The sequence below is a fragment of the Microbacterium terrae genome (assembly GCF_017831975.1).
GTDB lineage: Bacteria > Actinomycetota > Actinomycetes > Actinomycetales > Microbacteriaceae > Microbacterium > Microbacterium terrae.
Window position 1 is genome coordinate 115343 of the sequence record NZ_JAFDSS010000001.1, and the last position, 224227, is coordinate 339569.

209 protein-coding genes, 4 tRNA genes and 2 pseudogenes (2 of these 215 cut by a window edge) are annotated in these 224227 nt (G+C 70.6%); 130 read left to right on the forward strand and 85 right to left on the reverse strand.

The window, feature by feature from the left end; genetic code table 11:
* From JOD63_RS00455 to JOD63_RS17620, 7 genes are all read right to left on the reverse strand, one after another.
* Window positions 1-477 carry the beginning of a LacI family DNA-binding transcriptional regulator gene (locus tag JOD63_RS00455; RefSeq protein WP_045276397.1) on the reverse strand. 540 nt of this gene lie to the left of the window's left edge, so only the first 477 of its 1017 coding nucleotides appear in the window; it begins with the start codon at window positions 475-477; its stop codon lies off the left edge, out of view.
* A complete protein-coding gene (locus tag JOD63_RS00460; RefSeq protein WP_045276398.1) occupies window positions 474-2006 on the reverse strand; it encodes a sugar ABC transporter ATP-binding protein in 1533 nt (510 codons plus the stop codon). Before JOD63_RS00460 ends, JOD63_RS00455 begins: the two co-directional genes overlap by 4 nt.
* Window positions 2007-2055: 49 nt before the next feature.
* Window positions 2056-3075 (reverse strand): ABC transporter permease subunit, encoded by a 1020-nt coding sequence (locus JOD63_RS00465; protein WP_045276399.1) that lies wholly within the window; start codon window positions 3073-3075, stop codon window positions 2056-2058.
* Window positions 3072-4163 carry an ABC transporter permease gene (locus JOD63_RS00470; protein ID WP_045276400.1) on the reverse strand — a complete coding sequence of 364 codons (1092 nt, stop codon included), beginning with the start codon at window positions 4161-4163 and terminating at the stop codon, window positions 3072-3074. The genes JOD63_RS00465 and JOD63_RS00470 overlap by 4 nt, the downstream gene beginning before the upstream one ends.
* Window positions 4160-5698, reverse strand: coding sequence for a sugar ABC transporter ATP-binding protein (locus tag JOD63_RS00475; protein ID WP_045276401.1), 1539 nt, complete (start codon window positions 5696-5698; stop codon window positions 4160-4162). Before JOD63_RS00475 ends, JOD63_RS00470 begins: the two co-directional genes overlap by 4 nt.
* Before the next feature lie 85 nt (window positions 5699-5783).
* Window positions 5784-6719, reverse strand: a complete 936-nt coding sequence (locus JOD63_RS00480) for an ABC transporter substrate-binding protein (protein WP_045276512.1) — start codon at window positions 6717-6719, stop codon at window positions 5784-5786.
* A 278-nt stretch (window positions 6720-6997) separates the two neighbouring features.
* Window positions 6998-7993 (reverse strand): ArsR/SmtB family transcription factor, encoded by a 996-nt coding sequence (locus JOD63_RS17620; protein WP_045276402.1) that lies wholly within the window; start codon window positions 7991-7993, stop codon window positions 6998-7000.
* A 76-nt stretch (window positions 7994-8069) separates the two neighbouring features.
* Between JOD63_RS17620 and JOD63_RS00490 the strand changes: the two genes are divergently transcribed.
* From JOD63_RS00490 to JOD63_RS00500, 3 genes are all read left to right on the forward strand, one after another.
* Entirely contained in the window at window positions 8070-8468 is a 399-nt protein-coding gene (locus tag JOD63_RS00490) for a cupin domain-containing protein (RefSeq protein WP_045276403.1), read from the forward strand.
* A 50-nt stretch (window positions 8469-8518) separates the two neighbouring features.
* Window positions 8519-8809 carry a DUF4287 domain-containing protein gene (locus tag JOD63_RS00495; protein ID WP_045276404.1) on the forward strand — a complete coding sequence of 97 codons (291 nt, stop codon included), beginning with the start codon at window positions 8519-8521 and terminating at the stop codon, window positions 8807-8809.
* Between the two features lie 184 nt (window positions 8810-8993).
* Window positions 8994-9599, forward strand: coding sequence for a hypothetical protein (locus JOD63_RS00500; protein WP_045276405.1), 606 nt, complete (start codon window positions 8994-8996; stop codon window positions 9597-9599).
* 79 nt (window positions 9600-9678) lie between these two features.
* On the opposite strand, the gene JOD63_RS00505 is transcribed toward JOD63_RS00500, so the two are convergent.
* Both JOD63_RS00505 and JOD63_RS00510 read right to left on the reverse strand, forming a co-directional pair.
* A complete protein-coding gene (locus JOD63_RS00505; protein ID WP_045276513.1) occupies window positions 9679-10266 on the reverse strand; it encodes a DnaJ family domain-containing protein in 588 nt (195 codons plus the stop codon).
* Window positions 10263-11114 carry an NAD-dependent epimerase/dehydratase family protein gene (locus JOD63_RS00510; protein ID WP_045276406.1) on the reverse strand — a complete coding sequence of 284 codons (852 nt, stop codon included), beginning with the start codon at window positions 11112-11114 and terminating at the stop codon, window positions 10263-10265. The genes JOD63_RS00505 and JOD63_RS00510 overlap by 4 nt, the downstream gene beginning before the upstream one ends.
* A gap of 69 nt (window positions 11115-11183) precedes the next feature.
* On the opposite strand from JOD63_RS00510, the gene JOD63_RS00515 reads away from it, so the two are divergent.
* From JOD63_RS00515 to JOD63_RS00535, 5 genes are all read left to right on the forward strand, one after another.
* The gene (locus tag JOD63_RS00515) at window positions 11184-12176 is read left to right on the forward strand and encodes a LacI family DNA-binding transcriptional regulator (protein ID WP_045276407.1); all 993 of its coding nucleotides are present in this window, start codon (window positions 11184-11186) and stop codon (window positions 12174-12176) included.
* Window positions 12177-12319: 143 nt separating this feature from the next.
* Complete coding sequence (locus tag JOD63_RS00520; protein ID WP_045276408.1) at window positions 12320-13045, forward strand: L-ribulose-5-phosphate 4-epimerase; 726 nt, start codon at window positions 12320-12322, stop codon at window positions 13043-13045.
* On the forward strand, window positions 13042-14640 hold the full coding sequence (locus JOD63_RS00525) for a xylulokinase (RefSeq protein ID WP_045276409.1): 1599 nt from the start codon (window positions 13042-13044) through the stop codon (window positions 14638-14640). The genes JOD63_RS00520 and JOD63_RS00525 overlap by 4 nt, the downstream gene beginning before the upstream one ends.
* A gap of 59 nt (window positions 14641-14699) precedes the next feature.
* Entirely contained in the window at window positions 14700-16202 is a 1503-nt protein-coding gene (gene araA, locus JOD63_RS00530) for an L-arabinose isomerase (RefSeq protein ID WP_045276410.1), read from the forward strand.
* A 112-nt stretch (window positions 16203-16314) separates the two neighbouring features.
* Window positions 16315-17259, forward strand: a complete 945-nt coding sequence (locus JOD63_RS00535) for an aldose 1-epimerase family protein (RefSeq protein ID WP_045276411.1) — start codon at window positions 16315-16317, stop codon at window positions 17257-17259.
* Between the two features lie 105 nt (window positions 17260-17364).
* On the opposite strand, the gene JOD63_RS00540 is transcribed toward JOD63_RS00535, so the two are convergent.
* The 3 genes from JOD63_RS00540 to JOD63_RS00550 all read right to left on the reverse strand — a co-directional run bounded on the left by JOD63_RS00540 (window position 17365) and on the right by JOD63_RS00550 (window position 18689).
* The gene (locus tag JOD63_RS00540) at window positions 17365-17913 is read right to left on the reverse strand and encodes a hypothetical protein (RefSeq protein WP_045276412.1); all 549 of its coding nucleotides are present in this window, start codon (window positions 17911-17913) and stop codon (window positions 17365-17367) included.
* A 7-nt stretch (window positions 17914-17920) separates the two neighbouring features.
* A complete protein-coding gene (locus tag JOD63_RS00545; RefSeq protein WP_045276413.1) occupies window positions 17921-18340 on the reverse strand; it encodes a DUF4383 domain-containing protein in 420 nt (139 codons plus the stop codon).
* Between the two features lie 151 nt (window positions 18341-18491).
* Window positions 18492-18689 (reverse strand): hypothetical protein, encoded by a 198-nt coding sequence (locus JOD63_RS00550; protein WP_045276414.1) that lies wholly within the window; start codon window positions 18687-18689, stop codon window positions 18492-18494.
* A gap of 146 nt (window positions 18690-18835) precedes the next feature.
* On the opposite strand from JOD63_RS00550, the gene JOD63_RS00555 reads away from it, so the two are divergent.
* The gene (locus JOD63_RS00555; RefSeq protein WP_052682564.1) at window positions 18836-19216 is read left to right on the forward strand and encodes a DUF5684 domain-containing protein; all 381 of its coding nucleotides are present in this window, start codon (window positions 18836-18838) and stop codon (window positions 19214-19216) included.
* A gap of 69 nt (window positions 19217-19285) precedes the next feature.
* Here the strand turns inward: JOD63_RS00555 and JOD63_RS00560 are convergent, their stop codons facing one another.
* Window positions 19286-20131 (reverse strand): SDR family NAD(P)-dependent oxidoreductase, encoded by an 846-nt coding sequence (locus tag JOD63_RS00560; RefSeq protein WP_245618025.1) that lies wholly within the window; start codon window positions 20129-20131, stop codon window positions 19286-19288.
* Window positions 20132-20240: 109 nt separating this feature from the next.
* On the opposite strand from JOD63_RS00560, the gene JOD63_RS00565 reads away from it, so the two are divergent.
* Entirely contained in the window at window positions 20241-20867 is a 627-nt protein-coding gene (locus JOD63_RS00565) for a hypothetical protein (RefSeq protein ID WP_045276415.1), read from the forward strand.
* Between the two features lie 119 nt (window positions 20868-20986).
* A tRNA-Arg gene (locus JOD63_RS00570) sits at window positions 20987-21059 on the forward strand.
* 167 nt (window positions 21060-21226) lie between these two features.
* On the opposite strand, the gene JOD63_RS00575 is transcribed toward JOD63_RS00570, so the two are convergent.
* From JOD63_RS00575 to JOD63_RS00585, 3 genes are read right to left on the reverse strand one after another with little or no spacing between them, the layout of a single operon-like run.
* A complete protein-coding gene (locus tag JOD63_RS00575) occupies window positions 21227-21868 on the reverse strand; it encodes a response regulator transcription factor (protein ID WP_045276416.1) in 642 nt (213 codons plus the stop codon).
* Window positions 21865-23643 (reverse strand): sensor histidine kinase, encoded by a 1779-nt coding sequence (locus JOD63_RS00580; RefSeq protein ID WP_052682565.1) that lies wholly within the window; start codon window positions 23641-23643, stop codon window positions 21865-21867. Before JOD63_RS00580 ends, JOD63_RS00575 begins: the two co-directional genes overlap by 4 nt.
* Window positions 23636-24334: a hypothetical protein gene (locus JOD63_RS00585; protein ID WP_045276417.1), complete on the reverse strand. Its 699-nt coding sequence runs from the start codon at window positions 24332-24334 to the stop codon at window positions 23636-23638. Before JOD63_RS00585 ends, JOD63_RS00580 begins: the two co-directional genes overlap by 8 nt.
* A gap of 358 nt (window positions 24335-24692) precedes the next feature.
* Here JOD63_RS00585 and JOD63_RS00590 point away from each other — a divergent pair, with 358 nt between their 5' ends.
* The 3 genes from JOD63_RS00590 to JOD63_RS00600 are packed head-to-tail and all read left to right on the forward strand — an operon-like array spanning window position 24693 to window position 27828.
* On the forward strand, window positions 24693-25382 hold the full coding sequence (locus JOD63_RS00590) for a hypothetical protein (RefSeq protein ID WP_045276418.1): 690 nt from the start codon (window positions 24693-24695) through the stop codon (window positions 25380-25382).
* 7 nt (window positions 25383-25389) lie between these two features.
* Window positions 25390-27198, forward strand: a complete 1809-nt coding sequence (locus tag JOD63_RS00595) for a sensor histidine kinase (protein ID WP_045276419.1) — start codon at window positions 25390-25392, stop codon at window positions 27196-27198.
* A 6-nt stretch (window positions 27199-27204) separates the two neighbouring features.
* Entirely contained in the window at window positions 27205-27828 is a 624-nt protein-coding gene (locus JOD63_RS00600) for a response regulator transcription factor (protein ID WP_045276420.1), read from the forward strand.
* A gap of 100 nt (window positions 27829-27928) precedes the next feature.
* Here the strand turns inward: JOD63_RS00600 and JOD63_RS00605 are convergent, their stop codons facing one another.
* Window positions 27929-28228: a hypothetical protein gene (locus tag JOD63_RS00605; protein ID WP_045276421.1), complete on the reverse strand. Its 300-nt coding sequence runs from the start codon at window positions 28226-28228 to the stop codon at window positions 27929-27931.
* A gap of 378 nt (window positions 28229-28606) precedes the next feature.
* Between JOD63_RS00605 and JOD63_RS00610 the strand changes: the two genes are divergently transcribed.
* The 8 genes from JOD63_RS00610 to JOD63_RS00645 all read left to right on the forward strand — a co-directional run bounded on the left by JOD63_RS00610 (window position 28607) and on the right by JOD63_RS00645 (window position 37308).
* Window positions 28607-29203 carry a hypothetical protein gene (locus tag JOD63_RS00610; RefSeq protein WP_045276422.1) on the forward strand — a complete coding sequence of 199 codons (597 nt, stop codon included), beginning with the start codon at window positions 28607-28609 and terminating at the stop codon, window positions 29201-29203.
* 9 nt (window positions 29204-29212) lie between these two features.
* The gene (locus tag JOD63_RS00615; RefSeq protein WP_052682566.1) at window positions 29213-31288 is read left to right on the forward strand and encodes a sensor histidine kinase; all 2076 of its coding nucleotides are present in this window, start codon (window positions 29213-29215) and stop codon (window positions 31286-31288) included.
* Window positions 31285-31917 carry a response regulator gene (locus tag JOD63_RS00620; RefSeq protein WP_211088014.1) on the forward strand — a complete coding sequence of 211 codons (633 nt, stop codon included), beginning with the start codon at window positions 31285-31287 and terminating at the stop codon, window positions 31915-31917. Before JOD63_RS00615 ends, JOD63_RS00620 begins: the two co-directional genes overlap by 4 nt.
* A gap of 356 nt (window positions 31918-32273) precedes the next feature.
* Complete coding sequence (locus tag JOD63_RS00625) at window positions 32274-32987, forward strand: hypothetical protein (RefSeq protein ID WP_045276423.1); 714 nt, start codon at window positions 32274-32276, stop codon at window positions 32985-32987.
* Between the two features lie 34 nt (window positions 32988-33021).
* A complete protein-coding gene (locus tag JOD63_RS00630) occupies window positions 33022-34842 on the forward strand; it encodes a sensor histidine kinase (protein ID WP_052682567.1) in 1821 nt (606 codons plus the stop codon).
* Window positions 34839-35465, forward strand: coding sequence for a response regulator transcription factor (locus JOD63_RS18135; protein WP_045276424.1), 627 nt, complete (start codon window positions 34839-34841; stop codon window positions 35463-35465). Before JOD63_RS00630 ends, JOD63_RS18135 begins: the two co-directional genes overlap by 4 nt.
* A 170-nt stretch (window positions 35466-35635) precedes the next feature.
* Window positions 35636-36361 (forward strand): Type 1 glutamine amidotransferase-like domain-containing protein, encoded by a 726-nt coding sequence (locus JOD63_RS00640; protein ID WP_045276425.1) that lies wholly within the window; start codon window positions 35636-35638, stop codon window positions 36359-36361.
* A 119-nt stretch (window positions 36362-36480) separates the two neighbouring features.
* A complete protein-coding gene (locus tag JOD63_RS00645; RefSeq protein WP_211088015.1) occupies window positions 36481-37308 on the forward strand; it encodes a nitroreductase family protein in 828 nt (275 codons plus the stop codon).
* A 57-nt stretch (window positions 37309-37365) separates the two neighbouring features.
* On the opposite strand, the gene JOD63_RS00650 is transcribed toward JOD63_RS00645, so the two are convergent.
* On the reverse strand, window positions 37366-39435 hold the full coding sequence (locus JOD63_RS00650) for an acyltransferase family protein (protein WP_169748415.1): 2070 nt from the start codon (window positions 39433-39435) through the stop codon (window positions 37366-37368).
* A 68-nt stretch (window positions 39436-39503) separates the two neighbouring features.
* A complete protein-coding gene (locus JOD63_RS00655) occupies window positions 39504-40529 on the reverse strand; it encodes a LacI family DNA-binding transcriptional regulator (RefSeq protein ID WP_245243860.1) in 1026 nt (341 codons plus the stop codon).
* 142 nt (window positions 40530-40671) lie between these two features.
* On the opposite strand from JOD63_RS00655, the gene JOD63_RS00660 reads away from it, so the two are divergent.
* Genes JOD63_RS00660 through rhaS form a run of 4 tightly spaced genes read left to right on the forward strand, consistent with a single transcriptional unit; the run spans window position 40672 to window position 45395 of the window.
* Window positions 40672-42198 carry a sugar ABC transporter ATP-binding protein gene (locus JOD63_RS00660; protein ID WP_045276427.1) on the forward strand — a complete coding sequence of 509 codons (1527 nt, stop codon included), beginning with the start codon at window positions 40672-40674 and terminating at the stop codon, window positions 42196-42198.
* A complete protein-coding gene (locus JOD63_RS00665; protein ID WP_045276428.1) occupies window positions 42195-43232 on the forward strand; it encodes an ABC transporter permease in 1038 nt (345 codons plus the stop codon). The genes JOD63_RS00660 and JOD63_RS00665 overlap by 4 nt, the downstream gene beginning before the upstream one ends.
* Window positions 43229-44308: an ABC transporter permease gene (locus JOD63_RS00670; protein ID WP_045276429.1), complete on the forward strand. Its 1080-nt coding sequence runs from the start codon at window positions 43229-43231 to the stop codon at window positions 44306-44308. Before JOD63_RS00665 ends, JOD63_RS00670 begins: the two co-directional genes overlap by 4 nt.
* Before the next feature lie 43 nt (window positions 44309-44351).
* Window positions 44352-45395, forward strand: coding sequence for a rhamnose ABC transporter substrate-binding protein (gene rhaS / locus JOD63_RS00675; RefSeq protein ID WP_084613633.1), 1044 nt, complete (start codon window positions 44352-44354; stop codon window positions 45393-45395).
* A 53-nt stretch (window positions 45396-45448) separates the two neighbouring features.
* Here rhaS and JOD63_RS00680 read toward each other — a convergent pair whose 3' ends face one another.
* The 5 genes from JOD63_RS00680 to JOD63_RS00700 are packed head-to-tail and all read right to left on the reverse strand — an operon-like array spanning window position 45449 to window position 49935.
* Window positions 45449-45958 (reverse strand): hypothetical protein, encoded by a 510-nt coding sequence (locus JOD63_RS00680; protein ID WP_045276431.1) that lies wholly within the window; start codon window positions 45956-45958, stop codon window positions 45449-45451.
* Entirely contained in the window at window positions 45955-46803 is an 849-nt protein-coding gene (locus tag JOD63_RS00685) for a hypothetical protein (RefSeq protein ID WP_157004027.1), read from the reverse strand. The genes JOD63_RS00680 and JOD63_RS00685 overlap by 4 nt, the downstream gene beginning before the upstream one ends.
* Window positions 46800-48095 (reverse strand): TolB-like translocation protein, encoded by a 1296-nt coding sequence (locus JOD63_RS00690; protein ID WP_045276433.1) that lies wholly within the window; start codon window positions 48093-48095, stop codon window positions 46800-46802. The genes JOD63_RS00685 and JOD63_RS00690 overlap by 4 nt, the downstream gene beginning before the upstream one ends.
* Window positions 48092-49414 (reverse strand): TolB-like translocation protein, encoded by a 1323-nt coding sequence (locus JOD63_RS00695; protein WP_045276434.1) that lies wholly within the window; start codon window positions 49412-49414, stop codon window positions 48092-48094. Before JOD63_RS00695 ends, JOD63_RS00690 begins: the two co-directional genes overlap by 4 nt.
* Complete coding sequence (locus JOD63_RS00700; protein WP_045276435.1) at window positions 49411-49935, reverse strand: RNA polymerase sigma factor; 525 nt, start codon at window positions 49933-49935, stop codon at window positions 49411-49413. The genes JOD63_RS00695 and JOD63_RS00700 overlap by 4 nt, the downstream gene beginning before the upstream one ends.
* A 59-nt stretch (window positions 49936-49994) precedes the next feature.
* Here JOD63_RS00700 and JOD63_RS00705 point away from each other — a divergent pair, with 59 nt between their 5' ends.
* The 4 genes from JOD63_RS00705 to JOD63_RS00720 all read left to right on the forward strand — a co-directional run bounded on the left by JOD63_RS00705 (window position 49995) and on the right by JOD63_RS00720 (window position 53555).
* The gene (locus tag JOD63_RS00705) at window positions 49995-50423 is read left to right on the forward strand and encodes a DUF1801 domain-containing protein (RefSeq protein ID WP_045276436.1); all 429 of its coding nucleotides are present in this window, start codon (window positions 49995-49997) and stop codon (window positions 50421-50423) included.
* Window positions 50420-50785: a VOC family protein gene (locus JOD63_RS00710; protein ID WP_045276437.1), complete on the forward strand. Its 366-nt coding sequence runs from the start codon at window positions 50420-50422 to the stop codon at window positions 50783-50785. Before JOD63_RS00705 ends, JOD63_RS00710 begins: the two co-directional genes overlap by 4 nt.
* Window positions 50786-50910: 125 nt before the next feature.
* Window positions 50911-52497 carry an L-serine ammonia-lyase, iron-sulfur-dependent, subunit alpha gene (locus JOD63_RS00715; RefSeq protein ID WP_045276438.1) on the forward strand — a complete coding sequence of 529 codons (1587 nt, stop codon included), beginning with the start codon at window positions 50911-50913 and terminating at the stop codon, window positions 52495-52497.
* Between the two features lie 53 nt (window positions 52498-52550).
* Window positions 52551-53555, forward strand: a complete 1005-nt coding sequence (locus tag JOD63_RS00720) for a DUF2804 domain-containing protein (protein WP_045276439.1) — start codon at window positions 52551-52553, stop codon at window positions 53553-53555.
* Window positions 53556-53583: 28 nt separating this feature from the next.
* On the opposite strand, the gene JOD63_RS00725 is transcribed toward JOD63_RS00720, so the two are convergent.
* Entirely contained in the window at window positions 53584-53976 is a 393-nt protein-coding gene (locus JOD63_RS00725; protein WP_045276440.1) for a PPOX class F420-dependent oxidoreductase, read from the reverse strand.
* Entirely contained in the window at window positions 53976-54425 is a 450-nt protein-coding gene (locus JOD63_RS00730; protein WP_045276441.1) for a MarR family winged helix-turn-helix transcriptional regulator, read from the reverse strand. Before JOD63_RS00730 ends, JOD63_RS00725 begins: the two co-directional genes overlap by 1 nt.
* Window positions 54426-54467: 42 nt before the next feature.
* Here JOD63_RS00730 and JOD63_RS00735 point away from each other — a divergent pair, with 42 nt between their 5' ends.
* The gene (locus JOD63_RS00735; protein ID WP_045276442.1) at window positions 54468-56270 is read left to right on the forward strand and encodes a DUF2207 domain-containing protein; all 1803 of its coding nucleotides are present in this window, start codon (window positions 54468-54470) and stop codon (window positions 56268-56270) included.
* Window positions 56271-56468: 198 nt separating this feature from the next.
* Here the strand turns inward: JOD63_RS00735 and JOD63_RS00740 are convergent, their stop codons facing one another.
* Entirely contained in the window at window positions 56469-58022 is a 1554-nt protein-coding gene (locus JOD63_RS00740; RefSeq protein WP_052682569.1) for an HNH endonuclease signature motif containing protein, read from the reverse strand.
* A gap of 283 nt (window positions 58023-58305) precedes the next feature.
* On the opposite strand from JOD63_RS00740, the gene JOD63_RS00745 reads away from it, so the two are divergent.
* From JOD63_RS00745 to JOD63_RS00755, 3 genes are all read left to right on the forward strand, one after another.
* Complete coding sequence (locus tag JOD63_RS00745; protein WP_045276443.1) at window positions 58306-58800, forward strand: DUF2975 domain-containing protein; 495 nt, start codon at window positions 58306-58308, stop codon at window positions 58798-58800.
* Window positions 58800-59039, forward strand: a complete 240-nt coding sequence (locus JOD63_RS00750) for a helix-turn-helix domain-containing protein (RefSeq protein ID WP_045276444.1) — start codon at window positions 58800-58802, stop codon at window positions 59037-59039. Before JOD63_RS00745 ends, JOD63_RS00750 begins: the two co-directional genes overlap by 1 nt.
* Window positions 59040-59119: 80 nt before the next feature.
* Complete coding sequence (locus tag JOD63_RS00755) at window positions 59120-60178, forward strand: GNAT family N-acetyltransferase (RefSeq protein WP_052682570.1); 1059 nt, start codon at window positions 59120-59122, stop codon at window positions 60176-60178.
* 226 nt (window positions 60179-60404) lie between these two features.
* Here the strand turns inward: JOD63_RS00755 and JOD63_RS00760 are convergent, their stop codons facing one another.
* Window positions 60405-61316: an arginase family protein gene (locus tag JOD63_RS00760; protein ID WP_084613635.1), complete on the reverse strand. Its 912-nt coding sequence runs from the start codon at window positions 61314-61316 to the stop codon at window positions 60405-60407.
* 107 nt (window positions 61317-61423) lie between these two features.
* On the opposite strand from JOD63_RS00760, the gene JOD63_RS00765 reads away from it, so the two are divergent.
* From JOD63_RS00765 to dinB, 6 genes are all read left to right on the forward strand, one after another.
* Complete coding sequence (locus JOD63_RS00765; RefSeq protein WP_045276445.1) at window positions 61424-62119, forward strand: DedA family protein; 696 nt, start codon at window positions 61424-61426, stop codon at window positions 62117-62119.
* Window positions 62110-63315, forward strand: a complete 1206-nt coding sequence (locus JOD63_RS00770) for a sensor histidine kinase (RefSeq protein ID WP_045276446.1) — start codon at window positions 62110-62112, stop codon at window positions 63313-63315. The genes JOD63_RS00765 and JOD63_RS00770 overlap by 10 nt, the downstream gene beginning before the upstream one ends.
* Window positions 63312-63983: a response regulator gene (locus JOD63_RS00775; RefSeq protein ID WP_045276447.1), complete on the forward strand. Its 672-nt coding sequence runs from the start codon at window positions 63312-63314 to the stop codon at window positions 63981-63983. Before JOD63_RS00770 ends, JOD63_RS00775 begins: the two co-directional genes overlap by 4 nt.
* Window positions 63984-64127: 144 nt before the next feature.
* On the forward strand, window positions 64128-65513 hold the full coding sequence (locus tag JOD63_RS00780; RefSeq protein ID WP_084613637.1) for an acyltransferase family protein: 1386 nt from the start codon (window positions 64128-64130) through the stop codon (window positions 65511-65513).
* Between the two features lie 135 nt (window positions 65514-65648).
* The gene (locus JOD63_RS00785; RefSeq protein ID WP_045276448.1) at window positions 65649-66635 is read left to right on the forward strand and encodes a zinc-ribbon domain-containing protein; all 987 of its coding nucleotides are present in this window, start codon (window positions 65649-65651) and stop codon (window positions 66633-66635) included.
* 134 nt (window positions 66636-66769) lie between these two features.
* Window positions 66770-67966: a DNA polymerase IV gene (gene dinB / locus JOD63_RS00790; RefSeq protein ID WP_045276449.1), complete on the forward strand. Its 1197-nt coding sequence runs from the start codon at window positions 66770-66772 to the stop codon at window positions 67964-67966.
* 11 nt (window positions 67967-67977) lie between these two features.
* Here the strand turns inward: dinB and JOD63_RS00795 are convergent, their stop codons facing one another.
* Window positions 67978-69540, reverse strand: a complete 1563-nt coding sequence (locus tag JOD63_RS00795; protein ID WP_045276450.1) for a methyltransferase domain-containing protein — start codon at window positions 69538-69540, stop codon at window positions 67978-67980.
* A 66-nt stretch (window positions 69541-69606) separates the two neighbouring features.
* On the opposite strand from JOD63_RS00795, the gene JOD63_RS00800 reads away from it, so the two are divergent.
* From JOD63_RS00800 to JOD63_RS00825, 6 genes are all read left to right on the forward strand, one after another.
* Complete coding sequence (locus JOD63_RS00800; RefSeq protein WP_045276451.1) at window positions 69607-70164, forward strand: helix-turn-helix domain-containing protein; 558 nt, start codon at window positions 69607-69609, stop codon at window positions 70162-70164.
* 267 nt (window positions 70165-70431) lie between these two features.
* Window positions 70432-71166: a tyrosine-protein phosphatase gene (locus JOD63_RS00805; RefSeq protein WP_045276452.1), complete on the forward strand. Its 735-nt coding sequence runs from the start codon at window positions 70432-70434 to the stop codon at window positions 71164-71166.
* A gap of 90 nt (window positions 71167-71256) precedes the next feature.
* On the forward strand, window positions 71257-71526 hold the full coding sequence (locus tag JOD63_RS00810; protein ID WP_045276453.1) for a hypothetical protein: 270 nt from the start codon (window positions 71257-71259) through the stop codon (window positions 71524-71526).
* A gap of 17 nt (window positions 71527-71543) precedes the next feature.
* Window positions 71544-73280, forward strand: a complete 1737-nt coding sequence (locus JOD63_RS00815; protein WP_045276454.1) for a hypothetical protein — start codon at window positions 71544-71546, stop codon at window positions 73278-73280.
* Complete coding sequence (locus JOD63_RS00820; protein ID WP_045276455.1) at window positions 73277-73774, forward strand: hypothetical protein; 498 nt, start codon at window positions 73277-73279, stop codon at window positions 73772-73774. Before JOD63_RS00815 ends, JOD63_RS00820 begins: the two co-directional genes overlap by 4 nt.
* 146 nt (window positions 73775-73920) lie before the next feature.
* A complete protein-coding gene (locus tag JOD63_RS00825; protein WP_045276456.1) occupies window positions 73921-75198 on the forward strand; it encodes an endonuclease/exonuclease/phosphatase family protein in 1278 nt (425 codons plus the stop codon).
* 1 nt (window position 75199) lies between these two features.
* Here the strand turns inward: JOD63_RS00825 and JOD63_RS00830 are convergent, their stop codons facing one another.
* Together JOD63_RS00830 and JOD63_RS00835 are read right to left on the reverse strand one after the other, a co-directional pair.
* Window positions 75200-76960 carry a glycosyltransferase family 2 protein gene (locus tag JOD63_RS00830; RefSeq protein WP_052682571.1) on the reverse strand — a complete coding sequence of 587 codons (1761 nt, stop codon included), beginning with the start codon at window positions 76958-76960 and terminating at the stop codon, window positions 75200-75202.
* Window positions 76961-77102: 142 nt separating this feature from the next.
* On the reverse strand, window positions 77103-78005 hold the full coding sequence (locus JOD63_RS00835) for an aggregation-promoting factor C-terminal-like domain-containing protein (protein ID WP_045276457.1): 903 nt from the start codon (window positions 78003-78005) through the stop codon (window positions 77103-77105).
* 242 nt (window positions 78006-78247) lie between these two features.
* Between JOD63_RS00835 and JOD63_RS00840 the strand changes: the two genes are divergently transcribed.
* A complete protein-coding gene (locus tag JOD63_RS00840; RefSeq protein ID WP_045276527.1) occupies window positions 78248-78973 on the forward strand; it encodes a DUF899 domain-containing protein in 726 nt (241 codons plus the stop codon).
* A gap of 25 nt (window positions 78974-78998) precedes the next feature.
* On the opposite strand, the gene JOD63_RS00845 is transcribed toward JOD63_RS00840, so the two are convergent.
* Both JOD63_RS00845 and JOD63_RS00850 read right to left on the reverse strand, forming a co-directional pair.
* The gene (locus JOD63_RS00845; RefSeq protein ID WP_045276458.1) at window positions 78999-79778 is read right to left on the reverse strand and encodes an esterase/lipase family protein; all 780 of its coding nucleotides are present in this window, start codon (window positions 79776-79778) and stop codon (window positions 78999-79001) included.
* A gap of 10 nt (window positions 79779-79788) precedes the next feature.
* Window positions 79789-80442: a TetR/AcrR family transcriptional regulator gene (locus JOD63_RS00850; protein WP_045276459.1), complete on the reverse strand. Its 654-nt coding sequence runs from the start codon at window positions 80440-80442 to the stop codon at window positions 79789-79791.
* A gap of 114 nt (window positions 80443-80556) precedes the next feature.
* Here JOD63_RS00850 and JOD63_RS00855 point away from each other — a divergent pair, with 114 nt between their 5' ends.
* The 3 genes from JOD63_RS00855 to JOD63_RS00865 all read left to right on the forward strand — a co-directional run bounded on the left by JOD63_RS00855 (window position 80557) and on the right by JOD63_RS00865 (window position 85895).
* A complete protein-coding gene (locus JOD63_RS00855) occupies window positions 80557-82029 on the forward strand; it encodes an MFS transporter (RefSeq protein ID WP_052682572.1) in 1473 nt (490 codons plus the stop codon).
* A gap of 118 nt (window positions 82030-82147) precedes the next feature.
* Window positions 82148-84103, forward strand: a complete 1956-nt coding sequence (locus JOD63_RS00860) for an FAD-dependent oxidoreductase (protein ID WP_045276460.1) — start codon at window positions 82148-82150, stop codon at window positions 84101-84103.
* Between the two features lie 70 nt (window positions 84104-84173).
* Window positions 84174-85895 (forward strand): long-chain-fatty-acid--CoA ligase, encoded by a 1722-nt coding sequence (locus JOD63_RS00865; RefSeq protein WP_045276461.1) that lies wholly within the window; start codon window positions 84174-84176, stop codon window positions 85893-85895.
* 51 nt (window positions 85896-85946) lie between these two features.
* Here JOD63_RS00865 and pgi read toward each other — a convergent pair whose 3' ends face one another.
* Window positions 85947-87629, reverse strand: coding sequence for a glucose-6-phosphate isomerase (pgi, locus tag JOD63_RS00870; protein ID WP_045276462.1), 1683 nt, complete (start codon window positions 87627-87629; stop codon window positions 85947-85949).
* A 95-nt stretch (window positions 87630-87724) separates the two neighbouring features.
* Here pgi and JOD63_RS00875 point away from each other — a divergent pair, with 95 nt between their 5' ends.
* From JOD63_RS00875 to JOD63_RS00885, 3 genes are read left to right on the forward strand one after another with little or no spacing between them, the layout of a single operon-like run.
* Window positions 87725-88561 carry a Cof-type HAD-IIB family hydrolase gene (locus JOD63_RS00875; RefSeq protein ID WP_045276463.1) on the forward strand — a complete coding sequence of 279 codons (837 nt, stop codon included), beginning with the start codon at window positions 87725-87727 and terminating at the stop codon, window positions 88559-88561.
* Window positions 88562-88570: 9 nt separating this feature from the next.
* On the forward strand, window positions 88571-88714 hold the full coding sequence (locus tag JOD63_RS00880) for a hypothetical protein (RefSeq protein WP_157004028.1): 144 nt from the start codon (window positions 88571-88573) through the stop codon (window positions 88712-88714).
* Between the two features lie 35 nt (window positions 88715-88749).
* Window positions 88750-89118, forward strand: a complete 369-nt coding sequence (locus JOD63_RS00885; RefSeq protein ID WP_045276464.1) for an HNH endonuclease — start codon at window positions 88750-88752, stop codon at window positions 89116-89118.
* 79 nt (window positions 89119-89197) lie between these two features.
* Here the strand turns inward: JOD63_RS00885 and JOD63_RS00890 are convergent, their stop codons facing one another.
* Complete coding sequence (locus JOD63_RS00890) at window positions 89198-89953, reverse strand: SDR family NAD(P)-dependent oxidoreductase (RefSeq protein WP_045276465.1); 756 nt, start codon at window positions 89951-89953, stop codon at window positions 89198-89200.
* A 106-nt stretch (window positions 89954-90059) separates the two neighbouring features.
* Here JOD63_RS00890 and JOD63_RS00895 point away from each other — a divergent pair, with 106 nt between their 5' ends.
* The gene (locus JOD63_RS00895; RefSeq protein WP_045276466.1) at window positions 90060-90644 is read left to right on the forward strand and encodes a TetR/AcrR family transcriptional regulator; all 585 of its coding nucleotides are present in this window, start codon (window positions 90060-90062) and stop codon (window positions 90642-90644) included.
* 254 nt (window positions 90645-90898) lie between these two features.
* Here the strand turns inward: JOD63_RS00895 and JOD63_RS00900 are convergent, their stop codons facing one another.
* Complete coding sequence (locus JOD63_RS00900) at window positions 90899-91921, reverse strand: GlxA family transcriptional regulator (RefSeq protein ID WP_045276467.1); 1023 nt, start codon at window positions 91919-91921, stop codon at window positions 90899-90901.
* 124 nt (window positions 91922-92045) lie between these two features.
* On the opposite strand from JOD63_RS00900, the gene JOD63_RS00905 reads away from it, so the two are divergent.
* Window positions 92046-93113: a class I SAM-dependent methyltransferase gene (locus JOD63_RS00905; protein ID WP_045276468.1), complete on the forward strand. Its 1068-nt coding sequence runs from the start codon at window positions 92046-92048 to the stop codon at window positions 93111-93113.
* Between the two features lie 172 nt (window positions 93114-93285).
* Here JOD63_RS00905 and JOD63_RS00910 read toward each other — a convergent pair whose 3' ends face one another.
* Genes JOD63_RS00910 through JOD63_RS00920 form a run of 3 tightly spaced genes read right to left on the reverse strand, consistent with a single transcriptional unit; the run spans window position 93286 to window position 97540 of the window.
* Window positions 93286-95010 carry an amidase gene (locus JOD63_RS00910; protein ID WP_045276469.1) on the reverse strand — a complete coding sequence of 575 codons (1725 nt, stop codon included), beginning with the start codon at window positions 95008-95010 and terminating at the stop codon, window positions 93286-93288.
* Entirely contained in the window at window positions 95007-96044 is a 1038-nt protein-coding gene (locus JOD63_RS00915) for an agmatine deiminase family protein (protein WP_045276470.1), read from the reverse strand. Before JOD63_RS00915 ends, JOD63_RS00910 begins: the two co-directional genes overlap by 4 nt.
* On the reverse strand, window positions 96041-97540 hold the full coding sequence (locus JOD63_RS00920; RefSeq protein ID WP_052682573.1) for a purine-cytosine permease family protein: 1500 nt from the start codon (window positions 97538-97540) through the stop codon (window positions 96041-96043). The genes JOD63_RS00915 and JOD63_RS00920 overlap by 4 nt, the downstream gene beginning before the upstream one ends.
* Window positions 97541-97598: 58 nt before the next feature.
* On the opposite strand from JOD63_RS00920, the gene JOD63_RS00925 reads away from it, so the two are divergent.
* Together JOD63_RS00925 and JOD63_RS00930 are read left to right on the forward strand one after the other, a co-directional pair.
* Window positions 97599-98228 carry a TetR/AcrR family transcriptional regulator gene (locus tag JOD63_RS00925; RefSeq protein WP_045276471.1) on the forward strand — a complete coding sequence of 210 codons (630 nt, stop codon included), beginning with the start codon at window positions 97599-97601 and terminating at the stop codon, window positions 98226-98228.
* Between the two features lie 45 nt (window positions 98229-98273).
* Window positions 98274-99107: an aldo/keto reductase gene (locus JOD63_RS00930; protein WP_045276472.1), complete on the forward strand. Its 834-nt coding sequence runs from the start codon at window positions 98274-98276 to the stop codon at window positions 99105-99107.
* A gap of 18 nt (window positions 99108-99125) precedes the next feature.
* Here the strand turns inward: JOD63_RS00930 and JOD63_RS00935 are convergent, their stop codons facing one another.
* Both JOD63_RS00935 and JOD63_RS00940 read right to left on the reverse strand, forming a co-directional pair.
* Window positions 99126-99869 (reverse strand): SDR family oxidoreductase, encoded by a 744-nt coding sequence (locus JOD63_RS00935; protein WP_045276473.1) that lies wholly within the window; start codon window positions 99867-99869, stop codon window positions 99126-99128.
* 70 nt (window positions 99870-99939) lie between these two features.
* Complete coding sequence (locus JOD63_RS00940) at window positions 99940-100755, reverse strand: SDR family oxidoreductase (RefSeq protein ID WP_245243861.1); 816 nt, start codon at window positions 100753-100755, stop codon at window positions 99940-99942.
* A gap of 89 nt (window positions 100756-100844) precedes the next feature.
* On the opposite strand from JOD63_RS00940, the gene sigJ reads away from it, so the two are divergent.
* Together sigJ and JOD63_RS00950 are read left to right on the forward strand one after the other, a co-directional pair.
* Window positions 100845-101750 carry an RNA polymerase sigma factor SigJ gene (gene sigJ / locus JOD63_RS00945; RefSeq protein WP_045276474.1) on the forward strand — a complete coding sequence of 302 codons (906 nt, stop codon included), beginning with the start codon at window positions 100845-100847 and terminating at the stop codon, window positions 101748-101750.
* Window positions 101751-101759: 9 nt separating this feature from the next.
* The gene (locus JOD63_RS00950) at window positions 101760-103880 is read left to right on the forward strand and encodes a S9 family peptidase (RefSeq protein WP_045276475.1); all 2121 of its coding nucleotides are present in this window, start codon (window positions 101760-101762) and stop codon (window positions 103878-103880) included.
* 21 nt (window positions 103881-103901) lie between these two features.
* Here JOD63_RS00950 and JOD63_RS00955 read toward each other — a convergent pair whose 3' ends face one another.
* From JOD63_RS00955 to JOD63_RS00975, 5 genes are all read right to left on the reverse strand, one after another.
* Window positions 103902-104087, reverse strand: coding sequence for a DUF1918 domain-containing protein (locus tag JOD63_RS00955; RefSeq protein ID WP_045276531.1), 186 nt, complete (start codon window positions 104085-104087; stop codon window positions 103902-103904).
* Window positions 104088-104243: 156 nt separating this feature from the next.
* Complete coding sequence (locus JOD63_RS00960; RefSeq protein WP_045276476.1) at window positions 104244-104468, reverse strand: hypothetical protein; 225 nt, start codon at window positions 104466-104468, stop codon at window positions 104244-104246.
* Window positions 104469-104515: 47 nt separating this feature from the next.
* Window positions 104516-104941 carry a VOC family protein gene (locus JOD63_RS00965; protein WP_045276477.1) on the reverse strand — a complete coding sequence of 142 codons (426 nt, stop codon included), beginning with the start codon at window positions 104939-104941 and terminating at the stop codon, window positions 104516-104518.
* A gap of 97 nt (window positions 104942-105038) precedes the next feature.
* A complete protein-coding gene (locus JOD63_RS00970; protein WP_245243862.1) occupies window positions 105039-106055 on the reverse strand; it encodes a DNA-3-methyladenine glycosylase family protein in 1017 nt (338 codons plus the stop codon).
* A 50-nt stretch (window positions 106056-106105) separates the two neighbouring features.
* Window positions 106106-106873: a winged helix-turn-helix domain-containing protein gene (locus JOD63_RS00975; RefSeq protein ID WP_211088016.1), complete on the reverse strand. Its 768-nt coding sequence runs from the start codon at window positions 106871-106873 to the stop codon at window positions 106106-106108.
* A gap of 585 nt (window positions 106874-107458) precedes the next feature.
* Between JOD63_RS00975 and JOD63_RS17625 the strand changes: the two genes are divergently transcribed.
* Window positions 107459-107752 carry a GNAT family N-acetyltransferase gene (locus JOD63_RS17625; RefSeq protein ID WP_045274080.1) on the forward strand — a complete coding sequence of 98 codons (294 nt, stop codon included), beginning with the start codon at window positions 107459-107461 and terminating at the stop codon, window positions 107750-107752.
* 101 nt (window positions 107753-107853) lie between these two features.
* On the opposite strand, the gene JOD63_RS00985 is transcribed toward JOD63_RS17625, so the two are convergent.
* Both JOD63_RS00985 and JOD63_RS00990 read right to left on the reverse strand, forming a co-directional pair.
* Window positions 107854-108114, reverse strand: a complete 261-nt coding sequence (locus JOD63_RS00985; RefSeq protein WP_045274070.1) for a hypothetical protein — start codon at window positions 108112-108114, stop codon at window positions 107854-107856.
* Between the two features lie 143 nt (window positions 108115-108257).
* A complete protein-coding gene (locus JOD63_RS00990) occupies window positions 108258-108815 on the reverse strand; it encodes a hypothetical protein (RefSeq protein ID WP_045274071.1) in 558 nt (185 codons plus the stop codon).
* 130 nt (window positions 108816-108945) lie between these two features.
* Between JOD63_RS00990 and JOD63_RS00995 the strand changes: the two genes are divergently transcribed.
* The 3 genes from JOD63_RS00995 to JOD63_RS01005 all read left to right on the forward strand — a co-directional run bounded on the left by JOD63_RS00995 (window position 108946) and on the right by JOD63_RS01005 (window position 114270).
* On the forward strand, window positions 108946-110100 hold the full coding sequence (locus JOD63_RS00995) for an exonuclease SbcCD subunit D (protein WP_045274072.1): 1155 nt from the start codon (window positions 108946-108948) through the stop codon (window positions 110098-110100).
* On the forward strand, window positions 110097-113165 hold the full coding sequence (locus JOD63_RS01000; protein ID WP_211088017.1) for an AAA family ATPase: 3069 nt from the start codon (window positions 110097-110099) through the stop codon (window positions 113163-113165). Before JOD63_RS00995 ends, JOD63_RS01000 begins: the two co-directional genes overlap by 4 nt.
* A 253-nt stretch (window positions 113166-113418) precedes the next feature.
* Entirely contained in the window at window positions 113419-114270 is an 852-nt protein-coding gene (locus JOD63_RS01005; protein ID WP_045274074.1) for an SGNH/GDSL hydrolase family protein, read from the forward strand.
* A gap of 79 nt (window positions 114271-114349) precedes the next feature.
* Here the strand turns inward: JOD63_RS01005 and JOD63_RS01010 are convergent, their stop codons facing one another.
* The 5 genes from JOD63_RS01010 to JOD63_RS17980 are packed head-to-tail and all read right to left on the reverse strand — an operon-like array spanning window position 114350 to window position 120099.
* Window positions 114350-114907, reverse strand: coding sequence for a phosphorylase family protein (locus JOD63_RS01010; RefSeq protein ID WP_045274081.1), 558 nt, complete (start codon window positions 114905-114907; stop codon window positions 114350-114352).
* A 56-nt stretch (window positions 114908-114963) separates the two neighbouring features.
* The gene (locus JOD63_RS01015; protein WP_045274075.1) at window positions 114964-116445 is read right to left on the reverse strand and encodes a lipase maturation factor family protein; all 1482 of its coding nucleotides are present in this window, start codon (window positions 116443-116445) and stop codon (window positions 114964-114966) included.
* A gap of 21 nt (window positions 116446-116466) precedes the next feature.
* A complete protein-coding gene (locus JOD63_RS01020; protein ID WP_045274076.1) occupies window positions 116467-117930 on the reverse strand; it encodes a phytoene desaturase family protein in 1464 nt (487 codons plus the stop codon).
* 38 nt (window positions 117931-117968) lie between these two features.
* A complete protein-coding gene (locus JOD63_RS01025) occupies window positions 117969-118625 on the reverse strand; it encodes a response regulator transcription factor (protein WP_045274077.1) in 657 nt (218 codons plus the stop codon).
* Window positions 118600-120099, reverse strand: coding sequence for a sensor histidine kinase (locus tag JOD63_RS17980; RefSeq protein WP_052682245.1), 1500 nt, complete (start codon window positions 120097-120099; stop codon window positions 118600-118602). Before JOD63_RS17980 ends, JOD63_RS01025 begins: the two co-directional genes overlap by 26 nt.
* 127 nt (window positions 120100-120226) lie before the next feature.
* Between JOD63_RS17980 and JOD63_RS01035 the strand changes: the two genes are divergently transcribed.
* From JOD63_RS01035 to JOD63_RS01045, 3 genes are all read left to right on the forward strand, one after another.
* Window positions 120227-121480 carry an aminoglycoside phosphotransferase family protein gene (locus JOD63_RS01035; protein ID WP_045274078.1) on the forward strand — a complete coding sequence of 418 codons (1254 nt, stop codon included), beginning with the start codon at window positions 120227-120229 and terminating at the stop codon, window positions 121478-121480.
* Window positions 121481-121553: 73 nt separating this feature from the next.
* Complete coding sequence (locus JOD63_RS01040) at window positions 121554-122081, forward strand: hypothetical protein (RefSeq protein ID WP_211088018.1); 528 nt, start codon at window positions 121554-121556, stop codon at window positions 122079-122081.
* Between the two features lie 127 nt (window positions 122082-122208).
* Window positions 122209-122790, forward strand: coding sequence for a hypothetical protein (locus tag JOD63_RS01045; protein WP_045277078.1), 582 nt, complete (start codon window positions 122209-122211; stop codon window positions 122788-122790).
* 48 nt (window positions 122791-122838) lie between these two features.
* Here the strand turns inward: JOD63_RS01045 and JOD63_RS01050 are convergent, their stop codons facing one another.
* Window positions 122839-124938, reverse strand: a complete 2100-nt coding sequence (locus JOD63_RS01050) for an NAD(+) synthase (RefSeq protein WP_045277079.1) — start codon at window positions 124936-124938, stop codon at window positions 122839-122841.
* Window positions 124939-125009: 71 nt separating this feature from the next.
* Between JOD63_RS01050 and JOD63_RS01055 the strand changes: the two genes are divergently transcribed.
* The 4 genes from JOD63_RS01055 (at window position 125010) to JOD63_RS01065 (ending at window position 131221) form a co-directional block, all read left to right on the forward strand.
* Window positions 125010-128609 carry a TM0106 family RecB-like putative nuclease gene (locus JOD63_RS01055; RefSeq protein WP_045277080.1) on the forward strand — a complete coding sequence of 1200 codons (3600 nt, stop codon included), beginning with the start codon at window positions 125010-125012 and terminating at the stop codon, window positions 128607-128609.
* Window positions 128610-128698: 89 nt separating this feature from the next.
* Window positions 128699-129019, forward strand: coding sequence for a DUF3467 domain-containing protein (locus tag JOD63_RS01060; protein WP_045277081.1), 321 nt, complete (start codon window positions 128699-128701; stop codon window positions 129017-129019).
* 109 nt (window positions 129020-129128) lie between these two features.
* The gene (locus tag JOD63_RS17635) at window positions 129129-129674 is read left to right on the forward strand and encodes a hypothetical protein (protein WP_045277082.1); all 546 of its coding nucleotides are present in this window, start codon (window positions 129129-129131) and stop codon (window positions 129672-129674) included.
* Window positions 129671-131221 carry a type III PLP-dependent enzyme gene (locus JOD63_RS01065; protein ID WP_245618062.1) on the forward strand — a complete coding sequence of 517 codons (1551 nt, stop codon included), beginning with the start codon at window positions 129671-129673 and terminating at the stop codon, window positions 131219-131221. The genes JOD63_RS17635 and JOD63_RS01065 overlap by 4 nt, the downstream gene beginning before the upstream one ends.
* A 39-nt stretch (window positions 131222-131260) precedes the next feature.
* On the opposite strand, the gene upp is transcribed toward JOD63_RS01065, so the two are convergent.
* Complete coding sequence (upp, locus tag JOD63_RS01070) at window positions 131261-131893, reverse strand: uracil phosphoribosyltransferase (protein ID WP_045277083.1); 633 nt, start codon at window positions 131891-131893, stop codon at window positions 131261-131263.
* Between the two features lie 75 nt (window positions 131894-131968).
* Here upp and tadA point away from each other — a divergent pair, with 75 nt between their 5' ends.
* Both tadA and JOD63_RS01080 read left to right on the forward strand, forming a co-directional pair.
* On the forward strand, window positions 131969-132424 hold the full coding sequence (gene tadA / locus JOD63_RS01075; protein WP_045277084.1) for a tRNA adenosine(34) deaminase TadA: 456 nt from the start codon (window positions 131969-131971) through the stop codon (window positions 132422-132424).
* A gap of 101 nt (window positions 132425-132525) precedes the next feature.
* Window positions 132526-133260: a DUF2306 domain-containing protein gene (locus JOD63_RS01080; RefSeq protein WP_045277085.1), complete on the forward strand. Its 735-nt coding sequence runs from the start codon at window positions 132526-132528 to the stop codon at window positions 133258-133260.
* 16 nt (window positions 133261-133276) lie between these two features.
* Here JOD63_RS01080 and JOD63_RS01085 read toward each other — a convergent pair whose 3' ends face one another.
* The 5 genes from JOD63_RS01085 to JOD63_RS01105 form a co-directional block, all read right to left on the reverse strand.
* On the reverse strand, window positions 133277-134203 hold the full coding sequence (locus JOD63_RS01085; protein ID WP_045277086.1) for an LLM class F420-dependent oxidoreductase: 927 nt from the start codon (window positions 134201-134203) through the stop codon (window positions 133277-133279).
* Between the two features lie 2 nt (window positions 134204-134205).
* A complete protein-coding gene (locus JOD63_RS01090; protein ID WP_045277087.1) occupies window positions 134206-135171 on the reverse strand; it encodes a cation diffusion facilitator family transporter in 966 nt (321 codons plus the stop codon).
* Between the two features lie 67 nt (window positions 135172-135238).
* Window positions 135239-136351: an alpha/beta fold hydrolase gene (locus JOD63_RS01095; RefSeq protein WP_045277088.1), complete on the reverse strand. Its 1113-nt coding sequence runs from the start codon at window positions 136349-136351 to the stop codon at window positions 135239-135241.
* 89 nt (window positions 136352-136440) lie between these two features.
* Window positions 136441-137091, reverse strand: a complete 651-nt coding sequence (locus JOD63_RS01100) for an SRPBCC domain-containing protein (protein ID WP_045277089.1) — start codon at window positions 137089-137091, stop codon at window positions 136441-136443.
* Between the two features lies 1 nt (window position 137092).
* Window positions 137093-137500: an ArsR/SmtB family transcription factor gene (locus tag JOD63_RS01105; protein WP_045277090.1), complete on the reverse strand. Its 408-nt coding sequence runs from the start codon at window positions 137498-137500 to the stop codon at window positions 137093-137095.
* A gap of 69 nt (window positions 137501-137569) precedes the next feature.
* On the opposite strand from JOD63_RS01105, the gene proC reads away from it, so the two are divergent.
* Complete coding sequence (gene proC / locus JOD63_RS01110; RefSeq protein WP_045277091.1) at window positions 137570-138406, forward strand: pyrroline-5-carboxylate reductase; 837 nt, start codon at window positions 137570-137572, stop codon at window positions 138404-138406.
* A 24-nt stretch (window positions 138407-138430) separates the two neighbouring features.
* On the opposite strand, the gene JOD63_RS01115 is transcribed toward proC, so the two are convergent.
* Entirely contained in the window at window positions 138431-139102 is a 672-nt protein-coding gene (locus JOD63_RS01115; RefSeq protein WP_045277092.1) for a potassium channel family protein, read from the reverse strand.
* Window positions 139095-140498 (reverse strand): TrkH family potassium uptake protein, encoded by a 1404-nt coding sequence (locus JOD63_RS01120; protein WP_245244036.1) that lies wholly within the window; start codon window positions 140496-140498, stop codon window positions 139095-139097. The genes JOD63_RS01115 and JOD63_RS01120 overlap by 8 nt, the downstream gene beginning before the upstream one ends.
* 107 nt (window positions 140499-140605) lie before the next feature.
* Here JOD63_RS01120 and JOD63_RS01125 point away from each other — a divergent pair, with 107 nt between their 5' ends.
* Window positions 140606-141010, forward strand: coding sequence for an ArsR/SmtB family transcription factor (locus JOD63_RS01125; RefSeq protein ID WP_045277094.1), 405 nt, complete (start codon window positions 140606-140608; stop codon window positions 141008-141010).
* Here the strand turns inward: JOD63_RS01125 and JOD63_RS01130 are convergent, their stop codons facing one another.
* Both JOD63_RS01130 and JOD63_RS01135 read right to left on the reverse strand, forming a co-directional pair.
* Window positions 141011-141802 carry an ABC transporter permease gene (locus tag JOD63_RS01130; RefSeq protein WP_045277095.1) on the reverse strand — a complete coding sequence of 264 codons (792 nt, stop codon included), beginning with the start codon at window positions 141800-141802 and terminating at the stop codon, window positions 141011-141013. It lies immediately after the preceding gene.
* Window positions 141799-142752, reverse strand: a complete 954-nt coding sequence (locus tag JOD63_RS01135; RefSeq protein WP_045277096.1) for a daunorubicin resistance protein DrrA family ABC transporter ATP-binding protein — start codon at window positions 142750-142752, stop codon at window positions 141799-141801. Before JOD63_RS01135 ends, JOD63_RS01130 begins: the two co-directional genes overlap by 4 nt.
* A gap of 105 nt (window positions 142753-142857) precedes the next feature.
* On the opposite strand from JOD63_RS01135, the gene JOD63_RS01140 reads away from it, so the two are divergent.
* The 5 genes from JOD63_RS01140 to JOD63_RS01160 all read left to right on the forward strand — a co-directional run bounded on the left by JOD63_RS01140 (window position 142858) and on the right by JOD63_RS01160 (window position 144895).
* Window positions 142858-143793 (forward strand): TetR/AcrR family transcriptional regulator, encoded by a 936-nt coding sequence (locus JOD63_RS01140; protein ID WP_045277097.1) that lies wholly within the window; start codon window positions 142858-142860, stop codon window positions 143791-143793.
* Window positions 143794-143893: 100 nt separating this feature from the next.
* A complete protein-coding gene (locus JOD63_RS01145; protein WP_045277098.1) occupies window positions 143894-144085 on the forward strand; it encodes a helix-turn-helix domain-containing protein in 192 nt (63 codons plus the stop codon).
* A gap of 83 nt (window positions 144086-144168) precedes the next feature.
* Window positions 144169-144267, forward strand: a complete 99-nt coding sequence (locus tag JOD63_RS01150; protein WP_003792170.1) for a 30S ribosomal protein bS22 — start codon at window positions 144169-144171, stop codon at window positions 144265-144267.
* An 86-nt stretch (window positions 144268-144353) separates the two neighbouring features.
* Window positions 144354-144647: a rhodanese-like domain-containing protein gene (locus JOD63_RS01155; protein WP_045277099.1), complete on the forward strand. Its 294-nt coding sequence runs from the start codon at window positions 144354-144356 to the stop codon at window positions 144645-144647.
* Complete coding sequence (locus tag JOD63_RS01160) at window positions 144644-144895, forward strand: glutaredoxin family protein (protein WP_045277100.1); 252 nt, start codon at window positions 144644-144646, stop codon at window positions 144893-144895. Before JOD63_RS01155 ends, JOD63_RS01160 begins: the two co-directional genes overlap by 4 nt.
* A gap of 50 nt (window positions 144896-144945) precedes the next feature.
* On the opposite strand, the gene JOD63_RS01165 is transcribed toward JOD63_RS01160, so the two are convergent.
* From JOD63_RS01165 to aspS, 7 genes are all read right to left on the reverse strand, one after another.
* Window positions 144946-145125, reverse strand: a complete 180-nt coding sequence (locus JOD63_RS01165; protein ID WP_045277101.1) for a YegP family protein — start codon at window positions 145123-145125, stop codon at window positions 144946-144948.
* Window positions 145126-145228: 103 nt separating this feature from the next.
* Window positions 145229-146338 carry an ABC transporter ATP-binding protein gene (locus tag JOD63_RS01170; RefSeq protein ID WP_045277102.1) on the reverse strand — a complete coding sequence of 370 codons (1110 nt, stop codon included), beginning with the start codon at window positions 146336-146338 and terminating at the stop codon, window positions 145229-145231.
* On the reverse strand, window positions 146335-147135 hold the full coding sequence (locus tag JOD63_RS01175) for an ABC transporter permease (protein WP_045277103.1): 801 nt from the start codon (window positions 147133-147135) through the stop codon (window positions 146335-146337). Before JOD63_RS01175 ends, JOD63_RS01170 begins: the two co-directional genes overlap by 4 nt.
* A complete protein-coding gene (locus tag JOD63_RS01180; protein WP_045277104.1) occupies window positions 147132-148043 on the reverse strand; it encodes an ABC transporter permease in 912 nt (303 codons plus the stop codon). Before JOD63_RS01180 ends, JOD63_RS01175 begins: the two co-directional genes overlap by 4 nt.
* Window positions 148040-149176, reverse strand: coding sequence for an ABC transporter substrate-binding protein (locus JOD63_RS01185; protein ID WP_045277105.1), 1137 nt, complete (start codon window positions 149174-149176; stop codon window positions 148040-148042). The genes JOD63_RS01180 and JOD63_RS01185 overlap by 4 nt, the downstream gene beginning before the upstream one ends.
* Window positions 149177-149387: 211 nt before the next feature.
* On the reverse strand, window positions 149388-150179 hold the full coding sequence (locus JOD63_RS01190) for a tyrosine-protein phosphatase (RefSeq protein WP_052682620.1): 792 nt from the start codon (window positions 150177-150179) through the stop codon (window positions 149388-149390).
* Between the two features lie 17 nt (window positions 150180-150196).
* Window positions 150197-151537, reverse strand: a complete 1341-nt coding sequence (gene aspS, locus JOD63_RS01195) for an aspartate--tRNA(Asn) ligase (protein ID WP_045277106.1) — start codon at window positions 151535-151537, stop codon at window positions 150197-150199.
* Between the two features lie 174 nt (window positions 151538-151711).
* On the opposite strand from aspS, the gene JOD63_RS01200 reads away from it, so the two are divergent.
* The 6 genes from JOD63_RS01200 (at window position 151712) to ccsB (ending at window position 157414) form a co-directional block, all read left to right on the forward strand.
* Window positions 151712-152389, forward strand: a complete 678-nt coding sequence (locus JOD63_RS01200; RefSeq protein ID WP_045277107.1) for a DedA family protein — start codon at window positions 151712-151714, stop codon at window positions 152387-152389.
* Window positions 152390-152427: 38 nt separating this feature from the next.
* On the forward strand, window positions 152428-153057 hold the full coding sequence (locus JOD63_RS01205) for a histidine phosphatase family protein (protein ID WP_045277108.1): 630 nt from the start codon (window positions 152428-152430) through the stop codon (window positions 153055-153057).
* Window positions 153058-153126: 69 nt separating this feature from the next.
* Window positions 153127-153756, forward strand: coding sequence for a TlpA family protein disulfide reductase (locus JOD63_RS01210; protein ID WP_084613753.1), 630 nt, complete (start codon window positions 153127-153129; stop codon window positions 153754-153756).
* The gene (locus JOD63_RS01215; RefSeq protein ID WP_045277109.1) at window positions 153753-154589 is read left to right on the forward strand and encodes a cytochrome c biogenesis CcdA family protein; all 837 of its coding nucleotides are present in this window, start codon (window positions 153753-153755) and stop codon (window positions 154587-154589) included. The genes JOD63_RS01210 and JOD63_RS01215 overlap by 4 nt, the downstream gene beginning before the upstream one ends.
* A 22-nt stretch (window positions 154590-154611) precedes the next feature.
* A complete protein-coding gene (resB, locus tag JOD63_RS01220) occupies window positions 154612-156312 on the forward strand; it encodes a cytochrome c biogenesis protein ResB (RefSeq protein ID WP_084613807.1) in 1701 nt (566 codons plus the stop codon).
* 49 nt (window positions 156313-156361) lie between these two features.
* Window positions 156362-157414, forward strand: coding sequence for a c-type cytochrome biogenesis protein CcsB (gene ccsB, locus JOD63_RS01225; RefSeq protein ID WP_045277110.1), 1053 nt, complete (start codon window positions 156362-156364; stop codon window positions 157412-157414).
* A 33-nt stretch (window positions 157415-157447) separates the two neighbouring features.
* On the opposite strand, the gene JOD63_RS01230 is transcribed toward ccsB, so the two are convergent.
* The 3 genes from JOD63_RS01230 to JOD63_RS01240 form a co-directional block, all read right to left on the reverse strand.
* Window positions 157448-157936, reverse strand: a complete 489-nt coding sequence (locus tag JOD63_RS01230; RefSeq protein WP_045277111.1) for a nitroreductase/quinone reductase family protein — start codon at window positions 157934-157936, stop codon at window positions 157448-157450.
* 85 nt (window positions 157937-158021) lie between these two features.
* Complete coding sequence (locus JOD63_RS01235) at window positions 158022-160094, reverse strand: YhgE/Pip family protein (protein ID WP_211088019.1); 2073 nt, start codon at window positions 160092-160094, stop codon at window positions 158022-158024.
* Window positions 160091-163030: an MMPL family transporter gene (locus tag JOD63_RS01240; protein WP_045277112.1), complete on the reverse strand. Its 2940-nt coding sequence runs from the start codon at window positions 163028-163030 to the stop codon at window positions 160091-160093. Before JOD63_RS01240 ends, JOD63_RS01235 begins: the two co-directional genes overlap by 4 nt.
* 137 nt (window positions 163031-163167) lie before the next feature.
* On the opposite strand from JOD63_RS01240, the gene JOD63_RS01245 reads away from it, so the two are divergent.
* The gene (locus JOD63_RS01245; RefSeq protein ID WP_045277113.1) at window positions 163168-163806 is read left to right on the forward strand and encodes a TetR/AcrR family transcriptional regulator; all 639 of its coding nucleotides are present in this window, start codon (window positions 163168-163170) and stop codon (window positions 163804-163806) included.
* A 61-nt stretch (window positions 163807-163867) separates the two neighbouring features.
* Here JOD63_RS01245 and JOD63_RS01250 read toward each other — a convergent pair whose 3' ends face one another.
* Window positions 163868-164863 (reverse strand): o-succinylbenzoate synthase, encoded by a 996-nt coding sequence (locus JOD63_RS01250; RefSeq protein ID WP_045277114.1) that lies wholly within the window; start codon window positions 164861-164863, stop codon window positions 163868-163870.
* A 152-nt stretch (window positions 164864-165015) separates the two neighbouring features.
* Here JOD63_RS01250 and JOD63_RS01255 point away from each other — a divergent pair, with 152 nt between their 5' ends.
* The 4 genes from JOD63_RS01255 (at window position 165016) to metH (ending at window position 170977) form a co-directional block, all read left to right on the forward strand.
* Window positions 165016-165351 (forward strand): PadR family transcriptional regulator, encoded by a 336-nt coding sequence (locus JOD63_RS01255; RefSeq protein ID WP_045277115.1) that lies wholly within the window; start codon window positions 165016-165018, stop codon window positions 165349-165351.
* 1 nt (window position 165352) lies between these two features.
* Complete coding sequence (locus tag JOD63_RS01260) at window positions 165353-166309, forward strand: permease prefix domain 1-containing protein (protein ID WP_052682621.1); 957 nt, start codon at window positions 165353-165355, stop codon at window positions 166307-166309.
* Between the two features lie 65 nt (window positions 166310-166374).
* Window positions 166375-167175, forward strand: a complete 801-nt coding sequence (locus tag JOD63_RS01265; RefSeq protein ID WP_045277116.1) for an LLM class F420-dependent oxidoreductase — start codon at window positions 166375-166377, stop codon at window positions 167173-167175.
* A gap of 136 nt (window positions 167176-167311) precedes the next feature.
* Complete coding sequence (metH, locus tag JOD63_RS01270; protein ID WP_211088020.1) at window positions 167312-170977, forward strand: methionine synthase; 3666 nt, start codon at window positions 167312-167314, stop codon at window positions 170975-170977.
* Between the two features lie 18 nt (window positions 170978-170995).
* Here metH and JOD63_RS01275 read toward each other — a convergent pair whose 3' ends face one another.
* Entirely contained in the window at window positions 170996-174073 is a 3078-nt protein-coding gene (locus JOD63_RS01275; RefSeq protein ID WP_045277118.1) for an ATP-binding cassette domain-containing protein, read from the reverse strand.
* Between the two features lie 4 nt (window positions 174074-174077).
* Complete coding sequence (locus JOD63_RS01280) at window positions 174078-174638, reverse strand: hypothetical protein (protein WP_045277119.1); 561 nt, start codon at window positions 174636-174638, stop codon at window positions 174078-174080.
* A 75-nt stretch (window positions 174639-174713) separates the two neighbouring features.
* Here JOD63_RS01280 and JOD63_RS01285 point away from each other — a divergent pair, with 75 nt between their 5' ends.
* The 4 genes from JOD63_RS01285 (at window position 174714) to JOD63_RS01300 (ending at window position 178485) form a co-directional block, all read left to right on the forward strand.
* The gene (locus JOD63_RS01285) at window positions 174714-175622 is read left to right on the forward strand and encodes a 1,4-dihydroxy-2-naphthoyl-CoA synthase (protein WP_084613755.1); all 909 of its coding nucleotides are present in this window, start codon (window positions 174714-174716) and stop codon (window positions 175620-175622) included.
* A 106-nt stretch (window positions 175623-175728) separates the two neighbouring features.
* Complete coding sequence (locus tag JOD63_RS01290; RefSeq protein WP_045277120.1) at window positions 175729-176883, forward strand: AMP-binding protein; 1155 nt, start codon at window positions 175729-175731, stop codon at window positions 176881-176883.
* Window positions 176884-176957: 74 nt separating this feature from the next.
* Window positions 176958-177938, forward strand: a complete 981-nt coding sequence (locus JOD63_RS01295; RefSeq protein WP_211088021.1) for a 1,4-dihydroxy-2-naphthoate polyprenyltransferase — start codon at window positions 176958-176960, stop codon at window positions 177936-177938.
* A gap of 19 nt (window positions 177939-177957) precedes the next feature.
* On the forward strand, window positions 177958-178485 hold the full coding sequence (locus JOD63_RS01300; RefSeq protein WP_084613757.1) for a DUF4260 family protein: 528 nt from the start codon (window positions 177958-177960) through the stop codon (window positions 178483-178485).
* A gap of 13 nt (window positions 178486-178498) precedes the next feature.
* Here the strand turns inward: JOD63_RS01300 and JOD63_RS01305 are convergent, their stop codons facing one another.
* A complete protein-coding gene (locus JOD63_RS01305; protein ID WP_045277122.1) occupies window positions 178499-178855 on the reverse strand; it encodes a DUF4229 domain-containing protein in 357 nt (118 codons plus the stop codon).
* 116 nt (window positions 178856-178971) lie between these two features.
* On the opposite strand from JOD63_RS01305, the gene JOD63_RS01310 reads away from it, so the two are divergent.
* The 3 genes from JOD63_RS01310 to JOD63_RS01320 are packed head-to-tail and all read left to right on the forward strand — an operon-like array spanning window position 178972 to window position 182188.
* Window positions 178972-179457: a PLD nuclease N-terminal domain-containing protein gene (locus JOD63_RS01310; RefSeq protein WP_211088022.1), complete on the forward strand. Its 486-nt coding sequence runs from the start codon at window positions 178972-178974 to the stop codon at window positions 179455-179457.
* Between the two features lies 1 nt (window position 179458).
* Window positions 179459-181273 carry a 2-succinyl-5-enolpyruvyl-6-hydroxy-3-cyclohexene-1-carboxylic-acid synthase gene (gene menD / locus JOD63_RS01315; RefSeq protein WP_045277124.1) on the forward strand — a complete coding sequence of 605 codons (1815 nt, stop codon included), beginning with the start codon at window positions 179459-179461 and terminating at the stop codon, window positions 181271-181273.
* Window positions 181274-181324: 51 nt separating this feature from the next.
* Entirely contained in the window at window positions 181325-182188 is an 864-nt protein-coding gene (locus tag JOD63_RS01320; protein ID WP_045277125.1) for a polyphosphate kinase 2 family protein, read from the forward strand.
* Between the two features lie 56 nt (window positions 182189-182244).
* Here the strand turns inward: JOD63_RS01320 and JOD63_RS01325 are convergent, their stop codons facing one another.
* The gene (locus JOD63_RS01325; RefSeq protein ID WP_045277126.1) at window positions 182245-183003 is read right to left on the reverse strand and encodes a class I SAM-dependent methyltransferase; all 759 of its coding nucleotides are present in this window, start codon (window positions 183001-183003) and stop codon (window positions 182245-182247) included.
* Between the two features lie 56 nt (window positions 183004-183059).
* A complete protein-coding gene (locus JOD63_RS01330) occupies window positions 183060-184358 on the reverse strand; it encodes an isochorismate synthase (RefSeq protein ID WP_045277127.1) in 1299 nt (432 codons plus the stop codon).
* A 133-nt stretch (window positions 184359-184491) separates the two neighbouring features.
* Here JOD63_RS01330 and JOD63_RS01335 point away from each other — a divergent pair, with 133 nt between their 5' ends.
* The 4 genes from JOD63_RS01335 (at window position 184492) to JOD63_RS01350 (ending at window position 188390) form a co-directional block, all read left to right on the forward strand.
* A complete protein-coding gene (locus JOD63_RS01335; protein ID WP_045277128.1) occupies window positions 184492-185079 on the forward strand; it encodes a DUF402 domain-containing protein in 588 nt (195 codons plus the stop codon).
* A 96-nt stretch (window positions 185080-185175) separates the two neighbouring features.
* Window positions 185176-185835, forward strand: coding sequence for a bifunctional demethylmenaquinone methyltransferase/2-methoxy-6-polyprenyl-1,4-benzoquinol methylase UbiE (ubiE, locus tag JOD63_RS01340; protein ID WP_245244056.1), 660 nt, complete (start codon window positions 185176-185178; stop codon window positions 185833-185835).
* Between the two features lie 31 nt (window positions 185836-185866).
* Complete coding sequence (locus JOD63_RS01345; protein WP_045277130.1) at window positions 185867-186922, forward strand: polyprenyl synthetase family protein; 1056 nt, start codon at window positions 185867-185869, stop codon at window positions 186920-186922.
* Between the two features lie 94 nt (window positions 186923-187016).
* The gene (locus JOD63_RS01350) at window positions 187017-188390 is read left to right on the forward strand and encodes an FAD-dependent oxidoreductase (protein ID WP_045277131.1); all 1374 of its coding nucleotides are present in this window, start codon (window positions 187017-187019) and stop codon (window positions 188388-188390) included.
* A gap of 4 nt (window positions 188391-188394) precedes the next feature.
* Here the strand turns inward: JOD63_RS01350 and JOD63_RS01355 are convergent, their stop codons facing one another.
* Entirely contained in the window at window positions 188395-189126 is a 732-nt protein-coding gene (locus JOD63_RS01355; protein WP_045277132.1) for a hypothetical protein, read from the reverse strand.
* Between the two features lie 81 nt (window positions 189127-189207).
* Between JOD63_RS01355 and JOD63_RS01360 the strand changes: the two genes are divergently transcribed.
* Together JOD63_RS01360 and JOD63_RS01365 are read left to right on the forward strand one after the other, a co-directional pair.
* Window positions 189208-190194 carry an alpha/beta hydrolase gene (locus JOD63_RS01360; RefSeq protein WP_045277133.1) on the forward strand — a complete coding sequence of 329 codons (987 nt, stop codon included), beginning with the start codon at window positions 189208-189210 and terminating at the stop codon, window positions 190192-190194.
* A gap of 67 nt (window positions 190195-190261) precedes the next feature.
* Window positions 190262-191170, forward strand: a complete 909-nt coding sequence (locus tag JOD63_RS01365; protein WP_045277134.1) for an oxygenase MpaB family protein — start codon at window positions 190262-190264, stop codon at window positions 191168-191170.
* An 18-nt stretch (window positions 191171-191188) separates the two neighbouring features.
* On the opposite strand, the gene JOD63_RS01370 is transcribed toward JOD63_RS01365, so the two are convergent.
* Both JOD63_RS01370 and JOD63_RS01375 read right to left on the reverse strand, forming a co-directional pair.
* Window positions 191189-191689, reverse strand: a complete 501-nt coding sequence (locus JOD63_RS01370; RefSeq protein ID WP_045277135.1) for a hypothetical protein — start codon at window positions 191687-191689, stop codon at window positions 191189-191191.
* Window positions 191690-191694: 5 nt separating this feature from the next.
* Window positions 191695-192183 (reverse strand): YajQ family cyclic di-GMP-binding protein, encoded by a 489-nt coding sequence (locus JOD63_RS01375; RefSeq protein ID WP_045277136.1) that lies wholly within the window; start codon window positions 192181-192183, stop codon window positions 191695-191697.
* Window positions 192184-192424: 241 nt separating this feature from the next.
* Between JOD63_RS01375 and JOD63_RS01380 the strand changes: the two genes are divergently transcribed.
* From JOD63_RS01380 to JOD63_RS01420, 9 genes are all read left to right on the forward strand, one after another.
* Entirely contained in the window at window positions 192425-193651 is a 1227-nt protein-coding gene (locus tag JOD63_RS01380; protein WP_045277137.1) for a sugar ABC transporter substrate-binding protein, read from the forward strand.
* Window positions 193652-193731: 80 nt separating this feature from the next.
* Complete coding sequence (locus JOD63_RS01385) at window positions 193732-195357, forward strand: ABC transporter permease subunit (RefSeq protein WP_045277138.1); 1626 nt, start codon at window positions 193732-193734, stop codon at window positions 195355-195357.
* A 1-nt stretch (window position 195358) separates the two neighbouring features.
* Window positions 195359-196249: a sugar ABC transporter permease gene (locus JOD63_RS01390; protein ID WP_045277139.1), complete on the forward strand. Its 891-nt coding sequence runs from the start codon at window positions 195359-195361 to the stop codon at window positions 196247-196249.
* A 23-nt stretch (window positions 196250-196272) separates the two neighbouring features.
* Window positions 196273-198162 (forward strand): alpha-amylase family glycosyl hydrolase, encoded by a 1890-nt coding sequence (locus JOD63_RS01395; RefSeq protein WP_045277140.1) that lies wholly within the window; start codon window positions 196273-196275, stop codon window positions 198160-198162.
* Between the two features lie 77 nt (window positions 198163-198239).
* Window positions 198240-199145, forward strand: coding sequence for a bile acid:sodium symporter family protein (locus tag JOD63_RS01400; protein ID WP_045277141.1), 906 nt, complete (start codon window positions 198240-198242; stop codon window positions 199143-199145).
* Between the two features lie 56 nt (window positions 199146-199201).
* Window positions 199202-199711, forward strand: a complete 510-nt coding sequence (locus tag JOD63_RS01405; RefSeq protein ID WP_045277390.1) for an FBP domain-containing protein — start codon at window positions 199202-199204, stop codon at window positions 199709-199711.
* Window positions 199711-200619, forward strand: a complete 909-nt coding sequence (locus tag JOD63_RS01410) for a PfkB family carbohydrate kinase (protein WP_045277142.1) — start codon at window positions 199711-199713, stop codon at window positions 200617-200619. Before JOD63_RS01405 ends, JOD63_RS01410 begins: the two co-directional genes overlap by 1 nt.
* A gap of 99 nt (window positions 200620-200718) precedes the next feature.
* Window positions 200719-200800 (forward strand) — tRNA-Tyr (locus tag JOD63_RS01415).
* 299 nt (window positions 200801-201099) lie between these two features.
* Window positions 201100-202248 (forward strand): hypothetical protein, encoded by a 1149-nt coding sequence (locus JOD63_RS01420; RefSeq protein ID WP_052682622.1) that lies wholly within the window; start codon window positions 201100-201102, stop codon window positions 202246-202248.
* Window positions 202249-202267: 19 nt separating this feature from the next.
* Here JOD63_RS01420 and JOD63_RS01425 read toward each other — a convergent pair whose 3' ends face one another.
* Complete coding sequence (locus JOD63_RS01425) at window positions 202268-203866, reverse strand: phytoene desaturase family protein (protein ID WP_045277143.1); 1599 nt, start codon at window positions 203864-203866, stop codon at window positions 202268-202270.
* 66 nt (window positions 203867-203932) lie between these two features.
* Between JOD63_RS01425 and JOD63_RS01430 the strand changes: the two genes are divergently transcribed.
* From JOD63_RS01430 to JOD63_RS18365, 10 genes and pseudogenes are all read left to right on the forward strand, one after another.
* Window positions 203933-204736 carry an inositol monophosphatase family protein gene (locus JOD63_RS01430; protein ID WP_045277392.1) on the forward strand — a complete coding sequence of 268 codons (804 nt, stop codon included), beginning with the start codon at window positions 203933-203935 and terminating at the stop codon, window positions 204734-204736.
* 377 nt (window positions 204737-205113) lie between these two features.
* Window positions 205114-206610 carry a M23 family metallopeptidase gene (locus JOD63_RS18140; RefSeq protein ID WP_245618065.1) on the forward strand — a complete coding sequence of 499 codons (1497 nt, stop codon included), beginning with the start codon at window positions 205114-205116 and terminating at the stop codon, window positions 206608-206610.
* 54 nt (window positions 206611-206664) lie between these two features.
* Window positions 206665-206736, forward strand: a tRNA-Thr gene (locus JOD63_RS01440).
* 33 nt (window positions 206737-206769) lie between these two features.
* Window positions 206770-206843, forward strand: a tRNA-Met gene (locus JOD63_RS01445).
* A gap of 212 nt (window positions 206844-207055) precedes the next feature.
* Entirely contained in the window at window positions 207056-207250 is a 195-nt protein-coding gene (locus JOD63_RS01450) for a helix-turn-helix transcriptional regulator (RefSeq protein WP_211088163.1), read from the forward strand.
* Between the two features lie 185 nt (window positions 207251-207435).
* Window positions 207436-208458: a tyrosine-type recombinase/integrase gene (locus JOD63_RS01455; RefSeq protein ID WP_169748421.1), complete on the forward strand. Its 1023-nt coding sequence runs from the start codon at window positions 207436-207438 to the stop codon at window positions 208456-208458.
* Between the two features lie 300 nt (window positions 208459-208758).
* Window positions 208759-209433: a family 78 glycoside hydrolase catalytic domain gene (locus JOD63_RS01460; protein WP_271180708.1), complete on the forward strand. Its 675-nt coding sequence runs from the start codon at window positions 208759-208761 to the stop codon at window positions 209431-209433.
* A pseudogene (locus JOD63_RS18320) lies at window positions 209345-210019 on the forward strand (family 78 glycoside hydrolase catalytic domain); the annotation flags it as partial. The gene JOD63_RS01460 and the pseudogene JOD63_RS18320, both read left to right, overlap by 89 nt.
* A gap of 83 nt (window positions 210020-210102) precedes the next feature.
* Window positions 210103-210606, forward strand: a pseudogene (locus JOD63_RS18360) (alpha-L-rhamnosidase-related protein); the annotation flags it as partial.
* 6 nt (window positions 210607-210612) lie between these two features.
* Entirely contained in the window at window positions 210613-210870 is a 258-nt protein-coding gene (locus JOD63_RS18365; protein ID WP_456152480.1) for an alpha-L-rhamnosidase C-terminal domain-containing protein, read from the forward strand.
* 179 nt (window positions 210871-211049) lie between these two features.
* On the opposite strand, the gene JOD63_RS01475 is transcribed toward JOD63_RS18365, so the two are convergent.
* Window positions 211050-212573, reverse strand: coding sequence for an MFS transporter (locus JOD63_RS01475; RefSeq protein ID WP_169748423.1), 1524 nt, complete (start codon window positions 212571-212573; stop codon window positions 211050-211052).
* A gap of 220 nt (window positions 212574-212793) precedes the next feature.
* On the opposite strand from JOD63_RS01475, the gene JOD63_RS01480 reads away from it, so the two are divergent.
* The 8 genes from JOD63_RS01480 to JOD63_RS01515 all read left to right on the forward strand — a co-directional run.
* Window positions 212794-214749: a hypothetical protein gene (locus JOD63_RS01480; protein ID WP_052682629.1), complete on the forward strand. Its 1956-nt coding sequence runs from the start codon at window positions 212794-212796 to the stop codon at window positions 214747-214749.
* 226 nt (window positions 214750-214975) lie between these two features.
* A complete protein-coding gene (locus JOD63_RS01485; protein WP_169748424.1) occupies window positions 214976-216721 on the forward strand; it encodes a carbohydrate-binding protein in 1746 nt (581 codons plus the stop codon).
* 171 nt (window positions 216722-216892) lie between these two features.
* Complete coding sequence (locus JOD63_RS01490) at window positions 216893-218425, forward strand: ABC transporter substrate-binding protein (protein ID WP_045277147.1); 1533 nt, start codon at window positions 216893-216895, stop codon at window positions 218423-218425.
* 63 nt (window positions 218426-218488) lie between these two features.
* Window positions 218489-219430 carry an ABC transporter permease gene (locus JOD63_RS01495; RefSeq protein WP_045277148.1) on the forward strand — a complete coding sequence of 314 codons (942 nt, stop codon included), beginning with the start codon at window positions 218489-218491 and terminating at the stop codon, window positions 219428-219430.
* Window positions 219427-221295, forward strand: coding sequence for a dipeptide/oligopeptide/nickel ABC transporter permease/ATP-binding protein (locus JOD63_RS01500; protein ID WP_045277149.1), 1869 nt, complete (start codon window positions 219427-219429; stop codon window positions 221293-221295). The genes JOD63_RS01495 and JOD63_RS01500 overlap by 4 nt, the downstream gene beginning before the upstream one ends.
* Complete coding sequence (locus JOD63_RS01505) at window positions 221292-222128, forward strand: ATP-binding cassette domain-containing protein (RefSeq protein WP_045277150.1); 837 nt, start codon at window positions 221292-221294, stop codon at window positions 222126-222128. Before JOD63_RS01500 ends, JOD63_RS01505 begins: the two co-directional genes overlap by 4 nt.
* The gene (locus JOD63_RS01510) at window positions 222125-223264 is read left to right on the forward strand and encodes an EstA family serine hydrolase (RefSeq protein WP_045277151.1); all 1140 of its coding nucleotides are present in this window, start codon (window positions 222125-222127) and stop codon (window positions 223262-223264) included. The genes JOD63_RS01505 and JOD63_RS01510 overlap by 4 nt, the downstream gene beginning before the upstream one ends.
* A 3-nt stretch (window positions 223265-223267) precedes the next feature.
* A protein-coding gene (locus JOD63_RS01515; protein ID WP_045277152.1) for a 4-hydroxyphenylacetate 3-hydroxylase N-terminal domain-containing protein crosses the window boundary here: on the forward strand, window positions 223268-224227 show its 5' portion. It continues 444 nt past the right edge of the window; 960 of the gene's 1404 nt are visible here — the first part of the coding sequence; it begins with the start codon at window positions 223268-223270; its stop codon lies beyond the right edge, outside the window.

Genomic DNA, 224227 nt, shown 5'->3' on the forward strand with positions numbered 1-224227 from the left:
CCGCCGCGCCGAGGATGCCGACGCCACGACCGGGATGCTCAGGTCGAGACCGCGCACGTGCTCGAGCACTCCCACATCGACGACGACCAGCACGATGGCGTCGACGCGCTGGCGCAGCAGGGCCTCGATGGCGTCTCGCACCGAGGCGGGATCGGAGTCGGGCGCGCTGACGGTCTCGACGCTGTAGCGCTCCGCACGCGCCGCGACGGTGAACGACATCGCGATCGACGTCGGGCCGTAGTCGGTCACGTTCGGGGTGATCAGCCCGATCGTGCGCGTGCGACGCGTGACCAGCGCGCGGGCCGCCGGCGACGGGCTGTAGCGCAGCTGCGAGATGGCCTGCTCGACCCGGGCCCGGGTGGCGGGTCTGACGTTCGGGAGGTCGTTCAGCACCCGGGAGACCGTCTGGTGCGACACGCCCGCCAGGCGCGCCACATCGAAGATGTTCGCCGACTTCGTCGGCTTCTCCTCGGTCACGGGCGATCCTCGTCGTCGGCATCCTCGGCCTGCGCGACGAGGGCGAGGAGGGAATCGACGGTGAGTGCATCGGCCGCGACCGTCTCGACGATTCTGCCCGCACGGAGAATGGCGACTCGTGACGCCACGCGGAGCACCTCTTCGAGTTCCGCCGAGATGAACATCACCGACAGCCCGTTGTCGGCGAGCTCGGCGACGAGGTTCTGGATCTCGACCTTGGCGCCGACGTCGATGCCGCGCGTCGGCTCGTCGAGCACGAGCACCCGCGGCGACAGTGCGAGGAGGCGTGCCAGCAGCACCTTCTGCTGGTTGCCGCCCGAGAGCGTGCCGGCGGGCCGGTCGGGGTCGGCCGGGCGGATGTCGAGGGCGTCGATCCAGCTCTGGGCGAGCTCCCGCTGCCGCTGCGCGGGCATGCGATGGAACACGCCGCGCTCCGCCTGGAGGGCCAGGGTGATGTTCTGCTGCACGCTGAGGTCGGCGATGATCCCCTCGGTGCGGCGGTTCTCCGACGAGTACACCACCCCGAGCGAGATCGCGGCGCGCGGCGATCCGGGCGGCCCGTCGCCGCCCGCGATCGTGATCACGCCGGCGTCGAGACGGTCGATCCCGGTGAGCGCGCGGGCGAGCTCGGTGCGCCCCGAGCCGAGCAGGCCCGCGACCCCGAGCACATCGCCTTCGCGCAGCTCGACGTCGGCGTCGGAGATGCCCGGCGTCGCCGTGACGCCGCGCGCGCGCAGGAAGACCGCGGCATCCGATTCGTCGGGCGGCTCCGTGCGCGTGCGGGCGCCGATGCCCGTCGCGCTTCGGCCGAGCATCTTCTCGACGAGGTCGATCCGCAGCAGCTCCGCCGGCACGTACTCGCCGACGAGTCTGCCGCCGCGGAGCACGGTGATTCGGTCGGCGATCTCGTACACCTGGTCGAGGAAGTGCGAGATGAAGACGACGGCGACTCCGCGTTCGGTGAGCTCGCGCACGACGCGGAAGAGCTCGGCCACCTCGTCGACGTCGAGACTCGAGGTCGGCTCGTCGAGGACGAGCACGCGCACGTCGATCGAGATCGCCCGGGCGATCGCGACGAGCTGCTGCACGGCGAGCGAATGGTGCGAGAGCACCGACGCGGGATCGATCGTCAGTCCGAGCTCGGCGAGCACGTCGGCCGCGCGCCGGCGCATCGCCTTCCAGTCGATCGTGCCGAGGCGGCGGGGTTCGCGCCCGAGGCAGATGTTCTCCGCGACGGTGAGGTTCGGGAGCAGGTCGATCTCCTGGTAGACCGTGCTCACGCCCGCATCGAGCGCATCCGCCGGGGTGCGGAACCGCACCGGCGCCCCGTCGAGCGTCATCGTGCCCTCGTCGAGCTGGAGCGCTCCGGTCATCGCCTTGATCAGCGTCGACTTGCCCGCACCGTTCTCGCCCATGAGCGAGTGCACCTCACCGGGGAACACGCGGAAGGCGACGGCGTCGAGCGCTGCTTCCGCGCCGAATCGCACCGTCGCGCCGCGGAGCTCCATGAGCGGCCGTCGCTCGTCCATCACGCCATTATGACGTGATGGACGAGCACGCCCGGTCATGGCGGGCCGCCTAGCGCCGCCGTTCCGAGCGGGCGACGATGACACGCTGGACGACGACGAACAGCAGCAGCAGCGCACCGATGATGATGCGGGTCCACGACGGGTCGGCGCCTTCGAAGGCGATGATCGTCTTGATGACTCCGTACACGAGCACGCCGACGAGCGACCCGAGCACGTAGCCGCTGCCGCCGGTGAGCAGCGTGCCGCCGATGACGACGGCCGCAATCGCGTCGAGCTCGGTGCCCACGCCGTTGAGCGGATACCCCGCGCCCGAGTACGCGGTCAGGACCAGCCCCGCGAGACCGCTGCACAGCCCGCAGAGCACGTACGCCAGCACCTTGGTGCGGGCGACCGGCAGACCCATCAGGCGCGCGGACTGCTCGTTGCCGCCGATCGCGTAGATGGTGCGCCCGAAGCGGGTCCACTGCGTGACGTACACGCCGACAGCGACGACCAGGAGGGCCAGGATGCCGGTGGGCGTGAGATACCAGTCGCCGACGGTGAAGCGGGTTCGCTGCAGCCACAGCACGGCCGGATCCTCCACTTTGATCGACGACAGGCTGACCACGAACGCGAGACCGCGGGCCAGGAAGAGTCCCGCGAGGGAGGCGATGAACGGCTGCACGTCGAAGTACTGCACGAGCACGCCGATGAGCAGACCGATCGCCGCGCCGCCGAGCAGCATGATCGGCACCGCGACGATCGCGGGCAGCCCGTCGGCGAGCAGCTTCGCGCACAGGATGCCGGTGAACGCCATCACCGAGCCGACGGACAGGTCGATGCCGCCGGTGAGGATCACGAACGTGAGGCCCACCGCGAGGATGATCAGGTACGCGTTGTTGAGCAGGAGCGCCGAGAGGTTGCGCGGTGCGATGAAGTTGCCGAACGCGAACTGCGCGCCGATGAGCAGCAGGATCAGGATGGCGATCGCCGCGAACGTCGGCATGAGTGCCGCGTGGCGGCTCATGTAGGTGTCGTAGCGCTCGCGCAGGGTCGGACGGGCGGGAGCGATCAGCTGGTCCGCGGTCATGATGCCACCTCCGCGGGTGCCGGGGTCTGGGGTGCGTCGGTGGGCTTCGGGGCGGTCGGCGGCGGTGGCGCGGCGTCCGATGACGACCGGCGCCGGGCGAACAGCCCGCGCACGAACGCGTGGAGCCGCGGCGACTGCACGAGCACCACGACGATGACGACGACGGCGAAGAACACCGGCGCCTGGGCGGAGGGCACGCCGAGGAACAGGATCGTGGATTCGAGGGTCTGGATCGTGAAGACCCCCACCACGGTGCCGGCGATGGTGAACTTCCCGCCCATGAGCGACGTGCCGCCGAGCACGACGGCGAGGATCGCGTACAGCTCGATGTACTGCCCGGTCGCGTTGGCGTCGGCCGCCATGATGTTGGAGCTGTAGAGGATGCCGGCCATGCCGGCCAGCAGGCCGCTGGCCGCGTAGGCGCCGAAGATGATCCCTCGCGCGCGCACGCCGGCGAGGCGGCTCGCCGCCGGGTTGATGCCGACGGCTTCGGTCAGCATGCCGAGCGCGGTGCGGCGCTCGATCACCGCGATGACCGCGACCGCGGCCGCCGAGATGAACAGCGCGAACGGGAGGCCGATGAGGTAGCCGGTGGCGATGAACTTGTACGGTGCGCTCGTCACCGTGGTGATGAACCCGTCGGTGATGAGGAGGGCGATGCCGCGCCCCGCGAGCATGAGCACGAGGGTGGCGATGATCGGCTGGATCCCGAGCACCGACACGAGCAGGCCGTTCCACGACCCGAGGACCAGCGAGACGAGGAGCGCGACCAGCAGCGCCACGAAGACGGTGCCGAGCGATCCCGGGCTGCCCGACGCGTCGATGACCGTCAGGGCGACCGCGCCGGAGACCGCCATGATCGCACCGACCGACAGGTCGATGCCGCGCGTGGCGATCACGATCGTCATGCCGAGGGCGACGAGCATGAGCGGGGCGCTGTTGCGCAGGATGTCGATGAGCGGCCCGTAGAGCTGCCCGTCGCGGACGGTCACCGAGATGAACTGCGGCCGCGCGATGGTGTTGATCACGATCAGTGTGATGAGCGCTGCGATCGGCCACACCAGCCGGTGGGTCAGAAGCTTCTTCATGCGTCGGTCCCTTCGCCCTCATTGGCGATGTAGTCGATGAGCCGGTCGAGGTCGACCTCGGACTGGTCGAGTTCGCCGATCTTGCGCCGGTCGCGCATGACCGCCACCCGCTGTGCCAATCGAAGCACTTCTTCGAGCTCCGACGAGATGAACACGACAGCGAGTCCCTGCGCGGCGAGTTCGGCGACCTTGCGCTGGATGTCGGCCTTCGCGCCCACGTCGATGCCGCGGGTGGGCTCGTCGAGGATGATGAGCTCGGGAGCCGTGGCGAGCCAACGCGCCAGCAGCACCTTCTGCTGGTTGCCGCCCGAGAGGTTGCGCACGAGCGCATCGGGGGCGGCGGGGCGCACGCCCAGCGCCGCGATGTACTCGGACACGAGGGCATCCTTCTCGCCGGCGCGCATCGGGCGCATCGCGCCGCGCTTGGCCTGCACGCCGAGCACGATGTTCTCCGCGACCGTGAGGTCGCCGATGATTCCCTCGCCGCGGCGATCCTCCGACGAGTAGACGATCCGGCGGTCGATCGCCTGGCGGGGCGAGGTGAGGCGCGCCGGCTTGCCGTGCACCTCCACGGTGCCCTCGTCGGCGCAGTCAGCGCCGGCGAGCAGGCGGACGAGCTCGGTGCGGCCCGAGCCGAGGAGGCCGGCGAGGCCGACGACCTCGCCGGGGAAGACGTCGAGGTCGGCCGGGGAGAGCACACCGCGGCGTCCGACGCCGACGGCGCGCAGCACCGGCACGCCTCCGCGGTCGATGGTGCGCTCGGCGGTCTGCGAGAGCTGGGACAGCTCCGAGAGCTCGCGCCCGATCATGCGGCTGACGAGCTGGTCGCGGGGGAGTTCGTCGACGGCGTACTCGCCGACGAGACGGCCGTTGCGCAGCACCGTGATGCGGTCTGACACCTCGTACACCTGGTCGAGGAAGTGGCTGACGAAGAGGATGGCGACGCCGGTGTCGCGGAGGGCGCGCATCACCGCGAAGAGCTGTTCGACCTCGCCGCGGTCGAGGCTCGATGTGGGCTCGTCGAGGATGAGCACCTTCGCATCGAGCACCATGGCGCGCGCGATGGCGACGAGCTGCTGGATCGCGAGGGAGTGGCTCGACAGCGCCGAGCGGGTGTCGATGAGCACGCCGAGAGCGGCGAGGTGCTCGGCGGCACGGCGGTGGACGCCGTTCCAGTCGATCGTTCCGAAGCGGCGCGGCTCGTGGCCGAGCATGACGTTCTCGCCGACCGACAGGTTGGTGCAGAGGTTCACCTCCTGGTACACCGTCGAGATGCCGGCGTCCTGCGCGTCGGCGGTTCCCGAGAACACCCGATCGTCGCCGGCGACCGTGATGGTTCCGCCGTCGATGGCGTAGACGCCCGTGAGCGCCTTGATGAGGGTGGACTTGCCTGCGCCGTTCTCGCCCATGAGCGAGTGGATTTCGCCGGGCCGCAGGAAGAAGTCGACGCCGTCGAGGGCGAGCACACCGGGGAAGCGGATGGTGATGTCGCGCAGCGCGACGACGGGGGTGGCGGTGTCGAGGTCGACGGTCATTGCTTCACTTCCGTGTCGGATCGAGTCGTGGCGTCGTCCGCCGGGGGCGCGAAGGCCCCCGGCGGACGACGGATCGCGGTGAGGATCAGTACGGACGCGAGTCGATGACCGCGGCCGCAGCCTCCTGGTCGAACGACTGGTCTTCGACGTACACCTGCTTCTCGACCTCGTCGCCGGCGAGCACGTCGGTGACGAGACCCGCGGCGAGTTCGCCGAGCATCGGGTTGCACTCGACGATGAAGTTGATCTTCCCGTCGACGAGGGCCTGCATGCCGTCCTTGACCGCGTCGATCGACACGATCTGGATGTCTTCGCCCGGAACGCCGCCGGCCGCCTCGATCGCCTCGATCGCACCGAGCGCCATGTCGTCGTTGTGCGCGTAGAGCAGGTCGATGCCGTCGACACCGTACTTCTGCAGGAAGCCCTCCATGACGGTCTTGCCGCCGTCGCGCGTGAAGTCGCCCGTCTGCGAGTCGATCGTCTCGATCCCGGTGCCGGCGATCGCCTCGTCGAAGCCTTCGGCGCGGTCGTTGGCAGGAGCCGATCCGGTCGTGCCCTCGAGCACCACCATCTTGGTCGGGGTGTCGCCGAAGGTCTCGGCCGCCCACTCGCCGGCCATGACGCCTTCCTTCTTGAAGTCGAGGCCGACCCAGCTGGCGAAGAGGTCGTCGGATGCCGTCACCGTGCGGTCCTCGAGGACCACCGGGATGCCGGCGTCGGATGCCTCCTGCAGCACGTCGTCCCAGCCGTCTTCGACGATCGGGGCGATCACGATCGCGTCGACGCCGCGGCTGATGAAGTCGCGGACCGCGGCGATCTGCGCCGCCGCGTCGTTGTCGGCCGCGTTGAAGATGAGGTCGAATCCGTTCTCCTCCGAGAACGCAGCCTTCATCGACTCGGTGTTGGCGCTGCGCCAGCCCGACTCCGATCCGGTCTGCGCGAAGCCGACTGTGACCACCTCGTCGCCGCCGCCGCCGTCGCCGCCGGATGAGCCTGCGCATCCGGTCGCTGCCAGTGCCATCGCGCCCAGGAGCGCTGCGCTGGCGAGAATCTTGTTCTTCACTCCCAGAACCTCCTCGTTCTTGCCCGGCGTCTGCGCCGGGGTCGTCTTCGGGTGGCATCTGTGCCGCCCGACGTTGGAATGTTAGCCCTCACATTCGGGGTGCGCGCAACATGTGAGCGATAACAGTTCTGTAACGCGCGACGTGATCAAAGGTTCTGATGTCGTGGGCGAGGCATCCGTCCTGGGTGTTGTGCTGTGATCGCTAACATCCCATTCGCGTTCCGTCGTTGTGCGGGTCAGCCGCCCGAGTGGCCGCCGAGCAGCGCCTCACCCAGAGGACTGCGCACGTGGAGCACGCGGTTCGCGGCCCGGGTGCTCGTGATGAGTCCGGCCTCGCGCAGCACGGTGAGGTGGTGGGATGCCGTCGACGCGGCCAGCCCGCTGTCGCGCGCGACGGCGCTCGTCGTGCGCGCCTCGTCGGCGGTCAGCAGGATCTGCGCCCGCGCCGGGCCGAGCAGGGCCGACAGGGCGCGTTCGGCGGATGCCGCGTCCCGTGCCCACGACTCGGTGACGCCCTGGGCGGGGTAGAACAGCGTCGGCTGGGCGGGTGGCTCGGTGAGCACCATGCACCCGGTGCGCGCCATGACCGACGGAACGAGCACGAGGCCGGTGCCGCGGCAGTCGAGCACCTCGCTGTGCAGCGACAGTTCGACGCGCACCGCGCCGTCGTGCCACTGCACACGCGGATGCAGGTCTCCCACGGTCGCGCCGATCCCGACGATCGCGATCCGCCGCGAGCGGACCGCGATGTCGGCGCGGAGGAGCCGCTCGAGCTGCGGCCAGACCGGAGCGACTGCCGCGTCCCACACCGCCGCCCAGGCGCGGGCGATCATCGCCCTCGCCTGGTCGGGGTGGTCGATCATGCGCTGCACGGCGGCCGCGCGGGATCCCGTGGATCGTGCGAGCACCTTGTGCATGTCGAGGTCGAACCGGGCGGGCGGAATCGTCGCCAGTCGCTCAGCCTCGTCCGCCGGCGAGGTGTCCCAGGCCGGGGTCGTGGTCAGGAAGTCGGGGAAGTAGCCCTCGTCGCGGATGATGAGCGAGAGCACGTCGAAGTGCTCGTTCGGGATCCGTCCGCGCACCGCGCGGAGCCATCCCCACAGCAGCGGATGCCGGTCGGGGTGCTGCAGGGCGCGCACCGCGTGGCACAGTTCGTGACCGGGGGAGATGCCGAAGCGGATCGCGGTGAGGTCGTCGGGAGCGAGCCGGAAGTCAACGTACTTTCGATCCACGTCGAAACACTAACGCGGCACGCGGCGGCGGCGCGAGGGTGGTCGTGCACGGGAGATCAGCACGAGAGGACGCATCATGACCGCCATCACCACCGACCCGCGTTCGCGCCACGTCGTCGCAGCCGAGACGCTGCGCGTCGGCGCCGGACGCCTCCGTCGATTCGTCGGCCGCGAGCACGGTGCCGGCATCTCGTACTTCTTCGTCGACAACGAGCCGGGCGAAGGTCCGGGGCTGCACCGACACCCCTATCCCGAGACCTGGGTCGTCCTCGACGGGCAGGTGCGGATCACCGTCGACGGCGAGACCATCGACGCCGGGCCCGGCGACACCGCGACCGCGCCGGCCGGGGCGTGGCACGGTTTCATGAACACCGGCACCGGGCGCCTCCGGATCCTGTGCATCCACGCCTCGGATCGCATCATCCAGGAGTGGAAGGACGCTCCGGGTATCCTCGACATCCCCTCTGCGGATTGACTCGTCCGCACTGACCACCCGCCCGCATACGCCGCCGAAGGAGCAGCGACATGTCATTCCAGGCCTACCTCGACGCCGTCGAGACCAAGACGGGTCTCACCCCGCGGCAACTCGTCGACATCGCCCGCGAGAAGGGCTTCGACGAGACCACCAAGTCCGCCCCGATCGTGGAATGGCTCGCCGCCGACTACGGGCTGGGTCGCGGCCACGCGATGGCCATGGTGCACGTGATCACCAAGGGACCGCGGATCAGCGACAAGCACGTCGGTTCTGGCGGCACCCACTCCGACCCGACCGACGAGCTGTGGCTCGACGGCAAGGCGACCAACCCCCACCCCTGACACCGCTCGACGGGTGTCGATCCCGACACTCAGCAATCTTTCAGGAAACGCCGACGGCCCCGGAATTCCGGGGCCGTCGGCGCTGTGCATCGCCGGCTCGGCGTGCGGCTTCCAATCCGCCTCGGGCAGTCCTCCGGATGACCCCACGTGCGGCTGATGTCGCACCGAACGGAAGGAAGAACTGATGCGCAAGAACATGAAGCGAGCAGGACTGATCGGGAGCGCCGGACTCGGAGCGGTCGCCCTCGCCGTGGCAGGATTCGCGATCCCCGCGAACGCCGACGACACCGAGACCACGACCTCCGCCGATGAGACGACGATCGGCACCGAGACATCCCTCGACGCGCTCCACGCGTGGATCGAGGACTTCATGATCGCGAACGGCACCGACACGAACGTGGGCTTCGACAGCCTCGTGAGCGGCCCGCTCGTGAGCGACGTCGGCAACGGCGCGATCCTCTCCGGCAACGACGCCCCGGTGCTGTCGGGCAACGATGTCAGCGCCCCGGTCGGGTCGGGCAACGACGTCGGCGTCGAGGCGCCGGTCGGCTCGGGCAACGAGGTGGGTTCGGGCAACGAGGTCGGCAACGGCACCGAGGTGGCGAACGGCAGCGGCAACGACGCCTCCGTGGGCGACATCGGCGAGGTCGGGGCTGACGTGGGCGATGTCGCCGGTGACATCGGCACCGAGGTGGGTGACGTCACGAGCGACATCGGCACCGAGGTCGACGACCTGGTCGGCGACATCTCGAGCGACGTCGACGACCTCGTCGGCGGTCTGCTCGACTGATCCGGCAGGCTTGCATCGGATGCGACGCCCGGCTTCCGGGCGTCGCATCCGCGCGCTCGGCAATGGGTCGGACCGCGCGTCAGCGATGCGGGCGGTCGCGCATCCGCCACCACCGGCGGCGCGGCGCGGCGGCATCCGTCTGCTCGGGTTCGTCCGCCGTCGCGACCACCTCGCGGCGGGCGTGCCAGGCGGCGACCTCGGCGTCGACGTCTCGCGTCGGCGTGACCACCGGCGGCCCGCCGAGCAGCTGCATCCGGGCGTGCCGCACGCGGGCGTTGAAGTCCTCGAGCGCCTCGCGCACCTCCGACTCGTGGCGCATCCCGTCGAGACGGGCGTCGAGGGCGGCATCCTCCACGCGCAGGCTGAGGGCCGGCGGGCCGAGGCCGGTGAGCTGCTCGGACTCGATCTTGCGGCGGATCCACCAGTCCGGGTCGTGGTGATCGCAGAGCCCCGGGATGGGCTTGCCGGCGCCGGGCAGGTCGTCGAACTCGCCGCGGCGGATCGCCTGCTGGATCGCCGTCTCGACGACCGCAGCACGATCGGCGGCTGAGTAGGCCCGCGCCGCTGCGGCCTGCGGGGCGGCCTCGCCGTCTGCGCCGCCGACCTCGCCGTCGCCGCCGTGCGCGGCGCGATAGCGTGCAGCGCTGACGCGCGGATCCTCGGTCATGAGCCTGAGACGTGCGACCGCCACGTGTGCTGCGGGTCGAACCCGAGCATCCGTCTCGCCTTGTCGATCGACAGCAGCGTCTCGTTCGGTGCGAACGCGCGCGCCTGCGCGACGCCCGGGAACACCTCGTCGAGCAGCTCCTGGTTGGGTCTGGTCATCACCGTGTCAGCCGCGGCGATCATGTAGGCCTCGAAGCCCGGCAGGGCGGCGTCGAGCGCCCGCTCGATCGCCTGCGCGCCGTCGCGGGCGTCGATGTAGCCCCACAGGTTCCACTTGCGCGCGGTCGCGTCGTCGTCGAAGGCGGGGAAGGCCGCGTAGTCCTCGGGCGCCATCACGTTCGAGAATCGGAGCGCGCTGATCGACAGATCGGGATGCCAGCGCACCAGCTCGCGGGAGAGCTGCTCCTCGAGCGTCTTCACGATCGAGTACACCGACTCCGGCCGAGGGGCGTACTCCTCGTCGACGGGCACGTACGGCGGCGGCGTGTCGAACGGCAGGCCGAGCACCGTCTCGCTCGACGCGTAGACGAGAGTGCGGATGCCGAGGCGAACCGCCGCCCAGAAGACGTTGAAGGTCGCCGTCATGTTGTTGTGGAACGTCGCGACGTCGGTGCGCAGGCCCGGTGCCGGCACTGCTGCGAGGTGCACGACCGCATCGAACGGAGCGGACCGGTCGACCCCCGAGAACGCGTCGACGACCTGGCCGTAGTCGGTGAGGTCGAGCTGCACGAAGCCGGCGCCGCGAGCGCCGACCACGTCGAATCCGGTGACATCGTGACCGTGGCTGCGCAGTTCCCGCAGCACGACCGCGCCCAGCTTCCCCGTCGACCCCGTCAGAGCGATCCGCATGCCTCCACCCTGCCACGCCGCGGAGGCGGTGGCGCGGCGGAGACGCCGCCGCCGTTAGCCTGATGTGCCATGAGCGAAGTCGTGCGTCCGGTGGGGGTGCGCGATGTCGCGCGCGCGGCGGGCGTGTCGACGCAGACGGTCTCGCGGGTGATCAACGATCACCCCAACATCCGGCCCGAGACGCGGATGCGCGTGCTCGAAGCCATGGCCGACCTCGGGTACCGCGTGAACAATGCGGCGCGGGCGCTCGGCACGCGCACGACGCGCACGCTCGGAGTCGTCGCCTCCGATGCGACGCTCTACGGGCCGTCGGTCGGCATCGCCGCCCTCGAGGCCGCCGCCCGCGACGCGGGCCGCTGGATCGCCACCGCGTACGCCGACGCGGCGGTCGCGGCATCCGTCGCCGACGCCGCCGATCGCCTCCTGGCGCAGGGCGTCGACGGCCTCATCGTGCTCGCCCCGCACGCCGCGACGCTCGAAGCGCTGACGGCGCGATCGGGCTCGACCCCCGTCGCAGCCCTGCACGCCGGGCTCGGCGCCGAGCGACAGGCCGCGGGCGGAGCGCTCGCGATCGACCACCTCGTCTCGCTCGGGCACCGGCGCATCGCGCGCGTGACGGGGCCGCTCGACTGGCTCGAGGCCACGGCCCGCGACGGGGGAGCGGCCGCGGCGCTCCAGTCGGCGGCGCTCGTTCCCGGGCCGATCTGGGCGGGAGACTGGAGTGCTTCGGCCGGCTTCGGGCTGGCGGCCGAGGTCGCCGCGGCGGTGCGCACGCCCGACGGACCCACCGCGGTCTTCGTCGCGAACGACCAGATGGCGCTCGGGCTCATCGCGGGGCTCCGCGAGGCGGGGATCGCCGTTCCGGGCGACGTCAGCATCGGGGGCTTCGACGACAACCCCGACGCAGCCTTCTTCGCGCCGGCGCTGACGACCGTCGGGCTCGACCTCGCCGGCGAGGCCCGACGCGTGGTGGCGGAGGTGCTCGGCGAGGAGGCCGCCCCGGTCGCCGCGCCGGTGCTGCGGGTGCGGGCCTCGACAGCCGCGCCCCCGGCGCGCGGCTGACGCACGGTCGCACCCACACGAGGCTGACGCGCCGAAGGTCGGCTCGAAGCTGGCGCGCGGCCGGTTGTCAGCCATGCTTGTTACCGGTAACATATCCGGCGGTGCGCGAGCGCCGAACGACCACGCAGCCCGACGGAGGACCCGTGACGACTTTCAGCCCCGAGATCGAGGCATCCATCGCCGCCGTGCGCGCCGATGTCGCGAGACTGCACGCCGAACTCGTTCGGTACGAGCTCATCGTGTGGACGGGCGGCAACGTCTCGGGCCGCGTGCCCGGCGCCGACCTCTTCGTGATCAAGCCCAGTGGCGTGAGCTACGACGACCTGGCGCCGGAGAACATGATCCTGTGCGATCTCGACGGCACCGTCATCGCGGGAACCGCCGGCAGCGACCGCAGCCCGTCGAGCGACACCGCGGCGCACGCGTACGTGTACCGCAACATGCCCGAAGTCGGGGGAGTGGTGCACACCCACTCGACGTTCGCGGTGGCGTGGGCGGCGCGCGGTGAGGAGATCCCGTGCGTGATCACGGCGATGGCCGATGAGTTCGGCGGCCCGATCCCGGTCGGTCCGTTCGCGATCATCGGCGACGATTCGATCGGCCGCGGCATCGTCGAGACGCTCACCGGACACCGCAGCCGGGCTGTGCTGATGCAGAATCACGGCCCGTTCACCATCGGCGTGAACGCGAAAGACGCGGTCAAGGCCGCCGTCATGGTCGAGGACGTCGCGCGCACCGTCCACTACGCCCGCGAGGCGGGGCCGCTGATCCCCATTCCGCAGGAGGCGATCGACGCCCTGTACGACCGGTACCAGAACGTGTACGGGCAGTCGACCGACGAGCGCCGCGATGCGGAGGACGCCCGATGAGCACGACGGATGCCGTCGCCGCCGCGATCCGCGAGGGTCGCACCGCGCTCGGGATCGAGCTGGGATCCACCCGCATCAAGGCGTGCCTGGTGCTCGCCGACGACCCGACCCGGGTGCTCGCCGTCGGCGGTCACGCGTGGGAGAACCGGCTCGACGGCCGCAACTGGACCTACGCGATCGACGAGGTCTGGACGGGCCTGCAGTCCGCGTTCGCCGAACTCGTCGACGACGTGGAGAAGACCCACGGCGTGCGTCCCGACGTCTTCGGAGCGATCGGCATCTCGGCGATGATGCACGGCTACCTCGCCTTCGACGCGCAGGACGAGCTCCTCGTGCCGTTCCGCACGTGGCGCAACACGACCACCGGTGCCGCTGCAGCGGAGCTGTCGGAACTGTTCGGCACCAACATTCCGCTCCGCTGGTCGGTCGCGCACGTGCGCCAGGCGGTGCTCGACGCCGAGCCCCATGTGCCCGACGTGCGCTTCGTCACGACGCTCGCCGGCTACGTGCACTGGCGCCTCACGGGTCGCCGTGTGCTCGGCATCGGCGACGCGTCGGGCATGTTCCCCATCGACTCCGCGACGAACGACTACGACGAGCGGATGCTCGCGCAGTTCGACGCGCTGTCGGCGGGCGGTCCCCTCGCCGGCGCCCTGCGCGACCTGCTGCCCGCGGTGCTGGTCGCCGGGGAGGATGCCGGATCCCTCACCGCGGCGGGCGCCGCTCTGCTCGACCCGAGCGGCGCGCTGCGCGCCGGCATCGCGCTGTGTCCTCCGGAGGGTGACGCGGGCACCGGCATGGTGGCGACCGGGGCTGTCGCTCCCCGCACCGGCAACGTGAGCGCCGGCACGAGCATCTTCGCGATGGTCGTGCTCGAGCGCGCGCTGTCGCAGCCGCACGAGGAGCTCGACCTCGTGACCACCCCGGCGGGCGACCCGGTCGCGATGGTGCACTGCAACAACGGCGCGAGCGAGCTGGCTGCCTGGGTCGGGCTGTTCCACCGCTTCGCCGCGGCGTCGGGCACCGCGCTCGATGCCGACGCGGTGTACGGCGTCCTCTTCGAGGAGGCGCTCGCCGGTGCCGCCGACGCCGGTGGACTCCTCGCATACAACCACCTCGCGGGCGAGCCGATCGTCGGCACCGATGCGGGCCGCCCGCTGTTCGTGCGCACGCCCGACAGCGACTTCAGCCTGGCCAATGTCATGCGCGCGCAGCTGTACGGCGTGTTCGGCACCCTGGCGCTCGGGATGCGCGTGCTCGACGGCGAGCAGGCCGGGCTCGACCGCATGTTCGCCCACGGCGGCATGTTCCGCACCGCCGGCGTCGCGCAGCGCTTCCTCGCGGCGGCGCTCGATGCCCCGGTCGCCGTCGGCGACACCGCGGCAGAGGGCGGCGCGTGGGGGGCCGCGGTCCTCGCCGCGTACCTCACCCACGCCGACACCGACCTCAGCGCCTACCTCGCCGACGACGTCTTCGCGGCGGCCGCCGTCGACGTGGCAGACCCCGATCCCGCCGACGTCGCCGGCTTCGCCTCGTTCCTCGATCGCTACAGCGCGGGGCTCGCGGTGGAGCGCGCCGCCGTCGAACACCTCTGACACCGTTCCGTCTCGTCGCCGGCGCTCTCCGCGCCGCGACCGATCCCGAAGGACAACGCATGACCCTTGACAACACGCTCGACCAGTACGAGATCTGGTTCGTCACCGGCAGCCAGAACCTGTACGGCGAGGAGACCCTGCGCCAGGTCGCCGAGCAGTCGCAGGCGGTCGCCGCCGGTCTCGGCGGTCTGCCGGTGAAGGTCGTCTGGAAGCCCGTGCTGAAGGACTCCGACTCGATCCGTCGCCTCGCGCTCGACGTGAACGCCGCCGACCACGTCATCGGCGTGATCGCGTGGATGCACACGTTCAGCCCGGCGAAGATGTGGATCGCCGGTCTCGACGCGCTGCAGAAGCCGCTGCTCCACCTGCACACGCAGGCGAACGTCGAGCTGCCCTGGAACGACATCGACTTCGACTTCATGAACCTCAACCAGGCCGCGCACGGCGACCGCGAGTTCGGGTACATCCAGACGCGCCTCGGTGTCGCCCGCAAGACCGTCGTCGGCCACGTGTCGAACCCCGCCGTGCTGCAGCAGGTCGAGGACTGGCAGCGCGCAGCGGCCGGGTGGGCGGCATCCCGTTCGCTCAAGCTCGCCCGTTTCGGCGACAACATGCGGTACGTCGCCGTGACCGAGGGCGACAAGACCGAGGCCGAGCTGCGCTTCGGCGTCCAGGTGAACACCTGGGGCGTGAACGAGCTGGTCGAGGCCGTCGAGGCGGCATCCGACGAGCAGATCGACGCCCTCGTCGCCGAGTACCTCGACCTGTACGAGGTCGCCGACGAGCTGAAGCCCGGCGCCGAGCGCCACCAGTCGCTGCGCGACGGGGCGGCGATCGAGGTCGGCCTGCGGTCGTTCCTCGAGGCGGGGGGCTTCGGCGCCTTCACCACGAGCTTCGAAGACCTCGGAGCGCTCAAGCAGCTGCCGGGCCTCGCCGTGCAGCGCCTGATGGCCGAAGGCTACGGCTTCGGAGCCGAGGGCGACTGGAAGACGGCCATCCTGGTCCGCGTCGCGAACGTCATGGGCGCGGGTCTCCCCGGCGGCGCAAGCCTCATGGAGGACTACACCTACGACCTCGTCCCCGGCTCCGAGCGCATCCTCGGCGCCCACATGCTCGAGGTCGCGCCGTCGCTCACCACCGCGAAGCCGCGCCTCGAGATCCACCCGCTCGGCATCGGCGGCAAGGACGACCCGGTGCGTCTGGTCTTCACCGCCGACGCCGGGCCCGCGCTCGTCGTCGCGATGAGCGACATGCGCGACCGGTTCCGTCTGGTCGCGAACGTGGTGGAGAACGTGGATGCTCCGGAGCTCCCGAAGCTGCCCGTCGGTCGCGCGGTGTGGAAGCCCGCTCCCGACTTCGCGACCAGCGCCGCCTGCTGGCTCGCCGCGGGTGCCGCCCACCACACCGTGATGACGACCGCGGTCGGCATCGAGGTGTTCCGCGACTTCGCCGAGATCGCCGCGACCGAGCTCGTCGTCATCGACGAAGACACCAGTGTCCGCGGGTTCCAGCGCGAGCTGCGCTGGAACCAGGCCTACTACCGCCTCGCCCAGGGGCTCTGACAGAGGGCGCCGGGATCGCCTGCCGATTGGAGCGGGCGGTCCCGGCCCCAGTACTGTGATGGGCGCGCCTCATCTCTGGGAGCGCACACACGTCCACCGAGGAAAGACTCACATGGCCGCCACGCCCGCCTCCGGAACCCAGCACGCCCTTCGCTCGGGCGACTACGAAGCCGTGATCGCGAGCGTCGGCGCGACGCTGCGTTCGCTCACCTACCAGGGCCGCGATCTGATCGTGCCGTTCGACGCCGACGAGGTGCGGCCGTCGTTCCGCGGCGCCACCCTTGCGCCGTGGCCGAACCGCGTCGTCGACGGCACCTACTCGTTCGACGGCGTCGAGTACCAGCTGCCGCTCACCGAGCCGGCGCGCTCGCACGCCCTGCACGGCCTCGCCTCGTGGCTCGACTTCGATGCCGTCGACAAGGGCTCCGACCACGTCACCCTCGCCGCTGTCATCCAGCCGCAGACCGCGTACCCGTGGCGCATCGTCGTCTCGACGACCTTCGCGCTCGGCGCGGACGGGCTGACCCAGACCGTCACCGCGCGCAACGAGAGCGCGTCGCCCGCACCGTGGGGAACCGCCACGCACCCGTACCTCGTCGCCGGCCCCGGCCACGTCGACGACTGGACGCTCGAGCTGCCCGCCACCCAGGTGCTCGAGGTGACCGCCGACCGTCTCAGCCCGGTCGCGCTGACCTCGGTCGAGACGCCGGCGACCGCGCACTTCGACTTCCGGCAGGCGAAGCAGCTGGGGTCGGTCTTCATCGACCACGCCTACACCGGCCTGGTCCGCGACGCAGACGGTGCCGTCACTGTCAGCCTCACCGATGGCGCCGGTGTCGGCGTCGCGATGACGTGGGGCGAGGACTGCCCGTGGGTGCAGATCCACACGGCCGACAAGCCCGTCGCCGAGCTCAGCCGTCTGGGCCTCGCGGTCGAGCCGATGACCTGCGCCCCCGACGCCTTCAACGCGTCTGCGTACGACTACGACGCCGGCCTCCTCGTGATCGAGCCGGGCGCCCAGGCATCGGCATCCTGGCGCTACGTCGCCATCGGCTGACCGCGCCGCGATTCTCCGCGAACGACGAGACGGCACCATCCCGGTCGGGTGGTGCCGTCTCGTCGTCATACCGGCGGAGGCCGGAAGTCTGCGGATACCGCTGGTTCAGTGGTGCGCGGGGTCGGTGATCCCGTGCGAGCTGTGGTCGGGTGCGAGCTGCCCGGCCTCGGTGGCGCTGAGCACGGGGGTGACGATCGCGGCGACGACGACTGCCGCGGCCAGCAGCACGCCGAGCTTCGGCGGGGCTGCATCAGTCCGTTGTCCTGCGCCGCGGCGCACGCGGGCCGCGCACGCGAACGCCGCTGCGAGCAGCAGCGCCGCAGCAGACCCGACGGTCGCGACGCTCGTGCGCGCCGGGTCGAGTGCGAGGACGGCGACGGATGCCGCGATCCCGGCGAGGGCGCCCGCGATACCCGCCCGCGGAACGACGATGCGTCCGCGGGCGAGCACCGCAGCCCCCCACGCGAGCCCGCCCACCCCGAGCGTGACGAGGACGAAGCCGGCCCCCCGGGCGGCGGCATCCGTCGTCACTGCGCCCGCCCCGAGGGCGAGCTCGATCAGTCCCGCGCCCCACGCGGCGACCGCGGCCCACGAGACGGTCGCGCCGCCTGTGCGCTGCGCGACCGCCTCGTTCGCATGGGTTGCGGTGGTCATGGCGTGCTCAGGCCGTCCGGCGCGCCTGCTCGGCGGTGACGACACGGTCGGCCGCGAGCCCGACTCCGAGCAGCACGATGGCGCTCGCGAGGTGCAGGAAGTGGTCGAAGGTGTTGAGCGCCAGGATGTTCAGCGCGGTGCCCGCGAGGAAGAAGCCGACGATGCCGAGCAGCAGGTACGCCGCGCCGACGACGACGTTCACCGTCTTGGCTGCGACCGTCGACGACAGCCCGGCGATGAGCAGAGCGGCACCGATCAGCAGGTGGGCGATGTTGTGCAGCGGGTTGACCTCGAAGATGCCGAGGAGCAGTCCGCCCTCGGTCGCGATGAACCCGACGCCGCCGGTGACGGCGAAGCCGAGGGCGCCGACGACGAGGTAGACAGCCCCGAAGATCGTGGCGACGAGGCGGTTCGGTGACGAGCGCATGAGCGTCCTCCATTTCCGGCGGCAGGGTGCCGCGTCAGAGGGTTGTTCGGGGCGCCCCTGTGATCGGATTGGCCGGTGTCGGGATTCGTCCCCCCCGGGCACGACAGAGGGCCCCCGAGTACTCTCGAAGGCCCTCCGGATCGTGCGCGGATCAGTTGTCGCGCAGGTCTTCCTTGATGTCGTTGCGCGCCTTGACGGAGTCGCGCTCGGCTTCGGCCTTCTTCACATCGGCGTCTGCCTTGGCCTCATCGACCTTGTCGCCGATGCGGTCGGTGGTGTCCTCCCACGCGCGCGAGATCTTCTCGCCCACAGCCTCGGCGGTCTCCTTGGCGTCGTCCATGATTCCCATCGCTGACTCCTCTCGTGTGGTCTGTGCACCCCACGCTACGTCGCGACGGGGGCTGTGCCAGGGGGCTTGTCAGGCGCCGATCCGCTTGGTAAAGAGCTGCCGTGCCGGCCCCGTCGTGAGCAGTCTGCGCCCCCTATGCTGAGCGCATGACCTTCGCCTCCACAGTGACCTCGACCGCCGACATGACGAGCCTGTTCTCGCAGACCAGCTGGGTCGGGATCGTCTTCTACGTGCTCGTCGCCGTCGCGCTGTGGAAGGTGTTCGAGAAGGCCGGGTACGCCGGTATCCTCGCGATCATCCCGATCGTGAACCTCGTGATCCTCGTGAAGATCGCGGGCTACTCCGCGTGGCTGACGCTGCTGTACCTGATCCCGATCGTGAACCTGATCTTCGCGCTGTTCGTCGCGTTCCGGATCGGTCGCGCCTTCGGCAAGGGCGGGCTGTTCTCGTTCTTCTGGCTGTGGCTCTTCGCGTTCGTCGGCTACTTCATCATCGGGTTCGGCAAGGCGACGTACACGAAGCCCTGAGCCGGTTGCGGCAGCTGCTGCGCGCTGCCGGCGGCCGGTTGCCGGTTGCCGGTTGCCGACCGCGGCGGGTCAGGCGATCGGCGTCGTGGTGTCGATGGCGTCGCGCAGCGGCCTGCGCATCGCCGCCCAGTAGCGCGTGGGCGTGACGCGCGTGAGCACGTCGACGAGGCCGGCCTCTCGCCCGATCATGGCGCGGGGGCGGCGGCGGACAGTCGCCTCGACGATGGTGTTCGCGGCGTCCGTGGGCTCGGTGTGGTACATCGACGCCTGCGCGGCGGCGGCGCGCTGTGCGACCGCCGGGTCGATCGCGGCGGCGTACCGACCGTGCAGGATGATGCCGGTCTTGACCCCCGCGGGGTAGATGGCGCCGACGGTGACCGTCGTGCCCTCGAGCTCGTGCCGCAGGGCCTCGGTGAAGCCGCGCACCGCGAACTTGCTCATCGCGTACGGGATGCGCCCGGCGGGTGCCGCGAGGCCGTAGATCGACACCAGATGGGTGATGTGCGCGGCAGGTTCCCGCCGCAGGGCGGGGAGCAGGGCCTTCGTGACGTTGACCGTGCCCCACAGGTTCACGTCCATGAGCCAGCGCATCTCGTCCATCGTGAGCTGGTCGAGGTTGCCGAGCATCGACGAGCCGGCGCAGGTGATGAGCGCCTGGACGTGCGGGTGGGATGCCTCGATCTCGGCCGCCAGCGCGAACACTGCGGCGTCGTCGGTGAGGTCGACCACGTGGGTCGTGTGGCCGGTGCCCGAGAGGTCCGCGCGGAGCGACTCCAGACCGTCGGCGTTGCGGTCGAGCAGGGCGAGTCGTGCGCCGCGCCGGTCGAGTTCGCGGGCGACGTCGGCTCCCATGCCGCTCGCCGCTCCGGTGATCACGGTGGTCCGGCCGCGAACCTCGAGTCGTGTCTTCGCCACGTGCAGTGCTCCTCGTCTTCGAGCGCCCCGCTGCGGGGCATCCATCGATTGTCGCTGACGCTGAGGGGTGCGGCGAACGCGTAGCCTCTACACAGGGAGGTGCGCGCCGGTGGGACGGAATTCGGATGCGATCGCCGAGGGTGTGGCGATCGCCACGGCCGCGGCGCGTTTGACGATCCGCAACCACATCCTCGTCGAGACGATCGCGCACGACGAGCAGTTCGACGCCGCCTCGTTCGCCTCGTTCGCGCACGACACGCTCATCGCCCTGGCCGTCGAGCAGGAGGCCGCCGCAGACCTCGCCAAGCGTCAGCGCAAGAAGGCGTGGGGAAAGTTCAGCGATCCCGACGGCACCCACGACTACCGCGACCGCGACACCCGCAACCTCCGCCGGCGGCACAAGCAGTACGTCGGCGTCGCCAAGGAGCTGCGTCAGCGCGCCGAAGACCCGCACGCCGTGCGCACCCTCGTCGAGCAGTCGCGGGACGCTGCGTGGGGTGACGTCGAGGCGAACCTGCAGCGGCGCCTCATCGTGGAGGGCATGCGCCCCGACCTCGATCCCGACTACGAGCGCATGCGCACGGCTCGCATGCAGTCGCTGCGGCTCGTCGACCTTCCGAAGCTCGCTGCGCACCGTCGTCATCTCGCCGACGGCGACAGGGGAGCGGCGGTCGAGCCGGTGCCCGAGCGGTCGCCGCGCATCGGCGGGATCGACGCGAGCGAGTTCGATTCCTGACCCGCGAGACCCCTGCTGTGACCGGACACGCCCGGGATGCGGGCCGTTCCGGCCTCGATTAGGGGAAGCGGCAGGACTCGGGTAATCTGGACGACGGCTTGAGCGACAGCAAGAGCCGGGCGCCCGTAGCTCAATGGATAGAGCATCTGACTACGGATCAGAAGGTTAGGGGTTCGAGTCCCTTCGGGCGCACACTGTGTTGAGACAGTAACGATCGAAAACCCGCGGATCTCCGCGGGTTTTCGTGGTTTCTGGGACTCGTGTGCCGGGGCTGTTCGGGTTCGAAAGGTTCACAATTTCGAGGCCGTGCAGGCTGTCCAGGGAATGCTGAGGCGATGCGGCGGCCGTTCTGATATCGATCAGATGGTCGGCGGACCTGCGCACGGTAATTCCTCCCGAAGTTTCCGGGCGGCGTCGTACCGGCTTGTCGCGTCGAGCTTGACGCGGATATTGGCGACGTAGTTCGCGATCGTCTTCTCGGAGATGCCGAGCCGTTCACCGATGGCCTGGTTGCCGAGCCCGTGACGGAGCAGGTCGGCGACATCACTTTCGCGCGCGGTAAGGCGGTACCGCTTGGCCGTCTCGTCACGGTGGGAGGTCGTCGGCGCCTGGATGCGGACGCCGCTTCCGAGGATGCGTGCGCCCGCCATCGCTGCGTCGATCGCGGCGAGGATCTGCTCGGGTGCGGCATCCTTCAGTACGTATCCATCGACACCGGCGTCGAGGGCGCGCTCGATGGAGGCGTTGTCGTCGTACATCGTGACGACGATGATCTTTACCTGGGGTGACTCTGCGCGCAGTCGGCCCGCGACCGCCGAGCCGTGGAGCTCGGGAAGTCCGAGGTCGAGGATGACGAGGTCGGGCCGGTGAGCGCGGACAGCCTCCAGCACCTCGGCACCGCTCGCGGCCTCTCCGACCACCTCGTGTCCGGAGGTCGACAGCAGGAAGGCGAGACCGCGACGGAAGACCGGGTGGTCGTCGATGATCAGGACGCGGGTCATGTCGCGCCTACCGGGAGCGCGGCGGCGACGCGCAGGCCGCCGAGCGGAGAGGTCTCCAAGTCGAAGCGTCCACCCAGGTCGTTGACCCGGTCGCGCATCGATGCCAGTCCGAGGCCCGGCCGCGCGGTGTGTGTGATGCCGTGCCCGTCGTCGTCGACGTGCACGAGGAGTGTGTGGTCGTCGATTGTGACAAGCACCTCACAATTGCGGGCGCCGGAGTGCTTCCGCGCGTTCGTGACGGCCTCCTGCACGATTCGAAGTGCCGCAACCTCGACCGCCGCGGGAAGGTCGAGCTGCGCGGTCGGAGCCGCCACACTGACGCGCAGACCGTCGGTCGACCGCGCGCGGGCGCGGATGGCCGCGACCAGGCCGTCGGCGTCGAGTACGGGCGGGCGCAGGCCGTGCGCGAGGGCGCGGGTCTGGTCGATCGCGGCTTCGACGTCGGCCACCATGGTGCGGGCGGTGCCTGCAAGGGCGCCGTTCGATGCTTCGAGGAGCCGGACCACGCCGGATGCCGTCAGTCGAAGCCCGACGAGGGTGGGGGCGAGCTCGTCATGGAGGTCTCGCCGCAGGCGCTTGCGTTCCTCTTCGTGCGCGCACACGAGCGCGGCACGGGCATCGACAAGGTCGTTCACGGTGCGCGCGGCGTGGAGGGAAGCTGCGGCCCGCTGCGCGAGCTGATCCAGCACCCTGCGATCCGTTCTCGTCAGCCCCGTTTCGCCGGTCCGCGCAGACACGGTGATCCGAGCGATCTCGACCCCCGCGTATGGCACGGCCACGACCTCGTCGGGTGCTCGCGCATCCGACGACACGGCCTCGCCGCTGGTCCCGGAGCGGAGCCCCGGGCCCGAGACGATGGTGCGCGCGGATCCGAGAGCCCGCGCCACGACCTCGGCGATGACCTGAGGTGCGTCGGTCGGGTCGTCGGCCGCGCCGAGCACACTGTCGAGTGCCCGCACCGCCACGGCGGGCGACATTCGCCCGTGGTAGACGAACCACGCCGCTATGCGTCCGCCGACGAACCAGAGCGGGACCGCGACGACGCCCGCGGCGATGGCGGCAGGCCATGGATGCTGCGGGAGCCACCCGACGACCAGGCCGACGAGGATGACCGTCGGGACTGCGACCACGATGACACGGACGACCTCGAACAGCACGACGTCCACAGGAGCCAGACGAGGAGCAGCGATGCCGACGGCGAGCGCGACCGGCGATGCGATGACGAGGGTCGTGACAAGCGCGTCAACCCAGGGTCCGGAGTTCGCGATCGTCGTGCTCGACAGCGCGGTCGCCGCTACGACGACAGACATGCCGCCGAATGTGACGATCGCTCCGAGCACGGCCCACCGGACGCCCTCGCGCTCCGATGTGGAGAGCCGACGGAGATAGCGGACGACCGTGCCGATGATGAGGACCGTCATCGCGAACGGCACGAGGATCAGATACCACGACTCGTCCAGCGCCGCCGTGCCGACCACAGCGAGACCGGCCGCGCCGGCTACGACCGATACGACCGGGATCCACAGCCAGCGGGGGACGACGCGACCGCCTGGGTATGAGGCGAACACGAGCGCATAACCCGTCGCATTGAGCACGCCATCCCATGCGACGTCGGAGGGCTGGACGGACGCGACCGGAATCGCGACCAGCACGAGCAGCACCCCGGCGTCGGCGAGCGTGAAGCGTCGACGTCGGATCACGGCCGCGACGAGCACGGCGACAGCGACCGCGGAGATCACCGCGGCGGCCGTCGAGACGATCGCCGGTTCATTCATCCGCTGAAGTCTGACGCATCGGTCGGCGGCGACGCCAGAGCGCGATGCCCAGCAGAACGAAAGCAGGAATGAAGGCGAACTGGACCGGGAGGAAGGAGAACGTGAAGCCCCCGATGATCAGCATCGCCAGCACGATCAACAGGATCCCTGTCAGCCGCCCAATGATCCCGCGTCGCGGGCCGGTCACACCAAGCCAGACGAGCCACGCCGCCGTGCAGCATGCTGCGACGGTGAGCGCCGCGCCGGTCGCAATGTTCACAGCCCACAGTGCGGCGACCTGCGCGCCCTCGTCGGCTCCGGTATGTACGAGGTTGGCAGCGACGAAGCTGTACATGCCGAGGGAACCGGCACCGGACAGGAAGTAACCCCCCGTGCCGATCATGCCGAGGGCGGTGCCCGCGCGCCCCCACGGCGAAGTGGTGTCGACGGTCGCCACCACGGTCAGGAGCACGCCAACGCCGATGAGCGCGAAGATCACCGCCCCCGAGACCCCCCACCACTCATGCTGAGAGATGTCGGCAGGACGAGGGTACGGTGCCGTGTCCTCCTCTCCCAAGATGGCCATCACGACGCTCCGGAAGGTCGGAAGGAGCACGTACCCCGCCGAGACGACGAGCGCCCCGAGCGCTCCGGTCCTGAGGTCCTGGGCGCTCGGTCTGGCAACGAGGGCTTCATGGGTCTGAAAGGCCATGTCGGCCTCCTCTCGGTTGGTTGGCCCATCCCACACGGAAACCTTCCCGGGAGGACAGTGCACTTTCCGCCCGGCCCCCGACGTCGTGGCGGCTCCCCGACGTCGGGGGCTGAGGGACCGCGGTCCGCATCCTGGCAACGCGAAATGTGTCGCTCGATTCAGGCGCGGCCGATCAACGGCTTCGCGTGATGCGCCACGTGGTGTCGTCGTCTCGGATCCCTATTCGGGCGGTGCCCGCTGGTGGGGCCTTCGCGTGCGGATGGGCCTGTCGGGAAGACGTGACCCTGTCAGTCCGGGAATGCTTCAGGGTTCCCTGGTCCCAGGTGCCGCGAACGCGGCTGGGCGAAAGGACAGGACCATGACGACTTCTCTTCGGGTTGCGGGCTGGGGCACTCTCGGCTTCGCACTCGCGTTCTTCGTGACGTTCACCCTCAATGCGTTGGTGAACACCCTCGTGCCGCTGGCCGAGCATCCTCTGGCGTCAGACATGGCCGATCAGCATTGGGGAGGCGTGCTGTTCCTCTCCACGTGGTCGAGCGCGGGCATTGCTCTCGGTGTCGCAACGATCGGACTTGCGGCCATCGTCTGGCCCGATGGAGGGCAGGTGGCACGTCTCTCGCATCTGTTCGGCGCGATTGCGACTGCTGGTTGGCTGCTTAGTGGGGCGGCGAGCTTCGCGCAGCGCACCACCCTGCTCAATGACAACATTGCCGCGGCCTCCGCCGATCCCGCGGCCGAGAACGCCGTCATCGAAGGCCTCTTCGTCGGAGTCCATACTGGTGGCGTGCTCTTCGCGGTTGCCGCATTGCCGTGGCTCGGCATCGTCGCCGTGGGAGCCGCGGGCCATCTGCCACGGACCGTCGTGGTGCTGTTGTGGGTGGCGGCGGTTGCATCGTTCGCGGGATTCGTCGCGCTCGGCCTGCAACTGGGGTTCCTCGTGGTGATGCTCGCCTTCGGAACCATAGGGGGCATCCTCCTGATCCGTGCGCGCCGGGCGGCAGAAGCGCCCGTGGAGAAGGCTCCCATGGCAACACCGGCTGCGGCATGATGACGCCATGGAAATCGCGGTCGCCGTCCTGATCCAGGCGGTGTACTGGCCGCTCGCCGCGGTGCTGGTGTGGCGAGCGGTCCGTCGCCGCGCCCCGATGCTCGTTGCCATCCTGGTCGCGGTGCTCCTTGCGGCTGGCGCGATCGCAGCGCTCGATCCGATGTCAGAAGCCACGTTCAGCCGCGTCCCGATCGGCATCGGGAACGCCACGATCGCCGTGTTGCTCGCCGTCTTCCCCGACGGGCGGGCGGTACCGCGATGGATCCTCATTCCGGCCGCTTTGGAAGTCGGGATTCAGGTTGGGAATCTGGCGAGCGGCCTCGCATGGGAGAACCGGCAGCCCTGGTGGCCGATCCATTTCGCGGTGCTGTGGACGGTGATGCTCCTCGCCGGACAGCTCTATCGTTACCTGCGCAGGTCGAGCATTGAGGAACGAACTCAGGCGCGCTGGCCGCTCCTGGGCATGATCACCGTGATGCTCGGATTCCTGGTGTGGATGGTGGCGGGAGCCGGCGGCATCCCTGTATCGAGCGTCTGGGTGGCGAACCTGCTGAACGCCGTTCTGGCTCCGACCTTCGCGATCGGACTGCTAGCGCCGCGAACAGCGCCGGTCGACCTACTCCTGGCGTGGGTGATCACGGGCGGTCTCTGGCTCATCGCCGTCGGTTCCATCGCGGCCGCGTCCGTCAAGGTATTCGACGCGTGGATCCCGGATGCTGCGCCCTGGCTGGCGGCGATGGTCAGTGCGACGGGCGGCCTCTTGCTCGCGATAGTCGCGCGGTGGATCGGAAGGCGTACCGCCTTCGGTCGCCTCACCAGCCCGGTGCGCGCCGTGGCTGAGCTGGGTGATCGGCTCGGGGCATCCATCGACCCGCGAGATGTTCCACGCCACATCGTCGACACCGTCACGGACGCACTTCACCTTCGAGGGGTTCGGGTGGCCAGCCCGTCCGGACTTCACGCTCACGTGGGCGAGGAGCCGCTTGGCGCCGAAGCCGTGGACATCCCCATCCGGTACGCGGGGCTCACCGTGGGAACCCTCACCGCTCTGCCCCGCCTAGGCGATGCGGCTCTGACGCCGCGTGACCGGGCGACGCTCGAGCGGATGTGCCGCCAGGCCGGTCCCGCCCTGCACAACACTCAGGTGCTCGCCGACCTCCTGGACGCCAGGTCACAACTCGTGTTCGCGCGTGAAGAGGAGCGCAAGCGGCTGCGCCGTGATCTTCATGATGACCTGGCCCCCACCTTCTCCGGTCTCGGACTCTCCGCCGCCGCCGTCGAAGCGTTCGCCCGGGCAGGCGATGAGCGCGCGGCGGCCGCTGCAGCACGACTCGTGGAAGGGTTCTCATCAGCATCCCGTCAGTTGCGTGATGTCGCCTACGACCTGCGCCCGCCCGTGCTCGACGATCGCGGTCTGGTGGAGGCCATCCGTGAGCGCGTCGGTTCAACGGAGCACCCGGTCGTCACCGTTGAAGCCGACACCACGCTCCCCGCTCTCCCCGCGGCAATCGAGGCTGCGGCTTTCCGCATCGCTCAAGAAGCGGTGGCGAACGTCAAGCGTCACGCATCCGCATCCCACTGCGTCGTATCGGTTGCCTCGGGGCCGGATGCACTCCGGATCGTAGTGACCGATGATGGTCGCGGCATCGCCCCGGAGTCGACAATCGGTGTCGGCATCCAATCGATGCGGGAGCGCACCGACGAAGTCGGGGGGACACTCACGATCGACCGTCCCCCCGCGGGCGGAACGAGGGTCGTCGCAGATTTGCCGCTCCTGAGCCCCACTCCGGTCGCCACCATGAGCGGGAGACCATAAGTAGTCATGTCAGCAACGTTCCTCGTCGTCGATGACCATCCGGTGTTCCGGGCTGGAATCGCTGCGCTCTTTGAGTCGGCAGGCTATCGGGGCCTCCCGCACGCCGCGTCGGCGGCGGAGGCGGTCGCCCTCGCGAGAGCGCATCAGCCCGACCTGATCATCATGGACCTCGGCCTGCCGGACGAGTCCGGGATCAACGCGACCGCGCAGATCATCGGCGAGCGGCCCGAGACAAGGGTCCTCGTCGTGACGATGTACGACGACGACGGGACTGTGCAGCAGGCACTTCGGGCGGGTGCGGCGGGCTACATCGTCAAAGACGCAGCGCATAGCGAGATCCTTGCCGCAGCCGCCGCGACACTCCAGGGATCGCTCGTGCTCGGCGCCTCACTCGCACGCTACGACCAGCCCCTCGTCGGCGTACCGGAGCGTGACAATCCCTTCGGGCTCACACCCCGCGAGACGGAGGTCCTCGATCTCGTCGCACGGGGGCTGACGAACAACCAGATCGCCGCGCGGCTCGGACTATCAGGCAAGACCATCGCAAACCTCGTATCAATTCTCCTGGTGAAGTGCGCAGCAAGCGATCGAGTCGACCTGGCCGTCATTACTCGCCGCTCAGCCACCTGACAGAGCCAGCCGAAACGCAAGATGTCGGCGCGCACCATCCCTCTGCGGGCACTGTGCGCGGTGGGCGCCGATCCGCGCAGTGGGATCCCGGCGGGCAGGCCTACTGCCCGAGGTTCTCGCGCATCTCCCGGTACGACCCCGTGTCCAGCACCTCGCCCGTCGCTTCGTCGACGAATTCGACGATCACATCGATGTCGTCCGGAGCGACGCCGTTGATCTGCTGGTAGAGCGCGCCCTGGACGTAGAACCCGAGTGCAAGCGAACTCTCCAGCGCGCCGTACTTCGCAGCATCGACAGACACATTGACCGGCGTCATCGCGTCGTTGAACTCCACCCCAGTCACGGAGTTCGTGTCGTCCGCGATCAGCTCATCTGCGGCGTCCTGCGCTGACGAGAGCATGCGATCCTCTTGCGGGCATTGCACGCAGCGGGGTCGGCGGTGCGCACCGGAGCGGCATTTCTGATTGGGTCTAGGCTCCCGCCGGTTGTCCGAGGTAGCGGCACCGATCCTGGGCATATGGGCGCAAGCACCCGCAGGATGGGGGCAACCCGCCGGAAGCTGTCTGGGGCCGAGATGGCTGGCCCATTCGGTGCGGCCACGTCGAAGTGAGGACGCGGTGTCCCTGGAGGCTGGGACACGTCCGGCGCGAGAGTGAACGCGGGGCGGCAGGGCGCCGCCGGAAGAGAGCTCATCATGACTGCGATCAGATCCGCACACGTGGATGCCGGCGAGTCATCCCGGTTTCCTGCAACCACGACCGCCCGGTGGGGTTCGTGGATGCTGGCGGTATCGCCGCTGTACTTCGTCCTGCTGGTCGTTACGAACGTGGGCGTGCTGGCGTCGAACGGGATCGGCATGTTCGAGGACATCACACGTGCCCAGATGGATGCACTCGGCTTCGGCTGGGTCCTCGTGAGCACGTTCTACCCGCTCGCGTTCATCCTGGGCGGGGTCGGCGTCATCCTCTGCGCCGTGTCACTCACGGGCCTCCCGGGCGCACGCGGATGGTCGTGGTCGGCCGCGACCGCCGCCGCGCTCGCTGTTGTCCTGCACCTCCCGATCGCGCCGCTGCGTATCGCGGCGATGGGCTTCACCGAAGACCGGCTCGGCGACAACGCCGCCTACGTCCTCTGGGATCCGGTGGGATACATCGCCAACTACATCATCATCGCGTCGACGATCCTGTTGTGCGTCGCTGTCTTCGTGGGCACGGCGCACAAGCGCGCGGGGATGGTGATCGGCGGTCTCACCGCGGTCTACCTGGTCGCCGGGCTCGCGCAGCTGCCGCTGCCGCCGTTCGTCATCTCGTTCCTGTGGGCGGCGCTGGGCATCGTGTGGCTGCGAGGCATCCGCGTGGATCGGCCGCAGCCCTAAGGTGAACGCATGATCACGGCGATGCCCGCATCGACGACCCGCGCACGCGCATCGACCGCGACCGCGCGGGTCGTCGGCATCGTGCTGGTCGCGTTCTTCGCATTGTGGGGCCTCGGCGGGATCGTGCTGTTCGCAGTGAGCTCCGGCGGCGAGGCATCCACTATGCTGGCGCTCCCTGCATCCGAGACGGATGCCGCGCTGTCGGCACTGGGCTGGTCGTCGCCGGCGGTGCTGACTGTCGTCGTGGTGGCCCAGACGGCGGCGCTGGTCACGACGACCATCGCAGCGGGCTTCATCCTGGCGTCGCCACACCCCACCGTGTACACCACCTCGCTCGCGGTGGTGATGGTGCTCTTCGTGGCGACGGGGACCACCGCCGCCTCAGGCTGGACGACCGCGCTTCCGCAGTCGGCGGGCGTCTCGGATGCCGCGACCGCGGTCGCGTCGATCGCGTTCCTCGCCCTTGCTCCGCTGTTCCCGACCGGCACTCCGGTACCGCGATGGGGTACCGCGATCGCGGCGACGTGGCTGGTGTTCGGTTCGGTCTCGCTCCTGGTGCCGTGGTGGACTCTCGGAGACGTCTGGATTCTCGCCGGCAGCGCCACCGCGCTCTCCCTGGTGACGCTGACGATCGTCGCGCAGGTGCTCCGGTTCCGCCACCACTCCGATCGCACACAGCGGCAGCAGACGAAGTGGGTGCTTCTGTCGCTTTCGCTGTTCCTGCTGAGCCTCGTCCCCGTGTTCATCACACCCCCTGGCACGATCGATGCGATGAGCGGACCGGGCGGTGTCGCCTTCCAGATCATCCGCGGATTGATCTTCATGGTGCTGTTCACGCTCATCGCGGTGTCGATCGCCCTGGCGATCACGAGGTATCGACTCTTCGATGTGGACCTCGTGATCAGGCGCACCGTCGTCGCCGGCACGCTCGTGCTCCTTGTGGGTCTGGTCTATGCCACTGCCGTGGGGCTCGCCGCGCTGGTCTGGCAGGGGTCAGGGGTGGTGGCCGCGGTTGCCACGACGATCGTGGTCGCCTTCGCGGCACATCCCGTGCGTGTGCGACTCGAGCGCGCCGTGATCCGCGGGGTATATGGCGAACGGGGCGACCCGTACGGCGTCGTCGCACGCCTGAGCGACGACATGCGGCGACTCACCAGCACCGCAGAGATCGCCGAACACGTCGCCGATGTCATCGTGGGCGACCTGCGCTACTCCGGCGCGACCGTCGACGTCGACGTCGCCGACGTCGTCCGATCGTTCGACCGAGGCGACTCGACCGCACGTGTTGTCACCCGTATCCCGCTCGTGCATGACGGCGAGCGCATCGGCGAACTCATCGTCCGCGCGGACGCCGGCGACACGCTGAGCGCGGCCACCAGTCGACTCGTCGAATCCGTGGCCACGCAGGCCGCGCTCGGCATCGGAGCCGCGCGAGCCGCAGAAGAGGTGAGGAAGTCGAGGGAGAGGATCCTGCTCGCGCGTGAGGAGGAGCGACGACGCCTGCACCGCGACCTGCACGACGGACTGGGACCCGGGCTGGCAGGCGCCAGACAACGCGTCGAGGCCGCGGTCAGCCTTCAGAGTTCGCACCCTGACGCGAGCAGGAGGCTGCTGCAGGAGGCCAGCGACGCGATGGCGGACCTGCTCGCCGACGTCCGCGACCTCGTCCATGGGTTGCGCCCGCCCGCCCTGGACGAACTCGGTCTCTCGCAGGCCGTGCTCCTCGCTTCGCGCCCCCTCGCCACCGGCGGCATGCCGCAGATCACCGTGGCCCCAGCCCCCGCCGACCTGCCCCCGGCAGTCGAGGTCGCGGCGTTCCGCATCGCCCTGGAAGCGATGACGAACGCCGCCCGACACGCGAACGCAAGGTCGATCGGGACCACCTTCGAGCGCACGGCTGCGGCTTTGATCGTCGCTGTCGCCGACGACGGCGACGGAATAGGCGACGCGGCTCCCGGCACCGGCCGCCACTCGATGCGGGAGCGTGCCGAGGAGCTCGGAGGGAGCCTGCGGGTCACAACGCGCCGCACGGGAGGCACTCTTGTTCGTGCTGAACTGCCCTTGCAGGCGGAGGGACCGGAATGAGCGGCATCCGTGTGGTGGTGATCGACGATCATCCGTTCTATCGCGAGGGCGTGAAGTCGATGGTCCCCCTGATCGACGCCGGGATCGAGGTCGTCGGCGAAGCGGGCGACGGAGCGGAGGGGATGGCGGTCGTGGCCCGACTCGAGCCGGACGTCGTCCTCATGGACTTGTCGATGCCCGGTATGGGCGGTCTCGACGCGACACGCGCGCTCAGGGCGAGCCACCCCGACATCGCAATCCTCGTACTCACGATGATGAAGGACGACTCGGTCATCGCAGCGCTCGAAGCGGGCGCCGGCGGATACCTCCTGAAGGACGCCACCGTCGAGGACGTCTGCCGGGCGATCCGCTCGGTGCACCGGGGCGAGCTCGTCGTCGACGGCCCGCTCGCGGCGCGCCTGCTCGGCCGCATACGAGCGTCGAATGCGTTCGAGGCATCCTTCCCCCAGCTCACGGCGCGCGAACGAGACATCCTCACGCTGCTGGCCGAGGGAGTCGGCAACGCCGACATCGCCCGACGGCTCTTCCTCACCCCGAAGACCGTCCGCAACTACGTCTCGACACTCGTCGCCAAGCTCGGGGTCGACGATCGCGAGCACGCGGCAGCGCTGGGACGCGCTGCACGATGACGGATGACCACGCTGCGCCGATAGGCAACGATCCTTCAGCGGGCACTGCACGTTCGCGGTCCCTCGCAGGCGGCGCGAGCCCACGAACGGCATCCCTAGACGGACCTGGGCGCGACGACAGGCGGCGAATGGGCACGCGGGCTGTCGAAAGGTCTGAGCTGATCGCTGCGCGGCCGCATCCGTTTGCGCGGAGGCGTCCGTATGGCGGGGCGCAGGAGGCATTCCCGTGCGGTGAGTTGAAGCATTTCGGGCTGACCGACAGGGTTTCGTGATCCGGTCTCACTGTTGTCCCGGGAATCTTGGCCGCCAGTATCGGTCCAGCCGCAGATGGGCGGTGTCGATCGAAAGGACCGTTCATGACCGAAACATCTCTCGCGACCGTGGATGCTCAGGCCTCCGCTGTCCGTTCACGCGGCCTGCAGATCGCGGGCCGTGCCGCCGTCGTCGCATCCGTCGCATGGCTGACCGAGCCGATCGCGTTCATCGCGACGTTGTTCAACCCCGACAACATGGATCCCGATCAGACGCTTGCCGAGTTCTGGAGCGCTGGGTTGCCGTTCACCTACTTGGTGGGAGTGGGTGAACTCGTCTTCGGCGTGACCCTCGGGCTGCTGGTGTTCGCCGCCGACGGCTCACGGCCGCTTGCGCCGACTCGCCGCTATGCCGTCGCGGTTGCGCGGGGGCTTGGGCTGCTCGCCGGCGGCGCGATGGTCGTGGCCGGCGCGACCTCCCTGACCGGAAGCGGCCTGGCGGGCATGTCGCTCACGATGATCCCGGTGGACGATGAAGGGGTTCGCTGGCTCGCAAGGCAGAGCTTCACGATCGTGCACGAAGCGCTCCGGCTGACAGCCTGTCTCGGGTTCGGGGCATGGCTGACCATCCTCGCGCGGACGGGACGCGCCGACGGTCTCATCGGACGAGGGGTTGCGGTGACGATCGTCATCGCGGCGGTGCTGATCGCGGTGCCGGGGGCAGCCACGGGGCTCCTCACCGGCATGAATCTCGTGCTGCTCGCGCTGATCCCGCTGGCGGTGGCGTTCCTGCGCCGGTCGCGGTCTGCCGCGTTGTAGTCGCGGCAGTCGTTCTGCTGTCACAATCGCTCGCATGGACGACGTCCTGCTGCTGGTGAGCCGCCTCGCCCTCGTCGCGACGGGGGCGGGCGGCGCACTGGTTGTGCTGATCGCGGCCGGGCGGCGGAGGATCGCCTGGCTTCCGGCGGTTCCCGCCGCGGTCATTCTGGTCGGGTACGCCGGCTCGTCTCTGCTCACCCTCGATTCTCCGGCCTGGGTCCTCGGGATCGTCGGGATCGCCTGGTTCGTCGGTTTCCCGCTTCTGGCGGCGACGTTCCCGGATGGCCGATTCGTGCCGCGCTGGTCCGTGTGGGTGGTCGCCGCGTCCGCGCTGCTTGTGACTGTGGACGCCGCGACGGGCTTCGCCCTGCGCGACGCACCGTGGTGGGGTGCTGTCGCGTCCCTCGAAATGGTTGCCGTAGTCGTCGCGGTCGCGTTGCGATACCGGCGCAGCGCGACGACCGTGGAGCGTGAGCGGGTCCGGTGGATTCTGCTGGGAGTCGTCGTCACTGTGACGGCGTTCATGGTCATCCAGGTCGTTGACGGGGTCATCGGCGGTCCGTCGCCGGCTTCGACCGGGCGAGCGAACCTCGCCGGCATTCCGCTCGCGGTGGGCTTGGTGATCGCGGCGGCATGGCCACGGGTGTGGAATGTGGATGCCGTCTTCCGAGGCGTGCTCGTGGTCATCGGCGCGGGATGGGTGATGGGCGGCGCGTTCGCGGCCGGGGCGGCGCTGGCCCGGTGGGCGGGTCAAGACCCGGTCGCCGCGGCGGGCTGGAGTGCAGTCGGTGTCGCGCTCGTCGCCTACCCGGCGATCCGGCTCGCTACCCGGGCCGCGACGTGGCTCGTGTTCCGAGACCGGCTGACACCCGATGCCGCCGTCGCGCTGCTGGGCGCCGCGCTGGAAAATGACACCCCCGCGTCCGTCCCCGAGCGCATCGTCGCGATCGCGCAACGGGCCTTGGGTTCGCCGTTCGTGCGGCTGATCGCAGCGACCCGTACGGACGCGGGCGATCTCGACGCCCGATCCGGCGACGGGGTCTCCTCCCCGCAGACGCTGAGTGCCGTGCCGGTGAGCTTTCGCGGTGAGGTGTTGGCTTCACTCGAGGCAGCCCCTCGAAGTGGTGAATCAGAACTGTCGACGCGTGATCGGTCCACCCTCGCTGCCATCGCTCATCACGCCGGCCCTGCACTGGATGGTGTGCGGGCGCTGCGCACCGCGACGCGGGCGCAGGCGGAACTCGTGATCGCCCGTGAGGAGGAGCGCCGCAGACTACGCCGCGAGTTGCACGACGATCTCGGCCCCACCCTCACCGGGCTCGCGCTGAGCGCCGCCGCGATCGCCCACCAAGCTGAACCGCTCAGCCCGCCGCTGGCGGGTGCGGCACGCGAGTTGCAGGAAGGCATCGGCGACGCTGTGGCACGCTCGCGAGAGATCGCGCACGGCCTACGGCCCGCGATCCTCGACGACCACGGGCTGGCCGCCGCCATCAGGGATCGGGTGGGCGGTGCACCCGATGTCCACCTCGAGCTTGGTGAAATCGACGACGTGCCCGCGGCTGTGTCGCTCGCCACCCTCCGCATCGTGCAGGAAGCGGTGGCCAACGCGCGGCGGCACGCTGTGGCAACCAGTTGTGCGGTGACTGTCGTGCCAGAACGTGGAGGTCTTCGCATCGAGATCGTTGACGACGGAATTGGGATGCCGCGGACCCCTGTGGCCGGGGTCGGATTGCGCTCGATTCGCGAACGCGCCGCCGAGTTGGGGGGTCACGCCCGCTTCTCGCGCCCCTCAGTGGGAGGAACGCGGATCAGCGTGTGGCTCCCCGCCGTGCTGTCCGGCCAGGTCGTGTCGTGATCCGGGTGATCGTGGTCGACGACCACCCAATCTTCCGGCGCGGACTCATCGCTCTGTTGCGCGCCCACGACATCGAGGTCGTCGGTGAAGCGGGCAACGGGCTGGAAGCGCTCGAGATCGTCACTGCGGAGTCCCCCGACGTCGTCCTCATGGACATCTCGATGCCTGATCTTGGCGGGATCGAAGCGACCGAGCGACTGCTTGCCCTCGACCCTGCCGCGCGGGTCGTTGTCATCACCCTGCACGACGACGAGGCGACGGTCGCGCGCGCACTCGCCGCGGGAGCCAGCGCGTACGTGACGAAGCAGTCCAGCCCTGAGCAGATCCTCGCTGCCGTCCAGGCCGCCGCAGACGGCGCCCTGTGGCTCGGGCCGGGCGTGCCACGGCCACTGCCGAGCAGGCCTCAGCCCGTGCAGGAGACGACCACCGCGCTTCCCGGCCTCACGCCCCGCGAATCGGTGATCGCCGACCTCGTCAGCCGGGGCCTGCCCAATCCGGTCATCGCTGAGCGTCTGCACTTATCGGTGAAGACCGTCGCGAACTACGTCTCGATCATCGCGCTCAAGCTCGGCGCCGACGACCGGGCCAGTCTCGCGCAACAGGTTCGAGCCGCGCGGAGCTGAGCCACCCTTGGAATTCCGCGGGTTTTCGTGGTTTCTGGGCTTCTGATCCGAGCGCGCGACCGTCTGATCCGGAATCAGAGGAGCTGCCGGCTCCGATCGCGTCATCGGGCGCACGCGCACCTCACACCCGGCTAGCCTCGAGGGATGACCTTCGAAGCGAACGACGCCGCATGAGCGTGCACCTCATCGGCGGCGGCGCGACGACCGTTGCGGACGCTCCGCTCCACGCACCGTTCGTGGCGGAGGCCGCACTGCGAGCCGCCCACGTCGGCCGCGCGCGGCCGAGGATCGCGGTGATCTCGCTGCATCCCGAGGCCGAGGAGAAGGCGGCGGCGCTCGGTGAGCTTCTGACCGCAGCCGGAGCAGGAGCCGCCATCGAGCTGCAGCTGATCACGGGGCGGCCGGGCGAGCCGATCGGGCCCGAGGTGATTGGCGATGTCGACGCAATCGCCGTGGGCGGCGGCTACGTGGAGGACGTGCGCGCCGGTCTCGAGCCGGCGTTCGGCGAGCTGCGCAGGCTGGTCGCCGCCGGCGTGCCCTACCTCGGCGTCTCGGCCGGTGCGATGATCGCGGCCGAAGGCTCGCTCGGAAGCGGCTCGCGCATCGGCGGCGTGGTCGTCTCGCCCGAGGACCCCGACGAGCCGGGCGAGGAGCTCGAGATCGAGGCCGGTATCGGCCTCATCGACGTGACCGTCGAGGTCCACGTGGCTCAGCGCGGCATGCTGTCTCGCCTGGTCGCCGCCGTCGAGTCCGGAATGGTCGCCGGTGGCCTGGGCATCGACGAGCGCACCGCACTGATCGTGGGTAACGGCGGGCTCCGGGTGGAGGGAACGGGCAACGTCTGGCGGGTGCTGCCGAGCGAGGGCGGCGTGCTCGTCTCGACGATCGCCAGTTGATCGCGCTCGAGAGACCCCTTCGATCTGAAGATCGCCACCTCCGGCGCATCCGTCCGGCGCTGTATCTCCGCGTGACGTTCGCCGCCTCATCCAGACAGTGTCGTGCTTAGCCTGAATGAGTGAGCATCGTCAACGTCAACGCCCTCCTCGGTCAGCGCTACGGCGCGAGCGCTCCCGTGCTCGTGGACCCTGCACTCTCGTCGTCGGAGACCCTCGGACTGCTTCTTCGGCATCGCTCCGTGCGTGCGTTCACGCGCGATGAGGTCTCGGACGAGCATGTGACGGCGATCATCGCGGCGGCGCAGTCCGCGGCGAGCTCGTCGAACAACCAGTCCTGGAGCGTGGTCGAGGTCCGCGACCGCGACAGACTCCGCCGCCTCGTGACCGAGGCCGGCGGCAGCGACCTCATCGCCGAGGCGCCTGTCGTGCTCCTGTTCATCGCCGACTGGTCGCGGGCATCCGACATCGCCCGCTGGCACGACGAGCCGGCCGGCGCGGCAGCGTACCTGGAGAGCACACTCGTCGGATTCGTCGATGCGGGCATCGCGGCGCAGAGCGCGGTGGTCGCCGCCGAGGCGCTCGGACTCGGCACCGTCTATCTCGGGTCGCTCCGCAACCACCCTGAGGTCACTGCGGCAGAGATCGGGCTGCCTCAGGGTGCGGCGGTCGCGTTCGGCGTGGCGATCGGATGGCCCGACCCGACCGATACGGCGGGCATCAAGCCGCGTCTGGCCCAGAGCGCGGTCCGGTCCCGGGAGACGTACCGGCCCATCGCGCGCGAGGACGTCGAAGCCTACGAGGGCGAGCTCGCCGCGTACAACGCCTCGCAGGGCCGCGGCGGCAGCTGGACCCGACAGGTCGTCGCTCGTGTCCGCGACGTGCGGGGCCTCAACGGCCGCGAGAACGCCCGCGCCGCGCTCGAGCAGCGCGGGCTGCCGTCCCAGTAGGAGCATCGCGAGCGGCGGCGTTCCGGGGTGAAGCCACGAGACACGTCGGCTTCACCCCTACTCCGCCGGTTCGAGCACCCGCGCGAGTTCGCCCCGCAGCCACGGCCCGAGCAGCGCGGAACCGGTCGCGGTGAGGTGGTGCTCGTCGGCGTACATGAGCGTGTCGCCGATGATCGCGGGGCACAGTTCGGCGTCGCACAACAGCTCGGTCGGGTCGGCGAACGCGGCGCCCGCGTCTCGAGCACCCGCCTCTTCTCCGGCGATGATCCCGGCCGCGACTGCGACGTCGCGGTCGGTGGCGCACGCGAGCGCATCGTCGGTGTGCGCCGAGAGACAGATCGGGGGTGATGATGCCTGCCCCGGCGTCTCGGCCAGCACGAGCACCCGGGACGACTCCGGGAGGCGCTGGATGCTCGCACGCGTGGCCCCGCGCCAGTGCTGCTCGTCCCTCTCGTCGTCGGTGGCGGGGCCGAGGTGGTCCGCGAGAACGATCACCTCGGGTGAGTGTTCGTGGAGCCACTCCACGGCGTCGGCGCGCCAACTCGCGCACGAGGGGTTCTCCGGGCTGTCCCAGAGCTCGGCGGCCTCGATCGAGCGGCATCCGGACTTCGTGACCGACACGATCCGGACGTCCGACCCTTCGGTCGCCGCGCGCAGGGCCGGGAACCACCGGCCGGCGTGGGAATCGCCGAACAGGGCGACGGTGGTCGCGGCCTCGGGCGGACCGAACTCGCAGGTGATCAGGTCGGCGGATGTCTTGTTCTGCTGGCATCCGTTCGAATACAGCTCGCCCGCGTCGTCGCGCGCGGCCGCGAGCGCCGGCGTCACATTCGACGGCACATACGTCGTGCCCGACGGGGCCGAGCCGAGCTGGACGTGGGGTGCAGGCCGGTCGGATGTCGAGAGCAACTGGGCGACCGCCGGCCCCGCGACGACGAGCGGCACCGACAGCGCCACGACCGTCGCGAGCGCCGTCGCGATCGTCCGCCGCGAGCCCCACTGCCGCGTGCGGAGGTGGGTCAATGCCGGTCGCTCGACGAGCCGGTGGAGGGCATACGCCACCGGGATCGACGCGGCAGCGAGGGCGAGCGTGAGCAGGGGTGGAAGGTTCTCGCCGGGCAGGAACACGCCGGCGGTCTGCAGAGCTTCGGCGGTGATCGCGAGGATCGGCCAGTGCACGAGGTACAGCGCGTACGACCACGCGCCCAGCGCGAGCAACGGCCGCAGGCCCAGCAGTCGGCTGACGGGACCGCCGGCGGAGTGGCCGCCGCTCAGCACGAGGAGCACAGCGCCCGCGACGGGGATCAGCGTCGCGGCGCCCGGGTGGGGGAGCGCTCCGCCCACGACGGCGAATGAGCCCAGGACGAGCGCCAGCCCGGCGCATCCCGCGATCCGGGCGACGGCGGCAGGGACCCGCTCGACGTGGCGCACTGCGACTGCCGCGAGGACGCCGGCGCCCAGCTCCCAGGCCCGGGTCCAGGGGGCGAAGAAAGTCCAGACCGACGCCGGGTCCCACAGGAACGCGACGAGGGATGCGGCGGAGAGCGCGCCGATCACCGCGGGCAGCGCCCGGACGCAGCGGACGCTCGTCGCCACGACGATGAGGAGCAGGGGGATGACGAGGTAGAACTGCTCTTCGACGCCGAGCGACCAGAACTGCTGGAACGGCGACGGGGCCGTGCCCTGCAGGTAGTCGGTCTCGAGCACGGCGAACCGGAGGTTCGGCACCGACGCCGCAGACGCGGTCGCGTCTCCGACGATCTCGGGGAGGCGCAGCGGTGGCAGGAACAGGAACGCGGCGACGACGGTGCCGACGATCGTGACGATCGCCGCCGGCAGGATGCGTCGCGCGCGTCGGGCGTAGAACTCGCCCAGCCGGATGCCGCCGGTCGAGCGGAGCTCAGCCAGCAGATGGCCGCCGATCAGGAACCCCGAGATGACGAAGAACACATCGACGCCGACGAGCCCGCCCGGCAGCAGCGGGACCCCGGCGTGATAGAGCAGCACCGACATCACCGCGAGCGCGCGCATCCCCTGGATGTCGCCGCGGAAGAACCGCTCCGAGCGCGGTGCGCCCGGCATCGCCGGTGAGCCGGCCTGCTCGGTCTGCTCGGTCTGCTCGGTCACGACCATATGGTGCGCGATGGTACCCGCGCCGGGTGAACCGCCCGTGAACCGGGCGGCTCGGCCGGTGCTCAGCGGCCGGTCGAGGCCCGCACCACGAGCTCGGGCGGGAAGACCGTCTGGCGCGGGATGCTGTCGGGGTCGGCGGCCTCCTCGAGCAGGATGCGCAGCGCCGTGCGCCCGATCATGCGGCTGGGCTGCCGGATCGATGACAGCGGCACGGCGGCTGCCGCGGCGAACGGGATGTCGTCGAACCCGATGATCGCGATGTCGCCGGGCACGTCGGCGCGTCCGTCGACCACCATCGCCTGGAGGAGCCCGAGCGCGAGAAGATCGTTGGCGGCGAACAGCGCGTCGGGCCAGTCCCCGGGCGGGCGCCGCAGGATGCGGTGACCCGCGGCAGCGCCCTCGTCGACGGTCATCGCGTCGGTGGCGATCACCTCGAGGTCGACGTGCGACCCGGCGTTGTCGGCAGCAGCGCGTGCGCCGGCGAGGCGGTCGTTGACCTGGCGGATGTCGAACGGTCCGCCCACGAAGGCGACGCGCCGGCGCCCGGTCTGGATCAGGTGCTCGACGGCGAGGCGGCCCCCGGCCACACTGTCGACCGACACCGACGAGAAGCGTCCGTCGCCGCTGAAGCGGTCGACCAGCACGGCGGGGATGCCGCCCGCCCGAAGGCTCTGCAGTCGCGGAGTGACGTCGCCGTACGGGGCGATCAGGAGCCCACGCACCTGCTGCTCCTGGAACAGGTCGATGTACATGCGCTCGCGCTTGGGGTCCTCGTCGGTGTTGCCGTAGAGGATCGCGATCGAGTGCTTGGTCGCCTCGTCTTCGGCGCCGCGCACGACGTCGGTGTAGAAGGGATTCTGGCCGTCGAGCACGACGAAGCCGACGGTCGTCGACACGCCGGCGCGCAGTTTGCGCGCCGCGTCGTTGCGCACGTAGCCGAGTTCGTCGATGGCGCGGGTCACGCGATCGACCGAATCCTGCGAGACCTCGTCGGGGCGGTTGAGGACGTTCGACACGGTTCCGACGGAGACGCCGGCCAATTGCGCGACATCACGGATGCTGACCGCCACGGCACCTCCATCCTTCATCGGATCACGATCTGGTCACTCTCGTTCAGCGACTTGACCGACGATAGCGACGTGCTTAGAGTAGCCTGAAATCCACCTGAATCGATTCAGGCAATTCAACCGCTCGGAAACCTCGAGCCGACCTCAACGAGGAGGAGACATCGTGTCCCTCGATGCCGACCAGTCGCCGGGTGCGACGGTGCTGGAGCTGAAACGAGTGGTGAAGTCGTTCGGCGCCGTCGTCGCGCTGCGCTCCGGCAGCCTCACCCTCGAGCGCGGCTCCATCCACGCGCTGATCGGAGAGAACGGCGCCGGCAAGTCGACCCTCGTCAAGATCATCGCCGGGCTCTACCACCGCGATTCGGGGGAGTTCCTCCTCGGTGGCGAATCGGTCGACTTCGCCAGCACGGCTCAGTCGAAGGCGGCGGGCATCGCCGTCATCTACCAGGAGCCGACGCTGTTCCCCGACCTCTCGGTCACCGAGAACATCTTCATGGGCCGCCAGCCCACCAACCGATTCGGACGCATCGACCGCAAGGCGATGCGCACCGAAGCGGCCGAGATCTTCCAGCGGCTCGGCGTCGGGCTCGACCCCGACCGCATCACCGAAGGCCTGTCGATCGCCGACCAGCAGATCATCGAGATCGCGAAGGCGATCTCGCTCGACGCGCGGGTGCTGATCATGGACGAGCCGACCGCCGCACTCTCGGGCGTCGAGGTCGAGCGCCTCTTCGCCGTCGCCCGCAGCCTCCGTGACGAAGGCCGGGCGCTGCTGTTCATCTCCCATCGGTTCGACGAGGTCTTCGACCTCTGCGACACCGTCACCGTCATGCGCGACGGGTCGTACATCGACACCACGCCGATCGCCGAGACGACGGTCGACGACCTCGTGCGTCAGATGGTCGGCCGCGATGTGACCGAGCTCTTCCCGAAGCTTCCCGCCGAGATCGGCGACGTCGTGCTCGAGGTCGAGGGGCTCACCCGCCGGGGCGTCTTCCGCGACGTGTCGTTCCAGCTCCGCGCCGGTGAGATCGTCGGACTCGCGGGTCTGGTCGGTGCCGGGCGCAGCGAGGTGGCGCGCGCGATCTTCGGCGTCGACTCCTACGAGTCGGGCAGGGTCACGCTGCACGGAACCGCCCTTCCCAAGGGCAACCCGAGCAAGGCCACCGCACGCGGCATCGCGCTGGTGCCGGAGGACCGCCGCAAGCAGGGCCTCGTGCTCGACGACGGCGTCTCGCGCAACATCACGCTCGCGATCCGCAAGAAGCTCGCCAAGTGGGGGCTGATCTGGACAGGACTCGAGAACGAGGCCGGCAAGGTGTGGGCGAGCCGCCTCGAGGTGAAGACGGCGGCGCTCGACGCCGAGACCGGCACGCTGTCGGGCGGCAACCAGCAGAAGGTGGTCATCGGCAAGTGGCTCGCGACCGAGCCGACCGTGCTGATCGTCGACGAGCCCACCCGAGGCATCGATGTCGGCACCAAGTCCGAGGTGCATCGCCTGCTCAGCGAGCTCGCCCAGCAGGGCCTTGCGATCCTCATGATCTCGTCCGAACTGCCGGAGGTGCTCGGCATGGCCGATCGTGTGCTGGTCATGCGCGAAGGCCGCCTCACCGGGGAGTTCCCCCGCGCAGAGGCGACTCCCGAGGCGATCATGTTCGCCGCGACCGCGGATGCGGAGGCCGCAGCATGAGCGCAACCATCGCCCCCGTGAAGCCCGGCACCAGCCGCGCATCCAAGCTCGTGCGGTCGATCGCCACCGCGCGCGAGACCGGCATCGCGATCGCCCTCGTGGTGATCGTCGTCGCCGCCACAGCCGCGAACCCGAACTTCCTGTTCTCGGCCGACGGCTTCCGCGACCTGCTGCTCACCCCGTCGCTGCTCCTGCTGGTGGCGGTCGGCCAGGCGGTCGTGATCATCACCCGCAACGTCGACCTGTCGGTCGGCTCGATCGTGGGCCTCACGGCCTATCTCACCGGGCGGCTCTTCATCGATGTCGAGGGCATCCCGATCATCATCGTGTTCGTGGCGGGCGTCCTCCTGGGCTGCCTGCTCGGCGCGATCAACGGACTGCTCGTCGCGTGGGCGAAGGTGCCGGCACTGGTGATCACCCTCGGCACGATGTACATCTACCGCGGCATCAACGTCGCGTGGACGGGCTCGGAGCGCATCAACGCGTCCGACCTTCCCCGCGAGTTCCGCGGCCTCGGCACCGACCAGCTGCTCGGCATCCCGATCCTCACCATCATCGCCGTCATCGTGCTGATCGTCGCGGCCTGGTACCTGCGCAACATGCGCGGCGGTCGCGAGTTCTACGCGATCGGCTCCGACCCCGCGGCCGCGCACCTCTACGGCCTCAAGGTCAACCGCCGGATCATCACCGCCTTCGTCGTCTCGGGTGCGTTGTCGGGCCTCGCCGGCGTGCTGTACGCAGCGCGCTACGGCACGGTCAGCTCGGCTGCCGGGTTCGGCTGGGAGCTGCAGGCGATCGGTGCTGCCGTCATCGGCGGCGTGGCGATCTCGGGCGGTGTGGGAACGGTGTGGGGTGCCGCGATCGGCGCCTTCCTGCTGCTGACGATCAACCGCGCCCTGCCGATCCTCGGCATCGACGACTTCTGGCAGCGTGCCGTGGTCGGCGTGCTGATCCTCGGCTCCATCGTGCTCGACCGCGTGCTCGCGGTGCGCCAGCATCGACGACTCATCGCACAACGGGAGGACGACCGATGACCGCCTTCGCCACCGAGACCGTCCCGGTCCGGCTGTACCAGGCGCACAGCCGTCCGGCGTGGCGCCGCATCCTGCTCACCCGGGAAGCCGCGATCATCGGCATCCTGGCGCTCGTCATCGTCGTCGCGCTCGCCAGCGTGCCCAGCTTCGACAGTCCGCTGACGGTGACGTACCTGCTGCGCGACCTCGCACCCATCCTGCTGATAGCGCTGCCGATGACGCTCATCATCATCACCGAGGAGATCGACCTGTCGGTCGCCTCGATCGTGGGCCTGTCGAGCGTGATGACGGGCATCCTCACCCAGGCGGGTCTGCCCTTCCCGGTCGCCGCGGTGCTCGCGATCGTGGTCGGCACCGTCGCCGGAGCCTTCAACGGGTTCCTCGTCACGGTGGTCGGCCTCCCGTCGCTCGCCGTCACCATCGGCACCCTGGCGCTGTTCCGCGGAATCGCAGTGGGGCTCCTCGGAACCACGGCGATCACCGACTTCCCCGAGGAGTGGACCGACCTCGCGAAGGCGAACATCCCGGGCACTCCGATCCCGATGATCATGATCCCGTTCGTCGTGCTCGCGATCGTGTTCGCGGTCGTCCTGCACTTCACCCCGTTCGGCCGCTCGCTCTACGCGATCGGTCTCAACAAAGAGGCCGCGCACTTCTCGGGCATCGACGTCGGGCGCACGAAGTTCACGCTGTTCGTGCTCTCGGGTGCGATGTCGGGCTTCGCCGGCGTGTACTTCACGCTGCTGTACTCCAACGCCCGCGGAGACAACGCCACCGGGATGGAGCTGCAGATCATCGCCGCGGTGCTCCTCGGCGGGGTGTCGATCTTCGGCGGCCGCGGCGCCCTGCACGGCGTCATCGCCGGTGTGCTCCTCATCGGCACGCTCGGCAGCGCCCTGCGTCTCGCGGGCGTCACCAGCGACATCATCAACGTCATCACCGGAGTGCTCCTCATCCTCTCGGTGGTGTCGGCCAGCCTCCTCGCCTGGCTGCAGAAGCGACGCGTCGCAGCCATCGGGAAGAGACGGGGAAAGCGGGCCGCGGAACGCGCGGCCACAGCCAACCCGACGCAGTAACACCTACACCAGCGAGTACCTCGCACCACGGAAGGAAACAATGATGTTCAGCATGAAGCGCACACGGCGAGCGGGGATCGTCGCCGCGATCGCGGTCGGTGTCACGATCGTGGCGGCCGGCTGTGCCGGTGGTGGCACGGGTGACGGCGGCGACGGCGGCGACGGCGGCGGCGACGCCAACCTGTCGATCACGATGCTGCCGAAGAACCTCGGCAACCCGTACTTCGACACGTCGACTGGTGGCGCCGAAGAGGCGACCGCAGAGTTCGGCGGCACCTTCGAGGAGGTCGGCCCGACCGAGGCCAGCCCCACCTCGCAGGTGCAGTACATCCAGACCGCCGCGCAGCAGGGCGCCGGTGGACTCATCGTCTCGGCGAACGACCCCGAAGCGATCTGCGACGCCCTCGACGAGGCCCGCTCGGCAGGCGTCAAGGTCGTCACGTTCGACTCCGACACCAACCCCGACTGCCGCGACCTGTTCATCAACCAGGCGACCGCCGAGGGCATCGCCCAGATCCAGGTCGACCTGATCGCCGAGCAGATCGGCGACGCCGGTCAGATCGCGATCTTGTCGGCGTCGGCGAACGCCACGAACCAGAACGCGTGGATCGAGATGATGGAGGCGGAGCTCGAAGCCAGCCACCCCGACATCGAGCTCGTCGAGGTCGCATACGGCGACGACGACGACCAGACCTCGTTCGACAAGACCGCGGCGCTGCTGCAGACGTACCCGGAGCTCAAGGGCATCGTCTCGCCGACCACCGTCGGCATCGCCGCCGCGGCCCGCTACCTGTCGACCTCGGAGTACAAGGGCAAGGTCGCGCTGACCGGTCTCGGCACCCCGAACCAGATGCGCGAGTACGTCGAGGACGGCACCGTCACCGCGTTCGCGCTGTGGAACCCGGCAGACCTCGGCTACCTGGCCGCTTTCGCGACGCAGGCGCTGATCACCGGTGAGATCACCGGTGCCGACGGCGACAGCTTCGAAGCCGGCAAGCTCGGCACGTTCGAGGTGGAGGATGCCACCGTGCTCCTCGGCGACCCGTACGTGTTCGACGCCGAGAACATCGGCGACTTCGACTTCTGAGTCGACCCCACAGGTGGCCCGGGTGCGCAGTCTGCGCCCGGGCCACCGGTCGTTCAGGGCGCGCGGATGACCGAGACGTCGACGGTCTCGTCGCCGAGGAGGAACCGGATCACGGTCCCGTCGGGGAGCCCGTCGGCGAACGCGCGGTCGAGCGTCGGCCAGGCCGCTGCCTCGACGAAAGCCCCGGCGCCGGCCGGGGCGCACGCGACGTCGAGGATGAGATCTGTCGATCGGTCGATGATCAGCAGGCACGGACTGCCGTCGCGGTCGATCGTCGACCACGGCTCGACTCCGCGGAACGCGGCATAGGAGCGGAGCCCGGCGATGTCGAGATCCGCGTCGTCGCCCACCTGCGAGCGAAGGGGATCATCGATCTCCCGATCGGTCGGCTGGAGCACGGCGTCGTAGTGGGGGCCGGCGACCCACGCCACGGCACCGGTGATCGCGACGCCGGCGATCGCCGCGATCCACAGCGGGAGGGATGGCGCGGCTGTCAGGCGGTGCCATCGCCCAGCCGCTTCGGCGGCGGCGCCCGGGAGACGCGCCGGTGCTGCACGGTTCATCCTGACGCTTCCTCTCGCGAGAAGACGTGCACGTCCACGGTGTCGTCGCGCAGTGAGAATCGCATCAGGCCGCCACCCAGAGACAGCGAGGCGCCGACGTCGATCACGGGGAGTCCCTGCTCGGGAACGCACGAGCGCGCCACGACGTCCATCCGTCCGCGGTTGACGGCGATCAGGCAGGTCGACTCGAACACGTTCCTGGCAGACCACACCTCGATGGCGCGATACCTGCCGAACGAGCGGAGCGTGGACGGATCGATCTCCATCTCCGAGTCGCCGTCGAATGCGGCGCGGTCGAACTCGTGCTCGGAGCCCTCGGTGGCCATCAGGGCGAGCAGCGTCGCGTCGGCGGCCGTGCCGGTGGGCCGAAGAGTGGCCTCCGGTGGTGCGGCGGCGCCGGGCGTCGTCACGGCGATCGATCCGATCACCGCGACGAGGACGCCGAGTCCGACGGCGATGGGCGTCCGGTGTTTCGCCCATGCCCGCTGTGGTGGGGCCGTCCCGTCGCCGCCGCGCACCTGCGCCTGGGCGGTCTTCGGGGCACGAGGCTCGTGCGCGCCCGCAGGTGCGGCTGCGGCTGCGGCTCCGTCCCCGGCTGCGGGCGGAGGCTCGTCCGAAGAACGCAGAGGAGTCGGCGAGGGACACGCCTGCTCTGCACCCGTCGCACCGGCCGCATCCCCTGCGCCGGTCGCGCCCGCCGCAACGCGCGCATCCTGCAGCTCGATCAGTCGTGCGAAGGCTCCCGGGTCGTCGTTGATGTCGGCGTGCGCGCCGTACGCCCGCTCCTGCAGCAGACGCAGCTCCTCCAGGTCGAGCTTCGTCGCCGGCCCCGCCGCGCGCATCATCCGCTCCAGCTCTGGAAATAGTTCATCGGCGAACCGGGGTAGGCGTCCAGTCCGTCGGGCGCCTCGTGGAGGACGGTGGGCGGGCCCGACCCGTCCATCGGCACCAGTGCCAGCCCGTCGGTGTAGTCGGCGCCGGATGGATCCGTCGACCAACCGACGTAAAGCAGGGTCGAAGAGTCGGGCGACCAGGTGACGCTGTAGGGGTACCAGGGCTTCGAAGACCTGCCTTCGCCTGTCATCGCGAGAGGCAGCACTCGCTGGGTCCCGAACGGTGCTTCCGGGTCGCCCTCAGCGACGCTCACCACGACGACGTCATGCTCCTCGGAGCACGGATGCTCCTCGCCCGATGGCAGCGCGACCGTCTCGCAGCTGCGCTGGAAGACCACGTGCCGTCCGTCCGGCGACCACACCGGTCCGATCCCGTGCATCTGGGGGTAGTCACCGACGATGAGCTGCTGGTCGGTGCCGTTCGTCGCCACGAGCCAGAGGTCGTATCGGTCGGCCGCGTTGATCTTCCGACGCTCGACGGCGATCGTCTGACCGTCGGGCGAGACGGTGATCGCCTGCCCGAGCGGGGTGTCGTCCACCGTCCGGATCTGTCCGTCGCCGATGGTGTACGACAGGAGTGCGGTCTCGTCGGCGAGGTAGAGCTGTGTGCTGTCGGGGGCGAATTCGAAGTCGGTGACGGCGAGTTCGGGGATGAGGCGCGTCTCGCCGCCTGCGGTGTCGACGATCCACACCTGCTCCATCGTCCCCCGCCGCTGCGGACCGCCGGGCTGCGCCCCGATCGCGATCCATCTCCCATCCGGAGACCACACGGGGCACGGCGGGGCGCCGAACTCGGGGAGCGGGATCGTCGATGTGACGGATGCCTCGCCGTCAGGTGACACCGTGGCGATCGCGAGCATCGTGTCGTCCTCGAGTACGCCGCCGGTGCCTGCGGCGGCCCCGAACGCGAGGCGCGCACCGCCCGGCTCGAAGGCGGGGCAGATCCGCGTCACGCCGTCGCCGTCGCCGATGACGCGATGCGCGTCCTCTCCCGCCCGCACCAGCATCACGCCGCCCTCCCCGGGCCTGCCGGAGAACGCGATCCAGCCCTGCGGCGACTCCGCCGGGAGCGACGACGCCTGCTTCGCCGGCACGTCGGTCGCGTCGGTCTCGATGTCAGCGGTGGCGACGTTCGCGCATCCGGCGGCCGTCGTCATCACCATCGCGGCGCACGCCGCGGCGAGGCCGAGTCGTCGACGCAGGCCCTGCCGCCACTGCTCGACCTCGATCTGAAATTCACTCATCGCATGCTCCAACTCTGGAAGTCGTTCTGCGGGAAGACGTCCGAGCCGATGCCCTCCGGCGTCTCCCACAGGACGGTGGCTGCGGCGGCATCCGTCACGGGAACCGTCAGCAGCGCGGAACCCGCGCCCATCTCTCCCGATGCCAGAAGCTCCCATCCGGTGAAGCGCAGGGCCTCACCGCTCGGCGCCCAGCTGACGGCGACCGGTCTCCACTGGCGTGCCGTGCCGGTGGCGACGGGGGCGACGACGGTCTGCGTCCCTACCGGGCCGAGGGCGTCGTCGGCGGTGACGCTGACCACGACCGCCTCATCGTGCTCGCCCGCGTTGGCGATCTCATCCGGTGCCGGCGGAGGCGAACCGTCGCTGCGCTGGAAGACGATCCGGCGACCGTCGGGCGACCACACCGGCCCGATGCCGCGATCGCGGGTGTAGCCCTCGACGAGCGTCCGCCGCCCAGATCCGTCGGGAGCCATCAGGCCGAGGTCGTACCTCCCGCTCGGGCGCGACCACTCCACGGCGAGGTCGCCGCTGCGGGGGTCGGTGCCGATTGCGACCGCTCCCGCGGTGTCGGGGATGGCGCGCGTCTCGTCGTCGGCCGCCGAGTAGGCGAGGATGCCGCTCTCGTCGGCGATGTAGAGCACGGAGGCGGTCGCGGCCCACTCGATGTCGGTCGCGGCGAGGTCCGTCAGGTGGCGGATCTCGCGGGTGTCGACCTCGACGAGCCAGACGCCGTCGACCATGCCCCACGGTGCACCGCTCACCGGCGTGCCGCCGAACGCGATCCAGCGGCCATCGGGCGACCAGATCGGGCATGGCGGTGGGCTCAGCGCGCCGAGGGGGATGGACTCGGACGCGGTCGCTTCGCCCGCGGCATCCAGATCGGTGATCACCAGAGCCGGGTCCCGCACGCCGGTGCGCGCGTCGCCGATGCCCTCGCCCGAGGCGAGCCGCCGGCCGTCGGGCGAGAAGGCGGGGCAGATCTGGTCGATGCCGTCGCCCTCCGATCCCAGGATCATGTGCGGTGCAGCGCCCTCGCGCACGAGATGGATGTTCCCGCCGGAGGAGAAGGCCACCCAGTTCTCCTCGGGCCCCGGCGCCGGCGTGGGATCGGACGTGGTCACCGGTGCGGGCTGCGTCTCGCCGGTGAGCGATGTCGCGATCGCGCCGCCGGCGACAGCGCCGACGAGCACCAGCGAGACGGCGATCGCCGTGAACTGAGCGCGGCGGGAGTCCGCCGGGCGGATGCTCTGCGTGCCGGCGAGCACGAGATCGCGCATCTCGTCGTGTTCGCGTTCGGACAGCGCGTCGTGGGTGGTCACGATGCCTCCAACGTCGTCATCGCGTCGCGCAGCTTCGTGCGCGCCCGGGCGAGGCGGGACTTGACCGTGCCCACCGGGATCCCGAGGGTCTGCGCCGCCTCGCGGTCGGGATACCCCTCGAGGATGGTCAGCACGACGACGCTCTGCTCGCGCGCCGGCAGTCGGCGAAGCGCCGCCATCACGCCCGTCTCGTCGGCCGTGACGATCTGTGTGCTCCGGGGCTCCGGGGCACGGGCGATGAGGGCGCGGTAGCGGCGACTGGAGCGTTCGAGATTGCGCGCCGAGTTCGACACCGTGTTGAGCAGCCACGGCAGCGGCGAACCGTCGACGAGCCGCACCGAGGCACGCTTGCGCCACAGTTCGTAGAAGGCGATGACGACGGCATCCTTCGCGTCTTCGCGGGCCGTGAGCAGGCGGCACGCGTGGCGGAACAACCGCGCTTCGTGGCGGTCGAAGAGGGCGGCCAGTGCGACGGAGTCGCCTGCGCGAACCCGTGCCCAGTCGGACGCGTCATCGTCCATACCCTGTAGTGTCCGCTCACCGACGAAAGGTTCATACCGGTCGGGCGCATAATTGCCGCATGAGCGAGATCAAGACACAGCCGACGGATGCCGACGTGTCGGCGTTCCTCGAAGCGGCGACGCCGCAGCGCAGGCGAGACGACGGGTTGGCGCTCGCCGAGATCTTCGGCGACGTGACCGGGGCGGAGCCGGTGCTGTGGGGGCCGTCGATGGTCGGCTACGGCAGCTACCGGTACGTATCGCCATCGGATCCGAAGCGGCAGGGCGACTGGCCGAAGACCGGCTTCTCCCCGCGCAAGGCACAGTTGTCGCTGTACGGACTCAAGGACCTGCCCGAGGGCGCGGCGCTGCTCCCGCAGCTGGGCTCGTACACCGAGGGGGCGGGCTGCGTGTACGTCAAGAAGCTCGACGACGTCGACCTCGACGCGCTGCGGCGGCTGATCGCCATCGCATGGGGCCGCGGCGACGACCCGGTGCCGGGGTCATGAGACTCGCCCAGGTCGCCCAGCACGCCGACGACCTCGGCCGTGCCGCGCGGTTCTACTCGGCGCTCCTGCAGGCCGAGCCGACGGCCCTCTTCGATCCGCCCGGGCTGCTGCTCTTCGACCTCGACGGAGTGCGCCTGCTGCTCGACCGCGGCGCCCCGTCGTCGCTCGTCTACCTGGCGGTCGACGACGTCGAGGCCGCGCTCGAGCGGCTCGGTCCCGATGTGGAGGTGGTCTCCGCCCCGCATGTGATATTCCGCCACGAGGACGACACCCTCGGGCCCGCCGGCCACGACGAGCAGCAGGCGTTCATCCGCGACAGCGAGGGCAACACCGTCGGACTGATCGGCTTCCGCGCGGTGTGACCGCCCCTGTCGCGCGGGCCTGCTGGGCGCATACTGCTGTTCGGTGAGCAGGATGCTGCGGCATCCTGCTGGCCGTTCGTGATTCGTCATGCGCAATCTGCGTCGCCCCGGCGTAGGCTGGAGAGGTGAGCGCCTACGTCTCGGCGTTCGAGCTGTTCTCCATAGGAGTAGGACCCTCGAGCTCCCACACGGTCGGCCCCATGCGGGCCGCATCCGACTTCGTCATGCGCCTGCGCGAACTCGGCCTCCTCGATCGCGTGGAGCGGGTGACGTGCGCGCTGTACGGCTCGCTCGGCGCCACCGGCATCGGCCACGGCACGCCTGACGCCGTCGTCGCCGGTCTCCAGGGCCTCGAACCCGAGACCGTCGAGCCCGACGCGGTGCGCGGCGCCTGGACCCACTGGCCTGCGGGTCGGCCGCTCGCGCTCGCCGGCACGCACTCCATCGGATTCCACCGCGAAGACGTGCGGTTCCTGCCGCGCACCCGGCTCGACGCCCACCCCAATGCGATGACGCTCGAGGCCTGGATGCGGACGGATGCCGGACCGGCCCGTCATGCCGACTCGGGGGTGCACCTCACCGGCGCGGCTTTCGCGCTGTCGGTACCCCGGGCCGAGGAATCCGTCGACGGACTCGTGCTGAGCGAGACGTACTACTCGGTCGGCGGCGGCTTCATCCGCCGCGAGGGCGAGCCGCCGCGGGTGCAGGCTCACGCGTACCCGCTCGACTTCGCGAGCGCGGAGGAGCTGCTCGAACTGTGCGACGACCGCGGCATCACCATCGCCGAGGCAGCGCGCCTGAACGAGGAGGCGCTGCGCGGCGATGAGGAGATCGCCGCCGGGCTCGATGCGATCTGGGATGCGATGGCGGCCTGCGTCGAGGCCGGGCTCGAGGCGGGGGGCGTGCTGCCCGGCGCGCTCGGGGTGAAGCGGCGTGCGGCGGCCATCCGGGAGCAGCTCGATGCGGCCGAGGCCGACGGGCGGCGCGAGCTTCCGGGGGAGTGGCTCGGCGCGTTCGCGCTCGCCGTCAACGAGGAGAACGCCGCCGGCGGACGCGTGGTCACGGCGCCGACCAACGGGGCTGCGGGCATCCTGCCGGCCGTGGCGATGTACTGGTGGCGCTTCCTCGCCGACTCGGGCCTCGGGTCGGGCAACGCGGTGACGCCGTACGGCGAGCTCGTCGGGAGCGCGCTCCTCGGCTACGACGGCCACATCTCGCAGCCGGCCGAGGTCGCCGAGTGGGACGACGACCACGTCGCCGATGCGAACCGGCGGCGCGGCATCCGACGGTTCCTCCTCACGGCTGCCGCGCTCGGCTCGCTGTTCAAGGCGAACGCGTCGATCTCGGGGGCCGAAGGCGGCTGTCAGGCAGAGGTCGGCTCGGCGTGCGCGATGGCGGCAGGTGGGCTGACGGCCGTCATGGGAGGCACGAACCGGCAGATCGAGAACGCCGCCGAGATCGCGATGGAGCACCACCTCGGGCTCACCTGCGACCCGGTGGGCGGTCTCGTGCAGATCCCCTGCATCGAGCGCAACGCGATCGCCGCGTCGACGGCGGTGACGGCGGCACGGCTCGCGCTGCGGGGCGACGGCTCGCACTACGTGTCGCTCGACGCGGTCGTGGAGACGATGCGGCAGACGGGCATCGACATGTCGACGAAGTACAAGGAGACGAGCGAGGGCGGCCTCGCGGTCAACGTCGTCGAGTGCTGAGATCGCGCCCTAGGATCGACCTGCCCCGAACCCGGATCACCGCGAGGACGCCGATGACCCTGCCCGAGCTCACCGCTCCCGTCTCCCTCACCCTGCCGAACGGCCGACTCAACCGGGACGCGGTCGGATGGGCGCGCGAGCCGCTCGTCGACACCGCCGGAATCGGGCATCGCGTCGGGCGCGGCTTCGGCCGCAACAAGCGGTGGGAGTACTGGAACGTCGTCACGCCGACCCACATCATGGCGCTCACCGTGTCGTCGATCGACTACGCCGCCGTCAGCGAGGTGTGGGTCTTCGATCGTGCGACCGAGCGCGAGATCGGCACGGCGACGTCGGTCGTGCTCGGGCGCGCGACGCTCCCCGCCACGCTCGAGATGGGGCCGTCGCGGGCTCGCGCGAAGGATCTCGCCATCGACATCGACGAGGTTCCCGGCGGCACGCGCCTGCGGGCCGCGACCCACCGTGCGTCGTTCGATGTCGTCGCCGAGCTGCCCGCCGGGCATGAGCGCCTCGCGGTGGTCGTGCCGTGGAGCGACACCCGCTTCCAGTACACGGTGAAAGACGTCGCCCGTCCGGCGACGGGCCGCGTCGCGTTCGACGGCGAGATCTTCGAGGTTCCGGCCGGCCAGTCGTGGGCGGTGCTCGATCACGGCCGCGGTCGATGGCCGTACGACATCGCATGGAACTGGGGTGCGGGGTCAGGCGAGTCGGGAGGCCGGGTCATCGGCATCCAGGTCGGCGGCCGGTGGACCGAGGGCACTGGCTCCACCGAGAACGCGATGCTCATCGACGGCCGCCTGCACAAGATCCACGACGAGCTGCGGTGGGACTACGACATCGCCCGGTGGCGGGAGCCCTGGCGCGTGACCGGCGGCGGGCTCGACGCATCCTTCCTCCCGTTCTTCGACAAGGTGTCGCGAACCGATCTGGGGATCGTCTCGTCGCGCACCGACCAGTGCTTCGGGCACTGGAGCGGAACGTTCGCCGTGCCCGGGGGCGAGGTCGTCGCCTTCGACGGCATCGTCGGCTGGGCCGAAGAGGTGCACAACCGCTGGTGACGGATGCCGCGGCCCGCGGTCGTCGCTCTCAGGCGAGCAGGCCGGCCGAGCCCATCACCGACTCGGGGGTGATCTTGATGACGACCCGCTGCGGGTTGACGCGCGGCTGCCGGTAGCGGCCGGCGTAGAGCCGCACCGCCAGGGCGACGGCGTCGGGGTCGCGTTCGATCACCGCTGAGCCCGCGATGCTCAACCACTGCGCGCCGGACACCTGGGCGACGGTCGCCCGGGCGTCGCGCTCGACGTTGCGCACCTTCTGGGTCGCATCGGACGTGATGATGCGAACGTCCCCTTCGTGCACGGTGAAGCCGACGGCGACGACGTGGATGCGGCCGCTCGGCCCGATCGTCGAGAGGGTGGCGAGGTGGCGGTCGGCGAGGAACTCGACGCCCGCGGGCATCAGGGAAGCGAGCGAGACCATCAGCGATGCGGGTAGCCGGCGTCGGACGACCCGCGCAGCTTGGCGGTGAGGTCGCGCAGATGGGCGAGCTCTTCGTCGCTGAGCACCGCCATGCGTGCGGCGATCGCGCGGCCGTGCGCGGTGGCGACCTGGCGGAATCGCGCGGCGCCTTCGTCGGTGGCGCGCACCAGTGACCCGCGGCCGTCGTCGGGGTCGGCGCACTTGGCGATGAGGCCGCGCGCGACCATGCGGTCTACCAGGCGCGAGACGCTGGGCTGGCTGATGAGCATGTTCGCGGTGACGTCGCGCAGTCGGGCGGTCTGATCGATGCCCCGGGTGACCGTCAGCAGCACGTCGTACTCGGCCTGCGAGAGGGTGTCGTCGAAGTCGCCGTTGATCTGCTCGAACACCTCGTGCTGGGCGCGGAACAGGCTCTCCCAGGCGTCGATGGCCAGGCGGCGGTCGGTCATGCCCTCAAGAGTATTGCGAACCTGCCCCATAGGCTGTGCTTCATGGGGACTGGGTCTGTCGAGCCCGCACGACGGGTGTGCTCGTTCGCAGCCGCGATCGCACTCGCGGTGCTGCTCTCGATCGCCTTCGTGCTCACGGGCGGCGGGCGCGACGCCGCGGTCGCCGACGTCGAGGACTTCACGTTCGAGAGCATGGACGTCGTCTACGAGCTCGGCCGGGCAGACGACGGGACGAGCACGCTGCGCGTCACCGAGACCTTCGTCGCCGTGTTCCCCGAGTTCGACCAGAACCGCGGCATGCGACGCAGCATCCCCGATTCGTATCTAGGGGCTCCGCTGAACCCCGCGCTGGTGTCGATCACCGATGCCGACGGGCGGGCGCGCGCGTCGGAGACGGCATCCGAAGACGGATACTTCAGCATGACGTCGCGGGCCGACGACTTCGTCCACGGCCGGCAGACGTACGTGTTCACGTACACCCTCGAGAACGTCGCGCGATACTTCGCCGACACCGGGCGCGACGAGTTCTACTGGGACGTGAACGGCACCGAGTGGCGGCAGCCGTTCGGCGCGGTGTCGGTCGAGCTCGTCGTCGATGACTCGGTCGCGGGAGCCCTCACCGGGGACCAAGCCTGCTACGTCGGATACCAGAGCGCAGAGGCCACGTGCCCGATCACGGCCGACGGGTCGACGTTCACGGCCTCCACGACCACGGTGGGTCCGTACGAGACGCTGACGATCGCCGTCGGATTCGAGCGCGGAACCTTCGCCGAGTTCGATCCGTCGTTCTTCGCGTCTTCGTGGGGATGGCTGCAGGCTGTCGCTGCCGCGCTGCTGGCCGGCACGATCGTGTTCGCCGGGGTCACGCGCGCGCGCAAGCTCCGCGACGAGCCGGGTCGGCCGACGATCATCGCCGAGTACACCCCGCCCCCGATCATCGACGCGCTCGAGAGCGCCGTGCTGCTCGGGAGGACGACCAAGGGGATCCCCGCCGAGGTGCTCGAGCAGGCGGTGGTCGGCAGCATCCGAATCGAAGAGGGTGCGCGCCGCTGGTTCAGCGGCGCGAAGCTCAAGGCCGTTCTCATCGATTCGTCGAAGGCCGACGGTGACGGCCGGATGCTCCTGCGCGGGCTGTTCCCGTACGGCGCCCCGGGCGAGGAGTTCGAGTTCGGCCGCACCGACCGCAGCTTTTCGGCGGCGGCGCAGCACATCTTGAAGGCCGCAGAGCGGGAGCTGAAGAATCGGGGACTCCGCCGCGAGGTGTCGGTGTCGACGCGGGTGCTCCCGGCTGCGCTCGCCGTGATCGCGGCGGCGTTCGTGATGCTCTTCGGCTTCGTCGCGCTCGATGCGTTCGTCGCTCCGCTCGTGCCGATCCTGCTCATCCTCGCGGCTGCGGTGGGTGTGTTCGTGGTGATCGGCCTCGTATCGCGCAAGCCGCTCACCGCGCTGGGCGCGGAGACGCGCGACCACCTGGCCGGGCTGAAGATCTTCATCGAGTGGGCGGAGGCGGACCGCATCCGCATGCTGCAGTCGCCTACGGGGGCGGAGCGCGTGCCGGTCGATGTGAACGACCCGACGCAGAAGCTGAAGCTCTACGAGACGCTGCTGCCGTACGCGGTGGTGTTCGGGCAGGAGAAGGCCTGGGCGAAGGAGCTTGCCGTGCTCTACGCCGGCGGCACGCCGGGCTGGTACTACGGCACGCACGGCTTCGATGCGGGCTCGTTCTCATCGGGCATCTCGTCGCTGTCGGCGAGCGCGGCATCGTCGTCGTCGACGTCGGGCGGTTCGGGTGGCGGCGGTTCGGCCGGTGGTGGCGGCGGAGGCGGTGGCGGCGGGGGCGTCTGAGGCGGCGCGACTCAGCCTTCGCGTTCCTGCCCTCAACTGTCGTCGTACCCCGAGCGATCTCGCCGGTCGCGCCTGTCGCGCCGGTCGCGCCGGTCGCGCCGTGGTTCGTCGCGCGCCCGCCGTCATGTCGCGCTGTCGCGGTCATGTCGCGAACTCGGCGTCATGTCGCGCACTCGGCGTCATGGCGCGCACCCGCGGTCATCCTGCCCGCCTTCGGCGGCGGAGCTTCTCGATCTCGAGGTGGGTGGATCCTCGAGCTGGTCGCCATCGCCGGTACGGATCGATCCAGTTCGGGGCGCGGGTCTCGGGCAGGCCGTCGACGATGCGCACCTTCCATCCGCTGGTCTCGAGGGTGCGGTGATGGTGCCAGCAGAGCATCACGCCGTTGTCGGTGTGGGTCGGACCCCCGCGGGAGTGCTCCTCGACGTGATGGATCTCGCACCAGGCGGCCGGGATGCGGCACCCGGGGATGATGCAGCCGCCATCGCGCGCGGTGATCGCGCGGCGCTGATGTGCGGTGAACACGCGCTGCGGGCTGCCGAGTTCGACGATGCGTCCGTCATCGCTGAACACGAGACGCTGGATTCCGCCGCAGCAGGCGATCTGCCGGGCGACGTACGCCGGAACGACGGTGTCGGTGCCGTCGATGATCGCGACACCGCCCTCGTCGCGGGCGAGGTCGCGCGCCGAGATCGTGACGAGCAGAGTCGGCGCCGCGCCGCCGATCGACGGCATCTCGGCTGAGCGTGCCGCGACCCCGAGGATCGCCGCCAGCGCGTCGTGCTGCTTCTGCTGGCGAGTTCGAATGTCGAGCGGCACCACGCTCGCCGGATCATCGGCCGGGTCGCTGAACCGCACGCCGGCATCGCTCTGGCTCCCGTTCGAGCCGGAGCCCGAGCGCACCCCAGTTTCGCACCGGCTCTCGTTCGAACCCGAGTCCGAGCCCGAACTCGAACCCGCCGCGGCCCCCGATGTGCGTGGCGAGAGCTGCGCGTGCAGCAGCCGGTCGAGCTGCGCGGCGACGTCGGGCAGCAGTGCGCCCGTCACCGGCACGAGTCCCTCGCGCTCGCGACCGACGCGGAGGAAGCGGCGTCGTGCCGCGCGCTCATAGTCGGGAAGCACCCCGTCGGGGTCGAGCGCGAGAGCCCAGACTCGCGCCTGCAACCGGGTCTCGTCGGCGGTGCATGCGGGGGCATCGTCGGCGGCACCGCCGGAGGCGCCACCTCCGATCGCTGCGCCGACGAGTTCGCTCTCGGCCGCGGCGATATCGGTCGGATGGCACCGATCCGCGATCGGATCGAGGGTCGTCGCGACGGCGGCCACAGTGTCGGACCCGATCGAGCCCGAGATCAGGGCGTCGCGCAGCAGCGGCCAGCGAGCGGGAACGGTCTCGCCGGAGAGCGCCGTGGTCGTGGCGATCGTGCGCGCCGCGCGCAGTCGGGAGGTGGCGCTCGTCGCGGCGATCCCGGTCGCGCGCACGAGAGCCTCGGTCGCGTTCGCGCACCCGAGGCGGGTGCACAGCCGCGCGGCTCCACGGTCGGCTCGCGAGCGATCGTCGATCTCGCCCGCGACCAGAAGCCGCGCGGCATCGATCCGTCGGCCGAGCTGTTCGATGACTCGAGCGAGTGCGATCGAATCGGCATCCGTCACCGAGCGCGCTACGTCGTTCGCAAGGGGAGTGCTCAGCACCTCGGCCGCCGCGCGATCGAGCGCGGAGAGCTGTTCGATGAGGGTGCCCGCGCCGTTGTCCACGCTTCTATTCTGGCGAGGGCCTCCGACATTCTGCGCTCATAAACCCCAGATCAAACCGTGTTCCTGTGGATAGCGCCGTGGCGATGACGGTTGGGGAGGAACGGATGCTCCGCACCGACGCGTGCACTGGTTGAGGCCGGTATCGCCCACCCGCCGCCGGCCCGTCGCGTCGGCTAGGGCGTGCCGGACAAAGGTGGAGGGCCGCGACTGACCTCAAGAACCTGCAGCGCCATGGTCAAGTGCACCTATTGACTTTCGATAGGTATCTATCGAGAATCGATACATGAATCTCGACTTGCCTCGGCCGCCACTCCCTCTCGTCGTCGCCACCGAGGTACTCCTTGGCGTCCTGTTCCTCGTCGGCCTCGGCGCGATCGCGCTCCTTCCCAGCTTCTCCGCGAACGTCGCGACCAGCGTTCCCGAGTACGCAGACCTTCGCGATCCGCTCCTCGCGATCGCGATCACCCTCACGATCCTCGGTCTCATCGCCCTCGCCATGGTCGCGTTGCTGGTGCACCGCATCTACAGCTTGACCGTGCTCACACGTCCGTCCCTGCTCTGGGTCGACGTGCTCGTGGTCACTGCCGTGTGCGCCATCGTGCTGATCGTCACGGCATTCGTTGTGATCAGCAAAGGCCAGGCGGGGAGCCCCTTCGTCGCACTCGTCCAGGCCATGGCCTGTCTCACCCTGATGGCGATCGTGTGCATCACCCTCGTGCTGCGCTCCCTCCTGCGAAGCGCCATCGTGATGCGCGCCGAACTCGACGAGGTCGTGTGATGACGATCCGCATCACGATCGACCGCATGCTCGCCGAACGCGGCATGAGCGTCGGCGACTTCGCAGGCGCCATCGGAATCACGCCGGCAAACGTCGCAGTCCTCAAGAATGGACGCGCGAAGGCCGTGCGTTTCGCGACACTCGACGCGATCTGTCGAGTCCTCGACTGTCAACCCGGCGACCTGCTCCGCTACGAAGAACACGATCCGCAGCCCGCCGAATTGTCGAACACGCCCTAGGTGAGGTCCGGAAGATCGCCCCGCTTCCGTCGTGCTCCCGCGAAACCGGCCCGACGAAGCAGCGCTCTAGACTGCCTCGCATGCCCGCCCATCGGTACGTCGTCGTCGCGCTCTTCGACCCGATCTCGGTCGGCACCGTGCTCAGTCGACGGCGCTGGCCAGCTCATGTGACCCTCGTTTCGAATTTCACGACCGAGGCATCCGTCGACCTGCTCCACGACACCGTGCGCGCTGCGATCGCCGGCGCCGCTCTGGCGGCGGACACCGGGGCAACAGTGGACAGCGCCGCGACCCCAGACGCCGCCACAACCGCAGGCACCACCGCCACCGCAGACGAGGCGTCGCTCCTCGATGCCACCGTGCTCGACATCGAGCTGGGCGACCTCGCCCTCTTCGGCCCCGACCGCGACATCCCGGTGCGGCTCGTGGTGACGCCGCGCATCGCCGATCTGCATATCGGGCTGATCGATCGCCTCGAGGCGGCGGCGGGGATCATCCCCGATGTGGCCGGCTACTGGCGGTCCGGTTACCGCCCGCACCTGACGCTCACGCCGACGATCAGCGCGGCGGCCGGTGACCGCCTGCGCGCGAGGTCGATCGCGATCGCGCGGCTCGACGGTGACACAGCCATCATCGTCTCCGCATCGGATACGGCGCGTGCCGAATCGAACCCCGAGATCGAGGTCCGGCGTGCCACACCCGCCGATCTGCCCGGCCTCGCGCGACTCAAGATCGAATGGGCGCGGCTCGACGATGCGCCGCCGGCGGACGAGGTCGTCGCGTTCGCCGATGATCTCGGCGCGTGGAACGCGCGTCAGGGCGACGGTCTCGTCGTCGAGGTCGCCGTCGCAGACGGAGCAGTCGTGGGCATGGCGTGGATGGTGATCTTCGAGCGTGTGCCCGACTTCTCCGACCGGCACAGGCTGACCGCCGACATCCAGAGCGTCTTCGTGGCTCCGGCTCACCGCGATCGCGGAGTCGGTTGCCGGCTCGTCGACGAGCTCTGTCGCGAGGCGGACCGACGCGGCATCCCGCGGACTCTCGTCAGCGCGAACGAGCGTGCGCTCGGCCTGTACCGGCGCTCGGGCTTCGCGCCGTCACCCGTGCTCCTGCAGCGCGTGCGGGGCGGCGAGTCCTAGCCGACCACCGAACCGCGGGCCCGCAGCACGCCGAGCCGCACACAGAAGTGGGCCGGTCGGAGAGGCTTCCGACCGGCCCGTGTCCCTCTGCACCAAGAGTGTCCTGCAATCACATGTCGGCAGCTGCCACAGCAAAACAACTACCGTGCATGCACTCTATAACGGCAAGGTAACGGTGGCAACGATTTGCCGTTATCTTTTCGTGATTCATCGAGAACGCCCAGACTCAGTCAACTGAGACCATCTCATCCCCGAGCCGGGCGAGCCCATCGACGAGCACATCGACGAGCAATTCCGCACAGCGACCATCGGGGTCGAGATCGGGATCGAACACGGTGACCGCGGCGCCGGCCGCGTACGGAGTGAGAGCTCGCAGCAGCTCCACGAGCGCATCGGGGGTCAGGCCGCCCGGGGTGGTGCTGTCGACCGCGGGCATGAACATCGGATCGAGTACATCGACGTCGAGCTGCAGCCAGAAGCCGGTGGTGCCCGCGACATCCAGGATATCGGCCGCGACAGCGTGCGCCCCGCGTTCGAGCACCTCGCGTGATGTCGCGGCCAGACCGATCGCGGCGCGGACCCGCGGCAGGTTCGGGTCGTCGTCGCGGCATCCGACGTGGACAGTTCTCGCTGCGGCGAAGTACGGTCCTCGTCCGTCGATGTCGCTGATCGCCGGCCAGTGCAGCCCGATCGCCGCGGCGAGATCCTCGCCGGCGACGCTTGCGCAGGCATCCGTGAGCGCCGGATGCCGGAAGTCGGTGTGTCCGTCGACGTGCACGAGGCCCCACGGCCGCTGCGCGCCGCTGGCGAGGCCAGCACCGATCACGAGGCTGCAGTCGCCACCGAGCACCAGCGGCGCGCGGCCCGCGTCGAGCACGGCATCGACCCGCGCAGCGAGTCGACGTGCGTGCTCGACGAGCGCCGCTTCGTTCCGCACATGACCCGGCGCACGGGTCTCGTCGTCGTCGACGTATCTGCCCGGGAGGATGACCCCCGCGTCGACCGCACCGAGGCGGGCGAGCCGTTCGTGGAGCCCCGCTTCGCGCAGAGCCTCGGGCGCCTTGGCCGTGCCGGGCACGGCGCCGCGCACCGGCGGCCGCAGGCCGAGATTGGTGGGCGCCGAGATCAGACCGATCACCCGGCCAGTATGCCCGCATCCTCGGACGACGAGATCGTCCTGAGGTATGACCCACGCGATACTTCCGGGTGATGTGCCGGGCCGCGGTCGATTCCTAGCGTCGAAGGGTGGACATCCTCAACGACTTCGTGCTGCAGGCGGCGGCGTCCCCGTGGCTGCTGCTGGTGATGTTCGCGGTGGCGATCATCGACGGGTTCTTCCCGCCGATCCCGAGCGAGACGGTGCTCGTGGGCGCCGCGGCGGCAGCGGCATCCACCGGCGATCTGGCGATCGTCGCTCCACTGGCTCTGGTCGCGGCACTCGGCGCGTGGATCGGCGACAACCTCACGTACGCGATCGGGCGCGCTGTCGGAACGAACCGGTTCGCCTGGATGCGTCGCCCTCGCGTCGCCGCGGCGTTCGATCGAGCACGATCGGGTCTGTCGCGCCGCGGCGCACCGCTCATCCTCGGCGCACGGTACATCCCGGTGGGTCGGGTCGCGGTGAACATGTCGGCGGGGGCGCTGGGGTATCCGTGGCGCTGGTTCGTCGCGTTGAGTGCGCTCGCCGCCGTCACCTGGGCGGTGTACTCGGCGGGGGTCGGGATGCTCGCGGGCAACGTGTTCGCGGGGCAGCCGATGCTCGGCGCCGTCATCGGCATCGTGCTGGCGCTCGTGCTCGGACTCGTCATCGACCGCATCGCCGCCGTGCGCCGCTCGCGGGCGGCGTCGCGAGAAGCGGCGCCGACGACGGCGCAGGGCGACGCCGACGAACGCGCCTCGCTCCCCGTGGGCGCATCGGCCAGACTGGCGGGATGGCGATGACGCGGGATCGGCGAGTGCCGCAGCCCTGGGTGTGGGTGGTCGTCGCGGTGACCGCGGTCGTGCCGGTGTACGCGGTGCTCGTGCCGCTGCAGGCTCTCGTGTACGGCACCTCGCTGCCGGTCGCCTTCCTCCTCGGCGCCGGGCTGTGCGCAGCGGTGCCCCTGGCGATCCGGTACCCGCGCGCCTCGACCGCCCTGTTCGGCGTGTCGGCGCTCGCGCTGCCGCTGGTCGTCACGCCGACAGGAGCGGACGCCGGACCGTGGCCGTGGTCGGTGTCTGCCATCATCGCCTTCGCGCTCTTCATGCTCGCCATCACGAGCGCGCACGGCTGGCGCGTCGGCCTGATCGCGTGGGTCGTCGGCGCAGCCGGTCCGCTCGTCGCGCCGATCGTCCGCCCGGACGCAGCCGCGACGGGAGCCGTGATCGCCGATCTGATCGTCGCGACCTCGGTCGCCGCGGCCGCGGGCGTCGTCGGCGCCCTCGTCGCGGCGCGCATCCGGGTCGGAGAGGAGCTCGCCCAGTCCCGCGAACTCACTGCCGTCGAGCAGTCCCGGCGCGAACTGGTCGAAGAGCGCGCCCGCATCGCCCGGGAACTCCACGACGTCGTCGCCCACAGCATGTCGGTGATCCAGGTGCAGGCATCCACGGCGCGATACCGGCTCTACGACGTCGCCGACGACGCGGCCGCCGAATTCGACGGCATCGCCGCGCTCGCCCGGCAGTCGCTGACCGAGATGCGCCGGCTGCTGGGAGTGCTGCGCACCGACGACGACGCACCGCCGCTCGCCCCGCGCCAGGGGATCGCCGACATCGCGGAGCTCGTCGACGCCACCCGCCGGGCTGGGGTCGCGGTCGAGCTGTCGGTCACGGGGGAGTCCGCTGACCCGCCGCCGAGCGTGCAGCTCACCGCGTACCGCATCGTGCAGGAGGCGCTGAGCAACGCCGTGCGCCACGCGCCCGGCGCCGACATCGACGTGATCGTCGCCGTCCGCGCGGCGCAGGTCGAGGTGCGCGTGCACAACGGACAGGCGACGGATGCCGCGCCCCCGACGCTCGGCAGCGGCCACGGCCTGCGCGGCATGCGGGAGCGCGTGGCCCTCGTCGCGGGTAGTCTGACGGCCGAAGCCGGCCCCGACGGGGGCTGGACCGTCACCGCGGTGCTTCCGCTCGCGGTCGGGGCAGAGGAGCGCGGGTGAGCATCAGCGTGCTGATCGCCGACGATCAGGCGATGGTGCGCGCCGGTTTCGCGGCCCTGCTCGACGCCCACGAGGGCATCCGGGTCGTGGGCCAGGCCGCCGACGGAACGGAGGCCGTCGCGCTCGCGGCGCGCCTCGACCCCGACGTGATCCTGATGGACGTGCGGATGCCACAGCTCGACGGGATCGCCGCCACCCGACGCATCCTCGGCGACCGGTATCCCGCCGCCCACGTGCCGCGGATCCTCATGCTGACCACGTTCGACATCGACGACTACGTCTACGACGCGCTGCAGGCCGGCGCCAGCGGGTTCCTGCTCAAAGACGCCCTTCCGGAAGAGCTCGTACACGCGGTACGCGTGATCGCGGCCGGCGAGGCCCTGCTCTCGCCGAGCATCACCCGCAAGATGATCGCGCAGTTCGCGGCGCAGAAGCCCCGGCCGGCCCGCTCCGCCGCGGTGCTCGCCGAGCTCACCGACCGCGAGCGCGAGGTGCTCGTGCTCCTCGGCAAAGGGCTCTCGAACAGCGAGATCGGGTCGACGCTGTTCATCGCCGAGCAGACGGTGAAGACGCACGTCGGCAAGGTGCTCGCCAAGATCGGCGCGCGCGACCGCGTGCAGGCCGTGATCTTCGCTTACGACTCGGGTCTGGCCGAACCCGCGTCCTGAGGTCGGCGCGGATCCCGCCAGCCGGCGTCGTCGCACGGGCGCAGATCTCACCCCTGGGTAGGGGTGCAGACGGCACCGTGGTGTGATGCGGCGGCATCCACCGCGTCCTTAGCCTCCTCGGAGCACACCCCGAGGAGGACTCCCATGGCCATCATCCCGGCGCCTCGCCGAAGCGCGCGACCCGCTCTGCCGCTCACCGCCGTGCCCACCATCGCGGTGCCCGTCGCCCCAGCCCCGACGACGCGCGACGGCGCCATCGATCTCGTGCGGGCATCGTGCGTCGCCGCGGTGGTCGCGCTCCACGCGCTCATGGTCGGCGTCACCGTCGACGCGTCGGGCCCGGTGTTCGCGAACGCCGCGGAGGGCGCGTCGTGGTTCGCTCCGCTCACGTGGGTGCTGCAGGTGATGCCGCTCTTCTTCGTGGTCGGCGGTTTCGCCGGTGCGACCGCGTTCCGGCGGCGCCGTGCACGGGGAGGAACGCGCGCGGAGTTCGTCGCGGGCCGGGTGCAGCGATTGCTGGTGCCCGCGGTGGTGGTCGTCGGCGTCGTCGGGGCCGCACTCGCGGCGCTCGCGATGGCGGGTGTTCCTGCCGACCTGGTGGACGTCGCCGGGTGGCGCTTCGCGCAGCCGCTGTGGTTCCTCGGGGTCTTCCTGCTGTGTCAGGCGCTGCTTCCGGTGCTGCTCGTCGCGCATGAGCGCCGGCCGCTCACGACGATCGGGGCGCTCGCAGCGGCGGCTGTCGTGGTCGACCTCGCGCGCGCCGCGACGGGCGTCGAAGCGATCGGCATCCTCAACCTCGCATTCGTCTGGCTCGCGCTGCAGCAGATCGGCTTCTTCCTCGCCGACGGTCGCATCGATGCGCTCCGCCGGCGCACGCGGGTGCTGGTGCTCGGTGGTGCGGTGGCAGCGCTCGCCGCGTCTTTCGCCGGCGGGATCTACTCGCACGACCTGATCGCCAACCTCAACCCGCCGACCACCGCGCTCCTCATCGTGGGCGTCGCCCAGTCCGCCGCCTTCTCGCTGCTGCGCGATCGCCTGGACTCGCTCAGCCGCAGCAGGAGGATCGCCGGCTTCACCCGGTTCGTCACCGAGCGCACGATGACGATCTACCTCTGGCACATGCCGGTGCTGCTGGCGATGGCGGGCGCGTCGGCGCTGTTCGCGCTGTCGACGGGCATCGCCCTGCCCGAGCCCTCGAGCGCGGCATGGTGGGTCACGCGTCCGGTCTGGCTCGCGGCGGCCCTCATTCTGACGGCGGTGGTCGCGTGCGCGCTCGCCGGCGTGGAGAGGCGACGGATGCCCCGGCCCGCGGCATCCGTCGCACTCGTCCCGCGGGCGGTGGCGCTCGGAATCGGCGCCGTGGTGCTGCTGCTGGTGGTGGGGACGACCGCGGTCACCGCGGCGATCGCCGTGACGATGATGCTGGTGGCGCTGCGCTGGTCGTCAGAGCGGCGTGCTGCCGACCATCATCAGCACGGAGGCGAGCACGACGCCGGCGAACAGGCCGACCAGCCGATCGATCGAGCGTGACATGGGGTTCCCTCTCTCGGTGCGCGATGTGCGCCACCGAGAAGGAGCGCGACGCGGATCACCTGATACCCGGATGCCGCTGGCGGAACCGCGAGAGGCGGCGTGACGTCGGAAGGGGCGCGTAGGTTCTGCCACGTGGCGGAGCGGGTTCAGGCGTGGTGGGCGCGGCGGCAGTTCTCGCGCGGGCTCGACGTGCCGTACGCCGTCGGCAGCTACCGCGAGGCGTGGGCCGCGTACCCGATGCTCGTGCGCCAGTACCATCCCGAGCTCAATGCGGGGATCGTCCTCTCGCAGATCCCGCCCGCCGCCGACGTGCTGCTGCTGTGGCAGTGCGAGGCCGGCCATCTGTTCGTCGCGACGCCGACCGAGCAGCGCAGTCGTCCGGGGCAGGTGCGGCGGCGATCGGCCTGGTGCCCGGAGTGCGCGCAGTCGGCGCGTCCGCCGCGCATCGTCGCTCCGCCGCTGATCGAAACGCCGGTCGCCGCTCGCGAGGCGGAGGCCGCCCGCGAGGAGGAGGCCGCTCGCGAGAATGTGCCCCCTCGCGAGAATGTGCCCCCTCGCGACGGTATTCCGTACCCACGCGCGTCTCCCGGGGCATCCGCGCGCGCGGCGGCCCCGCGAGGCACGTCGCGCGGGCGGCGTTCGCGCGCCGCTCGGCCGGTGTGCGAGAAGACCCCGGCCGTCGCGGTCGGCGAGGCCTTCGTGAGCGCGTGCGCGCCGCGGCCGGCATCGGCAGCAGAGGCGCGGGTGCGCGCCGACCTGTTCGCCCGGCTGGCGGTGACCCCCGGCATGAACGCGGTGCGCGTGGGCCGGCCGTTCTTCGGTCACGTGGAGGTCTGGCCCGACTTCGTGCTGCCCGAGCTGCGCATCGCGATCGAGTACGACACGACGGGTCGCCACGGCCTCGAGCACGTCGGTCCACGAGAGGACGTCGACCGGAGGAAGGACCGGCTGCTGCGCGAGGCGGGATGGGAGGTCGTGCGGCTGCGCACCGGTGGTCTCGCGCCCCTCGGCCCGTACGACCTGCAGCTCAAGACCGTCGGCCGCAGTGGCATCCTCCGCCTCCTCGACGTGCTGCGCGAGATCCGCGGCGAGCTGTTCGTCGACGCGTACCTCGTCTGAGCCGATGTCGCCGGTCGGTGCGACGATGCCCGCGTGGGGCGGTGACCCCACGCGGACGGTGCAGCACAGCGGGGGCCGGCCTGCGGGGCACGCGGCGCGAGAAGTCGCCGCGAACAGGTCGTGGGGAGGGCAGGATGCGGGGCGAGGCGACGGTGCTGCACGCCGACCTCGACGCGTTCTACGCGTCGGTCGAGCAGCGAGACGCGCCGGCGCTGCGCGGTCGCCCGGTGATCGTCGGCGGCGGGGTCGTGCTCGCCGCCAGTTACGAGGCGAAGGCGCGGGGGGTGCGCACCGCTATGGGCGGTTGGCAGGCGCGGGAGCTGTGCCCCGACGCCGTGGTCGTGCCGCCGCGCATGGAGGCGTACACGGCTGCGAGTCGCGACGTGTTCGCGATCTTCCGCGATACGACGCCCCTCGTCGAGGGCTTGTCGATCGACGAGGCGTTCCTCGAGGTCGGCGGCTTGCGGCGCATCGCCGGCACGCCCGAGCAGATCGCGGTGCGGCTGCGGGAGCGCGTCAAGACGGAGGTCGGCCTCGCGATCTCGGTCGGTGTGGCGCGCACCAAGTTCCTCGCCAAGGTCGCGAGCGCGGTGAGCAAGCCCGACGGGCTGCTGATCGTCGAGCCCGAGCGTGAGGAGGCGTTCCTCCTGCCGCTGCCGGTCGAGCGGCTCTGGGGAGTCGGTGCGGTGACCGCGGCGAAGCTGCACGGCCTCGGCATCCACACCGTCGGCGAACTGGCCGAGCTCGAAGCGGCGACCGCCGAGAGGCTGCTGGGCAGAGCCGCAGGGGCGCACCTGCACGCCCTCGCGCGCCTCCGCGATCCGCGCCCCGTCGACACGACCAAGCGGCGCGGATCGATCGGCTCGCAGCGAGCGCTCGGCAATCGGCCGCGCACCGCGGAGGAGCTCGAGGTCATCCTCACGCAGATCGTGGATCGGCTCGCGCGACGCCTCCGCGACCGCGACCGGGTGTGCCGCACCGTCGTGCTTCGCCTGCGCTTCGGCGACTACGCCAAGGCGACGCGGTCACGGTCGCTACGGACCGCCACCGATCGCACCGCGATCCTGCTCCTGGTCGCACAGGGGCTTCTCTCCGCGGCGCTCCCCGAGATCTCCGAGCGCGGCATCACCCTCATCGGCATCTCGCTGTCGCACCTCGGCCACGTCGACAGCGTGCCGCCTGAGCTGCCGCTCGACTGGGACGACGGATCGCAGCTCGACACCGTGCTCGATGCGGTGCGCGACCGCTTCGGCGCCGCGTCGGTCTCGCGGGCGGCTCAGCTCGGCCGGGATCCGGGACTGTCGGCGCCGCTCCTTCCCGAGCACGAGTGACCGGCGGCGAGTCACCCCCGTCGACGGAGCAGGAGCACGCCGTCGTCGAGGTGTGCGGGCGACCCGTCGGGCGCGGTCGCCGCGCGAGCGCGCACCTCGACGAGCTCGGGCGTCCATTCGGCGGTGTCGAGCGCAAGGAGGGCGAGCTCGTCGGCCGGCGAGAGCATCACCGGCGCGTGCGCGTGGGTCTCGGCAGACGACCACGGCGGCGGTGCCGCGTGCGAGATGACGAGCAGCCGCCCGCCCGGCGCGACGCGGTCGGCAGCGGAGCGCAGGATGCCGATGCGCGGGAAGTCGTCCTCCCACGAGTGGAGGAAGCTCGCGGTGACGAGGTCGAAGGCTCCGTCGGGCAGGGCCGACGCGGCGTCGCCCGACACGAAGCGCACGCGGTCCGCTTCGAGCCCACGGGCGGCGGCCGCATCCGTTGCGCGGGCGATCGCGGTGGCGGAGACGTCGACGCCCGTGGCATCCCAGCCGTGCTCGGCCAGCCACACGGCATCCGCACCCTCGCCGCACCCGACGTCGAGCACACGACCGACAGGGAGGGGCTCGACCACGGCGGCCAGCGTCGCGTTCACGCGGTGCGACCACACGCGCTCCTCGGCGGAGTACCGCTCCTCCCAGGCCGCGTTGCGGCGCACGCGGCGCGCGTCTGCGACCGCGAGCGACGCATCCTCGACGACGAGAGCCGCGTTGGCCCCGGCGCCGGCCATCGAACCGGTGCCCATCGAGAGGGGCACGTTGCCGTAGGGGGCGATCGTGTTGCCGGCGGCGAAGATGCGCGGATGGCTCGTAGCCCCGCGCTCGTCGGCGACCAGGGCCCCGTCGGCGCCGTCGACACGGATGAGGCCGAGACCGTCGAGGAATCCGTCGAGCCGTCGCGCAGCGGGTGCCGCGAAGACCGCGTCGAGCGCGTGGTCGGCGCCGTCGGCGGTGCGGATGCCGCTCAGCGCACCGTCCGTCGACACCACCTCCACGACCGGCGAGGTGACGATGCGGATGCCGCGGGCGGTGAGTCGCTCCTCGACCGACGGATCGAGCGGGCCGGCCAGCGCGGTGAACGCGGTGACCTGCTCGCTCCACTGACGCACGAGCTCGATCTGATGGATGCTCGCGGGCGTCGTCGCGAGCACGCCCAGCCCGCGGCCGCGCACCTCCCACCCGTGGCAGTAGGGGCAGTGCAGCACGGACTCTCCCCAGAGCGGGACGAGACCCGGGATGTCGGGCAGCTCGTCGCGCACGCCCGTCGTGACGACGAGCGATCGGGCGCGCTCCTCGCCGCCGTCGGCCCGGCGGACCCGGAGGGCATCGCCCTCGTCGACGACGTCGACCACGGTGGCCGCCTCGACGACGACGCCGTAGGCGGCGACCTCGGCGCGACCGCGACGGAGGAGCTCGGCCGGGTCGACGCCGTCGTGGCCGAGCACTCCGTGCATGTGCGCCGCGAAGCGGTTGCGCGGTGCTCCGGCGTCGAGCACGAGCGTCGAGCGGCCGGCCCGGCCGAGCATCTGAGCCGCACTGAGTCCGGCGACCCCGCCGCCCACGACGACGGCATCCCACTGTCGAATCTGCATGCCTCCACTTTGCGAACACGACCGCCAAGGTTGCAAACCGTCTTGCGCTATTGGCAAGATCGCCTCATGGCATCCGAACTCGACCAGGTGGGTCCTCGACTGCGCGCCGCCCGACGCGAGCACGGCTGGACGCTCGATGATCTGGCCGCGCGTGCGGGGATGTCGGCGAGCACGCTGTCTCGACTCGAGTCGGGCAAGCGTCAGGCATCGCTCGAGCTGCTGCTTCCGCTCACGCGACGGCTCGGCATCCGCATCGACGATCTCCTGGCGAACGAGGCAGGTGACCCTCGCGTCCGACGGGCCCCGACGAAGCGCAACGGGATGGTGGTCGCTCCGCTCACCCTCGACGACTCCCCGGTGCAGACGTTCAAGATCACGTTCCCGCCCACGGCCACGACGCCGGACCCCCGGGTGCACGACGGGTTCGAGTGGTTCTACGTCCTGAGCGGCAGCATCCGGCTCATGCTCGACGGCGTCGAGCACGTGATCGAGCGCGGCGAGGCGGCGGAGTTCTCGACCCATGTGCCGCACAGCATCAGCGCCTCGGCCGACGGGCCCGCCGAGGTACTCAGCATCTTCAGCGCGTCGGGGGAGCGGCTCCACACCCGACTTTCCGACGACTGATCCGGCACGCCCCGGGCGCTTCGCGAGTGGACCCCAGGCAGAGGAATGGGCCGGTCGGAGAGGCTTCCGACCGGCCCGTGTCCCTCTGCACCAAGAGTGTCCTGCAATCACATGTCGGCAGCTGCCACAGCAAAACAACTACCGTGCATGCACTCTATAACGGCGAGGTAACGGTGGCAACGATTTGCCGTTATCTTTTCGTGATTCATCGAGAACGCCCAGACTCGGCGGTTCGACCGCAGCCGTGAGGCCTGCCAGACTCGCCGGGTGACACCTCGACCCGCCCTCCCGATCGGCGGTCTCGCCAACGCGCGCGACCTCGGCGGACTCGAGCGCCGCGACGGGACGACGACCCCGGCCGGCGTGTTCTATCGCTCCGAGTCCCTCGAGCACGTGACCGCGGACGGCTGGGACACGATCCGCGAGCTGGGCGTCGCGACCATCGTCGACCTGCGCCGGCCCGTCGAGCGCACCGCGTGCGTGCCCGAAGACATCGACCTGGTCGCCGTCGACCTCGACGGCGACCACCCGGAGTTCTGGGCGCCCCTCGAGGAGGACGGCACGTGGGGCACGCCGCTGTACTACCCGGCCCACCTCGCCGAGCTGCCGCACCGCATGAGAGGGGTGCTCGATGCGATCGCGCGGGCACGGACGGGCGCGGTGCTGTTCCACTGCGCGGCGGGGTGGGATCGCACGGGCTTCGTGTCGGCGGTGCTGCTGAGCGCACTCGATGTGACGGTCGAGGCGGCGGCGGCCGACTATCTGACCTCGTTCCGCAACGCCGACGCGATGGCGACCCTCCACGGTCACACCTCGCAGGTGGATGTGCGCATCGCGGTGCTCGCCCGCCGCGGACACACGCCGGACTCGGGCTTCCGGGCCGTGTACGAGGGCATCGACCTCGCGGAGTGGTTCGCGCTCGCCGAGGTGGAGCCGGCCACGCGCGACGCCATCACGACCTGGCGGGGCGCGGTAGCGGCATCCGGCCCACGACCGGTGTGACGGCAACCGTCGGTGCCGCGTGGAGACCGGCATCCGTCGTCGCAGATGCAACGATTCAGCGCCCGCGAATCGCGCGAATAGGATGCCTGCATGGCTGGGATCGTTCGTCTGGAGGAATCCGGACTGGCGGACGCCCGTGCCCATCTGACCTCGCCTGTCGCGGAGGGCGGGCTGCGCTACTGCTCGTCGACCGCCGTGTCGGGCTCGCGGCTCGTCGACGAGGCGCTCTCGCTCGTCGATGTCGTCTCGCTCACCGTCGAATCGGCGCTGTCGGAGCAGTCGAGCGCAGCAGCCGAGCGCCTGCGCACGGTGGTCGAGGAGTTCACGCGGCTGGATGCGCGCCTCGGCGGGGCGCGTTGACCGCTGGCCTGCCCGAAATGGGCCCGGACCCGGCGAAAGGGAGCCCGGCTGCCGTCCGCGACATCGCCGCGATGTTCCGCGCGCGTGCGCAGGTCGCGCGCGACGACGCCGCGCACATGCGCGGCGCATCCAACGCGCTGACCGGCACCGTCGCCGTGAGCGTCGACGACGTGAGGCCGCGGATCGTCGCGCTGCAAGGGAAGTTCGCCGAGCTCGGCGCCGCCGACGACGAGGTCGCCCTGATCCTCGACGACTACGCGGACGGCGTCGAGGACATCGTCCGCCGCGCCAGGACCCTCCGCGCCGAGTGCGACGAAGCCTGGGCGTCGCTGTGGGCCCGCCGCTCGGAGTCGCTGGGGCAGGTGCAGGAGTTTCTCCTCGGCTGGACGATCGCGTGGGACGAGACCGTGTCGGTGGGCCTGCCGTTCGGCGGGGGTGAGGCGCCGTACCTGGACACCGGGCGGTGGAGAGGCGCGATCGACGACTTCACCGCCGCGCGCGACGCCTATCGGCTCCTCGCCGACGAGCGTGACGGCCTGGACTCCGAGGTCGCCGCCCGGCTCACCGGGGTGGAGCTGTTCGCCGCGCTGACCGACGGCGGCGGCGTCGGGATCGGCGGCGTCGGCGCGGTCGTGGACGCCTGGTCGGGCGACGCGTCCGCCGTGACGGCGCGGTCGCTGGCGGCCGTCGGCGACCCCCGGCTCGTCCGCACGGTCTGGGACGCGCTCACCGAGGCGCAGCGGCGCGGCCTGATCCTCTCCGACCCGGCGCTGCTCGGCAACCTCCCGGGGCTGCCGCCGTCGGCGCGCGTCCTGGCGAACCAGCTGAACGCCCAGGAGCGGCTGCGCGTGATCGACCGGATCCTGGCGTCGGAGCCGCACCCCTACCACCCGCGCAGCGACGACGAGATCGCGAAGCTCGAGGCCGAGAAGACGTACCTGACCGACGCGGTCGCCGGCAAGTTCGGCCTCTACTACTACGACCAGTCCACCGACAGCATCGTCGAGATGATCGGGTCGATCGGTCCCGACACCTCGGAGATCAACACGTACGTACCGGGGACATTCACCAGCGCGCTCAGCGTCTATCGCGGCGAGGTGCAGCAGGTCGGCGACTGGCTCAGCGAGCAGGACCCCGGCGTCGTCACCTTCGTCTGGAAGATGGGCGCGTTCCCGGGTGAGAACGCGATCAGCGGCGTGGCCGACATCGCCCGTGTGTTCGAGGCGAACGACGTCGGGTTCACCCTCGGAAAGGGCGAGGACATCGCGGGCTTCCAGGACGAACTGCACGTCGCCGTCGGAGACACCGCTGCGGACTTCAACGCCATCGGGCACTCCTGGGGGCTCGCGGCGATCACGTCGTCGGAAGTCGCCGGAGCGCACTACGACTCCGTCGTCTCGCTGGCCGGGGCGGGCATGCCCCCGGGGTGGGAGGCGAGTGCCGGCACGAACTACTCGCACTACTCCTACACCGACGTGCTCAGCATGGCGCAGGCGACGGGAACGGTCTGGGACGGACGCGTCCCCGGCGACGACCCCGCCTTCGAATCGCGCATCTACGAGCGGGAGGGCGACTTCACCCTGGTCGTGCAGCCATACGTCTCACCGGGCGGGGTGAGCATGCCCGTGCCGGCTGCGCCGCCGGCGGAGATCTCTGCGACGATCAGGCTGTTGGAGAATCACAATCTCATCGCCACCAGCGTCGACGAGAATCTTCGCGCGTTGAACGATCTTCTGAGAGGTGTGCGTCGATGAAGGCGATGAGGACCGCCGGGGCGATGCTGCTGTGCTTGGCGATGCTGGGAACGGCCGGATGCGCCGTCGAGAAGGTGCGGGAGAACATGACGGTCGACGAGGCCAAGGCGATCGCGCAGGCGGGCGAACTCGACATCGCCCGGAGCATCCCCACGGACCTGGTGGGCGAGACGGTGCAGCAGCCCACCGGGTCGCTGCTGAGCTGCCACGGCGAGCGCGCGTACGCGTGGGCCGGAGGCACCGTCGTGCACCTCGTCGGCGCCCCCGAGGTCGGGGACGTGATCGACGGCCTGATCGACGTCTACGCCGAGGAGGACGGGTGGTCGTCGAAGTCGTCGACGTCGGCGCACGGCGATCCGCAAGCCGAGATCACCGGGCCCGACGGGGACTGGTACCTGGTGAGCGGCTATGCGGAGGACGAGACGATCGACATCGACTCGCGCTCGCCCTGCTTCCGGCTGCCCGAGGGGCAGTCTCCCCGCGGCGGCTTCTGAGAGGCGGATGCGGAGGGCGTCGACGCATCCGCCCGCGAGATGAGGGAATCCTCACGCGCGTTCACGCGATGTTCTGCTGACAGCGGGCATCCGTCGTCCTACCGTGAGATGGCCGTCGTCCCCACCGCCGCACACGAAGGATCGTCATGCTCCCCTCTCGTCGCACCCTGGCCGTCGCCGCATCCGTCGTCGCGGGCGCATTGCTGCTCGCCACCCCGATCGCCGCTGTCGCCGCGCCGCCCACGGCTCCCCACGAGCGCGGGAACCTGCCCGACCTGCTGTTCCAGAAGGACCCGCTGCGGGTGGCGACCTTCAATCTGTCGCTCAACCGCAACGCCGCGGGTCAGCTGGTCACCGACCTGTCGACCGGCGCGAACGCGCAGGCACGGACGGTCGCCGAGATCATCCAGCGGGCCGATGCCGACGTGATCCTGCTCAACGAGTTCGACTACGTCGACGGGGGAGTCGCCGTCGACCTGTTCCGAGAGAACTACCTCGAGGTGAGCCAGAACGGCGCGACGCCCGTCGACTATCCGTACGCGTTCGTCGCGCCCTCGAACACCGGGGTCGCCAGCGGGTTCGACCTCAACAACGACGGCGCCGTCGGCGGCGGAGACGATGCGTTCGGGTTCGGCCTGTTCGAGGGGCAGTACGGGATGGTCGTGCTGTCGAAGCATCCCATCGTCGAGTCGAAGGTGCGCACGTTCCAGAACTTCCTCTGGAAGGACATGCCGGGGGCGCTCCTGCCCGACGACCCCGCCACGCCCGCCGCGGCGGACTGGTACTCGCCCGAGGAGCTCGCGGTGTTCCGGCTGTCGAGCAAGTCGCACTGGGACGTGCCCGTGAAGGTCGGGCGGCACACCGTGCACGTGCTCGCATCGCACCCGACCCCGCCCACGTTCGACGGCGCCGAGGACCGCAACGGGCGCCGCAACCACGACGAGATCCGCTTCTGGGCCGACTACGTCTCGCCCGGCAAGGCGGGGTACATCCGCGACGACGCCGGCAAGCGCGGGGGGCTGCGGGCCCTGGACTCGTTCGTGATCGTCGGCGACCAGAACGCCGATCCCCTCGACGGCGATTCGGTGGATGCCGCCATCGACCAGCTGCTCGACCACTGGCGCATCCGCGACACGGAGCCGACGTCGGCGGGTGCCGTCGAGGCCGCGACGCTGCAGGGCGGCGCGAACGCCGCGCACGAGGGCGACCCGGCCTACGACACGGCGGACTTCGCCGACGGTGCGCCCGGAAACCTGCGGGCGGACTACGTGCTGCCGTCGATCACGCTGCGGCCGGTCGGTGCGGGCGTGTTCTGGCCGGTGCAGGCTGATCCGCTGTCGGCTCTCACCGGGGTCTTCCCGTTCCCGAGCAGCGATCACCGGCTGGTGTGGGTCGACGTGCGGGTTCCGCGGCTCGCGCTCTGAGTCACCGCCGGCGGGTGTCGATGACGAAGAACATCCGACCGGCGTGGTCGCCGTAGAACGCGCCGAGGGTCAGGACGCAGCCCGCCAGGAAGGTGGCGCCGAGGGCGGGCCACACCTGCCCCTGAGCGGCGAACACGATCGCCCACGTCAGCTGGAACGCCACGAACGCCGCCTCGGCGGAGACGTACGGCCAGTGGATGCGCACTGACGAGCGCTTCGCCCGCTGCGCCGGCGGGAGCGGCTTCGAACCCGCCACGGCGGCGGACTTCGGCGTGCGCTCGAACTCGGTGTGCAGTGGACCGGCGAGCCCTTCGAGGAACGCGCAGAGCTGGTGCGGCAGCATCCCGGTGTTGATGACCACATAGGGCGCGACGCGGGCGATCCTGGCGCCGAACCTGCGGAGGCGATCGGGATACAGCTCCGGGGTCGCGGCGGAGGCGATCACGGTGGCCATCGCGAGCCAGAGCGTCATCGGCACGAGATAGACGCCGAGGCCGGCGGCGGTGCCGAAGGCGCCGAACCACAGGCCCGACTGGATGAGGGCGGGCATCAGAGTGATCCACAGTGCCCACAGCGGCCACTGCCACGGGATGCACATGTGGTAGAGCAGATGCAGGCGACGCGTGGCAGACGTCTCGCACTCCCTCGCGAGCGTCCGGAGGTGGAGACGCTGCACCTGCGCCCAGCCCTGCGTCCACCGCTTCTGCTGCGCCTTGTACGCGGTGACCGTGGTGGGAAGCTCGGCGGGCGCGATCACGTCGCGCACGAACGTCGTCCGGTACCCGGCGAACAGATGCCGGAAGCTCAGTTCGCAGTCCTCGACGAGGCTCGCCGCGCGCCAGCCCCCCGCCCGCTCGATGGCGCTCGCACGCCATACGCCGGCGGTGCCGGTGAAGTTCACGAACCCCCACGCGGCGGAGCGCCACGACATCTGCACGGTGTGATGGTCGTCGACCCACAGCGACTGCGATCGGGTGAGCGGTGACTGGTCGGCGTTGAGATGCCCCCACTGCGCCTGCACCAGCGCCAGCCCCTCGTCGGCGGATCCGTCTGCCCGGAAGAAATGGGGGATGGTCCGGTCGAGGAAGTCGGGCGTCGGGAGGAAGTCCGCGTCGAAGATCGTGATGAACTCCGCAGACGTCGCCCGGCGCCCGGCCTCGAGCGCGCCTGCCTTGTACCCGGTCCGCGCATCGCGGCGCCGGACCGACACCTGGGCGCCGCTGCGACGGCGGAGATCGGCTGCGGCGACATCGACGATCTCGCGTGCGGTCTGCTCCGTCGAGTCATCGAGGATCTGGATCTCGAGGCGCGCGGCCGGCCACCGCAGAGCGCCGACCGCGGCGATCACCCGTGCGGCCACGGCGGGTTCGTTGAACAGCGGCACCTGCACGCAGACGAGCGGTGCGTCTTCAGGGAGGCGCCCGCGCGGCCGGTGCGATCGGCCGATGGCCAGGAAGCCCAGCCGCTCGATGCTGCCGGCGGCGAGGAAGAGCAGGATCGCGGCGAACGGCGCGTGCAGCAGCAGGGTGGCGATCCACCAGCCGGGGGTCCCGACCGCGGGAGCGGGGAGGACGACGATGGCGGTGACCGCGACAGTCAGCGCGCCCGCGAGCCACAGGGCCGATCGCCACCAGGGTCCGCGACGCGCGGCGCCGACCGGCCGTTCGACGGGTCCTGCGATCCGATCGGTTGCCCTGCCGTCGTCAGGCGCGTCGGCCCGAGGCGGTGCGTCGGTGTGCGGTGAGTAGGAATCGGTGAGCATCGGAGCCTCCGGGTCGCCACGGATGACCCCGTCGTCCCGTGATGCCCCCGACGCTAGGGACCGTGCGTGGGATGCTCGTAAGCCGGTCGTGAGACCCGGCTTAGGCGCTCGCCGTCAGCGGTCCGCGACGCGCTGCTCCGGCTCAGTACCAGTCGGTCGCCTGCGAGTGGCCCCACGCGCTGCACGGCGAGCCGTACGCGCGAGCGATGTAGTCGAGGCCCCAGCGGATCTGCGTGGTGGCGTTCGTCTGCCAGTCGGCGCCGGCGGTCGCCATCTTGTCGCCGGGGAGCGACTGGGGGATGCCGGTGGCGCCACTGCCGGCGTTGTACGCCTGGTAGTTCCAGCCCGACTCCTTCGTCCACAGCGACACGAGGCACGAGAACTCGCCCGCACCCCAGCCGTACTGCTCGGCGGCGATGCGCTGGGCGTTCGCCTTGGCGCCCTCGACGGTGTTGCCGGCGGCCAGGGCCGCAGCAGCCTCTTCGGCCTTGCGCTTCGCCGCGGCGGCGGCCTGCGCAGCGGCATCCTCGGCCGCCTTCTTCGCCTCGGCGGCGTCGAGGACGGTGCGCAGTTCGGCGACGCGCGACTTCACGGCCGCAGCGTCCGCGGCGACGTCGTCGGTGAGCTCCGGCAGCAGGAGGAGCGGGATCACGTCGTGCTTCGCCAGCTGCACGACACCGTCGCGCAGGTTGCCGATCTCGATGGTGGTGTCGACGCCGAGATCGAGGTCGGACGCGGCGATCTCGACGGCCGCCGCGTTCGCGTCGGTGACGGTGGCGCGGGCGTCGGTGAGCACGGTCTCGGCGTCGTCGGCGATGGCGCTCAGGTTCTCCGAGGCTGCCCCGAGTCCGGGGAGCGTCGAGACATAGGCGGCCGGGACGGCGTCGAGGAGTGTGCCGCCGGCCTGGGGCTCGAGGGCGGCCGCTGTGGCGGTGAAGCCGGTGAGCGCGATGATGCCGAGGGCGGTGCCGGCGGCGATCGTGGTCGGTGCGACGCGGCGGCGGCGTGTGCGGCGGGCAAGGCGGATGGGCGTAGTCGTAGGCATGGCTGAGCGTGTGTTTCTTCCGGGGTCCCGCACCCCCGGGAGGGCACGACCGCGTCCTCGGGTCGGACGCACAAGCCACCGAGTCTGACCCGCCCGTCTGGACGAATACCCAGCCTCACCTGGGAGGAACGTGTGCGGGGGCGGCGCGGGACGCTCCCATGCGGCGAGGTGGTTGACGGCCGCAGAGCAATGTGTACGATGTGAACATCAGGATGTGGACGCCGTACACATGGGAGAGCCTCATGACCTCGATCACCGACCAGCACACCGCACTGCCGCCCGTCGTGGACGCGCAGACCTGGCGCGACGAACTCGCCGCGCTGCGGGCGCGCGAGAAGGCCGCCACCAGGGAACTCGACGCCATCGCGGCGCAGCGGCGCCGCCTGCCGATGGTGCGGATGCCGGAGTACACCCTCGTCGGCACGGAGGGGCCGGTGCGCCTCGTCGACGTCTTCCAGGGGCGTTCGCAGCTCATCGTCTACAACCACATGTGGTTCGACGGCAAGCAGTTCCACTGCCCGGGCTGCACGGGGTTCACCTCGCAGTTCACGCGGCTCGACTTCCTCGAGCCCTACGACGCCCGCTTCGTCATCGTGACGCAGGGGCCCATCGACGAAGCGCTCGACTACCGGCGCCGAGTCGGCAACCGCATGGACTGGTACTCGACGGCGGGGAGCGGCTTCGGCACCGACGTCGGTGCCGCGCCGGGTGCGGGCTTCGCGCTGAACGTGTTCCTGCGCGACGGTGACGACGTCTACCGAACCTGGCACACCGACGGGCGCGGCACCGAGCAGGTGAGCCACACCTTCGGGCTCATCGACCTGCTGCCGTACGGCAGGCAGGAGGCCTGGCAGGACTCTCCGGAGGGGTGGCCGCAGGGCGAGGCCTACGCCGGCTGGTTCTCGGCGAAGCGGGTAGCGGAGCTGTACGGACCGGATGCGGTGACGAGCGAGGCGACTGCCGGGTAGGGCGGCGCGCTGCGCCGGTACCGCTTCAGCCCGCGGTGAGGTGCCGGATCCCGTCGACGACCGCGCGATGCGTCGACGCGGGCTGCAGCACGCGGAAGTGCCCGCCCATCGGAACCTCGACGTTGGTCGCGCCGACGAGGGCGCTCCCCTCCGTGATGTGCGGGTCGTACGGGCCGTAGATCGACACGATCCGCGCGTTCACATGGGCGGCGAGGCCCAGCTCGACGATCGTCGCGTCGCCGGGGAGGAAGGCGCGGATGCTCGGATCGGCGAACAGCAGGACGGCGCGACGGGCGCCGCCGAACGGCGTCGCGACTGCCACGAGCCCGCGCAGGCCGAGGGCGGAGGGGGCGCCGGCCTCGGCCGCCGCCTGCTCCGACACGAGCAGGTGCTTTCCGATCAGCCCGCCCTTGCTGTGGGCGACGAGCACGCGACCCGTGGGCGCGGCGGGGAGGTCGGCGAGTTCCGCACGCAGTCGCTCCGCCGTCGCGGCGATGCTGCGCCGGTTCATGCCGAGCCCGTGCACGACGCTCACCCGGAAGCCGGCGGCGGCGAGGGCGTCGCCGAGCGGGCGGAGGAAGGTCCAGTGCTCGTAGACGCCGGGGAGCAGCACCACCTCCGGCAGCGACTCGTCGGCGGACCGCCACCGCGGCGGCACCGGACGCGGCCGACCGATCGACCACGGCAGCGCGAGCACGGCCAGCTGTCGACGCGCCGCGTAGACGTAGTCGGCTGCCCACCACAGCCCGCGACGGACGGCGGGGATGCGGCGGCGGGGTGCGGCATCCGTCGCATCGGGGCTCATGGGGGCGAGTCTACGAGGGCGGTGCTGCGGTGCCGCGCACGCCGGTGATCGCGGATTCGACGACAGAGGCGGCGAGTCCGTCGATGATCGCGGGAGGCTGCCACTGCAGCGGCCCGTTCGCGGCGATCTCGGCGAATCCGTGCACGCTCGCCCAGCACGCCCACTCGGCGAACGGGCGGCGATCGGCGTCGAGGGCGCCGGTCTCGACCATCAGGTCGAGGGTGTCGAGGAGCAGCTGGAACGGTGCGACGACCTCGTCGTCGAGCGTGACGATGCCCTCGCTCGGCTGTTCGTCCTGCGTGGCGAATGCGAGCGCGAACCACCCGCGCTCGGCGCGGGCGAAGTCGATGTAGGCGAGCCCGACGCGGCGCAGGCGCTCGATCGCGGCTTCCGCGGGCGAGAGCCGAGGAGGAGCCGCGGCGACGCGGGCCCCGATCGCCCGGGCGAGCGCGAGCTGGGCTTCGCCGGCCACCGCGCGGAGGAGGTCGTCGCGATCGGCGAAGTGCCGGTACGCGGCGTTGGGGGAGACGCCCGCCCCGCGGGTGGCCTCGCGAAGCGTCACCGCGGCGGGGCCGCCGGTGCGGGCCAGGGTGAGCCCCTCGGCGATGAGGGCATGTCGGAGGTCGCCGTGATGATAGGTGCGAACGGGGGCGTCCGTGCTCATTGCGGTCCTCCCTCCTGGTGTGTACGGTGTGAACATCACCGCATGTTCACGGTGTACACATGACTCTACCCCTCGGTGCGACGGTGCCGAGAAGACGCGCTGAAGGAGCCCGCGATGACCGCCTCGCACGACCCGGCCACCGCTGCAGCCGATGCGGTCCAGGTGACGCCCGGCCCGGCGACCCTGCGCGCCTTCTACCAGGTGCTGGTCAACACCGCGATCGCCAACGTCACCTCCAACTACCTCTGGTGGGCGCTCACGTTCTGGGCGTACCTCGAGACGCGCTCGGTGCTCGCGACGGCGATCATCGGCGGTTCGTACATGCTGCTGGTCGCCCTCCTGGGCGTCGTCTTCGGCGCGATCGTCGACCACATGAAGAAGAAGGCAGTGATGGTGCTCTCGAGCACGATCACCCTCGTCGCCTACGTCGTCGCCGGCGCGCTCTACCTCTCGTTCGACGAGTCGGTCCTGATCGACTGGGGTGGGCCGTGGTTCTGGGTGTTCGCCGGAGTGATCCTCATCGGCGGGGTCGTCGAGAACATGCGCAACATCGCGCTGTCGACGACGGTGACCCTGCTCGTCCCCGCCGATCGGCGCGACAAGGCGAACGGGCTCGTCGGCACGGTGCACGGCATCGCCTTCATGGTGACGAGCGTGTTCTCGGGACTGTCGGTCGGGCTGCTCGGCATGGGCGGCACGATGGTCGTCGCCATCGCGCTCACCGGGGTGGCGCTGCTCCACCTCGCCTTCGTGCCCATCCCCGAGCGCGGCGTCGTGCACCTCGAGGGCGACGATGCGCCGAAGGGGTTCGACTTCCGCGGGGTGATCCCGGCGGTGCTGGCGGTGCCGGGCCTCCTCGCCCTCATCCTGTTCTCGACCTTCAACAACCTGGTCGGCGGCGTCTTCATGGCGCTGATGGACCCGTACGGGCTCACGCTCTTCTCGGTCGAGATGTGGGGCGTCGTGCTCGGCGCGACCAGCTTCGGCTTCATCATCGGCGGTGCCCTCGTGGCGAAGTTCGGTCTCGGGAAGAACCCGGTGCGCACGATGCTGCTCGTGAACATCGGCATCGCGTTCCTCGGCATGACGTTCGCGATCCGCGAGTGGTGGTGGCTGTACGCGCTCGGCATCCTCGTCTTCATGTGCCTCATGCCGATCGCCGAGGCATCCGAGCAGACGATCGTGCAGCGGGTCGTCCCGTTCGAGAAGCAGGGCCGCGTGTTCGGCTTCGCGGCGAGTGTGGAGTCCGCGGCAGCGCCGATCTCGGCCTTCATCATCGGCCCGCTGGCGCAGTTCTGGCTGATTCCCTTCATGGAGTCCGATGCCGGGCAGGATGCTCTCGGGTGGCTGCTGGGCGACGGCGAGGCGCGCGGCATCGCCCTGGCGTTCATGGCGGCGAGCCTGCTGCTCCTCGTCGCGGTGCTGCTCGCCTTCATCTCGAAGCCGTACCGCGACCTGTCGGCGGCGTACGCCTCGGCCCCGCCGTCGCTGCACACCGACGGAGAGGGCTCCGGCGCGGATGCCGTGCCCGCCGATGCTGCTGCGGTTGCGCCCGATGCCAGCGACGTCCGCTCGAGCGTGACGTAGTCGCCGTGTCGCGGACCGGCTCCGCGATCGTGTGAATTGGGGTTCACTTAGTCTTGCCTTCGGCGGGGTCCGCGTTGCATGCTTGCGACAGCGACGACGCACCCCCTGGAGGAATCCCATGACGTTGACCGCAGCGCAGCGGACGACATTCGAGTCGATCTTCGACACCTTCGCACCCGGAGACGGGAACGGCATCCCGTCGGCGACGCGGCTCGGTGCCGTGCACATCGCCGAAGGGATGCTGGCGGCGAACCCCCGCCCCGAGGAGGCGGAGATGCTGGCGAAGGTGCTGTCGATCTGGGACACGCCGGTCGGCGGCCTGCTGCTGGGAATCGGACCGCGGCGGTTCTCGTCGCTGCCGGCTGACCGGCGCGAAGCTGCGCTCATCGCCCTCGGCGACTCGAACGCGGCCCTCAAGCGCACGATCTTCCAGAACCTCAAGTCGGCGGCCATGCTGTCGTACTACATCTCGCCGGGCGCGGACGGGACGTCTCCCCTCTGGGACGCGATGGGCTACCCCGGGCCTCTCGGGTCGCGCACCGATGCAGCGCCGGCGGCGCTGCATCCGATCACTCCGGTCGCCGCGCTCTCGCTCTCGTGCGACGTGGTGGTCGTCGGGTCGGGAGCGGGCGGCGGCACCGCAGCGGCCGTGCTGAGCGCCGCCGGCCTCGACGTGATCGTGCTCGAGAAGGGCGCGTACTACGACGACGGCGACTTCGACGGCGGCGAGGCCGCCGGACTCGCCCGGCTGTACGCGCCCGGACCGTCGGCGACGGCCGAAGGACAGCTGAGCCTGCTGGCGGCCCAGTGCCTGGGCGGGGGCACCGTCGTGAACTTCTCGACGTCGTTCCGCACCCCCGACCACGTGCGCGCCGAGTGGGCGGCCCTCGGCGTCTCCCAGTTCGCCGGTGCCGAGTACGACGCGGCGATGGATGCGGTGTGGCAGCGCCTGGGTGTGACAGCGGAGTACAGCATCCCGTCCCGTCGTGATCAGATCATGGAGCGCGGGCTCACCGCGCTCGGCTGGCACGTCGGCGAACTGCAGCGCAACGTGAAGGGCTGCGACACGGGCGTGGAGTGCGGACGGTGCGGGTACGGCTGCCGCATCGGCGCGAAGCAGTCCGTGGCCAAGACCTGGCTGGCCGACGCCGAGGCCGCGGGCGCGCGGCTCTACACGGGCGTCGACGTCCGCGCGATCGAGGTGCAGGCGGGCCGCCCGACCGGGGTGACCGGCCGCACCGCCGACGGCCACGAGGTGACCGTGCGCGCGAGGGCCGTCGTGGTCGCGGCAGGCAGTGTGCAGACGCCGGCACTGCTGCGGCGGTCGGGCCTCACGAACCCGAACATCGGCAAGCACCTGCGACTGCATCCCGCGACCGCCGTCTGGGCGGAGTTCGACGAGGAGGTGCGGCCGTGGGAGGGCGCCATGCAGACGCGGTACTCCGCGGAGCACGCCGACCTCGACGGATCGGGTTACGGGCCCGTCTACGAGACGGCCGCGGCGAACCCCGGGCTCTCGGTCGCGTTCCAGTCGTGGCGCGGTGCGGCGCGGCACCTCGAAGTGATGCGCAGGCTCGCGAACTACTCGAGCGTCGGCGTGATCACGCGCGACCAGGACTCGGGTGAGGTGAAGACCGACAAGAGGGGCGAGCCGACCGTGCACTACACGATCTCGCAGCGCGACGCCCGGCGTGTGCAGGCCGGCGTCGCCGGTGCCTCCCGCATCCTCGACGCGGCCGGGGCGACGCGGATGTTCTCGGGGCATCAGGCGGGCCTCGAATGGACGCGCGCGAGCGGCGAGCCGCTCGATGCCTTCATCGCCCGCTGCGAGCGGGCCGGGTACGGTCCCGGTCGCTGTTCGCTCGCGGCACTCCACATCCTGGGGTCGGCACGCATGGGCGGCTCGGCCGAGACGAGTGCGGTGAACCCCGACGGCGTCACGTGGGAGGTTCCCGACATCGTCGTCGCGGACGCGTCGACCTTCCCGACGGCATCCGGCGTCAACCCGATGATCTCGATCGAGGCCATCGCGTATATGAACGCCTCCCGTCTGGCCGCACGACTGCGGGGGTAGAGCGCGGCCCGCGCGCGCAGGGCGGCCCGCCGCCGTAGGCTGGAATCCTGCCGTCGCAAGGAGCATCCCCATGGAGCAGAACGCCACGCCTTCGGGGAGTCCGCTGCAGGATCGGCCGTGGCTCGCGCAGTACGCCGACGGCGTTCCGACCGAGATCGAGCCGGTCACCGAGACGCTCGTCGACATGCTCGATGCCGCGGTCGAGCGCTACGCCGATCACGTCGCCCTCGAGTTCTTCGGCGCGACGACCACGTACGCCGAGCTCGGGGAGCAGGTGGAGCGAGCCGCAAACGGACTGCGCAAGCTCGGCGTGAAGGCGGGTGATCGGGTGGCGCTCGTGCTCCCGAACTGTCCGCAGCACGTGGCAGCGTTCTACGCGGTGCTCCGGCTCGGCGCCATCGTCGTCGAGCACAATCCGCTGTATACCGAGCGGGAGCTCCGCCACCAGTTCGAGGTGCACGGCGCCACGGTCGCCGTCGTGTGGGACAAGGTCGCCGACATCGTCGCGCGGTTCCCCGCCGACGTGGCGCCGCGAGCCGTCGTGCCGGTGCGGATGACGGATGCCCTCCCCTTCGGCATGCGCCTGGGGCTCCACCTGCCGCTGCCGAGCGTGCGCGCCTCACGGTCGGCGCTCACGGCGCGGCCGACCGCGAAGGGGCTGCACGACTGGTCGAAGGTCGTGGCATCCCGTCGCCTCTCGAAGAAGCAGCCGGCTCCCGCGCTCGACGACGTGGCTCTGCTGCAGCTGACCAGCGGCACGACCGGCACGCCGAAGGCGGCGATCCTCACGCATCGCAACCTCCGCTCGAACGCGGCGCAGGGGCGCGCGTGGGTGCCGGGGCTGCGCGAAGGCGAGGAGGTGTTCGCGGCGGTCCTGCCGATGTTCCACGCCTACGGCCTCACGCTCTGCCTCACCTTCGCCATGTCGATCGGCGCGCGGGTCGTGCTCTTCCCCAAGTTCGACGTCGACCTCGTGGTGAAGGCCGCGCGCAAAACGCCGTTGACGTTCCTGCCCGCGGTGCCGCCGATCTACGATGCGCTCGCGCGCTCGGACGCCGACCTCACCGGCATCCGCTTCGCGATCTCGGGCGCGATGAGCCTGCCGATCCCGACCGTGACGCGGTGGGAGGAGAAGACGGGCGGACTCCTCGTCGAGGGCTACGGCATGACCGAATCGTCGCCCGTCGCACTCGGCAACCCGATCGGCCCGACCCGGCGCCCCGGCACCGTCGGTGTGCCGTTCCCGAGCACCGAGATCCGTGTCGTCGACCCCGGCGACCCGACGGTGGACCGCGCGATCGGCGAGGCGGGCGAGCTGCTCATCCGCGGGCCGCAGGTGTTCCAGGGGTACTGGGGTCGCCCCGACGAGACCGCTGCCACGCTGCTTCCCGGCGGGTGGCTGCGCACCGGCGACATCGTCACCGTGTCGGAGGACGGGTTCGTCACGATCGTCGACCGCGTGAAGGAACTCATCATCACCGGTGGCTTCAACGTGAGCCCCACCGAGGTCGAGCAGGCCCTCACCACGCATCCCGACATCGAGGCGGCGGCGGTCGTGGGCGTGCCGCGCGAATCGGGTGGCGAGCAGGTCGTCGCGGTGGTCGTCGTGCGCGACGGCGCGGTGTTCGACGAGGGCGCGCTCCGCGACTACGCCCGCGGTTACCTCACCGCCTACAAAGTTCCGCGGCGCATCGTGCAGAAGGACGAACTGCCCCGCTCGCTCATCGGCAAGGTGCTCCGCAAGGTCGTCCGCGACGAGCTCATCGCCGACGGACTGCGCTCGGGGAACTGACGCCGACCCGGCCCGCCGACGAACGACGGGCCGGGTCGAGGCATCCGTCGGTCAGCGCGTGCGGTGCTCGGCGTAGTACGCGAGAAGCGCCTGGGTCGAGGCATCCTGCGCGGCGAGCGCTTCAGCGTCGCCCTCGATCGCGGGGGCGATCTGCAGCGCGAGCTGCTTGCCGAGCTCGACGCCCCACTGGTCGAACGAGTTGATGCCCCAGATCACTCCCTGCGTGAAGGTGATGTGCTCGTACAGTGCGACAAGCTGGCCGAGCACCGACGGAGTGAGCGACGGCGCGAAGATCGACGTCGTCGGTCGGTTCCCGGCGAACGTGCGTGCAGCGACCAGCGGTCCGGTCGTGCCCTCGGCCTCGACCTCGGAGGCGGTCTTGCCGAACGCGAGCGCCTTCGTCTGGGCGAGGAAGTTCGCGAGGAACAGGCCGTGCACGTCGCGCCCGTCGTCCTGCAGTGGGTAGGCGGGGTTCACGAAGGCGATGAAGTCGGCCGGGATGAGGCGCGTGCCCTGGTGGATCAGCTGGTAGAACGCGTGCTGGCCGTTCGTGCCGGGCTCACCCCAGAACACCTCGCCCGTGTCGGTGGTGACGGGGGTGCCGTCCCAGCGGACCGACTTGCCGTTGGACTCCATCGTGAGCTGCTGCAGGTATGCGGCGAAGCGGCTCAGCTGCTGGGCGTAGGGGAGCACCGCGTGCGACTGCGCGCCGAGGAAGTTCGTGTACCAGACGTTGAGCAGGCCCATGAGGACGGGCACGTTCTGCGCGAGCGGGGTCGTGCGCACGTGCTCGTCGACGGCGTGGAAGCCGGCGAGGAGCTCGCGGAACACATCGGGGCCGAGTTCGATCGCGAGCGAGAGGCCGATGGCCGAGTCGACTGAGTAGCGACCGCCGACCCAGTCCCAGAATCCGAAGGCGTTCGTCGTGTCGATGCCGAACGCCGCCACCTTGTCGAGCGCCGTCGACACGGCGACGAAGTGGTGCGCGACGGCATCCGTCTTCTGCTCGTCGCTGCCGTCGATGGCACCGGATGCCGTCAGCCCGGCCCACAGCCAGTCGCGGGCGAGGCGGGCGTTGGTGAGCGTCTCGAGGGTGGTGAACGTCTTCGATGCGACGATGAAGAGCGTCGTCTCGGGGTCGAGGTCCTTCGTCTTGTTCGCGATGTCGAACGGGTCGATGTTCGAGACGTACCGGGCCTGGATGCCCGCGGTGGCGTACGGCTCGAGCGCGGCCGAGATCATCACCGGGCCGAGGTCGGAACCGCCGATGCCGATGTTCACGATGTGGGTGACCTTCTTGCCCGTCACGCCTGCGAACCCGCCGTCGCGCACGCGGGTGGCGAAGGCGCCCATCGCGTCGAGCACACCCTGCACGTCGTCGTCGATCTGCTGGCCGTCGACCACCAGAGCGGGCTGCGCGCCCGCGGGGCGGCGCAGCGCGGTGTGGAGAACGGCGCGGTCTTCGGTGGTGTTGATGTGCGCGCCCTCGAGCATGGCGGCGTAGCGCTCGGCGACGCCGGTCTGCTCCGCGAGGCGCACGAGCGAGGCGAGGATCTCGTCGGTCACGAGATTCTTCGAGAGGTCGACGTGCAGATCGGCGAGGTCGAGCGTCAGGCGCTCGACGCGCTCGGGGTCTGCCGCGAACCAGGCGCGCAGGTCGGGGGCGAAGTCGGCGCGGGCGGCGGTGAGCTCAGCCCAGGCGGACGTGGTGGTGGCATCGATAGGCGCAGTCACGACCCCTACGGTACCGGGGCGGGTGCTCCGCGGGGTTTCGCACTGTTCACCGCCGGCACACCGGCGTTGTGAGCGGCGCGCCTAGGGTGGAGCGCATGCCGTTCCCCGCACCCGATCTGAAGCTCATCGCCGTCGACATGGACGGCACACTGCTCGACGGCGAGGGGCGCATCCCCGAGGCGCTCTGGCCGCTGCTCGACCGGCTGGGGGAGCGCGGCATCCGTTTCGCGCCGGCGAGCGGCCGCCAGCTCGCCACCTTGCAGCGCGCGTTCGCGGGGCATCTCGACGACATGGTCTTCATCGCCGAGAACGGCGGCTACGTCGTTCACGGCGACCGCGAGATCAGTTCGACGTCGATGGATGCCGGGTTCACGGCAGCGCTCCTCGCCAGGCTGCGCGCGATAGTCGCCGAAGGCGCGGCGCTCGGCGTGGTGCTCTGCGGCAAGGCCTCGGCGTACATCGAGCAGACCGACCCGCGCTTCGTCGCCGAGGCGCGGAAGTACTACGCGAAGCTCGAGACCGTCGCCGACCTGCTCGCCGTCGACGACCAGGTGCTGAAGGTCGCGATCTACGACTTCGCGGATGCCGAGAAGACGGCGCCCGCGCTCGAGGATCTGCGCGAGAGCCACCAGGTGGTCGTCTCGGGTCATCACTGGATCGACGTCATGAACCCCGATGTGAACAAGGGCGTTGCCCTCGAACGCCTGCAGGATGCTCTCGGTGTCTCGCGTGCCCAGACCGCGGCGTTCGGCGACTACTTGAACGATCTCGAGCTGCTCGATGCGGCGGGCCTCTCGTTCGCTATGGAGAACGCCCACCCCGAGGTGATCGAGCGCGCCCGCTTCCGGGCACCGGCGAACACCGACCTCGGCGTCGTCGCGACAATCCACAGATTGCTCGACGGGCCGGATGCCGCGGTGCCGCGCCGCTAGCCTGACGGGATGCTCTTCAACGGCTGGTTCGTCATCGTCGCCTACCTCGTGATCATCGCCGTCGTGGCCCTCGCGCTGTACGCGGTGGTTCGGCTCGCGGTCGTCCACGCGCTCAAGGCGCACACGAAGTGGGTCGACTCCGGCAAGGGGTGAGCCCGGCGCGGCATGCCGCGGTCTAGGCTCGCGGCGTGGTCGTGAGTCAGTCCCGCCGGGCGCGTGCGTCGCGTCGGCGTGCCCGCCGCGTGGCTGCCGCCGACAACGACCTCACTCCCGAGGAATGGGAGTCGATCGTCGAAGCGTGGGGAGCCTGCGCGTACTGCGGCACCGCGGCCGGCGCGCTGCAGAAGGACTGTGTGCTGCCGATCTCGCGCGGCGGCCGCTACACGTTCGAGAACGTCGTGCCGGCGTGCCGCTCGTGCAACGCCAGCAAGAGCAACGATGAGGTGACCGGGTGGCTCCGCCGCAAGCGGCTCGACGAGCGGGCTTTCCTGCTCCGCCACGTCGAGATCCTCGCCGCCTGGCGCGCCGTGCCGCCGCCCGCCCCCGCCGACCTGTGAGGGAGACGCCCCGTTCAGGGAGTGCGCCGGCGCGGACGGCGTGCTGGAACGGATGCCGCGCCGCGCCGGCGCTGTGGCGTCACTGCGCCGCGTAGCCGCCGTCGACGAGGTGGTAGCTGCCGCTGACGAAGGTGGCGGCATCCGACGCCAGGAACGCGACGAGGTTCGCGACCTCCTGAGCGTCACCGAGGCGGCCGAGTGCGTGCTTCGCCGCGAGGGCGGCCTGCGCGTCGGCGTCGAGGTTCGCATCGACGAGCGGCGTGTGGATGAAGCCCGGACCGACCGCGTTCACGCGCACGCCCTGCGAGCCGTACTCGAGGGCGGCGTTCTTGGTGAGGCCGACGACGGCGTGCTTCGAGGTGACGTACGCCGACGACATCGGGATGCCGACCGAGCCCAGCACCGACGAGATGTTGACGATCGAGCCGCCGCCGTTCTTCGCGATGGCCGGCGCCTGCGCGCGCGTGCCGTAGAAGACCGCGTTGAGGTTGATGTCGATGACCTTCTGCCACGAGTCGATCGGATACTCGCCGACCGGGGCCGCGGCGCCGCCGATGCCGGCGTTGTTCACGGCGATGCGCAGGGGCGCGAGGGCCTCGGCCGCATCGACGGCGGCCTGACCGACCGCGGGATCCGAGACGTCGCCGACGAACGCGACTGCCGTGCCGCCGGCCGCGGTGATCTCGGCGACGACCGCGTCGGCGGCATCCTGTCGTACGTCGCCGACGACGACTGCCGCGCCGTTCGCTGCGAGGGTGAGGGCGACCGCCCGGCCGATGCCGGAACCGGCGCCCGTGACGATGGCGGAGCGTTCCGCGACATCGTACGTAGCCATGATGTACCTCCGTTGGTGGCGTCGTAGCGTGGCGCCGATCTAAACCGACAGTTGTCGGATATGTATGAGTTAACCTACACCTGTCGGAAAGATTCCCGGAGGCCTGATGGATCCTCGCAAGCTGCGCAGTCGCGATCGGCTGTTCTCGGCCGTGCTCGCCCTCGCCGCCGAGCAGCCGGTGTCGACGCTCAGCGTCACGCAGATCGCCGCCGCCGCGGGCGTGCACCGCTCGACGTTCTACGAGCACGCGAGCTCACCGGCGGATCTCGTCGAAGCCGCGCTCACCGCCGAACTCGACGATCTGCGCGCGCTGCTGCTGGAAGATCGGTCGGATGCGGCGAGCGCCGTCACCGCGGTGACCGAGGGGGTGCTCCGGCACATCCTGCACCACGCCGACATCTACCGCCGCGAGCTCGTCGACGGCGGCGGATCGCTGCACGCGATGCTCAGCCGGCACTTCCGGCGGACGACCCTGATCCTCCTCGATCGCCGGAGGGTGCGGATCGACGTGTCGGTCGACGGCACGGATGCCGCACAGGTGGAGGATGCCGCGGCCCGCTTCCTCGCGGACGGCACCGTCGGGCTCATCGACGGATGGCTGCGCCGGCCCCACCCGCGGGTCGAGGACTTCATCGCGGTGTACTTCGCGCTGCTGCCGTCGTGGTGGCCGCACCGCCACTCCGCCGCCTGACCACCCGCGGGAGCGTTTCGTCTCGTCGCTCCGCTCCTCGCTCAACGACCGGGGGAGACCGCGCCCGTCGAGCGAGCGCGGCTCCACCCATCGGGTCGTTGAGCGAGCGCAGCGAGACGAAACGCCCCGCCTCAGTCCAGCTCGGGGGTGCGCGGCGGCGTCGTGCGGCGGGCCCGCAGCGCTTCGAACGCGCACCCCACCGGAGCAGGGCGGTGTCGGAGTACGCCGGACCGGCGAACGTGAGTCCGGCGCGATCAGTCGGGTGCGGGTGCGGGTGCGATGCGCGGCACGCGGAAGCGCTTGCGGTAGGCCCCGGGAGCGAGGCCCGTCACCCGCTTGAAGAGGCGCCGGAAGAACGCCGAGTCCTCGTAACCGACGTGCCATCCGACCGCTTCGACCGAGTCCTCGCTCCGCTCCAGTCGGCGCTTCGCCTCCTCGACGCGGATGCGCTGCACGTAGACCAGTGGGCTCACGCCGGTCGACTCGGTGAAGCGCCGCTTGAAGGTGCGCTCGGCGAGCCCCGACCGCACCACCATCTGCTCGACCGGGGTCGCCACCGAGAAGTGGGTGCGCAGCCAGTCCTGCGCATCCGCGACGACCGCGTCGCCGTGATCGGTGCGGCCCTCGAACATCATGTACGGCGCCAGTCCGTCCTGATGCCATTGAAGCGCGAACATGCGCGCCGTCTCCTGTGCGAGCGCCGCCCCGGCGTAGCGGCCGGTCAGATAGAGCACGAGATCGTGCCAGGTGGTGGATGCGCCCGAGGTCACGAGCTCTTCGCGGGTGCCGGCGACCATGAGCGCGCGCTCGGGATGCACCCGCACCTCGGGGTGGGCGGTCCGCAGCTGCGTCGCGTAGTCGTAGTGCACGGTCACGTCGTGACCGTCGAAGCGGCCTGTCTCGGCGAGGAGGAAGATGCCCGAGCACGCTGAGGCGAGCATGGCGCCCTGCGCGTGCATCCGGGTCGCCCAGTCGACCAGCTCAGGGTAGCGACCGCTCTGCCAGCCGCTCGAACCGAGCACGATCGACGGGACGATCACGATATCGGTGGTGGCGATGTCGGCGATCGCGTGAGCCACGGGAACCGGGATGCCGCTCACGCCCATGAGTGGCCCCGCCTGCGCTCCGACGATCTGCGCGCGGAACGGGGGAGGCGCATCCGTGCCGCCGAGCCCCATGATCGAGAACGAGTTCAGCACGTCGAGCACGCCGAACATGGTCGCGACCCCGGTGTCGGGCAGAGCGACGACGCTCACGTCGAGCGTGCGATCGGTCATTCTGCGCCTCCGTGCACATCGTGGCACGAATGGACCGAACGAGGGTCAGGATGCCACTGAATGCGCCCGCGCGAAGTCACGAGCATGGAATCACGATGTCGATCGAACAGAAAGGACCGACACCATGTCGATGACAACCATTGACGAGACCGCCCTGAACGCCTTCGTGATGCGCGCCGTGGACCACCTCGGAGCAGGCTACCTCGGGGTCATGGTGAGCCTCGGCTCGCGCCTCGGGCTCTACCAGGCCCTCGCCGAGGCCGGACCGCTCACCTCCCAGCAGCTCGCCGAGCGCACCGACTGCGCCGAGCGCTATGTGCGTGACTGGGCCTCGTCTCAGGCAGCCGCGGGATACGTCGAGTACGACCCCGAGGCGGAGACCTTCGCGCTCACCCCCGAGCAGGCGCTGGTGCTCGCCGCCGAGGACAGCCCCGTCTACCTGCCGCCCGCCTGGAACACCCCGGCGGCGATGTGGAGCGACGAGGCGAAGGCGCTGCACGCTTTCCGCACCGGAGAGGGCATCGCCTGGGGCGACCACGACCCGCGGCTCGCCCACGGCACGGCGGCGTTCTACCGCAACGGCTATCGCGCGAGCCTCGTGTCGCAGTGGCTGCCCGCCCTCGACGGTGTGGTCTCGGCGCTCGAACGCGGGATCGCCGTGGCCGATGTGGGAGTGGGACACGGGCACACCGCGGTGCTGATCGCGGAGGCGTTCCCGAACTCGCGGGTCTACGGATTCGACACGCACGCGGCGTCGATCTCGGAGTCGCGCCGCAACGCCCGCGCTGCCGGCGTCGACGACCGCACCGTCTTCGAGCAGGTGAGCGCGAAGGAGTATGACGCGCTCGGGTTCGGGCTGATCTGCTTCTTCGACGCGCTGCATGACATGGGTGACCCGGTCGGCGTGCTGCGGCATGCGGCCGAGGCGCTCACGGCCGACGGCACACTGCTCCTCGTGGAGCCCAACGCGGCAGATCGCCTCGAGGACAACTTCACCGTCGTCGGTCAGACCTTCTTCGCCGCGTCGAGCATGATCTGCACCGCGCATGCGATCGCGGACGGCGGCGAACTCGTGCTCGGCGCGCAGGCCGGGCCCGCGCGCCTGCGGGAGGTTCTCGGCGATGCCGGGTTCAGCCGGGTGCGGATCGTGGCCGAGACGCCGTTCAACCTCATCATCGAGGCCAAGCGCTGACTCGATGCGTTCGTCTCGCTCGCTCGACGGCCGGAGGCCTGATGCCCCGGTCGTTGAGCGGGCGGGTGCCACTCCTCGGTCGTTGAGCGGACGGGGGTCCCCGTCCGATCGTTGAGCGAGCGCAGGTCCCCGTCCGGTCGTTGAGCGAGCGCAGCGAGACGAAACGCCCGGATCAGCCGAGTTCGGGGGTGCGCGGCGGTGTCGTGCGGCGGGCTCGCAGCGCCTCGAACGCGGCACCCCACCGGAGCAGGGCGGTGTCGGAGTACGCCGGACCGGCGAACGTGAGCCCGACCGGCATCCCGATGTCGGCCATGGTCCCCATCGGCACCGTCACCGTTGGGATGCCGAGGTGGCGGATCGCGAGGTTGCCGTTCGCGACCCACACGCCGTTGCGCCACCCGAGGTCTGCCGATGCCTCGTCCACGTCCATGTCGGCAGGGCCGACGTCGGCCACGGCGGGGAAGACGACCGCGTCGAGGCCGAGGTCTTCCATCCACTGCTCGAGGTCGATGCGGCGGGTCTCCTCGAGCCCGCGCACGCCCGACTCGAGTTCGGGGATCTCGGTGACGGCGGTGTACGGATGCTCGCGCACCTGGGCCGGGTAGGAGGCGATGTCGTCGTCGAAGCCGGTGTACCGGTCGGGCAGGGCACCCGCGGGGTGCGGGAAGATCGCGGCGCCGTCGACCGCGTCGAGGCGGTTCAGCGCCGGGTCGTCGTTCGCTCGCAGGAAGTCGTCCCACGCCCACGCCGAGAGGTCGATGATCTCGCGCCGGAGGAACTCGGGCGTGACGATGCCGCGGGTCGCGACGGTCGGTGCGCCGGGGCGGTCGCCCTCGTAGTTGGAGACCACGGGGAAGTCCACCTCCACGACCTCGGCGCCGGCGGCCTCGAGGTCGGCGCGGGCCGAGCGCCAGAGGTCGATCACCGAGTCGCGGGTGCGCGCCGCCTGACCGGTCGAGCCGCCGATGCCGCCGTCCGCGGCGGTGCCGGCGTCAGGATCGGCATTGATGTACATCCGCGGCACGCCGATGCGCAGCCCGGCGAGGGCAGCGCGGGCGTCGTCGCGGCTCGCCGGCGCGAGCGCCGCGTACGACGCGGGTCGCAGGGTCGAGGCATCCGGAATCGGCACCCACGGCTGCGTGCGCCAGAAGTCTCCCCGCGTCTGCGGATCGTCGGCGACGACGACGTCGAGCACCTCGAGCAGGTCGGCCATCGAGCGGGTGTGGGGCACGACGACGTCCATGGTCGGCACCAGCGGCCAGTTGCCGCGCACCGAGATCACTCCCCGAGAGGGTGTGTAGGCGCAGAGCGCGTTGTTCGAGGCCGGCGCGCGGCCGCTCGACCAGGTCTCCTCGCCGAGCCCGAACGCCGCGAAGGACGCCGCGGTCGCGGTGCCCGACCCGTTCGACGATCCCGAGCCGAAGGCGCTCGTGAGGTAGTCGGCGTTGTAGGGGCTCTCGGCGCGCCCGTAGACGCCGCGCTGCATACCGCCGTTGGCCATCGGCGGCATGTTGGTGAGCCCGAGGCAGATGGCGCCGGCTGCACGCAGACGCTCGATCGTGAAGGCGTCGCGCTGCGCGACGAGATGCTCGAACGCCGGCGATCCCGACGCGACGGTGAGCCCGCGCACGAGGTACGAGTCCTTCGCGGTGTACGGGATGCCGTCGAGCGGGCCGAGTGCGGCTCCTGCGGCGCGACGGGCGTCGGATGCCGCGGCCTCGGCGCGGGCGTCGGGGTTGCGCACGACGACGGCGTTGAGCGCGGTCGCGGTGCCCGGAGCGTCGTACGCGTCGATCCGGGCGAGGTATGCCTCTACGAGTCCGGCCGACGTGACGGCGCCCGATTCGAGTGCGACGCGCAGATCGGCGAGGGACTTCTCGACGACGGCGAAGCTCATCGCGTTGCCACCGCGGGCTGCTGCTGCGTGATGCAGTGGATGCCGCCGCCGCCGGCGAAGATCTGGCGCGCGTCGACCGTCACCGCGCGGCGGCCGGGGTAGGCGGCCTCGAGGATCTCGCGGGCGCGGGCATCCGCCGCTTCCTCCCCGAAACCGCACGCGATGATCCCGCCGTTGACGACGAGGTGGTTGACGTAGCTGTAGTCGACGAAGCCCTCGTGGTCGCGGATGGTCGCCGGCGCGGGGAGGTCGATGATGTCGAAGGCGCGGCCCGCGGCATCCGTCTCCTGCTCGAGGATCGCGCGGAGCCCGCAGGTGACGGCGAAGTCGGGATGCTCGGGGTCGTTCTGCGCGTGCAGCAGCAGCCGGCCCGGGGTCGGGATGGTCGCGACGATGTCGACGTGCCCGTTGGTGCCGAAGTCGTCGTAGTCGCGGGTGAGGCCCCGGGGGAGCCAGACGACCTTCGTGGCTCCGATCGTGCGGGCGAGCTCGGCCTCGACCCGAGCCCGGTCCGCGAAGCGGTTGCGACGGGGGTCGAGCTGCACGGTCTCGGTGACGAGCACGGTGCCCTCGCCGTCGACGTGGATGCCGCCGCCCTCGTTCACCAGCAGCGAGGTGACGACCTCGGCGCCGACGAGGCCCGCGGTGAAGCGGGCGTGCTCCGCGGCCTTCTCCCAGGACGCCCACTCCGGCGCGCCCCAGCCGTTGAAGATCCAGTCGACGGCGCCGAGCACACCCGGCCGCTCGTCGTCGACCACGAACGTCGGCCCGTGATCGCGGAACCAGAACTCGTCGACGGGGGTCTCGACGATCTCGATCTCGGGGGCGAGCATCCGTCGCGCCCGAGTGCCCTCCGCGGGGTCGACGAGGATCGTGACGGGCTCGAACTCGACGACGGCGTTCGCCACCGCGGTCCAGGCCGCGTAGAAGCGCTCCTGCTCGGCCGGGTCGTCGCCGAGCGTCGGCCCCACGGCCGGGAAGGCCATCCAGGTGCGCTCGTGCGGATCACCCTCGTGCGGCATCCTCCAGGTCATCGTGCCTCCTCCGAGCCATCATGGCCCCAGGTGAGCGCGGGGCGCGCGGCGGGTGTGCGGTACGGCCGCGTCGTGCGCCACAGCACCGCATAGAGCGCGGCGGCGATCACCGGCCCCGCGATCGACGACAGGTCGGCGCCGCCGAGTGCGAGGGCGATCGGGCCGACGTAGAGCGTGGTGTTGACCATCAGCACCGCGACGGTGGACGCCACCAGCATCGCGACGGCGCCGGGTACGAACCATCCGCCCCGGTACCAGAACGGGCTCGCGGGCGTGGCGTCGTTGAGCGCTGCGCCGTCGTACGAGCCCCGCCGCAGCCAGATGTCGACGGCGTACACGGCGACGAGCGGACCCATCACCGCGACCGCGATCTCGATCGCGTAGTTCATGGTCTCGAGGAGGCTCTCGGCCGCGTACAGCAGGTAGGCCGAGAGCAGGGTCGCGGCGATGCCGACGAGAGCGACCCACACCGACCGGTGCACGCGCGCGCCGAAGGCCTGAGCGTAGAGCCCGGTCGAGTACGCGCAGAGCACGTTGTTGGCCAGGGTGCCGACGATCACGGCGACGAGGAAGAGCGGGAAGAGCCACGTCGGCAGCACGGCGGCGAGCGAGGTCTGCGGATCGGTCATGTCGACCGCGGTGCCGGCCAGCACACCCATCGCGCACATGATCGCTGACGGGATGAAGCCGCCGAGCGCTGTCCACAGCACGATGCGGCGCTTCGGCGTCGCCCGCGGCAGGTAGCGCGAGTAGTCGGCGCTCGTGCCCCACGACAGCGGGGTGGACGCGATGACGGTGAGTCCGAGCAGCAGCATCGCGATGTGCTCGCCCGGGGCGAGTGCGGCGGGCTCGTACGACCAGTCCGTGGCTGCGACGATGAAACCGCCGACGACGACGAACACCACGCCGACGATGATCGAGATGTAGGGGCTGACCTTCTCGATCGTCGCGTGGCCGAAGATGCTGATCGCGGTCCCGGCCACGGCGACGGCGATGAGGACGATCACGTCGAGGCCGCCGGGCACGGCGATGCCGGCGAGGTCGAGCAGCGCGTCGGTGGCGAGGGTCGCGAAGGTCAGGTTCAGCACGATGTAGAACAGCCCGATCGCGACGCCGAGGCCTGAGCCGAACAGCGCATTGCCGCGGATGCCGAACATCGCCCGCATGATGACGACGGTGGGGGCTCCTGCCGCTGGGCCGCTCACGGCGATCCAGCCGACGACCGCCCACCAGAGGTTGCCGACGAAGCAGATCGCGAGCGACTCCCAGAGGCCCAGGCCCAGGAGGATGAGCAGTCCGCCGAGGACGATGTTGAGGTAGACGACGCTCGCAGCCGCCCAGATGCCGAAGAGGGCGACGGGTCGGCCGTGGCGCTCCGCGTCGGGGATCTGGTCGATGCCGCGCGTCTCGACGCGCCCGACTTCGTCGCGCTGCCGGGTGAACGACGTCGTCGTCGTCACGTGTTCGAACGTGGTGGACACGAGGGGTGCTCCCATCGTCGGGATACTATTGATCAAGCGATCAATAGGTGACGGTACCTACACTGGCAACGACATGTCAAGCACCGATGCCCGCATCCGCACCCGCAAGGCGCCCGCCGAGCGCGCTGCAGAGATCGCGGATGCTGCGACCGCGCTCGCGCGCGATCAGGGACTGAGCGCCCTGACCCAGCGCGCTGTCGCCGAGCGGGCGGGTGTCGCCCCCGCACTCATCTCGCACTACCACCCGTCCATGGACGACCTCGTGGCCGGCGCCTACACGGCGCTCGTCGTGGACGAGCTCGGGGACGTGGCGACGCTGCTGGCGGCGGAGCGCGGCGCTTCGGCGAGATTCGCGCGGCTGCTCGACACCCTGCTCGACGGAACCCGCGAAGACCTCACCGTCGTCTGGGTCGAGGGCTGGGCCATGGCACTGCGCATACCTGCGCTCGCCGACGCCGTGCGGGTGCAGATGGCGGCCTGGCAGCGGCTGCTCGTCGAGGTGATCGACGAGGGGACCCGAGCGGGGGAGTTCTCGGTCACCGACGTCGCCGAGGTGGCATGGCAGCTGATGGGGATGATCGACGGCCTCAACGCCCAGTCACTCGCCCGCGACACCGATCCGGGGCGGGCCGTCGTGCAGATGGCGCGCGCCGCCGAGGCGCTGCTGGGAGCGACGCCGGGGTCGCTCGGCCCGGCGGGGTGATGCCGATTCCGTGACGCCACGCGCGTGACGGGCCAGGATGGAACCATGCCGAACATCCCCACCATCAGCCTCAACGACGGACGCCCCTTCCCCGAGCTCGGGCTCGGCACGTACAACCTGCGCGGCGACGAGGGGGTCGCGGCCATGGTCGCCGCGATCGACTCGGGCTACCGCCTGCTCGACACGGCGGTGAACTACGAGAACGAGAGCGAGGTCGGCCGAGCGGTGCGCGCGAGCAGCGTCGATCGCGACGAGCTCATCGTGGCGAGCAAGATCCCGGGCCGCCAGCACGGGCGCGCCGAGGCGGTCGACAGCATCCGCGGATCGCTCGACCGACTCGGCCTCGACGTGATCGACCTGCAGCTGATCCACTGGCCGAACCCCAGCGTCGGCCGGTGGCTCGACACCTGGCGCGGCATGATCGACGCGCGCGAGGCAGGCCTGGTCCGCTCGATCGGCGTCTCGAACTTCACCGAGCCGATGCTGAAGACCCTCATCGACGAGACCGGGGTCACACCCGCGGTCAACCAGGTCGAGCTCCACCCGTACTTCCCCCAGGCGGCGCTGCGCGCGTTCCACGCCGAGCACGGCATCCGCACCGAGAGCTGGAGCCCGCTCGCCCGGCGCAGCGAGCTGCTCACCGAGCAGCTGCTGCAGGAGCTGGCGGTCGTCTACGGAGTGACGCCGACGCAGGTGGTGCTGCGGTGGCACGTGCAGCTCGGCAGCACCCCGATCCCCAAGTCCGCCGACCCCGATCGCCAGCGCGAGAACGCCGATGTGTTCGGCTTCGCCCTCACCGCCGACCAGGTCGATGCGATCTCGGGCCTCGAGCGGGGGCGGCTCTGGGACGGCGACCCCGACACGCACGAAGAGATGTAGGCGACGGATGCCGCGCACTCACGCGTCGGGCAGGTCGTCGAGCCACTCCGCGTAGGTCTGCACGCCCCGATCGGCGCCGGCGCCCGGGAGGAGCGCTCCGCTGCGCAGCGCCCTCCCGTAGGCGCCCGGCACGTGCACGATCGGCACGGGGGCGGAGCGACCGATCGCGTGGGCGTACGCGCGGATCATCGCTGCGAGGCTCTCCTCCTGCGGTCCGGCGAGATCGGGCGCACGCCCGACCGGGGCCGACTCCGCGAGGCCGACCAGCCGTTCGGCGACCTCGCGTGCCGCGACGGGCTGCAACCGCCCGCTGGCGGCGGAGTGCACCGGCGCGCTCCGGTGGTAGTACATCGCGGGGAACTCGTGGAACTGCGTCGCCCGCAGGATGCTCCACGGAACCGCGCCTGCAGACACCGACCGCTCCTGAGCGAGCTTGCCGGCGTAGTAGCCGTCGGGCGCCGCTTCCATGCCCACGATCGTGAGCGCGATGTGGTGCTCGACCCCGGCGATCCGGCCCTGACGCAGCAGATTCGCCGTGGCTCCGGCGAAGAACGACACCGACAGCTCCGGTCGCCCCGTCTGGATGTTGCTCACGTCGATCACGGCGCGCGCGCCGCGCAGCCGCTCGGCGAGCCCGGCCCCGCTCACCAGGTCGACGCCGGTGCGGCGCGAGAGCACGACCGGCTCGTGCCCGCGCTCCCGCGCGACGCGGGTCACGTGCGAGCCGAGCAGGCCGCTGCCGCCGGCGATCGCGATGCGCACGTTGCCCCTTCCGATCGCTTCCCCGGCTCCGATCGTCGCACGCGGCGCACCGCCGGCGCGAGGCCCGCGGTCACCGGGCGCCGGTCGCGGTGCTCCCGGTGGTCGCTCCCGCAGCCTGTTCGGAGAGCCACTGCGCGAAGGTCTGTTCTCCGAGCGTCGCCTCGGGACCGGGAAGCGCCAGGCCGGCCCGCATCCCCTTCATCTGCGCACCCGGCAGGCTCACCGACGGGATCCACCCGCGATGGCCGCGCGCCCGGGCGTAGGCGACGATCATCGCGTCGAGTCGCTCCTCCTGCGGGCCGGCGATGTCGGGGACGCGCCCGCGGGGCGGACCGACCGCCAGCTCGGCGAGTGCCGCCGCAACCTCTCGAGCGGCCATCGGCTGGACGCGGGCACGCGGCGCGAGGTGGAGCGGACCGAGGTGCGCGTTCTCGAACAGCTGCGCCGCGAACTCGTGGAACTGCGTCGCGCGCTGAATGCTGACCGGCAGTCCGCTCTGCTCGGCGACACGTTCCTGGGCGACCTTCCCCGCGTAGTACTCATGCGGCATCCGGTCGACTCCGACGATCGAGAGCACGACGAGGTGACCGACCCCGGCGCGGATGCCGGCCCGTGCCAGATTGCCCGTCGCGGTCTCGAAGTACGCGATCGCGGCCTTCGCGGAGAGCGTCGTCGTGTTCGCGGTGTCGATCACGGCGTCGACGCCCTCCAGGGCGGCGTCGAGGCCGGCGCCCGTGACGAGATCGACTCCCGTCGACCTGGTGAGGACGACCGGGGTGTGGCCGAGTGCGCGCAGCGCCGCCACGGTCGGGGCGCCGACCACGCCGGTGCCGCCGGCGACCGCGATGCGCAGGTTCGATGCGGGGGAGTCGTTCTGAGTGCTCATACCTCTCCGACGAGGCGGACCGGCAGAATGTGAGGCGCCGGCTCACATTCCCGGGCGCGGCGTCGTCGACGATGCGGAGAGGATGCAGCATGACCGACGATCTCGTCGACGCCGAGCGGCGTTCGCTCGTCGCGGTGGCGTACCGCATGCTCGGAACCGTCACCGACGCCGAGGATGCCGTGCAGGAGGCGTTCGTGCGGTGGTACCGCCTGAGCGGCTCCGAGCGGGATGCGATCGTGAACCCGGCGGCGTGGCTCACCCGTGTGGTCGGGCGAATCTGCCTCGACATGCTCGGCTCGGCTCGCGCGAGGCGTGAGCAGTACGTCGGCGAGTGGCTGCCGGAACCCGTGCCGGCGCAGTCGCCGGTGGCGGCATCCGTCGGCGTCGATCCCCTCGATCAGGTGACCCTCGATGATTCGGTCAGCACGGCTCTGCTCATCGTGCTCGAATCGCTCACCCCCGCCGAACGCGTCGCCTTCGTGCTGCACGACGTGTTCGGCGTGCCGTTCGCCGAGATCGCCCAGACGGTGGGGCGGTCGCCGGATGCCGTGCGGCAGCTCGCCTCGCAGGCGAGGCGCCGCGTGCGCGAACGCCGACCGCGTCGAGCGGGTCGCGACGAGCACGACGCCGTCGCGCAGGCCTTCGCCGCGGCCACCGCGACAGGCGATCTCGCCGCCCTCATCGCCGTGCTCGATCCCGCCGTCGTCGCCTACGCCGACGGTGGGGGCAAGGTCTCCTCGGCGCGACGGCCCGTTCGCGGAGCAGATCGCGTCGCCCGCTTCCTCCTCGGCCTGCCGCGGCTGCAGCCGGGCGCAGCGATCTCGCCGACCCTCACCGGCGACGGGCTGGCGTTCCTCGTCACCGTCGACGGGCGAGCCGATGCGGTGATCTCGGTGGCGGTCGCCGCCGGACTCGTCACCGACGTGTACATCGTGCGCAACCCCGACAAGCTGACTCTCTGGCATGCGCTGGGCGATGGCGGTGGGGCGGGTTAGCGTGGACGAATGGCCACGCCCTTCCACTCGCTCGAGTCGTACATCGCCCTGCCCCGCGTCGAGGCTGCGGCACTCTCGCCCGACGGGCGCACCGTCGTCCTGACGGTCGCCGTGCTCAAGAAGGATCAGACCGCGTACGAACGGGCGCTGTGGAGCGTGCCCGCCGACGGGTCGGGGTTGCCGCGGCGGCTGACGAGATCGGCGAAGGGCGAGTCGGGCGCTGCCTTCACTCCCGCAGGCGACATCCTCTTCGTCTCGGCCCGTGCCGACGCGGATGCCGACGACCTCGAGTCGGCGCAGCTGTGGCTCCTGCCGAGCGCCGGCGGCGAGGCTCGACCGGTCACCCGCCTCGCCGGAGGCGTCGCCGCGATCGCCGCGACGGCGGCGGCGAGCGACCGCGTCGTGCTCGGCGCCTCGCTGCTGCCGTCGGCCGACTCGATCGAGGCCGACGCGGCCCTGCGCGCCGAACGCAAGAAGAAGAAGGTCGCCGCGATCCTCCACGAGCGCTACCCGGTCCGGTACTGGGACCACGACCTCGGCCCTGCCGAGCCGCACCTGCTCGCCGTCGACGTCGACGCGCTCGCCGACACGGTCGCGGCCGTCGCCGCCGACACCGCGGCCGAAGAGGAGGCGGAGGCCGCCCCCGCGGCAGCCGCCGCGACAGACGCGCCGGCCCCGTACCCCACGACGCTCCCACGACCGCGCGACCTCACCCCGCGACCGGGTCGCGCGGGCGACACCGATGGTGCGGCGCTCACGCCCGACGGTCGCACCCTCCTCGTCGCACTGCAGCGGCCGCTGCAGCGGGGCGGCCGTACGGCACTCGTGGCCATCGACACCGAGTCGGGCGCCCACACGGCGCTCGTCGACGAAGCCGGCGTCGACATCGCCGCCCCGACGGTCAGCCACGACGGCCGCTCGGTCGCCTACGTGCGTGCCCGCAAGGCGAGCCCGGCGGCTCCCGAGCAGGCCGAGGTGTGGGTTTCGGGCATCGACGGCAGCGATGCCCGTCGTATCGTCGCCGACTGGGACCGCTGGGCGACCGCTCTCACCTGGGACGCCGACGACACCGGCCTCATCGCCGTGGCCGACGACGACGGTCGCGCGCCGATCTTCCGCCTCCCGCTCGACGGCCCGGCCGAGCGCCTCACCGACGACGACTTCGCGTACTCGCACGTGCACGTCGACCGCACGAACGGAGACGTCGTCGCCCTGCGGTCATCGTGGGTGCAGCCGTCGCACCCGGTGCGCATCGCCCGCGGACCGGGCGGCGAGGCCGCGGGCGTCACCGTCCTGGCGACGCCCGCACCCGCGCCGGAGGTGCCGGGCACGCTCACCGAGATCGAGGCGACGGCGTCGGACGGGGCCCGCGTGCGCAGCTGGCTGCTGCTCCCCGAGGGAGCGTCGGCCGAGACGCCGGCTCCGCTGCTGCTGTGGATCCATGGGGGTCCGCTGTCGAGCTGGAACGCCTGGAGCTGGCGCTGGTCGCCGGCGCTCGCCGCGGCGCGAGGGTACGCCGTGCTGCTGCCCGATCCTGCGCTGTCCACCGGGTATGGACTCGACTTCATCGCCCGCGGATGGAACGCCTGGGGTGCCGCGCCGTACACCGACCTCCTGACGATCACCGACGTGGCCGTGGCCCGCGACGACATCGACGAGACGCGCACCGCCGCGATGGGCGGCTCGTTCGGCGGCTACATGGCCAACTGGGTCGCCGGGCACACCGATCGGTTCCGTGCGATCGTGACGCACGCGAGCCTGTGGGCGCTCGACCAGTTCGCCGGCACCACCGACCTGTCGGTGTACTGGCAGGAGATCTTCACTCCCGAGGCGATGGTCGAGAACTCCCCGCACCGCTTCGTCGAAGACATCGCCACGCCGCTGCTGGTCATCCACGGCGACAAGGACTACCGCGTTCCCATCGGCGAAGGGCTGCGGCTGTGGTCGGAGCTCGCCGAGCACCACGCCGACGACGAAGGACGGATGCCGCACCGCTTCCTGTACTTCCCCGACGAGAACCACTGGATCCTGGGGCCCCAGCACGCGGTGGTCTGGTACGAGACGGTGTTCGCCTTCCTCGGCGAGCACGTGCTCGGCTCCGAGCCGACGCGCGCGAAGCTGCTCGGCTGACGCGACGCCCGGCGGCGAGGGTCAGGTCTCGTGCCTGATCTCGCAGTCGCTCCCAGGGGAGAGGATCGCCTCGTGGCCGTCGTCGTAGCGCACGACGAGGAGAGGGATCTCCTCGGTGCCGCGCACATCGACGACGACTCCGGCGCGGCCCACCGCGCCCACGACACGACCGTGGATTACCACGCGGTCGCCGACCTCTGCATGCATCCCGATCACCCCTCGGCGCTCACGATACGACGGGCGCCGCACGAGCGATAGGGGGTGGGTCGCGCGTGGTCCCGCCTGCACTGCCGGGCCCGCGCGGTCAGACCCGGTGCGTCGGATCCCCGGCAGGCGCGACGGCGCGGCGCGCCTGCGGAGCAGTCAGAGCTGGGCGCCGTCGTCGTCGCGGTTCTCGAGGCCGACGTTGCGGCCACGCCATGACTCGTAGGCCATGAGCCAGCCGATCGAGACCGCCGCAGCGAGCACGACACCGAGCCACACGTTGCCCCAGATGAGGCCGAACACGATCCCGAGCGTGAACATCAGCGCGGTGCCGAAGGCCCATCCGGAGTGGCCGCGGGTCCAGCCCCGCCGTGACGTCGTCATGCGGTCAGCCTACGACGCCGCCGACGCGGCTCGGCACCGCGCGCGCGTCAGGCCGCGTCGGGTGTCGCCGCGTTGAGCGCCACCATCCAATCGATGCCGAACTTGTCGGTGAGCATGCCGAAGCGCCCACCCCACGGCGGCGTCTCGAACGGCATCACGACGGTGCCGCCGTCGGCGAGGGCGTTCCAGAAGCCCTCGAGCTGCGCCTCGTCGTCGCCCGAGACCGACACCGAGATGCCGGCAGGCGCGGCGTAGTCCATGCCGGTCGGTGTGTCGGCGCCCATCAGGATGAAGCCGTCGGGGGTGGTCAGCTGTGCGTGCATCACGAGACTCTGCTCGGCGGGGTCCTGCACCATGCCCTCGAACTGCGAGAACGTGGAGATGTCGAGGTCGCCGCCGAACACGCTCTGATAGAACGTCATGGCTTCGCGGGCCTCGGTCTTGAACGAGATGTAGGGGTTGAGGCTGGGCATTGATCTCACTCCTGGAAGGGGACGAACGGATGCCGCGCCCGGCCGCGTGGCGAGTCCAGTGTGCTCGGGGGCTCCGACATCGCACAAGGGCGCGTGATCAGCGCGACCGGTGGTCTTCGGGGTGCAGGCGCGGTGCCCGCCGCGGTTCGCGGACGCCGCTCGCGCCGATGAGGCGGATGATGCGCTGACGCTGGCCGGCCCACGGGGCGAGGAGTCGCAGCATCCCGTCGTCGTCGGTCCTCTCGCCGGTGAGCGCGTAGCCCACCTCGTGTGCGAGGTGGAAGTCGCCCACGCTCACCGCATCGGCGTCGCCGAGTGCTCGGATGCGCGTCTCGGCCGACGTCCACGGGCCGATGCCGGGCTGGCTCACCAGCACGCGGTCGACGCCTTCGCCGTCGGGTGCGGACAGGACGGCGCGCACGATCGCGTCGCCGCGGCGGGCGGCGCGCACGACGGCCTTCGACTGGGGTGGCTCGAGGCCCGCCCGGTGCCACGCCCACGACGGGATGTGCTGCCACCCGTCGATCGTGGGCGGCGTGAACATCGGTGTCGGTGTCGGGCCGGGGGCGCGCTCACCGCACCAGGTGACGATGCGGCGCCAGGCGGCGAAGGCCTGCATGCCGGTGACCTTCTGCTCGAACACGGCGCCCGCGAGAGCGTCGAACACGAGACCGGTCCGGCTGAGGCGGAGGCCGGGGTTTCGGCGGTGCGCATCGGCGATGAGCGGGTGCAGGGATGCGTCGAAGTCGGCGTCGGTGTCGGCGGACCCGCAGAGTTCGGGAACCTGGTCGAGCGCCCACTCGCGGCCCGGCCCCCAGGCTGCCGCCCGGACGACTCCCGGATGGGTCTCGCGCAAGGCGAGGGTGGCGACGCCGAGCGGGGTGCGGCTCGCGCGCCAGATCACCGTGCCCGACACCGTCATCGTCGGATCAGCGGCACCACGACGCTGCATCAGCACGGTGCGGCGGAGATCGAGCGGATGCCGAGGGCGGTACTCGGTCTCGAGGGGGCGCTCGGCAGCGGGTCGCGGATCGCGCACGGCGCTGCCGGCGCGTGACGGGTCGAAGCGCGCGGCATCCGTCCTTCGGGGGATGCGCGAGGTCGACGTCGTCATCCCCTCACCCTACGCCGGGGCCTCCGACACCGGGTGGGTGGGCGCGGCGGTCAGAAGCGGTCGGGCGAGGGCGTGCCGTGGCCGTATCGGATGACGACGTCCGCGTGGCGATCGAAGCGGTAGCCCACACCGCGCACGGTGCGCACGATGTCTTCGTACCGACCGAGCTTCGAGCGCAGCCGGCGCACGTGCACGTCGATCGTGCGCTCTCCCGGAGCCTCGTCGTCGGTGGCGCCCTGCCAGAGCGACGAGACCAGCTCGGTGCGCTCGATGGTGCGGCCCTCGCGCAGCACCAGGTACTGCAGGAGCTCGAACTCCTTGAACGTGAACGCGGCCGACTCGCCGTCGATGAGCACGCGCTTGCGCGAGATGTCGACGGTCACGCCGCCGGGCGCGCGGTCGTCCTCTTCGGGCTCTTCCTTCTTGGTGCGGGCGACGGCCGACGGCTCGTGCAGCGCCAGGCGCACGACGTCGACGTCGCGGCCGCCGGCGCCGACGGGGGCGAGGGCGACAGTGGCGTAGGTCTCGGCGGCCGGCGCGAGCTCGGTGATCGTGCGGCGCAGCGCCTCGACGAGCACGCCGAGGTCGACGCCCGCTGCGGCGGCCTTGGCCTCGTCGAGGCCGACGTACAGCGCGAAGCCGCGCGGAGCGGTGCCGGGCGGGAGGTTGCGGGGCGTGGCCGGCGACTGCTCGGCGGCGGCGGCCGGGGCGGCGGGCGGTGCGACCGGGGTGCTCACGGTCGGAACCGGGGCTGTCACGGCGCGGAGGTGGCGCACGGGGGCGGATGCGGGGCGGTCGAGGAGGGCGGTGGTCGACATGATGATGGTCCTTGCGGAAAGGAACCCCGGCGTGTTCGCCAGAAAGGGTTCGGATGTGCTGCAGCCCGGAGCGGGCAGTGCCCGGAGGGGCGGTGCCCGGCGGTGGGCGGGGAGCAAAGCATCCGGGTGGCGCGTGATCGACGCGTTCGACCTGGTGCTTCGGGGACCCTGCGAGAACCGTTCGACTGAGGACGAGATGCCGCTCAGAGGCGGTCTGCGAGTCCGGCGGGGGTCACCGTGCTAGTGGCACATTCGACAACACATGACTGACCGGCCGGCCATCATCATGCCGGCAGTCCCGTTCGCCTCCCAGGCGGACAGAGAACGTGCGGTGTCAGTCATGTGCCCGATTATGACGGAGGAGGTCCGGATGCGTCAAATCGCCCTGTCTTCGCTCGTGGCGGAAGCCGGAGTGTGACAGATTGCTCACTGCGCGGATGCGCTAGCGACGCGCGCGTCCGCGCGCCCGAGAACCACCGCTGAGTGGCAGGAGCATCGATGCCCGCCGGAAGCCCCGACTGCGCGCGATCGCCGACACGCGTGCCGGCGGCCCCGGGTGCCCCGGAGCGGACGTACCCTGTGGGGGTGACTGAGCTTCGATTCACCAATGAAGCCGACGCCTCGCGCTACACGCTGTATCGCGGTGACGACCTCGTGGGCGTGCTGGACTACCGCGACGACGGCCGCACCGTCGCCATGACCCGCGCGTACACCGTGCCCACGTTCCGCGGCCACGGCTACGCCGGCGACCTCGTGTCGCGCGCGGTCGGCGAACTCGAGCAGCGAGGAGACCGCGGCGTGATCCCGGTGTGCTGGTACGTCGCCGACTGGTTCGAGGCGAACCCGGCCCACCGGGGCCTCCTCAAGCGCACGGCCTGACCCCCCCACCGGCACTGCCTTCCAGGCAGAGGCGGTGACGGATCGATCGACCGCCCCGGCCGCGACCGTGTCCGCCGCGGCCGGGTGCCGGCGCGGCGTCCTCAGGCCGTGGCGCAGTTCGGTGCGCAGACCTCGAGCCCGTCGGCGGTGAGGCCGATGGGTCGGGCCCAGACGGCGCGCCGACGGGGCGGAGCCGCGTGCACCGGACGGGCGTAGGAGTGCGCCGCGAGCTGCCGATCGGTCGCGGCGATCGATTCGAACGCGCGGCGCTCGCGGATGGCGGCGAGCAGGGCGAGTTCGCGGTCGCGGACGACCGATTCGTGGCGGTACTGCTGTTCGGCGGCGGTGACGAGCGAGAGCATGTTTCCTCCGTAGGTTCCGATGTCCTCAACCTACGAAGGGCCTCCGACATTGCGGGCTGTCGAGACCATGGCCGGAAAACAGCGCACGGTGGCAGTCTCGGAGCACCGGGCGGCGACCTCCGCCGACGCCGCGGCCCCCACCGTCACGCGGCGTCGTGGTCGCGCAGTCCGACCCGATCGGGGATGTCGAACTGCACCCGCGGCAGCCACGCGGCGGGGTCGGGCCACGGCCGACCGGCCGGAAGCGAGCGCAGGCGCGCGCGAACCGCGGCATCCGTCGCCTCCACGGGCAGGACCCGTGTCGGGGCCCGGTGCGCGAGCGCGCCCAGCCACCAGTGCCGCCAGGTTCCGTCGACGGCTTCGGGGCCGACCACGACGTAGTAGTCGGGCATGATCGCGGCGCCCGAGGCGAAGGAGTCGAGCAGCGTCTCGACCTCGACCTCGAGGGTGCCGAGCGTCGAACGCTCCTCGAACAGTTCGACCCACGCCGCGGCGACGTGCAGGAGCGGATCGGCGTCGTGCACCACGTACGGCGCCTCGGCGGTCGAGACGAACCGCGTCGCCGCGGCCTGGTCGCCCTCGCGCAGCGACACCGCCACGAGAGAGGGGAGGCCGGACAGGCCGGCGAGGATGCTGTCGCTGTCGGCGCCGACGAGCGCGACGACGGTGGACCGAGGTGCGAGATCAGAGGTGGGCGCCATATTCCACGATACGTCCGCCCCACCCGGCGCGCACCGGCACGGCGCGCCGGGAGGGGGAACCGGTCGACGGATGCCGCGCTGCCCGGTGGGCCGCGCAGGCGATGTCGGCGGGTGAACGTACCGTGTTCGCATGCGCATCCTGCACACCTCGGACTGGCACATCGGGCGGTCGTTCCACGGCCACGCCACGCTCGATGCGCTGCGCGGCGTGCTCGAAGCGCTCGTCGTCCAGGTGCGCGACAACCGCGTGGACGTGGTGATCGTCGCCGGCGACGTCTTCGACTCGGCAGCCCCTGCCGCGGCCTGCTACTCGCTGCTGACCGACGCGCTTCGCGGTATCGCCGACACCGGCGCCGCGGTCGTGGTCACCAGCGGCAACCACGATTCGGCGGCGCGGCTCGGATTCCAGTCGGCGCTGCTGCGCGACGGCATCCACGTCGTCACCGATCCGCGCATGGTGGGCACGCCGATCACGATCGCCGACGAACACGGTCCGGTGCAGATCTACGGGATCCCCTACCTCGAGCCGGCACTCGTGCGCCATCACTGGAACGACCGGGCGATGCGAACGCAGCACGACGCCGTCGCCCATGCGATGGACCTCGTCCGAGCCGACCTCGCCGACCGCGGCGGCCGGTCGGTCGCGATCTCGCACTGCTTCGCGGCGGGGGTCGAAGCCACGCCGGGCGTCGAGCGCGAGATCCGTCAGGGCAGCCTCGACGTCGTGCCGCTGTCGACCTTCGACGGTCCCGACTACGTCGCCCTCGGCCACATCCACGGCAGGCAGCAGCTCTCCGAGCGCGTGCGATACGCCGGCGCGCCGCTGCACTACAGCTTCGGCGAGGCGGCGAAGCCGCGCGGGTCGTGGCTGGTCGAGCTCGATGCCGCGGGGCTCGCATCGACCTCGTGGCTCGAGCTGCCCGTGCCGCGCCGACTCGAGACCGTGCGCGGCACGCTCGACGAACTTCTCACCGACCCCTCCTTCGCCGAGGCGGAAGACGCGTGGGTATGCGCCCAGTACACCGATGCGACCCCGCAGCCCGATCCCATGCGGCGGCTGCTCACGCGGTTCCCGCACTGCGCGACGGTCATGCACACCCCGGTCGGTCAACGCGCTGACGACGGGCTCACCTACTCCCGGCGCGTGCGTGAAGCCCGGAACGACGTCGAGCTCGTCGACGCGTTCCTCGCCCACGTGCGCGAGGGCGAGGGGGCGTCGGAGGAGGAGATCGCGCTGATCCGGTCGGTGATCGACGAGCAGACCCTCGCCGAGGCGCTCGCATGAGGCTCCACCGCCTCGAACTGACCGGGTTCGGCCCGTTCCGCGAACGCCAAGTCGTCGACTTCGACGCGTTCGCCGACGACGGCATCTTCCTGATCGCCGGGCGCACGGGCGCGGGCAAGTCGAGCGTGCTCGACGGTGTGTGCTTCGCGCTCTACGGCGGCGTTCCGCGCTACGACGGCGTCGAGAAGCGGCTGCGCAGCGACCACTGCGAGCCCGACGAGCCGACCGTGGCGCTGGTCGAGTTCAGCGCGGGCGGCCGCATGTGGCGCGTCACCCGGTCGCCCGAGTACGACCGGCCCAAGCTGCGCGGCGACGGGCTCACGACCGAGCCGCACCGCGCCCAGCTCGACGAGCGCTTCGGCGACGCGTGGGTCGGTCGAGCCGCGCGCCCCGTCGACGTCGCGCGCGAACTCGACGAGGTGCTCGGGCTCAGCCAGCAGCAGTTCCTCCAGGTGATCCTGCTCGCGCAGAACCGGTTCGCCGAGTTCCTCCTCGCGAAGAACGACGACCGGCAGCGGCTGCTGCGGCGTCTGTTCGGAACCCGTGCGTACGAGGGATATCAGGCTGCGCTCGAGACGCGGCGCCGAGAGTCGGAGCGATCCCTCACCGCAGCCGGAGACGGCGTAGGTCTGCTGGTCGGCGAAGCCGAGCGGCTCCTCGTCGACGCGCATCTCGGCGGAGATGACGGCGTCGATGCGCCGGATGCGACCGGCGGCGCGTCGACCGTCGCGGCCGGGACCATCCGACCGACGGTCGAGCAGCGACTCGAGCGAGCCGACACCGGTGCCCGCCGCGCCGACTACCGTGCTGAGACGCTCACCCGCGAGCGCGATGATGCGGATGCGGCGCACCGGGCAGCCGAGATCGCCCTCGTCGCGCAGCGCAGTCTCCGTGAGCGGCAGGAGCAGCGTTCCCGCTCGCGAGCGGCTCTGGCCGCACTCGAAGACCGTCGCGACCGTATCGACGCCGATCGTGCGGTGCTGCGCGCCGCCGTCGCCGCCGAAGCCCTTCGCGGTCCGCTCGACGCCGTGGCTCGAGTGAGCGGTGAGCTCGCGGCTGCCGTCGCAGAACGTGAGGAGGCTGCGCGGACCTGGCGACGGGGAGAGCCCGACGCCGCCGACGCGGACGCCGCCGAGCCCGACGAAGCCGCGCTGCGCGCCGCGGTCGACGCGCTGACCGGTGATCTCGCGGTGTGGACGGCGGCTCTCGACAGCGAGCGGACGCTGGCCGCCGCCGAGGCCGAGCAGTCCGCGCGGGAGGCCCGTATCGCCGAGGTGCAGGGGCTCCTCTCCGCGCTCGACGCGCAGGTCGCCGCCGTGCCCGCTCAGCTGGCTGAACTCGAGGCCGCGCTCGCCGCCGCCCGCGACGGCGCCGGCGGTCTCGACGCCGCGGTGTCGCGGCTGGCGGAGTCCGAGCGGCGGCTGACTGCGGCTCGTGACGCCGAGAACCTCGGCGACGCGCTGCACTCCGCCGAGGCAGCGTATCTCCTGGCCGGCAAGGCGCACGCGCACGCGCAGTCCGAGGTCACGCGACTGCTCCAGCGGCGTATCGCCGATCGCGCGGGGGAGCTGGCCGGCGCCCTCGCCGAGGGCCAGCCGTGCGCCGTGTGCGGGTCGACGGAGCATCCCGCTCCGGCCGCCGCGGCCGACGACCCGGTCTCCGACGAGGTGCTGGCGACTGCCGAGCACCAGCGCGACTCCGCCGCACAGGCCGAGGCCGCTGACGCGGCTCGCGCGCGCGCCGCGCGCGAGCAGCACGCCGACGCCGTCGCACGTGCCGGCGGTGCGGATGTCGACACCTGCCGGGCCGACCACCAGACGGCGACCGAGGCCGCCCAGCAGGCGCGGGCGGCGGCGGCCCGACGTGACGAACTCGTCGACCAGCGCATCCAGCTCGCAGGCATCGCCGACGAAGCGGGGCGCGAGCACGAGCGGCTGACCGCCGATCTGCAGGCGCTCCGCGAAACGCTCGCCGCCGCGACCGGACGCATCGAGGCCGCCCGCCAGAGCGTCTCGACGGCGCGCGGGCCGTTCCCGTCGGTCGCCGAACGGGTGGCGCACGGCGCTGCTCGGCGTGCTCACGCCGTCCGCTACGCCGACGCGCTCCACGACGAGAGCGTCGCCGGGGCTCAACTGGCGCGCGCAACCGTCGAACTCGACGTCCTGCTCGAGTCCGCGGGGCTCGGGTCGGCCGACGACGCGCGTGCCGCCCTCCGCGACGCCCGCACGCGCGCCGAGATCGACGACACCATCCGCCGGCACGACGCGGCGCTCCATGCCGAGCGCGACCGCCTGCGGGAGCTCGAACTCGACCTCGCAGGAGAGCCGGAGGAGCCGATCGACCTCGAGCCCGCCGTCGCCGCCGTCACCCGCGCCCGCGACGTCTGGAGCGCGCGGGTCGACGCCGTGGCCCAGGCGACCCAGGTCGCCGTGAGGCTTCACGATCTGCTCAGCCGAGCACGCGCGGAGCACGCGGCGATCGACGCGCTCGCCGCCGACCACGCCGTGATCGTGCGCCTGGCCGACACCGTCGCGGGGCGTCCGCCGAACGCGCTGCGCATGACGCTTGAATCGTTCGTGCTGGCGGCTGAGCTCGAAGAGATCGTTCGCGCCGCGAATCTCCGTCTCGACGACATGTCGGCGGGGCGCTACCGGCTCCAGCACACCGACGCCCGGGCGGCACGCGGTGCAGCCTCGGGCCTCGGACTCGAGATCCTCGATGCCCACACCGGAGCGGCGCGGCCGGCTCAGTCGCTCTCCGGAGGCGAGACGTTCCTCACGTCGCTCGCGCTCGCGCTCGGACTAGCCGAGGTGGTCACGGCCCGCGCGGGAGGGGTTCAGCTCGACACGCTGTTCATCGACGAGGGCTTCGGCTCACTCGACGACGAGACCCTCGACCTCGCCATGCGCACCCTCGACGAACTGCGGCAGGGCGGGCGCACGGTCGGTCTCATCAGCCACGTCGCCGCGGTGAAGGAGCAGATCCCCGCGCAGCTGATCGTGGCTGCGACGGCGCAGGGGCCGAGCACGATCTCGCAGAACGCGGTGCTCGCCGACCCGGCATAACAACCGACAGCTGCGCAGCCGAAATGCTGCGACGCGGCGGTCGGCCCGGCAGTCCCTCCCGGGCCGCAGCCGAGCGCGACGAGCAGCCGCCGCGGCCGAGGTCCGTCCGAGACACCCTTGTCCGCCCGGATACACGGGTGTATGTTTCGCGCAGATCGTTCCTGGGGGATCCGATCGTGCCCGACCGCCGGCGTCATCCGGCCACGGCAGCGCAGCCGTGCCTTGCTCCATCACCTTCACGTTCGGAGTCGTCATGCGCTCATCACCTGGGGCGCGGCGCGCCCTCGCGGCACTCGCTGCCGCGACCATCGTCCTCGCCGGAACCCTGTTCGCGCCCTCCGCGGCCAGCGCTGCGCCACCGCCCGCCACCATCACGAAAATGGCTGCCCTCGGGGACTCGATCACACTGGGGTCGATGTCGTGCAGCTCGCTGCTGAGCTGCCCCGCGAACAGCTGGTCGACCGGTACGTCGACGTCGGTGCCGTCGCATCTTCGCAGCCTCAGGGCCGCAGGAGCGACGAGCCTCGTGGGCTACAACAACGCGGTCGCCGGCGCGACATCGGGCGCGCTCGCCACACAGGCCCAAGCCGCCGTGAACCAGCAGGCGCAGTACGTGACGATCGAGATCGGAGCGAACGACGCCTGCACGAGCACCGTCGGCGCGATGACGCCGACTGCGACGTTCAAGACCAACGTGCAGAACGCGCTGGCCGCCCTCGCCGCGGGGTCCGCCTCTCCCGAGATCTTCGTCGCGAGCATCCCGAATCTTCAGCGGATGTACGACCTCAACAAGTCGAGCATCAGCGCTCGGCTCACCTGGGGGCTGCTGAGGATCTGCCAGTCGATGCTCGCGAACCCCACCAGCACCAAGGCTGCCGACGTGCAGCGCCGCACGGATGTGCAGACGCGGGTGAACGAGTACAACACCGCACTGGCCGAGGCCTGCGCCGCGACCGCGAAGTGCCGGTTCGACGGGAACGCCGTCGCGAACCTCGCCTTCGTGAAGTCCGACATCTCGACGCGGGACTATTTCCACCCCTCGCTGAGCGGGCAGGCGACCTTCGCGCGGACGACCTGGGCGAAGACGCAGTGGGTCACGCCCTGAGCGTCTGACCGCCGGAGCACCTGACCGCACTGCGGGCCCGACCGCGGCGGCATCCGTTCCCGGATGGCCGTCGCGGTCGTCAGACTCCGTAGTCGTCGCGGATGCGTTCGCGCAGCAGTGCGCTGCACGCCGTGACCGCTGCACGCCAGTCGGTGATCGCGCCGTCCTGCGCACGGTCCGACACGGCCTTCAGGATGCGGATGGGCACGCCGAACTGCTGCGCCACCCACACGTACGCGTAGGCCTCCATGTCGACGAGGCCTGCGCCGAGCGGCCGGATGACCTGCACCGCCTCGGAGTCGTCGACGAAGTGGTCGCCGGTGGCGATCGTCACGCCCGCACGGCCGAGCTCCACCCGCGGCGGCAGCGACACGTGCTGGCCGACGATGCCGTCGATGTCGGTCACGTCGTGCTGGATCGCGGCGTCGATCTCGTACACCGAGGCATCCAATCGCGCATCGATCGCCCCTGCGGTGCCGACCACGACGATCTCGTCGTAGCGGGCGGCGTCGAGTGCACGCGTGAGCGCATAGGTCGCCTGCAGCTTGCCCGGTCCCGTCACCAGCCTGTCGAACCCGTCGAGTTCGGCGGGGAAGGCGGCGAGTTCGGTCTCGAGGGCGGCGACGAGGAGCTTCACCCGTCCATCTTCGCGCACCTGCCTGGACGCGCCCTGTCGCGCTCCGATCGGTCGCCTCACCCCGACAGCGACACCGGGCCGATGATCTGCCCGCGCCGCTCCCGCACCCATCGATCCCGGCTCTGCGCGAACTCCGCGTGCGTGGCGAACCGGTATCGGTAGGAGGTCACCCGAACCCAGCGGGGCCGGCGTCCGCGGAACGGATCATCGGCGAGCAGTCGCAGCGTCGGGGCGTCGGCCTCGAGCAGCCGCACGAGGAACATCGTGAACCACTCCTCGAGCGATCGACCGAGGGGCAGGAACCACATGAGCCAGTCCAGCCGCAGGTGGTAGGGCGCGAACTGGCCGGGGATGCGTCGCAGGTCGCCCGGCTTGCCACGGAATGCGTACTCGCGCCACGTCGCGGCATCCGGCTCGTCGTCGTCGGTACCCTCGACGACGTACTCGATGCGCTCCTTGGTCACAGTGCCGAACGCGCCGTACGCGTTGGCGAGCTGCCAGCGGTTGAAGCTCGCATTCATCAGCTGGCGACGGGCGAACAGGTTGCGCAGCGGCCACCAGCTGAGCACGACGTACAGGATGCCGACGACCGAGGTCGCCGCCAGCCACCACGCGGGCAGACCGGCGACCGTCCCGGGTCCGGTGTCTCCCGTCGATGGCGCGCCGCCGAGCCCCGGCAGGCCGATCGCGGAGAACGCCAGGACGACGGTCGCCCAGTTGAGCCACGCGAAGTTGCCGGTGAGCACGAGCCAGAGCTGCGTGGCGATGATGATCGCGGCCGCAGCGGCGCCGATGAGCGCAGGGACGGGACCGGACACCCACAGCCCCACCAGCGGCGCGAAGAGGAACCACGGCACCACGAGCTGCGCGGCATGATTTCCGAGCACCTCGCCACGGTGGAACCATCGGGGGAGGAGGTGCGCCTGCCGGCTGAGCGGCCCCGGCATCGGCTGAGTCTCGTGGTGGTACATGAGCGCCGTCAGATCTCGCCACTCCCGCCCGCCGCGGATCTTGATCATGCCGGCGCCGAACTCGAGGCGGAACAGCAGCCACCACAGCAGCACGATCACCACAGACGGCGGCGGCTGCGACGCCGACCCGAGGAACGCCGCGAGGAAGCCGGCCTCGAGCAGGAGCATCTCCCATCCGAACCCGTAGAACGTCTGCCCGATCGAGACGATCGACATGTAACCGAGCCACAGCGCGAGGAAGCAGAGCATCGGAACCCACGGCGGGCCGAGCTGCGGGATGCCGCCGACGACCAGGGCGCCGACGACGATCCCCGCGATGCACAGGGCGGCGAGGCGCCGATCGGTGTACCTCACGAAGCGGAACAGGGTGGGGCGCAGCATCCGTCGCCGGGACTCGGACGAGGCGGCCCAGGCGAGCAGTTCGGGGGCGGGCAGCAGGCCGCGCTCGCCGAGGAGCGGACGGAACTGGTTCAGCGACGAGAGGAAGGCGACGACGAACAGGGCGGCGATCCCGCGCTGGAGCACCTCGCGGGCGAAGCCGAAGTCCACGGCGGCGAACCCGTCCATCACGCCGCCTCCGTGTGCATGTCAGCGCCCGGGGAAGAGATCGGCCAGCTCGACCGGCGAGCCGGCGTCGTGCAGCGCCTGACGCGCCGCGAGCCAGCCCGGCATTCCGGTCACCCCCGGCCCGGGTGGCGTTGCGGCGGACGCCAGATAGATCCCGCGAAGCGGCGTCCGCCAGGGCGTGGTCGACACGATCGGGCGACGGATCGCCTGGGTGACGCTGAACGCCCCGCCCAGGATGTCGCCGCCGATGTCGGAGGGGTTGTAGGCCTCCTGATCGACGGCTGTCGTCGCATGCACCGCACGGATGCGCCGGCGGAACCCGGGTGCGAAGCGCTCGACCTGCGCGGTGATCGCCTCGGTCGGGTCGAACCGCGACCCCGCGGGCACGTGCATGTACGCCCAGAGGATGTGCGATCCCGCCGGTGCCCGCGAGGGGTCGAGGATCGTCGGCTGCACCGCGAGGACGTAGGGGGCGCTCGACACGCGCCCGGCGGCGACGGCGTTCTCGCTCTCTGCGACCTCGGCGGCGGTGCCGCCCAGGTGCACGGTCGGCGAGGCTGCGACGTCGGGATGCTCCCACGGCACGGGCCCGTCCAGGGCGAAGTCGACCTTCGCGGCCGCCGCGCCGTAGCGGTAGGTGCGCACGGCGCGCGCGTAGTCGGCCGGCAGACCCGGGTGCGTGAGCAGCAGTCGCGGTGAGGTGTCGAGCAGCAGCAGGTCGCCGCCGGCGAGATCGCCGACGTCGAGGGTGGTGATGTCGTGCACGCGCACGCCGGTCTCGATCTCGCCGCCGTGCGCGCGCAGGTCTGCTGCCAGGGCATCGGCGATCGTCTGGGCGCCGCCGCGCGGGAACGACCAGCCGTCCGCGGTGTGCGCGTGCGCGGCCAGGAACAGGCCCGATGCCGCTGCGCCGAGCGACGGCATCCGGGTGTTGGCGTGAGCGAGCACCCCGGACAGCAGCGCGGCGGCCTCGGGTGTGCGGAACGTGATGCCGGTCAGCGGGGTGCCGACCTGCAGCGCCCGCATCCCGAACCGCAGAACCGTGAGCGGATGACGCGGCCACCGGAGCAGCTGGTTGCCGGTGAAGTCGACGAGGTCGTCGAGGTGGGTGCCGAGAGGCTCGACGACCGCCCGCCACGCGCGACCGTCGCGGCCGAGGCCCGCCGCGGTGCGGTCGAGGTCGCGCCAGGCGATCGCGGCGCGGCCGCCGTCGAGCGGCTGCGCGTACGACGCGTCGGGTCTGACCCAGTCGATGCGGTCACGCAGTCCGAAGGCGCGGAAGAAAGGTGACGACAGCGCAGCGGGGTGGACCGCCGAGCAGACGTCGTGATGGAAGCCGGGGAGGGTGAGCGCAGCGGTGCGCACCCCGCCGCCGATCGTCGACGCCGCCTCGACCACGCGCACGGCGAAGCCGGCACGGGCGAGGGCGACGGCTGCCGCCAACCCGTTGGGGCCGCTGCCGACGATCGTCGCGCGCTGAGCCATGGCCCCATCCTCCCACCGCGCGTACGCCCGGACGACGGCTACACGAGCCGGTAGCCGACGCCGCGGATCGTCTCGATGCGTCCGGGGCCGAGCTTCTGTCGCAGGTACCCGACGTACACGTCGGCGACGTTCGACCCGGGGTCGAAGTCGTAGCCCCAGACACGGCTGAGCAGCTGTTCGCGGCTGAGCACGTTGCCGGCGTTGCGCACCAGCTCCTCGGCGAGGGCGAACTCGCGCGCCGACAGCTCGATAGCGACGCCTCCGACGTGCGCGCGCCGCGTGCGGATGTCGAGACTCAGGTCGCGGTGGGTCAGCTCGCTCCCCGAGGCGACGTCGTCGCGCCGCATCCGCAGGCGGATGCGCGCGACGAGCTCGTCGAAGCGGAAGGGCTTGCCGAGGTAGTCGTCGGCGCCGCCCTCGAGGCCGGCGACGGTGTCTTCGAGCTCCACGCGGGCGGTGAGCATGATCACGGGCATCTTCGACCCCGAGCCCCGCAGATTCTCGAGCACGGCGAAGCCGTCCATCCCGGGGAGGTTGACGTCGAGCACGAGGAGGTCGAATTCGCCGCTCAGCGCGAGGTCGAGCGCCGCCGGGCCGGTCGTGGCGACGCGGGTCGCGAAGCCGGCCGACCGCAGGCCCTTGTCGATGAAGCCCGAGATCCTCGGTTCGTCATCGGCGATGAGGATGGACGCCATCGGCGGATGCCCCCTTTCCGGTTGCCACCGTCGCCCCCACCGGGAGCGGCGGGCGCGGCGGGATGTGCAGATCTCTCGCGACGGTGATGTTGGCGCGCTTCAGCGGCAGCGTCACGACGAACAGGGCGCCGCCCCCGGGAGCGTCGGCGACCGTCGCGGTCCCGCCGTGGGCGCGTGCGATCACCTGGACGATGTTGAGGCCGAGCCCGCTGCCGGAGCGTCCGGCGGCATCCGTCCCGCGGTGGAAGCGCTCGAAGATCGCCTCCTTGTCCGCGTCGGCGACGCCGCCGCCGAAGTCGCGGACGGAGATCGCGAAGGTGTCGTCGGTCAGGGCGCTGCTCACGACGATGCGTCCGCCGCCGTGGGTGACTGCGTTCTGGACGAGTTGGAGCACGGCCTGGGTGACCCGCGCCGGGTCGAGCGTCGTGACGACGTCGACCACCGTGCCGGTCCCGACGACCGCGCCGTCGATGCCCTGCGCCTTGCGCACGATCTGGTGGAGCAGGTCGGCGGCGTCGACGGCGACAGGCCTGATGGGAGAGGGGCCGTGCAGCGCCGCGCTCGCCGCGAGATCCTGCACCAGGTTCGCCATCCGCTCGAGCTCGTCGACGGCGAGATCGCGCGTCTCGCGCACGTCGGACGCGTCGTCGGCGTCGACGACCTCGAGGTAGCCGCGCACGATCGTGATCGGGGTCTTCAGCTCGTGGCCGACGTCGCTCAGCAGTCTGCGCTGCGATTCGAGCGCCTCGTCGAGCCGGTCGAGCATGTCGTTCATGGTGGCGGCGAGCTCCGAGACGTCGTCGCGCCCGACGATCGGCAGACGCTCCGACAGTGCTTGCGCCGAGACCCGCTCGGCCGTGCGTCGCATCTGGCGGAGCGGGCGCAGCAGACGCGTCGTCACGAGCGCGGCCGCCCCGGCGATGACCGCCAGCGTCACAGCCGAGGCGATGATCCACACCCGGGCCGCCGAGTTGATCTCCGCGAGTTCCGCCTCGACGTCGTAGGCGATCGCGAACAACGCGTCGTTCCCGGGATCGGAGGGGAGGGTGATCGGCGCGCCGAGGTACCGCCACACCACGCCGTCCTCCGCGTACGTGCCGACGACCGCGTCGCCGTCCGCGGTCCGGTCGACGACGGTGGGCACGAACCCGGGGGTCGAGAGAAGGTCGACGTCGAGCGCGATGCCGGGCACCAGGGCGGGCTCGCCGGCGACGATCCCGACCGTGCCGGTGTTGTCGTCGGGCGCGGCCCGCTGCACGACGGCGGCGAGAGCGGCTGCCGAGCTCTCCCACGGCTCGTCGTCGATCGGGTTCTCGACGACGAACCGGGCCGAGGTGAGGTTCGCCGCGAGCAGATCATCGATCTGGCGGATGATCCGCCCGCGCTCCTCGAGATAGACGACGAAGCCGACGGCGGTCATGCCCAGGGCGGCGACGACCGTGATGACCGCGATGAGGCGGGTGCGCACCGACACGCCGGGGCGCCGTCGCGACCTCCGTCCATTCCCCACGCGTTCGAGTATGCCCGTCGCGCACTCGGCGTCCCGGGAGTCTAAGAGGAGTCTCACTGCGCCGCGCCGCGTCGCGTGATGAGATCGAAGGATGCCGCCAGCCGCCGTCACCCCGGAGGAGTCGCTGCTGCGCGAGGCCCTCGACCTCGCCGCCCAGACCGATGTCCGGCTGATCGGCCGGGAGCCGCTCGGTGCCGGCACGGTCGCCGGATTCGAAGTGCACGACTCCTCGGATCCGCTGATCTACTACGTCGACACGTCGCGCCGTGCCGTCGAGCGCGAGACGGGGCTCGCCGCCGGTGAGGCCGCGGACCCCGAGGTGCGCGTGTGGCTGCACCCTGCCGATCCCCACCTGCCCGCGCTCGCGCCGCTCGCCTTCGCCCACGCCGCGGAGACCCTGCTCGCGCGTCTCGGGATGCACGCGCTCGGGGTGCCGGAGATCGTCGCCTACCGTCCCGGACGCCGCGCCGTGCTGCGCGTGCCGACGGATGCCGGCGACGTCTGGGTGAAGGCGGTGCCTCCGGCGCGCGCGTCGCGGCTGGCGGCGACGCACGACGTGCTGAGCCGTGCGGGCATCCCGCTGCCGGAGCTTCTCGGCTGGTCGGATCGCGGCGTGCTGGCGCTCGCGTCCGCCGTCGGCGCACCGGTGGCTGCCGTGCTCGGGCACGCGGGCACGGCGGGCGATGCGCACGAGGCAGACGTTCGCGCCGATGCGCTCCTCGACGAGGTCGATCGCCTGCGGTCGGCGTTCGCGGGTGCGGCGCTGCACGCCCCCGCACGCACCCGCATGCGACGGAGGCTGGAGTGGTACGCCGAGCGGCTCGCCGCGACGGAGCATCCGGGGCGCACCGCGACGGTGCGCGCACTGCGGGACAGGACGCTCGCGCGCTGGGGGCGGAGCGAGTCGGCAGTCATCCACGGCGACCTGCACTTCGGGCAGCTGTTCGTCGACGCCGGCGGTGCGATCACCGGCGTGATCGACGTCGACACCGCGGGCGTGGGCGACCCCGCCGACGACCCCGCGGCCTTCATCGCGCACGCGGTCGCCAGCGCGGTCCTCACTCCGCAGCCGCGCGGTGCGGGTGTGTGGAGGCTCGCGGAGCGCGCCCTGGCGCGGTGGGCCGGCGATCCGGGGATGGGCGACCGCGTCGCCGCTCGCACGACGACGCATCTGCTGGGTCACGCTCTCGGAGCGGTCGAAGCCGGTGAGGCCGACCGGGCAGCGCTGCTCCTCGGGGCGGCGGATGCGGTGCTCACGGGCGACCTCGCAGCGCTGAGCAGCACGCGCGACGGCGCGGACGACGCTCCTAAGAGTCGTCTCACGGCGCCCTTGGATCGGGTTTAGACGCGCTCGCCAGTCTGGGATCACCGCCGGGACGGCAATTCCCACTTCCGGCGGCCGATGAGAGGAGGCCGAAATGGCTGCCAAGAAGAAGTGGATCACCTACGGCGTCGCCGGAGCCCTCGGGCTGACACTCGTGGGGGGTGCTGCCGCCGCGACCGCCGCGACGATGAACCTCCAGACCGCGGACGGCGTCGTGCCCGGCGGGCCGCTCATCGGCCCGGGCAAGGATGTGCTCGACCGCACGAGCCTGCAGCTGCGCGTCACCGACACCTCGGCGAGCATCGTCACCGCGCCGTCAGCGGCACCGTCGCCGACCGCGTCGGTGCCGTCCGCGACGTCGGCACCGGCCGCCTCGGCCGCTTCGGCGCCGGCGCAGGGCTCGGCACCGAGCATCGCGTCACCGGTCACCCCGGTGTCGCCCGCCTCGCCGGTGAGCGCCGTGAGCGCGCCGACTCCGGTGCCGCCGCCTGCACCGGCGCCCGCACCCGCGCCCGCCCCGGCATCCCCGGCATCGCCCGCCTCGCCCGCGTCGCCGGTGTCGGCCGCGTCGCCCGCGTCGGCTGCCTCGGCCGGATCGGTCGCGTCGGCGGCCTCGGACTGACGTCCCAGGCTCGGGCGGGGTGCGGCCGTTGCGGCGCACCCCGCCCGTGTTGCGCGTGGCGGTTCCCACCGGGGCCACGAAGTGGGCAGGATGAGAGTGCGGGTCGGCCGCGGGAAGAGGTACGCCAATGCAATCGGTTCTGCTCGACACCCCGGCGGGGATCACGGCTCGACTCGGCTGGGATCCGAAGCTGTCGGAGCACGATCGCAAGCGCATCCTCGCGCGCGAGATCCTCGCCGCCCAGCTGCACGTCGAGGAGCGCGCCATCCGCCTCGAGCGCGAGGCGCCGACGCACTTCGGCTTCCACACGCAGCTCATCGCCGAGGTCGACGGCGCCGAGGTGCCGCTGGCCATCCGCAACGCGAGCTTCCGCGCCGCCACGATCGTCGCCGTCGCCGATCCCGCCGTGCCGCTCGGGCTCGACCTGCGCGACGCGCACCCCGATGAGGCGACGCTCTTCCAGATGCGCAAGCACTCGCATCTGTTCGACGAGAACGACCTGGGCAAGCTCCTCGCCCACTGGACCCGGGTCGAGGCCGTGCGCGACGCCGACGGGCGCGGTGCCCGCGTCGCGGCAGATCATGTGCGCCTGGACTCGCCGCTGACCAGGGGCTGGATCCCCGACCGCAAGGTCTTCTACCAGCTGGCCGACCTCTCGCGCGACGGCTGGATCGTCACCCTCGCCTACGGTGCCCTGCCGATCGGCTGAGCCCCACCCGTCGAGGCCGGCCCGGCCGCCGATCCGGGCCGGTGCGGCCTACTCCACGAGTTCGGGGAGGGCGGCCTTCAGCTCGGCCAGCCACACCGCGGGGTTGCCGTCGCTCGGCGCGCGCCAGTCGCCGCGGGGCGACAGCGACCCGGCGGGCAGCACCTTCGGGCCGTTCGGGATGGCCGAGCGCTTGAACTGCGCGAAGCCGAAGTAGCGCTTGAGGAACACCTGCAGCGACGTCGCGATCGTCGGCAGGTCGTAGCTGTAGCGATCCTCCGCCGGGAAGCCCGGCGGCCAGGCGCCGGCATCCGCATCCGCCCACGCGTGCGATGCGAGGAAGGCGATCTTCGAGGGGCGGAAGCCGTAGCGCAGCACGTGGAACAGCGTGAAGTCGTGCAGCGCATACGGCCCGATGCGGTCCTCGGTCGACTGGATCTTCCCGTCCTGCCCCGCCGGTACCAGTTCGGGCGAGATCTCGGTATCGAGCACCGACTGCAGCACGTCCTTGGCGGCATCCGTCAGATCGGTCGACCCGTCGCCGTCGTGCGCGATCACCCACCGGATCAGGTGCTGGATGAGCGTCTTCGGCACGCCGGTGTTCACGGCGTAGTGGCTCATGTGGTCGCCGACGCCGTACGTCGCCCACCCGAGGGCGAGCTCCGACAGGTCGGACGTGCCGATCACCATGCCGCCGTGATGGTTGGCCAGGCGGAAGAGGTAGTCGGTGCGCAGGCCCGCCTGCACGTTCTCGAACGTGATGTCGTGCACCGGCTCGCCGTCGGCGAACGGATGCCCGAGCCGCTCGAGCATCTCGATGGCGAGGGGACGGATGTCGAGCGTCTCGATCGACGCGCCGATCGCCTCGGCGAGGGCGATCGCGTTCGACTTCGTGTGGTCGCTCGTGGCGAATCCGGGCATCGTGTAGGCCAGGATGTCGCTGCGCGGCCGGCCCATGCGGTCCATGGCCCGTGCCACGACGAGCAGCGCGTGCGTCGAGTCGAGGCCGCCGCTCACGCCGATCACGGGCTTGGGGTCGCCGATCGCCCGCATGCGCTGCACGAGACCCGACACCTGGATGTTGAACGCCTCGTAGCAGTCCTGGGCGAGACGGGCGGGGTCGTCGGGGACGAACGGGAACCGGTCGAGCGGGCGGCGCAGCCCGATGTCGTCGGTAGGAGGGTCGAGCGGGAACTCGTACTCGACGAAGTCGTCGCGCGGGTTCTCGGTGGGGGTCAGCTCGGCTGCGCGATTGTCGTCGAACGTGCCCTGGCGGAGGCGATCCTGCCGGAGGCGGTCGAGGTCGACGTCGGCGACCGATCGCCGGGGGCCGTCGGGGAAGCGCTCCGTCTCGGCGAGCAGCATCCCACCCTCGTAGATCATCGTCTGGCCGTCCCACGACAGGTCGTTCGTCGACTCGCCCTGGCCGGCTGCAGCGTAGACGTACGCGGCGAGGCACCGCAGCGACTGCGACTGCGCGAGCGCCTTGCGGTCGTCGGCCCGCGCGACGGTGATGGGGCTGCCCGAGAGGTTGACGAGCACGGTAGCCCCGGCGAGGGCCGCGCGCGACGACGGCGGGACGGGCACCCACATGTCTTCGCAGATCTCGACGTGGAGGGTGAGCCCCGGCACGTCGGTGGCGCGGAACAGCAGATTCGTGCCGAACATCGCCTCGACACCGCCCTCGCCGACCGCACCGCCCAGCGTCACGACGCCGTCGAAGTACGAGCCCGGGGCGTACCAGCGGCGCTCGTAGAACTCGCGGTAGGTCGGGAGGTAGGTCTTCGGGACGACGCCCATGATCTCGCCGCCGCGGATCACCACGGCGCAGTTGTAGAGGCGGTTGCGCACGCGCAGCGGGGCGCCGACCACCAGCACGGGGCGAAGCTCCGCCGACGCCTGGGCGATGCGCAGGATCGCCTGCTCCGCGGCATCGAGCACCGCATCCTGCATCACGAGGTCGTCGATCGCATAGCCGGTGAGGCACAGTTCGGGGAACACGGCGACCGCGACGCCCTCGTCGTGGCACTCTCGCGCCGTGGCGAGCACCGCGTCGGCGTTCGCGGACGGGTCGGCGATGCGCACCGGGATGGTGCAGGCGGCGATGCGCGCGTACCCGTGGCGGTACGCGCTCTCGAACGGCAGGCTCATGCGCCCAGTCTGGCAGGTGGGCCGCGTCGCTGTCGGGGGCCCCGGCTAGTGTCGTCGGGAGAAGGGGAGGCATGCGGTACATCAGAGACGAAGGCCGGATCGTCTGGAGCGCCAGCGACCTGAAGGCGGCTGCCGAGTGCGAGTTCGCCTGGCTGCGGGCGATCGATGCGCGGCTGGATCGGGTCGCCGCGGTGGAGGAGCCGGAGGACCTCACCCTGAAGCGCGCCGGAACCCTCGGGTATGCGCACGAGAAGCGGGTGCTCGGGCAGTACGTCGCGCAGTTCGGCGACGGTGTGGTGCAGATCGCCGAGACCCGGTCGTCGGATGCCGCGGCACTCGCCGACGCGGTCGCGGCGAGTCGTGCGGCGCTCGAGTCCGACGCGAAGGTCGTCTACCAGGCCGCGTTCTCGACGCGCGATTTCGTCGGCTTCGCCGACTTCCTGGTGCGCGACGAGCACGACCGCTGGATCGTCCAGGACACCAAGCTCGCCCGTCGTGCGAAGGTGACCGCGCTCACGCAGCTGGCGGCATACGTCGATCAGCTCGACCGGCTCGGGGTTCCCCGCTCCGATCGTGTGGAGCTGCTGCTCGGCGACGGCTCCGTCAGCGTCCACCAGGTCGACGACCTCATGCCGCTGTTCGCCCTTCGACGAGAGCGCCTGCTCGCGCTCGTCGCCGATCGCCGCCTCGACCTCGGAGCCGCCGGCGCACCCATCGCGTGGGGCGATCCCCGGGGCGAGCTCGACGTGTTCGCATGCGGGCGCTGCGCCACCTGTGACGCGGAGGTGGTGTCGCAGCGCGACCTGCTTCTCGTCGCCGGCATGCGTCCGGTGCAGCGCCGTCGGCTGCGGTCGGCGGGCATCACGACGATCGACGAGCTGTCGGCGACCGCCGCCGGCCCCGCCGGCATGAATCCCGACACGTTCTCGATGCTGCGCACCCAGGCGCGCCTGCAGCTCGAAAGCCCGGCAGGCACCCCGTCGCTCTTCCCGGCGCCGAAGACCGTCCAGGCGAACGCGTCGGGGGCAGCCGCACCGACGGAGACGGTCGCGGCGGCGACGGCCGTCATCGAGCGGGTCGCTCCGGCGCAGCCGCTGTACCGCGTCGTCCACCCGAAAGCGCTGGCGGCGCTTCCGCGCCCCGACCACGGAGACCTGTTCTTCGATTTCGAAGGCGACCCGCTGCACTCCGAGCAGACCGCCGCCGGTCGCACCCAGTGGGGGATCGACTACCTGTTCGGCTGGGTCGACGACCGTGAGCAGTACAGCGCGCTGTGGGCTCACACGCTCGCCGACGAGAAGGTGGCCCTCGAGCGGTTCCTCGACATCGTGGATCTGCGTCGGCGGCAGCATCCGGGCATGCACATCTACCACTACGCCCCGTACGAGCCCACGCATCTGCTCGCGATGGCCGCGCGCTACGGAGTGCGCGAGGCCGAGGTCGACCGGCTGCTGCGCGACGGGGTGTTCGTCGACCTCTACCCGATCGTGCGCCGTGCGCTCAAAGTCGGGTCGCGCTCGTACTCGATCAAGAAGCTCGAGCCGCTGTACATGGGCGCCGACGTGCGCACCAGCGACGTGCAGAAGGGCGACGACTCGATCGTGCGCTACGTCGAGGCACGCGCCCTCGCCGCCGACGGTCACGTCGAAGACGGGCAGGCGATCCTCGACGATCTCGCCGACTACAACCGCTACGACTGCGTCTCGACCCGGCGTCTCCGCGACTGGCTCGTCGACCGCGCCCGCGAGGCCGATCTGCGTCCGTCGCCCAACCCCGAGCCCGACGAGGCCTCCGCCGATCCGTCGCCGCGCTCGCTGAGTCTCGGCGCCCTCGCCCTCGGGCACGCGCCCGACTCGGCGGAGGCCCAGGCGCTGCGACTCGGAGCCGCGGCGATCGACTACTACCCCCGCGAGGGCCGGTCCTTCTGGGCCACCCACTTCCTGCGGGTGCGCGAGCCGCTCTCGCTGTGGGAGGAGAACCGCGACGTCGTCGTCATCGACGCGACGCGCGTCCATGTGCGCGAGGACTGGCACGTCCCCGAGAGCGGGCGCGGCGGCATGCGCCGCCTCATCGAGGTGCGCGGCGAGCTCGCCCCCGGCACGCGGCTCTCGGAGGGGTCGAACCCGTTCGCGCTGTACGAGCTTCCGGCGCCCTACCCCTACGAGCCCGATCCCCGCTGGATCCACTCCTATCGGTCGGTCACCGTGATCGAGGTGCTCGACGACGGTGCGGTGATCGAAGAGACTGCGGTCGACGGGTACACGTGGGCCGAGGCGCCGATCGCGCTCACTCCGGGCGCCCCGCCGCGCGCCGGCAACCAGCAGTCGGCCATCGACGCCTGGGCCGATTCGGTGATCCAGGCGACGCCCGCGCTGCCGGCTGACCCGGCCACCGACATCCTCCGGCGTCGTCCGCCGCGCACCCGCAGCAGCGGGCTGCCGGTGTCGACCGGCGACGACGTCGAGGCGATCGTGCGTGCGGTGCGCGACCTCGATCGCAGCTACCTCGCGGTGCAGGGTCCTCCGGGGACGGGCAAGACATACGTCGGCTCCCACGTGATCGCCCGTCTCGTGAACGACCACGGGTACAAGGTGGGGGTCGTGGCGCAGTCGCACGCGGTCGTCGAGCAGATGCTCGATCGCATCGTGGCGGCGGGCGTCGCGCCGGTGCGCGTCGCGAAAGCCCTCAAGGCCGATGCGGATCCTGCGGGGGTCGCCTTCACCGCGATCCCCAAGAACGGCATCGCCGCCTTCACCGCCGAACAGCCCGCCGGCCATGTCATCGGCGGCACGGCGTGGGACTTCAGCCACGAGGGGCGGGTGCCGCGGGGGAGTCTGGATCTTCTGGTGATCGACGAGGCAGGACAGTTCTCCCTCGCATCGACGATCGCGGTCTCGCTGGCCGCGCCGCGCCTCGTGCTGCTCGGCGATCCCCAGCAGCTGCCGCAGGTGAGCCAGGGCACCCATCCCGAGCCCGTCGACACGTCGGCGCTGGGATGGGTCATGGACGGCTCCGATGTCATCCCCGACGGGTTCGGGTACTTCCTCGCGCAGACCCGGCGCATGCGACCCGAGGTGGCTGCACCCGTCTCGCGGCTCTCGTATCGCGGTGAGCTCGCCGCGCACCCGTCCACGGCGCTCCGCCGGCTCGACGGCATCGATCCGGGCGTCATCCCCGTCGCGGTCGCCCACAGCGGGAACGCGACGCATTCGCCCGAAGAGGCGCAGGTCGTCGCGGCCATCGTGCGAGATCTGCTCGGGCGCGCGTGGGTCGACGTGATCGGCGACGACGACGGCGAGGTGCGGGCTGCTCCGCCACGCCCGCTCGGTGCTGCCGACCTGATCGTGGTCACTCCCTACAACGCCCAGCAGGTCGCTGTCGAAGAAGCGCTGGCCGCCGCCGGGCTGCCCGAGGTGCGCGTCGGCACGGTCGATCGCTTCCAGGGACAGGAGGCCGCGGTCGCGATCGTCTCGCTCGCGGCGTCGTCGGGCCGGGATGCGCCGCGCGGCCTCGAGTTCCTGCTGCTGCGCAACCGCCTCAACGTCGCGGTGTCGCGGGCGATGCACACCGCGTACCTCGTCCACTCGCCCGCGCTCCTCGACGATCTGCCGCACACGCCCGAGGGCGTCGCCCGCCTGAGCGCGTTCGCCCGCCTCGTCGGACGGGCGTGAGCGGCGCGTAGACTCGGCGCACTGCGCCGCGCGACCGCGCGATCGCGCCCGGCGGCAGTCCGCCGAGCACCCCGACGCCAGGAGGGCCCATGGCCGACGACGCACCACGCCAGTTCGAGATCGACCTGCCGCAGGAACTCATCGGCGGTGCCTACGCGGACTTCGCGAACGTGTGGCACACACCCACGGTGTTCGTGATGGACTTCCTGACGCTGGCCCAGCCGCCGAGCGAGAGCGTCGATCCCGAGACGGGGGAGCGCAAGACCCTGGTGCCGGCGCGCGTCGTGAGCCGCATCCGCATCCCACCCGAGCAGGTGTTCGAGCTCGCCAAGGCGCTCACCCAGCAGCTCGAGTTCTGGGAGCAGGAGACCGGGCGCAAGGGGCCTTCCGAGCCGCTGCTCGGCGACTGAAGCGCCGGGCGGCGGCGCTTTTCCGGCGGACCGGGCATGCTCGCCTCCCGCCGCGCACGGGTATCACGCATCCTCCATACCCCTCTGACACGGGGTAAGGAGTGCGCACATGTCCGCTATCAGCACAGCCCTCGGCCCCTCGTCGGTCGACACCGGAAGCGCCGCGCGTCGCCCGCACGGCGTGATGTTCTGGATCGCCCGCTATCTGCCGGCCGAGATCGTCGGCACCGCGGCGATGGTCGTAGGCGGGCTCCTCGCCGGCATGGCGACCGACAGTCCCGCGCTCATCGCCGCAGCCGCCCTCCTCGGCGAGATCGTCGGCTTCTACGCCGTACTGGCGATCACCGTCTACGCCGAGCAGATGCAGACCGGCGAACGGCGCCGGGGAGCCCTGGCTCGCACCGGCATGCTCCTCGTCGCAGAGTTCGGCGCCGCCGAACTCCTCGACACCCTGCTCATCAGGCCCGCCGCGCTCATCGCCGGAGTCTGGCTGCTGCCCGACCCGCTCTGGGGCCTCCTCGCAGGCAAGCTCGTCGCCGACGTCATCTTCTACGCGATCGCGGCCGGGGCGTTCACCGTCACCGACCGCACGGGTCTGCGGCGGCGGCGCGTCGCCCGGGCGGAGCACCCCGCCCCGGAGCAGGTGACCTCGTGAGCGCGCCCGAGCTGGTCGCACCCGATCGGGTCGCGACCGAGGACGTCGAGACGGATGCCGTCGCGCCGGTGAACGTCAAGACGGCCGCGGTCGAACCGGCGAGAGCGGCGACCGAGCCGGTCGTGACGGCGCCGATCACCACGGCGTCGATCACCACCGCGACCGTCGTGCCGGTCAGTGCATCGACCGCGTCCTCCGTGGCCGACCGCGTCGTCGCGCGTCCGGTCGTGGCCGATCGCGCCTCGCTCGACAGGCGCCGCCGCGGCGAAGCGTCCGCTCTGCTGGCGACGGATGCCGCACGCGCGGCACTCGCGGAGTTCGGCACACCCGTGCTGCTGCTCGAGCCCGCGCGGGTGCAGCGCCAGTACCGCCGCCTCCGCACGGCCCTGCCGTTCGTGCGATTCCACTACGCCGTCAAGGCGAACCCGCACCACGCGGTGATCGCGGCACTCGCCAGCGAGGGCTGCGGCTTCGACGTGGCGACGGGGGAGGAGATCGCGCTCCTCGAGCGCCACGGTGTCGACCCCGCCCGCGTCATCCACACGCATCCGATCAAGAAACAGCCCGAGATCGCCGCAGCCGTCGCCGCGGGCGTGCGCACCTTCGTCGTCGACAACGAGGCGGAGCTCGCGAAGTTCGTCGGTGCCGACGCGGGCGTGCGGGTGCTCATCCGTCTGGCCTACCGGAGTCCGCGAGCCAAGAGCGACCTCTCGACCAAGTTCGGCGTCGGGCCGTTCGAGGCGGCGCACCTCGTGGAGCGCGCGCTCGCACTGGGCGTGCACGTCGCCGGCTTCAGCTTCCACGTCGGCAGCCAGCTCGACGATCCGCAGCGCTTCGCGGATGCCGCAGACGAGACGCTCGCGCTCATGGCGCAGTTCGAGAGCCGATTCGGCGTGCGGTTCGCGGTGCTCGACATCGGCGGCGGCTTCCCCGTGTCGTACGACAGCGGCGTCGTCCCGCTCGAGGAGATCGCCGCGCGCCTGCGCGCCGTGCTCGAACCCGTCGCGGCACGCTACGACATCATCGCCGAGCCGGGCCGCATCCTCGTCGCCGAGTCGATGACCCTCGTCACGAGCGTCGTCGGCGTCGCCGAGCGCGACGACGGGCGCTGGTACCACGTGGACGACGGGGTGTACGGGGCGTACTCGAACGTGCTCACCGAAGACGTGCATCCGCTCGTCTTCGCCGAACGCGACCTGCGCGGCGACGCGGACGACCACCGGTGGGCGACGGTCGCGGGTCCGACGTGCGATTCGTCCGACGTGATCGCGCGCGAGACGCTGCTGCCCGACCTGCACGTGGGCGACCTGGTCGTGAGCCCGGTGATGGGCGCGTACACGACGGTGACGGCGACGCGCTTCAACGGCAGGCCGCTCACCCCGGTCGCGGTGATGCCGTGCGCCGGACTGCATGCCGTCGGGGGCGCCGGCAGCGGCGCCAGTGTCGGCGGAGCGGATGCCGCACCGATCGCATCGTCTGCGACCCCGAGAAGTCCGATCGCCCGGGTAGCCACGGCGCCCGAAGCCCCGGCGGCGCTCATCGTGTGAGCGCGCCGGTGCGGCGGTGTCGCGCGACCGATCCCGCGGTCAGACGGTGCCGTAGAGACGGTCTCCGGCGTCGCCGAGCCCGGGCACGATGTAGCCCTTCTCGTTGAGGCGCTCGTCCATCGCGCCGAGCACGAGGGTGACGTCGCGGCCGGCGACCTGCTTCTCGATCGCGGCGACGCCCTCGGGGGCGCCGAGGATGCAGATCGCCGTGACGTCCTGCGCGCCGCGCCGGAAGAGGAACTCGATGGCCGCGCCGAGCGAGCCGCCGGTGGCGAGCATCGGGTCGAGCACGAAGCACTGCCGGTCGCTGAGGTCGTCGGGCAGCCGCTCCGCGTAGGTCGTCGGCTCGAGCGTCTCCTCGTTGCGGGCCATGCCCAGGAAGCCGACTTCGGCCGTGGGGAGGAGCTTCACCATCCCCTCGAGCATGCCGAGTCCGGCACGGAGGATCGGCACCACGAGCGGCCGCGGTTCGCTGATCTTGACGCCGGTGGTGGTCGTCACGGGGGTCTGGATCTCGATGGGGCTGACCCGCACGTTGCGGGTCGCCTCGTATGCGAGGAGCGTGACGAGCTCTTCGGTCAACTGGCGGAAGACCGGCGAGGGGGTGGCCTCGTCGCGCAGAACCGTGAGCTTGTGGGTGATGAGCGGGTGGTCCGCGACGTGCAGGCGCATGTGCCCAGGGTAGTCGGTGGCGGTGTACCGGCACAGCGCGCGCCATAGGCTGTGTGCAGTCCGAGGGGAGCCGCGATGAACGCCACCGATCACGCCGCCATGCGGCGGGCGCTGTCGCTCGCGGTCGATGCCGGGCGGGCGGGGGACGTGCCCGTCGGCGCCGTCGTGACCGATGCCTCGGGCGTGGTCATCGGCGAGGGGCGCAACCTCCGCGAGGTCACCCACGATCCGACCGCGCACGCCGAGGTGGTGGCGCTTCGGCAGGCCGCGGAGTCGATCGGCTCGTGGAATCTGCAGGGATGCACGCTCGTGGTCACCCTTGAGCCGTGCGTCATGTGCGCCGGCGCGGTGCTGCAGTCGCGCGTGTCGCGCCTGGTGTTCGGTGCCTGGGACGACAAGGCCGGCGCCGCGGGCTCGGTGTACGACGTGGTGCGCGACCGGCGGCTGCCGTATCGCGCCGAAGTCGTGGCCGGGGTGTGCGAAGACGAGGCGGCCGCCCTGCTGCGCGAGTTCTTCGACGACCGGCGCTGATCGGGCCGCGCTCGACGAGCCGGACCCGGGGGATCGCGCCCGCGGCATCCGGGGGTCTGCCCCCTGCCTCGCCCACGTCCGCCGGGAATACCGTGACAGCCGTGACCCGCCTCATCGAACCCGTCCGCACCGCTCCGGTCGCCGCGCGACCCGGTGGTGCGCGGTCCCGCATCGGCTGGACCTTCGTGCTCCTCACCGCGTTCGCCGTCGTGGCGTTCTCGGCCGCGCCGTACTTCACCGCCTCGCTGCGCGACCTCGCCGACGCCGAGGTCGGCCTGGCGCCCACCTATGCGGCGACGCATCCGTTCGTCCAGGGCGCGCTCTACGCCCACATCGTCGGCGGTGCCATCGCACTGCTGGTCGGCGCGCTCCAGTTCTGGCGGGGGCTCCGGATGCGCGCTCCCGGCCTGCACCGCTGGCTCGGCCGCCTCTACCTCGCCGCGGTCGCCGTCGGAGGTGTCGCCGGTCTCGTCATCGCGCCGTCGAGCCCCGCCGGGTACGTCGGACTCTTCGGCTTCGGTGCGCTCGCGGTGCTGTGGCTCGTCACGGCGTGGCGCGCGTACCGGGCAATCCGTCGCGGGGATGTGCCGAGCCATCGCGCCTGGATGATGCGAAACTATGCGCTCACATACTCGGGGGTGATGCTGCGGCTCTGGCTGCCGCTGCTGCTGCTCGCACCCCTCGTGCTCGGGTTGCCGTGGGAGTTCGAGTCGGCGTTCGCGAACGCGTACGCGGCGGTGCCGTTCCTGTGCTGGCTGCCCAACCTGGTGTTCGCGGAGTGGCTGATCCGCCGGCGGGGGCTGCCGTCGTACCGGCTGCTGGTCACGCGCGGGTGAGCCTCAGCGGCGCCGGTCAGCGCGGCAGGTGGGGGAGCACCTCGATGCCGAGGTAGTCGACGTGGTCGGCATCCTGCAGATCGAGCAGCTGGAAGTACACGCGCTCGATGCCGAACGAGCGGTAGTGCGCGACGCGCTCGCCGATCTCGTCGGGCCCGCCCACGATGTTCGTGCCGTCGCGCACCTCGTCGAGCGACTTGCCGATGCGGGCGGCTCGGCGCGCGACCTCGGCGTCGTCGCCGCCGGCGAAGGTCGACATGGCGAGCGACAGGCGCACGGTGGCCGGGTCGCGGCCGATGCGCTCGCACGCCCGGTGCAGGTTGTCGATCCGCTCCTGGATCTGGTGGTCTTCGGGGAAGCCCACGTTGTACTCGGTCGCGAACCGCGCGACGAGGTCGGGGGTGCGGCGGGGTCCGCCGCCGCCGATGATCACGGGTACGGGGCTCTGCACGGGCTTCGGGAGGGCCGGGGCGTCGTCGAGCCGGTAGTTCGCGCCCGTGAACGAGTACGACCCACCGACGGGGGTCGACCACAGCCCCGTCACGATCTCGAGCTGCTCCTCGAGGTGGTCGAACCGCTTCGCGGGGAACGGGATGCCGTAGGCCTGATGCTCCCGCTCGAACCAGCCGGCACCGAGACCCAGCTCGACCCGCCCTCCCGACATCTCGTCGACCTGGGCGACCTGGATCGCGAGGACGGCCGGGTGGCGGAACGTGACCGGCGAGACGAGCGTGCCGAGGCGGATGCGCGAGGTCTCGCGCGCGAGACCGGCGAGCGTGGTCCACGCGTCGGTGGGGCCGGGAAGGCCGTCGCCCATCCCGCTCAGGTAGTGGTCGGAGCGGAAGTAGCCGGTGAAGCCGGTGCGCTCCGCGACCTGCGCGTACGCGAGCTGGTCGCCGTAGGTGCCTCCGAGGTGCGGCTCGGTGAAGACGCAGTACTCCACGTTCAGTCCACCGACCGGATGACGAACTCCTCGGTGGGAGGGTTCGGATCCTTGTCGGGGCGGTAGATGTCGGGCTCGAGGTAGATGACGCGCGCGGTGGGCACCGCCGCGCGGATGCGGTTCTCGACCCGATCGATGTCGGCGGCCACGTGGGCGAGCGGGGCGTCGGAGGCGAACCCGAGCTTGGCCGCGACGAGGAGCTCGTCGGGACCGAGGTAGAGGGTCTTGATGTGGATGAGCTTGTGCACCTCGGGGCCGTCGGCGATAGCGCCGACGATGCGGTCGTGGTCGGCGTCGGTCGCGCCCTCGCCCACCAGCAGGCTCTTCGTCTCGATGCCGAGCACGATCGCGACGAGGATCAGCAGCGTGCCGATCATGAGCGTGCCGATCGCGTCGAAGATCGGATTGTGGGTGATCGCGGTCATGCCGACGCCGAACAGCGCGAATGCCAGACCGGTCAGCGCGGCGATGTCCTCGAGCAGCACGACGGGCAGCTCGGGTGCCTTCGCGTGCCGCACGAACGACACCCACGACTGGCCCTTGCCGCGCACGTGGTTGCTCTCCTGGATCGCCGTGCGCAGCGAGAACGACTCGAGGCCGATGGCGATCACCAGCACGATGATCGGCACCCAGACGTTCTCGAGCTCGTGCGGGTGGGTGAGCTTGTCGACGCCCTCGTAGATCGAGAACAGGCCGCCGACCGAGAACAGGATGATCGACACGACGAACGCGTACACGTACCGTTCGCGTCCGTACCCGAACGGATGCTCGCGGTCGGCCGCGCGCTTGGCCCGGCGCCCGCCGAAGAGCAGCAGCAGCTGGTTCCCGGAATCGGCGACCGAGTGGATCGCCTCGGCGAGCATCGACGCGGAACCCGAGATGAACCAGGCGATGAACTTCGCCAGGGCGATGCCCATGTTCGCCAGGAACGCCGCGATGATCGCCTTGCCGCCGCCGGAAGCACTCATGGGGATGAGTCTACGGACACCGTGACGGTGCGCCGCGACCCCGGTTCGGCCGCTGCGCGACGCGCGATCAGTCCGACGACGGGATGATGAACGCCTCCGTCGGCGGTGCGGGGTCGGCCGGGGCGCCGACGTATCCGATGGCCCCGAGGAGCGCGTGTCGGAACTCCGCCGGCCGCTCCAGGTGAGGGGAGTGCCCGACGCCCTCGAGGGCGACCTCGCGCACCTCCCCGCCGGCAGCGGTGTAGCGGGCGAGCACGTCACGCGTCTGCGACACCATCGGCTGGGCCGGCGCGACGTCGTCGCCGGGCCAGCCGGGCACGATTCCGAGCTTTCCGAGGTTGTTCAGGTCGAAGAACGAGGCATCCGACACGATCGCATCCGTCGTGCCGTGCACCCACACGATCGGCGGCTTCACCGCGAGGTCGACGATGCCCGACACGTCGAAGTACTGCGGCGCCATGGTGTTGAGCACGCCGACCCGGCCGGCGGCGAAGCCGGGCCAGTTGTCACTCGCGACCCCGTCGCCCGGGTAGTTGCCGGAGGCGGTCGAGGTCGTGAGCATGGAGGCGACCCAGACGTCTTCGTGCTCGGTCGTGTACGCCGCCGAGACGTAGCCCGAGCGGAACACGCTGCGCGGCGAGGTCGGCGCCTCGTCACTGTCGTCGTCGCGGGTGAGGCGCTCGACGAAGTCGGGGTTCGCCCCGCCGCCGCCGCACCCGGCGTCGTCGTCGGTGAGGCGCGTGCCGTCGCGGCGGGTGCCGCCGAAGCCGAACGGCGAGACCGGCGCCTGCAGGGTCAGGCTCAGGGCGCCGTGGTCGATCGCGTGCTGCATCACGACACCTCCGCCCATCGACCATCCGACGAGGTGCACCGCCGGGAGGCCCAGCGCGTCGAGGGTCGCCTTCACGTCGTCGCTGAAGTCGCGCACGCCCCGGGTGGCGTCGATCGGCGCGTGCTCGGTGCCCCCGAAGCCGCGCAGATCGACGGCGATCACGCGCAGGTCGCCGGGCAGATCCTGCATGATCTCCTGCCAGAACAGCGACGACGAGACATTGCCGTGCACGAGGACGACGGTGCGCTCGGGAGGAGTGGAGGGGTCGTCGCCATCGCGCTCGAGGATGTTCACGTCGAGTCGGGGCGTGGCCACGATCCGCTGGGTGATGCCGTCGAAGAGCGTCATTCCGGGTGCCTCCCACCTCGTCGCGGAGGCCTCGGTGCCGCCCGCCACCTCGACTATAACCCCGGCTGCAGACGCAGGTGAATCAGGTTTCAGGTTCCGGTGTAGAAGCCGTACGTTGCGTCGGCCGAGGCCTGCGCCGCGACAGCATCCCCGCCGTCGGCGACCTGGGCGCGCGCCCATCCGTCGGCGGCGGCGCGGTAGAACGAGCGACCCTCGTCGGTGAAGGCCCACGCCTCCGCCGTCTCGGGTGTGACGTCGCCGCTCCCCGCGAGGTGGAGTGCCAGGCCGAGCAGGCCGCCGTCCCAGCCGACGCCGGTGGCGCCGGGGCCGTAGAGCTCCCAGAACCCCGGCGGCAGGTCCGCCGTGCGCGCCGTGTGGATCAGTTCGAGCCGCGTCGTGTCGGACCCCTCGCTGCGCAGGGCGATCTCGATCCACGACACGCCTCCGCCGTACTCCCACGTCGCCCGGTAGCCGGCGCTGCCGTCGGCGGGGGGAGTGCATGCGAGCACCTCGCCGGCGGCGTTGCCCTCCAGCTGGTAGCGGCCGCCCAGGGTCAGCTCGCCCGAGACGGGCAGGAACCAGCGGGCGATGCGGTCGGCCGAGGTCACGGCATCCCACACGTCGTCGAGGGGTGACGGGTAGGTCTGCGCGAGCGTCTGCACGCGGGTCTCGGCGCCGTCCAATGCATCGGTGCGCACCGCGCGGTCCACCGCCGCGATCTGCGCGTTCACATCCACCATGTCAGTTCTCCTTGTCGGGTGAGGGGTCGTCGGCGTCGGTGTCGGCGGCGATGTCGGGTGCGGCATCCGGAGCCTGCTCGTCCAGGCGTCGCCGCCGGCGTCCGCGCGCGAGCTCGGTGCCGAGGGCGTCGAGTCTCGGCTGCCAGAATGTCCGGAACGGGTCGAACCACGCGTCGGCGAGTTCGAGCGGAGTCGGGTCGATCGCGTAGAGCCGTCGCGTTCCGTCGGGCCGCGCCGTCGCGAATCCGGTCTCGCGCAGCACGCGGAGGTGCTGCGAAACGGCCGGCTGCGAGATGCCGAACTCGCGCTGCACCGCGTCTCCGATGTCGCCGGCGCTCATCTCGCCGGCGGCGAGGAGTTCGAGGATGCGCCGCCGCACGGGATCACCGAGGACGTCGAGTGCGTGCATGGTTTCATTGTTCAGTCTTAACTTATATAAGTCAAGACTGAACTTATCCGCCGAGCCTAGGATGGCGGGATGACCGACGACATGCTTCCCCCCATCGCGATCATCGGAGCCGGGTCGATGGGCGGCGCGATCCTGCACGGCCTCGTGTCGTCGGGGATCGCCCCGCGGATCGTCGTCACGAACCGCAGCGTCGCCAAAGCGGAGCTCCTCGCCGGCCTCGCGGGGGTCGAGAGCATCGCACTCGAGGCCGAGCCCGACGGGAACACCCGCGCCGCGGCGACGGCAGACGTCGTGCTCATCGGGGTGAAGCCCGCGATGGTGCCCGACCTGCTGCGCGAGATCGCGCCGACGCTGCGCCCCGGCACGCTCGTTGTCAGCCTCGCCGCCGGAGTGACGATCGCGACGTTCGAGCGGATCCTGGGCGCCGGGATCCCGGTGCTGCGGTCGATGCCGAACACCCCCGCTGTCGTCGGCAAGGCCGTGACCGGTCTGGCACAGGGGAGCACCGCCGACGCCGCCGCTGTCGCCGTCGCGCGGCGGCTGTTCGAGACGTGCGGCGCGGTCGTCGAGGTCCCAGAGGCGCAGATCGACCCGCTGTCGACCATCTCGGGTTCGGGGCCTGCGTACGTCTTCCTCCTGATCGAGGAGCTGACCCGCGCTGCGATCGGCAAGGGTTTCGCCGAACCCGAGGCGCGCCTCATGGCCGAGCAGACCTTCATCGGCGCCGCGGCTCTGCTCGACGCGACGGGGGAGGACCCGGCCGAGCTGCGCCGTCGGGTCACCAGCCCCAAGGGCACCACCGAGCGCGCTATCGCGGTGCTGCAGGAGGCGCGCCTCGACGAGGTGTTCGCACGCGCCACGGATGCCGCGCTCGACCGGGCGCGGGAGCTGGCGCAGGGCGCCTGACCGGCCTCGCGCAGGTGCGCCGACTCAGCGGTCGAGCGCTGCGAACCTCTCGATGTCGGAGTTCGTGCCCGACACGATGATGAGGTCGTGGTTGGTGACGATCGTGTTGGCCTCGGCATAGCGGAACGGCTTGCCGGGGCTCTTCACACCGACCACGGTGACGTTGTACTTCGTGCGCACGCCGGATTCGTTGAGGCCGACCCCGCGGATGAACTTCGGCGGGTACATCTTGGCCAGCACGAAGTCGTCGTCGAAGCGGATGAAGTCGAGCATGCGCCCGCTCACCAGGTGCGCGACGCGCTCACCGGCCTCGCGCTCGGGGTAGATCACGTGGTTCGCGCCGACGCGGGCCAGGATCTTGCCGTGCGACTGCGACACCGCCTTCGCCCAGATCTGCGGCACCTTCAGGTCGACGAGGTTGGCCGTGATGAGGACGGATGCCTCGATCGACGAGCCCACCGCGACGACTGCCACCTGGAAGTCCTGCGCGCCGATCTGCGTGAGCGCATCCATGTTGCGGGCGTCCGCCTGCACGGTGTGGGTGACCCGCTCGGACCACTTCTGCACCAGCTCGAGGTTGTCGTCGATCGCGAGCACCTCGCGCTCGAGTCGGTCGAGCTCTCCCGCACAGGCGGCACCGAAGCGCCCGAGTCCGATGACGAGGACGGGCGCGTCGCTCCTGATCCGCTCAACCAACGATCGGCCTTTCGACGGGCAGCGAGTAGAGCTGCGAACGGGATGTCGCGGCCACCGCTGCGGCGAGAGTCACTGTACCAATGCGGCCCATGAAGATCGTCAGGGCCATGACGTAGACGGCGGGGTCGCTGAGTTCGGCCGTCAGGCCGGTCGACAGGCCGACGGTGCCGAACGCCGAGATGACGTCGAACAGCACGTCCGACACGGGCTCCTGGCTGATCTGCGAGATGACGATCGTCGAGAGGGCCACGATCGTCGCGCCCCACGCGACGACCGAGAGCGCGACGCGCTGCACGTCGCTCGGGATGCGGCGCCCGAACGCCTGCACCGAGGGGCGGCCCTTGGCCTCCGAGAACACGGCGAGGGCGAGCACGGCGAGCGTGGTCACCTTGATGCCGCCGGCCGTCGACGCGGAGCCGCCGCCGACGAACATGAGCATGCAGCCGACGATCAGCGACGATCCGTACAGCTCGCCGATGTCGACGACCGAGAAGCCGCCCGAGCGCGTCATCGCCGAGAGGAAGAACGCCTGGAACGTCGTGTCCCACGCGTTCATCGAGCCGAGGGTCTCGGGGTTGTTGTACTCGAGCGTGAGGAACGCGGCTGCACCCGCGAAGAACAGCAGCACGGTGGTGATGATGGTGAGCTTCGTGTGCAGCGGCCACTTGCGCACATGCCAGAGCTGCTTGCGGAGCGCATAGATGACGGGGAACCCGATGCTGCCGAGGAAGACGCCGATCATCAGCACGGTGAGGAGGAAGTAGTCGTCGGCGAAGGGGACGAGGCCACCGGGGTTCGGCGTGAACCCGGTGTTCGTGAAGGCCATCGCCGCATAGAACGGGGCTTCCCAGAGAGCGTCGATCGGACGGATGCCGGCGAGGATCAGCGACGGATACAGAGCCAGCGCCACGAGGCCCTCGATGAGGAGCGTCGACAGCGCGACGGTGCGCAGCAACTGGCCGACCTCGCCGAGGCGGACGGTCTGGCCCTCGTTCACCGGGCCGCCGTGGGTGCGGAGCGGATTGGAGTCGCTCGCCGCGATGAGCTTCGCGCGCAGTCCGAGCCGCTTCGAGATGACGAGGCCGAGGATCGACGCGAGCGTCAGCACGCCCATGCCGCCGATGTTGACGCCGATGAAGATGACCACCTTGCCGAAGGCGGAGAAGGTGGTCGCGATGTCGACGGTGGAGAGGCCGGTCACACAGATCGTCGACACGGCGGTGAAGAGGGCGTCGGCCAGGGGCAGGCGCCTGCCGTTCGCCGACGCGGCGGGCAGCGAGAGCAGCGCTGTGAAGACCAGGATGAGCGACACGAAGACGAGAACCGCGAACCGCGCCGGCGACGAGGTCGTCAGATTGCGCAGCCGATCCCAGGATGCCCGGGGCGCGAGAACCATCCGCCGAACGATCGACCCCTGTGGGTCAGTCGCCATGCGTCGCCCCTTTCGGTCGCTCCGGAACCCCGCTCATGGTACTCCGCGGGGCGCACGACTAATCTGAGCACATGGCGGACATCTTCGACGTGATCGCGGACGGTACACGTCGCGACATCCTGCGACTGCTCCTGGACCGCTCGAACGTCGGCGAGCGTGGCACGAGCGTGTCGCACATCGTCCACGAGCTCGGCACGAGCCAGCCGACGGTGTCGAAGCATCTGAAGGTCCTCCGCGAGGCGCACCTCGTCACGGTTCGCGAAGAGGGGCAGCACCGCTACTACAGCCTCTCGTCGGAGCCTCTCGACGAGGTCGACGACTGGCTGGTGCCGTTCCTGGGCGACGATGCCGCCGCTGCCGCCGGGGTCCCGGTGCTGACGGACTCCGCCGCCCACGCGGCCGAGGTGGTCGGCCGCGCGGCGGCGTCGGCGAAGTACGCCGTGGCGAACGCCCTCAAGAAGCTCCCCGGCCGCTGATCAGCGGCGCCCCGCCTTGCGGCGGTAGAGCCACGCGCCCCAGACGACCGCGACCACGAGGATGCCTGCGCACCAGGCGACGGCGAGTGCGACCCATTCCGAGACCGGGTCGCCCATGAGCAGCCCGCGGATCGTCTCGACGACGGGGGTAACGGGAAGGAACTCGGCGATCGGCTGCAGCCAGTCGGGCATGGTCTCGATCGGCACGAACGCGCTCGAGAGGTACGGCAGGAACAGCAGGATGAAGCCGTACCCGTTCGCGCCTTCGGGGCTCGACGCCGCGAGGCCGATCGCGGCGAACAGGTAGGTGATCGCGAGGATCCACAGGGCGATCATCGCGATGGCGCCGAGCCAGCCCCAGAGGTCCGCCGTCGGGCGGAATCCGACGAGCAGCGCCACCCCGACCACCACCGCGGTCGCGATCAGGTTGCGGACGAGGCTCGCCACCACGTGTCCGGTGAGCACCGCGCTCGCGCGCAGCGGCATCGTCCGGAAGCGGTCGATGATGCCGGTCTTCATGTCGTTCGCGACGTACACGGCGGTGGAGGCCGCACCGAACCCGGCGCAGGTGAGGATGATGCCCGGCACGATGTAGTCGACGTAGGCGCCGGACGGATCGATCGCCCCGCCGAACACCCACGTGAACATCAGCATGAGCATCACCGGCAGGAGGATCGCCATGAGGAGCGACTCGCCGTCGCGCAGCGAGTGGAGCAGGCTCCGCTTCACGAAGACCGACTCCGCAGTGAGGCCGCCGATGCGGCGGCGGGGGAGGGCGGCGGTGGTCGTCATCGGGACTCCTCGAGAACGGATGCCGCCGGGTCGGCGGCCGGACTGCGGTGCTGGGCTCCCGCGCCGGTGAGCGCGAGGAAGACGTCGTCGAGCGACGGGCGACGCAGCGAAACGACCCCGTGGTCGCCCGCCTCGTCGAGGGTGTCGAGCGCGCGCCGCAGTCCGCTCACCGTGCCGTCGGTCGGCACCTCGCGCACCAGTTCGCCGTGCTCGTCATGCAGCTCGACGGTGTCGCCGCCGATGCGCGACTTGAGCGCGGCGGCGGTGCCGGTGGCGACGATGCGCCCGCCGTCGAGCACGGCGACGCGATCGGCGAGCTGGTCGGCCTCCTCCAGGTACTGCGTGGTGAGGAACACCGTGGTGCCGGCATCGGCGAGGCGGCGGATGACGTCCCACAGTTCGCGCCTGCTGCGGGTGTCGAGACCCGTCGTCGGCTCGTCGAGGAACAGCACCTCGGGGGTCACGACGAAGCTCAAGGCGAGGTCGAGCCGGCGGCGCATGCCGCCGGAGTATGTGCCGACGCGGCGACCGCCGGCAGCGGCCAGATCGAACTGGTCGAGCAGCTCGCCCGCGCGGATGCGCGCCGTGCGCCCGCTCAGACCCGACAGGCGCCCGAGCATGGTGAGGTTCTCGATGCCGGTGAGCACGTCGTCGACGGCTGCCGACTGCCCGGTGAGCGCGATGCGGCGCTTCACCTCGCCGGGCTTGCGGGCTACATCGAAGCCGGCGACCTCGGCGGTGCCGCCGTCGGGGCGCACCAGCGTCGTGAGGACGTTGATCGTGCTGGTCTTGCCGGCGCCGTTGGGGCCGAGCAGCCCGAACACCTCGCCCCGCGCGACCGCGAAATCGAGCCCGTCAAGCACCGTGTGCCGACCGAACGCCTGGCGGAGGCCGGTGACCCTGATCGCGGCGGGCCCGCCCGCGGGCGGGGGTGGTGTGCTGTCGGGCATGGCGGCATCCTCTCGTCTTCTGTGTAAGGGGAAAACTGTTTACGGTCGTAACTGTTTATGAAGGTAACACACTGTTTACGAGATATACAGTCCTAGACTTGCCGCATGAGCGACGTCGACGAGCCCGAGCTTCCCCGCGGCGTGGCCCTCGCGTGGGGGATCGCCGCCAACCCGCAGCGCGGCCCGAAGCGCGAGATGAGCGTCGAGCGGATCGTCGAGGCGGCGGTGGAGATCGCCGACGCCGACGGTCTTGCGGCGGTGTCGATGGCCGCGGTCGCCGCGAAGCTCGGGTTCACGCCCATGTCGCTCTACCGGTATGTCTCGGCCAAGGACGATCTCGTGCTGCTCATGCAGGAGGAGGCGACGGGCGCCCCATCCGATGCGAGCCGGGCGGCAGGGGACTGGCGCGAGCAGCTCGAGGCGCTGTACCGCGAGCAGCTGCACAACTACCTGCAGCATCCGTGGGTGCTCGACGTTCCGATCACCGGTGTGCCGGCCACGCCCAACAGTGCGGCGTGGATGGACGCGGGGCTGCACGCGCTCGCGGGCACCGGGCTCACCCACGAGGAGCGGCTCGCCGTCATGCTGCTGGTGACCGGGACCGCGCACTGGGCGGGCACCGTCATGGCGGGCTACGCGCGCACGCAGCGCGAGCGGGGCTTCGACGACCAGAGCATCGCCAGCGCCGAGGACGCGCTGTTCCGCACCCTCATCACCGCCGACGCGTACCCCGACCTGCGCGAGGCCATCGACGCGGGTGTGTTCCTCGACGAGTCCGATCCGTTCTCGTTCTCTCTGGCGCGCGGCCTCGACGGCGTGGCCGACTTCATCGCCGAGGCGCAGCGCGACCCCGCCCGTGCGACGGCGCGCGAACCGTGGGGCGCCCCGGCCGACGCCGAGATCGCCGGAGACAAGAAGTTCCGCGAGGCGCAGAAGGCGGTGCGCGACGCGGAGCGGATGCTGCGGGTCGCGCGCAAGGCCGAACGGCAGGCGGCACGCGAAGCGCGCGACCGCCACGCGCGTCAGCGCGCTGAAGGGTGACGCGCTCCTGCCACACACGTCTCATCCGTCACACCTGTTTACACGCGTCCCGATGACCCCCTAGAGTGTGCTCAACGTCTACTGGGGAAAGGGATGTGTCATGGCTGAGCTTCCTGACGTGAGGTTCCTCACGGTCGCCGAGGTCGCCGAGCTGATGCGCGTCTCGAAGATGACCGTGTACCGTCTCGTGCACGCGGGAGAACTGCCCGCCGTGCGCTTCGGGCGCAGCTATCGGGTGCCCGAATCCGCGGTCACCGAAGCCCTGCAACGACCGATCGCCGACGTCGGCTAGACTGGTCCGAGGCATTTTTCCTATTTGCCCGATCCCGGGCGCGCCGCACGCGCGTCCAGACCCCTGACTTAGTGAGGTTTTCCGTGGGTTCAGTCATCAAGAAGCGCCGCAAGCGCATGGCGAAGAAGAAGCACCGCAAGCTGCTTCGCAAGACTCGCCACCAGCGCCGCAACAAGAAGTAAAGCGGCATCCGCACCAAGCGTCCCCCGACCGGTCTCCGTGTCGACGGGGGCGCTTCGTGTATGCGCCGCCCCCAGGAAGGGTTCCGATGAAGTCCATCACCGTTCAGCAGCTGCGCGAGCGCGACGGCGTTCCCCTGATCGACGTGCGCGAGGTCGACGAGTTCGCGGCCGGCCGCGTGCCGGGCGCCGTGAACATCCCGATGTCGACCATCGGCGGCCGCCTCGACGAGCTCCCCGACGGCGCCTTCGACGTGATCTGCGCGGTCGGCGGCCGGTCCGGCCGGGTCGTCGAGGCGCTCGACGCCCGCGGTTACGACGTGACCAACGTCGACGGCGGCACCAACGAGTGGATCGCCTCCGGGTTCCCGGTCGAGCGGTGACCACGCTCACCCTTATCGGCAAGCCCGACTGCCACCTCTGCGACGTCGCGCGCGAGGTCGTCGAGACCGTCGTCGCGGAGTACCCCGAAGATGCGGTCGACATCGAGGAGCTCTCGATCGTCGACGACCCGCAGCTCTACGCGCAGTGGTGGGAGAAGATCCCGGTGGTCCTCATCGACGGCGAGCTCCACGGCCACTGGCGGGTGTCGCCCGATCGGCTTCGTGCTGCGCTCGGCGCCGCCGGCTGACGGAGCACCCGTCCGGTGTCGTCACGCGACGGCACCGAGCACGCACGTCACTACTCGATCTCGACGACCTCGGCGTCGGGAGCATTCGTCTTGACCGACGCGATGCCGTTGAGAGCGCTCGCCTTCGACGCGTAGCCCTGGCTCGTCGCGATCACCTGTCCGTTCGACGCCTTCAGGTTGAAGCGCCAGTCGCCGCCCTTGTCTGTCCACAGCTCGAACTTCCCCGCCATCGGGATGCCCCTTCGATCGGTTCGGGAACGCGGACGGATGCCGCGCATCCGGCGACTCGCGCCGGTCTCACGCTAGCGGCGTGCCGCGAGGCGGGGAAGAGGGTCATGCCGCTCCGCGCGGACGGGTGGTGACGGGAACCGCAGAGAGGGCGATGCGCACGCGGCCGTCGTACTCGACGCCGTCGGTCGCCGGATGCTGCACGCGCACCAGCGTGCCGTCGCCGGTGCGCACGAGCGTGCGCCGGAAGCTGCCGAGGAAGATGCTCTCCTGCACGACGGCGTCGACGCCCGGGGAGTCCGCGCTCACGAGGGTCACGTTCTCGGGGCGGAGGAACACGTCGGCGGGTCCCGGCGCGACGGGCCCGCGGACGGGCAGCTCGACGCCCCAGACGGTGACGGTGTCGCCCACGACGTCGCCGGGCACCACACTCGAGACGCCGATGAAGGCCGCGACTGCGGAGGTGGCCGGGCGCAGGTAGAGCTCCTCGGGGGTGCCGATCTGCTCGATCCGGCCGGCATCCATGACCGCGATGCGATCCGAGACCGCGAGCGCCTCCTCCTGGTCGTGCGTGACGAACACCGTCGTGATGCCGAGCCGCAGCTGGATGCGCCGGATCTCGTCGCGCAGCTGCACGCGGACCTTCGCGTCGAGGGCCGACAGCGGCTCGTCGAGCAGCAGCACGCGCGGCTCGGTCACGAGTGCGCGGGCGAGGGCGACTCGCTGCTGCTGGCCGCCCGAGAGCTGGTGCGGGAAGCGGTCGGCGAGGTGGCCGAGCCCGACGAGGTCAAGCGCGTCGGCTGCGCGCTCAGCGGCATCCTTCTTGCCGACTCCGCGCCGGCGCAGGCCGAACGCGGTGTTGCCGGCGACCGTGAGATGCGGGAACAGGGAGTACGACTGGAAGACCATGCCGATGTCGCGCTTGTTGGTGGGCACCCTCGACACGTCGGCGCCGCCGAGCAGAACGGCGCCGTCGGTCGCCTTCTCGAGTCCGGCGAGCACGCGCAGCGCTGTCGTCTTGCCGCATCCCGACGGGCCGAGGAGCGACACGAACTCACCGGGCGCGATGTCGAGGTCGACGCCGTGGAGCACGCGCGTCGCGCCGTACTCCTTGACGACACCGCGGAACTCCACGCGGGTGCCCTCGCCGGCGTCGGCCAGGAGCAGGTTGTCGGAGGTCGAGGGCAGCGCCCGGGGTGCGTCGGCGACGGTCATGAGGGGGTCCTTCCGGTGCCGGACCTGCCGGCCCGACCGATGATGAGCAGGAGCACGAACGCGAAGGCCAGAGCGATGAGGGTGAAGATCGCTGCGGCGTAGGCATCCTGGCGATTGATCACGACGAGACCGGTCTGCAGCACCTGTCGATTCAGCAGCGACGCAATCGTGAATTCGCCGAGCACGACGGCGACGGAGATGAGGGATGCCGCGAGCAGCCCCTGCCGCAGGTTGGGGACGATCACGCGGACGAGCACCGACACCCACCCGGCGCCGAGGGTGCGGGCCGCCTCGGAGAGCGTCCGCACGTCGATGGCGTCGATCGACGCCTGGATCGAGCGATACGTGAACGGGAGCACGAGGATCCCGTACGCGAAGGCGAGAGTCCACGCGCCCGTGCCGAACGTGCGCCCGATCTGGAGGTAGATGGGTGCGAGGCCGACGACGAGCACGATGGCCGGGATCGTGATCGGCAGGAGGGCGAGGAACTCGAAGCCGCGGCGGAGCTTCGGGAAGCGCAGGGCGACCAGCACCATCGTCGGCGTGAACAGGAACAGCACGATGACCACGGTGACCCCGGCCAGGATCAGCGAGTTCGCGAGACCGATCCAGATCGGCGCGTAGCGCGCAGCGTTGGCGGGATCGAACAGTGCGAGCCAGCGGTCGAACGTGTACGGCCCGCCGCCAGGCGTGGACAGTGTGAACAGGAAGGTCGCGGCGAACGGCACGGCGAAGACGAGGCCGACGACGCCGCCGATCACCCAGCGCACCGTGCGCGACGGGGCGAGGCCGTTCATGCCTGCCACCGCGCCGCACGGCGCTGGATGAGCGAGTAGACCCACATCACGACGGCCACGACCGCGATCATGCCGAGCGCGAGCGCCCCGGCGAGGTTCTCACGGCCCAGCACCGTCTCGCTCGTGAGCGCCGTGCGGATCTGGAGTGGAACGATCTGCGAGCCCTGGCTGGCGAGGGCCGCGGCGGTGGCGTACGAGGAGAAGGCGTTCGCGAACAGCAGGAGCAGGCTCGCGAGGAACGACGGCGCGAGCACCGGGAATCCGACGTGCAGCCAGAAGCCCCGACGCGTGCCGCCGAGGGTGAGGTGGGCCTCGAACCACTGCGGCCGCAGCGCCGCGAGGGCGGGCATGAAGGTGATGATCATCAGGGGCACCTGGAAGACGAGGTAGGCCGGGATGAGGCCGGGGAGGGCGTAGATCCACGCGCCGCCGGCGAAGATGTCGACGCCGAGCACGTCGCGGAGGAACCGGGTCACCACTCCCTGCGTGCCGATGGCGGCGACCATCGTGAAGGCGAGCATGACGCCGCCGAACTGGGCGAGCACCCCGGAGGCGGCATCGACGGTCGTCCGCACGAAGCCGGTGTCGGGGAGCCCGAGCATCGCGTAGCAGACGAGCGCGCCGACGACGGCTCCGATGACGGCGGTGAGAGCCGACACCCAGGTGGAGTTCCAGAACGTCGCGACGACCACCGGGTCTGCGAGGGCGGCGATGTTGTCGACGGTGAACGCGCCGTCGCCGTCGAACAGCCCCGAGGCCACGGCGATGACGGTCGGCAGCGCGAGGAACAGCAGCACGTAGGCCGCGAAGGGGGCGAGCCCCAGCCACGACCAGTCCGCGGTGGGGGCGCCCTGCCGCGCCGGAGCGCGCTGCTCCGGCGCGGCAGGGGCGACGAGGGTGGTCGTCACTGGACTGCGGCGGCCCACTCTTCGCCGAGCAGCGTGCCGGCGTCCGACGACTGCTGCTCGGTGGGCACGACGGTCTCCTCGGGCGCTGCCGGGAGGGCGTCGGCGAGCGCCTGGTCGATTGTCCCCGCCTCGATCATGGCGTCCATGCGCACCGGCCGGGCGCCGCCCTTGAGCCACAGGTTCTGCACTTCGTCGGAGTACAGGAACTCCTGCCACAGGCGCGCGGCGGCCGGGTTCGGCGCATCCTTGTTGATCGCCTGGTTGTAGTACCCGGCGTACCCGACGCCGGGGAAGACGACCGTCTCCCACGTCGGCAGGTCTGCCGTGTGAGCGGCGTTGAGGTAGTCCCAGTCGAACACGACCGGGGTCTCGCCGCTGGCGACGGTGGCGCTCGTGACGTCGAGCTTCAGCATGTTGCCCGCCGCGTTGAGCTCCGAGAAGAAGTCGATGCCGGGCTGGTAGTCGTCGAGCGTGCCGTCGGACTGCACCGTGGCGAGGCCGACGGCGGCGAAGGCCGCTCCCGCCTGGGTCGGGTCGCCGTTGATGGCGACCGAGCCGCGGTAGTCGTCACCGAGGAGGTCGTCGAGGTCGGCCGGCGCATCGAAGCGGGCCGAGTCGTAGCCGACGGACATGTACCCGCCGTAGTCGCCGACGAACAGGCCGGTGGGCTCCTTCAGCGCGTCGGGGATGTCGTCCCAGGTCTCGACCTGGTACGGAGCGAACCAGTCGGTGCTCTGGAGCGCGACGGTGAGGCCGAGGTCGAACACGTCGGGCGCGGTGTCGAGGCCCTCGTTCGTCTCCGCGGCCTGGATCTCCTCGGCGGACGAGACGTCGGGCGACTGCTCCGTGATGGTGATCTCGGGGTAGCGCTCGGCGAACAGGTCGATGATCTCGCCGTAGTTCGCCCAGTCGCGCGGGAGCGCGATGACGTTGAGCTTGCCCTCCGCCCGGGCGGCGGCCTCGAGGTCGGCGAGGGTGCCGAAGTCGGCGAGGCTCGTGGCGCTCGCGGCATCGACCGAAGAGGTGTCGTCCGAAGCGGACGACTCTCCACCGGCGCAGCCGGCGAGGGTGAGGACGGCGGCGGTGGCCGCCGCCGCGCCGATGAGCAGACGGCGCGACGAATTACGGGACATGTGATTCCTTCCGGGTCAGCCGCGCGAGCGTGTCGGGGCACGGTCGGGTGCGCGCGGGTCGCCTGGACGCTACGGGGACGCGGTGACGCGTCGGGCGGCCGCGGGTGAACGACGCATGATCAGCCGGTGTCGGGACGACGCGGGACTCCCGCCGCAGCGCAGGAGGAAGGATGCCGCCGCAGCGGCGGAGTCGGCCGCGGAGGCCCGCGGGTCAGGCCCGGAGCCGGGCGCGGAGCGTAGCGAGCTCGTCGTCGGTGAGCCCGCCCGACTGCAGGTACGCCGCCGCGCCGCCGTGCGCATCGAGCCACGCGAATGCCTGCTCGATCGCTGCGCGAGGCGTGCCGGTGACGAGCGTGCGGATCTCGGGGGTGAGCGGGGCGCCCATCTGCGCGATGCCGGCGAGCATGCGCTCCGCCCACGGGCCGGCGAGGTTGCGCTCCGATGCGGCATAGTCGGCGATGATCGCGTCGCGATCCACCCCGACGGCGTCGAGCAGGAGCGCGATCGACACCCCGGTGCGGTCCTTGCCGGCGGTGCAGTGGACGAGCACGGCGGTGGGGGAGTCGTCGGAGGATGCCGCGACGAGGCGCGCCGCCTCGGCGAAGGCGGGAGCCCCGTGCTCGAGCATCGACTCGTACAGCCCGCCGAGGGCCGGCAGCTGCCGGATCGCCTGCTCGATCATCGCCGCATCGGGCGTGCTCGATCCGTCGGAGGCCGCGGCCTTCGCCGCGCCGGTCAGCGCGCCCTCGAGCACCGACAGCTCGACGACGCGCAGCACGCGGTCTGCCGGAAGGCGGTCGGGCGCCGTGCGCTGCTCCATGGGCGTGCGGAAGTCGGCGATCACGCCGATGGGGCTCGCCGACAGTGCGGCGACCCCGGCGTCGGTCAGGGCGCTCAGCCCCTCCGACCGGTAGAGCACGGCGCTGCGCACCGTGCCGCCGTCGGTGAGCGGCATCCCGCCCACATCGCGGAAGTTCTGCAGTCCCTCGAGTCCGATCGTCACGGACTCGATGCTAGGGGTTACGGCGCCAGGCGCGTGGGACCGCGGAAGAGGTAGGTGACCTCGCGGATCGACGACTCGCCCAGCAGGAGCATCATGACGCGGGCGAGGCCCATGCCGAAGCCGCCGTGGGGCGGGGCGCCGTACCGGAAGAAGTCGAAGTAGAAGTCGAGGTGCTCGGGCTCGAGCCCCTTCTCCTTCGCCTGCTCGATCAGCACGTCCACGCGGTGCTCGCGCTGCGCGCCCGTCGTGATCTCGACGCCCTTGAACAGCAGGTCGTAGCTCTTGGTGAGCCCGGTCTGCTCGTCGCGCATGTGGTAGAAAGCGCGGATCTCGGGGTGGTAGTCGGTGATGAAAACGAACTGGTGGCCGTACGTCTCCTCGACGTAGGCCGAGATCTGCCGCTCGCCCTCGGGGTCGAGGTCGCCGTCGGTGCGGGGCACCTCGTAGCCGCGGCTCTTGACGATCTCGAGTGCCTCGGCGAGCGGGATGCGGGGGAACGGGGTTGCCGGAACCTGCACCTCGAGGCCGAACAGCTCCTCGATCTCGGCGCCGTGCTTCTCCTTCACCGCGGCGATCGCCGTGGCGAGGAGCTCCTCCTGCATGGCGGCGACGTCTTCGTGCGAGTCGATCCAGCTGATCTCCGCGTCGATCGAGGTGAACTCGGTGGCGTGACGGCTCGTGAACGAGGGGTCGGCGCGGAACGCCGGCGCGATCTCGAAGATCTTGCCGAAGCCCGAGACCTGGGCCATCTGCTTGAAGAACTGCGGCGACTGCGCGAGGTACGCCGTCTGGTCGCCGAAGTACTCGAGCGAGAACAGTTCGGCGTTGGACTCCGAGGCCGTCGCCATGAGCTTCGGCGTGTGCACCTCGATGTAGTCGCGCTCGATCCAGTACGAGCGCATGGCGTGCTCGAGGGTGGTCTGCACGCGGAAGATGAGGTTGTTGCGACGCTGGCGCAGGTCGAGGAAGCGCCAGTCCATGCGCTTGTCCATGCCGCTGTCGGCCGCGATCGGCGTCTCCGGGAGCGCGGCGGCGGCGATCTCGAGGCCGCCGATCTTGATCTCGACACCGCCGAGCTTCACGCGCTCGTCGTGCTTGAGCTCGCCGGTGACGGTCAGGAAGGTGCCGGTCGACAGGTTCGAGATGAGGTCGGTGAGGGCGAGGGCCGCGGCATCCTGCTCGCTGCCGTCTTCGGCGGGGCGGGTGGCCGGATTCACCAGCTGCACCGCGCCCGTCTCGTCGCGCAGGATGACGAACTGCACCTTCTTCTGATCACGGACCGTCTCGACCCAGCCGGAGACCGAGACGGGACCGTCGGCGAGGCCGAGCAGCTGGTTGACGAGAACGCGTTCACTCACGAGGGATCAGTCTACGTGGCCGATCGGCGTCGGCCATCGGCATCCCGCCGACCCCCGCGCGCGATCGGGGGCGGACACCCAGGAACCGGAAACATCCACGCCGTACGCTGGATCGTGTCGTGCCCCGCCGGGCGTGGCATCCGATCACCGCCTTCGACCGGAAGCGAAGCACCGATGACCGACTCCACCACCACCGACGGATCCTGGCTCAGCGCGCTCCTGGACTGGTCCGTGTCACTCATGGACGTGATCGGTCCCGCAGGTGCGGGCATCGCGATCGCACTCGAGAACCTGTTCCCGCCGCTGCCGAGCGAGGTCGTCCTGCCGATGGCGGGCCTCGCCGCCAGCCGCGGCTCGTTCAGCCTGTTCGAGGCGCTCGCCTGGACGACCGCCGGGTCGATCGTCGGGGCGTTCCTGCTGTACGGGCTCGGGATGCTGCTGGGCGTCGACCGCCTGCGCAGCATCGCCGCGAAGATCCCGCTGTTGCACCCCGAAGACATCGACCGCACGGTGGCCTGGTTCACGCGGCACGGCGGGAAGGCGGTGTTCTTCGGACGGATGATCCCGATCTTCCGCAGCCTCATCTCGATCCCCGCGGGAATCACACGCATGCCGCCGCTGCGGTTCGGGCTGCTCACCGCGGCGGGCAGCCTGATCTGGAACAGCATCTTCGTGCTGGCCGGCTACCTGCTCGGCGAGTCGTGGCACATCGTCGAGCGCTACGTCGACGTCGTGCAGTACGCGGTGATCGCCGGCGTCGCGATCGCGGTGGCGTGGTTCGTGTTCGTGCGCACCCGCTCCCTCGTCGCCGCTGCCCGCGGCACGCGCGGCGCCCAGCCCGAGCCCGACTGACCCCGGCCGCATGGCGGGCGGATGCCTAGACTGGGCGCGTGCCAGCCGAGAGAGTCCACCTCGTCCGTCACGGCGAGGTCTTCAACCCACGCCGCGTCCTGTACGGCCGCCTTCCCGGGTACTCGCTGAGCGAGGCCGGACGCGTCATGGCGCGGCAGGCCGCCGACTACATCGCCGCGCTCGACCGACCGGTCACCGCACTCGTCGCGTCGCCGCTGCAGCGCACCCGTGAGTCGGCCGAGCCGTTCACCGCGCTGTTCGGACTCGAGCCGGTCATCGACGAGCGCGTGATCGAGCCGACCAACGTGTTCGAAGGCAAGCGCATGGTGCGCGCCCTGGTGAACCCGTGGAACTGGCGGCACCTGCGCAAGCCCGCGCTGCCCAGCTGGGGTGAGCCGTACCTCGACGTCGTCGCCCGGATGAACCAGGCCATGACCGAGGCCTGGGAGGCCGCAGACGGCGGCGACGTGGTGATCGTCTCGCACCAGCTGCCGATCTGGATCACCCACCTGGCGGTCACGGGCCGGTCGCTCCGTCACGATCCGCGCGAGCGCAGGTGCGCCCTGTCGAGCGTGACGAGCCTGGAGATGGTCGACAGCAAGTGGACGGAGGTCGCGTACGCCGAGCCCGCGTCCACCGCGGGAGCGGTCGACGTCGGCGCGGTCTGAGCCCGTCAGAGCGCGGCTTCCAGGTCACGCTCAGGCGGCACACAGAACACGCCCACGTAGACTGGCCGGGTGCCCGCTGATCGACTGCCTTTCGCGCGCGCAGCGGCATCCGCTCTCCTCGTTCTGGGGTTGACCGCGAGCCTCGCCGCGTGCACGCAGGACCCCCTCGCCGCGCAGTATCGCGCTGGCGACAACAAGGGGTTCATCGCCGCCGACGGGCGTGCGGTGGTCGAGATCCCCGAATCGGAGCGCACCGAGCCGATCGAGTTCGAGGGCGTGCTCGACACGGGCGACACCACGACGAGCGCCGACTACGCCGGGCAGGTCGTCGCCGTGAACTTCTGGTACGCCGCGTGCGCCCCGTGCCGCGTCGAGGCGGCCGAGCTCGAGAAGGCCTACCAGTCGTTCGAGGGCGAGGATGTGGCGTTCCTCGGAGTGAACCTCTACGACGGCGCCGAGGCATCCCGCGCGTTCGCCGAGAAGTACGGCGTCAGCTACCCGAGCGCGCTCACCACCGTCGACGGCTCGATCAAGCTCGCCTTCGCCGGGCAGACCCCCCTCAACGCCGTACCGGTCACCCTCCTGCTCGACACGGAGGGGCGCGTCGCTGCGCGCATCATCGGCGAGCTCGGCTCGGCGTCGATCCTCGAGACCCTCATCCAGGACGCCCTCGACGCGGGCGAGCAGGACGCGTCGTGAACATCGGCGCCGTCGTCGCCGACGGCACCCTGTGGGTCGCGATCCCGATCGCGGTACTCGCGGGCCTCATCTCGTTCCTCTCGCCGTGCGTACTGCCGCTCGTTCCGGGATACCTGGGCTTCATCGGCGGCGCGGTGGCGCCTCGACCCGTGCCACGGCCCGTGCCCGTTTCGTCTCGCTCCGCTCGCTCAACGACCGATGATCGCGCAGCGGCGCCTGCCCCGGCCACGGTGCCCGAGCCTGTCGAGGGCCCCGGCCGCAGCCGGCTCCTGCTCGGCGTGCTGCTGTTCATCGCCGGGTTCACCGTCGTGTTCGTGAGCGCCGCGATGCTCGGCGGCACCCTCGGGCGCTTCCTCATCGAGTACGCCGACATCATCACCCGCATCCTGGGCGTGCTCATCATCGCCATGGGGCTCGTGTTCATCGGCCTCTTCGGGTTCGCGCAGCGCACCTTCCGCCCGCAGGTGCGCAGCAACCTGGGGCTGGTCGGCGCTCCGCTGCTCGGCGTCGCGCTCGGCATCGGCTGGACGCCGTGCATCGGACCGACGCTCGCCGTCATCCTGCAGCTGTCGTTCGACTCCGGCTCGGCGGCCCGCGGCGCGGTGCTCGGGCTCGCGTACTCGCTCGGCCTCGGCATCCCGTTCGTGCTGCTCACGCTCGGGTTCGGCTGGGCCACCCGCTCGGTCGGGTTCCTGCGTCGTCACATCCGCGTCGTCAACATCGTCGGGGGCAGCGTGCTGATCGTGCTCGGCCTCCTCATGGTCACCGGCGTCTGGAACGCCCTCATGGCGCAGCTGCAGGGGGTGTTCCAGAGTGTCCCGCTCCCGATCTGACGAGCCCGACGTGGTGGATGAGATGGCCGACGTGAACGATCCGACCGCCGCAGCACCGGCCGACCGCCCCGAGGGGCCTGACGGCAGCGAGCCGCTGCGTCCGGCCGACCACGCCGACTCCGCCGCGCCGGCAGAGGTGACCCAGCCCGCCCTCGGCGTCGTCGGGTGGCTCCGGTGGGGCTGGCGACAGCTCACCTCGATGCGCACCGCGCTCGTGCTCCTGCTCCTCCTCGCCATCGCCGCCGTTCCGGGCTCGCTCGTGCCGCAGCGCAGCGCCGACCCCAACGGGGTCACGCAGTACTTCCAGGACAACCCCGACCTGGCGCCGATCCTCGACGGCCTCAGCATGTTCGACGTCTACACGTCGCCCTGGTTCTCGGCCATCTACCTGCTGCTGTTCGTCTCGCTGATCGGGTGCGTGATCCCGCGCACGAAGCATCACTGGAACGCCCTGCGCGCGCGTCCGCCCCGCACGCCCGCCCGCCTGTCGCGGCTCGACGCGTACCGTGAAGAGACCCTCGACGGCGGGGAGGATGCCGCAGCCGCGGCATCCGCTGCCGTCGACGCCGCCGAGAAGCAGCTCGCCAAGTCGGGCTATCGCGTCGAGCGGTACGACAGCGGATCGACCCTCTCCGTGTCGGCCGAGCGCGGGTATCTCCGCGAGACCGGCAACCTCGTGTTCCACACGGCGCTCATCGGCGTGCTGGTCGCGGTCGGGGTGGGCGGCGGGTTCACCTACACCGGCCAGACCGTGATCATCGAGGGCCGCACGTTCGTCAACACGATGCTCGACTACACGTCGTTCAACCCGGGACGCTTCGTCGACGAGGACGCCCTCGAGCCGTACGCGCTGACCCTCGACAGCTTCGACGTCACCTACCAGCCCGCCGGCACGCAGGCCGCCGGGCAGGCGGGGGACTTCGCCGCGAACCTCACGGTTCAGCACGCGGGCGAGGAGCCGGAGCCGGGTGAGGTGCGGGTGAACCACCCGCTCGACGTCGCCGGCGACCGCGTGTACCTGATGGGCAACGGCTACGCGCCGACCATCACGATCCGCGACGCCGACGGCGAGGTCGTCTACTCCGAGTCGGTGCCGTTCCTGCCGCAGGACACCGACATGACCTCGCTCGGTGTCATCAAGGTGCCGGACGGCCTCGACGACCAGCTGGGTCTCGTGGGCTTCTTCTATCCGACGCAGGCGCCGCTCACGACGGGCGCCTTCGCATCGGCATACCCCGACCTGGTGAACCCGGTCGTCTCGCTCGACGTCTACGTCGGCGACCTGGGCATCGACGGGGGAGTCCCGCGATCGGTGTACACGCTCGACACGTCCGACATGGACAAGCTCACCGGCCGCGGCACCGATGTCGACTCGATCGAACTCGCACCCGGCGAGACCGCGGAACTGCCCGACGGGCTCGGCTCCGTCACGTTCGAGAACGAGGCGCCCGACGGCGCCGAAGGGTACTCCGACTCGGTGAAGCGGTACGTGTCGCTCTCGGTGCATCGTGACGCGGCGGCGACCTGGGTGCTGCTGTTCGCGATCCTCGCCACCGTGGGCCTGCTCTCGGCCCTGTTCATCCCGCGCCGGCGCATGTGGGTGAAGGCCCGCATCGACGGCGCGAACGTGCACCTCGAGTACGCGGGACTCGCGCGCGGCGAGGACCCCACACTCGACGCGGCGGTCGCCCAGTTCGCCGAGCGCCACCGTTCCACCCTCTGACCAGGACAACCCCTCGGGTCGCCAGACCCGCCGACGTAGAATCGGAACCATGCCCGACAGCTCCTCGCTCAGCCTCGACTCGGTCTCGCTCCTGCTGGTGTGGACCGCGATCGCGGTGTACGCCCTCGCGTTCATCGCGTATGCGATCGACCTCGCGCGCCGATCCGACATGGCGGTCGAGAAGAAGGATGCCCGCGAGCGCGAGCTCGTCGCCGCAGGCGGGGCGTCCGTCGGAGCTCCGCTCGATGCCGTGGCGCAGATGCGCGCCGATGAGCGCGCCGCCGACGTGGCGCTGAACGCACCGCCCGCACAGCGCCCGCGACTGCTCTGGGCGCGTATCGGAACCTCGCTCACCGTGCTCGGGTTCCTCTTCCACGTCGCCGGCGAGGTCACGCGCGGCATCGCCGGCGGCCGCGTGCCGTGGTCGAACATGTACGAGTTCGCGCTCACCGGCACGATGCTCATCGTCGGCGTGTACCTGCTGTCGCTGTTCCGCTTCGACCTGCGCTTCCTCGGGTCGTTCATCACCGGACTGGTCGTGCTCCTCCTCGGCGGCGCCACCGTCGGCTTCTACGTCGAGGTCGTGCCGCTCATGGACCCGCTGAAGTCGGTGTGGCTGGTCATCCACGTCTTCGTGGCGACGCTCGCGACAGCCCTGTTCGCGATCGCGTTCGGCCTGTCGGTGGTGCAGCTGCTCCAGACCCGCCGCGAGGCGAAGGTGGCTGCGGCCGCGGCATCCGACACCCCGTCTGCGAAGACGGGTCCCGCGTTCCTGCGGACGCTCCCGAGCGCGGAGTCGCTCGAGTCGCTCGCCTACCGGTTCGCGATCATCGGCTTCATCTTCTGGACCTTCACGCTCATCGCCGGGTCGATCTGGGCGAATGACGCCTGGGGTCGCTACTGGGGCTTCGACACGAAGGAAGTCTGGACCTTCGTCATCTGGGTGCTCTACGCCGGCTACATCCACGCGCGCGCGACGCGCGGGTGGCGCGGCTCGCGTTCGGCCTGGCTGTCGATCGTCGGCTTCTCGGCGGTGCTGTTCAACTTCACGATCGTCAACATGTTCTTCAAGGGGCTGCACGCCTACTCCGGCCTCAGCTGAGCCGCGATCGCACCGGTCGCGCCGTGATGCCGATCAGCGCGCGTCCGCCGGGCTGAGCACGACCACCGGCGTCGGGCGGCTGCGCCGAGCGGCATGCGCGTCGAGGTCTTCGCCGCCGTCGAGCGTGCGCCAGAGCGCCCAGAGCCGTTCGCGCTCCACTCCCGTCGCCTCGCGTGCGATGACGTCGCGCGGGCCGTCCGGCAGGTCGACGGATGCCGCGGGGCCGGCGCGCAGATTCAGCCACCACGCCGGCGGCGGGTCGTCCCAGCCGTTCATCGCGAGCGTCACGAGGTCGGGGCCGTCCTCGATGTACGCCACGATGGCGACGCGGGCTTCGCCGGAGAGACGCCCGGTCGTGTGCAGGCGCATCATCCCGTACACGGTCGGAGACGGTGCTCGAAGCCCGACTCTGCCGCCGCTGACCGTGTAGAGCGCGCGATGCACCACCCAGGCGGTGCGGATGAACCAGCGGGGCGGGAGGCGCGGCTCGTGCGCCGCGGGAGCGGTGTCGGAGGAGGTCACGGCACCGATCCTCGCGCCTGCCCGGCAGCGCGGCAATCGTCCGATCGGCCGGTCATGCTCGGCCGATCGGACGATGCGGGGGCGCTCAGGCGGTGAGCGGAGTCGCCTTCAGCAGCGCCTGAGCGGAGGTGCTCCGGCGGCGTGCGACGACGAGCACGGTGGCTCCGAGGGCGATCAGCGTCCAGACGACCAGTCCGGTGAGCGCCGCGCCGAGGCCGGTGGCCGAGGTGAGGGCGGCGACCATCCCGTTGTAGGCGGGCCCGGTCGGCAGCAGGCCCGCGATGCTCGACAGCGCGCCCGGGACCGTCGAGACGACGCCGGTCGCGACGACGAATACGCCGATCAGCGCCGACACCCATCGCCCGGCGCCGCCGAACACGGCGACCAGCGCCTGGTTGACTGCCGCGAACGCGATGCCGGCCACGACGCAGACCAGCGCGAACACCGACCACTCCGCCCACGAGTACGACGCCGCCAGCTGCACCACGCCGGCGACGAGGAGGCCCTGCAGGGCTCCCAGCCCAGCGGCGGGGGCGAACGAGCGCAGCGCGAGGACCGCCGACGGCTGACGCGAGGTCAGAGCCCGCCGCGAGACCGCCTGCAGCGCGATGAAGGTGCCGAGCCCGCCGAACCACAGTGCGAGCGTGGTGAGCAGCGGGATCGCCGAGGCGCCGAAGAGCGACGTGCCGACACCGTCCGCCGAGACGGGGTCCGCGACGACGGTCGCGAGGTCGGTCGCCTCGGCGTCGGAGTACGACGGGAGCGAATCGGCCGCCGTGGCCAGTCCGCCCGCGAGCTCGTCGGTGCCGTCGGCGAGCTGGGCCACGCCGTCGGCGAGGCTCGTCGCACCGTCTGCCGCCTGGGTCGCGCCGGACGCGAGCTGCGAGGCGCCGTCGGCCAGGCCGGCCGCGCCGTCCTGCACGCCGGTCGCACCCGTCGCGAGCTGCCCTGCACCCGCGGCGGACTGGTCGATGCCCCCGGCGAGCTGGGTGAGGCCGCCGGCGAGCTCTCCGACGCCGGAGCCGATCTCGCGGAACTGCCCGGCGAACTGCGCCGTGCCCTCGGTGTCGAAGGCATCGAGCGCGTACTGCGTCGTGCCGGCATCCGTCGCGGCGGTGACGGCCTGCTGGGCCGCTGCGCCGGTGTCGGCGGCTGCCGTTGCGAGCTGGAGGCAGAAGTCGGAGCCGACGGGCGCGCACTGCGCCGCGAGCGCGCCGAGGGTCGCGGCTTGGGTGCCGATCGCCTCAGCCGTCGCCGCCGTGCTGGCGGCGGCCGTGTCGGCGAACCCCGAGACCTGGTCGGGCACCAGTCCGGTGTCTTCGAGTGTCTGCGCACCGGCGGTCACGCCGTCGGCGAGCTGCTGGGCTCCGGCTGCGGCATCGCCCGTCTTGTCGGAGATCGTCGTCAACCCGGACTGCAGGGATGTCGCGCCGTCGGCGAGCTGGCCTGCACCGTCCGCGAGCTGCGAAGCGCCGCTCGCCAGCTGCGTGTTGCCGTCGGCGAGCTGAGAGATGCCTCCCGGCAGCTCCGCGGCGCCGTCGGCCGCCTGGGCAGCACCGTCGGCGAGCTGCTGGGCTCCGTCCGCGGCGGTGCCCAGCTGGTCGCTGAGCGTCGTGAAGCCGAGGAAGACGTTCTCGAGGTACACGGTCGACAGCTCCGTGCCCATGGTCGTCGCGGCAGCGTTCGCGACCTGTGCGGTGATCGCGTCATCGACGATGAGGCTGTCGGGCGGCGTCGTCACCTCGATCGTGGCCTGCTCCGGCGTCTCGCCCGGCCGCGTCGACAGCGCTGCCGCCGAGAAGTTCTCGGGGATGGTGATGACCGCCGCGTACGTGCCGTCGGCGAGCCCGTCCGCCGCGTCGTCGGCGTTGGACAGCGTCCAGGTGAGGTTGCTGTCCAGGTCGTCGGAGCCGTCGACGAGGCCGGCGGTGAGCTGGCGGCCGAGAGGCACGGTCTGGCCGTCGACCGTGACGGGCTCGTCCTCGTTCACGACGGCGGCGGTCAGGCTCTCGAGTCGATCGACCGGGTTGTACAGCGCAGTCACCAGGATGCCGCCGATCACGACCGGCAGCAGCAGCACGCCGATGAGCGTCAGCCAGGTGACGGGCCGGCGTGAGCGCGCGCGCTCGACGGCCGTGGTGATCCAGTTCGGGGTCATGCGTTCACCTCTGCGGTGGGAGCGGTCTGGGCGGCGGCGGAGTGCAGTGCGATCGACGTCACGTCGGGGCGGTGCGCCTCCGCGAGGAGGGCGAGTGCGGCGCTCTCGGTGCGCGCCGTCACCACGAGCGTCAGGGGCGTGTCGTCGGTGCGCGGCGTCGCGGCGGCGTCGCGCAGCAGCGCGGCAGCCTGGTCTCGCTCGGCGGCGTCGAGCGCGTCGACCCCCTCGACGACGACGAGCCGCGTCTTGCCCGCCAGTGCGCGCCGCAGCGCCGGCACGGGCTCGTCGGCGTCGGCGAGCAGCGCCAGGCCGACGTGGGCCCGCACCCACGCGGCACGCTCGGGGAGCAGGTGCCCGGCGACGCGGAGGCGGCCGTCGGTGGGGGCGAGACGCGCGGCGACGGTCAGTGCGAACGCGCGGGCCGCACGCGGGTCGCCCGTCGCGATGAGCGTGCCCCCGGGCTCGACGCGGAACCCGGCGCCCTCGAACAGCGAGACTTCGCCGACGGTGCCGCCGGCGTCCGCCCGCACGGCGACCTGCTCGCCGACGACGACGGCGGTCGTGTCGGGCTCGGGCCAGGCGGCGAGCGAGAGCTCCCGCTCGACGGCCTCGCCCTCGATGTCGAAGTGGGGAAGGATGCGGTCGAGCCAGCGCGGCATCCACCACGCCTTGTCGCCGAGCAGCGCCATCACGGCCGGCACGAGCGTCATGCGCACGACGAACGCGTCGACGGCGATGCCGACGGCGAGCCCGAGCGCGATCGGCTTGATCGACGAGTCGCCCTCGGGCACGAACGCGGCGAAGACCGCGAACATGATCACTGCCGCGGCGGTCACCACGCGCGCCGACGCCGTGAAGCCCGAGCGGATGGCCGCGATCGCGATGCCGCGCCGGTCGACGGGCTCGCCGGTTGCCTTCGCGGCGCGGAGGGCGTGGACGTAGTCCTCGCGCATCCGCGAGACGAGGAACACCTCGTAGTCCATCGCGAGGCCGAACAGCACGCCCATGAGGATGATCGGCATGAAGCTGATCACCGGACCGGTCTTGTCGATGTGCAGCGCGTCGCCGAACCAGCCCCACTCGAACACGGCGGCGACGACGCCGAACGCTGCGAGCACCGAGAGCAGGTAGCCGACGGCTGCCTTGATCGGCACCCAGATCGAGCGGAACACGATCATCAGCAGGATGAGCGAGAGACCCACGACGAAGATGCCGAACGGGAGGAGCGCTGCGCCGAGCCGGTCGGAGATGTCGATGCCGACGGCGGTGAAGCCGGTGACCTTGAGGTCGACGCCGTACTCGTCGTACAGCTCGGGTGCGAGGGCGCGGAGGTCGCGGACGAGATCGGCCGTGGCCGGGTCGTCGGGCGCCGTCTCGGGGATGATCTGGATGAGGCCGGTGTCGGCGGTCATGTTCGGGGTCGCGAGGGCCACCTCCTTGACGCCGGGGACCTTCTCGATCTCGGCCGCGAGGTCTTCCATCAGGCCGAGCGGATCGGTCGAGGTGACGATCGTGCCGGCCATCACGAGCGGGCCGTTCTCGCCCGGGCCGAAGTTCTTGGCGGTGAGGTCGTAGGCCTGGCGCGCCTGGCTGCTCTCGGGCTGCATGCCCGCGTTCGGGAGGGCGAGTGCGAGGCTCGCCGACGGCACCGCCATGACGGCGAGACCGAGCACGACCGCGAGCGTCGTGACGATCGGATGCCGCGTCACGAACATCACCCAGCGGTTGGTCTTCTTCGGCGTCGCGGCATCCGTGTGCGTCTCGCCGGCCCCGTCGCGTCCGCGCTCGGCGACGGCGAGCTCGTCCGCGTGCTCGCCGTCGCCGGACGCCGAGTCGGCGGGGCGAGAGGAACCTGCGCCGGCACGCGTCTTTCGGCGCGGACCCACCGTGACGCCGGCGCGACCGACACGCTTCCACCCCGCGACGCGGTCCTTGGCGAAGCCGAGGAGGGCAGGGGTGAGCGTGACGGCGACGACCACCGCGATGGCGACGGCGACGGCTGCCGCGATGCCCATCGTGGTGAGGAACGGGATGCCGGCGAAGCCGAGCCCGACCAGGGCGATGAGCACGGTGACGCCCGCGAAGACGACGGCCGACCCGGCGGTTCCGGTGGCGCGGGCCGCGGACTCCTCGGGATCGACGCCGGCGCGCACCTGGTCCTGATGTCGCGCGACGATGAACAGCGCGTAGTCGATGCCGACCGCGAGCCCGAGCATGATCGCGAGCATCGGCGTGGTCGACGAGATCGATGCGAACGCGGTGGAGACGTAGATGAGGGCGATCGCGAGCCCGACGCCGATGAGGGCGCTGATGAGCGGGAACCACGCGACCGCGAACGAGCGGAAGGTGATGATGAGCACGAACAGCGCGATCAGCACGCCGACGGCCTCGGTGATCGTCAGCGCCGGCACCGAGGTCGAGAACAGGTCGCCGCCGATGGCCACCTCGGCGCCCTCGGGCAGGGCGTCGCGCAGATCACCGGTCGTCGCCTCGAGCATCTCCTTCGTCTCGTCGGTGACGTCGGTGGGGGATCCGTCGAACTGCACCTGGATGATGGCAGCGGTCTCGTCCTCGTTCACCAGGCCCGACACCATCTCGTTGAACGGGTCGGTGGCCGCGAGCACGTCGTCGAGGTCGGCGAAGGCGTCGACGGCGTCTTCGATGGCACCGGCGTAGGGCTCTTCGTCGACCTGGTCGCCGTCGGCCGCGACCACGATCACCTGGGCGCTCGTGCCGCTCGCCTCGGGGAAGCTGCGGCTGAGCATCTCGATGCCCTCCTGCGCCTCGGTGCCGGGGATCGAGAACGAGTTGTCGGTGCCCTTCATGAACAGCGCGGCACCGCCGCCGGCGAGGACGAGCAGCAGCAGCCAGGTGACGAGCACCTTCCACGGGCGGCGGTACGACCAGCGCCCCAGGGCGTAAAGCAAGGTGGACAACAGCGCCTCCGGCTCGGAATCGGGAAGTCGGATCAGGAGTCGATACAGCGCTGTATCGGATACATGAGTGTATCGTAGGGCGATCCGCGGGCCCGAAGCTGAATGCTCCGTGTGAAGATGGCCGAGGAGGAAGACCGATGACAGACGCCACCGTCACGTCGCCGCGCCGCGAGGCCACGCGCCAGAAGCTTCTGGACGCCGCCGCGCAGGTCTTCGCGGAGGTGGGCCTGGATGCCGCCTCGGTCGAGGCGATCTGCGATCAGGCCGGATTCACCCGCGGCGCCTTCTACTCCAACTTCGAGTCGAAGGACGAGCTGTTCCTCGAGCTCGCCGGCCGGGTGTCGCAGGAGCGCGTCGCCGCGGTCCGTGCGCGCGTGGCAGACCTGGAGGCCCACGGAGGCTTCGCAACGGTGTCGACCGACGCGCTCGTCATCGTGCAGCAGGTGCTCGACATCTCCGCCGACGACCGCCTCGCCATCCTGCTGATGAGCGAGATCCGCATCCACGCACTGCGCAATCCCGACATCGCCGCCGCCTACCTCGCGCAGGAGGGGGAGATGCTCGAGAGCGTCGCGCAGATCATCGAAGACATCGCCCGTGCGAAGATGCTCACGTTCCGCGTCGACGCGCCCGAAGCGGCCCGCCTCATGCTCACCGTGTGGGAGGGCGAGTCGGTGCGCTCGGCGATGGCCGGTGTCGACTTCGCCGAGATGTGCCGGCGCACGAGCGAGCAGGTCGCCCGCGTCGCGCAGCTGATCATCGAGCCGCCGGCCTGACGTCCCGTCGCAGTCGGCCGACGCCGCGCGCCGCCATCGAGCGATCCGGGATGCTCCGGGCTCAGCGGTCGGCGAGCAGCTCCGCGCAGCGCGCCACGCGCTCGAGCCACCACTGGCGCCGCTCGGCGGGCGCAGCGTGCTGCTCGAGGAGGGCCTCGTCGGGGGTGATGCGCCCCACGGCGAGCATCCCGTCCAACGGTCGCAGCGGCTGCGAGGTGACGTCTGCGGTGAACAGTGCGGCGGTGCCGAGCCCGCAGTCGTAGTCGAGGTCGGGAAGGGCTGCTGCGAGCGCGACGCCCATCGACAGCCCGATCGACGTGTCGAGGGCGCTCGATACCACCGCCGGCAGCCCGGCCTCGGCGACGATCGCGAGTGCCCGGCGCACACCGCCCAGCGGCTGGGCCTTGATCACGAGTAGATCGGCCGCGCCGGCGCGCGCGACGGCGAGCGGGTCTGCGGCCTTTCGCACGCTTTCGTCTGCGGCGATGGGGATGCCCATGTACTTCACGCGTCGGCGCAGTTCGGCGAGCTCGGCGACGCTCTCGCACGGCTGCTCGACGTACTCGAGGTCGAACTCGGCGAGGGCGTGGATGGCGTGCTCGGCCTCGTCGAGGTTCCAGCCGCCGTTCGCGTCGATGCGGACGCGGCCCTCGGGGCCAATCGCCTCGCGCACGGCGCGCACGCGGGCGACGTCGTCGGCGAGGTCCTGACCGCGCTCGGCGACCTTCACCTTCGCGGTGCGGCACCGGTCGTACCGGGCGAGCACCTCGGCGACGGATGCTGCGGGCACGGCCGGAACTGTGGCGTTGACGGCGATCGTGCTGCGCAGCGCGTCGGGCTGCGGCGACCAGCCGAAGTCGATCGCGGCGGCGAGCCACGTCGCGGCCTCGGCGTCGTCGTACTCGAGGAACGGTGAGAACTCCGTCCACCCCTCGGGGCCCTCGAACAGCACGGCCTCGCGCACATCGACGCCGCGGAACCGCGTCGCCAGCGGGAGCGCGACCACGCGGGCCGACGAAAGGATCTCGGCGAGCGAGGGCTGTGCGGTGTGGCTCACGCGACCATCATGCTCGCTCGCGGGCCGTTCCCCGCTGCGGCGCGGTCGACGGATGTGGATCGATCATGTGGGTGCCGTTGCATTGCAATGATGTGCCCGCGCTATCGATGCGTGGTTGACGATAGTGTGTGAGACACAGTACAGTGTGATCCATGAGCGAAACCGAAGCCCTCGATACGCACCTGCAAGAGCTGCGTCGCGGCACCGTGGTGCTCGCCTGTCTGCGTCTTCTCGAGCGGCCGGGGTACGGCTACGGCCTCCTCGAAGAGCTCGGGTCGCGCGGCTTCGACACCGACGCCAACACGCTGTATCCGCTCCTGCGCAGGCTCGAGAAGCAGGGGCACCTCACGAGCGAGTGGAACACCGACGAGGCGCGGCCTCGCAAGTTCTACCGCACCTCGGCCGCCGGCATCCGTCTGGCGGCTGCACTGACCGACGATTTCCGCGCGATCGCCGCAGCGATCGACGCACTCCCCGAGGAGGACTGACGTGCCTGTGACACTGACCGACCGCTATGTGGGCGCCGCGATGCGCACCGTGCCCGAGCGGCAGCGTGCCGACCTCGCCACCGAGCTGCGCGCATCCATCGACGACCAGGTCGACGCCCGCGTCGCCGCCGGTGAAGACGCCGCAGCCGCCGAGCGCGCCGTGCTGACCGGCCTGGGCGACCCCGACGCGCTGGCGGCGGGATACACCGACCGCCCGCTGCACCTCATCGGGCCGAAGTACTACCTCACGTGGTGGCGGCTGCTGAAGCTGCTGCTGTGGATCGTCATCCCGTCCGCGGCATTCGCCGTCGCGCTGGGGCAGACCCTCGCCGGTGCGCCGTTCGGCGCCATCGTCGGGTCGACGATCGGCATCACCATCACCGCCGGCGTGCACCTGTGCTTCTGGGTCACCCTCGTGTTCGCGTTCATCGAGTACTGGGAGGGGCGGACCGGGGAGCAGACGGCGGTCACGGAGTGGAGTCTCGATGACCTTCCCGAGCCGCGCGAGAACTCCGTCGGCTTCATCGAGATGGTCGTGGGCATCGCCTGGCTCTTCATCGTCGCGGGCTTCGTGCTGTGGGATCACTTCCTCGGGTTCGTCCCCGGCGCGACGATCTCGTTCCTCGATCCGGGGCTGTGGCCGTGGTGGATCGGCGCCCTCTTCGTCGTGATGGCGGTGTCGGCGACGTTCAGCGTGATCGTGTACGCGGTGGGGCGCTGGACCTACCCGCTCGCCGCGACGAACGCGGTGCTCGCGGTCATCGTCGCCGTTCCGGCCCTCTGGCTGCTGTCTCAGGACCGCCTGATCAACCCCGCCTTCTGGGACGCGGTCCTCGACGAGGCGGGAGCCGACGTGCCGGGCATCCTGAACGTGATCTTCGGGTTCGTCATCGCGGGCATCGCGGTATGGAGCATCATCGACGGCTTCCTCAAGGCGCGTCGGGCCGCACAGGTGTGACAGTGCGTGAAGCGGGGTCGGGCGATTCGGCCCGACCCCGCTTCCGTCGCTCCTAGGCTTCTGCCATGCCTCTTCTCGACGCCCCCGTGCGGCTCGGCGTGCAGCTCACGCCGCAGCACGTCACGTACCCCGAGCTTCGCGACGCCGTTCTCCGACTGGAGGACCTCGGCGTCGACATCCTGTTCAACTGGGATCACTTCTTCCCGCTGTCGGGAGACCCCGACGGTCTGCACTACGAATCGTGGACGATGCTCGCCGCCTGGGCGGAGCAGACCGAGCGGGTCGAATTCGGCGCGCTGGTCAACTGCAACAGCTACCGCAACCCCGACCTTCAGGCCGACATGGCCCGCACGATCGATCACATCTCCGCCAAGGGCGGGCAGACCGGCCGATTCATCTTCGGCACGGGGTCGGGCTGGTTCGAGCGCGACTACGACGAGTACGGCTACGACTTCGGCACCGCCGGGTCGCGGCTCGACGACCTCGCCGACGGGCTCGCACGGGTCGAGGCGCGGTGGGCGCGGCTCAACCCGGCGCCGACCCGCCGCATCCCCGTGCTCATCGGAGGGAAGGGCGAGCAGAAGACGCTGCGCCTCGTCGCTCGGCACGCCGACATCTGGCACAGCTTCGTGGGGGCGGACGAGGTCGCGCACAAGCTCGCGGTCATCGAGCGCTGGGCGGAGAAGGAGGAGCGCGACACGTCGTCGCTCGTCGTCTCGAACGAACTCGTGCGCCGCACGGTCGAGACCGCCGACGCCCTCTACGACGCCGGTACCCGCCTGTTCACCCTGAGCTTCGGCGGGCCCGACTACGACTACGACCTGGTGCGCACGTGGCTCGCCTGGCGCGACGCGAAGAACGCGTGACACGCGCCCGGCGGCGCAGGGGTGTCTTGAGCCGCCGCAGCGCTGAGCCCGCTGCCGGCTGAGCGCGGCGGTCGGGACCGGGACGCCAGGGGTCATCCGGGCCGGTCCCGCACCGGCCGCGACTAGACTCGCGCGGGTGACCGGCACCGCTCCCGCCCCCCGATTCGACCTCGACATCGAGGGCGTCGCCCGCCCGGCGCGGGCGCAGGCCCTGCTCGATGCGCTCGCGCGCCGCGTGGTCATCGCCGATGGCGCGATGGGCACGATGCTGCAGCGTCACGACCTGTCGATCGACGTCGACTTCCTCGGCCTCGAGGGCTGCAACGAGATCCTCAACGAGACGCGGCCCGACGTGGTGGCCGCCATCCACGACGCGTACTACGCCGTCGGCGTCGACGCCGTCGAGACGAACACGTTCGGCGCGAACTGGTCGAACCTGTCGGATTACGACATCGACGACCGCATCGCCGACCTCGCCGAGCGCGGTGCGCGCATCGCACGCGAGCGCGCCGAGGCGGCCGAGGCCGCCGACGGCCGCCTGCGCTGGGTGCTCGGGTCGATGGGCCCGGGCACGAAGCTGCCGAGCCTCGGCCACACCACCTACGACCACCTCAAGCAGACCTTCGCGCTCCAGGCCGAAGGACTCATCGACGGCGGGGCGGATGCGTTCCTCGTCGAGACCTCGCAGGACCTGCTGCAGACCAAGGCCGCGGTCAACGGCTGCAAGCAGGCGATCGTCGCCCGCGGCATCCGTCTCCCGATCTTCGTCGAGGTGACCGTCGAGACGACCGGCACCATGCTGATGGGCTCGGAGATCGGCGCGGCGCTGACCGCCCTCGAACCGCTCGGCGTCGACGCGATCGGCCTCAACTGCGCGACCGGCCCCGCCGAGATGAGCGAGCACCTGCGGCACCTCTCGAAGCACTCGTCGGTCGCGATCGCCTGCATGCCCAACGCCGGCCTGCCGGTGCTCGGCGCCGACGGCGCGCACTACCCGCTGTCGCCGGCCGAGCTCGCCACCGCGCACGAGCAGTTCGTGAAGGAGTTCGGACTCGGACTCATCGGCGGATGCTGCGGCACGACGCCCGAGCACCTCGCCGCGGTCGTCGAGCGGCTCGAGCCGTACCGCGCCCCCGCCGCCGAGCCTGTCGCGGTCCCCGAGCCCGTCGAGGAGCGCGTCGTCGAGATCGAGGCGGGCGTCGCGTCGCTCTACCAGCACGTGCCGTTCCGGCAGGATGCCTCGTACCTCGCCATCGGCGAGCGGACCAACGCGAACGGGTCGAAGGCCTTCCGCGAGGCGATGCTCGAGGGCCGCTTCGACGACTGCGTCGAGATCGCCCGCAACCAGATCCGCGTGGGCGCACACCTGCTCGACGTCTGCGTCGACTACGTCGGCCGCGACGGCGTGGACGACATCCGCGAGGTGGTGTCGCGCTTCGCGTCGGCATCCACTCTTCCCCTCGTGATCGACTCGACCGAGCCCGCCGTGATCCAGGCGGGTCTCGAGCTCATCGGCGGCCGACCCGTCGTCAACTCGGTCAACTACGAAGACGGCGATGGGCCGACGTCGCGGTTCGGGCGCATCATGCCGCTCGTGAAGGAGCACGGCACCGCCGTCGTCGCGCTCACGATCGACGAGCAGGGGCAGGCGCGCACCACCGACGACAAGGTGCGCATCGCCTCGCGACTCATCGACGAGCTGGTCGGCGAGTGGGGCATGCGGGTCGACGACATCATCGTCGACGCACTGACCTTCCCGATCGCGACCGGCCAGGAGGAGACCCGCCGCGACGCCATCGAGACCATCGAGGCGATCCGTGCGATCAGCGCGAAGTACCCGGGCATCAACACCACGCTCGGCGTCTCGAATGTGTCGTTCGGTCTCAACCCGGCGGCGCGCTCGGTGCTCAACTCGGTCTTCCTCCACGAGGCGGTCGAGGCCGGGCTCACGTCGGGCATCATCGACGCGGCCAAGATCGTTCCGCTCGCCTCGATCTCCGACGAGCAGCGCCAGGTCGCCCTCGATCTTGTGTGGGACCGCCGGGAGTACGACGCGGACGGCGGCGTGACGTACGACCCGCTCGCCCGCATGCTCGACATCTTCGCCGGCGTCGACACCGCGGCGCTGCGCGACCAGCGCGCGGCCGAGCTCGCCGCCCTCCCGGTGGGGGAGCGCCTGCAGCGCCGCATCATCGACGGCGAGGCGAAGGGGCTCGAGACCGACCTCGACCTCGCCCGCGCCGACGGCATGAGCGCGCTCCAGATCATCAACGACCAGCTGCTCGAGGGCATGAAGGTCGTCGGCGAGCGGTTCGGCTCGGGCGAGATGCAGCTGCCGTTCGTGCTGCAGTCGGCCGAGGTGATGAAGACGGCGGTCGCCCTGCTCGAGCCGTACATGGAGAAGTCGGATGCCTCGGGCAAGGGCACGATCGTGCTCGCGACGGTGCGCGGCGATGTGCACGACATCGGCAAGAACCTGGTCGACATCATCCTCACCAACAACGGCTACGACGTGATCAACCTCGGCATCAAACAGCCGATCGCCGACATCATCGCGGCGGCCGAGGAGCACGACGCCGACGTGATCGGCATGTCGGGGCTGCTGGTGAAGTCGACGGTCGTGATGAAGGAGAACCTGCAGGAGCTCACCGCCCGGGGACTCGGCACGAAGTGGCCGGTCATCCTCGGCGGCGCCGCGCTGACCCGCGCGTACGTGGAGGAGGACCTCGCCGGACTCTTCGACGGGCAGGTGCGCTACGCCCGCGACGCGTTCGAGGGCCTGGCGCTCATGGAGCCGCTCGTGCGGATCGCGCGCGGGGCCGAACCCGACGAGGTCGGGCTGCCGCCGCTGAAGAAGCGGCGCCACGCGCCGGGGTCGCGCCTCACGCTGACCGAGCCCGAGGCGATGCCCGCCCGGTCCGACGTGGCTGCCGACAACGCCGTGCCGGCGCCGCCCTTCTGGGGCACCCGGATCGCCCGCGGCATCGCGCTCGCCGACTACGCCGCGTTCCTCGACGAGCGGGCGACCTTCATGGGTCAGTGGGGCCTCAAGCCGGGCCGCGGCGAGGACGGCCTGTCGTACGAGCAGCTCGTCGAGACCGAGGGTCGGCCGCGGCTGCGGTACTGGCTCGACCGCATCCTCGCCGAGGGCATGCTCGACGCGTCGGTGGCGTACGGGTACTTCCCGGTGGTGTCGGAGGGCGATGACCTGATCGTGCTCCACCACGGCGACGATGCGTCGGGAGCCCTCGGCGTGCCGGGGCTGCTCGCGCCCGACGGCGGGTCGGGTGGCGCGGTCGGCACCGAGCGCCTGCGCTTCCACTTCCCGCGCCAGCGGCGCGACCGGCACCTGTGCCTCTCGGACTTCGTCCGCTCACGCGAGTCGGGCACGGTCGACGTGCTGCCGGTGCAGCTCGTCACCGCCGGTGCGGCGATCGATGCCGTCACCGCGAAGCTCTTCGCCGAAGACAGGTACCGCGACTACTACGAGCTCAACGGGCTCGTGATGCAGCTCACCGAGGCGCTCGCCGAGTTCTGGCACGCGCGCATCCGGTCCGAGCTGGGCTTCGCCGCAGAAGACCCGAACGACACCGCCGGGCTGTTCAAACTGGAGTACCGCGGCGCTCGGTTCTCGCTCGGCTACCCCGCGTGCCCCGACATGGAGGACCGCCGCAAGGTGGTCGAGCTGCTGCGCCCCGAGCGCATGGGCGTCGAGCTCAGCGAGGAGCTGCAGCTGCACCCCGAGCAGTCGACGGACGCCTTCGTCTTCCACCACCCCGAGGCGAAGTACTTCTCGGTCTGAGGCGCGACGCAGCCATCGTCAGGGCGAGGTGGCAGCGGTGGTGTGCGACCGATGCGGCATCCGTCGCACGGGCGGTTCGGTCACCGACGCGGCGAGCGGCTTCGAGCGCCGGAGCGCGGCGAGCACCGGGCGCCCGACGACGACGATGCCGATCACCGAGGTGATCGCGCGCAGGGTGTCCCAGCTGAGGGTCGACGAGACCAGCGAGTACAGCAGGAAGCTCGCGAGGTTCACACCGACCGGGGCGTCTCCGTCGTACGAGATGCCCGTGCCGTATCCGACCGCGAACGGCCAGAACCACAGGTTCATGAGCAGGCCGAACAGGTACGACGACACGACTCCGTAGACGCAGAGCATCGCGATCTCGGCCCGCCCGCGGATGCCGCGGGGGAGGAGACCCGCGCCGGCCCCCACCCACGCGCACGCGAACATCTGGAACGGGGTCCACGGCCCGAACGTGCCGGTGACCAGCGTCGACAGGGCGATCGCGGCCATGCCGAGCAGCATCCCGAACCGTGCGCCGAAGGCGCGGCCCGCGAGGATCAGCAGGATGAACACGGCCTCGACCCCGCCGACGCCCGTGCTCGCGATGCGCACGGCTGCCCCGATCGCGGCGAGCGTGCCGAGCAGCGCCAGCATGTGCGCCGACCGCACGCGGCCGTCGAGGGTCGCCACCACGACGAGCACGGCGAGCGGGATCAGCGCGAGGGCGGCGACCGGCACCGCGGCCTCGGCCTGATCGGGCACCGCCGTCGCCACGAGCGGCCAGGTGAACGCGGCGAGGGCGACGAGGTTCGCCGCTGCGAGCGCCAGCGGCGCTGCGGCGCGGGGCCGCAGCGCTGCGGCGCGGAGGGTGATGCCCTCCGGCCGCGCCGGGGGCGCGGGCCGCGGTGGCAGAAACTCCACCTCTCCGGGGGCGGCAGGCACCGAATCGCGGCGTGTCGAGCTGTTCAGGGCCGAGATCCGTGGAGTTTCGTCACGGGGTCCGGGCGAGACCGGATGATGCTGCGCGGAGGAGAGGGTTCCCGCGCGCATCACGAGCACGCGGTCTGCGCCGGCGGCGACGTCGGGCTCGTGCGACGCGACCAGCACGGCGACGCCCGCGGCCGGCAGCGACCGCAGCGCCGCGAGCACCGAGGCGCGGGCGACCGGATCGAGCCCGCGCGTGGGCTCGTCGACGAGAACGACGGCCGGGTCGCCTGCGAGCTGCACCGACAGGGCGAGCAGCCGGCGCTCGCCGACGGAGAGGTCGCGCGGATGCCGCGAGAGCCGCCCCGCGGCCGCCGGGCCCGCCGGATCGAGCCCCAGGAACCCGGCGAATCGGTCGGCGGTCGAGCCCGGGCGGCCGAGGGGACTCGAGCCGCGCGACGCCCGGCGCGCCCGTCTGTCGGCGCGGGCGCACTCGGCGGCGACCGTGTTGTGGACGAACAGGTCGTCGGAGTTGTCGGGCACCAGGGCGACGCGGCCGTCCGCCTCGATGCCCGAGTCCAGTGCGAGGGCGGCGAGCAGGCTCGACTTCCCCGCGCCGTTGGGGCCGACGAGGACGACGAACTCGCCGGCGTCCAACTCGATCGACACCGCATCGACGGCGACGAGGTCGCGGTGTCGCACCGTCAGCGACTCCGCGCGCAGTGCGGACCGCGGTGCGTCGTCGCCCGACGGGAGGGCCGCCGCCGGGTGGGCGGTCGTGCCTTCGGCTGCGCGTGAGTGGTGGGTGGTCGGGGCATCCGCCGCTGGCGCAGCCGGGCGGACCGTCCCGTCCGGGATCGGCGGGTGTTCGTCGGCCGCGGTGACCCCGTCGGGTCGGACCGTTCCGTCCGCGATCCGCAGGTGCTCGTCGGCCACGGCGAGGAGCGCGGCGGTGCGGTGCTCGGCCACCACCACGCAGATGCCGGCATCGTGCGCCAGGGCGTCGAGCAGTGCGACGATGCGGTCGCGGGCGTCGGATTCGAGGTCGGCGAGCGGCTCATCGATCAGCAGGAGGATCGGATGCTCGACGATCGCTGCGGCGATGGCGACCAGGGTCGACTCGCCTGCCGACAGACCGCGGGTGGGTCTGTCGAGGAGCGACATGATCCCGACCCGCTCGGCGACCTCGGTGACGCGGGCCGCGACGATCACGGGAGCGACGCCGCGCAGGGCCGGCGCGAGCGCGATCTCGTCGCGCGCGTGCTCGGTGGCGAACCCGTCGCGCGGATGCTGCGGCACGACGCCGACCCGCTGTGCGAGGTCGCGCGGGGGCACGGCGCGCCGGTCGTGCCCGACGACGGCGAGACCGCCGGCGATCCAGCCGCCGTCGACATGGGAGTGCAGACCCGCCAGCGCCCGCAGCAGCGTGGACTTGCCCGATCCCGTGGGGCCCGTGAGGAGGGTCAGCGTTCCCGGCGCGAGGGCCATCCGTTCGACCGCCAGGCCGAACCCGACTGGGACCCCGCCCGACCCCTCAGGCGACGCTTCCCCGTCCCGGGACCGCGCCGATGCGCCGTCCGCGCCCGCGACCCGGTGCGGCGGACGGGGAGGAGCGGTGCCGAACCCCAGCACCACGTCGCGCGCATCGACGGCGGTCGCGCAGTCGCCGTCGAGCCCGCGGCCGGCGAATCCGCGCACCTCGAGGGTCGCCGCCACCGCGGCGGCGCGCTCCAGGGTGCGTTCGAGCAGGGGCGACAGCATCCGCACTCCGGCGCGCTCGCCGCGCAGCCGCTGCGCGAACCGCACCGCCCGTGCCGCGTCGGCGAGGGCCGGCAGCGTCGTCCACGCGATCGCGAGGGCTCGGCCGAGGCCGCTGAAGGGGCCGCGCGCCGACACCCGCACGATGAGGCGCGGTAGGTCGACCAGGGCGCTCAGCACGCCGAACGCGAGAATCGTCGCCGCGATGGGCACTGCGCTCGCGGCTGCGGCTGCGAGCCCGTCGACCGTCACCGGCCCGAACATCACGACGTGCGCGAACGGCGCCGGCAGGCGCACCGCGGGCAGCGGCAGCAGAACCGCACCCGACCCGTCGGCGCCGTGGAACAGCACGCGGTACGCGACCCGGACCACGACGAAGCCGGCGGCGAGGAACGCCGCGGCGCGCAGGGGTCCGGGCCGCAGGGTCATGGCGTCACGAGGTCGGCGCGGCCGGCTCGCCGTCGAGGGTGAAGAGCAGCTCCACGGCGTCGCCGGGCTCGAGCTGCAGGGTCGACACACCCTCCTGGGCGTAGTCCCACTCGCCGCCCGCGGGCTTGACCCACAGCGCCCAGTAGCCGAAGGCGGGTGCCATCGACGCGCACTCCTCGATGTACGCCGGGTCTTCGGTCGAGCCGAGCGGCTCGTCGGCCGACGGCAGTCCGTCCACGCGGCACAGCGCCTGGTCGCCGTACTCGACGGTGCCCTCGGTCTCGACGCCGAGCGTCTGCAGGGCATCGGCCACCGCGAGGGTGTCATCGGCGAAGACGCACGCCTCGAGGGCGATCGTGTCGGCGTCCGCGAGGTTGCCCGCGTCGACGATGACGCCCACGCCTTCGTCGCCGGCGCACAGTCCGTCGGCCGACGCGGACTGCGCCGGCTCCGGCGTCGCCGTCGCGGAAGCGCCGGTGTCGGCGGCGGGGGAACAGGCGGCGAGCGAGAGGATCAGTGCAGCGGATGCCGCGGCGAGCGCCACGGCGCGAGAAGTCTGGGTCACCGATCCAGGCTACGGCGTCGGCATCCGTCGCCTCTTCCAGATGACGCGCCGCGGTGGCGGTCGTAGGCTGTCCCGGTGAGTGTTTCCGACATCTTCGACGAGAACGAATGGATGCCGGCAGCCGGCGCCCCCGACGGCGGGTACACCGACATCACCGCGCACGTCTCGCACGACGGCCGCATCGCTCGCATCGCGTTCGATCGACCCGAGGTGCGCAACGCCTTCCGGCCGCACACTGTCGACGAGCTCTACCGCGCCCTCGACATCGCGCGCCAGGACCCGCGCATCGGGGTCGTGCTGCTCACCGGCAACGGCCCGAGCCCGAAGGACGGCGGCTGGGCGTTCTGCTCGGGGGGCGACCAGCGCATCCGCGGCCGTGACGGCTACACCTACGCCGCCGACGACGCCGCAGCCCCCGACCCGGCCCGCGCCGGCCGACTGCACATCCTCGAGGTGCAGCGCCTCATCCGCTTCATGCCCAAGGTCGTCATCGCGGTGATCCCGGGATGGGCCGCCGGGGGCGGCCACTCGCTGCACGTCGTGTGCGACATGTCGATCGCGAGCGCCGAGCACGGTCGGTTCAAGCAGACCGACGCCGACGTCGGCTCGTTCGACGCGGGGTACGGCTCGGCCTACTTCGCGCGTCAGATCGGCCAGAAGTTCGCACGCGAGGTGTTCTTCCTCGCCGAGGAGTACTCGGCCCAGCGCGCGTACGAGATGGGGGCGGTGAACCGCGTCGTACCGCACGCCGATCTCGAGCGCGAGGCGCTGTCGATGGCCCGCACGATCCTGACGAAGAGCCCGACCGCGATCCGCATGCTGAAGTTCGCGTTCAACGCGGTCGACGACGGTCTCGTCGGACAGCAGGTCTTCGCCGGAGAGGCCACACGGCTCGCGTACGGCACCGACGAGGCGGTCGAGGGCCGCGACTCGTTCCTCGAGAAGCGCGATCCCGACTGGTCGCCCTACCCGTGGCAGTACTGATGCCGACTTCGTGGGGGCGCACGACTCCTGAGATCCGGGCTGCGGTCCGGTCGCTCGGTGGGGTGTTCGCGAATGCGCGACGGACTCGCCCGATCGCGGCACGGCGATGAGACTCGAACCCGCGCTCGGCGACGATCCCCGAGACATCCTGCGGGGGCTCCGCAGCGCTCTGCACGGCGCCGGACCCGCCCTCAGCCTCGGCCTCGTGAACGACCTGCCAGGGGAGGTGCGGGCCGGGACCGCGGTGGTCGTCACGACCTCGGGGTCGACCGGCATCCCCAAGAGCGTCGTGCTCAGCCGCGATGCCCTCACCTCGAGCGCCATGGCGACGGCCGAGCGGATCGGCGAAGGCGCGTGGCTGCTCGCGCTCCCGGCGAGCTACGTCGCGGGACTCCAGGTGCTCGTGCGGGCCCTCGTCGCCGGGCGTGAGCCGGCCATCCTCTCGGGAGCCTTCACGCCGCAGGCGTTCGCGGCCGCCGCGCTGATGATGGTCTCGTCCGAGCACGGCCGGCGCGTGCCCACGTACACCTCACTCGTCCCCGCCCAGCTCACGCGACTGCTCGATGCCGCCGAGCACGACACGGCGGTGCTCACCGCGCTGCGGTCGTTCGAGACGATCCTCGTCGGCGGTCAGGCCCTCCCGCCGGTGACGCTCGAACGCGCCGAGGCCGCGGGAGCGCGGGTCATCCGCACCTACGGATCGACCGAGACGAGCGGCGGCTGCGTCTACGACGGCAAGACCCTGCGCGGCGTCTCGGTGCGCATCATCGACGGCGAGGTGAACATCGCCGGTCCGACGCTCGCCGACGGGTACCTCGGCGACGCCGACCTGACGGATGCCGCGTTCCACCGGGGTGCGGACGGAACACGCTGGTACCGCACCGGGGATGCCGGACTGATCGAAGACGGCACGCTGCGGGTGCGCGGCCGCATCGACAACGTCATCGTCTCGGGAGGCGTGAACATCTCGCTCGACCGCGTCGAGCGCGTGGTGCGGACGGTCCCTGGGCTGGCGTCGGCGGTCGTGATCGGGGTCGACGACCCGCGTTGGGGCGAGGCATCCGTCATCGTCGCCCCGCGCGGCGAGGCGCTTCGCCGCAGCGAATCGGTGCAGCTCGAAGAGGCGCGGCACGCCGTGGGCGCAGAGATCGGCCCGCATGCGCGCCCGGCCCGCATGGTGCTCGTCGACGAGCTGCCGACGCTGCCGTCGGGCAAGCCCGACCGTGAGCAGATCCGCCGCGCCGTCGCGGCGATCCACTGACACTGCGCGACCGGCTGTCCACAGCAGGGCACGGCTGGGCGGCACGCATACGCCGAGGATCTAGGATGCGATTCGTGGCAGGCACCTCCAGCAAGAAGCGAAAGCACCCGGGTCCGAAGAAGCAGCCGACGCGCGGCAACCCGCAGAAGCGTCAGGAGTCGCGCGACCCGCGGCACGTCGAGCCGGCGACGTTCGGCGACTGGGTCGGCGCCGCGCGCCTGCGCACCCTGCCGCTCGCCATCGCTCCCGTCACGATCGGCACCGGCGCGGCGATGGTCGTGGCCGACGCCTTCCACTGGGTGATCGCGCTCTGCTGCCTCGCCGTCGCCGTCGCGCTGCAGATCGGCGTCAACTACGCGAACGACTACAGCGACGGCATCCGCGGCACCGACGACCACCGGGTCGGCCCAGCGCGCCTCACGGCGAGCCGCAAGGCGAAGCCCCGGACGGTGCTGATCGTCGCGCTGGTGTTCTTCGGGATCGCCGCGGTGGCGGGGCTCGCGATCACCGTGCGCACCCAGCAGTGGTGGCTGATCGCGGTCGGCGCGGTCTGCATCGTGGCCGCGTGGTTCTACACCGGCGGCAAGCGTCCGTACGGGTACGCGGGGCTGGGCGAGCTGTTCGTCTTCGTCTTCTTCGGGCTGGTCGCCACGCTCGGCACGACGTGGGTGCAGGCGCTCGCACTGCCGCAGGAGGCGTGGTTCGGTGCGGTCGCGGCAGGGCTGTTCGCCTGCGCGGTGCTGCTCGCCAACAACCTGCGCGACATCGACCAGGATCGCGTCGCCGGCAAGCGCACCCTCACGGTGCTCATCGGTCGCACCGCGACGCGGTGGCTCTTCACGGTCTTCGTGCTCGTGCCGTTCGCGATCTCGGTGTTCCTCGCGCTGTTCTACCCGATCGCCTGGCTCACGCTCATCGCGCTGCTCGGTGCGCTCGCCGCGATCCTGATCGTCTGGACGTACCGGCAGCCGAAGGAGCTCGTCGTCGCACTCAGCGTGACCTCGCTCACCTCGCTCGGGTACGCGATCCTCCTCGCATGGGCCTTCGTCGGCTGAGCGGGTCTAGCCTGGCGGCATGACTGCTCCGGATGCCGCATCGCCGACCCCTGACGCCGCTTCCGCGCTGTCCGCCGAGGCGCTCAACGCGGCCGAGGCCGACGAGATCCGAGCCGACGAGGCGGTGCATCCCGGTACCGACGTCTCGGGTCCTGTCGTGGTGCAGCGTGTCGAGAACGGTGCGATCGCGCTCGCCGCGATGATCGCCGCGGTCGTGCTCTACCCGGGGTGGTGGTGGGTGCTGCTCGCGGCGTTCCTGCTGTTCGACCTGTCGATGCTCGGCTATCTGCGCTCGACCCGCGCGGGGGCCGTCTCGTACAACCTGGTGCACAGCTATCTCGGCCCCGCGATCCTCGCCGCCTGCGCGGCGATCTGGCTGGTGTTCTCGGCTCCGGCTGCGTGGTGGCTCGGACTGATCGCGCTCACCTGGGCGTTCCACATCGGCGTCGACCGGGCGCTCGGGTACGGGCTGAAGCTCCCCGACGCGTTCGAGCACACCCACCTGGGGTGGATCGGTCGCGCGAAGAGCGGTCGCGCTCAGCGCTGAGATCTCCCCGTGCTCAGCGCGGGGAGTCGCCTTCGGTCGCGTCGGAAGCCGGTGCTGCCGAGTCGCCGGCTGCGGACACCGCGCCCGCGCCCGCGCCCGTGCCTGCGGCGGCATCGGCCGCGGCATCCTCGACGTCTTCGTCGCGCGACGTGGGCGTCGGCTTCGGTGGCCGCGGAGCCATGCCCGAGGTCATGTCGGCGAGCGGGCGGCGCAGGAAGAGCACCGACAGGCTCAGCCCGATGAGGGCGGCGAAGATCGCCGCGAGCCAGTAGTACTCACGCATGATCGGCAGCAGCATGAGCAGCCCGAACGGAACGAGGAAGACCAGCAGTCGCAGCACGGTGAACAGGAGGGCCGAGCGCGCTTTCACCCGACCATCCTACGTTCGCCCGTGGCGCCGCTTCGGCCGAGCGGCGCGTCGGGCGCCGATCGCGTCGGTTCGGTCACGACCGCGCACGTCGCTCTCAGCCCGCCTAGGATGGAGGGATGGCACGGGTGCTGTTGATCGTGGCGCTGGTGGCGACCGTCTTCTGGGTCTTCACCATCGTCGATTGCGCGGTGCAGCCGCCGACCCGCCATCGGGGTGTGACCAAGCCCGCGTGGATCGCGATCGTGGTGCTGCTGCCGGTCCTCGGCGGAATCCTCTGGCTCGCCGTCGGCCGCGCGCGCGCGTCGGCGGTCGCCGCCCGTCGCGCCCCCGACGACGACCCCGAGTTCCTCGGAACCATCGGCGTGCTCAGTGACCAGGACGAGCGCATCCGCCGCCTGGAGGAGGAGCTCGCCCAGCTCGACGCCGAAGACGACGACCCGCGGCAGTCGGCGCACGGCCCCGCTGCGACCCCCGCTGCACCCGAGTCGGGTGCGACCGGCGCCGCGGAGTCCGCCGGGACGACCGGCGACAAGACCGAGCCGCCCAAGCGTCCGGCCGACGAAGGCGACGACACGCGCGGTCAGCGCGGCGCGGTCGGCTGACGTGACGGGCGACCGGCGGGCGCTCGCGTCCGCGGCTACCGATGCTGCGTCGGCGCTGCTCGGCCGGCTCGTCGAGCTCGGCGTCTCCGACCTCGTGCTGAGCCCCGGGTCGCGGTCGCAGTCGCTCGCCCTGGTCGCCGCGGAGTTCGAGCGCCGCGGCGTGCTCCACGTGCATGTGCGCATCGACGAGCGGGTCGCCGGCTTCACCGCGCTCGGCATCGCACGCGAGAGCGGCATGCCCGCGGCGGTCGTGTGCACGTCGGGCACGGCAGTGGCCAACCTGCTGCCGGCGGCGCTCGAGGCGCACCACTCCGGGGTGCCCCTGCTGCTGCTCACCGCCGACCGTCCGCCCGAGCTCCGCGGGGTCGGGGCCAACCAGACCACGCGCCAGCCGGGGCTGTTCGCCGCGGCGGTGCGCTACGAGGCCGACCTCCCCGTGCCCGACGACGTCGACCCGGTCGGCGACTCCGAGCAGAGTGCGATGCTCCGCATCGTCGCGCACGATGCGATCGCCGCAGCACTCGGCGCCGGATTGCGCTCCCCGGGTCCGGTGCACCTGAACCTGCCCTATCGCGAGCCCCTCGCCGGGGCGCTGCCGGACTGGCTCGGCATGCCCGCCGCAGAGCTGTCGGTGACGACGACGGATGCCGACCCCGTCGGCCCGCCGGTCGACGAGGTCGTCGAGGACGAGTCCTCCGGGGCGCTCTACCAGGGCGGCGGCGGGATCGGCGAGTCCGACGTGCCGCCCGGCTGCGACGACGAGCCGTACGTGCTCGAGCGGGGCCCGCGCACCGTCGTGATCGCCGGCGCGGGCGCGGGCGCCGATGCTGAGGAGACCGCGCACCTCGGGGCGTGGCCGCTCATCGCCGAAGTCGTGAGCGGCGCCCGGTACGGACGCAACCTCGTGCACGGCTACCGCACCCTGCTGCGCGACCCCGAGCTCGGCGGACGCATCGAGCGCGCCGTCGTGTTCGGGCATCCGACGCTGAGCCGCGAGGTCACCGCGCTCCTCACCGATCCGGGCGTCGAGGTCGTCGCCCTGCGCGGCCCGGGCGAGCCGCTCAACCTCAACGGGGCGACCGTGCCGGTCGAGAAGGTGCGGGTCGCATCCGGCGACGGTGACCGCGGCTGGATCGGCGCCTGGTGGGCGGCATCCCGAGCGGCGTCCGTCGACCTCACGCCACCCGCCCCCGACGCCGACGCCCTCTCGTCCGCGGTGCCCGACGAGCGGCTCGGAGCGATCGCCACCGAGCTCGCCGTGATCCGCGCGCCCCTCGATCGCAAGACACTCGTCGACGCCGTCTGGCGGGCGACCTGGCCCCACGACCGGCTGATGTTCGGCTCGTCGAGCCTGGTGCGCGTGGCCGATGCGGTGCTCCCCGGCAAGAAGGTGCCGGTGCACGCGAATCGCGGTCTCGCCGGCATCGACGGCACCGTCGCGACCGCGATCGGCGTCGCCGTGGCGAGCCAGTCGCGCGGAGCACCCGGCGTCACGCGGGTGATCCTCGGCGACCTCGCGCTGCTGCACGACGTCGGCGCGCTGCTGCTGCCGCCGCAGGAGACGCAGCCGCGCATCCAGGTGGTCGTCGGGAACGACGGCGGCGGCACGATCTTCGACGGGCTGGAGGTCGCGCAGGTGGCGGCATCCGACGATCTCGATCGCGTGATGTATACGCCGCAGTCGGTGCGGATCGAGCAGCTCGCCCTCGCCTACGGCTGGGAGTACCAGCGGGTCACGACGCGTTCCGCGCTCGATCAGGCGCTCACGTCACCGGTGGGCGGATGCCAGATCATCGAGGTTCCGCTCGAGCGCTGACGGCGCCCGCGAGGTCGAGCGCCGACGGCTCGGCGCTGGCATCATGGCTCCATGATTGCGAAGAGCCAGCACCACTGGACCGGCGATGTGGCCGACCTCCTCCGCGTCGGCGACGGCTTCCGCCTCGCCGACGTCGACCCCCGCTCGACGCCGGGCTACGACAAAGACAAGGTGCGGGCCGCCGAAGACCTCGGCACCGGAGCGCTCCAGCTCGACGAGTACCAGGAGCGGCTGTTCGCCGAGAGTCGTGTGGATGCGACGGATGCCTCAGTGCTCCTGGTGCTGCAGGCGATGGACTCAGCGGGGAAGGGCGGCATCATCCGGCACGTCGTCGGCTCGGTCGATCCGCAGGGCGTCTCGCTCGCGGCATTCAAGAAGCCGACGCCCGAAGAGCTCGCCCACGACTTCCTGTGGCGCATCGAGCAGCGGGTGCCCGAACCCGGGCTGATCGGCGTCTTCGACCGCTCGCACTACGAGGATGTGCTGATCGGGCGGGTGCGCGAGCTCGCGCCGGCAGCCGAGATCGAGCGACGCTACGGTGCGATCAACGAGTTCGAGAAGCGGCTCGTCGACGGCGGGACGCGCGTGGTCAAGGTGATGCTGCACATCTCGCCCGACGAGCAGAAGCGACGACTGGGGGAGCGCCTCGACCGCCCCGACAAGCACTGGAAGTACAACCCGGGCGACGTCGACGAGCGCGAGCTGTGGCCGGCGTACATGGCGGCGTATCAGACCGTGTTCGAGCGCACCTCGACCACCTGGGCGCCGTGGCACGTGGTGCCCGCCGACCGCAAGTGGTACGCGCGTCTCGCCGTGCAGCACCTGCTGCTCGAGGCGCTGGAGGACATCGATCCGAAGTGGCCGGTCGCGACCTTCGACGTCGCTGCCGAGAAGGCTCGGCTCGCCGCAAGCTGACGCGCTTCGTCTCGCTCCGCGAACGAGCGGAGCGACAGACCCGAGACGCCTCGCTCTCAGGGAGCGACCCCGCGTGCGACCCACGCGGTGCCGGTGACCGTGAACGGGCCGTCGGGCCAGTGCGCGCGCGTCGCGGCGCGCACGCGCGCGATGCCGTCGTCGTCGAGACCCGCCAGTGCAACGGCCGACGGCCCCACCTTCAGGGTCTGCGACGCCCACCACTCATCGAATCCCCGGTAGCCGGAGGTCACCGAGATCTCGCCGTCTTCGACATCGCGGCACCCGGCGCCCTCCAGGAGTCGGCGCAGGTCGCCCCGACGGGTGCCGATGCGCGGCGCCTCGAGCGAGCCCCCGGTCTCGGCATGGGCTGCCGCGAGGAAGACCGCATGCGGGGCGCGGTCGTTCTCGACGTCCCAGACGCACGCCGCCACGACTCCGCCCGGGCGGGTGACGCGCACCATCTCGCGCACGCCGGCCGCGGCATCCGTCATGAAATGCACGACGAGCTGCGCGAGCGTCGCCGTGAACAGATGGTCGTCGAAGGGCAGCTGCTCGGCAGTGCCATGCCGGATGTCGGCCCACGGGAACCGGGCGGCGGTCGCATCGACGAACGACGCCGAGGGTTCGACCCCGGCGACCTCGGTCTCGCCGAACCGGTGCGCGAGTACGGCGGTCAGCGCGCCCGTGCCGCAGCCGACGTCGAGGGCGCGGCCGCTCGTGGGCAGCCTCGCCCAGTCGACGAAGATGTCTGCGAGCGGCATCGAGAACCGGCCCATGAAGCTGTCGTAGGCCTCCGCGGCCACGTCGAACGACATGACCGGATCCTACGCCGGGTGTCGTCTGATCGATACGTGCGTGGCGGCGCTCGGGATCAGGCGAGCGCGTCGACGATCGGGCGGAACTTCACCCGGGTCTCGAGCAGTTCCGATTCGGGGTCGCTCTCGGCCATGATTCCGGCCCCGGCGTGTGCCACGACGGGGATCGTGTCGGAGAACTCGGCGTAGCCGCGCGTCGGATCGGCGCCGATCTGGGCGCACCGCAGCGCGATGGCCCATTCGCCGTCGCCGTCGGCGCCCACCCAGCCCACGGGGCCGGCGTACCGGCGACGGTCGAAGGGCTCGATGCGGCGGATCGCCTCGATCGCGGCATCCGTGGGGGTGCCCGCCACCGCGGCGGTCGGGTGCAGTGCCGCGACGAGGTCGAGCGAGGTCGCGTGGTCGGCGAGCTCGGCTTCGACGTCGGTCGCGAGGTGCCAGAGGTTCGGCAGTTCGAGCGTGAACGGCTCGGCGTCCGCCGTCACCGCGCCCACGTGCGGGGCGAGCGCGTCGAGCACGCTCTGCACGGCGAAGCGGTGCTCGTCGCGGTCCTTGGCGCTGTGGGCGAGTGAGAACGACGCCGTCGCGTCGCCGTCGGAGTCGGCGCCGCGCGGCACCGTGCCGGCGAGCACGCGGGCGGTCACGGTGCCGTGCGACACGGTGACGAGCGTCTCGGGGCTCGCCCCCACCAGGCCGTCGACCGCGAACGTCCAGGTGTCGGGGTACTCGGTCGACAGTGCGCGCGCGAGACGGCGGATGTCGGAGCCTGCAGGGATCGTCCCCACCAGATCGCGGGCGAGCACGACCTTCTGCACCTCGCCGCTCTCGATCGCGGCGATGCCCTGCCGCACCGCGGCCTGGTATCCCTCCGGGTCGAGGGTTCCGGGGCCCAGTGTCGCCGACCAGTACGGGCCGTAGGGGACTGTCGCGATCGCGGGGTCGGGGCCGTCGTACGCGGACGAGCGGATCCGGGTGACCCACGAGCGTCCGCGCCCGCGCCCGATCACCGTCTGCGGCACGATGAGGCGGCTCGACGCCGCGGATCGGCGGTCGAACGCGAGGGCACCGAAGGCGACGAGTCCGGTGCCCGGCAGTCCGACCTCGTCGTCGACCTCGGCCGTCTCGCACAGCGAGCGCCACATCTCGGCGAGGCTCGGGAACGGGTCGGCCTCGGGGAGGGGATGCGCGCCGCCGAACTCGATCCCGGTCACCTGGTGACCGAGGCCGACGATGCCGTCACCGCGTCGCAGCCATGCCAGCGGCGTGTTCGGGTCGGTGAACGAGATCAGGTCGTCGACCGGGTCGATCTCTCGGGTCTCGACCACCAGTCGGGGATGACGGGGTGCTGCACTCACCGTTCCAGCCTAGTTTCGCGTCGGAGCGGTCGGCGTCCGAGCCGGCACCCCGCGTCGGATCCGACGACCGGGGGATGCCGCCGGAGCCCGAAGCCGCGGCCGCCTCCGGCCCGCCGCGCCTAGACTCGCTCGGGTGACCGCACCATCGCACCGCCCCGATCCCGGCACGCGCCTGCTGTTCCGCTGGCGCAAGTGGGACGGCACGCCGCACTGGGAACACGACTGCGTGTACCTCGGCAGCGACCGCTGGGGCGACTGGTTCGGGCAGGACTCGGGGTGGCGCAGCATCCGTCCCGGCCGCGACATGGCCGTGCGCTCCCGCAACGTCACCCTCGTGCCGCCGACCGGCGATTTCGCCTACACCTGGAACACCCCGCCCCAGGAGACGCGCATCTACATCGACGTCGCGTGGGACGTGCGGTGGACGGATGCCGGCGAGCCGACGGGCATCGACATGGACCTCGACGTGGTGCGGCGCGAGCCCGCGGAGCCCTACGTCGATCGCGAGGGCGTTCTCCGCGCCCCGGGCGACGTCTACATCGAGGACCGCGACGAGTGGGACGAGCACCGCGTCGCCTACGGGTACCCGGCCGACATCGTGACCCACCTCGACGCGCTCGCCGTCGACCTCGAGGGCCGGGTGCGTGCGGGTGAGGCGCCGTTCGACGCGGCCACCGCACAGCACTGGCTCGACCGGTTCGACGACCTCGGCCCCTTCTGACCTGCCGCGCCGACCTAGACTCGACGTGTGACAGCCCGCCCTGACGACGAGCCCAACCGCGCCGATCTGCACAAGGACCCCGCGAGGGTGAGCGGCATGTTCGATCAGGTCGCGGCCGGCTACGACCGCACCAACACCGTGCTCAGCATGGGCAACGACCGGCTCTGGCGCGCTGCCACCACGCGCGCCATCGCGCCGCGGCCGGGCCAGCGCATCCTCGATCTCGCAGCCGGCACCGGCGCGTCCAGCGTCGCACTCACCCAGCGCGGCGCCACGGTCGTCGCCGCGGACTTCTCGCCCGGCATGATCGCCGAGGGAAGGCGCCGGCACAGCGGCATCCGGAATCTGTCGTTCGTGCAGGCCGACGCGACCGACCTGCCGTTCGACGACGCCGAGTTCGACACCGTGACGATGTCGTTCGGGCTGCGCAACGTCAACGACCCGAAGAAGGCGCTGCGCGAGCTGCTGCGGGTGACCAAGCCCGGCGGCCGCCTCGTGGTCTGCGAGTTCTCGCACCCGCCGTCGGCCGTGTTCAACGGGCTCTACCGCTTCTACAACGACCGTGTCCTCCCCGTCGTCGCGAAGTCGATGAGCTCCAACGCCGAGGCCTACGACTACCTCAACGAGTCGATCCGCGACTGGCCCGACCAGGGCACGCTGTCGGGCTGGATCCGCCAGGCGGGGTGGACCGACGTCGCCCACCGCAACCTGTCGATGGGGATCGTCGCGCTCCACCGTGCCGTCAAGCCGCGGTGACCGGGCCCCGACACCCCGGTAGGCTGGCATCGTGACTCCCTCAGCGTCTGGCTCGCGCATCGCGGGCAAGCTGGGCCTCACCGACCGTGTCTTCGCCGGACCGCGCTCGCGCGCGCTGCTGAAGACTGTCGAGGCGGGCCTGGAGCGCGTCGACCGCGCGCTCGAACGAGAGCTTCGGGTCACCGACGCGCTCGCCGACGCGGCAAGCCGCTACCTGTTCGACGCCGGCGGCAAGCGGGTGCGCCCGATGCTGGCGCTGCTCACGGCGCAGCTGGGCGACGGGGTCACCGACGACGTGATCGACGGCGCGACGGCCCTCGAGATCACCCACCTCGGCTCGCTGTACCACGACGACGTGATGGATGCCGCCGACCGCCGCCGTGGCGTGCCCAGCGCCCATGCGGTCTGGGGCAACAGCGTCGCGATCCTCACGGGCGACCTGCTCTTCTCGCGCGCCAGCCAGATCATGGCCCGCCACGGCGAGGGAGCGATCCGTCTGCAGGCCGACACGTTCGAGCGTCTCGTGCTCGGGCAGATGCATGAGACCGTGGGGCCGCAGGAGGGTGACGACCGGGTCGAGTTCTACCTGCAGGTGCTCGCGGACAAGACCGGCTCGCTGATCGCTGCGGCCGCGCAGGCTGGGGTGATCTTCTCGAACGGTCCCGCCGAGTACGAGCAGCCCCTCGTGGTGTTCGGAGAGAAGGCCGGAGTCGCGTTCCAGCTGCTCGACGACGTGATCGACCTCTCGGCCGACCCGGGCGAGACCGGCAAGGTGCCCGGCACCGACCTGCGTGCGGGAGTGCCGACGATGCCCTACCTCGTGCTGGGCCAGCTCGCCGACGACTCGTCGCGCAGCCTCCTCGCCGAGATCGACGAGGGCGTCGACGCCATCGCCGACGGTGCCGATCCCGCGATCCTCGACGACGCGCTCACGCGGCTGCGCGACCACGAGGCCACGCAGGCGACGCTCGATCTCGCGCACGCCTGGTCGCGCGAGGCCGTGGATGCTCTCGAGCCGCTGCCCGATGGGCGGGTCCGCGAGGCGCTGACGCGCTTCGCCGAGGCCGTCGCCGACCGCTCGAGTTAGCGCGCGGGAGCCATCCGCCGACGCGTCTCGTCTCTCACTTCGCTCACCCGACGACCGCGTCGCGCATCGACCGGAGTCATCGAAAGGACTCGACATGACCAAGCTCCGACTCGCCATCGTCGGCGCGGGCCCGGCCGGCATCTACGCCGCCGACATCCTGCTGAAGGCCGAGCGCAAGTTCGACGTGTCGATCGACCTGTTCGAGCAGCTTCCCGCGCCGTACGGCCTCGTCCGCTACGGGGTCGCGCCCGACCATCCCCGCATCAAGGGCATCATCACGGCGCTGCGCGAAGTGCTCGACCGGGGCGTCATCCGCATCTTCGGCAACGTGCACTTCGGGCGCGACATCACGCTCGAAGACCTCAAGCGCCACTACCACGCGGTGATCTTCTCGACCGGCGCGATCCGCGACGCCGACCTCGACATCCCGGGCATCGACGCTGCAGGCTCGTACGGTGCGGCCGACTTCGTGAGCTGGTTCGACGGCCACCCCGACGTGCCGCGCGACTGGCCGCTCGAGGCCGAGTCGGTCGCCGTGATCGGCAACGGCAACGTCGCGCTCGACATCGCCCGCATGCTCGCCAAGCACGCCGAAGACCTCCTGCCGACCGAGGTTCCCGCGAACGTGTACGACGGCCTTGCGGCCTCGCCCGTCACCGACGTGCACGTGTTCGGCCGCCGCGGACCCGCGAACGTGAAGTTCACCCCGCTCGAGCTGCGCGAGCTCGGCGAGCTGCGCGACGTCGACATGGTCGTCTACGACGAGGACTTCGACTACGACGAGGCTGCGCAGGCCGCGGTCGCGTCGAACAAGCAGGTCATGGTGATCGACCGTGTGCTGCAGTCCTGGCGTAAGCGCGACTCCGTCAACAACGCGGGCGGCACCGCGTCGCGTCGCCTCCACCTGCACTTCTGGGCGAAGCCCGTCGAGGTGAAGACCGACGCCGACGGCCGCACGTCGGCGTTCGTCTACGAGCGCACCCGGTCGGACGGCGCCGGCGGCGTCGTGGGCACCGGCGAGCTGCGCGAGGTGCCGATCCAGGCGATCTACCGCGCCGTCGGCTACTTCGGTTCGCCGCTGGACGGCGTGCCCTTCGACGAGAAGCACGGCGTGATCCCGAACCGCGAGGGCCAGGTGCTCGACGGCGACTCCAACCAGCGCGTGCCGGGCGTCTACGCGACCGGCTGGATCAAGCGCGGGCCGGTGGGCCTCATCGGTCACACGAAGTCCGACGCGATGGAGACGATCAGCCACCTCATCAACGACCAGGGCGCCTGGTGGCAGCCGGTCGACCCGTCGGAAGCGGCGGTGCCCGAGCTGCTCGCCTCACGCGGTGTGCGCTGGACCGACCTCGAAGGCTGGCATCGCCTCGACGAGCGCGAGATCGCCCTCGGCGCTCCCGAGGGACGTGCCCGCATCAAGGTGGTGCCGCGCGACGAGATGGTCGACATCTCGCGCGGGGAGTGACCTCTCAGGCGTTCTCGCCCGCCTGCCGCAGCGGCCGGTGCGTGCGCCACGTCTCGCGGTACGTGCGGTAGCCGGCGACGATCCACGCGGTCAGCACGACCACGAACACGACGACGCCGACCGCGACCGCCGCGCCGACGGCGACCCCGACCGCGGTCAGCAGCCCGCCGGCGAACAGTCCGACGACGCATCCGTGCACGAGCGCGATGAGCACCATCGAGCTGCCCGCGACCTGGCTGAGGTCGGTGCGTCGCCGGATGAACGAGTACGTGCGCACCATCCCCGAGACGTCGTCGGTGACACCGGCCATGAGGTACTTCTCGATGGGCGGATCGAGGTCGACGTAGGCGGCGCGCAGCCGGTTCATCGCGATGACGTACATCAGGTCTTCGTCGGCGACGTTCATCACACGGATGCCGGTGAGCCAGCCGACGACCGCGAGGAAGCCGAGGATCGCCAGGGCCGCTGTCGCGAACCAGTCCTCGAATCCCGTCGCCTGCCCGAGCAGACCGATGGTGACGAGCCCCGCGGAGACGAGCGTCAGGAAGAGCGCGATGCGCGTGAGCACCTCGCTCTGCGCCGTGCTGCGCGCCGCCAGCAGGCCCCAGTGCTCGGTCGCGAGCAGCTGGGCGCGTCGGGCGAGCACGGCGTCGGACTCGGGGTGCGGCGGCGCGGCGGGGGGATCGGAGGTGCTGTCTCCGATCGGCGGTGGCTCGGCGGGCGACTCGGCGGCCATGGGCACATTCTGCACCCGTGACCCACGGGGTGTCAGCGACTCGCATCGACCCCCGGCCGCCGCCGACCCTAGGCTGGCGGCATGGCGCTGACGTGGGAGCCCGACGTCCTCGGGGCAGGATTCGAGCGGCTGACGCTCGACCTCGGCACCGAGGGTGCCAGCGGCCCGCTCGTCGCCACCCTGGTGCGGGCAGTGCCGAACCCCTGGGCGACCATCACCGGGCCCCTCCGCGACGTCGACGTGCTCTACGTGCACGGCTGGTCGGACTACTTCTTCCAAGCCGATCTCGCCCGCGCCTGGACCGGGCGCGGAGCGCGCTTCTTCGCGCTCGATCTGCGTCGCTACGGGAGGAGCCTGCGGCCCGGGCAGACCCCCGGCTACGTCGATTCGCTCGACGACTACGACGTCGACATCGAGAGCGCGCTCGTCGAGATGGGCCATGGCGAGGATGCCTCGCCGCGCCGGCGCCTCGTGCTGCTCGGCCACTCGACCGGCGGTCTCACCCTGACGCTCTGGGCTGCGCGCCACGCCGGGCGGGCGAGTGCGGTCGTGCTCAACAGTCCGTGGCTCGAGTTCCAGGTGGGCGCGTTCGGCCGGCAGGCGCTGGCCCCGCTCGTGGGCATGCACGCCCGGATCGACCCGCGCGGCGCCCATCCCGCCGTCGACCTCGGCTTCTACACGCGGGCGCAGACCGAGGTCGGCGCGATCCCGACCGCGGGGTATCAGGCGGCGTGGCGACCCGAGCGCGGATTCGCGACCCACCCCGGGTGGCTCGCGGCCGTGCTGGAAGGCCATCGCCGGATCGCCGCCGGGGTCGAGGTGGGCTGTCCTGCACTCGTGCTGCTGTCGGCGGCATCCACGCCCGCCCTCTCGTGGCACGAGACGATGACCTCGACCGATTCGGTGCTGGTCGTCGACGACATCGCGCGCAGCGCGACGCGCATCGGCCGTCTCGTCACCATCGCGCGCATCGAGGGCGCGATCCACGAAGTGTTCCTGTCGCGGCCCGAGCCGCGCGCCGACGCGTATCGCATCCTCGCCCGCTGGGTCGACGCCGAGGTTGGCTGACGGCGAGATCGGCCGACGGCGTGAGCCGCGATTCACTTCTGCCGCCGCATCCTCTAGGTTTGCCGACATGAGGCCCTCCCACTGGCGGCGGCGCAACGAGGCGCTCGACCCCGCCGTCGACTTCGTCGAGATGTACCGCACCGTGGTGTCGTACGAGTTCCCGTGGGACATGAACCAGGCGCTCAGCTTCGCCCTGTTCCGCACATACGCGGTGCCGGGCATCGGGCGGCTGCTCGATGAGACGGGGGAGTTCGGCACCCGGGCCCAGAAGCGCTACGACGACACCGCCCTGCTCCTCGAGGTGCCGACCGTGAAGGGGTTCGACGACCCCGAGGCGCGCGCCGCGATCCGCCGCGTGAACCAGATGCACCGCAGGTACGACATCCCCGATCACGAGTTCCGCTACGTGCTGTCGACGTTCGTCGTGGTGCCCAAGCGCTGGCTCGACGACTACGGCAAGCGCCCGCTGTCGGCGGCCGAGGTCGAGGCATCCGTCCACTACTACCGGATGCTCGGCGGACACATGGGCATCCGCGACATCCCCGAGACCTTCGCAGGGTTCGCCGAGCTGATGGATGCCTACGAGGCCGAGCACTTCGCCTTCGACGAGGGTGCGCGGCGAGTGGCCGACGCGACGCTCGCGCTGCTCGTCGGCTTCCACCCCCGGCTGCCCGCGAAGGCCGTCGAGGCGTTCAGTCGCGCGCTCATGGACGACCCGCTGCTGGATGCCTTCCGCTACGAGAAGCCGTCTCGGAGCACCGTCGCGCTGGCGCGCACGGCGCTGAAGCTGCACGGGTTCGTGGGTCGCTTCCTGCCGTCGCGTACGACGCCGGTGCGCATCGTCGACCTGCCGTGGGTGCGCAGCTACCCCGACGGGTACGACGTCGAGCAGATGGGGACGTTCGTCGGAGGCTGCCCCGTGCCGCACGGCGAACGGACGGATGCCGCCGCGGAGGCGGATCAGGCCACGGGGTGACGCCCGCCCGCGCCGGCGTCAGCGCCGTCGGGTGAGCGCGTTCCAGTCGACCTCGAGGTGCTGCGGATCCGACACCGAGATGCGAGCGGGAAGCACGTCGCCCACGCGCGGCCACACCGTGCGGGGGAGCACGACCGCTGTCGCGACGGCTGCCGCATCCACGCCCGCGGCGTCGGCGATGAGGTCGACCGCGCATTCCTGGTAGCGGGCGCGGCCCTGCGGCTCGCTCGCCGCGACGACCCGCACGGTGCCGGCGACGGCGTCGGCCATCGGGTCGCGGGTGATCTGCTCGAGCCACGCCGCGGCCTCGTCGAGCTCGCTCGCCGGCGACGGAGGCGGCGTCACGGCGTCGATCGGGATCGAGATCGAGCCGGCGGGGGAGTCGTCGAGCGGACCGAGGCGGGCGGGGTCGACGGATGCTGCGCGCAGGCGCTCCGCGTCGGTCTCATCGCGCGCGGGTTCGCTCGGGATCCCCGCCCATTCGGCGGGCTCCTCCGGGCGCTGCGTGAACAGTCCCACCGGAGTCAGCGGTAGTTGACGAACTGCAGGTCGACCTCGAGGTCGGAGGCCTTGAGGAGGCGCTGGACCTCCTGCAGGTCGTCGCGCGACTTGGACTGCACGCGCAGCTCGTCACCCTGGATCTGCGACTTGACGCCCTTCGGGCCCTCGTCGCGGATGATCTTCGAGATCTTCTTCGCGTTCTCCGACGAGATGCCGTCCTTGATCGTCGAGACGATCCGGAACTCCTTGCCGCTGGGGAAGGGCTCACCCGACTCGAGGCTCTTCAGCGAGATGCCCCGCTTGATGAGCTTCGACTGGAAGACATCGAGCACCGCGTTGGCGCGCTCCTCGGTGCTGGCCTTGATGAGCACGGACTCGCCGCTCCACTCGACCGACGCCCCCGTGCCCTTGAAGTCGTAGCGCTGCTCGATCTCTTTGCGGGCCTGGTTGAGGGCGTTCTCCGCCTCCTGGTGGTCGACCTTGCTGACGATGTCGAACGAAGAATCTGCCATGCCGGGAGTCTACCCATCTGACGCCGTTCCGCGCCGTGATTGACCGGGAGCGCTCACAGTCCATCGCAGTGCAAGCGATTCCAAGATCACGGCGAGGTATCGATTGAATAACGCATTTGCTCCCGGGAAAACAGTGGACTATGAATGTAAGCGCTTGCAATCGCAGCACCCGAGTCGACCCGCATCGCCGCGAACGGCAGCGCGGCCGAACTCACTCGCACTCCAGAGAGGCATGGCACCGATGAAGGTGAACAAGAAGGGCTGGCTCGCGTTCGGCGGCCTGGCTGTGGCGTCGCTCGTGCTCGCCGGCTGCGCCGGCGGAGGCACCGCCGGGGAGACCCCCGCGGCCGAGTCCACGACCGAGCTGACCGTCTGGGTCGACTCCGAGCGCGTCGACGCGCTCAAGGGGGCGGCCGAGGCCTACACCGAGAAGACCGGCGTGAAGGTCGACCTCGTGGGCAAGGACAACAACACGATCAAGGACGACTTCATCCAGCAGGTCCCCACCGGCCGTGGACCCGACGTCGTCATGGGCGCGCACGACTGGCTCGGCGAGCTGTCGACCAACGGCGTCGTCGCTCCGATCGAGCTCGGTGACAGCGCCGAGGGCTACCTCCCCGTCGCGCTGCAGGCGTCGACCTACGAGGGCACCGTCTACATGCTCCCGTACGCGGTCGAGAACATCGCCGTGCTCCGCAACGCCGACATCATCCCCGAGCCCGTCGCGAGCTTCGACGACATGATCGCCCAGGGCAAGGAAGCCGGCCTCGAGACCCCGTTCGTCGTCGAGCAGGGCGCAGAAGGCAACCCGTACCACCTGTACCCGTTCCAGACGGCGTTCGGCGCCCCGGTCTTCGGCACCGCCGCCGACGGCAGCTACGACCCGACCGACCTGCAGCTGGGCAGCGAGGGCGGCTTCGAGTTCGCCGAGTGGCTCGGCGCGCAGGGCGCAGCGGGCAACTTCAACACCGACATCGACGGCCAGATCGCCAAGGACAAGTTCCTCGCCGGTGAGGCCGCGTTCTGGCTGACCGGCCCGTGGAACGTCGGCGCAGCGGTCGACAGCGGCATCAACGTCGCCATCGACACCGTCCCGAGCCCGACCGACGCCCCGGCATCGCCGTTCGCCGGTGTGAAGGGCTTCTTCGTGAGCTCCGAGTCCGAGGACAAGGTCGCCGCGAACGACTTCCTCGTCAACTACATCGGCACCGAAGACGTGCAGCTCGACCTGTTCGAGGCCGGCAACGTGCTCCCCGCCCTCACCGCGGCAGCAGACACCGCCGCGGCGGACCCGATCGTCGCCGGCTTCCAGGCTGTCGGCGCCGAGGCCGTGCCGATGCCCGCGATCCCGGCCATGGGCGCGGTCTGGCAGTACTGGGGCGTGGCCGAGGCCGCGATCATCAACGGCGACGACCCGACCACGACGTGGCAGAAGCTCGTCGACGACGTCACCGCCGCCATCCAGTGATCACCCGCGGTCGCTAGACCGCAACACGTGACCGGGGCGGGTGCGCGAGCATCCGTCCCGGTCTCGACACGAGGACGAACATGACCGACACCCTCCAGGCTTCGACCGGCGAGAGCACCGAATCGCCGCCGCCGACCCCGCGTCAGCGCTCCGCCGCGCGCATGGCCGATGCCGCCGCCGGACCGCTGCGCTGGCTCGTGCTGAAGATCGCGCTGCTCGCGATCGTCGATGCGGTCGCGGTGTACGCGGTGTTCGTGCTCTTCCTCCACAGCGAGTGGCTCGTGCTCGCGGGCGTCGTCGCCGTGACGATCCTCGTCAACTGGATCTACTTCTCGCGCAGGCACATCCCCGCCAAGTACCTCACGCCGGGCATCATCCTGCTCGTCGTGTTCCAGATCTTCACGCTCGTCTACACGGGCTACATCGGCTTCACCAACTACGGCACCGGCCACAACGGCAGCAAGGATCAGGCGATCGCCTCGCTCATGCGCTCGTCGCTGGTGCGCGTCGAGGATTCGCCGACGTACGACGTCGCGGTGGTCGAGCGGTTCGGCGAGCTCGGCCTGCTCGTGACCGATCCCACCGACGGCGAGGCGTCGCTCGGCACGAACACCCAGCCCCTCCAGCCGATCGACGCCACCATGGAGGACGGCAAGGCGGTCGCCGTCGACGACTGGACCACGCTCGCGTTCAGCGACGTGCTCGCCCGCAGCAGCGACGTCGAGCAGCTCGCCGTGCCCGCGAGCGACGACCCCAACGACGGGGCGATCCGGACGCAGGACGGTCAGAAGGGCTACCTCTACACCTCGACCCTCGTCTACGACGAGGCGGCCGGCACCATGACCGACACCGCGACCGGCGTCGTCTACACCGACGACGGCGAGGGCGCCTTCACGTCGCCGGAGGGGGAGCAGCTGCTCCCCGGCTGGCAGGTCTTCGTCGGGTTCGACAACTTCGTCCGCGCCGTGACGGATGCCTCGATCCGCGGTCCGCTCCTGGCCGTCACCGCGTGGACCTTCGTCTTCGCCGCGATCTCGGTGGCGTCGACGTTCTTCCTCGGACTCCTTCTCGCGCTGGTGTTCCAGCACAAGCGGATGCGGTTCAAGAACGGCTACCGCATCCTGCTCATCCTCCCGTACGCGTTCCCGGCGTTCCTCTCGGCGCTCATCTGGGCCGGGATGATGAACGAGAGCTTCGGCTTCATCAACCAGGTGCTGCTGGGCGGGGCATCCGTCCCCTGGCTCACCGACCCGTGGCTCGCCAAGGCCTCGGTGCTGATCGTGAACCTGTGGCTCGGCTTCCCGTACATGTTCCTCGTGTGCATGGGGGCGCTGCAGGGCATCCCCGAGGAGGTGAACGAGGCGGCGGTGGTCGACGGGGCGAACCCGTGGCAGATCTTCCGGCGCATCAAGCTGCCGCTGCTGCTGGTGACCGTGACGCCGCTGCTCATCGCGTCGTTCGCGTTCAACTTCAACAACTTCAACCTGATCTACATGCTCACCGGCGGCGGCCCGCGCTTCACCGACGTGTCGCTGCCTGTCGGGCACACAGACATCCTCATCTCGATGGTCTACAAGGTGGCGTTCACCGGTCAGAACCGCGACTACGGCCTCGCGTCGGCGTTCACGATCCTGATCTTCATCGTGGTCGCCGCGATCTCGATCATCAGCTTCCGCAAGACCAAGGCCCTCGAGGAGTTGAACTGATATGACCGAGATGACCTCGGCTCCCGCGCGCCGGCGCGGCTTCGGCGGCTGGTTCTCCGACACCGGATGGCGGCACGCGGTCGCGATCGCGGTCTCGGCGTTCGCGGTGTTCCCGCTGCTCTACGTGTTCTCGGCATCGCTCAACCCGGCCGGCACCCTCACCGGCAGCAACCAGCTGTTCTCGAGCATCGGCATCGACAGCTATGTGCGCATGCTGACCGACCCGCAGGTGCCGTACCCGATGTGGTTCCTCAACACCCTCATCGTCGCGACGGTCACCGGCTTCACGATGGTGTTCATCGGAGCGCTCGCCGCGTACACGTTCTCGCGGATGCGGTTCACCGGCCGCCGCGTGGGACTCGTCACCATCGTGGTCGTGCAGATGTTCCCGCAGCTGCTCGCCGTCGTCGCGATCTTCCTCATGATGAGCGCGATCGGGGACTGGTTCCCGGCGATCGGGCTCAACACCCTGAGCGGGCTCATCCTCATCTACCTCGGCGGCGCGCTGGGCGTGAACACCTATCTCATGTACGGCTTCTTCAACACGATCCCGAAGGAGCTCGACGAGGCCGCGAAGATCGACGGCGCCGGGCACGCCCGCATCTTCTTCACGATCATCCTGCGGCTCGTCGCCCCGATCCTCGCGGTCGTCGGACTGCTGTCGTTCATCGGCATCGTGAACGAGTACGTGATCGCCTCGGTGATGCTGATCGACCCCGAGAAGCAGACGCTCGTCGTGGGCCTCACCAAGCTCGTCTCGAACCCGCGCTACGCGGACTGGTCGGCGTTCTCGGCAGGCGCCGTCATGGCGGCCATCCCGGTCGTCGTGGTGTTCCTGCTGCTGCAGAAGTACGTCGTCGGCGGGCTCACCGCCGGCGCGACGAAGGGCTGAGCGGGCGTGCCATCATGTGGTGCATGACCGCGCTCACGCCTCACCACGACGGCTCGCCCCTGCACGTGTCGGATCTCGCGCCGAGCCTCGGCGACGTGGTCACCGTGCGACTGCGGGTTCCGGTCGGGTACGCGCCGCTGACGGCGGTGCGCACCCGCTCGAACCCCGATCACGAGCCCGAGTGGACCGACGCCGTGCGCGTGGGCTCGGCAGCCGGCTGGGACTGGTGGGAGGCGCCGGTCACGGTGCGCAACCCCCGTCACGGGTATCGCTGGATGCTGCAGCACGCAGACGGCACGGTCGAGTGGCTGAACCAGACGGGCATCCACCGCATCGAGACGCTGGATGCCGAGGACTTCGCGCTCGTGGCGTACCCCGCGCCGCCGGCGTGGCTGTACGACGCGGTGATGTACCAGGTGTTCCCCGACCGGTTCGCCCGATCGGCCGCCGCCGATGAGCGGCCGACTCCGGAGTGGGCGATCCCCGCAGCCTGGGGCGACCCGGTGAACCCGGTGATGCCCGCGCGCTCGCAGCAGTTCTACGGCGGCGACCTCGACGGCATCGTCGACAGGCTCGACCACGTCGTGGGGCTCGGGGCGAACCTGCTCTACCTGACGCCGGTGTTCCCGGCCGAGTCGAACCACCGCTACGACGCGTCGAGCTTCGACCGGGTCGACCCGCTGCTGGGCGGCGACGAGGCGTACGTGCGTCTCATCGAGGCTGCCCACGCCCGCGGCATCCGGATCATCGGCGACCTCACGAGCAACCACTCCGGCGACAGTCACGAGTGGTTCCGCGCTGCGCACGGCACTCCCGGGGCCGACACCGCGCAGTACTACTGCTTCACCGACGACGGCAACACCGAGTACGTCTCGTGGCTCGGCTACCCGAGCCTGCCGAAGTTCGACTGGTCGTCGCCCGAGCTGCGCGAGCGGTTCGTGACCGGACCCGACTCGGTGGTCGCACGCTGGCTCAAGCCGCCGTTCGCCACCGACGGCTGGCGCATCGACGTCGCGAACATGATCGGACGCCTCGGCGACGTCGACCTGAACGAAGAGGTGCGGCGGCTGCTGCGCCAGACGATGATCGAGATCAACCCCGACACGATCCTGCTGGGCGAGTCCACCAACGACGCGGCGAGCGACCTGCAGGGCGACGGCTGGCACGGGGCGATGACCTACCCGTCGTTCACCCGACCGGTGTGGGGCTGGCTGTCCGAGCCGACGGGTGAGCCGTATCTCACCGCAGACGGCGAGGAGGAGACCGAGGCCTGGTTCTTCGGGCAGCCGGTCGGCGGCATCCCCCGGTACACCGGGTGCGACTTCGCGGCGGCGGTCACGCGGTTCACCGGCGGCATCCCGTGGCGGGTGCGGCTGGGCAACATGCAGCCCCTCGACACGCACGACACCGGTCGGTTCGCCACCAATGCCGCACCCGGCACGATCCCCGTCGCGGTCGGTCTCGCGATGACGATGCCCGGCCTCCCCGTGGTGTTCGCCGGTGACGAGTTCGGCCTCACCGGCGCCGACGGCGAGTCGAGCCGCACCCCGATCCCGTGGGGGAGCGAGACGGATGCCGCGGTCGCGGAGCGCCTCGCCCTGTACCGCGACCTCATCGCGCTGCGTCGCGCGCACCCGGTGCTCGCGACCGGGGGCCTCCGCTGGGTGCACGTCGACGACGCCGCGGTGGCGTTCGTCCGCGAGAGCGCGGGGGAGTCGGCGCTCGTGCTCGCCGCCCGCGGCGACGTCGACGTCGAACTGCCCGCCGGTGCGGTGATCGGCGCCGCGGGCGCCGATGCCGTGTTCGGCGACGCCACCCTGGGTGTCGCCGACGACGGCGCTGTCGTGCTCTCGGCGGAGGGGCCGGCATTCGCGGTGTGGATGCTGCCGGGCGTCGATGCCCCGGAGGCCTGACGGGCGGGTCCCACCGCCGTGACGAGTTCTCCACAGGGGAGTGACGCCGGGTCACAGCATCCGGCACACTGAGTGCCATGTCACCGTTGACGACCATCGGGCTTCCCATCGCCCTCGGCATCATCATGTTCGGGCTGGGTCTCAGCCTCACGGTGGGCGACTTCGCCCGTGTGCTCAAGCAGCCGAAGGCGGTGGTCGTCGCCCTGCTCTGCCAGATCATCCTGCTGCCGGCGATCTGCTTCGGGCTGGTGCTCCTGTTCCAATTGCCGCCTGTGCTCGCGGTCGGCATGATGATGCTCGCCGCCTCGCCCGGCGGCACAACGGCGAATCTCTACAGCCACCTGTTCCGGGGCGACGTGGCCCTCAACATCTCGCTCACGGCGGTGAACTCGGTGATGGCCGTGTTCACGCTGCCGATCATCACCAACCTCGCGATCGTCTACTTCGACCCCTTCGACGACCAGCTGGGGCTCCAGTGGGCGAAGACGCTCGAGGTGTTCGCCATCGTGCTGCTCCCGGTCGCCGCCGGCATGCTGGTGCGCCGCTTCTGGCCCGCCTTCGCGAAGGGCATGGACAAGCCGGTGCGCATCGCCTCGGTAGTCATCCTGGTCGTCGTGATCGCGGGCTCCGTCGCGTCGAACTGGGGTCTCCTCGTCGAGAACTTCGCGCGACTCTCGGTGATCACGATCGTCTTCTGCGTGATCAGCCTCAGCGTCGGCTACCTCGTGCCGCGGCTGATCAAGGTCGGTCGGCGTCAGTCGATCGCGGCGTCGTTCGAGATCGGCATCCACAACGCCACCCTCGCCATCGTCATCGCCGTGTCGGTGCTCGGGTCGGACGAGCTCAGCCTGCCGGCCGCGGTGTACGGCGTGCTGATGTTCTTCATCGCGTTCGGATTCGGCTTCCTCATCCGGGAACGCGCGGGGGCGGATGCCGGCGAGATCGACGAGACGGATGCCGCCGAGGAGACCGCTCCGGCGTGACGATCGGCCCCGACCGGCCGCGCGGCTTCGTAGACTGGGCCGCGCGAGGAGGTGTCATGCGTCCGCTCACCGAGAATGAGGTTCGTTCATCGTTCGTGAACGCCTCGACCGACGACCTGCGACTGGTCGCACTGCCGGCTGATTTCCCGTTCGTCGACTGGGACCACCTGGACTTCTACGCGTGGTCCGACCCGCGCACCCGTGCCCGCGGCTACGTCATCGCCGAGGTCAGCGGTGCGCCCCGCGGCATCGTGCTGCGCCGCGCCGACGGCAGTTCCCGCGCACGCGCCGCGATGTGCAACCTCTGCCACACGATGCAGCCGGGCGATCAGGTCTCGCTCTTCACCGCGCGCAAAGCGGGAGACGCGGGCGCCCAGGGCGACAGCGTCGGCACATACATCTGCACCGACCTCTCCTGCCATGAGAACGTGCGGCTGGCGGCGCCGCTGGCGCCCAACGAGGTGCGCGCGAGCGTCGACATGCGCATCGACGGTACGACCCGGCGCACCCGGGCGTTCGTCGAGCGGGTGCTCGAGGGCGTCCACGAGACCAACGGAGGTGGCTGATGGGTCGAGTGGTGGTCGTGGGCGATGCCCTCATCGACGAGCTGCGGGACGACGGCGGCCGCCGCGAGTTCGTCGGCGGAGCCGCGCTCAACGTGGCGGTGGGGCTCAGCCGGCTCGGCGTCCCGTCGACGCTCGTGGCGATGGTGGGCGACGACGAGGACGGGGCACGCGTGCGGGCGTACCTCGCCGACTTCGGAGTCGAGCTGATCGCCACACCCTCGCCGCACGGCACCGCGCGGGCGACGAGCGTGCGCACGGGCGGCGGCGAGCCTACGTATGTGTTCAACGCGGCCTCGCAGCGCCGGCGCATCCGCTTCGGTGCGCGTGAGGCTGAGGCCTTCGCCGAGGCGCCGATCGTGGTCGTCAGCTGCATGGCCCTCGACGACGAGGAGCAGGTCGCCGAGTTCGAGGCGGCGCTCGCCGGGGCGCGGCTCGCGATCGACCCGAACCCGCGGACCGGGATGATGCACGACGCCGGGCGCTTCGCCGCGGCGTTCGAGCGGCTCGCGCGCCGGTCGGCGCTGGTCAAGGTGGGAGACGACGACGCCCGCCTGCTCTACCAGGACTCGATCGACGCGCTGCGTGAGCGCGTGGTCGGCTGGGGAGCGCTGGCGGTGCTCGCGATGGCGGGTGGCGCAGGAGCGAGCCTCGAGTCGGGCGATGTCGTCGTGAGGCGCCCGATCTCGCAGCTGCCCGGGCGCATCGTCGACACGATGGGTGCGGGCGATGCCGCGTTCGCCGCAGTGATCGCGGGTCTCATCGACGACGTGCCGCGGGGGAGTGCGGAGTGGGACGCGCTGCTCGGAGAGGCGATGGATGCCGCGGCTGCGACCTGTCGCTTCGAAGGCGCCCTGCTGCGGCTGCCGTCGGCTCTCGCCGACCTCGATCTCGACCGCATCGGCACGTGACGCGCGCGGGCGTCGAACTCGATTTCAGGCATCGGCAGACACCGAGTAGGATTGTGCATCGCGCCTCCGGTCGACTGGAAAAGCCGGGCGGGTGCGCATGGCGAGTTACCCAAGCGGCCAAAGGGATCTGACTGTAAATCAGACTGCTCAGCATTCGGGGGTTCGAATCCCTCACTCGCCACCGAACGACTGAAGGGCTCCGCGAAGCGGGGCCCTTCAGTCGTTTCATCGGACTGTGCGGGATTCGAACAGCGGCGCGTCGCGCCGCGTCGTTCGATGGGCCCACCGGCCGAGGCTCCGCGTCCCGCGCAGCGGGGCGTGGAGGAGCCGGGGGACCCTCACTCGCCACCGAACGACTGAAGGGCCCCGCGAAGCGGGGCCCTTCAGTCGTTTCTCGGGTAGCGGGGAATGGAGCGGGTGCGCACTGCGCCGCACGTGTCAGGATGGGCGTGCGGCGCGCCCGCGACAGAGAGGAACCCCATGACTTCCGATCCCGGCATCCCGGTCACCACCCGCGATGACGACGGTCCCTCGCCGCTGCTGCGCGCCGCCATCTGGGTCGCGATCGGCGCCCTCATCGCCGCCGCGCTCGTGTGCGTCGTGTGGGTGCTGCTCGGCTCGCAGAACGGCATCGTCGGGCGCGCGTTCCTGACGATCCTGCTCCTCGTCGGCTTCGCCGGAGTCGCGATCCTCGACGCGCACCTCGCCCCGCGCCGGCCCGCGTGGTTCGCGCTGGCGAGCATGGCGACGTGGATCGTCACGCTCCTCATCGGGTCGGTCATGATCTGGATGCCCGACCGCACGCCGTGGGGAGGGTCCGCCCGGTTCGTGCAGTTCCTCGTGATCGTGCTCATCCTGCAGCTCGCACTGCTCCACGTGCGGCTCTACATGAAGGCCTTCCAGCGGTACGTCACCGCTTTCACACAGACCGTGGTGGTCATCACCATCGGGCTCGTCGTCGCGTTGACGGCCCTGCTCGTCGTGCCGCTGATGCTGTCGGAGTGGGCGCGCTTCGCCGACATCTACTGGCGCATCGTGGTGGCCGTCGCGATCCTCGCTGCCGTCGGCACCGCCCTGATCCCGCTCGTGAACGTGCTGTTCGCGCCCCGACGGCCCAAGCGCGTCGCCGTGCCCGCGTACGGGGCGCACCCTCCGTACGGTGCTCAGCCGGCGATGTCGGCGTACGGCGCGGCGCCCGCGCTCGCCGCTCCGGTCCCGCCCGCCGCCGCCCCGGTCGCGCCCGCACCGCACCCGGGGATCTCGCCGATCGCCCCGCCGGTCGCTCAGGTGCCCGTCGCCGAGCACGAACTCCTTCCGTGGCCCTTCTTCGCCGACGGCCGCACCCCGCTGCCGATGCTCCCCGACGGGTCGCCCGACTGGGCTGCCTACTACACCGGCTACCCGTCGGAGGGGGCGCACGTGTTCGTGCCCGAGGCGGAGCAGGCTCCCGAGCCCCAGGTCGCCGAACGCGAGCTCGAGCCGGCGCCTGATGCGCAGCATCCGGTCGCCTCCGAACCCGCCTCGACGGCGGAGCCACCCCGCCCGGAGCAGTCCCCGACGCCCGATCTGCCGACGCCCGCAGGGTACGAGGGCTACCCGCCCCCACCGCCGCTGCCGCCTCGCTCGTAAGCGCGCAAGAGCGTGTCGGTCACATCGCAGCGAGCAGCTCCAGCGCGGCCATCGCGGCGCTGTGCCCGCCGAGTCCGCTGACGGCGCCGCCCCGACGCGAACTGGATCCGCACACCAGCACCCGCTCGTGCGCGGTGGCGACGCCCCATCGCGTGGCCGGGGTGTCGAGCGGCTCGTCGTCGCCTGCCCATGGCCACGAGAGGTCGCCGTGGAAGATGTTGCCGCCGACCATGCCGAGCGAGTCCTCGAGGTCGGCCGTGGTGCGCGCCTCGATGCACGCGCTTCCATCGGGCGCCTCGAAGATGCAGTCCTCGATCGGCTCGGCGAGCACCGAGTCGAGAGAGCGCTGAGCGGCGGCGAGGAGCGTTGCGCGCGCGGCATCCGGATCCTGTCCTGCGAGCAGCCGGTGCGGCAGCTGCAGGCCGAAGAGGGTGAGCGTGTGCGCGCCTGAGGCGCGCAGCGCGGGCCCGAGGATCGACGGGTCGCTCAGCGAGTGGCAGTAGATCTCGGCGGGAAGGGGATCGGGGATGCCGCCGCCCGACGCCGTGTCGTAGGCGGCGTCGAGCTGGCTCATCGTCTCGTTGATGTGGAAGGTGCCGGCGAAGGCGGCTTCGGGGCTCACCCGGTCGTCCCGGAGGCGGGGCAGTCGCCGCAGCAGCATGTTCACCTTCAGCTGCGCGCCCTCGGGCGCCAACCGCTCGTCGACCGGAGATCCCACTCCCGAACCCGCCGCGACGAGCCGGTCGAGCACGGCGCCGCCGACGCCGCTGAGGACGAGCCGTCCCGCGAGACGCTCGCCGTCGGCGGCGACGACCTCGCCGTCGGGTGAGATCGAGGTCACCTCCACGCCGGTGCGCAGCTCGGCACCCGCCGCACGCGCCGCGCGCTCGAGCGCCGCCGACACCTGTCCCATGCCGCCGATGGGCACGTCCCAGTCTCCGGTGCCGCCGCCGACCACGTGGTAGAGGAAGCAGCGGTTCTGACGCAGGTCGGACTCGTCCGACGCGGCGAAGGTGCCGATGAGTCCATCGGTGAGGACGATGCCGCGGGCGATGTCGGTCGAGAGGGATGCGCGCAGCATCGAGCAGAGCGGAGCCTCGACGATGTCGTGCCAGACACCGTCATCGCCGACGGCTCGCCGGATCGTGCCGGCCCGAGGGAGCGGGCCGGTCATCGTCGGGAACACGGCGGTCGCGAGCGGACCGAGGCGGTCGGTGAGCGCCGCGAATCTCTCCGCCTCGCGCGCGTCGTCGGTGACGCGCGCGAACGATTCGGCCGTCGCCTCGCGGTCGCTGGTGTCGATGAGGATGCCGCGACGAGGATCGGCGGGATCCGGCGTATACGACGAGTAGCGGCGACGATGCAGCCGGATGTCGAGACCGAGTTCATCGATGATCCGCCGCGGCAGCAGACTCACCAGGTAGGAGTAGCGCGAGAGACGGGCGTCGACACCGTCCCAGGGTCGCTCCGAGACGGCGGCGCCCCCGACGTGATCGAGGCGCTCCAGCAGCGTGACGGTGCGGCCCGCTCGCGCAAGATATGCCGCGGCGACGAGCGCGTTGTGGCCTCCGCCCACGATGACGACGTCGCGGATCGGGTCTCGGGTGCCGGCATCCATGCGACCACGGTACGGTGCACCACCTCGACGCGCATCGTGTTCATCTTCGCCCGATACCGTGGCGGCATGACCGACACCCCCGCGCACCTGCAGGCACTCGCGATCGACATCGCCCGCGAGGCGGGGGAACTCGCGCGGAGGCGGCGCTCCGAGGGCGTCTCCATCGCGGCGACCAAGTCGACGCTGGCCGACATCGTCACCGAGGCCGACCGTGAGGTCGAAAATCTGGTGCGCCGGAGGATCGCCGAGGAGCGCCCCGGAGACGGATTCCTCGGCGAGGAGTCGGGCGCCGAGCGCGGGACCACCGACATCACGTGGGTCGTCGACCCGATCGACGGCACCGTCAACTACGCCTACGGCATCCCCGCGTACGCGGTGAGCATCGCCGCGGTTTCGGGGGAGCCTGACCCCGCGCACTACACGGCGCAGGCCGCGGCGGTCTTCAACCCCGCCAGTGGTGAGCTGTTCCACGCCGCACGGGGAGAGGGCGCGCATCTCGACGGCGCGCGCCTGGCGGTCACCCCGGCACCGGACGTGTCGGGCGCGCTGGTGGCCACCGGGTTCGGCTACGACCCGTCGACGCACGCGGGAGACCTCGCCCGCGCGGGCCGGGTGCTGGCTTTCTCGCGAGACCTGCGGCGCATCGGCGCGGCATCCCTCGACCTCGCGTTCGTGGCAGCGGGGCGTCTCGACGGCTACTTCGAGCGAGGTCTGCACCCCTGGGACCACGCCGCCGGCGCGCTGCTCGTCACCGAGGCGGGGGGTCTGGTCGGAGGCGGGGGAGAGGGTGGCACGCCGTCGCGGGTGATGACTGTCGCAGCCGGTCCCGAGCTGTTTCCGCGGCTGCTCGAAGCGGCGCTCGCGGTCTGAGGGTTTCGGTTTTGTGAAGATTCCGCACGAATCGCCGCGGAACCCGAGCCGCACATGGCATTCCCAGACGCCCCGGGGTAGTGTTTACCCGATCGTTACCTTGGCCGCCCGAACGGCAAGGTGAGTACCTCGCCCGAACGACCGTACCGTTGCCCCCCGCGACACGACCGAGAGCTCCATTCCGCTTGTTCCCCGAAGCCCCTCAGGCTGCCGACGCGCCCACGCGTCGGTCGAGCCGCCCGATCCTCGCGCCCTTCGCGCAGGCGGACACGGCTTCGGTCTCGCGCGCGGAGATGCGGCGTCGCTCGACCGAGGGGTCGGCTGATCGTCCGGCGATCGTCTGGGGAAGCCCCAAGCAGACTTCGGATGCCGCGCCCGTGGTGACATCGACGGCTGCGGCATCGTCTGTTGCGGAGCCGACGGCACCGGTCACGGCGACCCCGGCTCCGGCCGCGATCGACCACCACGAGGTCACCGTCGCCGAGGCGATCGCCCCCGTAGCTCCGACCCCGCCGATCACGGCCACGCCCGCTTCGGTGGCTCCGGCCGCCGCATCCGCTCCCGAGGTGGGGAGCAGACGTGCTCGCCGCGTCGTCGCCCCGCTCGACGCCGAGCCGGTCACCGTCGCGATCCCCGAGATCGCCCCGGTGGCGCCGGTGGAGCCGCCGCGTGCCGAGCCTGCGTTCCTCGCCGAGATCCGGATGCCTTCCGCCGAGACGGCGACGGCGTTCGACTCCTCCGCGCCCTCCGCTCCGCATGTCGAGCCGGTCGCCACTCCGACCGCCGCGTTCGAACTGATCGAGCCGGTCGTCGACACGACCCCGGTCGCGTTCGAGCCCGCAGCGACGGAATCGACGACACTCGTCGAGACGACCCCCATCTCGACCGCATCGACCGACTCGATGGGCGCGGCGCCCAAGACTGCCGAGCACGCGGCTCCGACTGCCGACACGCACGAAGCGCACGCCCCGGTCATCGACGAGTTCGAGGCATCCGCCCGTCTCTTCTCCTTCACGAGTGAGACCCCCGTGCAGCAGGCCACCGCCGAGTCGGTCGACGGCGACGCCGCGGCTGGAGGCGACGAGGCGCCCGCTCGCGAGCGGACTCACACCGCACCTCGGCGGTCGCGGATGACCGGCGCATCGTTCAAGCGCGTCACCGCCGCGTCGTTCTCGATGGGCATCATGGGCGTGGTCGGACTGCTGACCGTGGGCATGACAACCCCGGTCACGGCTGTGGCCGCGGCATCCGGGATCGACCAGGCGGCAATGTCGGTCGTCGCCCCCGGTGACGTCGCACCTGAAGGCGACGAGATCCAGGCGTACGTCGCCCCCGCCACCGCCGAGAGCGACACGCTTCAGCGCAGCGAGAACTACGGCACGACCACGGCTGCCGAGATGGCGAGCGAGGCCGGCATCTCGAACTTCTCGAACCTGTTCGTCAACGACCCGACCGCTGCGATCCAGTGGCCGTTCGCGGTCGGCGTGTCGATGTCGTACGGCTTCGGCTGGCGTTCGGGTCGCATGCACGAGGGCATCGACTTCACGCCCGGCAACGGCGCCCCCATCCAGGCGATCGCCGACGGCACGGTGCGCGTCGCGTCCGAAGCGGGCGGCGCATACGGTGTGCACGTGATCATCGACCACGTCATCGACGGCCAGCTGATCTCGAGCCACTACGCGCACATGCAGTACGGCTCGCTCCAGGTGACCGCCGGTCAGAAGGTCACGGTGGGCACGATCCTCGGCCGCACGGGCAACACCGGCCGCTCGTACGGCGCCCACACCCACTTCGAGCTCCTCATGAACGGCACGACGGCCATCGACCCGATGCCGTGGCTGCGCGAGAACGCCGGGAGGGACGAGCTCGGTTAAAGAGAGCGCCTAAGCTCTGGTATTCTCTTCTAGTTGCCTTTTCGAAGGCAGCACGCCCCGATAGCTCAGTGGCAGAGCACTTCCATGGTAAGGAAGGGGTCGTCAGTTCAATCCTGACTCGGGGCTCGCAGCATCCGCTCGCGACAGTGGATGCGGTATGGCAGGGTAGCTCAGTTGGTGAGAGCGCACGACTCATAATCGTGAGGTCGCGGGTTCAAGCCCCGCTCCTGCTACTTCAATATATAGCCTGATCAGGCTTTCTTGTCCCATCTGAAGGGACAGAGATCTGATGTGTGTAGCACTTATTCACCGCCTTTCCACAGGTGTGGACCGATTCGCGGCGTTTCGGCTCCGAGGGTTCGAGTGCGCTCGGCTCGTCTGGGACGACCTGGCGCACCTGTCCGGCATGGACAGGGAACAGCTTTCCGCGCTCGGGTTGGAGCAGATGCTCACGACGAGCGAGCTCGCCGCTTACCTCGGTGTCAAGGTGCAGACGATCTACGACTTGCGTTCTGAGGGGCGTGGTCCGATCGCGATACCGGTCGGTGGAGGGCTACGATTCAGGGTCTCGGACGTGCGGGCCTGGCTCGATGGCCGGCGTGAGGGTGCGGCTGCCGCGGCCCGGGGTACTGAGTTCTGATGGCCGGGCGACCGCGCCTGCCGATCGGCACCTTCGGAGAGATCACCACTCGCGAGGTGGCACCTCGGCGGTTTCGGGCATCCGCACGATTGAGGGACTGGGACGGCCGGACCCGACAAGTGTCGGCGACCAGTGAGTCTGCCAGCGCGGCGCGCTCCGCCCTGAAGGCGCGCATCGCAGAACGCATGCGCGCTGGTGACACAAGCGGAGCCCTCACCGCGGACTCGCCCTTCGCTGACCTCGCGGACGCGTGGCTCGAAGACCTGCGCATGGATTCGGATAGATCCGATGGCACCAAGGAGGTCTACGAGCGCGAACTGCGGTCACTCGTGCAGCCGACATTCCAGCACTTCACGGTCCGCGAGGTGACCGTCGGTCGGATCGAGCGGTTCTTGAAGGAGCAACGTTCGCGGTCGTACGCCCGGGCGAAGCACTCCCGCACGATTCTCAGTATGGTCCTCGGGTTCGCCGTGCGACGCGAGATCATCGCTCGAAACCCTGTGAAGGAGACCTCGCGTCTCAAGAAGCCGAAGCAGGTGCCGAAGGCGCTCACGCCCGAACAGATCGAACTGATCCGCCGAGCTGCGGCTGAGTGGCGGACGGGACCCGGGGTACTCGGTCCTCGACCCGATGGTCAGGTTCGAGACATCATCGAGTTCATGCTCGGCACGGCAACCCGCATTGGGGAAGCGCTCGCGATCCGGAAGTGCGATGTCGACGTGACCTCGGAGATACCCACGGTAACTATCGCGGGCACGATCGTCGTTCGCAGAGACAGAGGTGTCGTTCGCCAAGGCTGGACGAAGACGGGTGAGTCGAGGCGAGTCGCGATACCGGCGTTCGTCGCCGAAGTGCTTCGACGTCGCCTTGTTCTGCTTGCGGGTCTTCCCGAAGATCACCTGGTCTTCTTCACGCGGAACGGGACGCCGCTCACACCGAACAACGTGCGTCGGACGTTCCGCGAGATGCTCGCATCAGTTGGTTTGGACGAGGCCGAGATCTCGCCGCACGCCTTCCGGCGCACGGGGGCGACCCTCCTCGCGAATCGGCTGGATATCGAGACAGCCGCCGAGGTGTTGGGCCACTCCACCCCGGCGACGACACGGGATCACTACGTCGAGCCGAGCCACGCGGTCGATGCCGTCTCAGCGCTCGTGCTCCAGCGGCTCGGACCGCTCGAAGCCCCAAGGCGACCCCGACTACATTGAGACTGCACTCCAGACCGGCGTGGCACGATGACGAGGATGCCGGCGCGGGTTTCGCTGGGGCATGGATGCCGAGCTTGCGTCACTTCGCTACTGGACGGTGCGCAGCCGCAACCTTGGCTGACCGCGCCTGACTCTCGTTACGAAAGATCCATCATGAACGCACCCGCCGGAGCGCCCGCCCTCTCGACAGATCCGGCGAGTCCGCTCCTGAGCGCGCCGATGATCGGGGTGACGGGCTCAGTCGAGTCATAAGTGCTCGCGACCACTCTTCGCTTATCGTCATCGCTGGTGACGCGGGCCGTGCTACGCGCGACAGCCCACGGAGTCTACGAGGTGCGCATCGATGGTGTCCCTGTCAGCGAGGCGGTACTAGCGCCGGGATGGTCCTCGTATCCGCACCGTTTGGCAGTGGAAGAAGTCGACATCACCTTGATGATCCGAGATGGGGCACTGGTCGAGGTCCTCGTGGGGAACGGATGGTGGCGCGGCGGTCTGGGCTTCGTCAAGATGGGAATCGACTACGGGTCGGAGGTGGGCTTCGCGGCCGAAATCCTCATCCAGTATGCCGACACCACCAGCGCGAACGTCGCGACGAGCATGGACTGGCGTGCTCACACATCCGCGGTCGGACAGAACAGCATCTATGACGGAGAGGTGATCGACGCGACACTGGCCGGACGCTGGCTCGAGGTGGTCGAGATCCCATTCGATTCGTCAGTTCTGGTGCCACAAGTGAAACCGCCCATCGTTAGGCATGAAGCATTGCGGCCGGTTTCCATCTCGTCTTCCTCGACCGGTTCGCCCGTGATCGACTTCGGCCAGAACCTCGTCGGCTGGGTTCGGCTGCGCGCTCGGGGTGAACCTGGCACTCGTGTGACGGTCCGCCATGCCGAGGTATTGGAGGGGCGAACTCGCGACGCGACCGCTGCGAGAGGCGAAGGCCACCGATACGTTCGTGCTCACAGGTGGGGATGACGTCTTCGAGCCCACGCTCACATTCCATGGGTTTCGCTTCGCGGAGGTCAGCGGGTACCCGGGCGAGCTCACCGAAGATGACATCGAGGCGGTGGTCGTTCATTCGAGGATGACGCGGACGGGATACTTCGAGTGCTCTGACCCACGAGTCGACCGACTCGTCGAGAACGCAGTCTGGGGGCAGCGAGGCAACTTCCTCGACGTGCCGACTGACTGCCCTCAGCGAGACGAACGGCTCGGGCGGACCGGTGACCTCGCTGTTTTCGCCTCAACCGCAACCTTTCAGTTCGATTGCGCCGACTTCCTGCATGGCTGGCTTCTGGACCTCGAGGCCGATACGCGAGCGAATGGCTACGTGCCACTCGTGGTGCCGGACCTGTTCTCTCTGGCATCACCGGAAGCATTCGCGCCGTTTGCGCACACACTCAGTCCGACCGCCATCTGGGGTGATGCGGCGATCTGGGTGCCTGAGGCACTGTGGTGGGCGTACGGAGATGTCGAGCGGCTGGCCATGCACTACCCGGCGATGGTGATGCATCTCGAGTCGATCATCCCGTTGCTTTCCGTGAACGGGCTCTGGGACCAGGGTTTCCAGCTCGGAGACTGGCTGGATCCGACGGCGCCGCCGGAAAAGCCGCGGGAAGGTAAGCGAGTCCGGCGGTCATCGCGACGGCCAGTCTCTACCGCAGCGCCGACTTCGCCGCGCGCGCCGCCGAAGTCCTCGGTAACCGCGCCGACTCGCAACGATGGCGCCGACTCGCGGATCAGACGCGGGCGGCGTTCCGCCGCGCATATGTGCGCCACGACGGGCGGATCGTGTCCGACGCGCAGGCTGTCTATGCCCTCGCGATCCACTTCGGACTCCTCGAGCCGGATGAGCGAGCGTACGCCGGCGATCGTCTCGAGTATTTGGTGAGAGAAGGCGGATTCCGTTCGGGAACCGGGTTCGCCGGTACGCCGTTCGTCGTGTGGGCGTTGTGGGAGACAGGGCACGCCGATAGCGCATTCGCGTTGCTGCTTCAGAACGAGAACCCGTCGTGGCTGTATGCGGTGGAATTAGGCGCCACGACGATTTGGGAGCGGTGGGATTCCCTGTTGCCGGATGGAAGCGTCAATCCGGGTGACATGACGAGCTTCAACCACTACGCGCTGGGCGCGGTCGTCGACTGGCTCTACAAAGTGGTTGCCGGGATCCGGCCCGCCGAGCCGGGCTATTCGCGCGTCACCCTGCAGCCCACGCCCGGTCCAGGCCTCGAGTGGGCCCGTGGGGCGATCGACTCCCGGCGCGGGCGAATCGAGTCCGCCTGGCGACGCGAGGGTGATTCGATCGTCTTCGAGTGCGTCATTCCCGGTGGTGTCGAAGCGGATGTGCTCCTTCCCGATGGGCAGAAGGTGGTCGTCGGGTCTGGACAGCACCGATTCGTCATCGCCGCATGATCGCGCGTCAGAGCAATGGACCCTTACCGCTTCGTGTCGAGATGTCGGTCGAGCCGTCGCGGAAGTCTTGTGCTGGGCGACTGTCATGCCGGCTGGAGGCGGGGTGACGCTCGCGTATATGCCGCAGCGGGCGCGTACTCGCTGGGAGTGCGCGCCCGCTGGACAGCAGGCCGAATTCGTCAGTCGTCGCTGAGGTCCTTCGTGAAGGGGGCGCCGGATTCGGCTCGGATGGTGCGCACTGCTTCCGTGCCGCCCAACTCGTCCGAAGGAGCGGATGCGTCGCCGGCGGCCGTCGCGGCAGTGGCGCGGCGTTCGAGCACCTCGACGCTGATCTCCTTGATCCGGCCTTCCAAGCGGTCGTAGCCGAGCGCGACCAGTCCGGTGGTGAAGGCCAGGATGCCGGGGATCCAGCTGTTGACGGCGACGATGCCGGCGATGGCGGCGGGCCCCTGCGTGTCGAGGCTGCCGTCGTACCCCGACAGCGAGAGCACCGCGCCGGCTATACCCACGGCGAGCGCGCCACCGACGGTGGTCGCGAAGGTGAACACAGCGCCGCCGACGCTCTCGAGGCGGCGCAGGCCCTTCCACTCGTTGTAGGTCGAGTTGTCGAGCACGAGGATCGGGGCGAGGAACGCGACCGGCAGCGCGGACATCGCCGTCATCAGGCCCGCGACGATGATGAGCGCGAGGTTCGAGCCTGCGACCGACATCAGCATGAACCCGGCGGTGCCGATGAAACAGCCGAATGCGATGAGCCGTGAGATTGAGAATCGGCGGACCAGCGCGGGCAGGGCGATCATGATCGGGATGATGACGATGCCCGAAACGGATGCGACGCCCATCAGAGAGATGTCGCCGACGATGTAGCGGAAGTAGTACGTCCCGGCGGCGATGCCGCCGTAGATTCCGCTGAGAGCAGCGAGTCCCGACAGCACCCAGATGTACGGGTTGTGGCGCAGCACCTGGAAGATGTCCTTGAACTTCACGGCGGTCTCGGTGACGACGGCGGCCTTGGGGTCTTCGCGGAACAGCCAGAAGCGCACCAGACCGAGGAGGGTCGCGGGGATGGCGATACTGATGGCGACCAGCGACCAGGCGGCCGGGTCCTTGCCGGCCTGACCGATGGCGATGGGCATCGCGATCGTGATGCAGATCGAGACGACGACGACCACGATCGCGCCCTTCGCGCCCATGTCTGTGTAGTGCTCGCGGCGGGGGAACACGCGCGAGGTGAACAGCGGGCTGTTGGCGCCGAAGAGGGGCATGAACAGCGCGGTGAGCAGCAGGTACGAGGTGAAGATCCAGACGTACTTCGCGACGTCGCCGAGCGCGCCCGGGGCAGAGAACATGAACGCTGTCAATGCCCAGCACGCGATGACGGTGAGGTCGAAGGGGCGAGCCTTGCCCCAGCGCGTCTCGGGAGCACGGTCGACCAGGTAGCCCGCGAGTAGTGCGCCTATGGCGTCGATCACTTTCACGGCGACGAGCAGCCCGCCGACGACCGCGATGTTGAGGTGGAGCGTGTCGGTCGCGTAGATCGTGAAGAAGCTGGTCATGGAGACGAGCGCGCTCATCGACATGGTCGGGGTAGACCACGGGATGGCCTTCCAGATAGAGACACGGTCCTGCTTCTTCAGGGCGCGCTCCGCCTCACGCTCTTCTGCGGTCGGCCTCGTCTGGGGGGGTGCTTCAGGTGACGCCATCGTCCATCCTTCGGTGTGACCCGCGTCATCGCGGGAATGTGTCGAAACGGTACACCGTTCGGTAAGCGCGGCCAAGCGCCACTGCATTATCGTTAGATAAGTTCTTCCAGTATCGCTCGAGAGGGTCGGCGGACCCGCACGGGTGGGCTTCGATCGCCCCGATCGCCGCGCGGCCGAAGCGGGGCGATCGAGTCACCCGGCCGCAGTGAGGAGATGCCCGATGACGAGTGTTGACGACGCGGGAGCGAGCAGCGCTTCGCCGACGGACGCTGCGCTCGAGCAGCGAGCCGCGGCGGCTGCGGCGCTCGGTGCGGCCCGTGAGCCCCAGTACGACCAGCCTGTGATCGACTCCGAGACCGACGTGATCGAGCCTGTGCTGCTTCGTCGTGTCGAAGGGCATTTCGAGGGGACGGACGTGAGGTTCGTCATCAGCCTTCCGCCCAGGGAGGCATGGGAGGGCAGATTCTTCCAGTACCTGTACCCGTTGCAGACCGAGGAGGCGCTCGCACCCGACATTGCCTTCGGAGCCTCAAGTGGTGGCTACACCGTGCAGGCGACCGGACGATCGGGCATCCGCCACGAAGCTGCTGCGGCAGAGTTCTCGCGCCGCGTGGCTGCGGACTACTACGGCGTCGAGCCCCAATCGATCGCGGGCTATATCTACGGCGGCAGTGGCGGATCGATGCAGGTGATCGGGGCGATGGAGGGCGCTGCCGGCGTCTGGCAGGGGGCTGTTCCGTTCGTCATGGCTCTGCCGGTGAGCGTTCCCAACAACATTCTGGCGGGCGTGTTCGGGGGACTCGTCTTCGGTGATCGGCTGGAGGCCCTCAGGGATGCCGTCCGGCCAGGGGCTGATCGTGCGCCCGAGGCGGTCCTCGAGGCCTGGCAGAGTGAGGTCTTCGACGAACTGACGGCTTTCGGCATCCCTCCTCGTTCCTGGGAGGGTTTCGAGCCGATGTCGGGCCTCGGGCTGTTCCACGCGCTCGGCGGCGCAGTCAAAGCGATCGACGCCGACCATGTGGTGGACTTCTGGACGACGCCCGGATACCTCGGTGTCGAGGATTCGCCGCTGGGGGATCTGTTTCGGCGTCTCCGCGTCCACGTGCGCGTCCAGGTGGCGGACGTCGTGCGCGACGAGTCCGGCGCGGTCGCGGCGGTGATGCTCGAAGACATTCCGAGCCGACTCGGGGCGACCGCGTTCGACCTGTCGCTGATCGCAGGCGATGAGGTCGACTCGACGCTGCTCGTCGGCGGAATGCTCCGGGGCGATCGCGTCGTGCTCCCCGTCCCGGTCGACGGTGCACGGTGGCCGCAGGGTCCGCTGCAGGTCGAGATCGACAACAGTTGGTTCCTGGCACTCAGCGCGTACTACCGATACCAGGTTCCCTCCGATCCGACCTATCTCGGTTGGACTGCCTACCGTGACGACCTCGGCGAGCCTCAGGGGCCGCAGCGGCCGATCGAGGTCGGTCCGATGTTCGCCGCAGGAACGACCGGGGGAGCCGAATACTCGGGCGCCTTCGCCGGGAAGATCATCCTGGTGCAGAATCTCGTCGACGGCGGGGCTCTTCCCTGGCACGCCGAGTGGTATCGGCGCCGTGCCGAGCAGAGCGGCCGCGCCGACGACCTGCGCATCTGGTTCACCGACAACGCCGAGCACCTGAACGGGCCGAGGGTCGAAGCCGAGCTCAAGAGGATCGTCCACTACGACCCCATGTACTACCAGGCGCTGCGGGATGTCGTGGATTGGGTCGAGCGAGGGATCGAGCCGCCTGAGACGAGTTCGTACATCTACGCCGACGGCCAGGTGACGCTGCCGGACACGGCGGCGGATCGCCTCGGGATCCAGCCGTACGTCGCCCTGTCGGCGAGCGGCAGATCGCTCGCAGTCGGCGATTCGGTCGTCCTGTCTACTGTGGCGGCCGTCGCGCCGGGCGGCGGGGAGATCGTGCGGGCGCAGTGGAACGTCGACGGATCGAGCGAGTGGCTCGATGCCCCTGGATTCGCTCAGAGCGCCGCCACCCGGTTCGATCTGGAGTGGACCTTCGATGCGCCTGGCACGTACTTCCCAGTGGTGCGGATCGCGTCCCATCGCACCGGGGACGCGAACGACCCGTTCGGCGCCATTCCGAACCTTGCCCGGGTGCGCATAGACGTGACCGATCGAGAGCGCTGAGCGCCCTCAGTGGGCAGGAGAGGCGCGCGCTCGAGGATCAGCTTCGGCGGGCGCGGCTCTCGCTTCGGAGTGCGGCGCACCGCGTTGCGTCGACAGTCGAGCAGGGTGCTGCTTCGAAAATTGTACCTAGCGATCACTCAGTAGAACGTTATGCTGGCGAAACCGGGCGGCGTCCCCATGTCGCCTCACGTCCCCAAGGAGAGCAATGACGTTCCGTTGGAAGTACATGAAGACGCCGCACTCGAATAGCCGCCCGACGACGTCGTCCGCGGCACCCCTCCCGCCGCGCGCTGCGAACTCCGTGGGCCTGCTGGCTGTTCCCGCGGTCATTCTCGCGCTGCTTGTTCCCGGCGCGCCGGCAGTCGCCGCAAGCGACGGCGTCACGGATCGGGCTGACGGCGTGCACTGGATCGACGCCGCTGCGACCGCCCCAGATGACTACCAGCTCATCACTGGGTTCGAGGTGTCATACGAGCTCGTCGCGGCAGGGTCGATCGGCGGCAGTTTCCCGCTGAATGCGGTCACCTTCTCGTCGGGTGCGCACGAGGCCGGCGACTTCGCCATGGACTATTCGGGCGCATTCCCGCAGTACGCCGGGACGGCCCCTGAACTTCTCACCCATGCCACCGGGGAGAACGCCTATCTCGGCGAGATCTTCTTCGCCAAGGGGCGCAACGCAGGCGCGCTCGCCGTCGGCGAGGTGACGACGGCTACGTATGAGGGTGACAAAGCGCTCTTCTCCGAAGCCGACAGCGTGCTTTCGGTGTTCGGGCACTTCGGCACCGGCGTGGAGATCATCGACGTCGAATGGGTCTATGGGGAGATCACCCCTGGCGAGGATCCGACGTGGGAGCCGGTTCCGAGTACGGACTTCAGGGACATCGCAACCGTCGACGACCCCAATCCCTTCAACTACATCGACATCACCGTGCCGGATGCTGAAGGTACCTATCCCGTCGTCTTCTGGATCCACGGAGGCGGCTGGCAGTACTTCGACAAGTCTGCGGTGATCATCGCCGACACCAAGGAGTACCTCCTTTCACGTGGCTACGCGTTCGTCAGTGCCGACTACACGCTCAGCCGCACCGAGGGCGATACGATCGTCGGCGGCTATCCGCAGATGATCGAGGATCTCAAAGCCGCCGTCCGGTTCCTGCGTGCACACGGGGATGAGTACCGCCTCGACACGAGTTTCATCGGGGCGATGGGGGAGTCCGCGGGAGGTCATCTGGCCATGCTCCTCGGCACGACGAACGGCAGTGCTGCGCACGAGGACCTTTCGATGGGCAACGCGGACTTCTCCAGCGACGTCGAGGCGATGGTGTCCTACTTCGGGCCGTCGGACCTGGTCGACAACATCATGGGGTTGGCCGTGACAGGCACGGCGGGCACGACGGAGATGCAGACGCTCGGAAGCCCGTACCACCAGTTGACGGCTGACGACGTTCCGCTGTTCCTCACTCACGGAGAGAACGACGCGACCGTCCCCGTATGGCACAGCAAGGTGATGGACGAGAAGGCGGTGGCGGTGCTCGGGGACGAGAACGTCACGTCGGTGTATTTCGAGAACGCTCCTCACGGCAGTCGTGCGGCATTCGACATCCCCCTGCTCATGACCGCGGTCGGCGACTTCCTCGACGACGCGCGTGAGAAAGCGGCGCGGCCGCCGTACGAACCGTCGGCGACATACGGAGAGGGCGACCTCGTGACCTACGAGGGAAAGGTGTTCCAGGCGCAGTGGTGGGTCAGCGGGCAGACGCCGGGGGCATCACCCTACGGCGCGTGGGCCGAGATCGGCGAGGCGATCGAGACCTCCGATGGCACCGTCCTGGCCTGGACGAACTCGTGGATCTACACCGGAGGGGAGATCGTCGTTCACGACGATCGGCGCTGGAAGGCCAAGTGGTGGACGCGCAACCAAGAGCCCGGTGACCCCAGGGGCCCCTGGGAGGACCTGGGCGGTATCGGCTAGGCGCGAAACCGCGCGTCGTCGACGCGCGGTTCGACAGCGGCTGCGGCATCCTCAACCGGGTGCCGCAGCCGCTGTCGTCACCGGAGAAAGATCTACTTAGCGATCGGTCAATAAGTGCTACTCTCATCGCACGGGCGATCAACGACGATGTCGCCGACAAGGAGGACAAGGATGTTCCGTAGGAGAATCGCCGCGACAGCCGCTTTCGCGGCCACCGCGGCCCTGGTGTTGACGGGGTGCAGCGGCGGAGAGCCCGCAACGGACTCAGAGGACGGCGCGCGCGGCGAGCGGCTCACCCTCATCTCCATCTCGTCACCCACGAGCTTCGACATCGGCGCGGGTGCGGAGTGGGGGACGCGCAGCGCGTATTTCGAGGCGGTGTACGACACGCTTCTTCGCCAGAACGCCCAGGGCGAGATCGAGCCGGCGCTGGCGACCGAGTGGGAGTACAACGACGACAACACGGTGCTGACCCTCACCCTGCGCGATGACGCCACCTTCACGGACGGCGCACCGGTCGACGCCGCTGCCGTCGTCGCGAGTCTCGAGCGCCTCCGTGACGGCACCTCGCAGGTCGCGGGGACGATGATCGGCCAGGAATATGCCGCCGTCGACGACACCACTGTCACTGTCACCCTGCCGGCCCCGAACCCCGCCCTGCTCACGCAGCTCGCGATCGCCGGCGGACTGATCGCGTCGCCCGACTCCTTCGACGACCCCGACGTCGCCACGAGCCCCGTCGGATCCGGACCCTACATTCTCGACACCGACGCCACTGTCACGGGCACCACATACGTCTTCGAGGCGAACCCCGACTACTGGGACCAGGACGCGATCAAGTACGACGCTCTGACGATCAATGTGATGCAGGAAGCAACCGCGATCCTCAACGCGATCCTCGCAGGGGAGGCCGACGGCGCCCCCATCGACAACAACACGCTCGCCGAAGTCGAGGGAGCGGGCTGGTCGTACGAGTCGACCGAGCTGGACTTCCAGGGCATGATGATCCTCGACAGGGACGGCGAGATGGCGCCGCAGTTCGCCGATCCGAAGGTCCGTCAGGCGATCAACATGGCCTTCGATCGCGAGGCACTCCTCGAGGCGATGCAAGACGGCCACGGGACTGTGACCGAGCAGGTGTTCCAGCCCGGGTGGGACGCATTCGACGAATCCCTGGATTCCACCTTCGAGTACGACCCCGAAGGGGCGAAGGCGCTGCTGGCCGAGGCGGGGTACCCGGACGGATTCGCCGTGACGATGCCGTCGATCGCGACATTCCAGACGACCCTGGACCTCGTCGCGCAGCAGCTCGCCGACATCGGCATCGACGTCACCTACGAGGACCCCGGGACCGGTCAGTTCCTGACGTCGATCCTCACGCCGAAGTACCCGATGACGTGGATGTCGCTCGCACAGTCTCCCGACTGGAACACCGCGACGATCCTGCTCGCCCCGAACGCCGTGTTCAATCCGTTCAAGACGCAGCGCGATGAGGTCGACGCGTACATCGATCAGATGCAGAACGGAACCGAGGACGAAGCAGCCGGCGCGGCCCACGGGCTCAACCAGTACATCGTCGACGAGGGATGGTTCGCACCGTTCTTCCGCGTGCAGGGAAGCTTCGGCGTCAGCGAGGACACCACGTTCGAGTACTGGCCCACCAACATGTTCCCGTCGCTGTTCAGCTTCGAACCGAAGAACTGAACTGCGGCTCCTCCGCCGCGGTCTCTCCGCGGCGGAGGAGCCCACCACACCTGGAGAGGTCCCATGCTCTGGTTCATCCTGCGGCGCGTCGCCTCCGGCGTCGTCCTAGTCGCGGCGATCTCCTTTATCGCTTACTTCCTGCTGTATCTGGCGGGCGGAGACATCGCACGAAGGATCCTCGGCGACACGGCGACCGTCGAAGTCGTCGCCAAGAAGACCACCGAGCTCGGTCTGGATCGTCCGTTCTTCGTCCGCTACAGCGAATGGCTGGGCGGTGCCCTCAGCGGTGATCTCGGACGGAGCTGGTTCACGGGCGAACTGGTCAGCGTGAGCGTGGTCAACCGTGTCGGTGTCACCCTCTCGATCGTCGTCGGCACGATCATCATCTCGGCGGTCGTGTCGGTGGTCCTCGGAGTGCTCGCCGCACGCCGCGGTGGGTGGGTCGACTCACTCATCCAATTCATCACGATGCTCGGATTCGCGTTGCCCGGCTTCCTCATCGCGCTCGGACTGGTACTCGTCTTCGCCGTTGAGCTCGGGTGGTTCAAAGCGACCGGGTACATTCCGCTCGATGACTCCGTAGTGGGCTGGCTCTCGTCTGTGACGCTTCCGATCCTCGCGCTCTCGTTCGGCGCGGTCGCCGCCGTCGCGCAGCAGATCCGAGGCTCGGTGATCGATGCGATGTCGCGCGATTACGTCCGTACCCTCCGCTCCCGAGGCCTCCCCGCGAACTCCGTCATCTATCGTCACGTCCTGCGCAATGCGGGCGGACCCGCGCTTGCGGTGCTCGCTCTGCAATTCGTGGGGATGCTGGGTGGCGCCGTCATCATCGAGCAGATGTTCGCGATTCCCGGCATGGGCCAACTCACCGTCCAGTCCACCGTCCGAGGTGACATCCCCGTGGTGATGGGGCTGGTGATCGTGTTCGCGATCATCGTCCTCATCGTCAACTTGGTGATCGATGTCGCCCAGGCGGTTCTCAACCCGAAGGTCCGACTGTCATGACCGCCATCGACGTCCCGCAGAGCGTCCCCATCACGGCCGCGCGCGTCTCGCTGCTCAAGCGCCTGCTGCGCCGCCCCGTGGGACTCACTTCCCTCGTATTCCTCACGATCGTCGTCTTCGTGGCGATCTTCGGCCCGCTCCTCGCGCCGATGGATGCGAACTACGCCGATATCCGTGCCGTCCTCGAGCCACCGTCAGCGGCGCATCCGCTCGGCACCGACAGCGCCGGGCGGGACGTCCTGTCGCGTCTCCTCGTATCGACGCAGACCACGATCGCCGGTGCTCTGCTCGCGCTGCTGACCGCGCTCGTCATCGGAGTGGTGACGGGGCTCGTCGCAGGCTATTACCAGGGCTGGTTCAACTCTGCCGCCACCTGGGTGACCGAGCTGAACATGGCGCTTCCCGGCATGGTCGTCCTCCTCGCGGCACGGGTCATCCTCGGACCCAGCGTCTGGATCGCGATGCTGATATTCGGCGTGCTGCTCTCGCCGGCGTTCTATCGACTCGTGTACGCCTCGGTGACGACGGTGAGGGCGGAGCTCTATGTGGACGCCGCGCGAGTCTCGGGCCTCACCGACACACGCATCATCGGTCGTCACGTCCTGTCGGTGGTTCGCGCGCCGATCATCATCCAGTCGGCCATCATCGGCGGCATCGCCATCGCGATTCAATCCGGCCTCGAGTTCCTCGGCCTGGGCGACAGTGCCGTTCCGACCTGGGGATCGATGCTCAACGACGGGTTCAAGGCCATTTATCGCGAGCCGCTTCTGATGCTGTGGCCATCGCTTGCGATCGGCCTGACCTGTATCGCACTGACACTCCTCGCCAACGACATGCGTGACGAACTCGAGCGAGCTGTCTCGATTCGTCGCAGGCGGCGCCGCGCGGTGACGACCGCGACCGGTTCGATCGCCGCAGTGACGACCTCCGTCTCGCTCAGTGGCGGCGATGCTCCGATCGACCGTGACGAGGTGCCGCTCCCCGACGAGCGCGCCGGTGTCATCGTGCATCGCGATGATCGCGCCGGGGCACGCGAGCCCGCCCTCGAGGTGACGAACCTGCGCGTCGGGTACGACCAGGCAGACGGCTCGATCATCGAAGTCGTCCGTGGAGTGTCGTTCGAGATCGCCAAGGGCGAGGTCCACGGACTCATCGGCGAATCGGGCTCGGGAAAGACTCAGACTGCCTTCGCAGTGCTGGGGCTCCTGCCCCGCGGGGGCCGGGTCACCGAGGGTTCGATCCGGTATGAGGGGACCGAGCTCGCGGACGCTCCCGAGAAGGTGCTGGAGAAGGTTCGCGGCAAGCGCATCGGATACATCCCTCAGGAGCCCATGAGCAACCTCGACCCGTCGTTCACCGTCGGCAACCAGCTCGTCGAACCGTTGCGCGTGCACCTGGGACTGAGTCGGAAACAGGCGACGACGCGCGCACTCGATCTGCTGGATCGCGTCGGCATCCCTGATCCTCGCCGTACGTTCGATGCGTATCCGTTCGAAGTTTCGGGAGGAATGGCGCAGCGTGTGCTGATCGCCGGAGCGATCTCGACCGAGCCCGACCTGGTCATCGCCGATGAGCCCACGACGGCTCTCGACGTCACCGTTCAGGCCGAAATCCTCGATCTGCTCCGAGGGCTTCAGGCTGAGCACAAGATGGCGATGCTCCTGGTGACGCACAACTTCGGCGTGGTCGCAGATCTGTGCGATCAGGTCACCGTCATGCAAGCTGGTCTCTTCGTCGAGCAAGGGCCGGTGCGCGCGATCTTCAGCCGGCCAGAGCATGCCTACACGCAGGGTCTGCTCGGTGCGATCCTCGACGGCGGTCCGGCCCGCGGTGCCCTGACCCCGGCAGCAGGAGGTGTCCGGTGAGCGATGCTCCGCTCCTCGAGGTGAAGGACCTGATCGTCGACTACCCCGGCAAGGGTTTGCGAGCCAAGGCGTTCCGCGCCCTCGATGGCGTTTCGCTCGACATCCGCGCGGGAGAGACGGTCGGCCTGGTCGGCGAGTCGGGTTCCGGCAAGACCACACTCGGACGCGCCGCGCTGGGTCTCGCCCCCGTCACCGACGGGCAGATCCGATTCGACGGTCGAGACATCTCGCGCTTGAACCGGCGCGATCGGCGAGCGCTGAGCAGCGAGATCCAGGTGGTGTTCCAGGATCCGTACTCGTCCCTCAACCCGGCGATGACGATCGAGCAGATCCTCACCGAGCCGCTCACCGCGGCGGGGACCGCTCGAGCAGAGGCGCGCGATCGGGTCGCGGAGCTGCTCGGTCAGGTCGGCCTCCCCAGCGATTCGCTCCACCGCCTTCCCCGAGAGTTCTCGGGCGGGCAGAGACAGCGTGTGGCCATCGCGCGGGCGCTCGCGCTGAGTCCGCGGCTGATCGTGTGCGACGAGCCGGTCTCGGCCCTCGACCTCTCGACACAGGCGCGCGTGCTCGATCTTCTGATCGATATCCAAGAGCGCACCGGTGTCGCCTACCTGTTCGTGACCCACGATCTCGCCGTCGTCCGACACATCAGCCATCGGGTCGCAGTGATGTACCGCGGCGAGATCGTCGAATCCGGGGACGGCGATCTCGTGACCTCTCGGCCCACCCACCCCTACACCCAGCGCCTTTTCATGGCGGCGCCGGTGCCCGATCCGGACGAGCAGGTGGAACGCCGTGCCGCGCGCCGCGCACTCACGGAGGCGACACGATGAAGCCGATCGGTTCCCGGTTTCTCTTGGGCCGCGCCGACGACCGACTCGCGGAGGTCGTCGAGGCGCTCGACCAGGCGCTGGCCGACGACCCGCATGTGGCGTTCCAAGCGGCCGCTTTCAAAGACGGCATCCCGATTCTGGATGTGTGGAGCGGTCGCGGAATGGACGAGGAGACCGTCCTGGTCACCCATTCGACGACCAAGGTCACGATCGGCGTCGTGGTCGGGGTGCTCATCGAGCGCGGTCTGCTCGATCTCGATCAGCGCGTCGCGGACTACTGGCCGGAGTTCGCGGCGCGAGGAAAGCAGGACGTCACTGTTCGTCAGCTGCTCTCGCATCAGGCGGGACTGCCGCAGGCCACCCCTCCACTCGCGCTGACCGAGCTCCTCGATGATCACATCGCCGCTGAGCGGCTCGCGGCGACCGCGCCGTTCTGGCGTCCGGGAACGGCATTCGGCTATCACGGGCTCACGATCGGGAACCTCGCCGCGGAGCTCGTCTTCCGGATCACTGGTCGAACGTTCCAGCAATTCTACGAGTCCGACGTGCGGGCGCCCTACGACATCGACTTCTTCCTCGGTCTCCCCGAGGCCGAGGAAGGGCGTCGGCGGGACTCCTTCACCGCGGTGAAGCCGGCGAGGGAAGCCATGGAACTGCCTCCGTCCCTCCTCGGTGAGCTCATGCACTACGACCTCGCAGGGGATCCGGGCAACCGACCCGAGAGCTGGAGGTTCGGTCACCCCGCAGCCTTCGGCACAGGCACAGCGCGGGGACTCGCTCGGCTGCTCGCCGCCGCGGTCACCGGTGTGGACGGCGGCGCTCCGCTGCTGAGCCGAGACACCGTGGATCGCATCGGCGAGCAGCATGTGCGCGGTGTGGATCAGGTGCTCGGCATCACGGACAGGAGTTTCGGCATCGTCTTCCAGAAGCCTTACGGCGCGCGGCCCTTCGGTGGCGCCCGCTCATTCGGACATGACGGCGCCGGCGGACATCTCGCGACCATCGACCCCGAAACCGGCGTCGCGTTCGGCTGGACCACCGTGCGCGGTGCGTGGCCCGGCGGTGCCGATCCCCGAGCGGTGCGAACGTCCCGCCGAATCGGCACGTTCTTCGACACAGCGAACAACAGGAGTTGAAATATGACACTTCGGACTGCAGACCAGTACCGAGCCGGCCTTCGGGATGGACGCAAGGTCGTCTACCGGGGCGAGGAGGTTGCAGACATCCTCACCCATCCTCAGTTCATCCGCGCGGTTGAGCACTCCAGCCTGGGCTACGACATCCACGAATCGCACCCTGAGCTTGCGGTGACCGAGGTCGACGGCGACCCGCGGTCGTTCTTCTGGAACGCACCCCGCACGATCGACGACCTCATCCGGCGCGGGCGGCTGATCGAGCAGGTCTCCCGGCTCGGCGGCGGCACGATCGTGCTGAAGGAGGTCGGCTCAGATGCGCTGTTCGCGCTGCTGCGCGCCACCTGGGGTGCGGGCAACGAGAACGCGCGTCGCTATGTCGAGTTCATTGCTCGGGAGGATCTCTCGCTCGCAGTCGCTCAGACCGACGTCAAGGGCAACCGCGCCCTCGGCCCCTCCCAGCAGGCGGATCCCGACCTCTACCTCCACATCGTCGCCGAGGACGCCGAATCGATCACAGTCCGGGGTGCCAAGACTCACACGTCGTTCGCTCCGAATGTCGACGAGATCGTGGTGCTGCCGACGAGGGCGATGGGGCCGGATGACGCGGCATATGCGGTCTCCTTCGCCATTCCGGTGGACACCCCCGGCCTCACGCTCTACGTGTCGTCGTTCGCGGACGGCGAGCCGAACGAATTCGAGCACCCCCTGTCCTCGCGCCACAAGCTCCTCGAGTCCCTCACTGTTTTCGACGACGTGCGCGTCCCCAAGGACCGCGTGTTCCTCAACGGTGTCCCCGAGCACGCCGGACCACTGGCGCTCGCCTTCGTGGACTACCACCGATTCACCGCGATCAACTACAAGCTGCCGCTGCTGGATCAGATCGTCGGCGCGGCCATCCTCGTTGCGGAGGCCAACGGCATCGCGAACGCGGGCCACGTGAAGTCCAAGCTCACCGAACTGATC

What these genes read in the sequence shown, in the direction of transcription:
- JOD63_RS01390 (WP_045277139.1), top strand. Translation starts at nt 195,359, where the DNA reads ATGACCGAGATGACCTCGGCTCCCGCGCGCCGGCGCGGCTTCGGCGGC.
- JOD63_RS01145 (WP_045277098.1), top strand. Translation starts at nt 143,894, where the DNA reads ATGGCTGAGCTTCCTGACGTGAGGTTCCTCACGGTCGCCGAGGTCGCC.
- JOD63_RS01475 (WP_169748423.1), bottom strand. Translation starts at nt 212,573, where the DNA reads ATGGCGTCACCTGAAGCACCCCCCCAGACGAGGCCGACCGCAGAAGAG.
- JOD63_RS00950 (WP_045276475.1), top strand. Translation starts at nt 101,760, where the DNA reads ATGGCCACGCCCTTCCACTCGCTCGAGTCGTACATCGCCCTGCCCCGC.
- JOD63_RS01100 (WP_045277089.1), bottom strand. Translation starts at nt 137,091, where the DNA reads ATGGTGGATGTGAACGCGCAGATCGCGGCGGTGGACCGCGCGGTGCGC.
- ccsB (WP_045277110.1), top strand. Translation starts at nt 156,362, where the DNA reads ATGCCCGACAGCTCCTCGCTCAGCCTCGACTCGGTCTCGCTCCTGCTG.
- JOD63_RS01095 (WP_045277088.1), bottom strand. Translation starts at nt 136,351, where the DNA reads ATGACGCTCTTCGACGGCATCACCCAGCGGATCGTGGCCACGCCCCGA.
- JOD63_RS01430 (WP_045277392.1), top strand. Translation starts at nt 203,933, where the DNA reads ATGACCGACACCCCCGCGCACCTGCAGGCACTCGCGATCGACATCGCC.
- JOD63_RS00875 (WP_045276463.1), top strand. Translation starts at nt 87,725, where the DNA reads ATGCCGTTCCCCGCACCCGATCTGAAGCTCATCGCCGTCGACATGGAC.
- JOD63_RS01155 (WP_045277099.1), top strand. Translation starts at nt 144,354, where the DNA reads ATGAAGTCCATCACCGTTCAGCAGCTGCGCGAGCGCGACGGCGTTCCC.
- JOD63_RS01265 (WP_045277116.1), top strand. Translation starts at nt 166,375, where the DNA reads ATGCCTCTTCTCGACGCCCCCGTGCGGCTCGGCGTGCAGCTCACGCCG.
- JOD63_RS01000 (WP_211088017.1), top strand. Translation starts at nt 110,097, where the DNA reads ATGAGGCTCCACCGCCTCGAACTGACCGGGTTCGGCCCGTTCCGCGAA.
- JOD63_RS01130 (WP_045277095.1), bottom strand. Translation starts at nt 141,802, where the DNA reads ATGACGACCACCGCCGCCCTCCCCCGCCGCCGCATCGGCGGCCTCACT.
- JOD63_RS00725 (WP_045276440.1), bottom strand. Translation starts at nt 53,976, where the DNA reads ATGGTCTCGCTCGCTTCCCTGATGCCCGCGGGCGTCGAGTTCCTCGCC.
- JOD63_RS00525 (WP_045276409.1), top strand. Translation starts at nt 13,042, where the DNA reads ATGAGCACGACGGATGCCGTCGCCGCCGCGATCCGCGAGGGTCGCACC.
- JOD63_RS00820 (WP_045276455.1), top strand. Translation starts at nt 73,277, where the DNA reads ATGAAGGCGATGAGGACCGCCGGGGCGATGCTGCTGTGCTTGGCGATG.
- dinB (WP_045276449.1), top strand. Translation starts at nt 66,770, where the DNA reads ATGCGGGGCGAGGCGACGGTGCTGCACGCCGACCTCGACGCGTTCTAC.
- JOD63_RS00470 (WP_045276400.1), bottom strand. Translation starts at nt 4,163, where the DNA reads ATGAAGAAGCTTCTGACCCACCGGCTGGTGTGGCCGATCGCAGCGCTC.
- JOD63_RS00475 (WP_045276401.1), bottom strand. Translation starts at nt 5,698, where the DNA reads ATGACCGTCGACCTCGACACCGCCACCCCCGTCGTCGCGCTGCGCGAC.
- JOD63_RS00600 (WP_045276420.1), top strand. Translation starts at nt 27,205, where the DNA reads ATGTCAGCAACGTTCCTCGTCGTCGATGACCATCCGGTGTTCCGGGCT.
- JOD63_RS00625 (WP_045276423.1), top strand. Translation starts at nt 32,274, where the DNA reads ATGACCGAAACATCTCTCGCGACCGTGGATGCTCAGGCCTCCGCTGTC.
- JOD63_RS00850 (WP_045276459.1), bottom strand. Translation starts at nt 80,442, where the DNA reads ATGAGCACGGACGCCCCCGTTCGCACCTATCATCACGGCGACCTCCGA.
- JOD63_RS01360 (WP_045277133.1), top strand. Translation starts at nt 189,208, where the DNA reads ATGGCGCTGACGTGGGAGCCCGACGTCCTCGGGGCAGGATTCGAGCGG.
- JOD63_RS00480 (WP_045276512.1), bottom strand. Translation starts at nt 6,719, where the DNA reads ATGGCACTGGCAGCGACCGGATGCGCAGGCTCATCCGGCGGCGACGGC.
- JOD63_RS01450 (WP_211088163.1), top strand. Translation starts at nt 207,056, where the DNA reads ATGCTCACGACGAGCGAGCTCGCCGCTTACCTCGGTGTCAAGGTGCAG.
- JOD63_RS01040 (WP_211088018.1), top strand. Translation starts at nt 121,554, where the DNA reads ATGGCTGCCAAGAAGAAGTGGATCACCTACGGCGTCGCCGGAGCCCTC.
- JOD63_RS00690 (WP_045276433.1), bottom strand. Translation starts at nt 48,095, where the DNA reads ATGAGTGAATTTCAGATCGAGGTCGAGCAGTGGCGGCAGGGCCTGCGT.
- JOD63_RS00505 (WP_045276513.1), bottom strand. Translation starts at nt 10,266, where the DNA reads ATGACCGAGGATCCGCGCGTCAGCGCTGCACGCTATCGCGCCGCGCAC.
- JOD63_RS00640 (WP_045276425.1), top strand. Translation starts at nt 35,636, where the DNA reads ATGAGCGTGCACCTCATCGGCGGCGGCGCGACGACCGTTGCGGACGCT.
- JOD63_RS00960 (WP_045276476.1), bottom strand. Translation starts at nt 104,468, where the DNA reads ATGACGACGTCACGGCGGGGCTGGACCCGCGGCCACTCCGGATGGGCC.
- JOD63_RS00465 (WP_045276399.1), bottom strand. Translation starts at nt 3,075, where the DNA reads ATGACCGCGGACCAGCTGATCGCTCCCGCCCGTCCGACCCTGCGCGAG.
- JOD63_RS00665 (WP_045276428.1), top strand. Translation starts at nt 42,195, where the DNA reads ATGAGCGCAACCATCGCCCCCGTGAAGCCCGGCACCAGCCGCGCATCC.
- JOD63_RS01320 (WP_045277125.1), top strand. Translation starts at nt 181,325, where the DNA reads ATGATTGCGAAGAGCCAGCACCACTGGACCGGCGATGTGGCCGACCTC.
- JOD63_RS00880 (WP_157004028.1), top strand. Translation starts at nt 88,571, where the DNA reads ATGCTCTTCAACGGCTGGTTCGTCATCGTCGCCTACCTCGTGATCATC.
- JOD63_RS00825 (WP_045276456.1), top strand. Translation starts at nt 73,921, where the DNA reads ATGCTCCCCTCTCGTCGCACCCTGGCCGTCGCCGCATCCGTCGTCGCG.
- JOD63_RS01105 (WP_045277090.1), bottom strand. Translation starts at nt 137,500, where the DNA reads ATGCACGCACTCGACGTCCTCGGTGATCCCGTGCGGCGGCGCATCCTC.
- JOD63_RS00620 (WP_211088014.1), top strand. Translation starts at nt 31,285, where the DNA reads ATGAGCGGCATCCGTGTGGTGGTGATCGACGATCATCCGTTCTATCGC.
- JOD63_RS00955 (WP_045276531.1), bottom strand. Translation starts at nt 104,087, where the DNA reads ATGCATGCAGAGGTCGGCGACCGCGTGGTAATCCACGGTCGTGTCGTG.
- JOD63_RS17635 (WP_045277082.1), top strand. Translation starts at nt 129,129, where the DNA reads ATGTCCGCTATCAGCACAGCCCTCGGCCCCTCGTCGGTCGACACCGGA.
- tadA (WP_045277084.1), top strand. Translation starts at nt 131,969, where the DNA reads ATGAACGCCACCGATCACGCCGCCATGCGGCGGGCGCTGTCGCTCGCG.
- JOD63_RS00535 (WP_045276411.1), top strand. Translation starts at nt 16,315, where the DNA reads ATGGCCGCCACGCCCGCCTCCGGAACCCAGCACGCCCTTCGCTCGGGC.
- JOD63_RS01355 (WP_045277132.1), bottom strand. Translation starts at nt 189,126, where the DNA reads ATGGCCGCCGAGTCGCCCGCCGAGCCACCGCCGATCGGAGACAGCACC.
- JOD63_RS00890 (WP_045276465.1), bottom strand. Translation starts at nt 89,953, where the DNA reads ATGGCTACGTACGATGTCGCGGAACGCTCCGCCATCGTCACGGGCGCC.
- JOD63_RS01255 (WP_045277115.1), top strand. Translation starts at nt 165,016, where the DNA reads ATGAGCGAAACCGAAGCCCTCGATACGCACCTGCAAGAGCTGCGTCGC.
- JOD63_RS00610 (WP_045276422.1), top strand. Translation starts at nt 28,607, where the DNA reads ATGCTGGCGGTATCGCCGCTGTACTTCGTCCTGCTGGTCGTTACGAAC.
- JOD63_RS00800 (WP_045276451.1), top strand. Translation starts at nt 69,607, where the DNA reads ATGGCATCCGAACTCGACCAGGTGGGTCCTCGACTGCGCGCCGCCCGA.
- sigJ (WP_045276474.1), top strand. Translation starts at nt 100,845, where the DNA reads ATGACCGACGATCTCGTCGACGCCGAGCGGCGTTCGCTCGTCGCGGTG.
- JOD63_RS00490 (WP_045276403.1), top strand. Translation starts at nt 8,070, where the DNA reads ATGACCGCCATCACCACCGACCCGCGTTCGCGCCACGTCGTCGCAGCC.
- JOD63_RS01165 (WP_045277101.1), bottom strand. Translation starts at nt 145,125, where the DNA reads ATGGCGGGGAAGTTCGAGCTGTGGACAGACAAGGGCGGCGACTGGCGC.
- JOD63_RS01365 (WP_045277134.1), top strand. Translation starts at nt 190,262, where the DNA reads ATGAGGCCCTCCCACTGGCGGCGGCGCAACGAGGCGCTCGACCCCGCC.
- JOD63_RS00605 (WP_045276421.1), bottom strand. Translation starts at nt 28,228, where the DNA reads ATGCTCTCGTCAGCGCAGGACGCCGCAGATGAGCTGATCGCGGACGAC.
- JOD63_RS00685 (WP_157004027.1), bottom strand. Translation starts at nt 46,803, where the DNA reads ATGATGCGCGCGGCGGGGCCGGCGACGAAGCTCGACCTGGAGGAGCTG.
- JOD63_RS00510 (WP_045276406.1), bottom strand. Translation starts at nt 11,114, where the DNA reads ATGCGGATCGCTCTGACGGGGTCGACGGGGAAGCTGGGCGCGGTCGTG.
- JOD63_RS00500 (WP_045276405.1), top strand. Translation starts at nt 8,994, where the DNA reads ATGCGCAAGAACATGAAGCGAGCAGGACTGATCGGGAGCGCCGGACTC.
- JOD63_RS00830 (WP_052682571.1), bottom strand. Translation starts at nt 76,960, where the DNA reads ATGCTCACCGATTCCTACTCACCGCACACCGACGCACCGCCTCGGGCC.
- JOD63_RS01245 (WP_045277113.1), top strand. Translation starts at nt 163,168, where the DNA reads ATGACAGACGCCACCGTCACGTCGCCGCGCCGCGAGGCCACGCGCCAG.
- JOD63_RS00905 (WP_045276468.1), top strand. Translation starts at nt 92,046, where the DNA reads ATGTCGATGACAACCATTGACGAGACCGCCCTGAACGCCTTCGTGATG.
- JOD63_RS01510 (WP_045277151.1), top strand. Translation starts at nt 222,125, where the DNA reads ATGAAGCCGATCGGTTCCCGGTTTCTCTTGGGCCGCGCCGACGACCGA.
- JOD63_RS00920 (WP_052682573.1), bottom strand. Translation starts at nt 97,540, where the DNA reads ATGGGAGCACCCCTCGTGTCCACCACGTTCGAACACGTGACGACGACG.
- JOD63_RS01425 (WP_045277143.1), bottom strand. Translation starts at nt 203,866, where the DNA reads ATGGATGCCGGCACCCGAGACCCGATCCGCGACGTCGTCATCGTGGGC.
- JOD63_RS00710 (WP_045276437.1), top strand. Translation starts at nt 50,420, where the DNA reads ATGAGACTCGCCCAGGTCGCCCAGCACGCCGACGACCTCGGCCGTGCC.
- JOD63_RS00735 (WP_045276442.1), top strand. Translation starts at nt 54,468, where the DNA reads ATGGGGACTGGGTCTGTCGAGCCCGCACGACGGGTGTGCTCGTTCGCA.
- JOD63_RS00940 (WP_245243861.1), bottom strand. Translation starts at nt 100,755, where the DNA reads ATGAGCACTCAGAACGACTCCCCCGCATCGAACCTGCGCATCGCGGTC.
- JOD63_RS00965 (WP_045276477.1), bottom strand. Translation starts at nt 104,941, where the DNA reads ATGCCCAGCCTCAACCCCTACATCTCGTTCAAGACCGAGGCCCGCGAA.
- JOD63_RS01020 (WP_045274076.1), bottom strand. Translation starts at nt 117,930, where the DNA reads ATGGCTCAGCGCGCGACGATCGTCGGCAGCGGCCCCAACGGGTTGGCG.
- JOD63_RS01325 (WP_045277126.1), bottom strand. Translation starts at nt 183,003, where the DNA reads ATGTCGTTCGACGTGGCCGCGGAGGCCTACGACAGCTTCATGGGCCGG.
- JOD63_RS00845 (WP_045276458.1), bottom strand. Translation starts at nt 79,778, where the DNA reads ATGAGCCCCGATGCGACGGATGCCGCACCCCGCCGCCGCATCCCCGCC.
- JOD63_RS00495 (WP_045276404.1), top strand. Translation starts at nt 8,519, where the DNA reads ATGTCATTCCAGGCCTACCTCGACGCCGTCGAGACCAAGACGGGTCTC.
- proC (WP_045277091.1), top strand. Translation starts at nt 137,570, where the DNA reads ATGACCGACGACATGCTTCCCCCCATCGCGATCATCGGAGCCGGGTCG.
- JOD63_RS01380 (WP_045277137.1), top strand. Translation starts at nt 192,425, where the DNA reads ATGAAGGTGAACAAGAAGGGCTGGCTCGCGTTCGGCGGCCTGGCTGTG.
- JOD63_RS00910 (WP_045276469.1), bottom strand. Translation starts at nt 95,010, where the DNA reads ATGAGCTTCGCCGTCGTCGAGAAGTCCCTCGCCGATCTGCGCGTCGCA.
- JOD63_RS00970 (WP_245243862.1), bottom strand. Translation starts at nt 106,055, where the DNA reads ATGACGACGTCGACCTCGCGCATCCCCCGAAGGACGGATGCCGCGCGC.
- JOD63_RS00545 (WP_045276413.1), bottom strand. Translation starts at nt 18,340, where the DNA reads ATGCGCTCGTCACCGAACCGCCTCGTCGCCACGATCTTCGGGGCTGTC.
- JOD63_RS00990 (WP_045274071.1), bottom strand. Translation starts at nt 108,815, where the DNA reads ATGGCGCCCACCTCTGATCTCGCACCTCGGTCCACCGTCGTCGCGCTC.
- JOD63_RS00460 (WP_045276398.1), bottom strand. Translation starts at nt 2,006, where the DNA reads ATGGACGAGCGACGGCCGCTCATGGAGCTCCGCGGCGCGACGGTGCGA.
- JOD63_RS01485 (WP_169748424.1), top strand. Translation starts at nt 214,976, where the DNA reads ATGAAGACGCCGCACTCGAATAGCCGCCCGACGACGTCGTCCGCGGCA.
- JOD63_RS00670 (WP_045276429.1), top strand. Translation starts at nt 43,229, where the DNA reads ATGACCGCCTTCGCCACCGAGACCGTCCCGGTCCGGCTGTACCAGGCG.
- JOD63_RS00975 (WP_211088016.1), bottom strand. Translation starts at nt 106,873, where the DNA reads ATGTCGACCACCGCCCTCCTCGACCGCCCCGCATCCGCCCCCGTGCGC.
- JOD63_RS01405 (WP_045277390.1), top strand. Translation starts at nt 199,202, where the DNA reads ATGCGTCCGCTCACCGAGAATGAGGTTCGTTCATCGTTCGTGAACGCC.
- rhaS (WP_084613633.1), top strand. Translation starts at nt 44,352, where the DNA reads ATGTTCAGCATGAAGCGCACACGGCGAGCGGGGATCGTCGCCGCGATC.
- JOD63_RS00795 (WP_045276450.1), bottom strand. Translation starts at nt 69,540, where the DNA reads ATGCAGATTCGACAGTGGGATGCCGTCGTCGTGGGCGGCGGGGTCGCC.
- JOD63_RS01375 (WP_045277136.1), bottom strand. Translation starts at nt 192,183, where the DNA reads ATGGCAGATTCTTCGTTCGACATCGTCAGCAAGGTCGACCACCAGGAG.
- JOD63_RS00860 (WP_045276460.1), top strand. Translation starts at nt 82,148, where the DNA reads ATGACGTTGACCGCAGCGCAGCGGACGACATTCGAGTCGATCTTCGAC.
- JOD63_RS01055 (WP_045277080.1), top strand. Translation starts at nt 125,010, where the DNA reads ATGCGGTACATCAGAGACGAAGGCCGGATCGTCTGGAGCGCCAGCGAC.
- JOD63_RS01420 (WP_052682622.1), top strand. Translation starts at nt 201,100, where the DNA reads ATGACTTCCGATCCCGGCATCCCGGTCACCACCCGCGATGACGACGGT.
- JOD63_RS01005 (WP_045274074.1), top strand. Translation starts at nt 113,419, where the DNA reads ATGCGCTCATCACCTGGGGCGCGGCGCGCCCTCGCGGCACTCGCTGCC.
- resB (WP_084613807.1), top strand. Translation starts at nt 154,612, where the DNA reads ATGGCCGACGTGAACGATCCGACCGCCGCAGCACCGGCCGACCGCCCC.
- JOD63_RS01175 (WP_045277103.1), bottom strand. Translation starts at nt 147,135, where the DNA reads ATGAACGGCCTCGCCCCGTCGCGCACGGTGCGCTGGGTGATCGGCGGC.
- JOD63_RS00915 (WP_045276470.1), bottom strand. Translation starts at nt 96,044, where the DNA reads ATGACCTGGAGGATGCCGCACGAGGGTGATCCGCACGAGCGCACCTGG.
- JOD63_RS00770 (WP_045276446.1), top strand. Translation starts at nt 62,110, where the DNA reads ATGGCGATGACGCGGGATCGGCGAGTGCCGCAGCCCTGGGTGTGGGTG.
- JOD63_RS01310 (WP_211088022.1), top strand. Translation starts at nt 178,972, where the DNA reads ATGGCACGGGTGCTGTTGATCGTGGCGCTGGTGGCGACCGTCTTCTGG.
- JOD63_RS01135 (WP_045277096.1), bottom strand. Translation starts at nt 142,752, where the DNA reads ATGCCCGACAGCACACCACCCCCGCCCGCGGGCGGGCCCGCCGCGATC.
- upp (WP_045277083.1), bottom strand. Translation starts at nt 131,893, where the DNA reads ATGCGCCTGCACGTCGCGGACCACCCGCTCATCACCCACAAGCTCACG.
- JOD63_RS00515 (WP_045276407.1), top strand. Translation starts at nt 11,184, where the DNA reads ATGAGCGAAGTCGTGCGTCCGGTGGGGGTGCGCGATGTCGCGCGCGCG.
- JOD63_RS00555 (WP_052682564.1), top strand. Translation starts at nt 18,836, where the DNA reads ATGACCTTCGCCTCCACAGTGACCTCGACCGCCGACATGACGAGCCTG.
- JOD63_RS00705 (WP_045276436.1), top strand. Translation starts at nt 49,995, where the DNA reads ATGAGCGAGATCAAGACACAGCCGACGGATGCCGACGTGTCGGCGTTC.
- JOD63_RS01495 (WP_045277148.1), top strand. Translation starts at nt 218,489, where the DNA reads ATGCTCTGGTTCATCCTGCGGCGCGTCGCCTCCGGCGTCGTCCTAGTC.
- JOD63_RS01350 (WP_045277131.1), top strand. Translation starts at nt 187,017, where the DNA reads ATGACCAAGCTCCGACTCGCCATCGTCGGCGCGGGCCCGGCCGGCATC.
- JOD63_RS01480 (WP_052682629.1), top strand. Translation starts at nt 212,794, where the DNA reads ATGACGAGTGTTGACGACGCGGGAGCGAGCAGCGCTTCGCCGACGGAC.
- ubiE (WP_245244056.1), top strand. Translation starts at nt 185,176, where the DNA reads ATGTTCGATCAGGTCGCGGCCGGCTACGACCGCACCAACACCGTGCTC.
- JOD63_RS00930 (WP_045276472.1), top strand. Translation starts at nt 98,274, where the DNA reads ATGCCGAACATCCCCACCATCAGCCTCAACGACGGACGCCCCTTCCCC.
- JOD63_RS00900 (WP_045276467.1), bottom strand. Translation starts at nt 91,921, where the DNA reads ATGACCGATCGCACGCTCGACGTGAGCGTCGTCGCTCTGCCCGACACC.
- JOD63_RS00630 (WP_052682567.1), top strand. Translation starts at nt 33,022, where the DNA reads ATGGACGACGTCCTGCTGCTGGTGAGCCGCCTCGCCCTCGTCGCGACG.
- JOD63_RS00750 (WP_045276444.1), top strand. Translation starts at nt 58,800, where the DNA reads ATGACGATCCGCATCACGATCGACCGCATGCTCGCCGAACGCGGCATG.
- JOD63_RS01300 (WP_084613757.1), top strand. Translation starts at nt 177,958, where the DNA reads ATGACTGCTCCGGATGCCGCATCGCCGACCCCTGACGCCGCTTCCGCG.
- JOD63_RS01045 (WP_045277078.1), top strand. Translation starts at nt 122,209, where the DNA reads ATGCAATCGGTTCTGCTCGACACCCCGGCGGGGATCACGGCTCGACTC.
- JOD63_RS01235 (WP_211088019.1), bottom strand. Translation starts at nt 160,094, where the DNA reads ATGACCCCGAACTGGATCACCACGGCCGTCGAGCGCGCGCGCTCACGC.
- JOD63_RS00780 (WP_084613637.1), top strand. Translation starts at nt 64,128, where the DNA reads ATGGCCATCATCCCGGCGCCTCGCCGAAGCGCGCGACCCGCTCTGCCG.
- JOD63_RS00815 (WP_045276454.1), top strand. Translation starts at nt 71,544, where the DNA reads ATGGGCCCGGACCCGGCGAAAGGGAGCCCGGCTGCCGTCCGCGACATC.
- JOD63_RS01385 (WP_045277138.1), top strand. Translation starts at nt 193,732, where the DNA reads ATGACCGACACCCTCCAGGCTTCGACCGGCGAGAGCACCGAATCGCCG.
- JOD63_RS00925 (WP_045276471.1), top strand. Translation starts at nt 97,599, where the DNA reads ATGTCAAGCACCGATGCCCGCATCCGCACCCGCAAGGCGCCCGCCGAG.
- araA (WP_045276410.1), top strand. Translation starts at nt 14,700, where the DNA reads ATGACCCTTGACAACACGCTCGACCAGTACGAGATCTGGTTCGTCACC.
- JOD63_RS00810 (WP_045276453.1), top strand. Translation starts at nt 71,257, where the DNA reads ATGGCTGGGATCGTTCGTCTGGAGGAATCCGGACTGGCGGACGCCCGT.
- JOD63_RS00580 (WP_052682565.1), bottom strand. Translation starts at nt 23,643, where the DNA reads ATGAATGAACCGGCGATCGTCTCGACGGCCGCCGCGGTGATCTCCGCG.
- JOD63_RS01200 (WP_045277107.1), top strand. Translation starts at nt 151,712, where the DNA reads ATGACCGACTCCACCACCACCGACGGATCCTGGCTCAGCGCGCTCCTG.
- JOD63_RS01050 (WP_045277079.1), bottom strand. Translation starts at nt 124,938, where the DNA reads ATGAGCCTGCCGTTCGAGAGCGCGTACCGCCACGGGTACGCGCGCATC.
- JOD63_RS01275 (WP_045277118.1), bottom strand. Translation starts at nt 174,073, where the DNA reads ATGACCCTGCGGCCCGGACCCCTGCGCGCCGCGGCGTTCCTCGCCGCC.
- JOD63_RS01185 (WP_045277105.1), bottom strand. Translation starts at nt 149,176, where the DNA reads ATGTCCCGTAATTCGTCGCGCCGTCTGCTCATCGGCGCGGCGGCGGCC.
- JOD63_RS01500 (WP_045277149.1), top strand. Translation starts at nt 219,427, where the DNA reads ATGACCGCCATCGACGTCCCGCAGAGCGTCCCCATCACGGCCGCGCGC.
- JOD63_RS01125 (WP_045277094.1), top strand. Translation starts at nt 140,606, where the DNA reads ATGGCGGACATCTTCGACGTGATCGCGGACGGTACACGTCGCGACATC.
- JOD63_RS00840 (WP_045276527.1), top strand. Translation starts at nt 78,248, where the DNA reads ATGACCTCGATCACCGACCAGCACACCGCACTGCCGCCCGTCGTGGAC.
- JOD63_RS00985 (WP_045274070.1), bottom strand. Translation starts at nt 108,114, where the DNA reads ATGCTCTCGCTCGTCACCGCCGCCGAACAGCAGTACCGCCACGAATCG.
- JOD63_RS01015 (WP_045274075.1), bottom strand. Translation starts at nt 116,445, where the DNA reads ATGGACGGGTTCGCCGCCGTGGACTTCGGCTTCGCCCGCGAGGTGCTC.
- JOD63_RS00540 (WP_045276412.1), bottom strand. Translation starts at nt 17,913, where the DNA reads ATGACCACCGCAACCCATGCGAACGAGGCGGTCGCGCAGCGCACAGGC.
- JOD63_RS01410 (WP_045277142.1), top strand. Translation starts at nt 199,711, where the DNA reads ATGGGTCGAGTGGTGGTCGTGGGCGATGCCCTCATCGACGAGCTGCGG.
- JOD63_RS00575 (WP_045276416.1), bottom strand. Translation starts at nt 21,868, where the DNA reads ATGACCCGCGTCCTGATCATCGACGACCACCCGGTCTTCCGTCGCGGT.
- JOD63_RS01035 (WP_045274078.1), top strand. Translation starts at nt 120,227, where the DNA reads ATGCCGCCAGCCGCCGTCACCCCGGAGGAGTCGCTGCTGCGCGAGGCC.
- JOD63_RS00655 (WP_245243860.1), bottom strand. Translation starts at nt 40,529, where the DNA reads ATGAAGGATGGAGGTGCCGTGGCGGTCAGCATCCGTGATGTCGCGCAA.
- JOD63_RS01400 (WP_045277141.1), top strand. Translation starts at nt 198,240, where the DNA reads ATGTCACCGTTGACGACCATCGGGCTTCCCATCGCCCTCGGCATCATC.
- JOD63_RS00595 (WP_045276419.1), top strand. Translation starts at nt 25,390, where the DNA reads ATGGAAATCGCGGTCGCCGTCCTGATCCAGGCGGTGTACTGGCCGCTC.
- JOD63_RS01140 (WP_045277097.1), top strand. Translation starts at nt 142,858, where the DNA reads ATGAGCGACGTCGACGAGCCCGAGCTTCCCCGCGGCGTGGCCCTCGCG.
- JOD63_RS00865 (WP_045276461.1), top strand. Translation starts at nt 84,174, where the DNA reads ATGGAGCAGAACGCCACGCCTTCGGGGAGTCCGCTGCAGGATCGGCCG.
- JOD63_RS00680 (WP_045276431.1), bottom strand. Translation starts at nt 45,958, where the DNA reads ATGAACCGTGCAGCACCGGCGCGTCTCCCGGGCGCCGCCGCCGAAGCG.
- JOD63_RS00745 (WP_045276443.1), top strand. Translation starts at nt 58,306, where the DNA reads ATGAATCTCGACTTGCCTCGGCCGCCACTCCCTCTCGTCGTCGCCACC.
- JOD63_RS01395 (WP_045277140.1), top strand. Translation starts at nt 196,273, where the DNA reads ATGACCGCGCTCACGCCTCACCACGACGGCTCGCCCCTGCACGTGTCG.
- JOD63_RS01060 (WP_045277081.1), top strand. Translation starts at nt 128,699, where the DNA reads ATGGCCGACGACGCACCACGCCAGTTCGAGATCGACCTGCCGCAGGAA.
- JOD63_RS01025 (WP_045274077.1), bottom strand. Translation starts at nt 118,625, where the DNA reads ATGGCGTCCATCCTCATCGCCGATGACGAACCGAGGATCTCGGGCTTC.
- JOD63_RS00550 (WP_045276414.1), bottom strand. Translation starts at nt 18,689, where the DNA reads ATGGGAATCATGGACGACGCCAAGGAGACCGCCGAGGCTGTGGGCGAG.
- JOD63_RS01455 (WP_169748421.1), top strand. Translation starts at nt 207,436, where the DNA reads ATGCGCGCTGGTGACACAAGCGGAGCCCTCACCGCGGACTCGCCCTTC.
- JOD63_RS00855 (WP_052682572.1), top strand. Translation starts at nt 80,557, where the DNA reads ATGACCGCCTCGCACGACCCGGCCACCGCTGCAGCCGATGCGGTCCAG.
- JOD63_RS01290 (WP_045277120.1), top strand. Translation starts at nt 175,729, where the DNA reads ATGAGACTCGAACCCGCGCTCGGCGACGATCCCCGAGACATCCTGCGG.
- JOD63_RS00615 (WP_052682566.1), top strand. Translation starts at nt 29,213, where the DNA reads ATGATCACGGCGATGCCCGCATCGACGACCCGCGCACGCGCATCGACC.
- JOD63_RS00585 (WP_045276417.1), bottom strand. Translation starts at nt 24,334, where the DNA reads ATGGCCTTTCAGACCCATGAAGCCCTCGTTGCCAGACCGAGCGCCCAG.
- JOD63_RS00730 (WP_045276441.1), bottom strand. Translation starts at nt 54,425, where the DNA reads ATGACCGACCGCCGCCTGGCCATCGACGCCTGGGAGAGCCTGTTCCGC.
- JOD63_RS00720 (WP_045276439.1), top strand. Translation starts at nt 52,551, where the DNA reads ATGACCCTGCCCGAGCTCACCGCTCCCGTCTCCCTCACCCTGCCGAAC.
- JOD63_RS00700 (WP_045276435.1), bottom strand. Translation starts at nt 49,935, where the DNA reads ATGGACGATGACGCGTCCGACTGGGCACGGGTTCGCGCAGGCGACTCC.
- JOD63_RS00755 (WP_052682570.1), top strand. Translation starts at nt 59,120, where the DNA reads ATGCCCGCCCATCGGTACGTCGTCGTCGCGCTCTTCGACCCGATCTCG.
- JOD63_RS01490 (WP_045277147.1), top strand. Translation starts at nt 216,893, where the DNA reads ATGTTCCGTAGGAGAATCGCCGCGACAGCCGCTTTCGCGGCCACCGCG.
- JOD63_RS00590 (WP_045276418.1), top strand. Translation starts at nt 24,693, where the DNA reads ATGACGACTTCTCTTCGGGTTGCGGGCTGGGGCACTCTCGGCTTCGCA.
- JOD63_RS01120 (WP_245244036.1), bottom strand. Translation starts at nt 140,498, where the DNA reads ATGGTTCTCGCGCCCCGGGCATCCTGGGATCGGCTGCGCAATCTGACG.
- JOD63_RS01170 (WP_045277102.1), bottom strand. Translation starts at nt 146,338, where the DNA reads ATGACCGTCGCCGACGCACCCCGGGCGCTGCCCTCGACCTCCGACAAC.
- JOD63_RS00995 (WP_045274072.1), top strand. Translation starts at nt 108,946, where the DNA reads ATGCGCATCCTGCACACCTCGGACTGGCACATCGGGCGGTCGTTCCAC.
- JOD63_RS00835 (WP_045276457.1), bottom strand. Translation starts at nt 78,005, where the DNA reads ATGCCTACGACTACGCCCATCCGCCTTGCCCGCCGCACACGCCGCCGC.
- JOD63_RS00895 (WP_045276466.1), top strand. Translation starts at nt 90,060, where the DNA reads ATGGATCCTCGCAAGCTGCGCAGTCGCGATCGGCTGTTCTCGGCCGTG.
- JOD63_RS01090 (WP_045277087.1), bottom strand. Translation starts at nt 135,171, where the DNA reads ATGAGTGCTTCCGGCGGCGGCAAGGCGATCATCGCGGCGTTCCTGGCG.